Consider the following 223,401-nt stretch of genomic DNA (forward strand, 5'->3'; position numbering starts at 1 on the left):
GCATGCCGTCCAGCTGCAGGCCTCTGGCGCGCCGTGGCGCGATCCTCTGGCCATGGGCGCATGCCGTCCAGCTGCAGGCCTCTGGCGCGCCGTGGCGCGATCCTCTGGCCATGGGCGCATGCCGTCCAGCTGCAGGCCTCTGGCGCGCCGTGGCGCGATCCGGTGGCCATGGGCGCATGCCGTCCAGCTGCAGGCCTCTGGCGCGCCGTGGCGCGATCCGGTGGCGCTCAACCGAAAATTGCATCGCGGGCAATCCTGGCTCAACCTATGGGCGCATCCTGCACGCTATGCGAGTGGAATGCACGCCATGCGTGCAAATGCCCCGAAAATGCCCATCGCGGGAGGATGTGCCCCGGGTTCAGGGTCAGGGGCCACAACGCTGCGCCCTCGATTTCAATCCAGAAGGTGCAACGCTGCGGCCCGAATTTCAATCCAGAAGTCCACAACGCTGCAGCCCCGATTTCGATCCACAACGCTGCGACCCCGCTTTCAATCCAGAGTTAGGATCGACAAAATAATGCCAGTATGGCAATATGATTCGGCAAGACAGGGATTTCCCCTGCCATCCATGTAAGGAACATTACCATGACGCAAGTTCAGTACGAGACCGAAACCTGTGGGCGCTGCGGTGGCTCCGGTCGATACAGCTACAACCAGATCGATGGTGACCGCTGCTATGGCTGCAGTGGCTCCGGCTCGCGCCTGACCAAGCGAGGCGGAGCGGCGAAAGCCTTCGCGGATACCCTGCTCGATCGGCCCATCACTGATGCCAAGGTGGGTGATGTCATCACCTATAAGATATTCACCCTCACTGCCGTAGGGTCGGCTCGTCGACGCATTGCCAAGATTGAAGAGGCGCCTGTTAGGTCGTGGGCCGTTGACAAGGTTACTGGAGAGAAGGTCCCGTTGCGCGGTCTGACGGTCCGGTTTACGAATGGCGAGGTCGCGGAACTGTCGCTTACGGAAAAGGTGCGTTTCGCGCCGACCGAGGATCAGGTCGCTGAGATCATGGCCTATCAGGACAACCTGACAAAGGCCGGAAAACCGCGCAAGCGCGCACTAAAGAAGGCCTGAGCCATGAGCCACACTATGTCCAAGACCTACCGCATCGGCCTCCTGCGCAAGCGCATCGAGGAGGTCGACGAAAAGATCGCCAAACGCGAGTCAGGGTTGATCCAGCCGGTTGTGACCGACGAGGATGACAAGGCGAACAAGCGCCAGCTGAGCCATATACGCAAGCTCACAGAGCGCCGCATGGCCCTCCTGCGCGAGATTTACGATCTGGCCTGCCATGACATCACCGGCAAGGGTTGGGTGGACTTTCGCGAGGGGCTGCGCGCCCCGGCCGCCTACAGCATCGACAGCACGCAGCACAGCCGCGAGGTGATTGAGGCCTTCTGCGAGCTTTTCGAGGCGACCTACAAAAGGCGCCCGACGATCTACTAAAAGCCTCGACTCTTTGGTGCCAATATGGCAAGGTGATTCTACAAGACGCGCATATCGCTCGCCACCTCGAAAGGACACCAAAATGTTTCCAGATTTCTCCCGCGTCAGCCTTCACGTCATCTGCGCCCCCTCCGGCCGCTACCTCTATGTCGGAAACGTGCCCGAAGAGCTTTGCCTGCCCGTACCCTCGACCCGCTCAGACCGCCTCTCGGGTCGCGCTTTCGAGGATGCCGAGGGCAACAGCATGACCATGCGCCCTATGAGCTTCGCAACCGAGGCCGAAGCCGTCGCCTTCGCCGATCTGTGCGGCTTCACCGCGAAAACGCCTGTCGCAGCCTAACGTTGCAGACCCAAAAACAATCCAGAACGGAGCCCAACGCCATGAACACCCAAGCAACCCGCCACACCCTCGTTCACAGCCTCTTCGATGCCGCGCACGGCCGCTTCATCGGGGTCACCTTCCGCAAGAAAAACGGTGAGCTGCGCAAGCTCAACATCCAGCCCTCAGCGGTCCACACCCACCTGTCGAAGAACCCCTGCCCCAAGGCCCTTAAGGCCGCTTACGCTCGCGCAACACTTCACCCGCACCTGATGCCGGTCTATGACGTCCGTGAAGGCCGCATCAAGTCCATCAACCTGAACACTGTCCAGTCGATCCGCATCGACGGCATCGAGACACGCATCGCATAAGGAGCACCACACATGACACGCACCGTAATCATCGACATGGCCGACCAGATGTGGGACCTGCGCATCGTGGACACCACCCCGCACGATGCTGAGGGGGAGCAGACCTTTGTTGGGAGCTTTAGCACCTCTGGGTTGGCCGTTGCGGCTTTGGCCGTTGCGGCTGAGGACCTCTTTGCGGCGTCAGAGGCCGACGAGATGGTCGTAGCCGCGCCACATCACCGCCTGCAAGAGCTGTTCAACGGCGCTCAGTCCTGCGCCACCGACCTCGGTGACAGCGTGCTGATGTCGCGCCTGCGCGCTGACCTGCAACTCTGAACAAGGCGCAAATAAGATCATTTTAAGATTGGGGGCTTCGGCCCCCTTTTTCGTTTGCCGAATCATATGCCAATTTGGCAAAACAGAAAGACATAAAGAGAAACCGAAAATTGGAGCCCGACCATGAACTTGACACAGATCGCCTTCGCCGCCGCCGCAAGCTTTTCCGAGCCGGTGGCGCTCCCTGATGTACCTCACGCCGATCTGGGCTGCATGGCCCTCAACATCTACCACGAAGCTCGGGGAGAGAGCATCGACGGCCAGCTGGCGGTCGCGCACGTCACACTGAACCGCGTTCAATCGAGCCGGTATCCTGACACGGCCTGCGCTGTGGTGAGCGAGGACCGCGGCCCCAAGGATTGGGACTGCCAGTTCAGCTGGTGGTGCGATGGAAAGTCCGACCGGCCCGAGGACATGGAAGCCTTTCACCTCGCGCTGCTGCTGGCCGCTGAGGTGCTGTCAGGCGAAACCGAGGACCTCACGCAGGGATCCATGTACTACCTCACGCAGAGGGAGGATTACCCGGGTTGGGTCCATCAGCTCGACATGGTCGGCAAGATCGGCTCCCACGTCTTCCTGCGGCGCTACTGAGGCGAGATCAGACCCGGTATCGGCTTTTCGCGGCGTTGGCCGCTTGCGTCAGGTGGTGTGCCAATCGGGTCTGCATGTAGCGTGATGTCTCGTCCAGAATGTCATACCGGCTGTTGGGGTCCTCGATGTCGCGCTCGATCTCGCGGGGGACACCAGCGCCGTAAACGCCCTTGAGCTGCTTCTTGCCGACGCGTCGTACCGGGATCAGCTTTCCGTCCTGCTTGGACGGCACCATGAACACCTTGTGCTTGAACGCCCGAGCCTCGCCCCACGGCCGCGCCCGCTTGACGACCTGCCCCGCCTTTACGGCACGGGGCACCATCATAAAGTTGGAGATCAGCGATCGGCGCCGCTGCTTGGCGATGACCTTCGCCTCAAGGGTGCTGTTGCTGGCCTTCCAGAGATTGGTCTTGCTGCGCGCATAGCCAGCTTTATCCCACCGCCCACGCTCTTTAGCCGCCTTCACCGCCAGCGGTAGAGCTTTGCGCTGTGCGCCCTCGTTGACCGTGCGGCGGATCAGCGTCTTCTGAGTCTGCTCGGTGAACTCCGCCAGCGCCCGCTTCAGGCTGTCGATGTCGCTGCTAACAGAGACTCGGACTGCCATCAGGGGCGACGGCGGGTCTGGAGCTTGGAGAGGTGACCCAGAGCTGACCGCTGGGTGCTGCTAGCAAACTTGGCCGTAGTGGAGAGCGCTGCTCTGACCTGACCGCGCCGAACCTGTTGGCTGGCAGTTTTCAGCATAGCACGTCGCTTGGCGCAGGAGTCGCAGGCCATATTTCTTCCCCGGGTGTGACATCTTCCGGCACGTTGTCCTCGATGAACTGTGCCGCTTTGTCAAAAGATGGGTGCTCCCCCGCCGCGATCAAGAGGGCCGTGGCGCAGCGGCGCTTGCCCTCCTCGATGCCTAGCCGGAATGCGCTGCGGTCTCGTTGTGTCTCTGTGCTCATTTCTTCTTGCCTGTTGCTTTGATGATTTCGTCTGCCGCCTCGTAAGCTATCTCGTAGAGGTCCTTGCGGTGCTCGTCGCCCAGCTCATCGGCGACGAGGTCCATGACCGTGCGCGCCGTGATCCTCGGGTGGTCCGACCGCACGATGGAGACCTTGAACCCCAGCTCGCGGAGTCGCGCGTGCCGGTCTTTTTGCTCTTGCGAGACCCGCCCCACCTCGGTCTTCAGCTCGATGGACAGCAACACGCCGCCCCCGATGTAGACGCGCAGATCGGTTTCGCCGGGCGTCAGTCCGGTCAGCACCGCCTTCGCCATCGCTTTTGCGCCGCGCTGCTCCGCGTTCTGATCGCCAGCCGATGTCAGGGCGTACCCCGCCCGCTCAGCCATCCGCAGCGCTCGGATCGCCGCCGCCTGATGGATTTCTTCCAGATACGCTGCCTTCTTGCTCATTGGACTGCCTGTTGTTGTTCGATTATGCCAAATTGGCACAGCGATCAGGCAAGAGAAACCTTTTTCCGGTAGCGGGCCTCGGACTGGATCGCAGAGACGCCCCTGAGGGCCAGAGCTCGCCAATGGGCCGCCTCCTCCGGTGTCTTGGCCTGAGGGGTGCGCTCGACCACTGTGCGCCACCGGCCCGCCGTCTCCATCGCGCAGAGGCCCAGCGCATCGCGTAGAGAGCCAAACTCCCGGGCCAGCTCGTCGACGGCGTGACGCACCGGGCCGGGGTGAGGCTCGAAGCCATTCCAGAACCGAAGGTCGGTCACCGGCGGCGTGACGTCGATCGGCTCGCGCTTTCGCCGGCGCCCCGGGATCAGGAACGTGCCGTGGGGGTGGATCGTGACCCGGGCCTCTGTCAGCCCAGCGCGCCGGCAGACGTCCTCGACCTCGCCGATCGCCATAGCCTCGGCCTGAGCCCGGGCTGCATCGACCCGCCGCTCTTCGGCGAGCCGCTCTCGGCGCTGGGCGTTCATCCGAACCGTGTACTCGTCGAGGTCATCGATGGGGTCGAAGTTATCCACGGCGCGCCACCAGCATGCGGCTAGGCCCGAAGCGGCAGGCGCTCAGCTTCCACCCCCTCCGCGAACCGGCTCCTTGGATGAAGGCATCACGGTACTGGTCGGAGCACCCGAGGCCCGAGGCATCGACGGTCCTCTGGTCGCCGACCTCCATGCCTTCGATTAGCTTACTGGCGCGCCGGTAGATGGCTTCGATCTTGGGGCTGCATTTGGTCATTTTCGGGCCTTTCTGAGGGTCAACATTTTAGGTGGTAATTTGCTTAAGTTCACATGTTCGCAAAATCCACAGGGGGTCAGAGAGGGGGGAGAGGTCATCCGAGGGGAAATCGAGAGAGACAGATAACCCCTTGTATAGAAACAAAAAAATATAGAGATATATAATAAAAATATACCTCTGAGTCCCTTTTAGCGAATTTTACTACCTTCATCCCTCTACCCCCTGTTGATTTAGTGGATTTTACCACCTTCATGTTTACCTTCACGTCGGTGGGCGGCAGGCCCGAGCGGCCCGCCGGTTGGTCAGCCGTTCACCGGCCCGGTCCAGCGGTACACCGCACCGCCCCGAGGGCCGGTCTCGATGGTGATGTCACCGCCCTCGATCATGGTGCTGATCGCCCGGTCGGCGATGTCGCCAGAGAGCCTCAGGTAGGAGAGGAGCTTCCCCCGGGGTGCGGTGCCGTCGCTCTTGTTCAGGATGAACCGCTTGATCCGCTCCATGACCTTGGCGTTCTCTTCTGCGGCCCGGGATGGGGACTCGCGGGTGTCGACGAGCACCTCAGCCATAGTCGCGGTCGAGGAGTGCGCCAGACGGATTCCGAACCGGGCGTCGTCGCCATTGATCACCGGGTTGCGCCAATTGCGGCCCAGCGCGTGGAGGATGGCGAGCTTCTTTGCCATCTCCAGAAAACGGTTCCAGAGGTCGCGGTCGGGCCGGTAGCCATCAGTATTGATGTTCGCGTCGTAGTGCCATCCATCGGCTGCCTCAAACAGCTCCATGGCGTCGTGGGTCTGCCCCACCACGATAGGCTGGATCGGGAGGTCTGGCATGGCGTAGCCGCCGAGGGACAGGTCGTGGGGATCGGCTAGGCGCGCTGCAATGACGGCTGCGCCCTCCCGGGTGACCCTCTCGATCAGTGCGCTGTTGTCGCCGACCCTGCGGCCCCGGGGTGCCTTCTCCCGCTCGTCGAGGAGCAGGAAGCGACCCATGAAGCCGTCGTTATAGAACTTGCTGGGGATCGCGTCGTAGAATGCGTCCCGGGTCGACTGCATGAGGATCGAGAGGTGCGGGTTGTGGACGTGCCCCTTTGATGTGCCTTTGGCTGCCTTGATCTCCGCCGCCAGCTTGCCGTCGCTGTGGGTGGTCAGCTTCTTGATCACGCCGCGCATGGCCCGGGCCTGCGGCGCGCTCTTGTCGAACAGGGCGTCGATGAAGTCCGAGGCCTCGTCGATGATCAGGGTGCGCAGGGGGTAGTCGTACATCTCGCCGTGGATGCCGCCGTAGCTATAGACCTCGCCCTCGGAGAGCACGCGGTACATGACCTCCTGCAGATCGCTTGCGCTACCCTCGATCTCCTCGCCGGTCTCCTCGTCGTATGACGGCGGCGGGGTGTAGCCTGCCATTCCGGCCTCCACCATGCGCTCATAGAGCTTTTGGGCGGCGTTCGCGGCGGTGGATTTGCCGAAGCCTGAGGCCGCTGTACAGGCGATGTAGATGTTGGGGTAGGTGTAGGACACATCGGTGTGCTGAGCTGCCCAGCGCCGCCCGAAGAGCGATGTCATGATACCGAGAGCGGATGCCCCTGCGATCTCTGCGCTGGGCCTCTTGGCGCTCGCCATGAAGTACTGCACCAGATCGCCCATGAGGCCCTTTGCGGAGCCGAACACTGCGCCGGTCGTCTCCGTGCGTTGCGGCGGTTTGCTTTTTTCGATTGCGGCGTCGAGGGCGGCCACACCGGAGAGCACTGGCTCATCGTCCAGAGCGAAGTCATCCTGCGAGCCGATCTCGCTGTGCCCGAACTCCCCATGGTTCTCGTCGACCTCGTCCCAGTTGATGTCGCTGAGTCCGAGGTCCAGCCCACCAGAGTGGGAGTTAATCGCCTCCAGTGCCTCGCGGTCCTCAAGGTCGGCGCGCTCGTCGAAGGCTGCTGCGGCCAGTTTGTTTTGGCGCTCGATCTCCCTGTTCTGCTTATCGATCTCCATGGCCGCCTGACCGCTGCCCCAGCAGAAGTGGTCGAGCCACTTGAAGGCCTCAATGTCGCTGAGGTCGTTGGCTGCCATGACGAGATCGATGGCCGTCATGCCTTCGTCCCTTGCCCAGTCCATGATGCCGAAGTTAGTGATGCCAATCGTCGTTGGGTTGTCGCCGCCGCGCCAGTGCGCCGACATGCGATACCGCCCATCGCGCAGGCGGCTGGCGTCACCGTTAAGCGCAGGCACCCATGCGTCGAGGTTGGCGAGAGCGCGCTCCTTCATTTCGGTCCAGACGGCTGAGCCGCTGCCTTGCTCGGAGCGCTCGCCCTTGTGCGCTGGCCGGTCGAATGTGAAACCAGCCTGCATCAGCGCGGCGACGACCTCCTCGTAGAAGTTCAGGGGCAGCTCCGGCAGATCGGAGGGCTTGACGGCGGTCAGGAAGGTGTCCTCGTCCTCCCACTGATAGACCTTGCCGGAGGGGTGGATGGTGGGCGGGATGACGGTCTGCTTGCCGTGGGCGAGGATTTCGCAGACGGACATGAGCTTCCCGTTCTCTCCGATGGGCAGGCTGAGCTTGCGGCTCTCCATGCCGGGGCAGTAGTAGAACTGAGTGTAGCCGTTGCTGCCGACCTTGCGGAAGGGGGAGTCCGGCAAGACGGACTCGATGGCGTCTCGGATCGCGCCGTCGCCGTAGTCAAGGTCGATGGCGACGAGGCCATTGAAGCCCAGCGCGAGGCCGATGCCCGCTTGGACGGTATCGCTCGACCAGTTCTTGAGCTGCGCCTCGTTGGGTGCTTCATCGCAGAACAGGGACCACGATCCGAGGCCGCGTGAGATGCCGCCTTGCACATAGCCGGGTGCTTTGCCGCCGGGCATGATGGGGATCGGGGAGTAGCCCGCGTCAATGTAGCGCTGGGCGTTCTCCGCGAAGATGTTCTTGATCATGTTTGCCTCATGCTGATTCGTTATGCCGTTCTGGCACAATCTAATCGGAGGCGCCTAGGTTGACAACTTAGATGTGAACTCAAGGAAATAAAAACCCCAGCCTGCTAAGGCCGGGGCGTCAATCGTCTTCAATGTTGTCAACTCACAGCTCGCAGTATGTCGACACAACCAACCCGACAGGCCAGTTTGCTGCGTCCATGGGCACCTCGCCCTCGCCAAGGTCGAAGTGAACGCCGCGCGCGTCGATGATCGGCTTGGTGACGGCGTGCCGCTCCATGCGGCCCTCCGTTGAGCGCACGACCAGCCAGTCCTTTGATAGCGGCTTTTTGCGCACGGCATCGAAGGGCACGGCTATAGCGTATCCGCCTTTCGGCACGATGTCGCGGGCGTGGTCATCGGTGACATGGTACGCGGTGCCGGCGAGCTGGCGGTGCTCTGGCGGCAGCATTACGGGTATCTTATTATTCTCCTCGCGGGAGATCATCTGGAGGTTAGGCACGCTCCATTTGCTGACAGCGGCTTCTGCCATGCTGACCGGAAGGATGTGATCCACATCGAGGTACGCGGCCTGAGCTTTGCCAATAAGGTCTCCCGGGTCGGCATCCAGCGCTCGGGCGATCGCGGTCATGTATTCTTGCGTAAGTTTACGGGCGCCTGACTCGAGGCGGCTGATTGTAGACGGCGTGGTCCCAACACGACGTGCTAGCTCAGACTGGCTGAGGCCGCGAAGCTCGCGGACGTCTTTGATCTTGTTCATTTTCGTTGTCCCAAAAATTTATCATATGTCCCGATGCCCGCACCCAGTAGTTTTTTAATTTGTAAGTTGCAACTTGCACAATGCAACTTGCTAATTGTGCCATATTGGTACGATTCCGCATCACGCTTGTCAAAAAGAAAGTGGTATCTCTTGCGATTCAGCTGTGCCACATTGGCATTCAATCACAGCAACAGGAGACTGATACATTGGCTATCTCCCTATCATCATTGAAGAAAGTGCGCTCGATCGATCCGCCGCGCGTGCTTGTCTACGGGCCGCCGGGAACAGGTAAGACATCGATCGCCGCTGAGTTTCCAAGGCCGGTATTCATTCAGACAGAGGATGGCACACCGGGCGATCTGGAGCTTGATTCGTTTGGGCTCATGGAAGACCACAACGGCGTGATGCAGGCCCTCGGCGCATTGGCGCAGGAGGAGCATGACTTCAAGACTCTGGTGGTCGACACCCTCGACAGCCTTGAGCCGCTGATCCAGCAGGCTGTCTGCGACGAGAATGGCTGGGCGTCGATCGAGGACCCGGGCTTCGGTAAGGGCTACATCGCTGCCGAAGAGAAGTGGATGAAGTTCCTCCGCGCTACGGATTGGCTGCGCCGCAATAAGGGCATGAACATCGTGTTCCTCGGGCACAGCGATGTCACGAAGTTCGACCCCCCGGGGCTGGAGAGCTACAGCCGGTACAGTTTGCGCCTGAACAAGCGCGCCGCCAACCGCGTGATGGACGACATGGACATCGTCGGCTTCCTGAACTTCCGCGTCGAGATCAAGTCGAAGGAGACAGGCTTCGGCAAGACGCAGACCCACGCTGAGGGCGGCGGTACGCGCTGGATGTATGTTGAGGAGCGCCCCGCTCATTCCGCGAAGAACCGCTACGGCCTGCAGCCTGAGATTCCTGTTCAGCGCAACATGCTGATGAAGATGTGGGGCAATCAGGTCCCGATCGCCGGCCTGAAAAAAGACTGAGACCTGCAGCTCGGGGGTATCTTCGATCTCCGAGCTGTGCCAATGTGGCAAAACAGAATCAATAAAAGAGCAATACGGAGCTTAACATGATGGATCTTGGACTCGGCGATATCAACTGGGATGATGTTGATGAGAATGCCGCCGGCGAATACACGCCGGTGCCTGCGGGCCTCTACACTGTGGCGCTGACCGCCATTGAACCGAAGCAGACCCAGTCTGGAGGCCGCTCGCTGAAGGCGACTTTCACGGTCCAGTCTGGTGACTTCGCGAACAAGACGATCTTTGAAAACATCAACATCGTCAACAGCAACCCACAGGCTCAGCAGATCGGCCGCGGCTTCCTGAAGAAGATGTTCCTCGCATGCGGCATGCCTCCGCAGAACGACGGCAGTGTGATGCTCCACGTCCCGGTCGTTGTGAAGGTCGCCGTCGATCCACCGCGCAAAGACGCCCGCACCGGCAAGCAGTATGGTGCCAGCAACTCGATCAAGAAGATCATGTCGCTGTCCGAGGCGCAGGACGAGTTCCAGCGTGAGCGCAACATCCAGTCGTCTATGCCCAACAACGGCCAGCAACAGCAGCAGCAACAGCAGCAACAGCAACAGCAGCAGAATAACGGCGGCTACAACAATGGCGGCGGCAACGCGGGCCAGCAGCAGAACAATGGCGGCTACAATAACGGCGGCGGCAATGGCGGCTACACCGACCCCAATGCGGGCCAACAGCAGCAGCAAAACAATGGCGGCTACAACAACGGCGGTCAGCAGCAGAACAACAATAACGGCGGTGGCGGCGGCGCAGGCACAATGCCTTGGGATCAGTGATCCCGGCCAACCTCTAAGCTCGCGCCGGGCGCTACCGCCCGGCAGAAATACCCTTTCCATTGAGGCACAAAATGGCTGAATTTGACTTTGTAATCGACTGCGAAACCATGGGAACGCACGCCGACGCCCCGATCTGCTCGATCGCCGTTGCGGCGGTTCGCGACGGCGAAGAGATCGTCGACCAGATGAAGGTGGTGATGGCCCCGAGCCAGTGGCTGGGCACAATCGACCCTGAGACCGTGGCATGGTGGCTTCAGCAGACCGACGACGCCCGCGCAGCCTTGCTCACAGGCGGGTCCACATTGGACGAGGCTCTCGACGATCTGGAGGACTTCATCTTCCAGCACTGCAGGCTCGACGAGGCGAAGGTCTGGGGCTTTGGTGCTGTCGCCGACATCGTGTGGCTGGAGAGCGCTTTCCGCCGCCTGAACCGCGACATCCCATGGACTTACAAGAATGTCCGCTGCCTGCGCACACTGTGCGAGGAGACAGGCACAGACTGGAAGGTCTTCATCCCCGAGGGTCAGGCGCACCACGACCCGCTGGTTGACGCCCTAGCTGAGGCTAAGGGTCTGATTGCGGCTCTGGCCAGCATCGCCGCCTGAGCTGCTCCCGCTGGGCTTTTGTCATGGGGAGCCCAGCCTACTGGCCCCGCCGTCGTTTCATTCCTTTCCGGCGTCGGGGCACTTTTTAATCAAGGAGGTGATCAGATGATGGTCATTACTACCCCTCGAAAAGCCTACCGGGTGTTGACCCGTTGCCCGGAAGTCCGGCGCGAGATGGTCAAGATCATCCTCGCCGAGATCGCAGCCGTCCTCTGGTGGGTTATCTGCTCCCCGGTGTGGCTCCCGATGCTTGCCGTGCAGCTCGTCCTCCTAGCCATCTATGTGGCAGGAGGGATCGCCGAAACAGCTATGGTTTGGATCGATCGCCGCGTTCTCTGCGGATGGCTCAATCAGTTCTGGATTCTGGACCTGAGCCGCCACGAGGACGCCCTCCAAGGCAAGCTCAAGGCAACCGGCCTCTGGGGCGAGGGCCTGCGCAACAGGATCGACATGTGATGATGAAGCTCGATCAATGGCAGGGGATCCCGTTCCCCACGGTGGAGGGTGGGTATCAGGTGATCCTCGCGGACCCCCCATGGAAGTTCAAGACCTTCACGAAGGAGGGGTCGGCGAAGGGTCCTGACGTTCACTACGGCTGCATGCCGCTGGAGGAGATTCAGGCGATGCCGGTCAAGGAGCTGGCCGCGAAAAACTGCGTGGTGCTGATGTGGGCGACCAGCCCGATGTTGCCTGAGGGCCTTGAGACGATGCGTGCTTGGGGCGCCAAGTACGTCAGCAGCATGGCATGGGACAAGCGCAAGATCGGCACGGGTTACTGGACCCGCAATCAGCACGAGCTGCTCCTCATTGGGAAGTTCGGCAGCCCTCGCGCTCCGACTCCAGAGCACCGGCGGGCCAGCGTGATTTATGCCCCCGGCATGCGCCACAGCCAGAAGCCAGACGACGCCCACATCTACGCGGACAATGCGTGGCCTGAGGCGCGTAAGCTGGAGCTGTTTGCGCGGCGCCCCTACCCCGGCTGGAACGTCTGGGGCAATGAGGTCGAGGTCGGATATTGCGCGAAGTACCCGGGTGATCAGATCGACCTCGAAGACGCAATTAACGGTATCCGCACGGCGTAAACTGTGCCAAATTGGCATAATCAAAACAGGAGATTGACATGGCCAACACTGAGAACAAACCCACCCCGATGGCAGAGGACAGCGCCGAGATGTTCGTGTTCCGTCAGCTGGCTGGCGTCCATCAGACCCTCGCTGGGGCGGGCATTGCAAGCGGCGACCTGCTTGCCGGGACTGGCAGCCTGCTGATGGCGATGGCGCGCACTAACGTCGAGGTCAACATTGCTATGCGCTCCCGTAGCGGCGAGGCGGTGGACGCAGAGGCATTGCGCGAGTCTGGTAAGCACTCCCTCACGCAAGCGTTGCACAATGTCTTCGATGCCTATGAGGTGAGCGATGAGACCATCGAGCGAATTTTGAGCGCCCAGCCGCCCGCGCAGGCAGAAGAGCAGCCCGCAGCGGAAGGGGGTGACGCATGAGCCGGGCCACGCGCGGCATCGGCCGCCGGGGTACTTGGGGCTGCCGGATCATCAAGACCATTCGCCGCAACGGTCGCCTGATGGAACTGCACGCTACCAAGGGCTGGCGCAGCTACCGCCTGCCGGGGTGACCCATGCCCTGCGTCGGAGACAGGTTCTATGAGGCGGTCCTGAACAAGCGCACCCAGCAATGGGATGTCGTTTGGATCAGGAACGGGAAGGACAAGCCGACGCTGTCGCGGTGGTTGAAGGAGGGGGACCGTGAGGCGCGGCCCGCCTCCTTCGCACGCCGGGAGTACGCAAAAGAGTACATGCGGCTGCTGGCGGCCGGTGACACGTCAAGATTCAAGGTGGATGATTAGATGACCGACACCCCCGAAAAGTGCAATTGCCCGAGCTGCATCGGGGCTGAGCTGGCCCCTACCCTCGCCCAGCGCCTCGGTGATGCTCTCGATCGGATCGAGATGGAGTTCGGCAACGCAGTCGCGACCGACATCGCACTGATCGCCATCGTCGCCCAGCGCGCCCTCGGCGTGCGCAGCACGGCAAGCAATCAGGAGCGCTTCAACGTCCTGCTCGCCGCCCTGCATGCTGAGATGACCGCCCAGATCAAGGGTGAGGGCGCTATCGGCCCTAAGGTGGCTAACTGATGGTCGACCTGACGGGCTACATCGATGACGATGAGGTGCATATTCTCCACGCCACGGCGCTGGCAGAGGCTGTCGATCGCCATCTGGAGGGCGATCAGGAGAACTGGGACTCGCTCGGGATCAGCGCCTCGATCGCCGGCACCGAATGCTTGCGCTCGCTCTGGTACACCCTGCGGTGGGTTAAGGAGCCCGAGGTATTCGAGGCCAAGACCCTACGCATTTTTGAGACGGGCAATATCTGGGAAGACCGTATCGTCCGGTTCCTGAAGGCGACCTGCGAGAACGTCTGGGAGGTCGATCAGAACGGCCGCCAGTTCAAGGCCACGCTGGTGCATGGATGGGTCCGCGGGAAGGTCGACGCCGTGGTCAAGGGCGTCCCGGGGCTGGACCCCGAAGAGACCCTTGGCTGCGAAATGAAGTCGGCGAACAAAAGCAACTTCAACCGGATCGCGAAGCACGGAGTCCGCAAGGGCAAGCTGATGCACTTCGTTCAGCTGCAGCTGTACCTCCGGTACTTCGGGTTCGCGCGCGGCCTGTATGTCTGCGCCTGCAAGGACGACGAGCGGCTGCACTTCGAGATCATCGAGCGCGACGATGCTTTTCTGCACGTCCTACTGAACAACATCGAGAACACGGTGCGCAGCAACTTCGCACCCCCGCGCATCTCCGAAGACCCCGAATCATTCCTCTGCAGGTTCTGCGACCACATCGATCTTTGCCATCATGGCAAGGCTGTCGAGCGGCGAACCTGCAGGACATGCGTTCACGCCACCCCAGCCATGGGCTCAAAGCTCCCTAGCTTTGACTGCGTCCGGCATGGGATGCCTGTGGGGCCTGACGATCAGAAGCTCGGCTGCGCCAGCCATCTGTTCCTTCCAGAGCTTACAAATATGGAGCAGATCGACGTCGACGAGGTCGAGGAGGTCATCAAGTACCGCGCCGAGGACGGCACGGTGTGGATCGACCTCGGCGGCACTGGCCCCCTCAAAAAGATCGGCGATTCGGACTTCTAGCGCTTGCCGAATCATGTGCTAATATGGCAAGACTGAGTCACACTATAGACACAGGAGAGCAGTACAATGGCAGCAAAAGGCCAAGGCAAGAAACCTATCGCAGAGGCTATGATTCGGGAGGGTAAAACGACCGAGGAGATCATGGCGGCCACGGGCCTCCGGCGCGGATCGGTGCAGCACTATCGTCGCTCATTTATCGCTCAGCAGGGCGGGCAGAACCCCTGCCGGGAGCGCATGGGTATGACTGTCGAGGAGGAGCAGCGGGTGATCGACGCCGCCCGAGCCCGCCTCAAGCTTCGTGCTCAGCTGGTGGCAAAGAGTCCAGGCGCCGACCTCCCCCTCCCCGGCGAGTCCGCCCTCGATCGAAAGCGCGCCGAAGAGGCTAAGATGGCTGATGCACCGCTGTCCGAAGTCTTCAAGCTGAGGGTCCGCCCTGACGCCATGAACCACACCATGCGGGGCCTGTGATGCCTGATCCCAGCAAAGGTAACCCCCGCATCGCCGCGTACCTCGCAGCGCACCCCGGCGCGAAGTTCGACCCGTTCCCCTACTCCCAGTGGATCCGCAAGATGCTGCACAAGGCATGCGACGAGGAGCGTGGAGTCTTCAAGTTCACCGGCGACCCCGTCCCGCACATCTCGGATCACGACGAGTTCACCAAGTTCCTAGAGGAGCAGGCCGATGCCTGACAGGTTCCCTCTCAACCCCAAGGTGCAGTTCCGGCAGCACCAGATGGAGGCCCCGCAGGCGCTGATGGACTATTGGCGCAAGGGTGGCGGCAACCCCGTCATCGACATCGCGACGGGCGGCGGCAAGTCGATCCTGATCGCTGAGGCTGTGCGGCAAATTCTCAATGTTGCGCCTCACTCCCGCATTGGCATCATTACGATCTCCAAGGAGTTGGTTACCCAGAACGAGGATGCCTGCAAGCTGGTGTGCCCCCGCATGCCGACCGGCGTGGTTATGGCGGGTCTGAACCGCAAGGAGTACAAGTCTCAGGTCATCATCGGCTCGGTGCAGACGCTCTATCGCGCGCTCGGAAAGACCGGCGGGTTCCATGCCATCCTCGTCGATGAGTGTCACCTCGTGCCGCTCTTCCCGGCCTTCGACCAAGAAGCGGGGGAGCGGAAGCCTGACACCACGATGTTTGGCAAGCTCCTCGCGGAGAACGCCAAGATCGTGCCCAACTTTCGGATCGCCGGGTTCACAGCCACGCCGTGGCGCGAGTCGAACATGCCGATCTTCGGCTGGGAGCGCGGCCGGTTCTCCGAGGTCATCTACCGGATGGGTATCGGCGAGGCGATCGAGAAGGGTTACCTCGTGCCGCCGGTCACGCGGGTCATGGAGAACCAGATCAACACGGCGGGCCTGAAGGTCAGCAGTGCGACCGGCGACTTCATCGAGAAGCAGCTCGCCGCTGTGGCCAACGATGACAAGATCAATATCCCGGCGGTGCGCGATACTATCGAGGCGCTGGAGACCCGCAACAGCGCGGTGGTCTTCTGCGCCAGCATTGATCACGCCACCCGGGTGCGTGACATCTTCCGCGATGCGGGCACTCCCGCCGAGGTGGTGCATGGCCAGCTCAAGAAGGCTGAGCGCGAGAAGATCATCAACGACTTTCGCGCAGGCAAATTCCGCGTCTTGGTCAACTGTCAGGTCTTGCTCATTGGCTTCGACCATAAGGCGCTCGACCTGATCACGGTGCTGCGCCCTACCCGGTCGTCGTCAGCATGGCTGCAGCTCGTGGGCCGTGGCCTGCGGGTCAGCCCAACCACCGACAAGCTCGACTGTCTGGTCCTCGACTACACCGAGAACAGCGAGCACTTCGGGCCGATCGACCTGATCGAGGCCCCCAAGCCACCCAAGCCGAAGCTGCCGCGCGAGGATGACATCGGCAACCTGCGTGATTGCCCTGAGTGCATGGCGTTGGTCTCGATCTCGTCGCGGGTATGCCCCGGCTGCGGGTATGAGTTCCCGGTGACCGAGAAGGGCCTGCAGATCGCCGATGAGGCGTCACAGGCGGTGCTCCTGTCGACCCAGTCACTGCCTGACCGAAAGTTCAAGGTCACGAGCTGGATGTCGAGCCGTCAGCAGAAGATGGGCAAGCCCCCCTACCTGCGGGTCGACCACTTTGACGGCTACAAGACGCGCTGCAGCGAGTTCATCCTACTGGAGCACGGTGGCGCCCCGCGCAGCCGGGCAACCCGCTGGTGGGCCGAGCACGGCGGCCTGAACCCCGCCCCTGAGACCGTCGACGAGGCGCTCCAGCGGTGGAGCGAGGTAAAACCGCCCAGCGCGGTCGTGCTGCGCAAGGACGGCAAGTGGGATCGCGTCGTCGGTCGCACGTTTGGTGAAGTAATAACAGAGGAGGACGCCGCATGAGCGTCGATCAGGTAAGAACGCAGCGCGATCCATCAGTCTGGCGCCACACGGTGCTGGATACGCGGACGGAGGCTGTCCCAGCAGATGTTATGACCGCCGAGGAGCTAGAGGCGATGAAGCGCGCCGGGCGCGATGCCGGTAGTTTTCTGATGGAGATCGGAAAGATGGACATGTCGACGATGACTCCCGAGGAATGGCAGAAATTTTCATCCGTGATGGTGCTCGGCTATGAGCTTCACCTCGCGGGGATGCGCGAAGGGCAAGCGGCCTAGCCGTCGCGATTGACTCCTTTGTGCCAATATGGCAAAGTGATTCTCGTAGGCGGCACAGATCGCCTTCGAGAAAACATAGGAGAAACCCATGGACGACCTAATCAAAATCCCGAAGCGGTTCATCGTTGATCACGAAGAGCGCGACCTGAGCACACCGATTGTGGTGCGCACGACAAAGTCCCACTACTTCATCTGCAAGAACGACCCGGCGTGCCCCGAGCTGCTGAGCGATGCCGCGTTCTATGCTGACGATGGCATTGATGCCGACACGCCCGAGCTGCGCGGTCTTGTCGTCTCGGCCAAGGCCACCGCCGATGCCCTGAAGGCTGCTGGCGTGAAGGAGCCCTCGGCATGAAGAACTTCCTGATTATCACCGCCTTCTCGGCCGTCGCCACCCTCCTCGCCGCGCAGGATGCGCGATCCGAGACCCTCGGCATCGACTCCATCGCATGCACCTCCAAGGAGAACATGCAAACGCTCTCACAGGCTCAGGCCGAGCGCGACATCCGCATGATCAACTACCTCGTTCAGATGAACGCATGCACCATCCTGCCAGCTGGCACCGACTTCTCGGTCGTGGACGTGATGTTCTTCTCTGGCCTCGCCAAGGTTCGCGTCTGGGCTGGCAACACGCCGGTGACGCTTGTCACCCCGATCGAGAACACCCGCGCCCGCGGCGGCCTGTCAGGGCAATCGGCCCAGTAAGGGATCGTTTCCCGCTTGACCCGAGTTGTGCCATTATGGCATTGTCATAAGGCAAAGAAAGTGAGCCAACCATGAAGCACTTCACCATCCACCCGCAGCGGCGCGCCCCACGCAAGCCGCGCAAAGACCCCGCCATCGAGCAGATGCTCGACGAAGTTTTCGCAACCGTTTTTGGAGATAAATTCTGATGCAAGCCCCTGACATGACACCCGGCACCGCTGCCGACCAGACCTCGACCGCCACCCCCGAGTCCGAGGGTGACGCCACCTACCGCGTGACCGCCGCCGAGCTGAAGCAGTTCGTCGAGCGCTATGAAGGCCTTGAAGCTGAGAAGAAGGACATCTCCGACCAGCAGAAGGAGGTGATGGCTGAGGCCAAGAGCCGTGGTTACGACATCGCCACGATTAAGGAGATCGTCCGACTTCGCAAGATGGACAAGGATGAGATCGCTGAGAAGGAAGCGGTGCTCGACATGTATCGCGAGGCGCTCGGCCTCTGATGCCCACTACCGGGGGAGCCACGCATAGATGCGCGGAAAGCGGTGCCGGTGGCCTACCTGCATCCATCCCCCGGCAACCCACTTCACGATGCGCTCTTCCAGCGCGTCGGGATCGATCAGAGCTCGGATCGCAGTGCCGTCAGTCGGCGCGGTGTCGGGGTCATTCCACATAGACAAGAGATAAGAGCGGCAAGGCTGGAGGGCAAGATGGGCGACAAGCCAGTCACACTAGAGCGGCTGAACGACGCGATCGACACGATCGAGGAGCTGGAGGACCCACAGCTGGAGCCGGTTCTGGACCGCCTCTACGAGGAGCTGGAGACCATGGAGAAACGTGCCCAGCGCCGTGAGCGGCGGACACGGCGGAAGTCAGGAGCGGCGTGATGGACCCGATGTACTTGATCGAGAAGAAGGGCCTCTACTACCGGCCCGAGGCCAAGGGGTACACCTACCTCAAGCGCGAGGCTGGCCGCTACACCTTCGAGGAAGCCGCCGTGCGTGTTGGTCCGAATGGCCCCGACGGGTCGCAGGACGGCATGTCGATGTGGCTGCAGGACGAGGCTCCCGAGTTCTCTTCTGGCGCCGACCAGATCACCCGGCAGGAAGAGTTCATCCGCAAGCGGGTCCGCAACGAAACACTAGACGAGGCCGCCGCTCTGGCGCGCCACCGTTACAAAACTTGGCACAACGGCAGCGGCGTGAGCTGCGATGTCACAGCCTGCGCCGAGATCGCAAGGGGACTCGAGTCCCTCAAAGAGGAGTATCCGACGTGCTGATTGAACTGAAGTTTCTGCTGTGGGCGGCCGCGCTGATTGGCCTGCCATGGATGACGATGTGGATGGTGCCGTTGCTCTGCGGCAGGTCTCTGCGCAGCGAATATGCCGGCCTCGTCTCCGCACTGGCCGTGCTCGTGGCCTACGGCCTCGGCATCCACCTTGGGGCGGAGGCAGACACATGTCGCTGATTGACCGCAAAGCCGTAGCCGCCGCGATCTCGCTCTCTGAGTACGAGCGGGACTTCTCGCACGGAGATCACGACCCATGGGATGAGGGCTGGATCACCAGCCGTCACTACCAGTATGCCGACGCCGCGATCGAGACCCTGCAGCCCGCGCTCGATCAGACGCGCTACGACGACCGCACCGGCTGGGACCTGCGCAAGTTTGGTGGCGACGTGATCATGGACCTGACCCACCTGTGCGTCAGCGCCGTGCGCGGCGACAACCTCAAGCAGGCGCAGAAGCTGAGCGGCCTGCGCAAGGAGCTGGAGAAGCTCTACCCGGCCGCGAATGCGGAGATCGAGGAGCGCTGGCCTGTGGCGCGCGCGCCTGAGGCCCCGGCAGACATCCCTGCCCCGCGCCTATCGCCGGATGGCAAGGAATACATCTGCAACAGCTGCGGTCTCCAGTGGGTGCCCGGCACCGCGCCCGGCTGCAGCTCCTGCGAAGCCAAGTGGGCAGAGGTTGAGGGCTCCCGGTTCATCACGATGACCTACACAAACTGGCGCGGCGAGACTGCAGTGCGCGAGGTCGCGCCGTTTGGCGATCTGGTGTGGAGGGCGACCGAGCACCACCCCAAGCCACAATGGATCATGACGGCTTGGTGTAAAGACAAGCAGGCCTACCGTGACTTCGCGCTGGCCGATTGCGTGTTCGACGGTGCGAGCGATGGCCGCCCCATGCCCACCGATCTGTTCTTGGTGAAGTTGGGCAAGGCCTGCGACGACCACTACGACCGCAGCGAGGCGATCAAGCACTGGCTGGAGGGCGCGTGGGACGAGGCAATGGAATTTCTGGAGGACCCGGCATGACCGGCTCTTCGGCATCATCCCAGCCCGCCCTCAAAATCAAGGGGCCTGACGGGGTAATCCGCACCCCCGACGAACACTACGGCACCATGATGGATGTGGAGCAAGACCCGACCGGCGCATGGCAGTCGATTCAGGACCAAGCCGCCCGCATCTCCGATCTGGAGGCGGCGCTCGACAGCGAGCACGCGGTGGTCGGCAGCAACATCTGGCGATTCTGGGCGGAGAAGGCCCGCAAGGTCGCCGAGAAGCTCTCAGGCGCCCGCACAGAGGCTCTGCGTGAGGCGGCAAAGAGGGCACCTGTGCTTTGCGGAACCTGTGAAGGCTTAGGGGAGCTGGATGACGCTGACTGCGGGGACATCAGTTTCCGAACATGGGTCTGCCCCGCCTGCAGCGGAAGCAAGACCGTACCTAACCCCACCATCCTCGCCCTCATCAAAGGAGAACACCCATGACCGACACAACAGAAAGCGTAGCCAAAGTGATCAGCCAGCAGTGTCTGGAGAAGACTGAAGGCGGATGGCAGCCGTCGATCGCTGCGGCTATGGACATGGCCCGCGCCGCTATTGCCGCGATGCCCGCCGCGCCCCAGAACCCATGGCCTGACTACGAAATGAAGATCGCCGATGCTGGTGACGCCTACATCCGCAGCATCGCTTTCAACGGCAAGCACACCCTCCCGGCGATGTTCCGGTGGCAGAAGCTCTGGGACGTTATGAACGAGGCCGCGCGCAGCGGTGAGAGTGAGCAGGCCCAGAGCTGGGAGGCCAGCTGGCAGTGGTGGGCTGGCCGTGACGAGGAATGGATGACCGTTGGCCCCTGCCCGACCCGGCAGTGCGCGATCGACGGGATGGTTGATGACGGCGGCGCTGAGTGTCTCGACGAAAGTCAGGACCCGCCTGTGTGGGTGAATACCTTCACGGTGGTGGAGGCGCGCCAAGACCCTCTGCGCATTGCTGACTGGATCGACGCCGACTCGATTCTGGAGCGAGCCGAGGAGAACCTCGCCGACAGCGATCGGGTTGGGTGCGAGAACGACGACGGCCCGTGGTTTGAGGTCTCCAAAGAGCAGGGGGCTGACCTTGAGGCACGCCTGCGCCGCGCTTGCGACGAGTGGCAGGCCGCACATGGCCTCCGCTTCGAGTCCATGACGTTCAGCCATACTCGCAATCAGGAGGTGGTAACCGCGCTAGCCTCCCGTGGCATCGAGGGGGATGTGGCATGACCGAGACAGTTACGATCGGAGTAGAGCACATCGCCGCCATCCTGATTGTGCTCTTGATTGTGTGCGGGGCTATCCGATGACCAGCCCAGCGCCCCTCAACTGGGTCGAGCACGCACACGGCTCGCACGAGAGCGCGATGACCGACGACGGCACGCTCTACATCGCGACCGAAAACGGCTGGCGCACGACCGGCTCTACCTTCGTGAGCAGCGGCTCCATCGACGAGGCCAAGGAGGCGGCGCTCGCGCACTACCGGCGCACCGCTGGCCGCAAGGAGGATGACGCGCTCGATGAGCTATCCGTGTCCGCCTTCGAGCGGCTGGGCCGGGATGAGCAGCTCCTCGCGACGGCCGGGGCGGTCTACAACTCAGCCTACGCCAAGGGCTGGCGAGAAGGTCAGGCGCGCGGGTTGGAGTTTGGTCGGGCTCTGCACACGCACTGGGCGTGGCTGCCTGTGGTAACTGGCGCCATGATCGCGGGCGCAGTTTTAACCGCCGTGACGTACAATTTGGTGTCTCACCTGAACACCTTGCAGTAGATTGATTCTACTGAACTAATCCCGGCGGCGGGGTCCAGCCGCATGTATCCTAGACTAAAGAAAGGCTTTTTCAGACTTCGAAAGTCCTACTCCCCGGTGGGCAACTTGACACAAACTGAACCCCGCCAGCGTTCATGCTGAGCGGGGCTTTTTTTCTGCGCTGGTGTGGTAAAGGTCAGGGGCGCGACAGGAACTGACAGGCCTCAGAACATGGATGATCGAGTCTTCCGAAGTGGGACCACCCATATCGAGGTGACGTGCTGGATGTGCGGACACAGCGTTGTCCTGAGGCCGGCGGACCTGCCTCAGGATATCACGGATTACGAGTTTGAGAGTCGTGCGAAATGTCGCTGCGGGACCGGCTGGCCCTACGTCACCAAGTTTCCAAAGAAGAAGCCGATGACTATGTGATCGGCGCTAGCCGGCTTGGTCGATCTCAATACGCACTGGCGCCACACAGAAGCCGTAGCCGATCAGGGCTTCGCGTGTGCCGGCGGAGCCGTGAGGCAGCGGGTACTGGCTCGCGCCACTGTAGAGCGCGGCCTCCTTACATCGGCATGCCGCCACCCACGCGGCCTCTTCGGTGTCGCGGATGGTGCTCGCGATCGGCACGGGGGCGCCCCAGTTGGGGTCTATCAGGGCAAATGGCATACTTCCTCCTTCGGCGTGATGTCCCGGGCGGCCGTGGCCCGGCAGTCAGGGCAGCACTGAGGGCCGCGCCATCCTTGCTCCTCCAGCATCGCGAGGATCATCGATGTGCCGATACCCCCAGCGCGGGGACTCTGAAAGAAGGCTATCGCGCCGCAGCTCCGGCACCTCGCAGTCATCGCGGCCATCAGGCGGCGGCCCCGAGCTTGCTGTGCAGCTCGTCGATGTCGTAGCTGTTCTGAGCCGCCATCAGCTCAAAGGTGTTGACGCGCCAATCCTCCTGCGGTGGCTTGAACCCCTTGATCTTGGCTTGAAGGCGCAGCGCATCGAGGGCGACATCGATGCCGGCCACGAGTAAGTAGAGATCACGGCCCAGCTCTCCGATGCCGGCTGCGGTGAGAACGTCTTTCGCTTTCGAGTTGTTCTTTGACATAGCTGGATCCTCAAGCTGCCGCGGCATCGTCGATGAAGGAGAAGCGCGACAGGTGCCAGCACGCCACCTCGCCGAAGTCATTGGTGACGATCAGGAAGGGCCGCGATTCGAAGATGCCCTCCTCGACGCGGATGGCCTCGTAGACCTTGCCGTAGGTCATGGAGTGCTCGCCCCGAAAGCCGGTCGCTTTGAGCTTCATGCCGGGGGTGACTTTGTGGGCTTCGCGGTGATCGATCATGGTCCGTTCCTTTTTTCCAGTTGACCGTTGATCGGCCTATGGATGGACCCTAGCGTGATTCGTGCCAATTATGCAATGCTATTATGCCATTTTGGAAATAGTTTTCGAGCTGGGCGAGGAGGCGCGCCCGCCCCCTCTCGCCAATGCTACTTAAATACAGCCAATAGGACGCCAAGCACGCCAGCGATGGCCGCGACCCAGATCAGTCGATGCTCCATATCAGTGCGCTTGGTTTCTGAGACCTCCTTTTCCGAGAGCCAGTTCTCTACAAAACGCCTTGGGGGCCGCGTGCTGGGTTCGCTTTTCCCGTTAACCTTCACGAAATTAACCGAAGCCCCATCGCTGCTGCCTACCTCACCAGAGCTCATGCGGCTCCGCACATTTCGCGGTCCCATCTTCTCCAGTTCGGCGACCCATAGCTTTTCCAGCTGATCTCTCGGGATACGCCTCACGAGTTCCCTCCTATCTGGACTACCCATAAGAAACTTGAAGGTAGCCTACATAAACCCCGGCGGCTGCAATGATGAACATACATATCCACTCCCACTTCCTCCTAGCAAAGGAAAGCAGAGCTCTTGATACCGTTGCAGTCCAATGGCGTCGCAAGACCTCAGGGCGAACAACACGCCCGGTAGTTGGGTCGTATTCCCCGCGGTCAACTCTGCCGTCCCACCATCTCTTCAAAGCACTTTTCATCTCGCCTCCCGCCTCACAACTCAGAGCCCCCCCCGCGCGGCCAAGAACGCGGCGCGGGATTTATTGTCACAGCGCGACCGCAAGCACCGCTTTGTAGCGGACCTCGTCACCACCGCCCTCACCGTAGCGCTGCTCTTGCAGGGCATGCCCGAAGAGGTCGCGGCGGACCCGGTCCAGCACACCCGCCTCGATCATGCGGTCTTCGAATGCGTGGCGCAAGCTGTAGAGCGTGGTGCGGTCGGACTCCTTCAGGCCGTTCTCGCGCAGGAACTTGTTCACCGCGTCCGACAGCTTGTCCTTTCCGCAGTAGGTCGGGAAGACCTCAGTCCTGCCCGCGCGCTTCGCCTCCTCGACGGCTTCCCGGGCAGCCTCCAGTGCCACCCCGGCCAGCGGGACATCCCGGCTCGACTGGTGGTTCTTGAGCTGACGCCCCTCGGGCCGGATCATCATCATGGGGATCGGTCCATCGAGATCGAAGTGATGCGCGAGCGTGCCGCAGATTTCGGATGGCCGGGCCCCGGTGTTGACCATGATGTGAACGACCCGGCGCGCCTCATTGCCCATGCCATCGAGCGCACCCTTCGCGAGGAGCTTGTTCTCGATCCAGTCCCGGCTGAAGGCGGCTCTCCGCGTGCCCGGGTCCTTCTTCAGCGCCAGCCGGTCGACCGGCAGGGTCAGCCCGAGGTTCTTCATCTCGTTGATATAGCGGAGCACCCCGACCAGATGGATGATATCCTTGTTCGCGCTCGACGAGGTGATCTCCTCGCGATTGACCCGCTCGATCAGATACTCACGGAAGGCCAGCATGTCGTCGCGGGTCAGGCTGCCCAGCGCCCGATCGCCGACCACCTCGATGAAGAGCTTGAAGGCTTTCTTGCGTGGGTTGCGCCAGCGCCTGATCTGGTCATCGGTCTTGCCTTTGATCTTGTCGGTGGCAAGCCGGAAGTATTCGTCCAGAGCTCGGCTCACAGTGATCTCGGGTAGTGGGGCCAGACCCAGCGCCGCGGTGGCCTCCTCTGGCCCCTCAGCGGCGGCCTCAGCGCGCGCGATGATCTCTGCTAGCGGCAGCCCTGCGATCTCGGTGGGCGTCTTGTAGGCCAGCCCCATGCGCTGGGCGTCTCGCTTGGCTTGCGCGAAGTTGTGCTCGGCGAGCTGGATATCACCCGCAAGCTTCGCCTCCCACCCGTCGCAGAGCTTCGCCCAAGCGGACTCGGCCTTGCGCTGAGCGTCCCGCAGACTGTCGGTCTTAAGGGAGAACTTCACAAAGGTCCGGCTGTCGACCTCCGCAAAGCGGGCGGGCACGCGGCGCCGCAGATAGTAGGTGTTGCCGATCTTATCGATCATCTGGATTCTGCCTTTGTGACCAAAAATGTGACCCAAAATGTGCACCAAAAAATCAGGAGCTGTCAAGCGTAGGGCCATGAAAATAAGGGGTTTCCTTATTTATCATATGGTTACGATATAGGGCTAATCAAGGAAGTGGCGGACCCTAGAGGATTCGAACCTCTGGCCTCTGCCTTCGGAGGGCAGCGCTCTATCCAGCTGAGCTAAGGGTCCACTGAGGGGCGGTATAGCCAGAGCGCGCCGCCCCTGCAATGGGAAATCCGGGGGCAAGGGCGGCGAAATTCACCTTAGGCGAAAAGATCATGCGCCAATTCAAGCGCGTCGACCAATGTGTCGACCTCGGCCCGGGTGTTATACATGCCAAAGGACGCGCGGCAGGTGGCCGAAACGCCGAGATGCGTCATCAAGGGGGCTGCGCAATGATGCCCAGCCCGGACGGCCACGCCTTTCTTGTCGAGCACGGTCGAGATGTCATGCGCATGGGCGGCGCCGTCCAGTGTGAAGCTAAAGATCGCCGCTTTGTCCGGCGTCGTGCCTTGCAGGTTGAGCCAATTCAAACCGCCGAGCCGCGAGACCGCGTAGTCGCGCAGATCGTCCTCATGGGCGGCGATATTCTCCATCCCCAGATCCATCATGAACTCCAGCGCCACGCCCAAGCCAATGGTGCCGACGATCCCGGGGGTGCCGGCTTCGAACATCATTGGCGGATCGTTGTAGCTCACCGCGTCCTTGCTGACTTCCCGGATCATGTCACCGCCGCCGATGAAGGGGCGCATTTCGGCCATGCGCTCGGACTTGATATAGATCGCGCCCGAACCGGAGGGGCCATAGAGTTTATGTCCCGTGACGGCATAGAAATCACAGCCGAGGTCCTGCACATCGACCGGCATATGCACCGCTGCCTGCGAGCCATCGACCAAGACTGGAACGCCCTTCTCATGGGCGGCTTCAGCGATGGTTTTCACATCAACTTTCGTGCCCAAGACGTTGGAAAGGTGGGATATTGCAACCAGCTTTGTCTTCGGCCCGATGGCGTCGATCACCGCCTGTGGGTCAAGCGCGCCGGTGGCGTCCACCTCGACCCATTTCAGCACCACGCCTTGCCGTTCGCGCAGGAAATGCCAGGGCACGATATTGGCATGATGCTCCATTACCGACAGGACGATCTCATCGCCCGCCTGCATGCGCGGCATGGCCCAACCATAGGCCACGGTGTTGATCCCCATGGTCGCCCCGGTGTTGAGCACGATCTCATCTTCCGACCCGGCGTTGAGGAAGCGCGCCACGGTGCCGCGCACGCTTTCGTATTTGTCGGTCGCTAGATTAGAAAGATAGTGCAAGCCCCTGTGAACGTTGGAGTATTCACTCGCATAGGCTTGGGTAATCGCGTCGATCACCACCTGCGGCTTCTGGGCCGAAGCGCCATTGTCGAGATAGACCAGCGGTTTGCCGTTCACCTCGCGGCCAAGGATTGGAAACTGCGCCCGGACGGCTTCAACGTCGAACATGACTTAAACTCCCTGGGCGGTCAGCCCGATCAAAGACAGCAGAAGGCCAAGCCCCAGCAAGACCCCAAGCGCGGCCCCCGCGAGCACTGCGGCGGCGTAGAACAGGCCCGGCAGATGCAAGAGTTCGGCCACGAAATTCAAAAGGATCCAAAGACCCCAAAATGTAACGACGAAGGAGGCCAGCAGCGCCACTGGCGGTAGGGCCAAAGTCAGCAGCAGGATGCCCAGTTGGGCGCAGAGGCGAAGCGCCTGAAGCCACACGACGGCAGCCAAAAGCGGCGTCAACGCGCCCTGCCCGCCCAGTGCCCGGCCAACCCACGTCAGCGCATGCACATAGAGCACCATCAACCCGGCCAGCAGCGCGAAGAGCACCAGCGGCGATTGGAAATAGCTCGGCAGCGCCATGGCGGGCGGCGCGATCACGAAGGTGGCCGAGATGACGAGCGCGTTCAGCGCGGCCACCAAGGCAAGCGACGTCCAGATGACATCATTGCCCAAGGGCAGCTCCGCAATCTGGCGCGCTGCCGCGCGGGGGCTGCGCAGGGTGGTCTGCGCAAGCTGGATCAAGGCGCCGCTCATCTCAGCCCCGCTGCGCGGCAACAAGGCCCGCGATCCAGAACCAAAAGAACACGGCCAACCAGACCACCCCGACGATCTGCGCCTGTAGGCCCGGCCCGATGAACCCAAGCGCGAGCCCCAGCAACAGAAAGATCGGTGCAGAGGCAAGGAGCGACCAAACCAAGGTCAGCCGCACCGCATAACCGCTGAGCCGTTGCCCCGCGAGACGGCTGATCCCCCAGACCATCGCGGCCAAGCCATAGAGCAGCAAGGGCATCACGAAGATCCAGAAAAACGCACTCCAATACTGGCGCACCGCGAGCGGCCCGTCCGGATCGAGATGCGCCGCGCGGGCTTGATACGGCGACAGGGCCACGAAGATCAGCAGCCCCGCCATCAGCGCGAACATCAGCACGCGCACCTCGTTGCGTCCCTGCGCAAGCAGCCCCGACATCACTTTGCCGGGGCCGCGGTAGGTCGCAACGATATCGCTGGTAACAGCCATCAGGCGCTACGACGCTCCAACCACGAGCTGAGACGCCCGGTGATTTCCTCGCGCAGTCCCTCGGCCTCGATCTCCTCCACCGCTTCGGCAAGGAAGGCGAGCGTCAGCAGGTCAGTCGCCTCGGCATGGGACACCCCGCGGGCGCGGAGGTAGAACAGTGCCTCCTCGTCGATCGCGCCGGAGGTCGAGCCATGCGAACAGGCCACGTCATCGGCGTAGATCTCAAGCTCGGGTTTGGCGAGGAACTGGCTGTCGCCGTCCAGAAGAAGCGACTGGCTGATCTGGTAGCCATCGGTCTTCTGCGCGCCTTCCTTGACGAGGATCTTGCCCTGGAAGACGCCGGTGGCACCGTTGCGCAGCACCTTCTTGAAGACCTGACGGCTTTCGCAGTTCTCGGCATCATGGGTGATGAAGACCGTGTCGTCATGGTGGAAATCACCATCGCCGACGCAGGCGCCCGCGACATGAGCCGAGGCATCGTCGCCAGTGAGCTCGATCACGCATTCGTTGCGCGTTAGCGCGCCGTTCACGGTAACAGTGAAGCTCTTGAACAGCGACTCGGTGCCCAAACGGGTGAAGACATGGGTCGCGGCACGGCGCTCGTGGTCCCGACCCTGTGCGCGCACATGGTGGAAGCGCGCAGTGTCGGCCACCTCGACCTCCATCACGGTATTGAAGCGCGCGGCGGCGGGGCCGTTCTCCAAAAGCGTGACTTCCGCACCTTTGTCAAGCTTTACCACATGGTGCAACATCGCGTCAGAAGTCTCTGATTTGTGATGATAAACCAGATTGATTGGCTTGCTCGGCTTGCCGGTGACATGGATCAAAACGCCATCGGTCGCAAAGGCGGTGTTCAGGGCCGCGAGCGGGCGCTGCACCGGGGTCTGGCCGTTCTTTTCCAGCGTCCCGTAGAGGTCGCGTGCCCAATGCAGGTCGCTGTCCGCCGCGGCCAGCCGTTCGATGCTGACGCCTTCGAGCGTGAGGTCATCCGAGGCTTCGGCATCGAACACGCCATCGACGAAGACGATGCGCAGGCGCTCGGTGCCGTCGAACAGCGGCGCATCGCCGTGATCAAAGATCGCGGCAGGCTGCGCCTCGGCCTGGGTCAGCGTGTCGGGACGGGTGAACTTCCAATATTCATCCCGGCGCTGCGGCAGGCCCATGGCGCGGACCCGCGCCAGCGCATCTTCGCGCGCCGCACGGCTCCAGCCACCCTGCGGCATGTCGAGCGCTGCGATCATCGCCTCGGTCGGGGTTTCTTTCAGTTGTGCTTCGGCCATTATGCCACCTCGGCAAGGATGTCTGCGTAACCGTTGTTCTCGACTTCGAGCGCGAGCTCAGGCCCGCCGGTCTTGATGATGCGGCCATCGTGCATGATGTGCACGACGTCGGGTTTGATGTGGTCAAGAAGACGCTGGTAGTGGGTGATGACGAGGAAACCGCGGCCCTCGGTGCGCAGGGCGTTCACGCCTTCGGCCACCAGTTTCATCGCGTCAACGTCGAGGCCCGAGTCGGTCTCGTCGAGGATGCACATCTTGGGCTCAAGCATCGCCATCTGCAGGATTTCGTTGCGCTTTTTCTCACCGCCGGAGAAGCCCATGTTCACGGGACGCTTCAGCATCTCGGCGTCGATCTTGAGGTTTTTCGCCTTGGCGCGGATTTCCTTAAGGAAATCGGCGGCCGAGATTTCCTCTTCGCCGCGCGCCTTGCGCTGTGCGTTCACGGCGGTGCGCAGGAAAGTCATGTTGCCGACGCCGGGGATTTCCACCGGGTACTGGAAAGCAAGGAAGAGGCCCGCCGCGGCGCGCTTTTCGGGTTCCAGTTCGAGGATGTCTTCGCCTTCGAGCGTGGCGGAGCCTTCGGTGACCTCGTAGCCGTCCTTGCCCGAGAGCACGTAGCTCAGCGTGGACTTGCCCGAGCCGTTCGGCCCCATGATGACATGGACCTTGCCGGCCTCGACTTCCAGATCGACGCCCTTGAGGATCTGCTTGTCCTCTTCTTCCAGTTTCACCTGCAGGTTCTTGATGCTCAGCATTTCGGTCTCCTTCTGGCGCGCCTTGCGCCGCAATTCATGCTATTTCAGTGTTGTTTCAGGGGCTTGCCCCTGCGTGTTAAAGTTCATGCCGCCCCCTGACGGGCGCAGAGCGCGGCGGGAAAGCTGTCTTTCAGCGCGGCGCGGCAGGCCGTGATGCCGTCTTGGTAGGTCAGCGGCCCGTCGGGTTTGGGTGCCGCCGGAATATCGGCCAAGGCAATCGGCGCGCGCATGTTGCGCCCCACGGAGGCGGCGTAGTCGTGAAACTTCAACCGCCCCTGCCCCTCGGGCGCCACCCAAGTGTTGGCCACGCCGTAAGCATCCGCCGTGATCAACCCGTGCAGCGACGAGGCAAAGACATGGGCGCAGGCCGCGATGGCGGCACAGACCTGCTCCACCGGATCGCGCGGGTCGATCAGCACATAGGCGCTGTCGGAGGCGACGAGGTCCAGCAGATCGGGATCGTCCGCCAGCGTGTGATGCGGCACGATGCCGATCTTGTCGCCGCGCGGTGCGTCGCTGGGCAGCACCTCGTTCACCAAAAGCCCCGGATCACCGAAAGCCTCGGTCTCGATCCCCAATAGCGCCGCCGTCACCGGCCCGCGCAGCAGGGCAATCTCGATGTTCTTCAGGAACGCACGCCCCCCCGCGGGACGCAGCAGGCCGCTGCCCCAGATCACCGGTTTGGCCCCCGCACGCGGACTGTCGAAATTACGCCGTACGATCTGCAACAGCGAGCCGAGCGCAAAGACCTCCGCCTGATCGACGCCCGCATGCACCACCCGCCGCCCCGAGACATGGCTCAGGATCAGCGGGCTCAGCGCATCGCCGAAGTTCGGCTGCGCTTTCCACCAATGCAGGCGGAGGGGAGTATGCGCCGCATCAAGGCTCATTAGCCGACGGAGCCTTCCAACGAGATCGCCACCAGCGCTTGCGCTTCCATGGCAAACTCCATCGGCAGCGCCTGCAGCACGTCCTTGCAGAAGCCGTTCACCACCAGCGCCACGGCCTCTTCCTCGTCCATGCCGCGCGAGCGGCAATAGAACATCTGGTCGTCGTCCACCTTGGAGGTGGTTGCCTCATGCTCCACGCGGCTCGAGTTGTTCTTCACCTCGATATACGGCACCGTATGGGCCCCGCATTCCGAGCCGATCAACAGGCTGTCGCACTGGGTATAGTTGCGCGATTCCTTAGCCTTGGGGTGCATCGAGACGAGGCCCCGATAGGTGTTCTGCGCCTTGCCCGCCGAGATGCCCTTGGACACGATGCGCGACTTGGTGCGCTTGCCGAGGTGCACCATCTTGGTGCCGGTGTCGGCCTGCTGCATGTTGTTGGCGATGGCGATGGAGTAGAACTCGCCTTGGCTGTCGTCGCCGCGCAGGATGCAGGAAGGGTATTTCCAGGTCACGGCGGAGCCGGTCTCGACCTGCGTCCACATCACCTTCGCGCGGTCGCCGCGGCAATCGGCGCGCTTGGTCACGAAGTTGTAGATACCGCCCTTGCCGTCCTCGTCACCGGGGTACCAGTTCTGGACGGTGGAGTATTTCACTTCCGCGTCTTCCTCGACGATGATCTCGACCACGGCGGCGTGCAACTGGCTCTCGTCGCGCTGCGGCGCGGTGCAGCCTTCGAGGTAGCTCACGTAAGAGCCCTTGTCGGCGATGATCAGCGTGCGCTCGAACTGGCCAGTGTTCTCGGCGTTGATGCGGAAATAGGTCGACAGCTCCATCGGGCAGCGCACACCCGGCGGGACATAGACGAAGGAGCCGTCGGAGAAGACGGCGGAGTTCAGCGTGGCGTAGAAGTTGTCCGACACCGGCACGACCGAGCCGAGGTACTTTTTCACCAGATCAGGGTATTCGCGGATCGCCTCGGAGATCGAGCAGAAGATCACGCCGGCCTTCTTCAGCTCTTCTTGAAAGGTGGTGCCGACGGAGACGGAATCGAACACCGCGTCCACCGCCACCTTGCGGCCTTCGGCAGGCGCATCCTCGGCGCCTTCGACACCGGCAAGGATCATTTGCTCCTTCAGCGGGATGCCGAGCTTCTCATAGGTCGCCAGCAGCTTCGGATCGACCTCGTCGAGCGATTTGGGTTTCTCGGCCATGCTTTTGGGGCGAGCGTAATAATACTGCTCCTGAAAGTCGATCTCAGGATAATCCACCATCGCCCAATCCGGCTCTTCCTTGCTGAGCCAACGGTTGTAAGCCTCAAGCCGCCATTCGGTCATCCACTCAGGCTCGCCGTTCTTTTCCGAGATCAGCTTCACGATCTCCGGCGTCAGCCCTTTGGGAGCGTATTCCATCTCAATGTCGGTGGACCAGCCGTACTTATACTTGCCGCCGACTTCGCGCACGGCATCCACGGTTTCCTGGTCAACGCCTTCCTTGACGCCATCATTCTCTTTCAGGGTCATATTTTCCAAGGTTTCAGTTCCTTTCCGTGGCGGCGCTCAGGCGGCCCGCGTTTCGTGCTTTTTCAGTTTCGCGGTCCAGCTTGTGGCGAACCGCAGGATATCTTCCCGGGTGGTGTCGAGGCCCAGCGACACCCGGATCGCGCTGGCGGCCTGTGTTTCATCAAAGCCCATGGCGCGCAATACGGCACTGGCGCGCACCTTGCCGCTGGAACAGGCCGACCCCGCCGAAATGGCAAAACCGGCAAGGTCCATCTGCATCACTTGGGTCTCGCCCTTCCAGCCGGGCGTGATGATACAAGAGGTGTTGGGCAGGCGCTGAGCGCCTTTCCCTACAAAAATAGTCGGACTTGCGGCATCCGCAAGGGTCGCTTCCAGCAAATCACGCTGTTCTGCCACCTCTTCCCAACGCCCCGCCGCCAGATCGGCCGCCGCGGCCTCAGCCGCCGCGCCGAACCCTGCAATGGCGGGGATATTCTCGGTCCCCGAACGGCGGCCCATCTCCTGCCCGCCGCCGCGCAGCAGCGCATGTTCGGCCAGATCAATGCCACGTTTAACGATCAACGCGCCGATCCCCTTGGGCCCGCCCAGCTTATGCGCCGAGACAAGGATGAAATCCGCGCCCGAGGTCGCCATCTGGAACCGGGTCTTGCCGAGCGCCTGCACCGCATCGACCAACACATAGGGCGTCCGCTCCATCGCCCAACACTGCTGGGCCAAAGGCATGGTCTGCTGCAACACACCCGTCTCGCTGTTCGCGGCCTGTAGGGCCACCACATCGCCCCCCGCCGCGGCGGTCAGGTCGCCGTCCCAAACACCCTGTGCGTCGACGCCCAAACGCGCCGCCTGCCCCCAAGACAGAACCGCGTCATGTTCCACCGCTGAGGTCACAACCCGCGCCCCCATCGCAGCCGCAAGCGCTGCCGCTTCAGTCGCTCCGGAGGTAAAAATCACATCGACCGGATCACAGCCCACAAGCCCCGCCACCTGCACCCGCGCGCGCTCGACCACGGCCTTGGCCGCACGGCCCTCGGCATGGACCGAGGACGGGTTGCCGGGCAGGTCCATCGCCGCGATCATCGCCGCGCGCGCCTCCGCCCGCAGCGGCGTGGTCGCGTTATGGTCAAGGTAGACCCGCATCCTTCATCCTTTTCCAAATACCGCGGGGGTCCGGGGGCAGCGCCCCCGAAATTCAACATCACCACCCGCGCAGACCACAGCCGCCAAGGCGCGCCCGTTGCCCAAAACCACCCTCACGACTCATCTACCACGGCAAAGAGGGTCGGCACCGCCGGACAGGGGGCCAGCTCATTCTCAACCACATCCGAGAGGCGCGTCTGGTGCAGGAAAACATAAACATGCGCGCTCAGCCCCTGCCACAGCCGGTTGGTCAGCGATTGCGCCCGGCTGCCCGACAGCCCGCCCGAGGCGCCCGCCCCCTTGTGCATCGCATCCACCGTCTCATCCACCGCCGCTAGCACATCGACCACGCGAATATCCGCCGCCGGACGCGCCAAACGATACCCGCCGCCCGGCCCCCGGACAGAGGTCACCAATTCGGCCCGGCGCAGCTTGACGAACAACTGCTCCAGATAGGGCAAAGAGACCGACTGCCGCTCGGCAATGTCGCCCAGAGACACCAAGGTGCCCTCGGGTTGCAGGGCAATATCGGCCAAAGCGACCATCGCGTAGCGCCCTTTGGTAGATAGCTTCATCGTCTCACCCTCACCCGCCGCGCCATTTGATTGACGTGGGCGGCTTAAATGCCTAAGTCCAAAGACTGATCCACGCGACACTGCGCGGAACCAGATTAGAACCGTTCTAAGGTGGCCTAGCGAATTCGTCAACTATTCGCGGCGATCTTTGAACCCCTAGACAGGGATACCCATGCCCGAGGTTATTTTTCCCGGACCCGAAGGCCGCCTTGAAGGCCGCTACCACCCCCAAAAAGAACGTGACGCCCCGATTGCCATCGTGCTGCATCCGCATCCGCAGTTCGGCGGCACGATGAATCACAAGGTCGTCTATAACCTGCACTATGCGTTCTACAACATGGGTTTCACCGTGTTGCGCTTCAACTTCCGCGGCGTGGGCCGCAGCCAGGGCGAATACGATCAGGGCATCGGCGAATTGTCTGATGCGGCCTCGGCGCTCGATTACCTGCAATCGATGAACAACAACTCCAAGCACTGCTGGGTTGCGGGTTTCTCCTTTGGCGCGTGGATCGGGATGCAACTGCTGATGCGCCGGCCTGAGATCACGGGCTTCATCTCGGTCTCTCCGCCTGCGAATATGTACGACTTTTCCTTCCTCGCGCCCTGCCCGGCCTCGGGTCTGGTGATCAACGGCACCGCCGACCGCGTGGCGCCGCCCGCCGATACCACGAACCTCGTCAGCAAGCTGCACGAGCAAAAGGGCATCACGATCACCCATCAGGAGATCGAAGGCGCCGGGCACTTCTTTGAAGAGCCGCATATGGACACGCTGATCACCTCGACTAGCGACTATGTCAAACGCCGCCTGACGGAATCCACACGCTGATGGCGGACGCGGTCGTCACCCAACTGGCCAATAAATTGGCCGAGGAATGTCTCGCCGTACAGGCCGAGACGGGTGAAGACCGCTTGTTTATGGAAGTCGGCGAGGTGCTGGGCGCCTCGTCGCAAACGCTGGAAGAAGCCTTTCTCACCGCCGTTCGCACCCGGATGGCGAACGACAAGGCCCGCGCTTTTCTGGCACGCAAGCTGCGCGACCATCGCGGCAAGGGCGGCACATGACAGAGCGGCTGGACAAGCAGATCGCCTTTCTGAACGAGGCCGACAAGCTGAAAACCGTGCTGCGCGGCACCACCCTATGCGATGCGAGCCGGGCGGAAAACTCTGCCGAACATTCGTGGCATCTGACGCTCTATGCACTGGTGCTGGCCGATCAGGCAGGCCCAGAGGTCGACATCAACCGCGTCATCAAGATGCTGATCCTGCACGACCTTGTCGAGATCGACGCGGGCGACAATCCAATCTTTGGCGACTATGACGCCGCAGAGATGGAAGCGCAGGAACAGATCGCCGCCGACCGCATCTTTGGCCTGCTGCCCGGCGATCTGCGTGATGACCTGCGCAGTATCTGGGAAGAGTTCGAGGCCGCCGAAAACCCTTCTGCCCGCTTTGCAAAATCGCTCGACCGGTTCCAGCCGCCGATGCAAAACCTCGCCTCCGGCGGCGGCAGTTGGACTGACTATAACGTCTCGGAAGCGCAAATCGAAGAAAAGGTGGGCCGCAAGATCGCCATCGGCGCCCCTGCCCTTTGGTCCTATGCCCGCGCCCGCATCAGCAGCTTTTTCGCCGGGGTCGGCGCCTGACCGCAGCCTTCGGCATACCATTGTATACGATCTTTCTCTTTGGCCCCGAATAGGCTAAAGCACGGCCAAACGCACCCTGAAACAGAGGAATTCGTCATGTCGAAGATCAAGGTAGAAAACCCCATCGTCGAACTCGACGGCGATGAGATGACCCGGATCATCTGGGATTTCATTAAAAAGAAGCTAATCACGCCCTATCTTGACGTTGACCTGAAGTATTACGACCTCGGCATCGAAGTGCGGGACGAGACTGACGACCAGATCACCGTCGACGCGGCCCATGCGATCCGCGAACATGGCGTCGGTGTGAAATGTGCTACCATCACACCTGACGAGGCACGGGTCGAGGAGTTCGGCCTCAAACGCATGTACCGCAGCCCCAACGGCACCATCCGTAACATCCTCGGCGGCGTGATCTTCCGCGAACCGATCATCTGCCGCAACGTGCCGCGTCTTGTGCCGGGCTGGACGCAGCCGATCGTCGTTGGCCGCCATGCCTTCGGCGACCAGTACCGCGCCACCGACTTCCGCTTCCCCGGCAAGGGCAAGCTGACGATCAAATTCGTCGGCGAGGATGGCGAGACCATCGAGAAGGAGGTTTTTGACGCGCCCTCCGCCGGTGTCACCATGGCGATGTACAACCTCGACGATTCGATCCGCGATTTTGCGCGCGCGTCCTTCAACTATGGTCTGAACCGCGGCTGGCCGGTCTATCTCTCGACCAAGAACACGATCCTGAAGGCCTATGACGGGCGTTTCAAAGACCTGTTCCAAGAGATTTTCGACGCGGAATTCGCCGAGGACTTCAAGAAGAAAAACATCTGGTACGAGCACCGCCTGATCGACGATATGGTCGCCTCGGCGATGAAATGGTCGGGCGGCTATGTTTGGGCCTGCAAAAACTACGACGGCGACGTGCAGTCGGACACCGTGGCGCAGGGCTTTGGCTCACTGGGGCTGATGACCTCGCAGCTGATGACGCCCGACGGCAAGATCGTGGAGGCCGAGGCCGCCCATGGCACCGTGACCCGCCATTACCGGCAGCACCAGAAGGGCGAGGAGACGTCGACCAACTCCATTGCTTCGATCTACGCTTGGACCGGCGGGCTGAAGCACCGGGGCAAGCTGGACGGAAACACCGCGCTGATCAACTTCGCCGAGACGCTGGAGAAGGTCGTGGTGGATACGGTGGAATCGGGTTTCATGACCAAGGACCTTGCCCTGCTGGTGGGGCCGGATCAGGGCTGGCTGACGACCATGGGGTTCTTGGAGAAGGTGGATGAGAACCTGAACAAGGCGCTGGCGGGCTGAGCCTGTCGGATGTTTGGAATGACAGAGGGCCGCACGATGCGGCCCTTTTCTATTTTTCGGTCACGCGTGCCACCCGGGCCCGGAACCATGCCGTAGGCGCCGGGCCATCGCCTGCCCGCCCGTCACGCCGGAGGCGTGCCGCCATATATGGGCGCACCTTTGGTGCGACCGGGTAGGCGATTTGTTTAGGCTGGGCGTGAACTCGCGGAACGCACAACATTGCTGAGCCATAAAGTGGCACGAGGCCACGTAAGATCGCCCACCCGCGGGCAGGCGATGGCCCTCATCGCGAAATTGGAGCCGCGCTGGCCCTCACTGCCCCCGGTTGTGCATCCGCGCGTAAAGCTTCGCGATGATCCCACTCGCCGTCTTCTCAAACAGGCACGGGATCAGCGCATGCACCAGCGCCGCGCCAGCTGCCGCGAACAGCAGCCCCGAAAACTTCAGCGCGAAGGCCATATGCTCCAGAAACGTCTCATCCACCTTGGCGGGATGGTCGAGGAAGATGCGTGCGATCATGGGAAACTCCTGTCTCTGCCTTTCTCCCACCCTAGCCGAGCCTGCTTGTGACGTTGTCTCAAATCTCTCCCGACAACCGCTTGTGCGCGAGAAGATTTCCCACCAAACTACCGCCATGATAACACTTGATGACATAGACCGCCGCATATTGGTCGAACTGCAACGCGACGCCGGCCAATCCCTTGAGGCGCTTGGCGCGGCGGTCCACCTGTCACGCAATGCCTGCTGGCGCCGCATCCGGGCGCTGGAGAACGCAGGCGTGATCAAGAACCGGGTGACGCTCTTGGACGCGGCGAAACTCGACCTCGGCCTCATCGTCTTTATCCAAGTCCGCACCAACGCCCATGCGCCCGACTGGCTTGAGAAGTTCTCCCGCGCCACGAAAGCCATGCCCGAGATCCTCGGCGTCTACCGAATGACCGGTGATCTGGACTATTTGATCCGGGCGCGCGTTCGGGATATGGCGGGATATGATCGCCTCTATCAGGACTTGATCCGCCGGGTGCCGCTATCGGATGTCTCGGCCAGTTTCGTGATGGAGGAGATCAAGGAAACCACCGAACTCCCGCTCTAAGGAAGACCGAGATGCATTACCTGTGGCTTATCATCGCCGTGGTGGCGGAAACCCTTGGCACGACCGCGGTGCAGGCTTCGCATCAATTCACCCGGCTTTGGCCTTCGGTGGCGGTGGTGGTCTTTTACATGATCTCTTTCTACTGCATGTCGCTGGCGCTGAAGGTCATGCCGGTTGGGATCGTCTATGCCTTTTGGGCCGGTCTGGGCATCGTGCTGATCGCGATTATCGGCTTCGTCCTCTTCGGTCAGCGGCTCGATCTGCCCGCGGTTCTGGGGCTTGTGCTGATTATCAGCGGCATTCTGGTCATCCACCTCTTTTCGAACAGCGCCACCCACTAAGGCTGCACCAGTGGCACAGCTTCGCGCAGTAAGGGGGGCGTCACGGCATTAGGGCTAGCAATTGTAGCCGGGGCGCGGTATGGGCGGCGCAATTATACGCGCAGCTTCAGGTTGGCGCGTCCCTCCCCTATCCAAAGGCTGACTTAATGGACCTGCGCAACATCGCAATCATCGCCCACGTCGACCACGGCAAGACGACGCTGGTGGACGAGCTTCTGAAACAATCCGGCACCTACCGTGAAAACCAGGCGACCACTGAACGCGCCATGGACAGCAACGACCTGGAGCGTGAGCGCGGCATCACCATCTTCGCCAAGCCGACCTCGGTCGTCTGGAACGACACCCGCATCAACATCGTCGACACGCCGGGCCACGCCGACTTCGGCGGCGAGGTTGAGCGCATCCTGTCGATGGTCGACGGCGTGGTGCTTTTGGTGGACGCCGCCGAAGGCCCGATGCCTCAGACCAAATTTGTGACCTCCAAGGCGCTGAAACTGGGCCTGCGCCCGATCGTCGTGCTGAACAAGGTCGACAAGCCGGATGCCGAGCCTGACCGCGCGCTGGATGAGTGTTTCGACCTTTTCGCCAGCCTCGACGCCACCGACGAACAGCTTGAATTCCCGCATATGTATGCCTCGGGCCGCTCCGGCTGGGCGGATGCCGAACTTGACGGGCCGCGCAAAGACCTCTCTGCACTGTTCGACCTGATCCTTGATCACGTCCCCGCGCCGAAGCAAATCGAAAACGCCGACAAGCCCTTCACCATGCTGGCCACCACGCTCGGCGGTGACCCGTTTCTAGGCCGCCTCCTGACCGGTCGCGTCGAAACCGGCACCCTGAAAGCGGGCCAGACCGTCAAAGCGATGTCGCGCGACGGCACCCAGATCGAGACCTTCCGCGCCACCAAAATCCTCGCCTTCCGCGGGCTGGAGCAGACTGCCATCGACGTGGCCGAAGCGGGGGACATCGTCTCCATCGCGGGCATGGCCAAGGCCACCGTGGCCGATACGCTGGCCGATCCTTCGGTGAACGAAGCGATCCCGGCGCAGCCGATCGACCCGCCCACCATCACCGTGACCTTTGGCATCAACGACAGCCCGCTCGCGGGCCGCGACGGCAAAAAGGTGCAATCCCGCGTGATCCGCGAGCGTCTGCTGAAAGAAGCGGAGAGCAACGTGGCGATCAAAATCTCCGACACACCGGGCGGCGAGGCTTTCGAAGTCGCCGGCCGCGGCGAATTGCAGATGGGCGTGTTGATCGAGAACATGCGCCGCGAGGGGTTCGAGCTGTCGATCTCCCGCCCGCAGGTGCTGTTCCAAGAGATCGACGGCGTGCGCCATGAGCCAATCGAAGAAGCCACCATCGACGTGGATGACGAATACTCCGGCGCGGTGATCGAAAAGATCACCGGCACCCGCAAGGGCGAGCTGGTCGAGATGAAACCCGCGGGCGCCGGCAAGACCCGGATCATCGCCCATGTCCCCTCGCGCGGGCTCATCGGCTATCACGGCGAGTTCCTGACCGACACCCGCGGCACCGGCGTGTTGAACCGCGTCTTCCACGGCTGGGCACCGCACAAGGGTCCGATCCCGGGCCGCCGCGCGGGCGTGCTGATCTCGATGGAGAATGGCACCTCGGTCGCCTACGCGCTGTGGAACCTCGAAGAGCGCGGCAAGATGATGATCGGCGCGCAGGCGGATGTCTACACTGGCATGATCATCGGCGAGCACAGCCGCGACAACGATCTGGAAGTGAACCCGCTGAAGGGCAAGAAGCTGACCAACGTGCGCGCTTCGGGCACCGATGACGCAGTGCGCCTGACCCCGCCGATGACGCTGAGCCTTGAAGAAGCGATTGCCTATATCGACGACGACGAGCTGGTCGAAGTGACGCCGAACGCCGTGCGTCTGCGCAAGCGCTACCTCGACCCGCATGAGCGCAAGCGGATGGCAAAAGCCAGCTAAGCTACGGTAAATCAGAACAAAACGGCAGCGCATTTTACGATGCGCTGCCGCTTTCATATCCGGGGCTCGGAGACCTCGCGGCGTTAAGTATCGCTTTCCTCGCGATCGATATGCCCACGCCTCGCCAAACTCAACGCTGCAATCAGGCAGAGGATGGCCCAAGCCCCGCCGCCAAGCCAGCCCGCCGCCACATCCGTCGGCCAATGCACCCCCATATAGACCCGGCTGATCCCAACGAGCAGCGTGAGCAGGACGGCAACCGCCAGCGTATAGACCTTGAGCGCCCAGCGTTTCTGCGCCCGCGCCACCATCGCGCCAAGGGTGAGATAGGCCACCGCCGCCATCATCGAATGCCCCGAGGGGAAGCTTGCCGTATGCACGAGCGAGCCATGCGGGACGAGGTCGGGGCGCGGACGGTCGAAAAACTCCTTGGCGATGCTGCTCAGCACGATCCCCCCGCCAACGGTGGCAAGGATGTAAAGCGCGGTCGACCACCGCCGTTGCAGCAGGAAAAAGAGCGAGACGACGACGGTCGTCAGTACCAGCACCGCGACCCCGCCCAACGCCGTCAAATCGCGGCCAATTTCCTCGACCCACCACGGGCCGATGGGATCGGAAAGGTCGCCGGGCGTGCGCAGGAACAACAGGATGTCACGGTCAAGGCTGCTGGTGCTGCCTTCGACGACCTCTTCGGTCAGTTCGGCCAATGTCCAAACGGCTGTGATCGAAAGCCCCATCAGGGCCAGTGTCGTCACCTCCACATGGCGGCGGCACCATTGGGCAAAAGCGGATAGTCGGTCGAAGGTCATGAGAGATCAACCACCCTCCCCTTGGAAGGTTCCACCCCGGCAATGCAAGACGCCCCGCCTATCGTTCAGGCAGGGCGTTTTAGGGTCATTCGTCGGTTTCGACGATCATCAATTCGCGCTCTGACGCCCCTCGCGCATGGCTCAACGCCGCTTGATAAGCATCGGAATGATAACATTTTTCGGCCGTTTCGACATCGGGGAAACGCGCCACCACGTTGCGCGGCCGCTCTTTACCCTCAAGCTGAACGAACCGCCCACCGCGGGCGATGAACTTACCGCCATGTGCCGCAATGGCCTCGGTGGCGCCGGCGGCGTATTTCTTATACGCCTCCTCATCGGTGACGGTGACATGTGCAATCCAAAGTGCGCCCATGGGCCTTATCCTTTCAAGATGTTCTCAGCCGCGGCAATCGCCGCCTCGGCATTCTCCGCCGAAGCGCCGCCGCCCTGCGCCATGTCGGGACGGCCACCGCCGCCCTTACCGCCCAGTTCGGCCACCGCCGCTTTCACCATGTCGACCGCCGAGAGGCGATCTGTCAAATCCTTCGTCACACCGCCCGCGACTGCGGCCTTGCCGCCGGTGTCGGCGATCAACAATACCGCGCCCGAGCCGAGCTTGGCCTTATGTTCATCCACCAGACCCGGCAGGTCTTTGCCCGTGATACCGCTCAGCACTTGGCCTACGAATTTCACGCCGTTCACCTCGCGCGCTTCGGGCGCAGCCGCGCCGCCGCCCGACATCGCCAATTCACGACGCAGCTGCGCCACTTCGTTGGACAAGCTGCGGCGTTCGTCCAACAATGCACGCACCCGTTCCGGCACGTCACTGGCCGAAGTTTTCAACTCCGCCGCGACCCGGCTCAGCGCCGCTTCCTGCTCGCGCAGCCATGCCAAAGCCTCGGTCCCGGTCAGCGCTTCGATCCGGCGGACGCCCGCGCTGCTCGCGCTGTCTCCCAAAAGGACGAAGGCGCCGATATCACCCGTCTGCCGCACATGGGTGCCGCCGCAAAGCTCCAGCGAATAGGTCGACTTGTCGCTGCCCTTGCCGGACCCTTCCAACTGCCCCATCGAGACGACACGCACCTCGTCGCCGTATTTCTCACCAAAGAGCGCCTGCGCGCCCATGGCGCGCGCATCGTCCGGCGTCATGATCCGCGTCTCAACCGGCGTGTTCTGGCGAATGTAATCATTCACCTCACGCTCGACTTGGCTCAACTCTTCCTGCGTCAGCCCCTTGGCATGGGAGAAGTCAAACCGCAGACGATCATGCGCATTCAGCGAACCGCGCTGCGAGACATGATCCCCAAGCGCGTTGCGCAGGGCCTCGTGCAGCAAGTGCGTGGCCGAGTGGTTGGCGCGGATGGCACTGCGCCGCAAACGATCCACCTCAAGAACAGCGGTCTGCCCCGGCTTCACCTCGCCTTCGATCACATGGCCGAAATGCACGAAAACGCCCGCCGACTTTCGCGTATCGGTCACGTTCACAATACCGGTCTGCGTCCGGATCACGCCGGTGTCGCCGACTTGCCCGCCGCTTTCGGCATAAAACGGAGTCTGGTTCAGCGCGACCTGCACATCGCTGCCTACTGCGGCGGCTTCGACCTGATCACTGCCCTGCACCAAAGCGACGATCTGCCCCTCGGCGCTTTCAGTGTCATAGCCCAAAAACTCGGTCACGCCGCTTTTGTCGGCCACATCGAACCAAACGGTAGCATCCGCAGCTTCGCCCGATCCGGCCCAAGCCGCACGGGCCTTGGCCTTCTGCGCCGCCATCGCCGTGTCGAACCCCTCGGTATCGACCGCACGGCCCTTCTCGCGCAGCGCATCCTGCGTCAGATCAAGTGGGAAGCCATATGTATCATAAAGTTTAAATGCCGCCTCCCCCGGCAGGGTCGCCCCCTCGGGCAAACCGCTCAACTCATCATCCAGCAGCTTCAGACCGCGATCCAGCGTTTGGCGGAAACGGGTTTCCTCCAACAGCAAAGTCTCACGGATAAGCGATTGCGCCTGCCCCAACTCAGGGTAAGCCGCGCCCATCTGCTGCACCAAGGATGGTACCAGCTGATGCATTAAAGGATCCTTAACGCCGAGCAGATGCGCATGGCGCATGGCGCGCCGCATGATCCGGCGCAGCACATATCCGCGGCCTTCGTTGGAGGGCATCACCCCATCGGCAATCAGAAAGGAGGTCGACCGCAGGTGATCCGCGATCACCCGGTGATGGGTCTTGCCCGGCCCGTCTGGATCGGTCGAAGAGGCATGGGCGCTGGCCTCGATCAGGTTGCGCATGAGGTCGGTGGCATAGTTGTCATTCGTTCCCTGCAACAGCGCCGCCACCCGTTCGATCCCCATCCCGGTATCGATTGACTGGTTGGGCAGCGGCTGGCGCGTGCCGTCTTCGAACTGCTCGTATTGCATGAAAACGAGGTTCCAGATCTCGACGAAACGGTCACCGTCTTCCTCGGGCGATCCCGGAGGGCCGCCCCAAATGTGATCGCCGTGATCGTAGAAAATCTCGGTACAAGGCCCGCAGGGACCGGTGGGGCCGGCGGACCAGAAGTTATCATCCGTCGCGATGCGAATGATGCGCTCATCCGGCAGGCCGGTATGGGCCTTCCAGATTTTAACCGCTTCTTCATCGGTATGGTACACTGTGACCAAAAGGCGGTTCGGGTCGATGCCGAACTCCTTGGTCAGCAGGTCCCAAGCAAAGGGGATCGCTTCGGCCTTGAAGTAATCCCCAAAGCTGAAGTTGCCGAGCATCTCGAAAAACGTGTGATGCCGCGCGGTATAGCCGACATTGTCGAGGTCATTGTGCTTGCCGCCAGCCCGCACGCATTTCTGCGCCGAGGTGGCACGGCTGTAATCGCGCGTCTCGACCCCGGTGAAGAGGTTCTTGAACTGGACCATACCGGCCGCAGTGAACATCAATGTCGGGTCGTTGCGCGGCACCAGCGGGCTGGAGGGCACGATCTGATGCCCCTGCGCATCGAAATAATTCAGAAAAGTTGAGCGAATTTCATTCAGCGTCTTCATGGCGAGGCCTTCCGGGGCAGATTTGATCGGTCCCAAATACCCCTCAGTCCCGGCGCTGTCCACCGTTCCTGCCCATGAAAAAGGGGCGCAGCCTTTGGCCACGCCCCTTCGTAAATTCAAATTGTCAAATCAGGTTCAAGCTTCAAGAATATCCGCGTCGTCACCGCCGGAGCCCTCAAAGTCCAACCCGTGGGCCGCGCGGATCTTATCTTCGATCTCCGACGCCATAGCAGTGTTCTGTTTCAGGAAGTTCTTTGCGTTCTCACGCCCCTGCCCGATCCGTTCATCCCCGTAGCTGAACCACGAGCCGGATTTATCGACCACACCGGCCTTCACCCCAAGGTCCAGCAACTCCCCCATTTTGGAAATGCCTTCGCCATACATGATATCGAATTCGACCTGTTTGAAGGGTGGCGCCACTTTGTTCTTGACGATCTTGACCTTCGTTGCGTTGCCAACAACCTCGTCTCGGTCCTTCAGGGCGCCGATCCGGCGGATGTCGAGACGGACGGAGGAGTAGAATTTCAGCGCGTTGCCGCCGGTGGTGGTCTCAGGAGAGCCGAACATCACGCCGATCTTCATCCGGATTTGGTTGATGAAGATAACCATACAATTGGACCGGCTGATCGACCCGGTGAGCTTGCGCATCGCTTGGCTCATCAAACGGGCCTGAACACCGACATTGCTGTCACCCATCTCACCTTCAAGCTCGGATTTCGGCGTCAGGGCCGCGACGGAGTCGACGATCACCATATTGACCGCGCCAGAGCGTACCAGCGTATCGGTGATCTCAAGCGCCTGTTCACCCGTGTCGGGCTGGGAAATCAACAGCTCGTCAATGTCCACGCCAAGCTTTTTCGCATATTGCGGATCAAGGGCATGTTCCGCGTCGACAAAGGCGCAAACGCCCCCCGCTTTCTGCTGCTCTGCCACGCAATGCAGCGTCAGCGTTGTCTTACCCGAGGATTCCGGGCCATAAATCTCAATGATGCGCCCCATCGGCAAGCCACCGATACCAAGCGCGATATCAAGGCCAAGCGAGCCTGTGGAGCTGGCTTTGATATCCTGGATCGCCCCTTCGGCCCCCAGTTTCATAATCGACCCTTTGCCGAACTGACGTTCGATCTGGGCCAGCGCGCTGTCGAGCGCCTTTTGCTTTTCTGCGGTTTTCTTACTGTCCATCGTCAAAAGATCTGCCGTTGCCATTAGGTTCATTCCTTAGTGTCACAGTGGCGCCCCGGCGGCAATCGCCTGCGCGCTGCGTCGCTTATGTTCCTCTAATGTTCCATATGAGGGTAAATGCGGAACATTTCAACGACTTTGTTTGTCCTTTATGTTTTGGCGAGAATGGTAAAGAAATGGTTTACCCAAACTAGAAAGGGCCGCCTGCAGCCCAAGGTAAGACGCAATTGATTGTTTTTTTTAAAGAACGTTTGGCTTTTTTGTCGGTCCCAAAGACCGGAACCACCGCCTATGAGAAAGCACTGGCGCCGCGGGCGGATATGGTGATTTCCGATCCGCCCATGCTGAAGCATGCGCCGGTTTATCGCTATAATCGTTTTATTCGACCAATGTTTCTAAAAGTTTGCGATGCCGAGCTTGAGCTGATGGCGGTAATGCGCGAACCGATCTCTTGGCTGGGCAGTTGGTATCGCTATCGGCAGCGCCCCTTCATGAAGGGCAAGCCGAACAACACTTTCGGGATCACTTTCGACGAATTCGTCCTCGCCTATATGAAGGGCGACAAGCCGGGCTTCGCCGATGTGGGGAGCCAGCTGAAGTTCATGGAGGCCCAACCGAACGGCACCGGGATCACTCACCATTTCCGCTATGAAGATCAGACGCGGCTCCGTCGCTTTTTGGAAGAGCGGCTCGACGTGACGCTGACCTTGGGGCAGGAGAATGTCTCTCCCAAGATGGAGCTAGCGCTTTCCCCGAATGTGGAAAAACGCTTTCGTCGTAAGTTCGCGGCGGAGTTTGAGCTTTACGAGTCGATTACATAGCCCTGCCCCGCGTGATGCTCAGTGCAGCTGATTGTGGACCGTTGTGGTCAGGTCAGTGAGAGAGAAGGGTTTCGGTAGGAAGACAGAATTCGGAATTTTCGACTGTTCTTGACCGAAGTTATCCTCCGCATAGCCCGAGACAAAAACAACCCGCACATCCGGGCGTTGTTTTAGCGCTTGGCGCACCCAGCTTGGCCCATCCATACCGGGCATAACGACGTCTGTTACGAATACATCGATATCCAACTCCTTATCTTCGAGCATCATTAACGCGGCTTCGGCAGATTCGGCTTCTAGGACCGTGTAGCCGCGAAGCCGTAATGCGCGGCTTGCGAAGGCCCGCACGGGTGCTTCATCTTCCACCAGAAGGATCACCCCGTCGGACCGCTGAAGCGGGCTTTGATCCGGCGATGCGGGGGGCTTTTTCGCGACCGCAGTGGGCTGGCCCTCCAGCACGGGGAAGTAGAGGGTAAAACATGTGCCCCTGCCCAACTCACTGTCGAGAAAGATGAAACCGCCCGTTTGTTTGACGATGCCATAGGCAGTGGAGAGGCCAAGGCCGGTGCCCTCGCCGGTTCGCTTAGTGGTGAAAAACGGCTCGAACACCTTTTGCAGCTTATCCTTCGGAATGCCCGTGCCATCGTCATGCACCTGCACCGTGACGTAGCGGCCTGCGGGCACGCTGACCCGATCTCTTTCAAGCGGTTGGTCGAGGCTCGTCACCTCGGTCACGATACGGATCTCGCCTCCGGCGGGCATGGCATCGCGAGCGTTGACGACGAGGTTCATCAACACCTGCTCCAACTGGCGCTTATCCGCGCGGATCGGGGCGAGAACGGGGTCATGGCTGAGGGTCAGCGTTACTTTTTCGCCCACCAGTCGGTTCAGCAAATGCGTGAGATCGGCGAGGGTATCGCGCATGTCGAGCGTCTCTGGCCGGAGGGTTTGTTTGCGCGAAAAGGCGAGGAGTTGCCCCACAAGCGCGGCCGCACGGTTGGCGTTTTGGTTGATCTGGACCAGATCGCTGAAATCCGGGTCACCCTGATCATGCCGCAGCAAGAGGAGGTCACAATGCCCGGAAATCGCCGTCAAAAGGTTGTTGAAGTCATGCGCCACGCCCCCGGCCAACTGCCCGATGGCTTGCATTTTCTGGCTCTGCACGAATTGCGCCTCAAGCGATTTGAGTTCGGTCGCGTCCTGCAGCACCGCGATGAGGGCCGCCTCGCCTGCTTCGGATATGCGGTTGAGTGAGACCTGAACGAAGACCTCCTGATCCGTTCGGGTGAGCCTGAGAAATTCGGACTTTTGAACCAACCGCCCTGCAAGACTGTCTTGCAGCCAGTCCGAGATCGAGCGGCCGAGCCCCTCCATCAGATGCGAAAGATGGGTGCCGCGCCGCAGCGATACGCCGAGCAGCTTCCCCGCCATACGGTTGAAGGCCAATACCGTTCCATCGGGGCGCAGTTTGATCATCGGCACGGGGAGGTCTTGAAACGTTTCCCAGCCTAATTCATTGGGAGAGGGAGCCCCTTCGGGCGGCGGCAGAAGATAGAGTGCGCGGCGGTTCGCGCCGGCTTCAACCTCGGCCACCAGTACCTGCCGGTTTCCTTCCGCGGTGGCGATTTCGGTCACGGTTCCGGGGGTTAGTGGTAGGGAATTAAACAATCGGTCGAGTGACTTCACCCGTTGCCCGACCAGTATGCGCGCTGCTTCATTCATGAAAAGGATCGCCCCACCCCGGCCCAGCATGACCATTGGCAAGGCCATGCTTTCTTGCGCACTGCGGGAGCCCTCACGGGGGCCAATGCTTTCAACCCGCCAAAGCAGACGGTCGGCTGACAGATGGTGCACCGATAGGCGCATGGGGCCGGACCGGGTGATCACCTCTTCCCGCGCATTGCCGTTGGCGGTGGCGCGTGATTGCAGACGGTAGAGAAGGCCCACGGGATTGGCGAAATGCGCTCGTAAGGCCTGCGCGAGGGTTTCTTCGCCGACCTCGCCGAACTGCTTGAGAGCCGCCTCGTTGCGGTAAATGACTTGCCGATCGGAGGTGGCGATGAAACTGGGTGCGGCGTCTTTTGCGATGAAGTCCGCGACTCCATCCGCGCTGACCCGAATCCGGCCCCTATCCCATAGAAGAAAGACGATGTAACCAGTTGAAATAAAACCCAATGTGGCCGCCGAGGCGGCAAGGGCAAGCTGCAACGTCGCATCGGTGCTGCGCAGCGCCAGCGCGCCAAGGGCAATGGCCATTACCACGAGCAGCCAAAGCCGCCCGAGCTTCGCCTGCTGCCCAATCCCTGAATGCCCAACGCCCTGCTGCACGCACATCCCCTAACAACCGAATCATACGACTATTACGTGCGACAGAGGTTAAGCAGGCTTTAACCGAAAACGGTTTGCACGCATTGGTTGATTATGAGTAAATTTATTCGCGCGTCAACTGTGTAGAGAAGAACCCGTCGCCATCGGGGGTCACGTCATAGCGATCCATGCGGGCGACTTTCCATTCTGGGTTGCGGGCGAGAAAGGCTTCGACCCGCGCCTCGTTCTCCTCTCGAAACAGGGAACAAGTGGCGTAAGCCAAGACACCGTCACGGGCGGTAAGCCCTGCCGCCGTATCGAGAATTTGATCCTGAATGGCCGTCAGTTCTGTCAAACGTTCAGGGGTCAGGGTCCATTTTCCCTCTGCCGCGCGGCGCCATGCGCCGGAGCCGGAACAGGGCGCATCGCAGAGAACAATGTCATAGGGCGCGCCCGCTGCGGCCTCATCGGTATTGACCAGGGAGATTGCGACACCCGCGCGATCGGCGCGGGGGGGAAGGTCGCTCATCCTGCGGGGGTCGATGTCGTGGGCCGTGATCTCGCGCAGGGGGTCCATGGCCAAGGCCAAGGCCTTGCCGCCACCCCCGGCGCAGTAGTCGAGCACCCGCCCCCCCTGCGGCAGCGCGGCGACAACAGCTTGGCTCGACGCATCTTGCAGTTCGACATAACCATCGGCGAAGGCGGCGGAATTTCGGATACGCCGCGCGCCTTCGGTCACGGTCAGCGCGGCCTCGGCAAGCGGGTTGGCGCGGGTTTGGACACCCTCTTCGGCCAGCAGTTCTTGCGCCGCGGGCACGGCGATCCGCGCCGTGCTGACCCGCAGGCAGATCGGCCCGCGCTCTTGAAGCGCGAGGGCTGCGGCATCCGCAGTCTCCCCAAGCGCCGTATCGAACAGGGGCAGCAACCAGTTGGGCAGGTTCAGCCGCGTTGCGCGATCCTCGGGCGCTGGCGGGATAGCCCGTTCATCCTCGGACAGCGGCGCAGGCGCATGGCCCGCCCCTGAGAAGAGCGCGTCAAGGTCTGCCCCCTGCCCGTGCAGCACACCGATCATCAACGCGCGGCCCGTCTCCCCCTTGCCGTAATGCGCCGCGCTGCGTTTCTGGCGCAGCACGTCGAACACATGATCGCGCACGGCGGCACGGTCCTTGGATCCCGCGAAACGGCTTTGACGCGCCCATCGGGTCAGCGCCTGTTCGGCGGCCAGCCCCCCGGCAATTGCGTCCAGAACTTCAATCGCAGCCGATACGCGCGCGCCGGGGGTCATGGCATCTTCCTTCTGGCAAAGAACGGCCCGCGGGCCGTTGCTTCATGGGTTAACCGATCCGGTAATTCGGGCTTTCGCGGGTGATCTGGACATCATGCACATGGCTTTCCTTCAGCCCCGCACCGGTGATCTTCACGAAGCTGCAATTGCGGCGCATCTCATCGACCGTGGCGCAACCGGTATAGCCCATGGCCGCGCGCAGACCGCCGACCAATTGGTGCAACACATTGCCCGCGCTGCCCTTATAGGGCACCTGACCTTCGATCCCTTCGGGCACCAGTTTGTCAGAGGCGGCGTCTTTCTGGAAATACCGATCTGCCGAGCCGCGCGCCATGGCGCCCATGCTGCCCATGCCACGGTAGCTTTTGAAACTACGGCCTTGATAAAGAACGACTTCGCCGGGGCTTTCGTCGGTGCCAGCGATCATGCTGCCGACCATGGCGCAGGAGGCACCGGCCGCAATCGCCTTGGCGAAATCGCCGGAGAACTTGATGCCGCCATCGGCGATGATCGGCACGTCGCCCGCAGCGGCCACGCAGTCCATGATCGCGGTCAGTTGCGGCACGCCCACCCCCGCGACCATCCGCGTGGTGCAGATGGAGCCGGGGCCGATGCCGACCTTGACCGCATCGGCGCCCGCGTCGATCAGCGCGCGGGTCGCGTCGCCGGTGGCCACATTGCCCGCGACGACCTGCACATCGCCGAACTGTTTCTTGGCGCGGGTCACCGCATGGGCCACGCCTTCGGAATGGCCATGGGCGGTGTCGATCACGATCATATCGACGCCGGCATCGACCAGCGCCTCGGAGCGCTCGAAACCCGCGTCACCCACTGTCGTCGCCGCAGCGACGCGCAAGCGGCCCAAGTCATCTTTGCAGGCAGTGGGGTTCAGCACCGCCTGTTCGGTGTCGCGCAGGGTCAGCAGCCCGGTAAGCTTGCCGCTGGCATCCGTGACCAGCAACTTCTCGATCCGGCGCGATTTCATCAGGCTGATCGCCTCGTCCCGGTCCGCAGGCTCTTGCAGGATCGCCAGCCGGTCGGAGGTCATCATGACCGACACCGGCGTGCGGTCGTCAGAGGCAAAGCGCATGTCGCGGTTGGTCACGATGCCCAGCACGCGGCCATTTTCGTCCACCACCGGGAAGCCGGTCACACGGTAGCGTTCTTGCAAAGCCTTGGCATCCGCCAGCGTCTGGTCCGGGCGCAGGGTGATCGGGTTGTAAACGATGCCGGATTCAAAGCGTTTCACCCGGCGTACTTCGCGGGCCTGTTCTTCGATCGTGAGGTTGCGGTGCACCACCCCCATGCCCCCGGCCTGCGCCAGTGCAATGGCCATGCGGCTTTCGGTCACCGTATCCATGGCCGAGCTGAGCAGCGGGATATTGAGCGCGATGCTCTGCGTGACGCGGGTTCGCGTGTCTGCGGTGGACGGCAACACAGAAGACGCTGCGGGAACCAGCAGGACGTCATCAAAGGTCAGGGCCTCACGAATCTCCATTTAACACCTCGGGTCTGGATGGGTTCATTTGGCGGTTTCCTATTTCACGGATGGCCGGGATTGGAAAGGCCTATTCCCCCGCGTAAGCCACAGACCGGGAATGACGCGGGCGCGGCATGAATTGCCGCCCCGCATCTTTCCCCCGCCGCGCGGCACGCTATGGTGTCGCAAAGAAACAAAGGACGGCCCCGATGAGCAGTGACCCCCTCGTGATTTTCACGCCCTCCGGCAAGAGAGGGCGCTTTCCCAAAGGCACCCCGGTGCTGACCGCCGCGCGGCAGTTGGGTGTCGATCTGGACTCGGTCTGCGGCGGGCGCGGCATCTGTTCGAAATGTCAGGTCTCGCCGGGCTATGGGCAGTTCTCGAAACACGGGGTGACCGTCGCGCCTGACGCGCTGAGCCCATGGAACGCGGTGGAAGAACGCTATGACGAGAAGCGCGGCCTGAAAGAGGGCCGTCGTCTGGGCTGTCAGGCGACGGTGCAGGGCGACGTGGTGATCGACGTGCCGCCAGAGAGCCAAGTGCACAAACAGGTCGTGCGCAAACGCGCCGAGGCGCGGGAGATCGTGCTGAACCCGTCGGTCAAACTCTTCTACGTCGAGGTGACGGAGCCCGACATGCACGAACCCTCGGGCGATCTGGAGCGCCTCCAGGCCGCGCTGGCCGAGCAGTGGAAGCTGGAGAAAGTCACTGCCGATCTGCACATCCTGCAAATGATGCAGCCGGTTCTGCGCAAGGGCGATTGGAAGGTCACGGTCGCCGTCCATCTGGGCGATCAGGAGAATGCCGCGCGGATCATGAACATCTGGCCGGGGTACTACGAGGGCACGGTCTATGGTCTGGCGGTCGATCTTGGCTCTACCACCATCGCGGCGCATCTGTGCGATCTGCAAACCGGTGAGGTCATGGCCTCTTCCGGTGTGATGAACCCGCAGATCCGTTTCGGCGAAGACCTGATGAGCCGCGTCAGCTATTCCATGATGAACCCCGACGGCGCGCAGGAGATGACCCGCGCGGTGCGCGAAGGGATGGCGACGCTTTTCACCCAGATCGCCGCCGAGGGGAATGTCGCGCCCGATCTGATCGTCGACGCCGTCTTTGTTTGCAACCCGGTGATGCACCATCTGCTGCTCGGCATCGACCCGTTTGAGTTGGGCCAAGCGCCCTTTGCGCTGGCGACCTCTGGCGCGCTGCGCCTGCGGGCCGAGGATTTGGACCTGAACATCCACCCCTCCGCCCGCGTCTACCTGCTGCCCTGCATCGCGGGCCATGTCGGCGCGGATGCCGCCGCCGTCGCCCTATCCGAGGCGCCGGAGAAGTCCGACGAGTTGATGCTGGTGGTCGATGTGGGCACCAACGCGGAGATCTTGCTGGGCAACAGGGAAAAGGTGCTGGCCTGTTCCTCTCCCACCGGACCCGCGTTTGAGGGGGCGCAGATCAGCTCGGGCCAACGGGCGGCACCGGGGGCGATCGAACGGGTAGAGATCGACCCGGAAACCAAGGTTGCGCGGTTCAAGGTGATCGGATGTGATCTCTGGTCCGATGAGGACGGCTTTGAAGAGGCGGTGGCGAGCACCGGCGTCACGGGCATCTGCGGCTCCGGCATTATCGAAATGGTCGCCGAGATGCGCATTCACGGCATCGTCGACGCGCCGGGGCTGATTGGCAGCGCCGCGCAGACGGGCTCGGCCTCGGTCTTTGCCGATGGGCGCACCAACAGCTATCTGGTCTACGACGGCACCGAAAAGGGCGGGCCCAAGATCACGGTGACCAACCGCGACATTCGCGAAATCCAGATGGCCAAGGCCGCGCTCTATTCCGGCGCGCGGCTGCTGATGGACAAATTCGGCGTCGACAAGGTCGACCGCGTGGTGCTGGCGGGGGCCTTTGGCGCGCATATCAGCCCCAAACACGCGATGGTGCTGGGCATGATCCCCGACGCGCCGCTCGACAAAGTCACCAGCGCGGGCAATGCCGCAGGCACCGGCGCCCGGATCGCCCTGCTCAATACCGAGGCCCGGGCCGAGATCGAGGCGACGGTGGGCGCGATCCACAAGATCGAAACCGCCGTCGAGCCGCGTTTTCAGGAGCATTTCGTCAATGCCTCGGCCATCCCCAACGCGGTGGAGCCTTTCCCCATCCTCAACAGCCTCGTCGCCCTGCCGGAGGTGACCTTCAACACCGGCGGCAGCGGCGAAAGCGAACGCGGCGGCCGCCGGCGCAGAAGAAAGGCGACGTGATGACTGCCTCAGACAACAGCGATCAGGTCGAATTCTGGAGCGCCTCTGCGGGGCAGAGATGGGCCGCGCGGCAGGCTGAGTTGGACATTCTGATGCAGCCGGTGCTGGATGGCGTGCTGGCGCGCGCCGAACTGGCGCCGGGGCTGAGGGTGCTCGACATCGGCTGCGGCGCGGGGGCGGGCTGTCTCGCCGCCGCCGAGGCGGTGGGCGATGCAGGCGCGGTGCTGGGCGTCGATGTCTCTGCCCCGCTGCTCGACCTCGCGCGGCAACGGGCCGCCGCCCTGCCCCATGTCGCCTTTCACCACGGTGATGCAACGACGCTAGCGCTTTCCCCTTCCTATGACCGGCTGATCTCGCGCTTTGGCGTGATGTTCTTTGCCGATCCGGTCCTGAGCTTCACGCGCATGGCCGCGCAACTCAGCTCCGGCGCGAAGCTCAGCTTTGCCGCGTGGGGGCAAATCCCCGAGAACCCTTTCTTCACCCTGCCCGCCCGCGCGGCCCGGGCCACCATCGGGGCCATGCCGAAAAGCGATCCCGACGGCCCCGGCCCCTTCGCCTTTCGCGACCCCGAACGCGTGGTGTCGATCCTCGCCGAGGCGGGATTTGTCGATATCGCCTGCAAGGTGACACGGCTTGACCTCACCCCCGCGGGCACGGTCGATGACCTTGCCCAGCAGATGTGCGACATCGGCCCGGCCAGCGGCGCGATCAATCATTTCGAGGCGGGCCCGACACAGGTCGAGGAACTTCGGCAAACCATCATCGAAGCCCTGCGCCCCTATGCGGAAAACGGCCCCCTGCGCCTGCCTGCCGAGATCAATTTCGTCACCGCGACGAAACCCTGACTTGACCTTCCCCCGCGCGCCGATTATCTCACCCTCAGCGCGCGGGTATGGTGAAAAGGTATCACGGCAGCTTCCCAAGCTTTAGTTACGAGTTCGATTCTCGTTACCCGCTCCACGCTCCCCCCTCCGCCTTTGTGATCCCGCCACATGGCCCCACACAGGCCCCGCAGGGTTCCCCAAGGTCACCCCCATGAAAAGCCTAATCTGGTCCGAATTTCGCCATGATTGCCCGCAAAAGTAGCAATTAACAGGGAAGTAACTTACGCGCAGATGGCCCAACGATGTCGGATGCGCATTGAGGCAAAGGAAAAAAGCGTGGCAAACGCGTTTCGGGACTACGCGACATCCAAGGCGTATATCATCGTCAATTTCATCGTGCTGTGCTGTGTCGCCGGCATCAGCTATTCGATCGTCAAACTGGATTACGAGCAGCATATCGCCAGCATCCGTCAGGATGCCCGGCAAACGCTGCATGAAGTCAGCAATCAGGTGCAGCATCAGTTCCAAGAGACCATTCTGGTCACCAAGAATATCGAGAATATCCTGCTCTCCGGCGAGGCGTTCAAAGACAAAAAGATCGAACTGCTGGTCAAGGAGTTGCGCGACCGGAACCCCGGCATTCAGGCCTTCGCCCTCGCCCCGGACCTCAAGATCACCCATAGCTATCCCAAGACCCAGAATGGCGAGACGATTGGCCTTGAATACAAGAACATCCCGACGCAGCTTTCCGGCGTCGCCAATGCCTACCGCCGCCAGAGCCCGACCATCGAAGGGCCGCTGAACCTTGTTCAAGGCGGCAAGGGCTATATCATGCACTACCCGGTGTTCGAGCGCCCCATCGGCCTTGGTGCGCCGCGTTTTTGGGGGGTGATGTCCATCGTCTTCCAGCCCGACCGGCTGTTCGAGCCGCATCAAAACCCGCATCAGGCCGCCGACTACATCTATAGCCTCCGCGCCTTCCCCACGGGCGTCATGCCGCCTGAGATTGAGCCTGCGGCGGTCGACCCCACAGCCCCCGTGCGCACCCGGTTCGAGCTTTTAGGCAAGACATGGGAGGCGACGGCCAGCCCCGCCAACGGTCTGCCCCCCTATGCCCCGCAAAGCCCCTACCTCGTAGCCTTCGCCCTGATCGCGACCATCGCGCTGATGGCAGGCCTCTGGGCCTTCCGCCGGGTCACGCTGAAAAAGCAGGAAGCCCATGCGCTTTTGGCTGAGGGGATTGGATCGATCCAAGAGGGGTTCATCGCCTTTGACGAGAAAGAACGCCTTGTCACCGTCAACAGCAAGTTTCTGGAGTATCACCCTGAAATCGCTGACCTTCTGATCCCCGGCAAAACCATCGAAGAGCTGTTGCGCCATTGGGTCGCCCGCCATCAGCACCCTGAGCAGGTCGAGGAGCGTGAGGCATGGATTGCCAAACGCCTCGCCCGGTTCCGCAACCCGACCGGCGCCTTCATTCTGGAAGTCTCAGATAACTTCTGGCTCAAAGTCACGGAATCGCGCACGCCGCATGGCTATACCGTGGGCATCTGGACCGATGTGACGGCCGAGAAACGCGCGCTCGACGCGGCCAAGGCGGCGGACCGCGAAAAGACCGAGTTCTTGAACAACGTCAGCCATGAGCTGCGCACGCCGCTGACCGTGATCTCGGGCCGGGCGACCTTCTTGCAACATGCCGAGAAGCTCCCCCAAGCCAGGCGCTTGCAGACCGCGTTGAACAACAGCGCCAATGCCACGCCCGACATTCGCCACAGTGTCGATGAATTCCAAAACTTCGTCTCTGACCAAGCGGGCGGCATCGCGGGGTCGTCAAAACATATGCTGCGCCTTGTCGAAGACCTGTTGGATTGGACCAAGGTCGCGCGCGGCAAGATGGAGCTTGATCTTCAAGAGGTTGAGACCAGCGAGATCGCCCGCTCCGTCGCCGAAGACCTTCGCCCGGATGCCGAGGCCAAGGGGCTGACCCTGACCTATGAGGACAATGGCACGGCCCTCGCCAATGCCGATCCGGTGCGCCTGCGGCAGATCCTTTACAACCTGATTTCAAACGCGATCAAATTCACCCGCAGCGGCAATATTCATCTGCAGATGCAGCAGGATGCCGAAGAGATCACCTTCTCGGTCTCCGACACGGGCTGCGGTATTTCCGAGGACAATCTCGAGCGGGTTTTCCTGCGGTTTCAGCAGGTTGACGGCTCAATGTCGCGTGAGAACGGCGGCTTGGGATTGGGCCTTGCGATTGCCGAGCAACTGGCCAGCCTGCATGGCGGCAGCCTGTCGCTGGAAAGCAAAGTCGACGTGGGCAGCACCTTCCGGCTGACCCTACCCCGCCCCGTGGCCGATAGCGAGATGCGCCGCTCGGCCTGATGGCAAAACGCCCCGGCCCAAAGCGGACCGGGGCCGATTGCCTCAGCTCTCGCCCTGCATCAGCACATCGCCAAAGCGGTCCCGCAGATCGCGTTTCAGCACTTTGCCCGTCGCGTTGCGCGGCAGTGCCTCGGCGAAGACCACCCTGTCGGGCACCTGCCATTTGGCGATCTGATCCTCGAAAACCTTGAGGATATCCGCCTCTGACGGATCGGCCCCTTCGGCCTTCACCGCGACCAGAACCGGGCGCTCGTCCCATTTGGGATGGGTGGCCCCGATGACGGCGGCGTCGGCCAGATCGGGGTGGGCGATGGCGATATTCTCTAACTCGACCGAACTGATCCATTCGCCGCCCGACTTGATGATATCCTTTGCGCGGTCCCGAATGGTGATATAGCCGTCGGCGTCCATCGTCGCGATATCGCCGGTATCGAACCAGCCATCGCGCAGGGTGCTGTCGCGGTCGGATTTGTAATAGGCATCCAAAATCCAATGCCCGCGGGTGACCAGTGCGCCTTGGGTCTCGCCGTCATGGGGCAGCGGCTTGCCTGCGTCGTCCCAGATCTCAAGTTCGACGCCAAAGACCGGGCGGCCTTGGTTCTCGCGCAGCTTGTGCTGGGCGTCTTCGGGCAATTCACCGTGTTTCGCCAAGGGTTTGTTGACGCTGCCCACCGGCGACATCTCGGTCATGCCCCAGGCGTGGATCGTCTCAACCCCATAGTCTTCGCGGAACGCTTTGATCATCGACGGCGGACAGGCGGAACCACCGACTACGGTACGCTCTAGGCTGGGCAGTTCGCTGCCGGATTTCTTTGCCGCCGCCAAGAGCCCTTGCCAGATCGTCGGCACGCCAAGCGCCAAGGAGACGCGGTAGGTGTCGATCAGCCCCACGAGCGATGCCCCATCGAGGTTCGGCCCCGGCAACACCATCCGCGCGCCGGTCATGGCGCTGGCATAGGGGCAGCCCCAAGCGTTGACATGGAACATCGGCACCACGGCCATCACGATGTCCCGCGCGGAGATCGCGATGCTGTCGGCCATGTTGATGCCAAAGGAATGCAACACGGTCGAGCGGTGAGAATAGAGCACGCCCTTGGGATTGCCCGTGGTGCCAGAGGTGTAGCAAAGGCTCGACGCCGTGTTCTCATCCAGATCGGGCCAGTCGAACCCGGCATCGCCCGAAGCCACCAATTCGTCGTAGAAAATCAGCCCCGGTAGTGTCTCGGCAGCCTCGGCATCGGGGCCGGACATCAGGACGACGTGCTTGAGATGCTCCAGCTTGTCGCGGATCGCGGCGACGAGCGGGACGAAGGTCTTGTCGATGAACAGCACCTCATCCGCAGCATGGTTGAGGATATAGACAAGTTGATCGGCAAAGAGCCGCGGGTTGATCGTATGGCAGACAAAGCCCGCGCCGGAGGTGCCGAAGTAGATTTCCAGATGCCGCCGATTGTTCCATGCGATGGTCCCGCAACGCGCTTGCGGCGACAGCCCCAGATCGGTCAAAGCCGCACCCAAACGCCGCGCGTTCTCGGCCACCTGCCCCCAGTTCGTCTCCTCAACCCCGCCGGTGGTCGAGACCGAGATGATCTCGCCCTCGGGGTGATAGCGTTCGGCATGAGAAATCAGGCTTGAGATCAGCAGCGGCTGCGTCATCATCTGGCCAAGCATAGGGGGTCCTCCAATCATTTGCTTTGAGACTGTCCAAAGGTCAGGGCAGTTGCAAGCCTTCCCCTCCGGCAAGTCGTAAGAGCGCTGACGGACAGGACGACGGCACCGCGCAGGCGGCTATCGCCCGCGCGGTGCCTCGTTCCGGTCTAAGGGCAGCCCCTAGCCACGATGCTGGTGGATATAGCCGATCAGCCCGGCGGTAGAGCCGTCTTTTCCCTCGGCAGAGACCTCGCCTTCGACCAACGGCTGAAGCGATTTGGCCAATTCCTTGCCCAGTTCCACGCCCCATTGATCGAAAGAGTTAATGCCGAGGATCACCCCTTCGACGAAAACGCGATGCTCATAAAGCGCGATGATCTGGCCCAGCGTGAAGGGATCAAGCGTTTCATAGGCGAGTGTGGTCGAGGGCCGGTTGCCGGGGAAGACACGGTGGCGGGCTTGGCGTTCAAGCGCGTCGCCCGAAAGCCCCGCGTCGCGCATGATGGCGCGCGCTTCGTCCAAAGACCGCCCGCGCATCAGCGCTTCGGATTGAGCAAGGCAATTGGCGATCAGCAGATCGTGGTGGTGCTGCAACTCCGGCTCATGCCCCTTCGCCGCCACCAGAAACTCGCAAGGGATCACCCGCGTGCCTTGGTGGATCAACTGATAGAAAGCGTGCTGGCCATTGGTGCCCGCCGCGCCCCAGACCACCGGGCCGGTGTGGCGCGGGCTGTCGGTGCCGTCCATCTGCACGCCTTTGCCGTTCGATTCCATCTCAAGCTGTTGCAGATAATCGGGCAGCATCTCAAGCCGTTGGTCATAGGGCAGCACCGCGCGGGTGGCATGGCCGCAGATTTGGTTGTGCCAGATGCCCACCAGCGCCAGAAGGATCGGCATATTCTCAGCCGGATCAGCGGCGCAGAAATGGCGGTCCATCTCCTGCGCGCCGCGCAGGAAGCTGTCGAAAGCCTTAGGGCCAAGGGCGATCATCAGCGACAGCCCAATCGGACCCCAAACGGAATAGCGCCCGCCAACCCAATCCTCGAAACCGAAGACGCGAGCCGGGTCGATCCCGAACTCCGCGGTCTTGTCATCCGCGGTGCTGAGCGCGGCGAATTGCGTCGCCGGATCGCCGCCATGGTCCTGCATCCACGCCCGCGCCGTGCGCGCATTGGTCATGGTCTCGATGGTGGTGAAAGTCTTGGACGCCACGATCACCAGCGTTTTCTTGGCATTTAGGCCCCGCAGCGTATCCGCGATATGCGCCCCATCGACGTTTGAGACGAAGTGGCAGCGCGGCCCATCGTGATAGGGTGTCAGCGCGCGGATCGCCATGGCGGGGCCAAGGTCGGAGCCTCCGATGCCGATGTTAACCACATCCGTAATGTCGCCGCTGCGCACCTGATCGGCAAAGCTGCGCATCCGCGCCAGCGTGTCGCGCACCTGCGGCATCACATCTTCGCCCGCGACGTCTACCGGCCCGCCATCGAGATTGCGCAATGCGGTGTGCAACACCGCGCGGCCCTCGGTCTCATTGATCGGCGCGCCCGCGAACATTGCATCGCGCCGCTCGGTGACCTTGGCGTTTTCGACCAGTTGCAGCAGCGCCGCGCGGGTCTCGGCGTCGATATTCGTCTTGGCGTAGTCGAACAGCATATGCTGCGTGCGCAGGGAAAAGTCCTCGGCCCGGTTCGGGTCATCGAACAGTGCCGTGATCTTGCGGTCTGCCACGGCGCTTTGCCGCTCTTGAAGGTCTTGCCAAATGTTCATCATGCCGCCCAGTAAACTTCGATTTCATCCAGCACCGATGCAATCGGCGCCTCTTCGGGGGAAAGCCCCTGCGCGCGCTCAAGGGCCGCGCGTTTCTCATCCCCGAAAATCACGAGATGCTTGTTCAGCGCCCCGTCGAGCACATGCGCCGGCAGCGTGACCCGCGCAGTGGGCTGGCCCTCGGGATAGACCGGGCACAAAAGCGGGGCATCGGCGGCCAAAGCGTCAGGCAGGCTCGGGTCGCCGGGGAAAAGCGAGGCAGTGTGCATGTCGTCGCCCATGCCAAGCAGCAGGACAGAGATCGGCACATGCTCCGTCAGACTGGGGGCCACCACCTCTGCCCCTTCGCCCGGAGAAAGCCCGGGGCGAAAAAAGGGGATGAACTGCGCCGCAGCAGCACGGTCGTTCAAAAGATGCTCGCGCACCAGACGCGCGTTTGACAGCGGGTCATCCACGTCCACCCAACGCTCATCGGTCAGCATCACATCCACCCGGCTCCAATCCAGATCGGTCGCGCTGAGCATCTCAAAGATCGGCCCGGGGGTAGAGCCGCCCGGCACCGCGAAAGACACGCGGTCATTGCCCGAAAGCGCCGATTTCAAATTGCCCGCCAGTTTGTTGGCGACATTCATCACCAGCATTTCGCGGTCCGCATATTCGATGATGTTCATGGGGATACCTTTCGCCATTCACGGCCATCGCGCCGCATCATTTCTGTCGCATCCGTGGGCCCCGCCGAGCCGCTGTCATAGGGTTTGGGCACGTCGTGACGCGCTTCCCAGCCTTGGATGATCGGATCGGTCCAGGCCCAGGCGGCCTCAACCTCGTCGTCGCGCATGAACAATGTCTGGTTGCCCCGGATCACGTCCATGATAAGCCGCTCATAGGCATCGACCTGATCGCCCCCATCGGGGCCAAGTGCTTCGGCAAAGGTCATGTCGAGCGGCACATCGACCAGACGCATGCCCCCCGGTCCCGGTTCCTTGATCGTCACGCCAAGGGTGATGCCCTCGTTCGGCTGCAAGCGGATCGACAGCACGTTGCGATGACGGCCAGCGTCTTCGGCAAAGATGGAATGCGGCGTGTCTTTGAAAACCACCGTGATCTCGCTCGACCGCGCCACCATGCGCTTGCCGGTGCGCAGATAGAACGGTGTGCCATGCCAGCGCCAGTTGCTGATATGGGCCTTCAACGCCACGAAACTCTCGGTCCGCGAACGCGGGTTGCCGACGGCATTGCGGTAGCTGGGGGCTTCTTCCTCATTGCCCTCTTCAGCCTCATACTGTCCGCGCACGAGGTGATGCGGCAGCACCGGATCAATCGCGCGGATCACTTTCAGCTTTTCGTCGCGCACCGCATCGGGATCAAAACGCGCGGGCGGCTCCATCGCGATCAGGCACAAGAGTTGCATCAAGTGGTTCTGCACCATGTCCCGCATCGCGCCGGATTTGTCGTAATACTCCCCACGGCCGCCGACGCCCACCGTCTCGGCCACGGTGATCTGGATGTGGTCGACGTATTGGCGGTTCCACAACGGCTCGAACAGCATATTGCCAAAGCGCACCGCCATGAGGTTCTGCACCGTCTCTTTGCCGAGATAGTGATCGATCCGGTAGATCTGCTGCTCTTTGAAATAGGTGGCCAGCGTCGCGTTGAGGGCGCGCGCACTCTCCAGATCGCGGCCAAAGGGTTTTTCAACGACAATGCGACATTCTTCGCCCGCCATGCCCCATTGCTGCAACCGTTCCGCCAGATCGCCGAAAAGCCCCGGCGCGACGGAGAAGTAATAGACCTCGATCCGGTCCTTGCCGGACATCAGATCTTGCAACTCTGCCCAGCCGGTCTCTCCGCGTGCGTCGATGGCGACATAGTCGAGCTTGGCCAGAAAAGCGTCGAGGTTGTCACAGGCGTCTTTCCCGCCGAACTCTTCAATCGCTTCGGCTACCATCTCGCGGTAGCCTTTGGCGTCCATCTCGGTGCGCGCAGCGCCGATGATCCGCGCCTCTTCGGGCATTTGGCCCGCACAGTAACGGCGATAAAGACCCGGCAAAATCTTGCGCCGGGCCAGATCGCCGGTGCCGCCAAAGATGACAAGATCGAAGGGGTCGACAGGGATAACACGCGAAACCATTGATTAATCCTTGTCCGGGCAGAGTGGCAGAGTTAGCGCAAACATACTTATTTTTCCCTACATCACAAGACTGTGCGCCCCGGTGCTTGGACTTTTAGGGTGCGCCGCAATAGCTTACCAAAACAGGAACACACGGGATCACGCAAGGAACAATCATGAAAGATATTGCGCAAGCAAACGAGGGCAAGTTCCAGAACCCGGCGGTCACCGCCAAGGGGGAACCCCGCGCCACCGTGGCCCTGCGCGGGGCGGAAACGCTTTGGTTCAACACAGGCACCCTGTGCAACATCGAATGCGTGAACTGCTACATCGCCTCCAGCCCCAAGAACGACGCGCTGGTCTATATCACCGCAGATGAGGTGCGCGACTACCTCGACCAGATCGAGGAGCGTAGCTGGCCGGTGCGCGAAATCGCGTTCACCGGCGGCGAGCCCTTCATGAACCCCCAGATGATTGAGATCACCGAAGCCTCGCTAGAGCGCGGTTACGAGGTGTTGATCCTGACCAACGCCATGCGTCCGATGATGCGCAAATCGGTGCAAAAGGGGCTTTTGCGGCTGCGCGATGCCTATCCCGGCAAAATGACCTTCCGCATTTCCGTCGACCATTATCGCCGCGACCTGCATGATGCGGAACGTGGGACAGGTGCCTTCGACAAGACCCTGACCGGCATGGAATGGCTCCGCGATAACGGCTTTCGCATGGCCGTGGCGGGGCGGTCGATCTTTGCCGACAGCGATGCCGACAGCCGCGCGGGTTATGCCGCCTTCTATGCCGAACACGGCTTTGACATCGACGCACAAGACCCCGCCATGACCGTTCTCTTCCCCGAGATGGACGAGGCCGTGGAGGTGCCCGAAATCACCACCGCCTGCTGGGGCATCTTGGACAAAGCCCCTGACGCGGTGATGTGCGCCTCCTCCCGTATGGTGGTCAAACGCAAGGGGGCCGAGAAGCCCGCCGTGCTGGCCTGCACGCTCTTGCCCTACGACCCTGAGTTTGAACTCGGCACCACATTGGCCGAGGCGGAGCGCGACGTGGCGCTGAACCACCCGCACTGCGCAAAGTTCTGCGTGTTGGGCGGGGCGAGCTGTTCGGTCTGACGCCCCTGCCCTCGGGCTTACCGGCTCAATGTAGCGTGAACTCACCCACTTGGTTTTGCCATTCGCCGGGGCCGATCAGCTTGCGGTGGGTGAACCGGACCGAATGCAGCGGACCGTCCAACTCCGCGCGCCAGAATTCGACGAATTCGAACAGGCGCGGATGGTCCGGTGCAATGTCGTAATCCTGCCAGATGTAGCTGTTCAGCACATGGCTATAATCGGGCATGTGGTAAAAGAACTCTGCCGTGGTCAGCCCGTAACCTTTCAGCATCAATTCGGTTTCACTGCGGGGCATGTTGCGCCTCCCTTGCTGCCTCTGTAGAACAAGTTTGCGCGGTCAGAATTACTTTTCAATGAAAACAGTATGTTGGCACTTCGCCACAAGTGCTGCCAGTGCGTTTCGGCCACAGCCATTGCACCTGATATGCCCCGTCTGCTATAGAAAACCCCAAGATATAGAACCATAAAAATGGTGGGCAAGATACGTGACCGATACGCCGGATACCCCTGAAAACGCAGACGAAAAGCCCATCTTTCACGGGCCGTCGGTGACCATCGAACACGAGATGCGCACGTCCTATCTGGACTACGCGATGAGCGTGATCGTCAGCCGCGCGATTCCCGATCTGCGCGACGGTCTGAAACCGGTGCACCGCCGCATCCTCTACGCGATGCATGAGACCGGCAACACGCATGACAAACCCTACCGCAAATCCGCCCGTCCCGTGGGCGACGTGATGGGCCAGTACCACCCCCATGGCGATAGCGCGATTTACGACGCGCTGGTGCGGATGGCGCAGGATTTCTCCATGTCGCTGCCGCTCTTGGACGGGCAAGGCAACTTCGGCTCGATGGACGGCGATAACCCGGCGGCCATGCGCTATACCGAGGTGCGGATGGACAAGCCCGCCGCCTACCTTCTTGCGGATATCGACAAGGAAACCGTCGATTTTCAGGACAACTATGACGGCAAGCAGCAGGAACCCACGGTTCTGCCCGCACGCTTCCCGAACATGCTGGTCAACGGCGCGGGCGGCATCGCCGTCGGTATGGCGACAAACATCCCGCCGCATAACCTTGGCGAGGTGGTGGATGCCTGCCTTGCGCTGATCGACGATCCGGACCTGACCTCGGAACAACTTATCGACTATGTCCCCGGCCCCGACTTTCCGACGGGCGGCATCATGCTGGGCCGCTCCGGCGCGCGCAAAGCCTACCTTGAGGGCCGCGGCAGCGTGGTGATCCGCGCCAAGACCCGGGTCGAGGAAATCCGCAAAGACCGCTGGGCCATCGTCATCGACGAGATTCCCTATCAGGTCAACAAAGCCACGATGATCGAAAAGATCGCCGAACAGGTTCGCGAGAAGAAGATCGAGGGCATCGCCCACGTTCAGGATGAGAGCGACCGCAACGGCGTGCGTGTGGTGATCGAACTCAAACGCGACGCCACCGCCGAAGTGGTAATGAACCAGCTTTACCGTTTCACCCCGATGCAGACCTATTTCGGCTGCAACATGCTGGCGCTGAACGGCGGCCGGCCTGAGCAGCTGACCTTGCGCAAGTTCCTAAGCTACTTCATCGATTTCCGCGAAGACGTCGTGGCGCGCCGCACGGCCTACCTATTGCGCAAGGCGCGCGAGCGCAGCCACATCCTTTGCGGTCTCGCGGTAGCTGTCACCAATATCGACGAGGTGGTGGCCACCATCCGCTCCTCCGCCGACGCCGCCGAGGCGCGCGAGAAGCTGATGACCCGCCGCTGGCCCGCCGAGGACATCCTGCCCTATATCGCGCTCATCGACGACCCGACCCATACGGCGAACGAAGACGGCACCTACAACCTCTCCGAAGCACAGGCCCGCGCCATTCTGGAACTGCGCCTACAGCGCCTCACCCAGATCGGCGTCAAGGAAGTGACCGACGAGTTGGAAGAGTTGGCGGGCAAGATCAAGGAATACCTCGAGATTCTGGGTTCCCGCGAGCGCATCCTCGGCATCATCTCGGACGAGTTGCGCGAGGTGCGCGAGCAATTCGCCGTGCCGCGCCGGACCGAGATCGTCGACTGGTCGGGCGACATGGACGACGAAGACCTGATCGCCCGAGAGGAAATGGTCGTGACCGTGACTTCGGGCGGCTACATCAAGCGCACGCCTCTGGCCGACTTCCGCGCGCAGCGCCGTGGCGGCAAGGGTGTCTCGGGCATGCAGACCAAGGAAGAGGATGTCGTCACCAACCTCTTCGTCGCCAACACCCATACGCAGCTTCTTTTCTTCACGACCGACGGCATGGTCTACAAGCTGAAGACATGGCGCCTGCCGCAGGGCGCGCGCACCGCCAAGGGCAAGGCCATCGTCAACATCCTGCCCATCCCCACTGGCGTTTCAATCGCCGCGATCATGCCCGTGGACCGGGATGAGAAGGAATGGGACGACCTGCAGGTGATCTTTGCCACCTCTGCGGGGACCGTGCGGCGCAACAAACTGTCGGATTTCACCAATGTGAAGGCCAACGGCAAGATCGCCATGAAGTTCGAAGGCGAGCATGAGGGCACCACGCTGATCAACGCGCGCATCGCTTCGAACGACGATGACGTGATGCTGGTCACCGACGCGGGCCGCGCAATCCGCTTCCCGGCGACCGATGTGCGGGTGTTCAACTCGCGCAACTCCGTTGGCGTCCGCGGCATCCGTCTGGGCGAAGGCGACAACCTCGTCTCCATGTCCGTGATCCGCCACTTCGAAGCGAGTTCGGAAGAGCGTGTCGCCTATCTCAAACAGCGCCGTCTGATGGCGGGGCTGACCGATGAGGACAGCAGCGATGACGAGGAAGAGCAGGTTCAAGCCGGACAGCTCAGCACCGAACGCTATGCCGAAATGTCCGCCGCCGAAGATCTGATCCTGACAATCACCGCCAAGGGCGCGGGCAAGGTTTCCTCGGCCCATGACTACCCCGTACGGGGCCGCGGCGGCATGGGCGTGACGGCTTGGACCAAGGCCATGGCCCACGGCCCCATCGTCGCCTGCTTCCCGGTCGAGATGTCCGATCAGGTAATGCTCGCGACCTCCAAGGGCCAGTCGATCCGCGTGCCGGTCGAAGGCATCTCCTTCCGCTCGCGCAGCGCAGGTGGTGTGAAAGTGTTCAGCACCGGCAAGAACGAGGAAGTTGTCAGCGTGGCTTGGATCGCCGATCAGGGCAACGAAGAGGATGAGGTCGAGGGTGACAGCGCCGCCGAGTGATCGGCGGCCCCCTGCCCCATGCATATGCTTTGGGGCGGGGGATTTCTAAACAAAAGTTCAAACAACAAAAAATTCCCCGCGCAATTAGCGCGGAGAATCTCTAGATTTTATACTTTTGTCAAAGAATTAATCGGTAGACCCAGTGGAGGAAGAGGAGCCCGCCGCGACTGCAACCAGAACCAGAGCAGCACCAGCTGCCGCCGCGCCGCCACCAAGACCGGCACCAGCAGCAAAAAGACCTGCACCAGCAGCAGGCACGCAAACGCGCGCAGTGTTGCCGTCAACTGTGACCGGATCGGGCTTGCAGTTATAAACCACACCATTGGCACCTTGAACCTGAAGCGAATAGACCGCATCGTCAGACGCACCAAGCACAGCTGCTTGAGAAGTTGTCTGAGCGAAAGCAGCACCCGAAAGAGCGATTGTCGCCGCCACGGTTGCAAGAATTTTCATATCTAGGTACTCCTGTATCTCGTCAAAAATTAAACTCACCGCACCATCGCATATAATCTTAGCCAGCGCAAAGGCGAAATGTTAAGCTATAGTTAAGAATTATAGCGATGCCCGTTGTTTAAGCAACATCCAAAATGGCGATTTGTTCCCCATCTTAGATGCCTAAATTCCATACAGTTCCGTGAACTTGTTTTCTAGGTAGGTCAGCAACGGTGCCTCCGTCGGCGGCTGCCCGCAAGCGCGGGTGATTACCTCACGCGGCTCATAAAGGCCCCCATGCTTTTGCACGTTCTCACGCAGCCAACCGGTAGCAGCACTCGTATCCCCCCTTGCCAAGGCTTCGTCGAGATCGGGTACGGCCTCCCGCAATGCCTCGTGCAGGCATCCCGCATAGACGTTGCCGAGGCTATAGGTCGGGAAGTAGCCCAGAAGCCCGACGGACCAATGCACGTCCTGCAAGACACCGTTTGACGGGCGGTCCACTGGATAGCCGAAATCAGCCTCAAAGCGATCGTTCCACGCCGCTTCCAACCCGTCGACCTGCAGGTCGCCCGACATCAGCGCCCGTTCTAGATCGAAACGCAACAGGACATGGAGATTGTATTGAAGCTCATCCGCCTCGGTCCGAATGAAACCATCCGACACACGGTTGACGATCCGGTAGAAGGTCTCGGCATCCGGTACGCCGAAATCGCCATAGACCGCCGTCATCTCACCAAAGAGCCACCCGGTGAAGGCGCGACTGCGGCCGATTTGATTTTCGTAGATGCGGCTTTGGCTTTCATGCACCCCCATCGACACACCCCGGCCCAAAGGCGTCAGCAGATAGGCGCTGTCGATCCCTTGCTCATAGGCCGCATGGCCCACCTCATGCACGGTGGAATAAAAGCAGTTGAACGGGTCGAGGGCATTGGTTCGCGTGGTGATCCGCACGTCCAGCCCCGACCCGGAGGAGAAGGGATGCACCGCCTTGTCGATGCGCCCGGTGGCCAGATCATAGCCAAAACGCCGCGCCAGTTTGGCGGTCAGCGTCATCTGCGCCGCTTCGTCAAAGACACCCTCCAACACCGGCGGCGCTTCGGCTTCGCGGACGGCGGCGCGCAGTTCGGAGAGTTTTGGCCGCAGCGCGCCAAACATGGCTTCGAGGTCCGCCGCCGTGGTGCCGGGCTCGTAATCCTCCAGCATCGCGTCATAAATCTCGATCTCGCGCCCTTCGGCCAGTGCGGCCCCCTCTTCGCGTTTGAGCGCGATCACTTCTTTCAAAGTAGGAGCGAAGGCCGCAAAGTCATCGGCGGCGCGGGCCTCGGCCCAAGTGCCTTGGGCGGCGGAGGTGACGCGGGCGATACGCGCTGCCAAATCGGCGGGTACGCGGGTGGCGCGGTCAAAATCGCGTTTAATGTGGCGGAGGTTCGCCTGCCCGACCGCGTCCAACGCCGCGGGCTCGATCTGGGCCAGCCAATCAGCGATGCGCGGGTCGATGCGGCGGGCGTGGAGGACGCTTTCCATCGCCGCCATCTCCTCGGCCCGCTGCGGGGCCGCGCCCCGGGGCATGACCGTTTCCTGATCCCAGCCCAAACGGCCTGCGACCTGCGCCAGCGCCTCGGTGTCGCGCTGGAAAGCCATCAAATCATCATATGCAGTCATGTCTCAGCCTCTCAGCGATGTGGCGACGGGATAGGCCGCAAGGAAACGCGCGCGCAGGATCAGCACCCAAAGCAGCACGGCCAGCGCCTGATGCGCGAGCGCCAGATGCACGGGCGCGGCATAGAGCACGGTGGTGATGCCCAGAACCACTTGCAAAGACAGCGCCGCCATCACGGCGTTAAAAGCAAAGCGCGTGCGGGCATGGGCCGAGCGGCGACCGCGCAGCCAAACGACAACCCCGAAAACAAAGAGCAGATAGCCCGCCATCCGGTGCATGAATTGCACCAACCCCGGGTTCTCAAAGAAATTCCGCCATGTCGGCGTGATGTCGAATGCGTCGGGCGGGAAGAACTGCCCCTGCATCAGCGGCCAGTCGACGAAGTAGCGCCCCGCGTCGATTCCTGCGACCAAGGCGCCCAGCAGGATCTGCAATGCGGCGAAATGCAACAGACCCGTTGCCATGCCGAATTGCTTGGCCTCCTTGGCGCGGCGGGCCTGAATCAGATCGCGTTCGCTGCGACCCAGCAAGAGCACATACCAAGTGATGAAACCGAGGATGACAAAGGCCAGCCCCAGATGCGTCGCCAAACGGTAGGAGGCCACATCCGTCACCCCCTGCCCGCTGGTCACGCCCGAAGCGACCATCCACCAGCCAATCGCCCCCTGCGCGCCGCCCAATGCGCCGATAAAGAGCAGCCGTTTGGTCCAGCCGACAGGGATTTGGCGACGCAGGAGGAAGTAGAGAAAGCCCAAGACCCAGACGAGGCCGATCACCCGGCCAAGCTGCCGATGCCCCCATTCCCACCAGTAGATGCTTTTGAAATCGGAGAGTTCCATCCAAGAGTTCTGAACCTGAAACTCATCGAGTTGCTTGTATTTCTCAAATTCAGACTGCCAGTCGGCCTCGTTCATCGGCGGCAAGGCACCGGTCACCGGGCGCCATTCCGTGATGCTAAGGCCGGAGTCAGTGAGCCGCGTCAGCCCGCCCACGGCGATCATGACAAAGACCAGCGCAAAGAGGATCATCAGCCAGACCCGGATCGGCCCGCGCGCGCCACCCCGGCCCTTGTCGATCGTGCCGGTTTGCACCGGGGCACGGCTGGGTTGGTCGGTGCCGACCTCTTCGAACAGTTTGCGTTTCTCCGCCATGGCGCGCCTCTTTTTCCGTTTGGATAGAGTGGTATGACATGGGCGGAGAAAGGTCTAGCGGGGTGGGTTATGTTGCCGCATGCGCCGCCAACCCCGGCCCGGATTCAAGCCGAAGGCGCCGGGCCATCGCCTGCCCGCCCCACGGGGAGGCGATTTGGCAAGGACAGGCGCGACACTGCGGCAAAGCATTGATGCTGCACCATAAAGTGGCAGAAAAACCTTCAGGATCGCCGCCCCACGGGCAGCCGATGGCCCTCAGTCCCTCAGCCCTTCTCCTTCCAGCGGACCATTTGCCGCAGGATGCCATGCAACATCTGCACATCCGCCCGCGTCAGCGGCATCCGCGACCACATGTTGCGAAGGTTGAGCTTCATCGAGGCGACCTTATGCTCGGGGAAGAAGAACCCGGCCTCGGTCAACTGCTCCTCATAATGCCGCGCCAAATGGTCAACCTCGGCGCCCTTGGCCCAATCGGTGCCCGCCATCTCGACGACCTCATGGGTCACCTCGCCCTGCGCCCGCATCCATTCGTAAGACATCAACAGCACGCATTGCGCGAGATTGAGAGAGGCGAACTTTGGGTTCACCGGGACCGAGACGATGGCATTGGCCTGCGCGATATCATCATTCTCAAGCCCTGCCCGCTCGGGCCCGAACAGCACCGCAACCCGTTGACCCGAAGCGATCTTTTCCGCCGCTAACCGCATCGCGGCTTCGGGGCTGTAGACCGGTTTGGTCAGGTCTCGGCTGCGTGCCGTGGTGGCAAAGGTGAAATCGCAATCGCCAAGCGCTTCGGGCAGATCGGCGCAATGCTGTGCCTCGTCCAACAGCCGCCCCGCCCCCGAGGCCATGGCCACGGCGGATTGGCTCGGCCAGCCGTCGCGCGGGGCCACGACCCGCATGTGATCGAGGCCAAAATTCCACATCGCGCGCGCCGCGGCGCCGATGTTCTCGCCCATCTGGGGGCGGACAAGCACGATGGCCGGGATCGGCGCGGGCTGAACGGGGGAGGAGGATGTCTCTGTCATGCGCGCCTCATAGCCCCTGCGCCTGCGCACCGCAAGAAAGCCCGCGCGACACACGCATATCCGTTTTCTTTTGCAACGCCCTGCGCTAGTCAGGCTCCCAGACCCGATTAAGGACAGTGACCATGGACGCGCCAGAACAGCCGCAGATTTACCTTATCACCCCGCCCGAAGTTGAGCTGAGCCAATTCCCCGCGCAACTCGCCGCCGTGCTCGACGCCCATCCGGTCGCCTGTGTGCGCATGGCGCTTTCGACCCGGGATGAAGACCGCCTTGCCCGCGCCGGTGACGCGCTGCGCGAAGTGACCCATGCGCGCGACGTGGCCTTGGTGATCTCGGATCATCTGCTGCTGGTCGAAAAGCTCGGCCTCGACGGGGTGCACCTTAGCGATGCGGCCCGCACCGTGCGCCATGCCCGCAAAGAACTGGGCGAAGATGCCATAGTCGGCGCCTTTTGCGGCACATCGCGGCATGAGGGGATGGCGGCAGGCGAAGCCGGGGCAGACTACATCAGCTTTGGCCCGACCCAAGCCAGCGCGCTTGGCGATGGAAGCTTTGCCGAGGCCGATCTGTTTCAGTGGTGGTCCGAAGTCATCGAAGTGCCCGTCGTCGCCGAAGGCGCGCTTGACATCAACATGATCCGCGACCTCGCCCCCCGGACCGATTTTTTCGGCATCGGGACCGAGATTTGGGACAAGGACGATCCGGTGGCCGAACTCGCCACCTTGATCGCTGCCATGCAGGGCTAAGCGGCCCTTGGGGCAGCCCGGTTAAGGGCTGCCCGCTCGCTTACAAAAACACCCGTTCGATGAACCAATAGGCCCCGACCGCCGCGATGACGCAGGAGGCGGGGACAGCGATGGCCCGGCGGTACCAGTCGCGATTCATCGCCCAGCCGACCAGTACGAAGGCGATGGCGATTACTGCCAGCTGCCCCAGTTCCACCCCGATATTGAAGCCGATAAGCGCCGGCACGAATTGCCCCGCAGGCAGGCCGAAATCCCCCAGCACCGAGGCGAAGCCAAGCCCGTGCAACAGCCCAAAGCCAAAGATCACCAAAGGCCGCCAGCGGTTCAGGGCGGAGTGAAAGATATTCTCGACCGCGACATAGGTGATCGAAGCGGCGATCAGCGGCTCGACGATGGCCCCCGGCACGTTAACCCAGCCCAAAGCGCCAAGCGCCAGCGTGACCGTATGGGCCAGCGTGAAGGCGGTGACCTGCCAGATCAAAGGCCGCAGTCGGGTCGACAGAAAGAACAGGCCCAAGACGAATAGAATGTGATCCAACCCTTTGGGCAGGATGTGGTCGAACCCAACCGGGATGTAGCTGACGAAAGCCTGCCAGCCGCTTTCGGCATCACCGCCCCCAAGTGCGATTTCGGGGCTGGTCTCACCGCCCGACAGATAGCCGGTATAGGGCGCCTCCACCCCTTGCTGGCGCAGCACCAGTGCGCCCGCGCCATCCGGCCATGTCACCTGTACCTCTTCGGCGCCTGCAGGCACTGCGCCCTCCAGTCGCCATTGACTGTCGCGCGGCAGTTCGGCGTCGATCCCTTCGGGCACCTCGAGTGTCACACTCTCCAACGGCACGGCGGCGCCATCGACGCTGAGTAGCGGCAGGCTGTTCCAGTTGGGCAAAAGCTCGGGCGCGCGGGCGACGATGCGCGCGGCGGGCAGGCTGCGCAGCGCATCGTAATCACCCGCATTCTCGGCATTGTCGGTGTCTTCGACGGTGTCGAGGTCGATACCCGCCAAGAGCGCTTCGAGGTTGATCTCAAGTGCCAACACCGCGCGCCCTTCGGCGACGGTCAGATCCGCGATGGTGGGTTTGACCTCATGCGCCTGTGCACCAGCGCCTGCCGAAAGCAGTACCGCGCTTGACAACAGCCACAGCAACGCCAGCTTGGATCTTAACAAAATGAAAGTTCGCTTCATGAAACTATCCCAGTTGTCCGCTATTATTTTCAGTATCTTATCGGCAGCGCCTGCCTTTGCACATGAATACTGGCTGTCGCCGGTGAACTATCAAGTGGAAAGCGGTGAAAAGATCGCGGCGCATTTTCGCAATGGTGAGGAATTTACCGGCGCGGCCTTTCCCTATCTGCCCAACCGGCTCACGCGTTTCGAGGTCAAAATCGGCGGGAAAGAGGTCCCGCTATCGCCGCGCGCGGGCGACAGCCCTGCCCTGAGCCTCCCCGCGCCCGAGGGTGACGCGCTGGTCGTGGCGGTGGCCGAAACGACGCCCTCCAAAGTCACCTATGAGGACTTTGACAAATTCCTCCGTTTCGCCAAGCATAAGGATTTCCCCAAGGCCGAAAGCGATCACCGCGCGAACGGCTGGTCGACCGAGAAGGTCGTCGAGAGCTACACCCGCCACGTCAAAACCCTGATCGCCCTCGGCGCGGGCGCAGGGCAGGATGCGCCCAACGGCATGGCGACGGAGTTCGTGGCGCTGACGAATCCCTATGCCGCAGATTTCGCAGGTAAGATGAAGGTGGCCCTCCTCTATCAGGGCACCCCTCGCGCCAACGCGCAAATCGAAGTGTTCGACCGCGCTCCAGATGACAGCGTGACCATCACCCTTCACCGCACCGATGCGGCAGGCGAAGCACTGGTTCCGGTCACGGCGGGGCATGAATACCTCTTTGACGCGGTGGTGCTGCGCGCGGCAGCAGAGGCGCAAGCGAGCGCGGGCTACGACCCCGATCAACCGGTCTGGGAAACGCTCTGGGCGGCGCTGACATTCGCGGTGCCACAATAACGCCGCTTGCGCGTGGGGAGATTTGGCGGCTAGAAGCGCCGCATGACCAAGACAGCTGACATCCTTTGCATCGGCTCCGTCCTTTGGGACGTGATCGGCCGCTCTGAAAACGCCATGCGCCAAGGCTCTGACATGCCGGGGCGGATCACCCGCCTGCCCGGCGGCGTGGCGCTGAACATCGGCATGGCGCTGGCGCGCTTTGGGCTAACGCCGGCGCTGCTTTCCGCCGTGGGGCGCGATGCCGAAGGGGATGAGTTGATCGCCGCCTGCGCCCTGCGCGGGCTGATCACCGATCACGTCTACCGCTCGGACGATCTGCCGACCGACCGTTACATGGCCGTCGAAGGCTCCAACGGGCTGATCGCCGCGATTGCCGATGCCCATTCGCTGGAGGCTGCGGGCGACAAGATCCTGCGTCCGCTGGAGGATGGCAGCCTGCCCAGCCCCTACGAAGGGGCCGTGGCGCTCGACGGCAACCTGACCGTCGAACTACTGGCCCAGATGGCGCAAAGCCCGCTGTTGGCAAAGGCCGACCTGCGCGTCGCGCCCGCCTCTCCCGGCAAGGCGCTGCGGCTGACGCCCTTCCTCAAAGCGGGACGCGGCACGCTTTATGTGAACCTCGAAGAGGCCGGGCTGCTCTGCCAGTCGAGCTTTGACGATTCCCCCACCGCCGCTCGCGCCCTGCTGGCCCGTGGCGCACGCCGCGCCGTGGTGACCGACGGCGGCAACCCCGCCACCGTGGGCCAAGGCGACGAGATCATCACCCTCACCCCGCCGCAGGTGCATGTCGCCCGGGTCACGGGTGCAGGCGATACATTCATGGCGGCCCATGTGGCCGCTGAACTTGGCGGTGCCGTTGCGCAAACCGCCCTCAAGGCAGCACTTGATGCCGCCGCCCTTTACGTTTCCGGAGAGACCAAGATATGACCACCGCCACATCCGCCCTGCCCCTGACCTTCAGCGCCGAAGTGGCCAAGGCCCGCGAAAACGGTGCGCCGATCGTAGCCTTGGAAAGCACCATCATCACTCATGGCATGCCCTATCCGCAAAACCTCGAAGTGGCGCGGCAGGTCGAACAGGACATCCGCGACGCAGGCGCCGTGCCCGCCACCATCGCCGTGATCCGCGGCGCGCTGCATATCGGTCTGGACGATGACCAGTTGAGCGATCTGGCCCAAGCCAAGGACGTGGCCAAACTGTCGCGCGCCGATATGGCCGTTTGCATCGCCTCGGGCGGGACAGGTGCCACCACCGTCGCCGCCACCATGATCGCGGCCAATCTAGCGGGCATCGAAGTCTTCGCCACCGGCGGCATCGGCGGCGTGCATAAGGGCGCGGAAGACAGCTTTGACATCTCCGCCGACCTCATGGAACTGGCCCAAACCCCCGTCACCGTCATCGCGGCGGGCGCCAAGGCGATCCTCGACGTGCCAAAAACGCTGGAAGTGCTGGAAACCCAAGGCGTGCCGGTCATCACGGTGGGCCAAGACAGCTTCCCCGCCTTCTGGAGCGCGGGGTCGGACCTTCAATCGCCGCTGCGCCTTGATGATGCCGCAGCCCTTGCCAAAGCCCACCGCACCCGCGCCGCCATGGGCCTGCCCGGCGGCCAGTTGGTGGCCAACCCGATCCCCACGGAGGAAGAAATCCCCGCCGCCGAACTGGCCCCGATCATCGCGCAGGCCCAGTCTGAGGCCGATGCTCAAGGTGTCCACGGCAAAGGCGTGACCCCGTTCTTGCTGCAACGCATCTTCGAGCTGACCGAGGGCCGCTCGCTCACCGCCAATATCGCACTGGTGCGCAACAATGCCCGGCTGGGGGCCAAGATCGCCGCAAACCTCGTCAACCTGCCGCGTTAAAGGCGAAAAACACCGCGGAGCCATTGCCGGGCCGGGGCATACGCCTTAGCTATGTTGCGATTAACTCTTCGGAAAACGGCACAGATGAACACACCTTTTGATCCCGACCCAACGCAGGTTCGGCGCAGCCTTGTTGCAAGGCTGCGCGCGTCTTTCCTGACCGGGTTGGTCGTGATTGCGCCTGTCGGGCTGACCATCTGGCTGATCTGGAGCGTGGTCGGCTGGATCGACGGTTTCGTGCTGCCGCTGGTGCCCAAAGCCTACCATCCCGACCGGCTGCTCCAAGATTTCTTGGGTCTCGACCCGTCGATGCAGTTCAACGTGCGCGGCCTTGGGGTGGTGATCTTTCTGATCTTCACCGTCATGGTCGGTTGGGCCGCGAAAGGGCTGATCGGCCGTTCGATGATCCGCTTCGCCGAAAGTCTGGTGGAGCGCACCCCCGTGGTGCGGACGATCTATTCCGGCATCAAACAGATTTCCGAGACAATCTTCGCCCAGTCCGAGCGGAGCTTTGAGACCGCCTGCCTGATCGAATACCCCCGTCGCGGCATCTGGGCGCTTGGCTTCATCTCGACCGAGGCGAAGGGAGAGGTCTTGGCCCGCACCAACGCGGGCGGCGAGATGCTCTCGGTCTTTCTGCCGACCACGCCGAACCCAACCTCGGGCTTTTTACTGTTCCTGCCGCGGGAGGATGTGATCGAACTCGACATGAGCGTCGAAGACGCGGCGAAGCTGGTGATCTCTGCCGGGCTGGTCTATCCGCCGCGCCCCGGTGCCGACCTGCCCGAGGCGCTGGCGCTGTCGGACCCTGAAAACTCAGCCGAACATCGCGGGTAGATCGACGCTGCTGCGCTGGTTCAGATCGTCGAAGTGCTCCTCTAGAAACCGGTCCGCCGCCGCCACGCCTGCCTCATGCAGCGCCCGTATCACCGCCGGGTTGGGCATCAGCTTTGTCGCCACTGATAGCTGCGCCATCAGCGCGTCGTCGGCGATCATATGCATGTGCACCCGCTTCATCCGCCCCTCCGGCAGTGTGCCATCCGCAATCAGCCGCTGAACGAAGTCAATCGCCCGCATCTCGCGCAAGAGGCTGGAATTAAAGCTGATCTCATTGATGCGGTTCTGGATTTGTTGCGGCGTGACCGGCAGGTCTTCGCGGTCGAGCGGGTTGATGTTCACCACCACGATATCTTCGGGCAGATCGTCTCGGAACAGCGGAAACAGCGCCGGGTTGCCGGTATAGCCCCCGTCCCAAAACGCCTCGCGCTGGCCGGTCTGGGCGTCGTCAATCTCTACGGCCTTAAAGATCGTCGGCAGACAGGCTGAGGCGAGCAAGGCATCAGGCCCGATTTCATCCCCCTCAAACACCCGGATCTTGCCGTTGCGGACCCGTGTGGCGCAGACGAAAAAGAACGGCGGCTTATGCGCGCCCACTTTGCCGTAATCGAACCGGGCCACGACATCTTCGAGCGGGTTGCGATAGAACGGGCCGTAAGCATAGGGCGACACGACCCGCGTCAGCGAATCCGAGATCGCCATGGGCAGCGAATATTCCATCGCCTGACTGAGCTTGTCCAAACCGAAAGGCGCCAGCCAATGCGACAGCCGCAGGTCCGAAATGCCAGAGACCTGCGCCCACAGCCAATCGAGATTCTCCCGCGCGCCCTCGCGACCGCCCGAGATCATCCCCGACTTCAACGCCGCCCCGTTCAGCGCCCCCGCCGAGGTGCCGGAGATCCCGCAGATATCCAGATCGTTCTGCTGCAACAGCCGGTCGAGCACCCCCCAAGTGAAAGCGCCATGCGCGCCGCCACCTTGGAGGGCGAGGTTGATGCGTTTCTTGACCGCCACGGCGCTTACAAGGCCGTCCAGCCGCCATCGACACTGATCGTCGTGCCGGTGATCTGCGCCGCTGCATCCGAGCATAGGAAGGTCGCCGTGCCGCCCATCTGCTCAACAGTGGCGAATTCGCGCGACGGTTGCCGGGTGAGCATGACCTGTTCGATCACCTCTTCGCGGCTCATGTCGTATTCCTTCATCGTGTCGGGGATCTGCTTCTCAACGATCGGGGTCAGCACATAGCCGGGGCAAATCGCGTTGCAGGTGATCGGGTCTTTCGCCGTCTCAAGCGCTGTGGTCTTGCTGAGGCCGACAATCCCGTGTTTCGCGGCGATATAGGCGGATTTATAGGGCGATGCCGTCAGACCATGGGCCGAGGCGATGTTAATCACCCGGCCCCACCCCGCTTTGCGCATCATCGGCAAAGCCTCGGCGGTGGTGTGAAAGGCCGACGACAGGTTGATCGCGATGATCGCGTCCCATTTCTCGGCCGGAAACTCAGAGATTGGCGCGACATGCTGGATGCCCGCGTTGTTCACCAGAATGTCACAGACCCCGGCTTCGGCAATCAAGCGCCGACAGTCCGCCCCCTTGGACATGTCGGCCTTGATGTAGCGGGCCGTTACGTTGCATGTCTGCGCAATCTCCTGCGCCAGCGCATGATCCGCCTCGTCATCGGTAAAAGAGTTCAACACGATATCGGCCCCGGCCCGCGCCAATTCCCAGGCGATGCCCAGTCCGATTCCAGAGTTCGATCCCGTGATGACGGCTGTCTTGCCGGACAGGTCGATGGTGAAAGCCATGGCGCGTCTCCTTGTTCATGCTGCGCCCGCATCATGTACTGCGCGCGCGCCAAAGGGAAAGGGTTTGCGCGAAGGAGCTTAAGGGTCGGTGAAAATTGGCCAAAAAAAACGCCCGCGCGAGGCGGGCGTAAGTTATTGAGGCAGGTTTCATACAGGCAAGAAACCTATCGAGCAGTGATCTCTGTATACGCCTTTCACGCTCACAATCCAAGCTAAAAGTTTGATAAGGCGAGAATCCGCGGGTATGGAATAACTCCAACAAAATAAGGGCAGATCGTGATTGTTTCAAAAATGAGCTGGGAATTTTTCTCGAAAGCACGGGGCGTTGCGGCCCTTTCTTCACTGATTCTGCTCTCGGGGGCGGCCTGGGCTGCCCCGCAACATGGAATCGCCATGTATGGCGAGCCTGCTTTGCCGGCCGATTTTGACGCCCTTCCTTATGTGAACCCCGAAGCCCCCAAGGGGGGTGAGATCGTGCTGGGCAATACCGGGGGATTCGACAGCCTCAACCCCTTCGTCCGCAAGGGCACCGCGCCTTGGCAGTTGCCGCATTTCACCCATGAGACCTTGATGGGGAGGTCCTGGGATGAACCCTTCGCGCTTTACGGCCTCTTGGCCGAGACGATCGAGGTGCCCGAGGACCGCTCTTGGGTGGAATTCACCCTGCGCGAGGAGGCGCGGTTTTCCGATGGCACGCCCGTCACCGTCGCGGATGTGATCTTTTCTTTCGATCTGCTCGGCACCGAAGGCCATCCCCGCTACCACGGGCTGCGCCAGCAGATCGACAACATCGAACAGACCGGCCCGCGCGGCCTGCGCATGACTTTCAACAGCGACAACCGCGAGCTTGCCCTGCTCGCCGGAATGCGCCCCATCCTGAGCAAGGCGCAATGGGAGGGGCAGGACTTTGCCAATGCCCCCCTGTCCGAAATTCCTTTGGGCAGCGGCCCCTATACCATCACCGACTATCAGGCGGGCCGCCATGTCACACTGACGCGCAACCCCGATTACTGGGGCGCCGAGGTGCCCTTTCGCCAAGGCACGCATAACTACGATGAGGTAAAGATCGACTTCTACGGCGATGCCAATGTGCTGTTCGAAGCCTTCAAGGCCGGACAAATTTCAGCCGTGCGGGAATTCAATGCCGAGACTTGGGCCACGCAATACGACTTCCCCGCGATTACCCGCGGCGAGGTGGTGAAGTCCACATTCCCGCATAGCAAACCTTCGGGCATGACCGGTTTTGTCATGAACGCCCGCCGCGCGCCTTTCGACGATTGGCGGGTGCGCGACGCGCTGATCTCGGCCTTCAACTTCGAGTATATCAACGAGACGCTTACCGGCGGCACCCTTCCCCGGATCACCTCTTATTTCTCGAACTCCGACCTTGCCATGCGCGACGGTCCGGCGTCAGGGCGGGTTTTCGATCTGCTGGCCGATTACGTCGACACGCTGCCGCCCGGCACGGTGGATGGCTATCGGCTGCCGGTGGGTGACGGCTCTGCCCGCAACCGCGCGGGCATCCGCGCCGCGATGCAGCAGTTGAATGCCGCAGGTTACGAGGCCGAAGGCGGCGTCATGCGCCGGGGCGACGGCACGCCGCTGACCTTTACCATCCTTCTGTCCAAGGGAAGCCGTGAAAACCTAGCGATTGCAGAGCTTTACACGCAGGCCCTCAAGCGGCTTGGCATCACCGCCGAGATCGAAACCGTGGATGATGCGCAATTCGTCGCACGGCAGAACAGCTATGATTTCGACATGACAACCTTCCGCCGCGCTCTGTCGCTCAGCCCCGGTACGGAGCAGCGTTTCTACTGGGGGTCGGAGGCCGCCGATCTGCCCGGCACACGCAACCTCATGGGCGTGCGCTCTCCGGCGGTGGATGCGATGATCGACAGGATGTTGCAGGCCCGCGAAACGGCGGATTTCGTCGCCGCGACCCGCGCGCTTGACCGGATCCTGACGGCGGGGCGCTATGTCATCCCCTTCTGGCAGTTCGACGAAGGGCTGATCGCCCATGACGCGCGCATGGCCTACCCCGAGACGATCCCGCTTTACGGCGATGGGCCGAACTTCATGCCCGAGGTCTGGTGGTGGCAACCGGCGGAGGGGTCAGACCAGTGAGGTCACCCAGAGGATCGTCGCATCCTCATCGCTGAGCGAGACAACGTTATGTCCCATGGTGGCGTCGTAATAGGCGCTATCGCCGCGGCGCATGTCGACGGGTTCGTAAAACTCGGTAAAAAGCCGCACCATGCCGGTCAGCACATAGAGGAACTCCTCCCCGTCATGGCGCACCCAGCCGTCGAACTCCTCCATCCGGCGGGCGCGGATGCGGGCGCGGTAGGGCAGCATCTGCTTCTTGCGCAACGCGTCGGCCAGTAGGACATGCTCATAGGTGCCGGTGGCCTTGGGCGCGCCTTCCTCGGCGCGGGTCACGGCCATGCGGCCGGTGATCTTCTCCCCCGCGGGCGGGGTGAAAAGCTGCGGCACGGTGATCTCTAGCCCCACGGCGAGCTTCTTCAGCGCGTCATAGGTGGGCGACATCAGCCCGTTCTCGATCTTGCTCAAGGTCGAGCGCGCCAGCCCCGCCTGCCGCGCGGCCTGTTCCAGCGTCCAATTACGCGCCTTGCGCAGCTCGCGCACCCTTGCGCCAAGATCGACCGGCGGGGCGGTCTCGCTCGCGCCGCTTTCGCGGGCGATCTGGATCAGGGAACGGGGCGGCGTATCTGTCATGGACCTGCTATAGCCGCGCCCCGGGGCGCTTGCAACGCTGCCCGCTTGCGATACCGGCCCCGGCCCGCTATGCCCATTGCGCAGCAATAGATGGGGCGCATCATGGCCGAAGCGATCAAACTCGATATCATGTCAGACCCGATCTGCCCGTGGTGCTATATCGGCAAGGCGCATCTGGACCGCGCTTTGCAAGACCATCCCGACCACCCCTTTGCCATCGAATGGCACCCGTTCCAGCTCAACCCCGACATGCCGCGCGAAGGCATGGACCGGCGCAGCTATCTCGAGCGTAAGTTCGGCGGCAAGGAAGGCGCCGTGCGCGCCTATGCACCGGTTGTGGAACATGCCGAGAAGGCCGGGCTGAATATCAACTTCGAGGCCATGCAGCGCACGCCTAACACGCTGGACGCGCACCGTCTGATCCATTGGGCCGGGATCGAAGGGCGCCAGACCGCAGCCGTCTCTGCCCTTTTCAAAGCCTATTTCGTCGATGCCCGCGACATTGGTGCCGCCGAGGTACTGGCCGATATCGCCGACAGTATCGAGATGGACGCCGCCGTGGTCACCCGCCTGCTGAAATCCGATGTCGATGCGCAGGACATCCGCGACCGCGACGCGCACAGCCGCAAGATGGGCGTGAACTCGGTGCCGACCTTCATCGTTGCCAACACCCATGCCGTGCCCGGCGCGCAGCCGCCCGAGCTATGGGCGCAGGTCATTGCCGATCTGACCAATCAGCAGGACTAAACAAGGCGGCAATCATTGCCAAGTTAAGCGTTCTCGACTATCGAGAGCGCAACCACAAGTTATTCCCTGAATCCTGCCCAAACGGATCCGCCGTTCGGGACAATCGCCGGAGTGCGCCTTCGTGACCACCGAAAATCCAAAATTCTCCATGGGGCGGATCGAATTCGTCGGCCTTATCGCGATGATGATCGCCACCATCGCCTTTTCCATCGACGCGATGCTGCCTGCCCTGCCCGAGATCGCGGCGGAACTCTCGCCCGAGATGGCCCACCGCGCCCCGCTGATCCTCACGGCCTTCGTGCTGGGCATGGGGCTGGGCACATTCTTTAGCGGCGCGCTGTCGGATGCATTCGGCCGCCGCAACGTGGTCTTCGGCGGGGCGGCGCTCTATTGTCTTTCGGCCTTTGTCGCTTGGATGAGCAACTCTCTCGAAGTCATGCTCGTAGCACGCATCTTCCAAGGTCTTGGCGCCTCTGGCCCGCGTGTGGTGGCCGTGGCGATCATCAGAGACCTCTACGCGGGGCGCGAGATGGCGCGGATCATGTCGGTGGTGATGATGGTCTTCGCGCTGGTGCCCGCCTTGGCCCCGATGCTGGGCGCGGGCATCATCCTGACGGCGGGCTGGCGCGCGATTTTCATCGCCTTCATGGCCTTCTCGCTCATCTCGGTCATCTGGATGGCCCTACGCCTGCCCGAAACCCTCGCCCCCGAAGACCGGCGCCCGCTGCGCGCACGGCTGATCATTGGCGCGGTGCGCGAGTTGGTCGGCCACCCGACGGTGCGCCTGTCGATCCTCGTGCAGTCGCTCGCCATGGCGATGCTCTTCTCGATGCTGATGCTGGTGCAGCCAATCTATGACACCGTCTATGGGCGCGGCGAAAGTTTCCCGCTGTGGTTCGGCGGCATCGCCGTGGTGGCGGCCAGCGCCAGCCTGATCAACGCGCTTTTGGTCGTCCGCTACGGCATGCGGCGGCTGGTGACCATTGCCTTGGGCGTGCAAATCCTGCTGTCGGGCGCCATGTATTTCCTCAACCTCGGCGCCCTGCCCGACCCTTACGGCTTCGCCGCATTCGTGTTCTTCCAGACCTGCCTGTTCTTCCAAGCGGGGCTGACATTGGGCAACCTCAACGCCATCGCGATGGAGCCAATGGGCCATATCGCAGGCATGGCGGCTTCGGTCGTGGGGGCAATTTCCACCGTATTGGCGGCGCTGATCGCCTCCCCGGTGGGGTTGATGTTCGACGGCACGACCAAGCCGCTGGCGTTGGCCATGCTGCTGATGGCAATCGCGGCCTATGCGCTGATGCTCTACATGGGGCGGGTGGAGAACCGGCAGCCGGCGGCGGCGGAATAAACGACGCCTTTCGAAGGGCTTAGCCTTTCACCTTCGCCTTTTTCGCGGTCTTTTCCTTGGCGATCACATGTTCGGCCAAATCGCGCGCGATGGCGAAGGCGCCTTTGATCTTATCGGCATCCGTCCTCCAATCCCGGCGCACGACGATCTTGTTGTCCTTGACCTTCGCCAGCCCGCGCTGGTCCTGAATGAACTTCACCAGCCCCTCGGGCGAGGCGAACTTGTCGTTGTGGAACTGGATCGTCGCGCCCTTTGGCCCGCCGTCGAGCTTGGCGATCCCGGCGCGCTTGCACATCGCCTTGATCCGCACCACCAGCATCAGGGTGTTGACCTCCTTCGGCAGTTTGCCGAAACGGTCGATCAGCTCGGCGGCGAAGCCTTCCAGCTCGACCTTGGTCGAAAGCTCGCTGAGGCGGCGATAGAGTCCAAGCCGCACGTCGAGGTCGGGCACATAGTCCTCGGGGATCAGCACCGGAACGCCAAGGTTGATCTGCGGCGCCCATTGCTCGTCGGCCTCCGACAGCCCCTCAAGCTCGCCTGCCTTGATCTTGGCGATCGCCTCTTCCAGCATGGACTGATAAAGCTCGAAACCCACGTCGCGCATCTGGCCGGATTGTTCTTCGCCCAGCAGGTTGCCCGCGCCGCGAATGTCGAGGTCTTGGGAGGCCAGCGTGAAGCCCGCGCCGAGCGTGTCGAGGCTGCCCAGCACCCGCAGGCGTTTCTGGGCCGTGTCGGTCAGCTTGGCGCGTGGCTTGGTCGTGAGATAGGCATAGGCGCGCGTTTTTGAGCGCCCCACCCGGCCCCGGATCTGATAAAGCTGCGCCAGCCCGAACATATCCGCGCGGTGCACGATCATCGTGTTGGCGGTGGGAATGTCGAGGCCGGATTCCACGATGGTCGTGGCCAACAGAATGTCGAACTTACCGTCGTAGAAAGCGTTCATCCGGTCGTCGAGCTCCCCCGGCGCCATCTGGCCGTGGGCCACGACGTAAGAAAGCTCGGGCAGTTGTGCCTTCAAAAACTCCTCGATCTCGCGCAGGTCACTCACGCGCGGCACCACGTAGAAGCTCTGCCCGCCGCGGTAATGCTCGCGCAAGAGCGCCTCGCGGATAGTCACCGCGTCGAACTCGCTGACATAGGTACGGATCGACAGGCGGTCCACGGGCGGCGTGCCGATGATCGACAGATCGCGCACGCCGGTCAGCGACAGTTGCAAAGTGCGCGGGATCGGCGTGGCGGTGAGGGTCAACACGTGGATGTCCGTGCGCAGCGCCTTCAACCGCTCCTTATGGGTGACGCCAAAGTGTTGTTCTTCATCAATAATCAACAGGCCGAGGTCGTTGAAACGAATCCCCTTTGCCAGCAGCGCATGGGTGCCGATCACGATATCGACCGTGCCCTTGGCCATCCCCTCACGCGTCGCCGCCGCCTCTTTGGCCGAGACGAAACGGCTGAGTTGCCGCACGTTGATCGGGAAGCCGCGGAAGCGTTCCGCGAAGCTCTTGTAGTGCTGCCGCGCCAACAGGGTCGTCGGCGCGATCACCGCCACCTGCACGCCCGACATGGCGGCGACGAAGGCCGCGCGCATCGCCACTTCGGTCTTGCCGAAACCCACGTCGCCGCAGACCAGCCGGTCCATCGGGTTGCCGGACGTCAGATCGTCGATCACATCACCGATGGCGCGGAGCTGGTCGTCGGTTTCCGTGTAAGGGAAACGGGCCGAGAAGGCATCCCACATCCCCGGCGGCGGGTCGAGCACGGGCGCTTTACGCAGGCTGCGCTCTGCGGCGATGCGGATGAGCTTGTCGGCCATCTCGCGAATGCGCTCTTTGAGCTTGGCCTTTTTGGATTGCCATGCGCCGCCGCCGAGCTTGTCCAAAAGCCCTTCCTCATGGCCGTAGCGCGACAGCAGTTCGATATTCTCCACCGGCAGGTAAAGCTTTGACTGTTCGGCGTATTCCAGCACGAGGCACTCATGCGCGGCGCCTGCGGCGGTGACCACCTCCATCCCGTGATAGCGCCCGATGCCGTGGTCGACATGAACCACCAGATCGCCGGGGCTGAGGCTTTGCGCCTCGGTCAGGAAGTTCTCGGCCCGGCGTTTGCGTTTTGGCGCACGGATCAGACGGTCGCCCAGCACGTCCTGTTCGGAGATCACCGTCATCCCCGGCGCCTCGAACCCATGCTCCAACGCCCAAACCGCCAGATGCAGCCCGCGCTTGCCGATGCGGGTGGCATCCATCACCGGGATCGCCTCGGCCAGACCTTCGTCTTCGATCAGCCCAGTCAGGCGCTCCCGCGCGCCTTCGGAGTAGCTGGCAATCAGCACCGGCCCAACTTCAAGCTTTGCTTTAATATGCGCGGCCAAAGCACCGAAAAGACTTACGGATTCCTGCTGACGCTCAGGGGCGAAATTGCGCCCGAGCCGCGCGCCTGCATCCAGCACTCCCGGCCCCGTGGGCTGCGGCAGCGGGTTGAACTGGATGACCCGGTGATCCAGCAGCGCTTGGGTCCATGCCTCATCGGTCAGGTACAGCCCCTCCGGCGGGGCGGGCTTATAGACGCTGTCCATTTTCGAGCGCGTCTTCATCGCCAGTTTGCGGGTCTCATATTGATCGGCGATGGTTTCCCACCGCGCAATCCGCATCGGGGTCAGTTGATCGTCCAGAGTGACCGTCGCCTTGGGCAGATAATCAAAAAGCGTTTCCAGATTGTCTTGGAAAAACGCGAGCCAATGCTCCGCACCCTGATGTTTGCGGCCCGCACTGATCGCCTCGTAAAGCGGATCGTCGGTGCCTGCGGCGCCGAACTCGATGCGGTAGTTCTGCCGGAACCGGGTGATCGCTGCCTCGTCGAGAATGACCTCGCTCACCGGGGCGAGTTCCACCAGATCGAGCTTTTCGGTCGTCCGCTGCGTCGCCGGATCAAACCGCCGCGCGCCATCCAGCACATCGCCGAAGAGATCGAGCCGCACCGGGCCAAGATCGCCGGGCGGATAGATGTCAATGATCCCGCCGCGCACGGCGTAATCGCCCGGCTCCATCACCGTGGGGCTTTGCACAAAGCCCATGCGCACCAGGAACGCGCGCAGTGCCTTTTCGTCGATCCGGCTGCCGACGCGGGCGGCAAAGGCCGCGTCCCGCAGGGTGTCGCGGGCAGGGATGCGTTGGCTGGCCGCGTTTAAGGTCGTCAGCAGGACGAACTGATCGGGCATCCCGTGCACCAGCGCCGCCAGCGTCGCCATCCGCCGGGCCGAGATATCGGCATTGGGCGACACCCGGTCATAGGGCAGACAATCCCAGCCCGGGAAGGTGACGACCGGCATGTCGGGGGCGTAGAACCGCAAGGCAGCCTGCATCGCCGCCATGCGCTTGTCATCGCCCGCCACATGGACCACCGGCTGGCCGCCCTTGGCGATTTCATCGAGGATGGCGCGGGCATCATAGCCTTCGGGAACGCCGGAGAGGGTGATATTGCGCGGATCGTTCATCGGGTCTCAATTGGCCCTCGGAGGGGGGCTGTCAACCCGCCAGCGGGCCGATGCTTAGATTTTGATACATTCCCCAAAGCGCGGTCACGAAGATCGAGACCATGCCGATGATCTGGGTGTAAAGCCGGTGGCGCATCAATCGCCGCCGCAGCACCTCGCCGGTTGAGCCTTCGATGCGAATGAGCCGCGCGGTCGACAGGCTCAAAAGCCCCACCAGCGACATGGGAAAGCCCAAGAGCAGCAAGGCTTGGGCGAATTCGATGCCATAGACGAACCCCAAAAGCACCAGAGAGGTCAGCGCGAAGAACCCCAGCCCCAAGAGCCACAGCCCAGAGACCTGCGAGATATAGAGCATCCGGTTCACGTTGATCCGCACGATGTCTTCCAGATCGGCCTCGGCCTCTCCGCCATAGCGGCGGGCGCGCAGGACCATGTCGAAGGGCACGCCCAGCACCCAGTGGCTTGCCGTCGACCACATCACAGCCAGCGCGATCCAGAACCAAAGGTTCGAGAAAGAGCGCATGTCGATCATTTCGAAAAGGGTTTGATACCAGTCCAAGGCGTGCTCGTCCGAATATTGAGTTCGGATCTCTTAGCGGTCCGGCGCGACAATTCATAGGGTTGAGGCGTTCAAAAATACATGGCAAGCCCTTGCCGAGCCATTCTGAGGTATAATTGATGCAACCCGTCCACGCCCCCTTCCCCGCCACACGCCTGCGCCGCACCCGTGCCAATGCCGGTATCCGCGCGTTGGTGCGCGAGAATGACCTGCACTTGGGCGATCTGATCTGGCCGGTTTTCGTGCGCGAAGGCGAGGGCGTGGAAGAGCCGATCCCCTCAATGCCCGGTGTCATGCGCCGCTCGGTCGACACCTTGGTCCCGTCGGTGCGCGCGGCGGCGGTTCTGGGCATCGGCACGGTCTGCGTCTTCCCCTATACCGGGCCTGAGGACCGGACCGAGGATTGCGCCCGCGCATGGGATCCGCAGAACGCCACCAACCGCGCCATCGCCGCGATCAAAGAGGCAGTGCCGGAGATGGTGGTAATGACGGATGTGGCGCTCGATACCTATAATATCAACGGCCATGACGGTTTCGTCGAAGACGGCATCATCGTGAACGACCGCACGGTCGAGGCGCTGGTCAAGATGGCGCTGGCACAGGCCGAAGCAGGGGCGGATATCATCGGGCCTTCGGATATGATGGACGGGCGCATCGGCGCGATCCGCGCAGGTCTCGAAGAGGCCGGGCATCAAGATGTGATGATCCTGAGCTACGCCGCCAAATACGCCAGCGCCTTCTACGGCCCCTTCCGCGACGCGGTTGGCGCCTCTGCAGCCCTGACCGGCGACAAGAAGACCTATCAGATGGATCCGGCCAATAGTGACGAGGCGCTGCGGCTGGTGGCGCGCGACCTCTCGGAAGGCGCGGATATGGTCATGGTGAAACCGGGAATGCCCTACCTTGATATCTGCCGCCGGGTGAAAGACGCCTTCGGCGCGCCGACCTTCGCCTATCAGGTCTCGGGCGAATACAGCATGATCAAGGGCGCGGCAGAGCAAGGCTGGATCGACGGCGAACGCGCGATGATGGAGAGCCTTCTAGCCTTCAAACGCGCGGGCTGCGACGGCGTGCTGACCTATTTCGCCCCCGATGTCGCCCGGCTTTTGCTCAAAAGCGCGTGACCTAAGGGCGTAAATCTGCGCAAAGGGGCCAATCAACATGACAAGCCGCGTGATTATGCGTAATCTCGCGCATAAGTCGGGAAAACCGGCAGCAGGCAACCGATCTCGAATATACAGGCAGAAAAGATGACCAATCAGACATATAACCGGCGCTTCGTGACATTGGGCGCCCTTTCGGCGCTCGGCGCGACCGCGGCCTGCGGCAATGGCGTGGGCGGACGCGGCAGCGCGATGATCGACGCGCGCGTGGACGCGACATTGGCCGAGATGTACCGCGGCTATCCCAACACCCGGCAATTGGCCGAAAAGGCCAATGGCATGTTGGTCATGCCGCTGGTGACGGAAGCGGGCCTCGGCTTTGGCGGTGCCTACGGGCGCGGCGCGCTGCGCGTGAACGACGTGACGGTGGACTATTATTCGGTGACCAAAGCCTCGGGCGGCTTGCAGATCGGCGCGCAGCAATATGCGCATGTGCTGTTCTTCATGACCGAACCCGCCCTGCGCGAATTCCGCAGCTCGCCCGGTTGGGCGGCGGGGGCCGGACTGGAATATGTGATCTCGGACAAGGGCGACAGCGTCAGCGCGGATACCACCACCGTCATGGCCCCGGTTCTGGCCGCCGTCTTTGGCCGCGCGGGCCTGCGCATCGGCGCGACGCTGGAAGGCACCAAATACACGCGGATCATTCCCTAAGGGACATCTGCGCCGGCGGAAAGCGAACGCCCGGCTTTAAGCCGGGCGTTTTTGTTTGCGACAGAGGCCAAAACGGCTCGCCACGCGTTACCCGAGGTTCTGCAACCGCTTAAACAGGCTCGACGTATCCCAACGCCCGCCGCCCATCTTCTGCACGTCCATGTAAAACTGATCGACCAGCGCGGTCACCGGCAGGCTCGCCCCCGTCTCATCCGCCGCATCGAGACAGATGCCCAAATCCTTGCGCATCCAATCCACAGCAAAGCCGTGATCGAACTTGTCGTCGAGCATGGTCTCATAGCGGTTTTCCATCTGCCATGACCCTGCCGCACCTTGGCTAATCACCTCGACCACCGCGCGGCCATCAAGGCCCGCCTTCTCGGCGAAATGCAGCGCTTCAGAGAGGCCCTGTACCAGACCGGCGATGGCGATCTGGTTGCACATCTTGGTCATCTGACCTGCGCCGCTTTCCCCAATGCGGCGGCAAATTTTCGCGTAGACCTCCATGATCGGCAGCGCCCGGTCAAAAGCGCCTTCGTCGCCGCCGCACATGATCGACAATTGGCCGTTTTCCGCACCCGCCTGACCGCCTGAGATCGGCGCGTCGACAAAGCTTACCTGCGCGTCATCGGCGGCGGCATAAAGCTCACGCGTCACAGCCGCCGAAACGGTGGTGTGATCGACAAAGATCGCCCCCGCCGTCATGCCGCCAAAGGCCCCGTCATCCCCCAAACAGACCGAGCGCAGATCGTCGTCATTACCCACGCAGGCGATCACGAAATCCGCATCCTTTGCCGCCGCACGCGGGGTCTTGGCCATGGCGCCGCCATAGGTTTTCACCCAGTCGTCCGCCTTGGCTTCGGTGCGGTTGTAGACGGTCACATCGTGGCCCGCCTTTTGCAGATGCCCCGCCATCGGAGCCCCCATGACCCCCAGTCCCAAAAATGCGAGCTTTGCCATGTGCTTTTCCTTATCATTCAGTTGCGTTATTCCCTGTCATTACACCTACCACCCTGCGCGCTCCGGTCAATCTGCGCGCCAGTCGAGGATCCCCCAATGGCATTGATGTTTCGCTGGCTTATCCGATTGGCGGTGTTTCTCGTCGCGCTGAGCGTCGTGGTTTTGGTGCTGGTCTATTGGTTCGCCGCGCGGTCCCTGCCCGACTATGACGATACGGTCGAGGTCGCGGGCGTCAGCGCCCCGGTCGAGATCGTGCGCGATAATGCCAATGTGCCGCATATCTTCGGGCAGAGCGATGAGGATGTCTTTTTCGGCCTCGGTTTCGCCCATGCCCAAGACCGGCTGTGGCAATTGATCACCCTGCGGCGCACCGCGCAGGGGCGGCTGTCCGAGGTCTTCGGCACCGCCACGATCACCACCGACAAGCTGATGCGGCGCTATGACATCTACCGGCTTGCCGTGGCGGCGGCGGATAAGCTCGACCCCGAAACCGAAGCGGCGCTTGAGGCTTATTCCGCCGGGATCAACGCGCGCCTCGACCAGATCAACACCGAAGCCTTGGGCCGCGGGGCGCCCGAGATGTGGCTCTTCAATGCGCCCATGGCCCCGTGGCGGCCTGCGGATTCACTGGCGATCACCAAACTCATGGGTCTGCAAATGTCGGGCCATCTGGAGGCCGAGGTGCTGCGCGCGCGCGTATCCTTGGAGTTGAGCGATCCGGACCGTCTGCGCGACATCCTGCCCGAAGCGCCGGGCAGCGGGGTCGCCGCCCTGCCCGAATATGCCGCCCTCTTCCCTGAGGTCAGCCGCCGCCACGCCGCCGCAGCGCCGATGGCACGCCACCCGCTGTCGCCCTTTAAACGGCAAGCCTTCGCCGGAGCTTCCAACGCTTGGGCCGCGGCGCCCTCCCGCTCTGCCGCGGGGGGCACGCTTTTGGCCAATGACCCGCATTTGGGCTTCACCGCCCCCGCGATCTGGTATCTTGCCCGGTTGGAGCTTGAGACCGGCGGCGTGATCGGTGGCACCATTCCGGGGATGCCGGTGGTGCTTACGGGCCGCAGCGCCGATCTGGGCTGGGGGCTGACCACCGCCTATGTCGACGATCAAGACGTCTATATCGAAGAGTTGAACCCCGACAACGCCGAGGAATACCGCACCCCGGACGGGTTCAAGAAGTTCCGCAAACGCGCGTCGATCATCAATATCGCCGATGCCGACCCGATCACCGTCACCCTGCGCTGGACCGACAATGGCCCGGTGCTGCCCGGCAGCCACTACAACCTTGGCAGCATCACCCCGCCGGGGCATGTGGCCTCTGTCGCCTCAACGCTCTTTACCGAAGAGGACACCTCACTTGCCGCCGCGATGAAGGTGATGCGCGCGAAATCGGTGCAGCAGGCGATCAATGCGGCGACGGACTATGTGGCGCCCGCGCAGAACCTCACGCTGGTCGACCGCGATACCATCGCGATGAAGACCATCGGCGCCATGCCGCGCCGCGATGCCAATCACCAAAGCGAAGGGCGCATGCCCAGCCCCGGCTGGATCGCCGCCAATCGCTGGGACGGGATGCTGCCCTATACCGCGAACCCCGAATTTATCGCCCCCGCAGGCGGCATCCTTGGCAATACCAACAACAAAACGGTCGACCGCCCCTTCCCCAACCACGTCTCCTTTGTCTGGGGCGACACGCAGCGGGTGCAGCGCTGGCAGCGGCTGATGCAGAACCGCGAGGTGCACACCCGCGACAGTTTCATCGAAGCGCAGCTTGATACCGTCAGCCCCACGGCCCGGTCGCTGCTGCCGCTCATCGGCGCCGAGCTGTGGTTCACCGGAGAGGCCGCCCCCGACGGCACGCCGGAGCGCCAGCGCCAGCGCGCGCTCGACCTGCTCGCCGGTTGGTCGGGTGAGATGAACGAACACCTGCCCGAGCCGCTGATCTATGCCGCGTGGATCCGTGCGCTGCAGGACCGGCTGATCCGCGACGAATTGGGACCGCTGGCCGAGGAGTTCACCCATATCCAGCCGCTCTTCATCGAACGGGCCTTTCGCGATGTGCAGGGGGCCGCGAAATGGTGCGACGTGCGCCAATCCGCACCGGTGGAGACCTGCCACGACATGGCGCGGCTGGCGCTCGACGATGCGCTTTTGTGGATCAACGAGACATGGGGCACGCAGCTTGAATCCCTCCGCTGGGGCGACGCGCATCAGGCGACCCATGATCACCCCGTGCTGGGCGACGTGCCGCTTTTGCGCTACTTCGTGAACATCCGGCAGTCGACCTCGGGCGGGGACAACACCCTGCAACGCGGGCTGACACGCGGCACCGGCAAAGACCCCTTCTTTAACGTGCACGGCGCGGGCTATCGCGGCGTTTACGATTTTGCCGATCCCGACAGTTCGGTCTTTGTCACCTCCACCGGGCAATCGGGGCATTTCCTGTCGCGGCATTACGATGATATGGCGCAACTCTGGCGGCGGGGCGAATATATCCCAATGTCGCTGGACGCCGAACTGGCCCGCGCCGCCGCCGTGGGCGTGACCCGATTGGAGCCTGCCCAATGACCGCCCGCGTGATCTTGCTGAACAAACCCTATGGTGTGCTGTCGCAATTCACCGACAAGGGCACCGAAGGCAGCACACGGCCCACCCTCTCGGCCTATGTCGATGAAAAGGGTTTTTATCCCGCAGGGCGGCTCGACCGCGACAGCGAAGGACTTTTGGTGCTGACCGACCACGGCCCGCTGCAGGCCCGCATCGCGCATCCGAAATACAAACGGCCCAAAAGCTATTTGGTGCAGGTCGAAGGCACGCCGGATGCCGCGGCGCTCGACGCGCTGCGCAAGGGTGTCGAACTGAAGGACGGTCTGACGAAACCCGCCCAAGTGGATCAGATCGACGCGCCCGAGCCGCTTTGGCCCCGCGACCCGCCGGTGCGCTTTCGCAAGACGGTCCCCGATGCTTGGTTGCGCATCACCATCCGTGAGGGGCGCAACCGGCAAGTGCGGCGCATGACGGCCCATGTCGGCCTGCCCACCCTGCGGCTGATCCGCGAAAGCGTGGGCGACTGGACGCTGGCCGGGCTGCAACCCGGCGCATGGCGCTGGTCGACCGAAACGGGCCGTTAGGTAAAGGCGCGGGTGATCGCCACCCCCGCCGTCGCCGCCGTCCCAGTCAGGACCGAGCCCCAAGTGAAGTCGCGCGCGACCATGGCCCATGTCCAATCCTTGAGCGTCGCCAGATTGGTGAACTCATAGGTGCCATAGCCCATCGCCCCGATCAGCAGCGCATTGCCAAAGACCCAGAGCAGCGAATGATCCTGCACCATCGCGGGCCAAGACACGAACCACAGCACCACGGCCACGAAGAAGGCGTAGAAGATCAGCGCCGGGGCCATGCGGAATTCATCCAACAGCCAGTTGCCGATATCACGCTCGAACGCAGGTTTGATGAGGTAGGTCAGCCCGAGATAGTCCAGCCCGAGGAAGATGACGACGGTTGAGATATAGAGGATGACGAGGGTCATGTTGCGCGCTCCGTTTTTGGTCATAGGACCATATGCAGCGCGGGGCGCGGAATTCGAGTGATTTACGAGGAATATCGCACAGGCGCCGCCCCCCGCTGATGCCTAAGGGCACGACCGCCGCATCAAAACCTCGTCAAAGTAAACGCCATCCACCAAAAGCGCTTCTCTATCTACGGCCCATGGGGTGAACCCCATCCTCTTGTAGAGATGCAGCGCGGCTTGGTTCGTGGAAACGACAGATAGGCGGATCGAGGTGCAGGCGTCATCAGTCTGCCCCATAGCCGCCTCCATCAGAGCCCGCGCCAGCCCGCCTCCGCGCGCTTCAGGTCGAACATACATACCCCAGATTGTCGCGATATGCCGGGTCTTCGGCGTCTGAGACTGCGCAAGACCAACGACGCCCTCAAGACGGTCGGCATCACTGAAGCCACCGAAAACACAACCTGCCGCCAGCCGCTTTGCCACATCGGCAACTGACAGGCGGGATTCCTCTTCAAAGGACGCGCCAAAGGCTTCGGGGCATGCGCGTAGTCCTTCGAGCCTGAGCGCATGAAACCCGGCGGCATCACTGGCGTGGAGCTTTCGAATCTGCATCTTCACTGATCCACCCGGCCCTACAGCACCTGCGCTCAACCCGTCAAAGTTGCTTGAATTCCGCCTCTTGCCGCGCGGACCAGCGCACGGTGATCTCGAACCCGTCGTCGGTCTGGCGCTCGCCCTCGACTACGTCCTGCGCGAACAGCCAGGCGCGTTTCTTGCCGTCGGCGAAACCGAGGGTCAGCACAGCCTCGCGCACGGCACCCTGCAGCGCCTCGGCGATGGTTTCTTGCAGCGTCTCCAGCCCCTCGCCCGTGATGGCCGAGATCGCCAGCACATCATCGTTGCGCGCGGCACGGGCGCGCATGGCCTCGGCCCGGTCTTCGGGCAGCAGGTCGAGCTTGTTCCATACCTCGAAACTGCGGGTCTCTTTCGGCACGCCGAGAGAGGCGAGAATATCGCGCACGTTCTGCGCCTGCTCCTCGGTCTCGGCGTGAGAGACATCGCGCACATGGCAGATGATATCGGCGGCCAAAACCTCTTCCAGCGTGGCGCGGAAGGCGGCGACGAGTTCCGTGGGCAGATCGCTGATGAAACCCACCGTGTCGCTGAGAATGATCTCAGGCCCGTCGGGCAGCACGAGGCTGCGCATGGTCGGGTCGAGCGTGGCAAAGAGCATGTCTTTGGCCATGACCTCGGCCCCGGTCAAGCGGTTGAAAAGCGTGGATTTCCCGGCGTTGGTATAGCCCACCAGCGCAACGATCGGGAACGGCACCTTGGCCCGTGCGGCACGGTGCAACGCGCGGGTTTTCACGACCTTTTCCAATTGGCGGCGCAATCGTACCAATTGGTCGTCGATGGCACGGCGGTCCGCCTCGATCTGAGTCTCGCCCGGACCACCGACAAAGCCCAAACCGCCGCGCTGCCGCTCAAGGTGGGTCCATGCGCGGACAAGCCGCGTACGCTGATAGTTCAGCGCGGCCATCTCAACCTGAAGCACCCCTTCGCGGGTCGCCGCACGGTCGCTGAAGATTTCGAGAATCAGCCCGGTCCGGTCGAGCAGTTTGACCCCCCAAGCCTTCTCAAGATTGCGCTGCTGCACCGGGGTCACGGGGCCATCGACCAGCACGAGGTCGACCTCTGCCCCCTTCATGCGCTGCTCAAGCTCTTCGATCTTGCCCTTGCCGAAAAGCATACCCGCATGCACCGCGCGCAGGGGCACCACTTCGGAGCCGACGACCTGCAACTCGGGCAGCGCCTCGGCCAATGCCACGGCTTCGGCCAGCGCGGGCTCTGGCGCGCGCCGGTCGTTGTCGGACTTGATATCAGGATGCAGCACCCAAGCGCGCGTTACGCGGGGCCCATCGCTGTTGTCGATCTGAAATGCTGGACGGCTCAAGAAGCGTCTTCGCCCTCATATAGGCTGATCGGCTGGCTTGGCATGATGGTCGAAATCGCATGTTTGTACACAAGTTGCGATTGACCGTCGCGGCGCAGCAGAACGCAGAAGTTGTCAAACCAGGTGATCACACCCTGCAATTTGACGCCATTGATCAGGAAAATTGTCACCGGTACTTTGGTCTTGCGAACGTGGTTAAGGAACGCATCCTGAAGGTTCTGTCTGTCTGACGCCATCGTAGTCTCGCCTTTTGTTCTTGCTGGCGTCCGCGTACCGGACCCCCCCATTGCTTCAAGTATGGAGTGCGAAAGCGTGAGTTTCCAGCCCCAATATCAGAGGACTAGAGCGGTTCTAGCGCTAAACGTGTCAAGCGCGCCACAAATTCGGGGTCATCAGCGCAATAATCGCCAAGGTTTCGAGCCGCCCCAGCACCATCGCGCCGCTGAGGATGACTTTGGCCGCCAATCCCAGTTCGATCAGGTGAATGGGCTTGTCGGCGGCATGTTCGATCAGCGGCCCGGTGGTGGAAAGCGTTGCCACCGACATGACCACCGCCGCATCGAAGGACGCGCCGGTCAGGGTCAGCAGCAGGGTCACCCCCGCCAGCGACATGGCAAAGAGCATAAAGAAGATCCAAGCGATGAAAGCCCCGTTGCTTTGCAAACGCCGCCCGGCCGCCCCCGCCCCGCTGACGGAGTTTGGATAGACCAGCCGGTCCATCTCGCGCACGCCGTTTTGGTAAAGCGCAAAGACCCGCAGCAGTTTCACCCCGCCCGCCGTGGTGGCCACCCCGCCGCCGATCAACGCAAGCCCCATGAGCACCAGCCCCGGCGTGCGCAGCCCCGACCAATTCTGCGCATCGGCCCAATGCTCAGAGACGAAACCGGTGGTCGACAGGAAGGACAGCACCGTGAACAGCCCGCCCCAAAGCGCGTGCAAGGCGCGGGTGCCGTCGACCTCGACCTCCACCTCAAAAGCGCCAATCCAATGGCGCGCGAACAGCAGCAGCGGCACACCGATCACCACCAAAAGCCCGATGCGAAACTCAGGATCGGTCATCAGCCCGCCTTGGGTTGCGGTGACGGTATCCTTGGAAAAGGTCAGCCGCGACAGGGCGAAAAGCATGAAGAGCATCATCACCGCCTCGCCCGTCACGCCGACCTGCGCCTCAGCCACACCGCCGATGGGCGAGATGCCCGAGGTCGCCATGACCGACATGGCATGGCAAAGCGCCACCAAGGCCGTCTCTCCCCCGATGACGAGCAAGAGCCACAGCAGAAGTGTCAGCCCGAAGTAGATCGGCAGCAGCGCCTGCGTGGTGCGCAGCAGCCGTTGGCGCGGGGTGATCCGGCCCATCCGTGTGTTGATCCGGTCGTCGGGCCGCCCCGGCTCAGCCTGCGCCGTGACCTCAAAGCCTCCCAAATGCAGCGGGGCAAGGATGGCCGAGGCCGTGACCCACATCAGCAGCCCGCCCATCCAGCCAACCTGCGCGCGCCACAGATGCAGCGTGTCGCTCAGCCGTTCGGGGTTGAACATGGTGGCACCGGTGGTGGTCAGGGCGCTGACCATCTCGAAATAGACATTCACGAAACGCGTCGTCGGCAGTGCCTCAAGAAAAGGCACCGCGAAGAAGACCGGCAGCAACACAAAGGCCGAGAGCAGCGACAAAAGCGGCCCAAGCGCCCCGTCCAAAGGTTTACGCCCGGCATGGGCGATGGCGATCAGCGTGAAGGCCACAAGCCCCAGAAGCCCCGCATAGAGAAAGGCGCGACTGGCCAGATGATCGTTCATCACCAACCCATGGATCGACGGCAGGATCATCGACAATGCGGAGACGCCGAACAACTGCAAGAACAGCGGCAGCTGGACGATCTCCCGGCGGATGCCGGTCGGACCTATGCGGGTCGGTTGCGTCACAAAGGCGCTCCTGCGCTTAGAAAAAGTCGATCGAGACCTGCAAAAGCTGTTCGACCCGCGGCACATCCTCAGCCAGAGCGAAGAGCGCGACCACGTCGCCTTCGTCGATCCGCGTGCTGCCCAGGGGCCGAATGACCTTGCCTTCTTTGCGCAGCATGCCGATCAAAACACCTTCGGGGAAGTCGATTTCCGAGACTTTCTTGCCCGCGAGGGGCGAGGTCGACAGCACTTCGGCCTCAATCACCTCGGCCTCGGCGTCACCGATGGAATAGACCGCCCGCACCCGGCCATGGCGGATGTGACGCAGGATCGAACTCACGGTCGTGGCGCGCGGGTTGATATAGGCGTCGATGCCAAGGTGGGTCATCAGCGGCACCAGCGTGGGATCGTTGATCAGCGCGATGACATAGGGGCAGCCCTCGGCCTTGGCGCGGACGCAAGACAGCATGTTGGTCTTATCGTCGTCGGTCACCGCCAGCATCGCATCGGCGCGGCTGATGCCCGCCTCGGCCAGCAGCGCCGCATCCAGCCCGTCGCCATTGAGCACGATTGTTCGTTCCAACCCTTCGGCAGCGCGCTCGGCGCATTTGCGGTTCTTCTCAATCATCTTGGTCCGCACGCGCAGAGGCCCGCTTTCCAGATGCTGCGCCACGGTTAGGCCGACATTGCCGCCGCCCACGAGCACGACACGCTCTTGCTTGGTGGTTTGCTTGCCGAAAATCTCCATCGTGCGGGCGATGTCGTCGTGATGCGAGAAGACATAGCAATCATCCCCGACGAAAAGCTGGTCCTTCGCCTCGGGCGCGAATAGCGTGCCATCGCGGCGCACGCCCACAACCACGGCGCGCAGGGTTGAGAAGAGATCGGTCAGCTGCCGCAACGGCGTGTTCACCACCGGGCAATCGCTGTCGATCGAAATCCCCAGAAGCTGCGCCTGCCCCTCCATGAAAATCTCGGTATCGAAAGCGGCGGGCGCGCTGAGCCGTTGAAGCGCGGCGGTCGCGACCTCCTTCTCGGGTGAGATCACCACGTCGATCGGCATGTGATCGCGGCGGTAGAGGTCGGAGTAGATCGCATCGAGATAGGACTGGCTGCGCAGCCGCGCGATCTTGCGGTTGATGCCGAAGACCGAATGCGCCACCTGACAGGTCACCATATTGACCTCATCGGAATGGGTCGCGGCGATGATCATCTCGGCGTCCCGCGCGCCTGCACGGTCCAGCACGTCAGGGTAGCTCGCGAAACCGGCGATGCCCTGCACATCCAGCGTATCGGTGGCGCGGCGGATCAATTCGGCATTGCTGTCGACCACGGTCACATCGTTGCGCTCTCCGCTGAGGTGACGGGCAATCTGCCAACCCACCTGCCCTGCGCCGCAAATGATGATTTTCATGAAGGCTTCCTTACCCTGAGCAAAGATCGTGTGAGGGTTGTCTTGGGTCGGTTAGAGGGCATGACAGATGGGTTGGCAAGGGTCAAATCAATTGTCTTTACCCCGCAACGGCGGCATGATGGGGCCATGAAACCGATATCTCCCCGCCCCTCCCGCGCCGCTTTCGCCCTGACCTTTGTCGGCTTGGCGGCGGCGGCCTGTGCGCCGCTCAACACCTATTACAAACCGGGCGCGAGTGTCGCGCAGGTCAATCGCACCACCACCGCTTGCGAGGTTCAGGCCCTGCGCGACGTGCCGATCTCGACGCAAATCCGCCGCGAACCGCCACGCTATGTGCCCGCGCGCCGCCACTGCGATGCCGATAACAATTGCACCACGCGGGGCGGTTTTTACGTGCCGGGGGAATTGGTGACCTTTGACCCGAACGAAGACCTGCGCAACCGGGTCGAGGCGCAATGTATGGCCGACAAAGGTTTCGCGCCCGTGTCGATCCCCGCCTGCCCCCGCAATGTGGCCCGCGCCGCACCGACACGCGCGACGACCACGCTGCCCGCGCTCAACCCCAAGTCCTGCGTGATCCGCAACAGTGATGGGTCGTTCCAGATCGTCACCCAAGGGTGACGCAGAAGCGCGCGGAGCAGCCCCCGCGCGCAACCGGCGGGGTTTAACCCGCCGCTTCGACTTCCTCGTCCACATGGGCCACGCGCACGCCCGCTTTGGCCGAGGTCACGACGCCAAGCGATTTCAGCTTGCGGTGTAGGGCGCTGCGCTCCATCCCCACGAAATTCGCGGTGCGGCTGATGTTGCCGCCGAAACGGTTTATCTGGGTCAGCAGATATTCCCGCTCAAACGCCTCGCGCGCTTCGCGCAGCGGCAGCGTCGCCAAGGCGCCTGAAAGCACCACGCGCCCCTCATCGCTGCCATTCTCTTCTTCGCCCGGCAGTTCCCGCGCTTCGATCGGGCCGGTGCCGTCGCCAAGGATCAGCACCCGTTCGACAAGGTTCTTGAGCTGGCGCACGTTGCCGGGCCAGACCATCGTCTGCATCAGCGCCACGGCGTCTTCGGTCAACGCGCGTTGCGGCAACCCTTGGGAGGCGTTGAATTCGGCGATGAAATGTTCGGCCAGCAGCGGGATATCCTCGCGGCGCTCTTCAAGCGAGGGCACGGCGATCGGCACGACGTTGAGACGGTGATAGAGTTCCTGCCGGAAAGTATCTGCCTTGATCGCCTGATCAAGGTCGCGGTTCGTCGAAGAGATCACCCGCAGATCGACCCGGACCTTATCCGTCCCGCCAACGCGGGTGAATTGTTGATCGACCAGCACCCGCAGGATCTTGCACTGGGTGCCAAGCGGCATGTCGGCGACCTCATCGAAATAGATCACCCCGCCGTGGGCCTGTTCCAGCAACCCCGGCTCGACCCCGCGGTCCGGCGTCTCGCGGCCAAAGAGCACCTCTTCCATCCGGTCGGGCGCCACCCCGGCGCAGTTGACGGTGACGAAGGGTGCGGAGGCGCGGGCGGAATGGGCGTGAATATAGCGGGCAGCCACTTCCTTGCCCGATCCGGCGGGGCCAGTCAGCATCACGCGGCCATTGGATTTGGTCACCTTGTCAAGCTGCCCCAGCAGAGCGCGATAAGGCGCGGAGGTGCCGATCATCTCGGAGGTCGCCACATCGCGGCGCTTTAGGTTCTGGTTCTCCCGGCGCAGGCGCGAGGTTTCCATCGCGCGGCGGATCACCACCAGCAACTGGTCGATGTTGAACGGCTTTTCGATAAAATCGTAAGCCCCCTGTTTGATCGCCGCCACGGCAATCTCGATATTTCCATGGCCCGAGATGATCACCACCGGCACATCCGGGTTGTCGCGCTTGACCGTCTTGAGGATGTCGATCCCGTCCATGCGGCTGTCTTTCAACCAGATATCGAGGATGATCAGCGCCGGTGCCTCGGTGTTGATCTCGGCCATCGTCTCATCCGAATTGCTGGCCAAGCGCGTGGCGAAACCCTCATCCTCAAGGATGTCCGAGATCAGCTCACGGATGTCGCGTTCGTCGTCTACAATCAGAATGTCACTCATCTGCCTTATCCCCTTGGTCTGTCGTTGCGTCGATGGCCAAGGGCAGCGAAATGACTGCCATGGCACCGTGATGGTCTTGCCCGTCGAATGCGGGCGCGGTTTCGAGCGTCAGTCTGCCGCCGTGTTCCTCGATAATCTTTTTGACGATCGGCAGGCCCAGCCCCGTGCCTTCGCTGCGCGTGGTCACATAGGGCTCGAACAGCCGCGCGCGGTCCTCGGGCAGTCCGATGCCATTGTCGGCGATGGTCAGCCGCAAAAGCCGGTTCTCGGGCGTCAGCGCCACGCGGATTTGTGGCTCATGCCCTTCGGGCGCACCCTCTTTCTTCAGGCTTTCAATGGCTTCGCCCGCGTTCTTGATCAGATTGGTCAGCGCCTGCGAAATCATCGTGCCGTCGATATTGGCCATCACCGGCTCTGCGGGAAGGTCGAGTTTGATCGCCACGTCTTCCTGCCGGCTTTGCTGAAGCAACACCGCGTCGCGCAGCAACTGCCGGATGTCCTGACGGCTGGTTTCCGGCTCGGGCATCCGCGCGAATTTCGAAAATTCGTCGACGATGCGGCGCAGATCGCCGGTCTGGCGGATGATCACGCCGGTCATCTGCTCCAACGCGTCGTCATCCCCCTCGGCCATTTTGGGGCCGAACTTGCGGCGAATGCGCTCGGCACTTAACTGGATGGGCGTCAGCGGGTTCTTGATCTCATGGGCAATCCGCCGCGCCACGTCGCCCCAAGCGGCCATGCGCTGCGCCGAGACCAGATCGGTCACATCGTCAAAGGCCACCACATAGCCCTCAAGATCGCCATCCTTGGACCGGCGGGTCGCCATGCGGACCAAGAGGTTCTCCATCGCCCCTTGGCGCGAGACCTTGACCTCGGCCTGCGCCACCTCGTCCGAGGCGGCCTTGACCGTTTCGAACAGCGGGCCAAACTCCGGCACCGCAAGGGTCAGCGGCAGGCTTTGCTGATCTTCGGACCAATCCAGCAGACGCATGGCCGAGCGGTTGACGAAGGTCACGCGCCCCTCGGGGTCCAGCCCCACCACGCCGGAGGTCACCGAGCTTAGCACAGAATCGAAGAGACGGCGGCGGCGTTCGATCTGGTCAGTATTCTCTAACAGCGTCTCGCGCTGGCCCTTCAACTGCCGGGTCATCTGGTTGAAATAACGGCCCAGCATGGCGATCTCGTCATCGCCCTCTTCCTCGCGGACCTGCACGTTCAAATCACCCGCGCCCACCTGCTGCGCGGCCCCCGTGAGCCGCCCAACCGGGCCGGAAAGCCGCTCGGCAAACCACAGGCCCAGCCAAACGGCGGCCAGAATGAGGATCACCGCAAAGCCAAGATAGACCAGCGCGAATTCAAACAGCAGCCGCCCGCGTTCGGATTCAAGCTGTTGGTAGAGGCGCACCGTTTCCTTGGTCTCATCCAGCAGGGCCAGAATCTCACCGTCCACCGCGCGGGAGACATAGAGGAAACGATCGACATAGGCGTCCATCGGCACCAGCGCGCGGAATTCGTTGTTGGGCCAGTCTTCGATGACGAGAAGCCCCTCGTCACTGGCGGTTTCAAGCTGTGCCTCGGTGGGCGCTTCGAAATCAAAGAGATAGGACCGATCCCCCCGCGCGCGGATCTGCGCGGTGCTGTCGATCAGAAAGGCTTCGCGCAGGCCCCGTTGGATTTGCCGCTGGCCCTCGCCCAAAAGCTCACTGTCGCTCAGGTTAATGCCCTGTGCCCGGGCGCTGTCGATGCTGCGGGCAAGGGTCTGCGCGTCCAAGATCAGCGCCTCGCGCTGCTCGGCCTCGTAAGCCTCCGCCGCTGCCAAAGACGAGCCGACCACGCCACTGACCCGGTCGGAAAACCAGCCTTCAAGCCCGACATTCACCGTGAGCCCCGCGAAAATCGCCACGGTAACAGTCGGGATCAGCGCCATCAGCGCAAAGACCCCCGTCAACCGCAGGTGCAACCGCGACCCCGCCGATTTGGCGCGCCGCGCCGAGATCAGCCGCCCGACTTGGATAAGCACCAGCGCCGCCACCAGCAGCACATAGACCAGATCGGTTAAGAGAATGAGCCGCAGGTTAAGCGTATCCGCCCCCTGCCCCAAAGGCCCAAGTGCCAGATAGGTCGCAAGCGCCAAAACCGGCCCCAGCACCACCAGCCCAAAGGTAGACCAATTGCGCAGCCGTTTGACCCGCCTGAGACGCCCCAACCGCTCGAGCTTGAACCTGCGTGACCGGGTTGCCACCCGCATACCTCACCGATGTTGTGATGCATCGCTGCATCAACCGCCATATTATGTGGTCCTGAACGGGGGAGTTCCCCGATGGCCACTGTTATGTGGCTCTTTTACATCATCTTACGGCCCCGTGTCACCTCAATATCGAGGTCGGTGATCTTCTTGCGCAAAGTATTTCGGTTAATTCCCAGCAAAGCGGCACATTTCGCCTGGTTCCCCGCCGTCGCGGCAAGGGCGATTTCGATCATCGGCAGTTCAACCTCACGCAGAATCCGCGCGTAGAGGCCCGGAGGCGGCAGCATGGAGCCGTGCAGATCGAAGTAGCGTTGCAAATGCCGCTCGACCGAGGCGCCCAGCCGTTCGGTATCGGCCTCGGTCTGCATCGGTGCCGGACCGCTTTGCGCGCCCAGCAGTTGCTCAGCCTCGCTCGCCGTGATCTCGGCCGCTTGGCTGGCCAGCGCGAGTTGCCGCATCGCATGTTCCAACTGGCGCACATTGCCGGGCCATGGGAATTTCAGCAAGATCTGCGCGGCCTTGTCCGACAGCTTGCGCGGCGAGGCAGGGCCGGGATTGGCGCGGGCCAGAAAATGGTCCGCCAGAAGCGGGATGTCTTCGACCCGATCTCGCAGGGCGGGCACTTCGAGGGTCGCCCCCGACAGACGGTAATAGAGATCGCGGCGCAGCTTGCCCTCTTGCATCGCGGCATCCAGATCGCTTTGACTGGTGGCCATGAAACGCGGCGCGTCATCGCCCGGCGCGTCCATCATCCGCACCAGACGGGATTGGATATCCTGCGGGAAATCCGCGATCTCGTCGATCATCAGTGTGCCCCCACCGACCCGCGCCAGCACCCGCGAGGGGCCTTCGATATCGGCAAGATCTGCATCCGTCACGGTCACGAACGGCAGGCTGCGCCGATCAGAGAAGTCGTGAATCGCCCGCGCAATCAGTGACTTGCCCGAACCGCTCTCGCCCCAGATCAGCACCGGCAGATCGGTGTTCATCACCCGCGCCACGGTGCGGTAGAGCGCCTGCATGACCGGGGTGCGGCCAATCATCGGCAGATCATCACGCTCTGCGTCGATCTCAGCACTGTCATCGGCGGCGGCTTTGCGGCTGAGCGTCGTGCGCTGCTCCAAGGCACGCGCCGTGCGTTTCATCAGGTCCGGCAGGTCGAAGGGTTTGGGCAGATAGTCAAAGGCTTCGGCCTCTGCCGCCTTGATCGCCGTCATGATCGTGTTCTGCGCCGAGATCACGATCACCGGCAGGCCGGGACGGTCTTGCGCGATTTTCGGCAGCATTTCCAATCCGTTGCCATCGGGCATGACCACGTCGGAGATCACCGCGTCGCCCTTGCCCTCGCTGACCCATCGCATCAGGGTGGTCAGGCTTGAAGTGGCATGCACCTTGCAGCCCGCGCGGGTCAGCGCTTGGGTCAGAACGGTGCGGATCGTGCGGTCGTCATCGGCGACGAGGATGGTGCCATCCATGTCAATTCTCCTTGAGGGCAGCGGCGCCTGCGCGCGGCAGCGAAATGCGGAATGCGGTTCGACCGGGGGCGGAACTGACGGAAATCCAGCCACCATGGTCTGAGATGATCTTGCTCACCAAGGCGAGGCCCAGCCCGGTGCCATTCTCCCGGCCCGAGACGAAGGGATCGAAAACATCGGCGCGGATATGATCCGGCAGGCCGGGGCCATCGTCGATCACTTCGATCTGGAGGGGCAGTGACTGGCCATCCCCATCGGCGCGGCGCAGTTGGAAGCCATGTTCATAGAAACTGCGCAGCCGGATGGTGCCCCCTGCCTCGCCCGCAGCCTCCGCCGCATTGCGGATGAGGTTGAGCAAGACCTGCAAAAGCTGATCCTTGTCGCCAAGCGCGGGCGGTAGTGAGGGGTCATAATCTTCGGTGATTTTCATGTGCGAGCCGAAGCCCAGCAAGGCCGACCGGCGGGCGCGGTCCAACACGTCATGCAGGTTCACGGGCTTGCGCTCAGGCGCCGTCAAATTTCCGAATTGCTCGACCTGCTCCAGCAGTTTCACGATACGGCGGCTTTCGGCGACGATCAGATCGGTCAGTTCCAGATCATTCTTGGACAGGTTCATCGACAAAAGCTGCGCCGCGCCGGTGATCCCGGCCAGCGGGTTCTTGATCTCATGGGCCAGCATCTCGGCCATGCCGATGGCGGATTTGGCGGCGGATTTCACGCTGTGATCTTGGGTGATGCGCCCGGCCAATTCGCGCGGCGTGATCATCAAGACCATCTCACCTGCGCCGCCCACCAGCGGGGCGATCTGCAAGCCGCATTGCAAAGGCGCGCGCTGCATCGCGCCCACATCAACGTCATTGACGAAAAGCGGCGTGCCTTGCAGGCGCGCACGGGCGAATGCGGCCTCAAGCGGGTGATCCACCGCGATCAACTGCCAGATCGATTGGCCGATGGTGGCGCGGGCGGAGGCATTGAGGAAGCCTTCGGCTGAGGGGTTCAGATCGACGACCCGGTCATCGGCACCGACGATGAAGGCGGGCACCGGCAGAGAGGTCCAAACCTGCCGCTCCGGGGTCTCGCTTCTCATGCTGCGGCCCGGGGTTGGGCGGTGGCGGCGTCATATTGCATGGCCTCCGCGATGAGTTCGAAAGTGGTTTTCACCTCGCGCGACGTGAGCAGCGCGCGACGCAGATCGGCAGGGGTGGCGCAGTGATCCATATACCAGCCCAGATGTTTGCGCGCGACCTTGGCACCCAGTTCGGTGCCGTAGAAACGCAGCATCTCGTCGTAATGTTCGGCCACCATCTCGGCCATTGCCTGCCCTTGCGGGATCACCGGCATGGGCCGTCCGTGCAGATCATGGGCGATCTGCGCCAGCAGCCATGGCTTCCCTTGCGCACCGCGCCCCACCATCACGCCATCCGCCCCCGACAGCCGCAGCGCCGTGCGCGCGGAGTCACTGTCGATGATGTCGCCATTGGCGATGACGGGAACATTCACGGCCTCTTTCACCGCCCGGATCGCGGCCCAATCGGCGCGGCCCTTGTAGAACTGACAGCGCGTGCGCCCGTGGATGGTGATCATCTGCACGCCCACCTCTTCGGCCCGCTTGGCGATCGGGGCGGCGTTGAGCATATTGTCGTCCCAGCCCAGCCGGGTTTTCAGCGTCACCGGCACCTTGACCGCGCCGACCACCGCTTCGATGAGCCGCAGCGCGTGATCGGGGGTCTTCATCAGTGCCGAGCCCGAGGCACCCTGCGTCACCTTCTTGGCCGGGCAGCCCATGTTAATGTCGATGATCCGCGCGCCCATCGCCTCAACCATGCGGGCGGCTTCGGCCATCGGTTCGGCCTCGCGCCCCGCAAGCTGAACGGAGGTGCCGATGACATCCAGCCCCAGCTCCGCTTTCTCCCGCGTGCCGGGGCGGCGGCTGAGCAATTCTTGGCTGGCGACCATCTCGGACACGACCAATCCGGCCCCGAATCGCGCCACGAGGCTGCGATAGGGCAGATCGGTGATCCCGGCCATCGGGGCGAGGAATACCGGCGGGTCGAATGTCAGCGGGGCGGCGGTCACATGCTTAATCCTTGTGCGGTCCCTTGCTGTGTAGCTCTGCCACGGGGTGACCTCAATAAAACTACCCGGAAAAGCAGCTATGCGCCAAGGCACTGCCCATTTTTTAGGCAGTCACCCCAGATTGCACCCCGTCGCCGCATTGCCTAGACAGGGCCATGTTCGCCAGCTTTTCCGGATTGCCCAAATGAGTATCGCAGCTCTGATCGTTGCCGCAGGACGCGGCAGCCGCGCCGGCGGTCCGCAGCCGAAGCAATGGCAGGCGCTGGCGGGCGCGCGGGTGATCGACCACACGATCGCCGCCTTTCGCGCCCTGCCCCAGATTACTGAGATCGTGCTGGTGCTGAACGCGGACGACATGGATCAGGAAGCGGCATTCACGGCGGATGGCATCACCGTCACCACCGGCGGGGCGGACCGCGCGGCCTCGGTCCAACGCGGGCTTGCGGCGATCCGGCAGGCGACGAAGGTGCTGATCCATGACGCCGCGCGGCCCTGTGTTTCGGCTCAGATCATCTTAGGCGTGATCGACGCGCTTAACCAACATCAAGCCGCCGCGCCGGGGCTGCCGGTGAGTGACGCGCTTTGGCAGGGGCACGAAGGCCGCGTCACCGGCACCCAAGACCGCAGCGCCCTTTTCGCCGCGCAGACACCGCAGGGCTTTGACCTCGCCGCGATCCGTGCGGCGCATGCGTCTTATGACGGCCAAGCGGCGGATGACGTCGAAGTCGCCCGCGCGGCGGGCCTGACCGTTGCCATCACCCAAGGCAGCGCCGATAACCTGAAAATCACCCGGCCCGAGGATTTCGCCCGCGCCGCCCGCATATTGGAGACCCGCATGGACATTCGCACCGGCAACGGATTTGACGTGCACGCTTTCGGCCCCGGAGATCACGTGACCCTCTGCGGCATCGACATCCCACATACCAACGGGCTGGTCGGCCATTCCGACGCCGATGTGGCGCTGCACACGGTAACCGACGCCATTTACGGCGCGCTTGCACGCGGCGACATCGGCCAGCATTTCCCGCCGAGTGATCCGCAGTGGAAAGGCGCGCGCAGCGATATCTTCCTGCGTCACGCCGCAGAACTGGCGCGCGACATGGGCTTCACCCTAACCCACGTCGATTGCACGCTCATTTGCGAGACGCCCAAGATCGGCCCGCATGTGCAGCCGATGCGCGCCGCGATGGCCGAGATGCTGGGGATTGAGATCGACCGCGTTTCGGTCAAAGCCACCACGAGCGAGCGCCTCGGCTTTACCGGGCGGGGCGAAGGCATCGCTTGTATGGCAACGGCAACATTGGTGAAATCATGACCGCAGCACATCTGATCGCGACGCTTCTGGGCGTTGGCCACATCCGCCCCGCGCCGGGCACTTGGGGGTCGCTCATCGCCCTGCCCTATGCTTGGCTTTTGCATGTGTTGGGGGGGTTTCCGCTGCTGGTGATCGGGCTTCTGGTGGCCATTCCCTTGGGCTGGTGGGCCACCGGGCGTTACACCGCAGGCGGCCCGGATCATGACCCCGGAGAGGTCGTGATCGACGAATTGGTTGGCCAGTGGATCGCGCTTTTGCCGCTGTCCTATGCCGCTTGGTCGATGCAAATCCCGATTCTTGCCATGTGGCCCGGTTGGATCGCCGCCTTCGCGCTGTTCCGGCTGTTCGATATCACCAAGCCGCTGATCATCGGCTGGGCCGACCGTTTGGGCGGGCCTTGGGGGGTGATGCTCGACGATATTTTTGCCGGGGTTTTCGCGGCGCTCGGGGTCATGGCGCTGGCCGCCCTTTATCACGGGGTGCTGTAAATGAGCCTCGCCGCGCAACTGTTGGAAAAGGCCCGCAAAACCGGCGCGATGGTCACCTGTGCGGAGAGCTGCACCGGCGGCATGCTCGCCGCCGCGCTGACCGATCTGCCGGGCTCTTCGGCACTGCTGGACCGGGGTTTCGTCACCTATACCAATGCTGCGAAAGTGGCGATGCTGGGGGTGTCGGAGGAGACGCTGACACAATGGGGTGCGGTCTCGGAACAGGTCGCCGAAGAAATGGCGGCAGGCGCACTGGCGCGGTCCGAGGCGCGGATCGCCGTCTCCATCACCGGCATCGCAGGCCCCGGCGGGTCAGAGCACAAGCCCGAGGGCCGCGTCTGTTTCGGCCTTGCCACGGCAGCCGGGGTTCAGACCGAAACGGTGGAGTTCGGCGCGCAGGGCCGTGATGCCGTGCGCTTGGCCGCCCGCGACCATGCGCTCGGCCTTTTGCTGCGAGGCTTCGCGGCGCTTTAACCCTTGGGGCCGTAAAGCTCTTTCGCGCGGTTCTCAAAGGCGCGCACGATGCGTTGCATCGCCTCGTTGAAAACCACCCCGATCACCTTTTGCAGGATCGCGTTGCGAAATTCGAAATCGACAAAAAAATGCACCTGACAGCCTTCGAGATTATCCTCGAAATGCCAGTTTGACTTCATATACTTGAAGGGTCCGTCGAGGTATTCCGTATCGATCTTCTTGGCCTCGGGCCACAGCACGACGCGGCTTGTAAACCGCTCCCGAAAGACCTTGAACGAGATCACCAGATCGGCGTCCATCACCCGATGATCGCCGCGGTCCTCGTCGCTGCGGATGCGCGCGGCGGCGGTCCAAGGCAGGAATTCAGGGTAGCGGCCCACATCGGCGACAAGATCATACATCTGTTGCGCGCTATAGGGCAGTTGGCGGGTCTCTGAGTGCGTAGGCATTGCGTTCCGTAGCGTTGCGGGTTAACCCCCTATTTCACGTCTCAACCCCGCAGATTCAAGGGCAAAACCATGGCACACGGGCCTTATGTCATCGACGAAATGATTTCGGCCAAGGCCATCGCGGCGCGGATCGAAGATCTTTGCCGTGAGATTCACGGTGAATTCAACGGCACCGATAAATTGGTCGTGGTCGGCCTGCTGCGCGGCTCTTTCGTCTTCATTGCCGATCTGGTGCGCGAGTTGGACCTGCCGATCGAAGTCGATTTCCTCGAAGCCTCCAGCTATGGCGACGGCATGGAGAGCAGCCGAGAGGTGCGCATTCTTAAAGACTTGCGCGGTGCCATCGAAGGGCGCGACGTGTTGGTTGTCGAAGATATCGTCGACACTGGCCACACGCTGCATCATGTCACCAACCTGCTGCGCTCGCGTGAGCCTGCGCGGTTGAAATCCATCGCCCTGCTCGACAAACCCACCCGGCGTGAGGTCGACCTCAAGGCGGATTGGACCGGCTTTGAAATCCCCGATGAATTCGTTGTCGGCTATGGCATCGACTTTGCCCAACGCGACCGCAACCTCCCCTTCATCGGGAAAGTCCGCTTTACGTGATGGACCCGCGGTGGCTGCTGCGCATGTCCCAATGGGCGCGCAATCCACCTTCGGGCAAACGGGTGATCTTGGTCTTTTCGATCATCGCCGCGGCCTTGGCCGTGGGGCTTATCGAATGGCTGGGCTATTGGCCTGACTGGGCCACGGCCGAACCTCTCCCCCGCCGGTTCTGACCCTGCGCGCAGCCTTATCCCGCTGATCACATTTTTGTTTTTTGCGACCTGCCCCTGCCATGTTACGCTGCGGCAAGAAAAGGGAGATGACCATGCATTTGACCAAAAGCATTACCGCCATTGGTATCAGCGCCGCCTTGATTGCCACCGCAGGCTTCGCCGCCAGCCATAGTGAGAAAGCCGCCAGTGCGGCGGTGAACGCGCGCCACGCGCAGATGCAACTGATTGCCTATCATACCGGCATTCTGGGCGGCATGGCCAAGGGCGAGACGGAGTATAACGCCGAGACGGCCACCGCCGCCGCGACCAATCTGAACGCCGCTGCCGGTTTCGCCCCGGGCACCCTCTGGCTTGAAGGGACCGAGCAAGGCGCCGTCGAAGGTTCCCGCGCCAAGGCCGAAATCTGGAGCGATTCCAAAGGGTTCAACGACGCCATGATGGCGCTGGAAACCGCCAGCGCGGATATGATCGACGCCGCTGGCACCGATCTGGATGCGCTGAGGGCGGGCATGGGCGCAATCGGCAAGGCTTGCGGCGCTTGCCATGACGATTACCGCGGCCCCAAGAACTGATCCTTGCGACGGGTCATTCCTGTACTGATGGGTTGTGCCGCTCTCGGCGCGGCCCTTGGCTGGGCGCTCACCCGGCCCGATCCGCTTGAGCCATCCTATGGTGCCGGGCTGACACCGGACCCGGAGGCGGGCGCGCTGGTCTTTGCCGCCGGCGGCTGCGTTTCCTGCCACGCCGCGCCCGAAAGTGAAGAGGATGAGAGGCTGGTGCTGGCCGGGGGGCTGCCCTTCGCGAGTGATTTCGGCACCTTCCACGCGCCCAATATCTCCCCCGCCCCAGATCATGGCATCGGCGACTGGACCCTGCCGGAGTTCGCCCGCGCCGTGACGCGCGGCGTCTCGCCCGAGGGGCAGCATTATTACCCCGCCTTTCCATACACCGCCTACCAACACCTCACCCCGCAGGATGTGGTGGACCTCTTCGCCTATATGCAGACCCTGCCTGCCTCGAATACGCCGAGCCTGCCGCATGAGGTGGGGTTCCCCTTTAACATCCGTCGCGGGCTTGGCGCATGGAAGGCGCTGTTTTCACATGATGATTTCGTGATGATCGACGCGCCCGATGCAGAGGTCGAACGCGGGCGCTATCTGGTCGAGGGGCTTGCCCATTGCGGCGAATGCCACACCCCGCGCAATGCCTTGGGCGCGCTTGACCGGGGCGCTTGGCTGACCGGCGCGCCGAATCCTTCGGGCAAGGGGCGTATTCCCGGCATCACACCGGATCAGCTTGATTGGTCAAAGGCCGATCTCGTCGCCTATTTCACCTCCGGCTTCACGCCGGAATACGACAGCGCGGGCGGAGAGATGGCCGAGGTGGTCAGCAACCTCGCGCAGCTCCCCGAGAGTGACCGCGAAGCGATTGCGGCCTACCTCAAGGCCCTGCCCGGCGGTTAACGCCGGGCGCGTCTTTTCGATCAGGCAATACCCAGTTTGCGGTTCCGCGCCTCGCGCAAACGCGCGAAATCGTCACCCGCGTGATAGCTCGACCGGGTCAGCGGCGTGGCCGAGACCATGAGGAAGCCCTTACCGTAGGCCGCCTTTTCGTAAGAGGTGAACTCTTCGGGGGTGACGAACCGGTCCAGCGCGTGGTGCTTGGGCGTCGGCTGTAGATATTGACCGATGGTTAGGAAATCGATGTCGGCAGCGCGCATGTCTTCCATGACCTGAATGACCGCTTGGCGATCTTCGCCCAAGCCCACCATGATGCCCGATTTGGTGAACATCGACGGGTCCAACTCCTTGACCCGCTGAAGCAAGCGGAGGGAGTGGAAGTAGCGCGCGCCGGGACGTACCTCGGGATAGAGGCCCGGCACGGTTTCAAGGTTGTGGTTGAACACATCGGGCCGCGATTCGACAACCTTTTCAAGGGCTTCGGGGCCGCAGCGGATGAAATCCGGTGTCAGGATTTCGATTGTCGTGTCGGGGCTGCGGTGGCGCACGGCGCGGATCGTCTGGGCGAAATGCTCTGCCCCGCCGTCTTCGATATCGTCGCGGTCAACGCTCGTGATGACCACATGGTTCAGCCCCAGTTTGGCGACCGCATCGGCCACGCGGCCCGGCTCGAACACATCCAGCGCCTCGGGCGGCTTGCCGGTGGCGATGTTGCAGAAAGTACAGGCGCGGGTACAGACCTCGCCCATGATCATCATCGTGGCGTGGCCCTGAGACCAGCATTCGCCGACATTGGGGCAGCCCGCCTCTTCGCAGACCGTGGTCAGCTTGTTGTCGCGCATGATGCGCGCGGTCTCGGCATAGCCTTTGCCGCCGGGCGCTTTGACCCTGATCCAGCTCGGTTTTTTCGGCTGGGCGTTGTCAGGCTTGCGCGCCTTTTCGGGGTGGCGCTGTTCGGGTATCTTCAGATCGCGCATCGGGGGCCTCTGATCATTGTGTCGCGCCCTGTTTATCACAGTCCTTAACCCGATGGCCACCTACTGCATACGCCCCCGCGACAAGGCCGCCATGCACAGGCGGCATCGCCCTAGACCGTTGATTTAGAACGTTGATATGTAACTGGAAAATTACAATGCAGTTGCAGCATTGCGAGAGTTGCCGAGGCTTCCTATATGGGCTACCAAGCCACAAAGATTCCAATCCGAGAAAGAGAGACGCGATGAAACCCGGTATCAATGTCCCCAACGTCACCTTCAAGACGCGCGTGCGCGACGAAAGCATCGAAGGGTCCAACCCCTTCCGCTGGGAAGACAAGACCAGCGATGATTTCTTCAAAGGCAAGCGCGTTGTGCTCTTCTCCCTCCCCGGTGCCTTCACCCCGACCTGCAGCACCTACCAGCTGCCCGGATTCGAGAACAATTTCGTCGCTTTCCAAGAGCATGGCATCGACGCGATCTATTGCCTGTCGGTCAACGACAGCTTTGTCATGAACAAGTGGAAAGAGATGCAGGGCGTCCAGAACATCGACGTGATCCCTGACGGTTCGGGCGAATTCACCCGCCGCATGGGCATGCTGGTCGCAAAAGACAACCTCGGCTTCGGCCCGCGCAGCTGGCGCTATGCGGCGATCATCAACGATGGTCAGATCGAAGCATGGTTCGAAGAGCCCGGCATCCGTGACAACCACGACGAAGACCCCTACGGCGTTTCCAGCCCTGAGACCCTGCTGGAATACCTCGAGAACCAGAAGCAAACCGAAGCGGCCTAAGCGCCCTTTGTGTGACCGGATCGGGCCCTTTGGCCCGGTCCTTTTGACACGCTCCCTTTGACCCGGCAGGCCCCACAGCGCCTAGTATTTCGCGCGCAGTTCTCCGGTCAGCCCCTCCCCCACTTCTTTCAGCGTCTCGGCCAATTGCGCCGCCCAACCGCTGCCCGGCGTGCCCGCCCGGCGGACGAGCCCGATTTGCCGCGCAGGCTCCGGCGCGCCGAAACGGTGCAGGCGTAGGCCCGGCGCGGCATCAAGCTCGGTCTTGGCGGCGATTTCGGGCATCAGGGTCATGCCAAACCCCGCCTCCACCAGCCGCGACAGGGTGGCGAGGGAGGAGGCGCCGGTGTGAATGCCCGCCTGCGTGCGGTCGCGCTGGCAAACCTCCAGCGCCTGATCGGTGAGGCAGTGCCCATCCTCCAGCAACATCAGCGGCGTGCGGGCCAAATCGGTCGGGCGGGCGACATCCGCCCCCGCCATCCGGTCGGCGGACCCGGCCAGCAGAAAGCGATCCTCGAAAAGCGGCACCTCGGCGAGGCCCGTTTCGCCAGAGGGCACCGCCATCACCGCCGCATCCAGCGCCCCGGCGCGCAGATCGGCCAGCAATTGATCCGTCTGCGCCTCGCGCACCTCCACGCGAAGCGAGATATCCTGCGCCCGCAGCGCGGCCAGCACGCCGGGCAAGAGATAGGGCGCGACGGTCGGTATCAGGCCAAGATTCAACGTGCCCGCCAGCCCCACCTGCTCCCGCGCCGTGGCCTCCAACAGCTTGGCGCGGCGCAGGATATCCTCGGCGCGGGTCAGCACCTCGCGGCCCAAGGGCGTCAGCACCGAAGCGCGGCTCTGCCGTTCGATCAGCCGCCCGCCGAGCGTTTCCTCCAAAGTGCGGATCTGCACCGAAAGCGCGGGCTGGGAGATATTGCTTGCCTCCGCCGCCCGCCCGAAGTTGCCCAAGGTCGCCAGCGCGCGGAAGTATTCGAGTTGTTTCAGGGTAAGATTCATAACTTTTACCTATCGAAATTTTATAAAACTGCAATTGGAAATTATGGGCAGAATCGATCATCTTCCTGTCAGACAGTAACCGAGGGGAACCCAAGATGAGCAAGCGTCTCACCACCACCGCCGGCGCACCGATGCCGACAAACGACACCAGCAAGACCGCGGGCGCCCGTGGCCCGGTCCTGCTGGACGACTACCAATTGATCGAGAAGCTCGCCCATCAGAACCGCGAGCGTATCCCTGAGCGTGCCGTTCACGCCAAGGGCTGGGGCGCCGAGGGCACCTTCACCGTCACCCATGACATCAGCCAATATAGCTGTGCTGCGATCTTCTCCGAAGTGGGCAAGACCTGCGAGATCATCTCGCGCTGGTCCACCGTGGCGGGCGAGCTTGGCGCCGCCGACAGTGAGCGTGACGTGCGCGGCTTCTCGGTGAAATTCTACACCGAAGAGGGCAACTGGGACGTCGTGGGCAACAACACCCCGATCTTCTTTGTCCGCGATGCCTATAAATTCCCGGATTTCATCCGCACCCAGAAACGCCATCCGCGCACCAACCTGCGCTCGCCCGAGGCGATGTTCGACTTCTGGGCGGCGCAGCCCGAATGTGTGCACCAGGTCACCATCCTGATGTCCGACCGCGGCATTCCGGTGAACCCGATGCATATGCACGGCTACGGCAGCCACACCTATTCGATGTGGAACGCCAAGGGCGAGCGTCATTGGGTGAAGTTCCACTTCCGCTGCCAGCAGGAAATCCGCAACCGCACCAATGAGGATGCGGAAAAGCTGATCGGCTCGACCCGCGAGAACTTCCAAGAGGATCTCTTTAACGCGATCGAGGGCGGCGACTACCCGAAATGGGAGCTGAACATCCAAGTCATGCCCGAGGAAGAGGCCGAGACCTGCGGCTTCAACCCCTTCGACCTGACCAAGGTTTGGCCGCATGCGGATTACCCGCTGATCCCGGTCGGCATGTTGGAGTTCAACCGCAATCCCGACAACTACTTCCAGAGCATTGAGAACGCTGCCTATTCGCCGTCGAACAAAATCCCCGGCATCGGCTTCTCGCCCGATAAGATGTTGCAGGCGCGGGTGTTCTCCTATGCGGATGCGCACCGCTACCGTCTTGGCACGCATTACGAGGCCCTGCCCGTGAACGCGCCCAAGGCCGCGCCGATGCATCACTACCATAAGGACGGCGCGATGCGGTTCTTCCCGCAGCAGACCGGCCACCCGGACGCCTATTACGAGCCGAACCAATACGAAGGCTCTGCCCGCCCCGATCCATCGGTGCAAGAACCACCGCTGCGCATCTCGGGCGATGCGGACCGCTATGTGCAGGAAGAGGCGGATGCCGATTACGTCCAGCCGCGCAAGCTCTATACCGAGGTGTTCGATCAGGCGCAGCGTGACCGTCTGCACGAGAACATGGCCGGTGCCATGGCCCCCTGTTCGCAATCGGTGAAAGAACGCTGGTATGCGGTGCTTGAGAGAGTGCACCCCGACTATGCCGCCGCTGTGCGTGCCGCTTGCGAGAAAGACGAAGTCGCGATTTCGGTCACAGACGAGACGCCGACGAAGGTCGCAGACTAAAACAACGGGGGCGGCCGGGTTCTCATCCTGCCGCCCCTTCTTTACCCGACCAGCATTTACCCGATCATTGGGCCGCCCGGCCCCACGGTTTCATCGTAATGCCGTTTCAGCCGCATGAGTGCGATCCGCAGCACGATCTTGCCCGACCGCGCCGACCAACCGAGGCGTTTTTCGGTGGTCTCCAACCCTTCCAGATAGCAGCAACAGCGCAGCACCACGTCCGACAGGCCGGGGCCGAGGTCGGCCATGGCATCGGCCACCCTCTTGCGCGCCTCCGCCGCGGCCATGGCGCCTGCCCCATCTCGCCCGCCGCTGGGTTTGGCGCCAGGGGTCAGAAAGTGGTCCCAGTTCTGCGTAACTTCACCACCCATCTGCGCCAGTTCGAAATCTTCGCGCAGCCTTTCGCCCGCATGGACCAGCCCCTCGTTCAAGAAGGGCGCGCCGGATTTGTCGCGCCGCCGTGCAAGGGTCGAAAGCGGGCTTTCGGACAGGCAATAGCGGCCACGGCGCGGGGCCGTATCTGCATCTGCGCTCAGGTCTGCGGCGAGCGCGTCGGACCCGCCCAAAAAGGCGGCCTGATCTTCGGCAAAGCCGTCTGCGGCCGCGCCCTGCTCTTCGAGCATCCGCCGCAGCGCCGCGCGCCCCGCGCTGGTGATATGATAGCGTGTCACCCGGCCTGTGCTGCCCGGCGCGATCCAATCTTTCAATGCCATCGCCTGCGCCACGGCGCTGTCCACCACGGCAGTGCGTGCGCCGGGGCCGGTGTCCGTCTCGCGCAAGACGACGGCCTTTTCCATCCCTTCAGCCACGGCAAGGATCGCGCCTGCCTCATGCAGGCGCCGCAGGACGCGCAGCGCCTCGGCGGCGAAAGTGTCTTCGTCAAGTAGGGGGGCGGCGGATTTGGTCATTGTCGCTGTCTTTCCTGCTGGGGGGCCAGCAGTACAATCCAAGGCACGCCGCACCGCCCCGAGCCTGCGCAGGGCGGCATCCACCAGCGGATCGTCGCGCCGTGTCTCGATACGGCGGATTTGGCGCATGATGGTCGAGGCATGACAGCCTGCTTGGCGTGCCAAGGCCCGGATCGGGGCGCCGGTCTCCGTATGTGCGAGGTAATGCAGGGCTCCGTGCGGCACCCATCCCGGCAGGACGGACTGTTGAATTTGGTGATGCGCCTTCAATTGACTGCCACTTCCATTTTGGCGGGTCCCCAAGCTGGGTGAGTTATCCCCAGAGTTATTCACAACCTATGGATGTTTTGGTTACCCGTTTGTTAAAATCGTCGCATTTGGCAATGATTGTTTCCAAAAGGTAAACGCCATCGAAAGGCGCCGTGCGCCGGGAACCCGCAACACGCAACACCCGGAAAGGTTGTGCAACACTTCGCCGATCCGGGGTGATTCACCCCTCAGAAATCGGAGAGTGTGATGCAAGATCTACTGACCATGTTGCAAAGACTTCACCGCCCGCGCCTGCTGATGCGGGCCGCCCGCATCGGGGCCGAGGACTACCGCCGCGGCACCCATTTGCCACGGATACTGGGCTTTGGCATATTGCCTCGCCACGGCACCGCGCTGATCAAACTGATCGAGATCGAGGCCGCGTTGGACACCCAGCGCAAGACGGCGGATGCAAGCTATAGCCTGATCCGCCATGTAGATGTTCTTATCGCCATGGTTGGCGAGGCGCGGTTCTTGAAGGCCGCGATGATGCCCAGCGCCTGAATTGCAATGCGAGGGATCGCCCCCGCCGCAACGCTTTAGCTAAAGCTATCGGGTTCTGCCGCCTTACGGGTCGCGACAAAGGCATCGAGCGCTTCGCGAATGGCTGGATCCAGCGCAGGCTGCTGATAGTCGGCCAGCATCTTTTCGACCCGCGCGGTGGCAAGGCTCTGCGTGTCGCGCGCGCCCTCGTCCGACCAAGTCTCGAAGGGTTTGTAGTCCAACAGATCCGACTTCCAAAAGGCATCGCGGAAATTGCTCTGCGTATGGGCGCAGCCGAGGTAATGCCCCCCCGGCCCCACTTCGCGGATCGCGTCCATGGCCTGCGCGTTCACGTCGATCTCCACCCCACGGGCAAGGTGATGCAACGTGCCCAGTTGATCCGCATCCATGACGAACTTCTCGAAAGAGGATACAAGCCCCCCTTCCAGCCAGCCACAGGCGTGCAGCATGAAGTTCACCCCCGAAAGCAATCCCATGTTCAGACTGTTCGAGGTCTCGTAAGCCGCCTGCGCATCGGGCAGTTTCGAGCCAGTGAAGGACCCAGCGCTGCGGTACGGAAGGTTGAGCCGGCGGGCCAGTTGCCCAGCGCCATAGGTGATATGCGCAGCCTCGGGCGTGCCGAATGTGGGCGCGCCCGAGTTCATGTCGATGGAGGTGACGAAAGCCCCCATGATCACCGGTGCCCCGGGGCGGACAAGCTGGCTATAGGCGATGCCCGCCAGCGTCTCGGCCAAGACCTGTGTCAACGTGCCTGCCACGCTCACCGGAGCCATGGCGCCGCCCACGATGAAGGGTGAGATGATGCAGGCCTGATTGTTCTCGGCATAGACCTTGAGCGCCCCCATCATCACATCGTCGAAGGTCATCGGCGAGTTGATGTTGATGAGCGAGGTCATCACCGTGTTTTCTTGCACGAAGTCCTTGCCGAAGAGGATACCGCACATATCGACGGAATCCTGCGCCCGGCTGGGTTCGGTCACCGATCCCATGAAGGGTTTGTCGCTCAGCGTCATATGGGCATGCAGCATATCAAGGTGACGTTTGTTCACCGGGATATCTGTCGGCTCGCATACCGTCCCTCCCGAGTGATGCAGCCACTTGGACATATAGCCCAGTTTCACGAAATTCTCGAAATCCGCCATCGTGGCATAGCGCCGCCCCCCGGCGGCATCGCGCACGAAGGGCGGGCCATAGACGGGGGCGAGCACAAGGTTCCTCCCCCCGATTACCACATCCCGATCTCGGTTGCGGGCCACTTGGGTGATCGTCGAAGGCGCGGTGGAACAAAGCTTGCGTGCCAGCCCCCGTGGGATGCGCACCCGCTCCCCCTGCACATCGGCCCCGGCCTCACGCCAGAGCGCCAATGCCTCGGGGTTGTCGGGGAAGTTCACGCCGATCTCTTCCAGCACCGCATCGGCGTTCTGTTCGATGATTTCCAGCGCCTCTTCGGTCAGTACTTCGAAGTTCGGGATATTCCGCTCGATATAGCGCGCTGTCTCGAAAGAGACGGCTGTGCGTGCCGCGCGTCTTGCTGCACCACCACCGCCGCGTACCCGTCGTGCTGATTCCGCCATTGCTCTATCCTTCCCGCAAGTCTTGGCCCGTCACTACCCCATTCCCGGCAGGCGCTTCGCGCGGATAACGCCCCCTAGCGGCAAAAAGCGACATCGCGTGCCGTCCCCGCGCCACTTGCGCGAATTAAACGCGGGCGGCACCAGTCTTCGGCCTGCTAGAGACTTGCCAGAGCGCGCGCACGGGCCTAATCACAGCCCCATGACAGATATCACCCATGACCGCCTTCTCATCATCGACTTCGGCAGCCAGGTCACGCAGCTTATCGCGCGTCGCCTGCGGGAGCTGAATGTCTTTTGCGAAATCCACCCGTTCAACACGGTGGACGAAGCCTTCCTCAAGGAATTCGCGCCTAAGGCGGTGATCCTGTCGGGCGGCCCGTCCTCTGTGTTCGCCGAAGGCGCGCCGCGTCCGCCGCAGGCCGTTTTCGAACTGGGTGTGCCGATCCTTGGCATCTGCTATGGCCAGCAAGTCATGATGCATTGCCTTGGCGGACATGTGGAGCGCGGCCATGGCACCGCTGAATTCGGTCGGGCCTTTGTCACCCCCACGGGCCAACAGCTTGATCTGCTCGAAGGCTGGTTTGCCACCGACCGCGAACAGGTCTGGATGAGCCACGGTGATCACGTCAGCAAGATCGCTCCGGGGTTCGAGGTCTATGGCACCTCCCCCAACGCGCCTTTCGCCATTACCGCCGATGTTGAGCGTCACTTCTACGCCGTGCAGTTCCACCCCGAGGTGCACCACACCCCCAACGGCCCGCGTCTGTACGAGAACTTTGTGCGTCTGGCGGGCTTCAAGGGCGACTGGACCATGAGCGCCTACCGTGAGGAAGCCATTGCCGCGATCCGCGAGCAGGTTGGCGACCAGAAGGTGATCTGTGGTCTTTCCGGCGGTGTCGACTCCTCCGTTGCCGCCGTGCTGATCCATGAGGCGATCGGCGACCAGCTGACTTGCGTCTTCGTCGACCACGGCCTGCTGCGCAAGGGTGAGGCCGAAGAGGTCGTCACCATGTTCCGCGATCATTACAACATGCCGCTGATCCATGCCGACGAGCAGGAACTGTTCTTGGGCGAGCTCGACGGTGTCTCCGACCCCGAGACCAAGCGCAAGATCATCGGCAAGCTCTTTATCGACGTATTCCAGAAACACGCCAAGGAAGTGGGCGATGCCACCTTCCTCGCCCAAGGCACGCTCTACCCGGATGTCATTGAAAGCGTCAGCTTCTCCGGTGGGCCTTCGGTGACGATCAAGAGCCACCACAACGTCGGTGGCTTGCCCGAAAAGATGGGCCTGAAACTGGTCGAACCGCTGCGTGAACTCTTCAAAGACGAGGTGCGCGAACTGGGCCGTGAACTGGGCCTGCCGCCGTCCTTCATTGGGCGCCACCCCTTCCCCGGACCGGGTCTTGCGATCCGCTGCCCCGGTGAGATCACCCGCGAGAAGCTCGACATCCTGCGCGAAGCCGATGCGGTCTATATCGACCAGATTCGCCGCCATGGGCTTTATGACGATATCTGGCAGGCCTTCGTGGCGATCCTGCCGGTGCGCACCGTGGGCGTGATGGGCGATGGCCGGACCTATGACTTCGCCTGCGCCCTGCGTGCGGTGACCTCGGTCGATGGGATGACGGCGGATTACTACCCCTTCTCGCATGATTTCCTTGGTGAAACCGCCACACGGATCATCAATGAGGTGCCGGGCATCAACCGCGTGACCTATGACATCACCTCGAAACCTCCGGGCACCATCGAGTGGGAATAAAATGCGGGTGGCCCTGACCGGCCACCTTCGCTGCGCCACCCGGGCCGAGGCGGACCGGGTGCGCGCAGGGCTTGACGCGCATCTGCGTCTCACCCGGGCCGAGCCGGGCTGCCTCAGCTTCGACGTGACCCCGACCGACGATCCCCTTGTCTGGCAGGTGTCGGAGCTTTTCACCGACCGCGCGGCCTTTGAGGCGCATCAGGCCCGTGCCGTAGCATCGGACTGGGCGCGGCTCACCGCCGGGATCGCCCGCGACTATCAGATCACAGAAACCACATGAGCCCCACCTTTCGTGCCGCACTCTGGATGATTGGCTCCATCGGGTCATTCTCCACCATGGCCGTAGCGGGGCGCGAACTCTCGGCGCGGTTCGATACTTTCGAGGTGATGCTTTACCGCAGCGTGATCGGCGTGATCATCGTGCTATCGCTCGCCGGGGCCACAGGCGCTTGGCGGCAGATCAACACCCGCAACTTCGGTCTGCAACTCCTGCGCAACCTTGCGCATTTCACCGGGCAGAACCTGTGGTTCCTTGCGGTGTCGCTGATCCCGCTGGCGCAGGTCTTCGCGCTTGAGTTCACCTCGCCCCTCTGGGTCATCGTCCTTTCGATCTTTCTGTTGGGCGAACGGCTGACCGCGACACGGGCGCTGGCCGGGGTTATGGGCTTTATCGGCATCCTGATCGTGGCACGGCCCGATATCGGCAACCTAAACACCGGCATTCTGGCGGCGGCGGGCTGTGCCGTCTTCTTTGCCCTGACCAATGTGCTGACCAAACGGCTGACGCGGACCCAAGGGATCACTACGATCCTGTTCTACCTCACCACGCTGCAATTGATCTTTGGCCTGATCTCGGCGGGATACGACGGCGACATCGCCGGACCCACGGTTGAGACGATGCCCTTCCTCCTGCTTGTCGGCGCCTGCGGACTGCTTGCGCATTACTGCCTGACCAATGCGCTAAGCCTCGCCCCTGCAACCGTGGTGGTGCCGATCGATTTTGTCCGCCTTCCGGCCATCGCCGTGGTCGGGATGCTGCTCTATGCCGAAGCGCTGGATATCTGGGTCTTTGTCGGGGCCGCGATCATCTTTGCTGGCAACTACCTCAACATCTGGTTTGAGACCCGCAAAGCACACCCAAGGTAATGTTTGCGCAGATTTCAACCTGACCCAAGGTCAGTGATTGACGCAAACGGCAGCAATCCGCTTAGATCGTTTCTAACCTGTGCCGGGGAGGAACCGCACAGAAGTCTTGGGAGGAAAGCAAATGAAAACCTATTTCTTGGCAATTCCGGCACTGTTGGCATCTACGGCAATCGTTCAAGCTGGCGGCATCGATCGGTCGGGCCAATCCATTAACGCCCTGTTTGAAAGCGGGCGCTATGCCGAATTCAGCTTTGGGCATATCGATCCATCCACCAGTGGTACGTCGACAATGGCGGTGCCGCCGCCATCGCTGTCGAATGTAAGCTCCGGCGATATGACCTCCAGCTATCTCCAGTTTGGCGCAGCCTATAAGGCCGACATCAACGACAAGCTGTCCTATGCGATCATCTACGATCAGCCGTTCGGCGCGGATGTCGATTACCCCACGCCGACCGGCTACTATGCACAAGGTGCTCAAGCGGATCTGGAAAGCCACGCGATAACCGGCCTGCTGCGCTACCGCATGAACGACAACTTCAGCGTTCACGGCGGTCTGCGCGTCCAAACCATCGAAGCGGTCGCCGCGGTGCCTTTCGTCGCCGGCTATACGGTGAACGGCGAGCGCGACACCGGCGTCGGCTATGTTGCGGGTGTCGCCTATGAGCGCCCCGACATCGCCATGCGTGTCGCGCTGACCTATAATTCCAGCATCGACCACGAGGTCGACACGACCGAGTTCGGCGCCGTCATGAGCACTACCGAAATCGAAACCCCGCAGTCGGTGAACCTTGATTTCCAGACCGGCATCGCTGCTGACACATTGCTCTTCGGTGGTATCCGTTGGGTCGATTGGTCCTCCTTCGACATCACGCCGGCCCAGTACCAAGGCGCGACCGGTGGCTCGCTGGTCAGCTACGATGACGACGTTTTCACCTACTCGCTCGGCGTGGGCCGCCGTCTGAACGACAACTGGTCGGTCTCGGCCTCCGTCGGCTATGAGAAGTCCAACGGCGGGTTCGCCTCCAACCTCGGGCCGACCGATGGCAACAAGAGCCTCGCTCTGGCCGCCGTCTATACCCGCGACAACATGAAGATCACCACCGGCGTGCGCTACGTCAACATCGGTGATGCAGAGACGACTTTGAACGGTGCGAATGCATCGGGCGAGAAGACAACGATGCTCTGGCCTTTGGTGTGAAAGTAGGCTTCACCTTCTGATCCACACCAGACCCGTCGCGATTACGCCGCCCGAGACCCTCGGGCGGCGTTTTTTATGCATGCGCATCTTTCGGGTCGTGCCGATCCACGGAACAGCCTAAACCCAAGCCATGATCACACAAAAAACCATCCCCCCGCGCGCTTGGATCGAAATGGGCTTTCTCGCCCTGCTCTGGGGCGCGTCCTTTGTCGCCGTGCGGGTTGCCTTGGATGAGATCGGGCCGCTGACCTCGGTCGCGCATCGGGTGTTCTGGGCGATGCTGGTGCTTTGGGCCGCCGTCGCCACCATGCGCCTGCCACTGCCGCGCGATCCGCGCATCTGGGCGGCCTTCCTGCTGATGGGGCTTTTGAACAATGTGATCCCCTTCTCGCTGATGGCATGGGGGCAGCTGCACATCCCCTCGGGGCTGACCTCGATCCTCAATGCCGCCACCGCGATCTTTGGCGTGCTGGCCGCGGCGATCTTTCTGGCGGATGAGCGGATCACCCCGCGCAAGGCGATAGGCGTCTGCCTTGGCTTCGCGGGTGTCAGCACCGCCATCGGTCTGGAAAATCTCACGAATTTCGACCTCGGCAGCCTTGCACAGCTGGCGGTGCTGGGCGGGGCGATGTCCTATGCCATGGCCGGTGTCTGCGCGCGCAAACTGCTGCCGGGCCAGCCGCCGCAATTGGCCGCCGCCGGGATGCTGACCGGCGCCACGCTCGTCATGTTGCCCGCGGCCTGGATCGTCGAGGGACCGCTGACGCTCGACCTCGCCCCCGCCACCCTCGTCGCCATCGCCTATTACGCGCTTGCCGCGACGGCGCTGGCTTATCTGCTCTATTACCGCGTGCTTGGCATGGCGGGCAGCAGCAACCTGATGTTGGTGACACTGCTGGTCGCCCCCGTGGCGATCCTGCTGGGCGCATGGCTGCGCGATGAGACCCTGCGCCCCGCTGCCTATGGCGGTTTCGCCCTTCTCGCACTTGGGCTTCTGGTGCTCGATGGCCGCATCTGGCGTCTGGTGAAACACTGGGGTAGTCAGGGGAAACGAAGCACTTAACCTTGGTGATACATGCTCTACCCCACGGCTGACGATTGGCGCGCGGCGCCGCGGCGCAAAGTTCTGATCTTCGGCATGTCGGGCTTGGGCAAGACCCATCTCTCCAGCCTGCTGCGCGCCAGCGGGGATTGGTTTCACTACTCCATCGACTACCGCATCGGCACCCGCTACTTGGGCGAACTCATCGCCGACAATGCCAAGGCCGAGGCGATGAAAGTGCCCTTCCTGCGCGATCTGCTGCTCAGCGACAGTATCTACATCGGGTCGAACATCACCTTCGACAATCTATCGCCCGTGGCGACATGGCTGGGCAAACCGGGCGACCCTTCGCGCGGCGGGCTGCCGATGGAGGAATACGCGAAACGGCAAGAGGCTTTCCGCCGGGCCGAGATCAACGCGCTGCAAGACACCGCCTATTTCGCCACCCGTGCCGAAGCGCTCTATGGCTATCCGCATTTCATCTGCGACACCGGTGGCTCGATCTGCGAATGGGTCGACCCCGAAGACCCGAACGACCCGCTCCTGCGGCAATTGGCCGAGGAATGTCTGCTGGTCTGGATCAAGGGCGACGAGGCCCATACCGAGGAACTTATCCGACGCTTTGACAAAGCGCCCAAGCCGATGGCCTATCAGCCCGAATTCCTCGCCCGGGCATGGGCCGATTATCTGGCCGAAAAGAACATTACAGAGGACGCGGTGAACCCCGACGATTTCATCCGCTGGACCTATGCCGCCGCCCTGTCGCACCGCCAACCCCGCTATGAGGCGATGTCGAAATGGGGTGTCACCATCACCCCCGCCGACATCGACGCGCTGAAAGCTCCCGAAGACTTTACCGACCTCATTGCCCGCCACCTGCCCGCGGGCGGTTGAACCCGCCCCGTCCAAGATTATCTGACTGCACTGGCCACCCCTGAAAGACCTGTCTCATGCCCATCAAGATCCCCTCCCGCCTGCCCGCCTTCGACGTTCTGCGCAACGAAGGGGTCATGGTGCTGGACGAGGAACTGGCCTCGCGGCAAGACATCCGCCCCCTGCGCATCGCTCTGCTGAACCTGATGCCCAAGAAAATCCAGACCGAGAACCAGTTTGCCCGGCTGATCGGTGCGACACCCTTGCAGATCGAACTGAGCCTCATCCGCATGTCCGACCACCGGACCCGCAACACCGCCGCCGAACATATGGAAAGCTTCTACCGCCCCTTTGAGGAGATGAAGGCCGAGAAGTTCGACGGGCTGATCATCACCGGCGCACCGATCGAACATCTCGACTTTGACGAGGTGACCTATTGGGACGAGCTGCGCGAGGTGATGGAATGGACCCAGACGAACATCCACTCCACCTTTGGCGTTTGCTGGGGTGGCATGGCGATGATCAACCACTTCCATGGCGTCAAGAAACACATGCTGAGCGAAAAGGCTTTCGGGTGTTTCCGGCACCGCAACCTCGCGCCCGCCTCGCCCTATCTGCGCGGCTTTTCGGATGATTGCACCGTGCCCGTCTCGCGCTGGACCGAGATGCGCCAAGACGAGGTTGACGCCCATCCCGGCCTGACCACCCTTCTGGGCAGTGATGAAGTCGGCCCCTGTCTGATCGAAGACCCCGAGCACCGCGCGCTCTATGTCTTTAACCATTTTGAATACGACCGCGACACGCTTAAGCAAGAGTATGACCGCGATGTCGAGAATGGCGTGCCGATCAACGTGCCCTGCAACTACTACCCCGAGGATGACCCCGCGCGCACGCCCGTGAACCGCTGGCGCAGCCATGCGCATCTGCTTTATGGCAATTGGATCAACGAGATATACCAAACCACCCCCTTTGATATGAATGAGATCGGCCATTAAACTGCTGCTTGCCCTCCTCCTCGGGCTGGCGCTGCTTACCGCGCTCGTCCAATGGCGCGCCGCGCGGCATGAGGCGCGGGCCGAGGCGAGCCATCCGCCCGAGGGTGAGATCATCACGGTGGACGGCCTGCCGGTCCACGCCAAGATCATCGGCAGCGGGCCCGATCTGGTACTGATCCATGGGGCCAGCGGCAACCTGCGCGATTTCACTTTGGGCTTCGCTGAACGGCTGAGCGACCGCTACCGCGTCATCATGTTCGACCGCCCCGGCATGGGCTATACCGCCCGCCTGCCCGGCGCGCGGGGGCCTTGGAACCCGCGCGGCGAGTCGCCGCAGGAACAGGCCGCACTCTTGCAGAAAGCGGCGGATCACCTGGGCGTCGAAAACCCCATCGTGCTGGGCCATTCCTTTGGCGGAGCCGTGGCGCTGGCTTGGGGGCTGCAACGCCCCGATGAGACCGCAGCGCTGGTGCTGGTCTCTGCCGTGTCGGAGCCTTGGCCCGGCGGTCTCGGCTGGCTCTATAACGTCAGCGCCTCACGGCTTGGCGGGGCGCTCTTTATCCCCGCCGTCACCGCCTTTGTGCCTGACAGCGTGGTGCAAAGCAGCATCGCGGCGATCTTTGCCCCACAGCAAGCGCCCGAAGGCTATGCCGATCACATCGGCACGGGTCTCACCCTGCGCCGCAGCGCCAGCCGCGCCAATGCGCAACAAGTCCACCAGCTTCGCCCCCATGTGGTTGAACTGGCAGCGCAATATGACCGGCTGACCATGCCGGTCGAAATCATTCATGGTGATGCCGATACCATTGTCCCCATGCATATTCACGCCGAGGAACTGATCAAAGACATCCCCAACGGCGCGCTCACCCGCCTGCCCGGCATGGGCCATATGCCTCATCACGCCGACCCGCAGGCCGTGGTCGATGCCATCGACCGCGCCGCCGCCCGTGCCGGTTTGCGTTAATCGCCTTAACATCCCATATTGAAACAAGAACAACCCGCAAGGAGCGCCCATGGACCTGCCCTTTGACGGCGCGATCAGCGCCTTTTACGAGAACGATGCCCCCGAGGACATCCGCCAAGCGATCCAGCGGGCCGACAAGGACGATATCCTTTCGCCCAGCTACCCGCATGATGAACGCCTGTCGCGCAAGACCTATGAGCGCGACTATGACCGTTTGCAGATCGAGATGGTCAAACTGCAATCTTGGGTGCGCGAAACCGGGCAGCGCGTCGTCATGGTTTTTGAGGGCCGCGACGCCGCTGGCAAAGGCGGCACGATCCGCCGTATGCGTGAGAATCTCAGCCCGCGATCTGCGCGGGTGGTGGCCCTGTCGAAACCCACTGAAACCGAGCAGGGCGAGTGGTATTTTCAACGCTATATCAAACACTTGCCCACAGCGGGCGAGATGGTTTTTTATGACCGCTCTTGGTACAATCGCGGGGTGGTGGAAAAGGTCTTTGACTTCTGCACGCCCGAACAGCGCGCCCATTTCTTTGAACAGGTCACCCCGTTTGAGCAGATGCTCGTCGAAGACGGCATTCACCTGATTAAATTTTGGCTCAACGTGGGCCGGGCCGAGCAGTTGCGCCGCATGTTGTCGCGCGAGTCCGATCCGCTGAAACAGTGGAAGCTCAGCCCCATCGACGTCAAAGGTCTGTCGAAATGGGAGGAATATTCCGCCGCCATCGCCGAGACGCTGCTGCGCAGCCATACGGATGAAACCCCGTGGACGGTGATCCGCTCCGACGACAAACGCCGCGCCCGTCTCGCGGCCATGCGCCATCTGCTGCACCGTTTCGACTATCCTCAGAAAGACGCCAAGGCGATCGGCAAGATCGACGATGAAATCTGCGGCGGGCCGGACATCTGGGATGCCTAAGCGCGGTTACCATCACGGCAACCTGCGCCAAGCGCTGATCGACGCGGCGCTTGAGTTGATCGAGCAGCGCGGCCCCACGGGTTTCACCCTTTCCGAGGCGGCCAAACGCGCGGGCGTCACCCCGGCGGCGGTTTATCGCCATTTTGAGGGCCGCGAAGACCTCATCGCCGAGGCCGCGCATCAAGGCTATGATATCTTTGCCGATTTGATGGATTTCGCCTATCAATCCGGCCAGCCCTCGGCCCTGAAAGCCTTCGAGGCCACGGGCCGCGCCTATCTTGCCTTCGCCCGCAAACATCCCGGCCATTACATCGCGATGTTCGAATCCGGCATCTCGGTCAACCGCACGCCGGAGCTGGCCCATGCCGCCAACCGCGCCAATGCGGTGCTGGAACGCGCAGCGACCGACCTCAGCCAACATATCCCGGCGGACAAACGCCCACCAGCTTCGATGTTCTCGGCTCATATCTGGGCGATGAGCCACGGCGTGGTCGAGCTTTTCGCCCGTAACTCCCCCGGTCGCGCTTCGCCCTTCCCGCCCGATGACCTGTTGGAAACCGGGATCGGGATTTATCTCCGTGGCTTGGGGTTGGTCAGCCCGGACGAGTGAAGGCGGCGGCCCTTAGGCCGCCACTTTCATCTCCTGCAAGACATCCGCCGCAATCTCGAACGAGCGCAGGCGCGCTTTATGGTCGTGAATCTGCCCGGTCAAGATCAACTCATCGGGGCGATGCTGCGCAATCAGCGTTTCCAACTGGCGTTTCACCGTCTCAGGACTGCCCACGGCAGAGACGCGCAATGCGTGGTCGACCCCTTGGCGCAAGCCCGCGCCGATCTCGGCATCGATGTCGCGCACCGGGGCTGGAAGCTTGCCGGGGCGGCCAGTACGCAGACGGGCGAAAGCCTGCTGCATGGTGGTCCGCAGATAGGCGCCCTCCTCATCCGTCTCAGCGGCAAAGACGTTTACCGCCAGCATGAAACGCGGTTCGGGGCAGGCTTCGGATGGTTTGAAATCACGGCGATAGATCGCCGTGGCCTCTTCCAAGGCGTCCGGCGCGAAATGCGAGGCAAAGGCATAGGGCAACCCGAAATGCGCCGCCAATTGCGCACCATAGAGCGAGGAGCCGAGGATCCAGATCGGCACATGCGTCCCCTCACCCGGATGGGCGCGGACCGGTGCGCTGGGATCGGGCGCACCCAGATAGGCCATCAACTCGGCCACGTCATCGGGGAATTGATCGCCCGCGCTCATGCCCCGGCGCATGGCGCGCATCACCGCCTGATCCCCGCCCGGCGCGCGGCCCAGCCCCAGATCGATCCGGTCGCCATGAATCGCCGCAAGCGTGCCGAACTGTTCGGCAATGGCCAAGGGCGCATGGTTGGGCAGCATCACCCCACCCGCGCCGACGCGAATCTCTTTCGTGTGATCCGCCACATGCCCGAGCAGAACCGAGGTCGCCGCCGAGGCGATGCCGGGCATATTGTGATGCTCCGCCATCCAAAACCGGTGATAGCCCTTGGCCTCGGCCAGTTGCGCCAGAGCGACGGAATTGGCGATGGCGGTGGTGGTGTCCGACCCTTCGGGCACGGGCGCAAGATCAAGAACTGAATACTGCATGACTGTCTCCTGTGTTGGGGCTGATATAGGCAGGCACAGCCCCGCCCGGAACCACGCCGCCCCAGAAAAACCAACGACTTGGGCGAAATTTCCGTCGATCACAATGTTATGTTCTAACGCATGTCAGATATGCGCAATCGGGCCTTGCCGCCCCCCGGTGAGCGCCCTATCCGAGGGGCCTACACAACCTGACCTCGCCAGTCGCAGACAAGCTATGGTCCAAAACTAGGCAAATGCCATGAATATCAAACATCTTATCGGGTTCGGCCTTACCGCCGGGCTGCTCTCCTCTGCTGCCTATGCGCAGGAAAACGTCACTACCGGTTTCGACCCGGTCATCGAAGACCGCAGCATGACTTCCATGGTTGGCTAGACCGCCGGCGTCTCTGCCGCGACACGGTTCAACACGTCGGATGATTTCGATCACCTCGAAAACGAAGTCGAAGGTTTTGTCGAGCTGACCTACGGCGGCTTCCACACCGGGCTGAGCGCGACTTCGCTTTACCAAGACCCCACCGATGACGTCGAATTCGAAGCAAACTTCGGCTACGGCGCGGACTTCGGTCAGGGCCTGAGCTGGGATCTGACATATGGCTACATCTGGCTGAACGATTCCAAAGACCACAGCGAAGAGATCACCGCGACGCTGGGCTTCCCCATCGGGCGTGACGCCTCGGGCGCATTCGCCGTGATCGTCGACCCCGACAATGGCGAAAGCGATCAGGAAGTGGCGTTCGAAGCGCCCCTGTCCGAGCGTTGGACCGCCGTTGGCCTCATCGGCAACAGCGACCGCGACGACAACATCTATGCCGAAGCCGGCGCCGTCTATGACTTCGGCGATGGCATCAGCTTTGAAGCGCTTTACGAAGACACCAACGATGGTGACGGCGTGCTGGGCTTCACCGTGAGCTACGAAATCGGCGGCTAAGCCGTTTCGGGATCAATCCCGATCCGGACCTAAGGCCGCTGCGGGAGACCGCGGCGGCCTTTTTCCTGTCCCGCGGCCAACCCTGCTTACCGCAACGAAAAAGGGCCACCCCGGAGGGCAGCCCTTTCGCAAACTTGATCGGTAAGCTTAACGCTTGGAGAACTGGAAGCTCCGGCGCGCTTTGGCCTTACCGTATTTCTTCCGCTCGACGACACGGCTGTCGCGGGTCAGGAAGCCTGCCGCTTTCAGCGCACCGCGCAGGGAGGGATCGTAGAGTTGCAGGGCTTTGGAGATGCCGTGCTTGACCGCGCCCGCTTGACCGGACAGACCGCCGCCTTTGACAGTCGCGATCACGTCGAACTGGCCTTCGGTGTTGGTGATGCCGAACGGCTGCGCGAGGATCAGCTGCTGCACGGGGCGCGCGAAGTATTCGTTCTGCGGCTTGCCGTTCACGATGACCTTGCCGGAACCGGGCTTAATCCAAACGCGGGCGACCGCGTCTTTACGCTTGCCGGTGGCATAGGCGCGGCCCAGTTCGTCACGAACCGGCTCACGGGGGGTCACTTCGGTCTCGGTGCCCTGCACGCCGCCGATGTTGTCGGTCACGGCTGCTTCCAGACCGTCGAGGGATTTGATTTCGTCAGCCATGCTCATGCACTCCGCGTGTTTTTCTTGTTCAAGGATTTGACATCCAGAACTTCGGGGCTCTGCGCCTCATGGGGGTGTTCGCTACCTGCATAGACGCGCAGGTTGGTCATGATCTGGCGGCTCAGGCGGTTGCCGGGCAGCATGCGCTTGACCGCTTGGGTCACAACACGCTCAGGATGCGCGCCTTCGAGGATCTGTGCCTTGGTGCGCGACTTGATGCCACCGGGGTGGCCGGTGTGCCAGTAGAAGTGCTCTTCGCGCTTCTTGCCGGTCATCTGCACCTTATCGGCGTTGATGACGATCACGTTGTCGCCGCAATCCATATGCGGCGTGAAGGACGGCTTGTGCTTGCCGCGCAGGCGCATGGCAACGATCGAGGCGAGACGGCCCAGCACGACGCCTTCGGCGTCGATGATGATCCATTTCTTGTCGATATCTGCCGGTGTCGCAGAAAAGGTTTTCATGGATGAATTCCCGTTTGAGGTTGGTCGGAACGAGGAATCCCCGCCCGGTGTCTGATGGAGGCGTTATAAACACCTGCATCGCCGGGTCAAGCACATCAATACCTGATTTTATATTCGAAAACAATGTGTTATGATTTAGGTATAATAATACCCCATATTCCTACACGCTGATCTGCTCCGGTGGATTGTCCAGAAGGCAGCGCAGCCGCTGCATCGCCGCCTCGAAGGACCGCAGGGAGACATGGGCGTTCACCGCAATGCGCACCGCATGGGGCGCGCGGCCATCACGCAGGGCGAATTCATCGGCCGAGCGGATCTGCACGCCCTGCGCCTCTGCTGCGCGGCAGAACCCGGCGGCCCGCCACCCCGGCGGCAGTTGCAACCAGAGGAAGGGCACATCGCGCGACCATTCCAAGGCGTGGCCGCCCAGATGGTTCACCGCCACTTCGACATATTCCGCCAGTCTTTCACGAATATCCGCGCAGATCGCTTTGAGCCGTGGGTCCGTCAGGAGAATCCGCGTGGCTTCGGCCAAGGGACGCGCGAGACCGAAATAGCCATATTCCGCCACCCGCCGCAGGTCCGCCGCACGGCCTGCAGGTGCCAGCGCAAACCCCACCCGCAAGGCAGGCGTCAATTCCTTTGAGATCGAAGAGACATGCCAGACATGCTCGGGCCAAAGCGAGCGGTAGCTCGGCGCGCGGGCGTGGCCCATGCGGTAGCAATCATCCTCCAAAATCTCCAACCCATGCCGTTTGGCGACTTCCAACAGCGCACGCCGCCGTTCAAGGCTGGTGTGGCTGCCCGTGGGGTTATGCACCTCCGGCGTCGTGCAAAAGACCTGCGCCCCGCTGTCGCGCGCGGCCTTGTCCAGCGCTTCTGGCAGCACGCCCTCTGCGTCCATCGCCACCCCGACCACCTCGGCGCGCAGCACTTCCGCCGCGCGGCGAAACCCGGCGTAGGAGAGGTCTTCGACCAGCATCACCGGCTTCGGCCCTGAAAGGATCGCTTGCAGTACCAATACAATTCCACTCTGCCCACCGTGGGACAGCACGACGTCACGCTCGCTCAGTGGCCCGAGCGCGAGGTGCGACAGCCAGTCGACCACCGCTTGCCGCACCGGGGCATAGGCGTCGCGGGTGGGATAGTTCATCAGGTCTTCGCCCGGCACATCCGCCACCTGCCGCAGGGCGCTGCGGATCAGCGCCACCTGCCCCATGTCCGGCAGGCGCGGGCTGAAGAGGCTGACCGCATCCGTATCGGCAACCTCCAACTCTTTGATCCAACTATCTTGTTCGCGATTCCAGACATCTTCGCGAATGGCCGCCTGCGGCGGGGCGACAAAGGTGCCACGGCCCACCTCGGCCTCCAACAGCCCCTCATCGGTGAGGATGGTATAGGCCCGCGCCACGGTGCCGGGGGTGATCCCCAATTGCCACGCCAGTTCCCGCACCGGCGGCAGCTTATCCCCCACCGCCAAAGCGCCAGAGCTAATCCCCTGCCGGATGGTCAGCGCGACAAGCTTGTACTTCGGCCCCTGCCCCTCGGCCAACGTCGGCTGCCAAATTGTACCCATTACAATATTCCTGTGGTCAAATTGTATCGCGCTTTGTACCGTTGTATCTGTAGAAATTCTACACTTTGTGTCAATACAATTTCAAGGAGTTCCCCCATGACACAGGCACGCCCCCTTACCGCTGATGCAATGACATTGATGACATACCGCGCCCTGCCGGTCCCTGCGGTGATTGCGCTGCGCTTTGCGGCGGTCATGACCACATGGGCGGCCCGCCGACGCACCCGGATCGCGCTTGCCGCGCTTGAACCGTGGGAGCTTGAAGACGCGGGACTTACACCGGAACAAGCCTCGGCCGAGGCTTCCCGCGTGTTCTGGCGGGCGTAGCTTCCCTGTGGCGACTGCCAGACCTCTTCCTCGGGCCGGGTTTTCCCGGCCCTTTTTTGTGGCCTCTGAGAATTCCTCGGCCCGGAATCAAGCCGCAGGCGCCGGGCCATCGCCTGCCCGTCCCGGCGGGCTGGCGATTTGGTGAGGCTGGGCGCATTTGCGAGAAGGCGTATCACGGCTGCGCCATAAAGTGGCATGGACCGGCGTCGCAATCGCCACCCCACGGTCAGGCGCTGGCCCTAAACTCTGCCCCTTACCCCATCGACGCTGGCGGAATCGCATAGGTCAGCCCGGCCCGCGCCACGGGCTTGTCCGACCCTTCGGAATAGATCAACACATCCGTCACCGACAGCTGCCGCCCCAGCTTCAGCAGCTTGGCATGGGCCACCAGCGGCACATCCGCCAACGGTTTGCGCATGAAATCTATCGAGCAATTCGTCGTCACCGCCAACGCCTTGGGCCCGATCATCGCCAGCGTCACCAGATAGGCCGAAACATCCGCCAGCGCGAACATCGATGGGCCTGAAACAGTCCCTCCGGGCCGCAGATGGCGGCGGCTGGTCAACAGGCGCATGGTGATCTCGTTCTCGGCCACATGATCCACGGCGAAATCATCCGCCACCTGATCGAACACCTCCCGCATGAAGGCTTCCAACGCCTCCGCATCCATCACCACGGCCATACTTGTCCTCCCTGCTGTCCTCGGCGTAACGTTGGCGTGATCAACCGGGGAGGGCAAGGTGGCAATTCTTGACGTTACGGCACGCGGGCCGGTGACCCACCTGCGCATGAACGCCCCCGAACGGCTCAACGCCCTGTCGGACGAAATGCTGGCCGCCCTGCACGCGCGCTTCGACCAATTGGCCCAAGACCGCGCCACGCGGGTCATCGTCCTGTCCGGCGCTGGCAAAGCCTTCTGCGCGGGCCACGACCTGCGCCAAATGACCGCCATGCGCCAAGCCGAAGACGGGGGCGCGGCGGGCTTCAAGGACCTTTTCGACCGCTGCGCTGCCCTGATGGCCCGCATCCAAAGCCTGCCGCAGCCCGTCATCGCCCAAGTGCATGGCATCGCCACCGCAGCGGGCTGCCAATTGGTCGCCACCTGCGATCTGGCCATCTCCGCGGATGACTGCCGCTTTGGTGTCAACGGCGTGAACATCGGCCTCTTCTGCTCGACACCTATGGTCGCCCTGACCCGCAACATCCCGCGCAAACAGGCGTTCGAGATGCTCACCACCGGAGAGTTCATCTCCGCCCCCCGCGCTGCTGAACTGGGCCTGATCAACCGCGCCGTGCCGGGGGACCAACTGACCCAAGAAACCGAGGCACTGGCCGAGAAGATCGCCGCCAAACTCGGCACCGCCGTCGCCCATGGCAAAGGCGCCTTCTACCAACAGATGCAGATGCCCAGCTCACAAGCCTACGCCTTCACCGGCGAGGTCATGGTCCGCAACATGCTTGAGGCGGAAACACGCGAGGGCATCGACGCCTTCTTGGAAAAACGCCGCCCCGATTGGCCCCAATGATTGTTTCCAAAACCGCCAGCCTTTGTTGCCACGCGGGGGCTGGCAAATCTGGCGAAATCACGGCATAGTTATGTTAGGGCATAAAAACCCTAATGATTTTGGGTCGCCGCAGGCGGAAGGTCCCTCCGGGTCAGCCTCTCACTGACCGACCATTCCCGCCGCGGCGACCCCAAAACCATTCCTCTCCCGCAGCCTCATCGCCCCTTCTTGCCTGTTGCGTGCGGCGCTGCCCTGCCCTACATCGCCCCCATGACAGATACATTGCACATCATCGGCGGCGGCATGGCCGGATCAGAGGCGGCTTGGCAAGCGGCGAACGCGGGCGTGAAAGTCGTGATCCACGAAATGCGCCCCAAGGTCGAAACCTTCGCCCACCAAACCGGGCTTCTGGGCGAGATGGTCTGCTCCAACTCCTTCCGCTCGGATGATGACGAACAGAACGCCGTCGGCCTGCTGCATTGGGAAATGCGTGCCGCCGACGGGCTGATCATGGCCTGCGCCGACAAGAACCGCCTGCCCGCAGGCGGCGCATTGGCGGTAGACCGCGACCCCTTCGCGCAGAGCGTCACCGACACGCTGCTCGCCCACCCCAATATCACCGTGGAATATGGCGAAATCACCGAACTGCCGCGCGACGGCAAATGGATCATCGCCACCGGCCCGCTGACCTCGGGCAAGCTCGCCGAAGCCATCGCGGCTGAAACCGGCGCCGAGGCGCTGGCCTTTTTCGACGCCATCGCGCCCATCGTCTATTTCGACAGCATCGACATGTCCAAAGCCTGGATGCAGTCGCGCTATGACAAGGGCGAGACCGAGGAAGAGCGCACAGCCTACCTCAACTGCCCGATGGACAAGGAGCAATACGAGGATTTCATCGACGCGCTGCTGGCCGCCGAAAAGACCGAGTTCCGCGAGGGCGAAACCGCAGGCTATTTCGACGGCTGCCTGCCCATCGAAGTGATGGCCGAACGGGGCCGCGAAACCCTGCGCCACGGCCCGATGAAACCCGTGGGGCTGACCAATCCGCACCAGCCCGAGGTCAAGGCCCATGCCGTGGTGCAATTGCGCCGCGACAATAAACTGGGAACGCTGTACAATATCGTCGGCTTCCAAACCAAGATGAAGTACGGCGCGCAAACAGATGTTTTCAAACGCATTCCGGGGCTGGAAAACGCGCGCTTCGCCCGTCTGGGCGGCATTCACCGGAACTCCTTCATCAACTCGCCGACACTGCTCGACGACCAGATGCGCCTGCGCAGCCGCGACAATATCCGCTTTGCGGGTCAGATCACCGGTGTCGAAGGCTATGTCGAAAGCGCCGCCATGGGCCTGCTGGCGGGCCGTATGGCCGCTGCTGAAATCAAGGGCGGCAGCCTGCCCACCCCGCCCGACAGCACCGCCATGGGCGCGCTGATCACCCATATCACGGGCGGGGCCGAGGCAAAGACCTTCCAGCCGATGAACGTGAACTTCGGCCTCTTCCCCCCGGTCGAAGGGCTGAAATCGGGCCGCCGTGGCCGCAAGGACCGCTACAAAGCCTATACGGACCGCGCCAAGGCCGACTGGCAAACATGGCTTAATCAAGATTAACCCGGCGGGGGTTAACACTGGATCCTCCTGCTCATCCCCCATATCCTAAGGGCATGACACAGCATTTTTTTGACAAGGCCTATGCGGCGCGGGACACGAATGTGATCCGCAGCCTCTATGACGAATGGGCAAGCAGCTATGACGAGGACATCAAGGCGCAGGGCTATGCCACGCCCGACCGCGCCGCTGCCACGCTCGCAGAATTCCTCGACGACAAAGACCTGCCGGTCTTCGACATCGGCTGCGGCACCGGGCTGTCCGGCGCGGCGCTGAAACAGGCGGGTTTCACCACCATCGACGGCGGCGATGTTTCCGCCGCCATGCTAGAGCAAGCGCGCAAAAAAGGCATATACCGCAACCTATTAGAACTCGAAGTTGACGCGCCACTTCCCTTTGCGCCCGGGGCTTATGCAGCGATCAGCGCCATCGGCGTGATCGGCCCCGGTGCGGCCCCCATCAGCCTCTTCGATGCGCTGATGCATGGGTTAGAAAAGGGCGGTAAGCTTTTATTTTCACTCAATGAAAAGGCACTGGAAGATCGCGGTGCTTTAGGCATGATCCACGAATGGACCGATTGCGGCGCGGCGATCCTTCTCTTTGCCGAGGAAGGGCCGCACCTGCCCGGGATCGACATGAAGTCTACCGTATATCTGATTGAAAAGAATTGACTCTTACCACCAGATTCGCGCCATCCCCGACCGGACCACTGCACCTCGGCCACGCCTATTCCGCACTCTTGGCCCATGATCTGGCAAAGGCCGCAGGCGGCGATTTTCTGCTGCGGATCGAAGACATCGACCAATCCCGCGCGCGTGCGCATTGGGAGGCGCAGATCTACGAAGACCTCGCATGGCTGGGCATCGACTGGCCGCAACCCGTCATGCGGCAATCGGAACGAATGGCGGCCTATGAGGCCGCCCTAGATGTCCTCTGGTCGCGCAGTCTGCTCTATGCCTGCACCTGCAACCGCCGCGATATTGCCGCCGCCACCAGCGCGCCGCAAGAGGGAGCAGAACCCGTCTACGGCCCCGATGGCCTCATTTACCCCGGCACCTGCCGCACGGCAGGCCACTCCAAAGGCTCCGGCGCTCTGCGCCTGGATATGCGTAAGGCACTGGAAACCCTTGGCTATACCAAGCTAAGCTTCACCGAAAACGGCCAGGGGCCGAATGCCGAAACTGGGAAGATCACCCTCTCCCCTGATGAGTTGATCGGCACGGTCGGGGATGTGGTCTTGGCCCGCCGCGACATGGGCACGTCCTATCACCTTTCGGTCGTGCTCGACGACGCCGCGCAGGGGGTGACGCTGGTCCCGCGCGGGGCCGATCTGTTCGAGGCGACCTATATTCATGTGGTGCTACAGGCATTGCTGGATCTGCCGACGCCGCTGTACCACCACCACCGGCTGATCCGCGATGACAGCGGCAAACGACTGGCCAAACGTGATGACGCCCGCGCCATCGCGATCTATCGCGAGAACGGCGCCACGACCGATGAAATTCGTGAATTCGTCGGGCTTTAGCGCACGGTCTTAATCCATCGGCTTCATCAGTTCGACTTCTTCACCATCCTGAATCCTGGTGTAAAAGCAGCTCCGCCGCCCGGTGTGACAGGCAGGCCCGGTCTGATCGACCATCACCAATAGGCAATCCCGGTCACAATCGACGCGCATCTCGACCAGCTTTTGCACATTGCCGCTGGTTTCGCCCTTCACCCAGAACGCCTGCCGCGAACGGCTCCAATAGGTGACCTTGCCGGTCTCGAAGCTGCGCGCGATGCTCTGCGCATTCATCCACGCCAGCATGAGCACCTCATGGGTCTCGGCGTCCTGCGCAATGGCCGGGATCAACCCCGCTTCGTTGAACTGAAGGCTTGCAGGATCAAATGTCATCGGGCACCTCGTGGAAATATTTGCATCTGTCTCTGCGGCGCTTATGTAGGGTTTCAGCACGAAAAGGAACAGCCCATGTCGAATGAGACGGACCTCATCAAGCTCTACTCCGCGCGCATTCTCGCGCTCGCGGCCGAGATCCCCCACTTGGGCCGCATGGAAGCCCCGCAGGCCAGCGTGAAACGCCGCTCGCCGCTCTGCGGCTCCACCGTGACGGTCGATGTGCGGGTTGAGAATGGGCATCTGGCCGAGATGAAGCAGGACGTGAAAGCCTGCGCCTTGGGGCAAGCCGCCGCCGCCGTGGTGGGCGATGCCGCCCCCGGCAGATCGCTTGCGCAAATCGCAACCGCACGCGACCAACTGCGTGCCATGCTTAAAGGCGAAGGCTCGGTGCCGGATGCCCCTTTCGACGGTTTCGAGGTGCTGACCCCCGCCACCGCCTATAAAAACCGCCATGCCTCTATCATGCTCAGCATCGAAGCATTGACGGAAGCGATGCAAGAGGCCGAGGCACCTGCGGACGCGGGCGAACGCTGATCGCCGCCAGTCTCTGCAAGGCTCCCCCTGAAAAGCTAAAAAAACGCCGCACATCCTGCGAAGGATGGCGGCGTCAGTCGGCGTGCCTCATGTGGGACCCACTTTGCCGAAACCCGACGCGGACAGCCAAGTCGGAGCATCAAATTGGGACGGATGCAGCGGCAAAGCGGCATGAGAGCCTTGGCAGAACTCAGATAAAGGCGGGCAGATGCAGACCCACCACCAGCATCACGATCAAAGCGGCGGCCCCTGCTGCATCTTGCAGCAATGTGGCCTGTGATCTGACGGCGATAGATTTCAGGGCAGTGTAAGTCATCATCAATACCTCCTTATCTGTGTTGCTTCTTTGTTCTCATTTCTTCACCCGCAAGTAAAGAACTTTTTGAGAACATTCGCGAGCATAATGAGGTTTTGACTACTAACCCACTGTTATCAAACGGATCGCCTCATCCTGCCGCATCAGCCACAAAAGCAGTCTCACAGCCTTGCCGCGCGGCCCTTCGAGGCTGGGATCATCGGCCAAAAGCTTGCGGGCATCCGATTGCGCCACCGCCATCAGGCCCGCCTGACGCTCCAAATCCGCCACGCGGAAACGCGGCACGCCGGACTGCGCCGTGCCAATCAGATCCCCCGTTCCGCGCATCTTCAGGTCGGTTTCGGCGATGACAAACCCGTCCTCGGATTCGCGCAGCACCTCAAGCCGCTGGCGGCCCGTCTCGCTCAGCGGCGCTTGATACATCAAAAGGCAGGTCGAGGCGCCTGAGCCCCGCCCGACGCGACCCCGCAACTGGTGCAGCTGCGCGAGGCCGAAAATTTCGGCCCGTTCGACCACCATGATTGTCGCATTGGGCACGTCGACGCCCACTTCGATCACCGTGGTGGCCACCAGCACCTTGGTCTCCCCCGCTTGGAAGGCGCGCATGGCGGCGTCCTTCTCGGCGGGCGGCATTTGGCCGTGGACCAGCCCGACGACGCCCTCGCCCAGAGCGGCGCGCAGACGTTTGAACCGGTCCTCCGCCGCGGTGAGATCGCTGACTTCGCTTTCCTCAACTAGCGGACATACCCAGTAGCACTGCCGCCCCTCGCTGATCGCGTGGCGCATCCGGTCGATGACCTCATCCATCCGTGCGGTCGAGACGAGCGCCGTGCGAATAGGCTGCCGCCCGGGGGGCTTTTCGTCGAGGATCGACACATCCATATCGCCGTATTGCGCCAGCGCCAGACTGCGCGGAATCGGCGTGGCGGTCATTACCAACACATCAGCGAGCTTCCCCTTACGGCCCAGTTCCAGCCGCTGCCGCACGCCGAAACGGTGCTGTTCGTCAACCACGGCGAGGCGCAGATCGGCAAAGCTGACATCGGCCTGAAAGACCGCATGAGTACCGACGAGGATTTGGATATCGCCGCGTTCCAGCGCCGCGAGCTTGGCCCGACGCTCGCCCCCCTTGTCACGACCGATGAGCAGTTCCAGCACAACGCCCGCCTGTTCCGCCAGCGGTTGCAGCCCCATAAGGTGCTGACGGGAAAGGATTTCCGTCGGCGCCATCAGCACCGCTTGTCCCCCCGCCTCAACCGCGCGCAAGAGCGCCATGAAAGCCACCAGCGTCTTGCCCGCCCCCACATCGCCCTGCAACAGCCGGTTCATCCGCGTCTCGCGGCCCATGTCGGCGGTGATCTCTTCGATCGCGCGCTGCTGCGCGCCGGTGGGGCGATAGGGCAAGGAGGACAGCACCCTTTGCTGCAGCCGCCCGTCGCCCCGGTTCGCCCGCCCCATCTTGCGCCGCTCATTCTGTCGCGCCAGCGCCAAGGTCACCTGATGGGCGAAAAGCTCGTCATAGGCCAGCCGCTCGCGCGCAGGCGCGGTGGCAGTCAGATCCTCGGCCTTCTGCGGATCATGGGCGGCCTCTGCGGCGGCGGCGAAATCGGGCCAGCCGGCCTGCGCCACCTGCCCCGGATCGGCCCATTCGGCCACCACTGGCAGCCTTTTCAACGCGCCCCGGGTGGCCTTGTACATTAGCTTTTGTGTCAGCCCAGAGGTCAGCGGATAAACTGGCTCAAAATCGGGAATACTGCTGGCCTGATCCTCCGGCACCGCGAAATCGGGGTGGACCATCTGCGCCATCCCGTCGAAAAATTCCACCCGGCCCGAGACGATGCGACGGCTGCCTTCGGGTAATTGGCGTTGCCAGTAATCACCCCGCGCGTGGAAATAGACCAGTTGAAAACTGGTCTGCGCATCCTCGACCATGATGCGATAGGCGCCGCCCTTGTTGCGGGCCGGGCGATGCGCGCCGATGGTCACGGCGACGGTCAGTGTTGCGGGCAGATGGGCGTCCTTCACGCTGTCGCGCAGACGGCGGTCGATGCCGGAATGCGGCAGGGTAAAAATCAGATCGCGCGGCGCTTGGATGCCCAATTGCCCCAGCAATTGCGCTGTCTTAGGCCCCACCCCTTCGAGCGTTTCCAGCCCGGCGAAAAGCGGGAAAAGCTGTTCCGGTCTGCCGCTCATTGGCCGTCGATCAGGGCCAGCCAGCCGTCTTCATCCAAGATCTCGATCCCCAGTTCGGCGGCCTTTTTGGCCTTGGACCCGGCCCCCGGTCCGGCGACCAGAATGTCGGTCTTGCCGCTGACCGAGCCTGAGACCTTGGCCCCCAAACGCTCCGCGCGGGCCTTGGCCTCGGCACGGCTCATCTTCTCCAAGGTGCCGGTGAAGACAACCGTTTTGCCCGCCACGGGGCTGCCTTCGGTGTGGGGCCGCTCGGCAGGAATCACAGTCAGATGCGCCACCAACCGGTCGATCGAGGCGCGCTCCGCCTCTTGCGCGAAGGCCGAGACGAGCGAGCCCGCCATGACGCTGCCCACCCCATCGACGCCGATCAGATCGTCCCACGCCGGGCCGTCCAACCCGCGCGCCTCGGCCATGGCGGCCTCGAAACTCTGCCAATCGCCGTAGTGGAGCGCGATCAGGTTCGACGCCGCCTCGCCCACATGGCGGATCCCGAGGGCAAAAATCAGCCGCGCGATGGGGATTTCACGCCGATCTTCAATGGCTTGGAACAGGTTTTCGGCCGATTTCGGCCCCCAGCCTTCGCGGTTCTTCAACTGCTGCACGCCGCTGCCGTAACGCTCTTTCAGGGTGAAAATATCCGCAGGCTCTGCAATCCAGCCGTCGTGGTAGAACTGTTCGACCTGTTTGGCCCCCAAGCCATCAATGTCAAAGGCTTTGCGGCTCACGAAATGGATCATCTTTTCAACGGCTTGGGCCGGACAGATCAGCCCCCCGGTGCAGCGGCGCACCGCATCGCCCGGCTCGCGGATCGCATCCGATCCGCATTCCGGGCAGGTGGTCGGAAAGACGAAAGGCGCCGCATCCTCGGGGCGTTTCGACAGGTCAACATCGGCCACTTTGGGGATCACATCGCCCGCGCGGTAAATCTGCACCCAGTCACCGACGCGCACATCCTTGCCACCGCGGATTTCGGCACCCTTGCTGTCGAGCCCTTTGATGTAGTCCTCATTGTGCAGCGTCGCGTTGGAGACGACGACACCGCCCACCGTTACCGGCTGCAACCGCGCCACGGGGGACAATGCGCCGGTGCGGCCGACCTGAATATCGATGCTCTCAAGCCGGGTCCATGCCAGTTCGGCGGCGAATTTATGGGCCACGGCCCAACGCGGGGTGGTCGAGCGAAAACCGAGCCGGTCCTGCAGGGCAAGGTCATCGACCTTGTAGACCACGCCGTCGATATCATAGCCAAGCGTGGCGCGCTGCGCCTCGATCGTCTCGTAATGGGCGACCATATCGCCCGGCCCCTCGCAAAGCGCGGTCAAAGGGTTCGTCGAGAACCCCAGTTCCGCCAAACGGTCGATGGCGCCTTTTTGGGTGTCGGCCAAGGGGGCCGAAAGCGCGCCCCAAGCATAGGCGAAGAACCGCAAGGGTCGCGCGCGGGTAATTGCAGGGTCCAATTGGCGCAGCGATCCGGCAGCGGCATTGCGCGGGTTGGCGAAAGTCTTGCCGCCCCTTTCCGCCTGCCGCGCGTTCAGGGCCGCGAAATCGGCGTGGCTCATATAGACCTCGCCGCGCACCTCCAGCAGATCGGGCGCGTTCTTGAGCTCTTGCAGGATGTCTTGGATCGTGCGGGCGTTCGCGGTGACATTCTCACCCACAGCACCATCGCCGCGGGTGGCGGCCTGGACCAACACGCCGTTTTCGTAGCGCAGAGAAAGCGACAGCCCGTCGATCTTGGGCTCTGCCGTATAGGCCAGCGGCGCATCGGCGCCGAGGCCGAGGTATTTGCGGATCCGCGCGTCGAATTCGGTGACTTCCTCGGCGTCGAAAGCATTGGCGAGCGAGAGCATCGGCACCGCATGGCGTATCTTCCCAAAACCTTCGGCGACCGGTGCGCCGACCTGTTCTGAGGGACTATCGGCGCGCTTGAGGTTCGGGAAACGCGCTTCGATCTCGGCATTGCGGCGTTTGAGCGCGTCATATTCCGCATCGGAGATTTCCGGTGCATCCTCCGTATGATAGGCGGTGTTCGCCGCGCTTAGCACCTCGGCCAGCCGGGCCAATTCCGTCTCTGCCTGCGCTTTGGTCAGCGCTTCAACCTCGATCTGGGATGTCACGATCTGCCCCCGATATTGTCATCTGTCGCTTAGATAGGTGGCGATCAGGGGCAGGTCTAGCGATTTCAGGGCGAATGATTTTTGGCCCGGACCGAGGGGGATCAGGCGCTGGCGGCCAAATCCATCTCGACCGGGTCAGGATCGCGCAGCACATAGCCGCGGCCCCAGACCGTCTCGATATAGCTCTCCCCGCCGGTGGCTTGGCTCAGCTTCTTGCGAAGTTTGCAGATGAAGACATCGATGATCTTCAACTCAGGCTCATCCATGCCGCCATAGAGGTGGTTGAGAAACATTTCCTTGGTCAGGGTGGTGCCCTTCCGCAGGCTCAGCAGTTCGAGCATCTGATATTCCTTGCCGGTCAGATGCACGGGGGCATCGTTCACGCTGACGGTCTTGGCATCAAGGTTCACCGCCACTTGGCCCGTCTTGATGATGGATTGCGAATGCCCCTTGGACCGCCGAATGATGGCATGGATCCGGGCGACCAATTCTTCCCGATGAAAGGGTTTCGTCAAATAATCGTCGGCGCCGAAGCCGAAGCCCCTCAGCTTATTTTCCGTATCGTCGGAGCCCGAGAGGATCAGGATCGGCGTCTCGATCCGGGCGAGCCGCAACTGGCGCAGCACGTCATGGCCGTTCATATCCGGCAGATCGAGGTCGAGCAGGATCAAATCATAGTCGTAAAGCTTGGCCAGATCGATTCCCTCTTCGCCCAGGTCGGTGGCGTAGACGTTAAGATTCGCATGGGTCAGCATCAGTTCGATACTGCGAGAGGTCGTTGGGTCGTCTTCAACTAACAATACACGCATTTCGGTTACTCCGGCTCATCTTGGACGATGGGCTCACCCTGAGCAAAAAAGGTTAACTACCCGTTACCGATACTCGATAGGATAGATTAACAACTTAAAGTTGTCTATATTTTTTCAAGGCCGTGGCCTTCAGCGCGGCCTCCCCATGTTCGGTAACCGCATGTAACCACTCCATAAACTCCTCATCACTGATACCGTAACGCTCAAGCGCTTCGGATTGGGTGATCAGCCCATAGACCACCCCCCGCACCACCGCCGCCTTGCGCGAAGCGACCCACCTGCGGGTATCGGCGCTTGGCAAATCGGCGCGGGACATCACGCTCCCGTCAGCGAGGGTAACAGACCGTGGCCCATCGACTTTTTTCAGGTACATCGCATCATCCGCCATTGTTTTGGCGTCCAATAACCCCCACCTGCCTTAACGCGGCGTGAAGCCCGCCCTTGTGACTAGGTAGGATTTTCCTATATTCGCGCACAAACTCCGGAGAGACCCATGGCCCTTGATCAGACCCCGCCGCTCAATTCGCTTGGCTTTGCGAAAGCGCCTGCCGATACGCGCGTCGTCGTGGCGATGTCGGGCGGCGTGGACAGTTCTGTCGTCGCGGCCATGCTCAAGGACGAGGGCTATGACGTGGTGGGCGTCACCCTACAGCTTTACGATCACGGCGCGGCGCTGGCCAAGAAAGGCGCCTGCTGCGCGGGGGTTGATATCCAGGATGCCCGCCGCGTGGCCGAGGAGATGGGCTTTCCGCATTACGTCTTGGACTATGAGAACGTCTTCAAGGACGCCGTGATCGACGAGTTTGCCGACAGCTACCTCGGCGGCGCCACCCCGGTGCCCTGTATCCGCTGCAACGAGCGGGTGAAGTTCAAGGATCTGCTGGAAACCGCCAAGGACCTCGAGGCCGATTGCATGGCCACCGGCCATTACATCCAGCGCAAGATGGGCGAGAGCGGGCCGGAGCTGCATGCCGCCGCCGACGGCAACCGCGACCAGAGCTATTTCCTGTTCTCGACGACCGAAGAGCAGCTGTCCTACCTGCGCTTCCCGCTGGGCCATCTGCCGAGCAAGGACGACACCCGCAAGCTCGCCGCGAAATACGGGCTCGAGGTCGCCGACAAACCCGACAGCCAGGACATCTGCTTTGTCCCCAATGGCGACTACGCCGCGGTGATCCGCAAACTGCGCCCCGAGGCCGCCGATCCGGGCAACATCGTCGACACCGAGGGCAACGTTCTGGGCAGCCACGAGGGCGTGATCCACTACACCATTGGCCAGCGCCGCGGCCTCGGCATCGGCGGTCTGGCCGATCCGCTCTACGTCGTGAAGCTCGACCCTGAGCGCAAAGAGGTGGTCGTCGGCCCGAAATCCATGCTCGCCACTCGCAAGATCCCGGTGCGTGAGATCAATTGGCTGGGCGATGCGCCCCTGACCTCGCAGGCGGAATGGAACATCGCCGTGCGCGTGCGCTCTACCCGTCCACCGCGCGATGCAATCCTGCGCCCGATCAGCGAGACGGAGGCCGAGGTCGAGCTGCTCACCGCCGAGGAAGGCGTCTCTCCCGGGCAGGCCTGTGTTTTCTATGATCCTGAAAGCACGCGCATTTTCGGCGGCGGCTGGATTCACCGCGGCTGACAGCCCTTAAAGTCGCGCCAGCACCGCCCGCGCGGCTCGCAGGCCGGGTGCCTCACCCCCCTGCCCCAGACGCTGCATCGTCAGCACCATGGCGTCCTTCTGGGCGCCGGGCGCGCGCAGCACCTGCAAAACCCCTTCGGCAATCGGACCGGGGCGGCAGTTCGCGCCGATGAATTCCGGCACCACGCGGGTTTCCGAAACGAGGTTGACCAGCGTCACCGTATCCACCCGCAGCATCCGCCCGATGATCTGGCGGCTGATCCAATTCATGTCATAGGCGATGACCATCGGCGTGTTCACAGCGGCAAGCTCCAGCGACACGGTGCCCGAGGCCGCAAGCGCCACATCCGCCGCGCGGAAGGCGGCGCGCTTGCTGGCGGTGAAAGCCTCGGCACTTTGGTCGCGCGGGTCTAGCACCAGCGGGCTGCCCGCCCAGTTGCGCGTGACCTGTTTGACCAAGGCCGCCACGGGGGCCGCCGCAGGGACGACGACGCGCAAGGACGGCTCCGCCTCGACCAATCGCGCGACGACCTGCTGGAACACCGGGGCCAGCCGCGTGACCTCCCCCCGGCGCGAACCGGGCAGGGCAAGCAACAAGGGCGCATCGGCGAGGCGGTGTTCGGCGCGGAACGACGCCGCGGCGGCGTCATCGGCCACGGGCTCGGCCACCACCGGGTGGCCGACGAAATCACAGGCCATGCCTGCCGCTTCCATATAGGGCGGCTCGAAGGGGAACAGGGCGAGGACGTGATCGACGGAACGAGCCATCTTCTCGGCCCTGCCGGGGCGCCAAGCCCAGACGGTTGGGGCCACGTAATGCACTGTTCTGATGTCGGATTTCTCTTTCACCTTACGCGCCACGCGCAGTGAGAAATCGGGGCTGTCGATGGTGATGAGCACATCCGGCCTCAACTCGACCACCGCCTGCGCCGTCTCGTTGATCCGGGCCATCAGCGCGCGATATTTCGGCAGGATTTCGGCCAGCCCCATAACGCTGAGCTCATCCATATTAAAGCGGCTTTCCAGCCCCTCAGCCATCATCTGCGGCCCACCGATGCCGTCAAATGTCACCTCGGGGCAGAGCTCTTTCAGCCCCGCCATGAGCGCGCCGCCCAACCGGTCGCCCGAAGGCTCGCCTGCCAGAATGAACACCTTCATCCCGCGTCCCCCTCTCGGACCCAAAGCACCAATCCTAGTTCATCGGCCAGCGCCACGCAGGCGTCACGCTCCAGCAACATCACGCCGCCCGCCTTGACCACCACGCCCGCCAGCCCCGCCGCATGGGCGGCGCGCAGCGTGTCGGGGCCGATGGTGGGCAGGTCGATCTCACGGATTTGGCCAGTTTTCGGGCCTTTGCAGAGCACTGCGCGCGCGCCCTGTACCGCTTCTGGCAGGGTCGCGAGCAGGTGATCCGTGCCCCCAATGGCCTCAACCCCGTAGACCTGTTCGCGCCCGATCACGCAGGCCTGCCCGATGTCCAAGCTTGCCAACCCGTCCAGCACCGCCGTGCCGCGCGCCGCATCCCGGCGCATCTGATCGTCGGGCCGCTCGCGGGACAGCACACCGCTGTCGGCCAGCAGGTCCGGGACGAGTTCATCGGCCCCAACCACCCGCAGGCCGTGATCTTCGAAAATCGTCTTGATCACCTCAAGCGCGCCATTGTCGCCCGCCGCAAGGGCGGCTTTGAACTGCGGCACCAAGGGCGCCGTGCGCATGTCGAGCTTGGCAGGATCGAGCGTAGGCCGGTCAATCGCACCGCAGAGGCACACCTCGCGGATGCCAAGGCTCAGAAGATGCGCAAGCAGGCTGCCCAAAGTCTCCAACCGAAAGGTCAGATCGGCCTTCAGCCCATCGGGCGCGCAGCCCTCATAGGCGCAGACCAAAGGCGGCACGTCCTGCGCCGCCGCCACCCGTGCGGGCAGGCCGCCGCGCCCGGCGATCAGCGCAAGGCTCATTTCGGCGTCAGGAAATGGCGGCCCGTGTCGGCCATGACGAAATCGACGATCTGGCGGACGTAATCGCTTTGCGTCTCGTCCCCCAAACGCCGCGCCCGGTCCGAGAATGTCCCCTCGCCCTGCGCCAGCATCTGGAACGCGGCCCTGAGCGCCGTGATATCGCTGCGCGCCACGCCCGCGCGTTTCAGCCCAACGAGGTTCAGTCCGTCAAGATCACCGCGCGGCGCTTGCACGAGGCCGTAGGGGATCACGTCATTCGTCACCATGGTCACAGCGCCAATGATCGCGCCCTGCCCAATGCGCACCCATTGATGAATGCCAGACAGCCCGCCGATGATCACGTCATCTTCAAGCACGCAATGCCCCGCCACGGCGGCATTGTTCACCACGATCACCCGATTGCCGACCACGGCGTCATGGGCGATGTGGCAGCCAGCCATGAAGAGCCCGTCATCGCCCACGCGAGTTACCCCGCCGCCACCTTCGGTGCCGCAGTTCATGGTGACATGTTCGCGGATGCGGTTCCGCTCCCCGATGACCAGTCGGCTGGCTTCGCCCTTGAACTTCAGATCCTGCGGAATCTCACCGATCACCGCGAAAGAGAAGATCACCGTGCCCGCGCCGACCTCGGTCCGGCCGGTGACGACGACATGGGATTTCAATTCCACATCCGCCTTCAACACGACCTCGGGCCCGACCACGCAGAAAGGGCCGACGCGCGCCGAAGGGTCGATCTGCGCGCCCTCTTCGATCACGGCACTGGGGTGGATATTGCTCATGCCGCGTCCTGCGGGAGGTCCAACATCGCCATGAACTCGGCCTCGGCGGCCATTTCACCCTCAACGGTGGCCACGCCGCCGAACTTCCAAATCTTCGCACCCGGCTTGCCGCGCAGGGTCTTGAGGTCCATCCGCAGCACATCGCCGGGGCCAACCTTGCGGCGGAACTTACATTTGTCGATGGACATGAAATAGATCAGCATGTCGCGGTCCTGCATGCCGAGGGCCGTGCCCACCATCACACCCGCGGTCTGGGCCATCGCCTCAACGATGGTGACGCCCGGCATGATCGGCGTGCCGGGAAAATGGCCCTGGAAATGCGGCTCGTTCATGGTGACGTTTTTGTAGCCGACAGCACTCTCGGTGCCCGCGATCTCTTCGACCTTGTCGACCAGCAAAAAGGGATAGCGGTGCGGCAGGATGCGCTGGATCATTTGGATATCGGCGCGCAGCAGCTCTTCGGTCATGGACTGTCCTTTGTCTCAGAAGGTTGCCGAAGGGCTACCAATTCGGACGGCTGGGGGCAAGCATCCCGGCGGGGGCGGCGCTTACTCGGCGTCCGTCAGCCCGCTGCCGATCGTCTCGTCCAGAAGCGCAATCGCCTCATCCGTGACCTCAATCGCGGAGGACGTGACAAAGACCCGACGCCGCTCCAGAATGACCGCCGCGTCGGAATTGCGCATCAACTGCTCAAGCACCGGGGCCGCGGCGGCCAGAAACCGCTCGCGCTCAAGGTCCAGCGCCTCGCTCAGCGCCCGGTTCTTCGCCGCCTGCTCTGCCCTTGTGCGCTGCACCTTTTCGTCAAAAGCATCGGCCAAAAGCCGGAACTGCGCCGGTTTCAGCTGAGAGCGTTTTTCGGTGAGTTCGCGTTCCTCCGCCTCAAGCGCCGCTTCGATCTCGCGGTTCTCGGCGGCAAGCTCATCGCTCTGGGCTTCGATCTCGCGGCTGACGCGCTGGCCAAAGGCACTGTCGCGGAACAGGCGTTCGGAATCGATGGTCAGCACCGGGCTGATCACGCCGCCCTGCGCCGGGGCGGGCGTGTTTGTCTGAGGGTCTGCCAAGGGCCCCTGCTGCGCAACGCCGGGGGCGGCCCCGGCCAGCATCATCACCAAGGGGATGAAGGCGCGGCGCATGGGCTTAGAACGTGGTCCGCAGGGTAACCTCAAAGCTCTGCTCTTTGTCAAAGCTCTCTTTCTTCAGCGCGTCGGAGACGTTGAACTGAAGCGGGCCAAGCGGCGTGTCCCAGAAGACCGAGAAGCCGATCACATGACGGAACGAACCGCTTTCGCCGACGATGGTGCCGCCGGAGGTGTCCACATCGCTCAGATCCCACAGGTTGCCCACGTCGTAGAAGACGCCGCCGGTGATGCCATATTCCTCAGGCAGACCCAGCGGGAACTCGGCCTCGAAACGGGCCACGGCAAAAAGGTTGCCACCAAGCGCGTCGTCCACCCCGTTGCTCTGATCGCGCGGGCCGATGCCGCCCGGCTCAAAGCCGCGCATGATCGACGGGCCGAGGATAAAACGGTCAACCGCACGGTTGGTACCGCTGTTCCACGACAGCGCCCCGCCTTCGAGCGTGGCACGCAGGGTGACTTCCTCGTTAAAGATACGCTTCTCGCCCGCGACTTTGGCCGTGGTCTTGATATATTCGTTGTCGCCGCCAAGCCCGGCAAAGTCCTGTCCGAACTCGAACAGAACGCCCTGTGTCGGGTCCAGCCCGCTGCGGCGGGTGTCGTAGGTATAGGTATAGCCAACGGAGGAGGAGAAGAGCGCGCCCTCGGCGATTTCATTCGCGATGGTGGCGCTGTTGTCCTCGTCGTCCCGCTCCAGCATCTCGATCCCTTCGAGGGTATAGCGCGTCGACAGACGGCCATTCTCGCTGACCGGGAAGGTCAGGCTGGGCTGGAAGACCAGACGTTCGGTGTCATAGCTGGTATAGGAGGAATTGGTCTCGGCATAGTCCAGCTTGAGACCAAGCGCCACGTCACGCCCAAGGAAGCGCGGCTCGACAAAGGTCACGCCATAGCGCGTCGCATCCTCGGCAGTGGAGATCGACAGGTTCAGCCGCTGGCCGCGCCCGAGGAAGTTTTCCTCTTGGAAGCTGACCGCCACACCGAAACCGTCGTTGTTCGAGAAGGAGCCGCCGAAGTTCAGAGACCCTGTGGGCTTCTCTTCCACGTCCACGTCGATCACGACCTGTTCGGGGCTGGAGCCTTGGCGGGCATTGACCTCTGCCGTCTCGAAATACTGCAACGCGCGGATGCGTTCTGCTGCTTGGCGGATTTCGCGTGGGTTGAAGGGGTCCCCCTCAACGCTGTCGAACTCGCGCCGGATCACACGGTCGAGCGTGGTGGTGTTGCCTTCGATGTCGATCCGCTCAACAAAGATGCGCTCACCACGGGAGAGTTTGTAGGTCACGTTAAGCGACAGATCGCGGTCATTGCGGTCGATCACCGGCTCGACCCGCAGGAAATCGACGCCATCGCGGATCGCTTGGCGCTCGATCCGGGCGATGTCATTCTCGATCAGGGTCGGGGAATAGATCACGCCGGGGCGGATCTTAAGCAGGTCGCGATAGGCCGCCGCATTCAGGCCGGGCACTTCGGATTCCAGCTTCACCTCGCCGAAACGGAACTGCTGCCCCTCGGTGATGTTATAGGCCACAAAGACGCCATCACGCTCTTCGGTCAACTCGGCATTCACCGCCTCGGTGCGCATGTCGACATAGCCGCGCGACAGGTAGAAATCCCGCAGCAACTGTTTGTCGGCCTCGACGCGGCCTTCGACATAGGTGTCGCGTTTGACCAAACGGCGGAACAGACCAGCCTGTTTGGTGCCCAGAACGCGGCGCAGGCGGCGGTCGGAATAGACGCGGTTGCCGACAAAGCTCAGACGCTCGATCTCGACATTGTCGCCTTCGAAAATCTCGAACACCAGATCGACGCGGTTCTGGTCGCGGCGGATGATGCGCGGCTGCACGCGGGCCGACAAGCGCCCCTCGTTGCTATACGCCTCCGCGATGGCGGCGGCGTCTTGCTCGGCTTGGCTGGGGTTGAACACCCGACGCTCGGTCGAGCCGATGAGTTCGGCCAGCATCTCATCCTTGATGCGGCGGTTGCCCTCAAAGCTGACGCGGTTCAGCGTCGGCAGTTCGACCACCGTGATCACCAGCGTGCCGCCCTGCGGCTCAAGCGAGACGGATTCGAACAGACCCGAGTTTTGCAGGTTCTGGTAGGCGTCGTTCAACTGACCGCCCGTCACCGCCTGCCCGCGCCCGATGCCCGCGCGGCGCAGGATGGCGCTATCGCCAATCCGCTCATTGCCGTCGATGACGACCGTGTTGAACTGATATTGCTGCGCCTGCGCTTGGCTGCTGGGCACGAGCCACGCGACGGACAACATGACACAAAGCGATGCCCCCCGAAGGGTCTTGCCGACATTGCTGCGCTGCGCCCATTCGACGGGCATTCTGCCCTCGTTCCTCAGTCCCATTACACCGACCCGTTTTTTTACGACATTGTTGTCAACCTGACTACGCAGGTTAACGGGGTTTGTCAAAAGCAACGGCGGGAAAAATATACCATATCATGCGGCAAGTTGAGCCAGAATGACATGATGGGACAAGATCGTGTGAAACTGCCCGATCCGGCAACTCGCAGCGGTCAGAGAGAGGCGACAAAGGCTCCGGCGGAAAGCGCCGCGGCAATGGCCGCGCCAAAGAACGCGCGGTCCCAATTCAGGTCCAAAAGCAGGCTCAGGCCGCGGTATGTTCCTTGCAAGACGTGCATTTTCGGTTCCTTCTCGATGAAGGGAAACCATAGCCAAAGATTGCGGCACGATTTTGTTCAATCGTGGCCATTTGAAGGCATTGCGCCCTGCCCCGAAGGGCAAGGCGCAGGCTCTCTTTCGCTGTCGTTGCGCCGTTTAGGGGCAGAACAGATCATTGCCGAGCGCAAAGAGCATCAGTGTCAGCACCAAGGCGATGCCAATGCTCATTAAAAAGCGCAGCGCGCCGTCGCTGGGCGGTTTGCCGGTCACCGCCTCATAGGCGTAGAACACCAGATGCCCGCCGTCCAAAGCCGGGATCGGGAAGAGGTTCAGCAGACCGACCGCCGTGCTCAGCACCGCGATGAAATAGATGAAGGACTGCGCCCCTTGGCTCGCCATCGCGCCCGAGGTCTGGGCGATGCCCACCGGGCCGCTGAGGTTGCAGGTGCTGATATTGCCCACGATCATCTCACGCAGGCCCGAGATCGAGCCGGTGATAATGCGCCAAGTGTTGTCCAAACCGGTGCCGAGGGCCTCACCCACGCCGGGGGTATCAGTCGCAGGCACGAAGGCCATGCCGCCAACGATGCCAATGCGCAGGTTCTGTTTGAAACTGCCATCGGGCTGCGGCTCATCCGTGGCTTTGGGGACAAGAGTGAAAGGCAAGCTCTCGCCATCGCGCCAGACGGTCAACTCCTGCGGTGCCCCTTCGGAGGCTTCGACCACCTCTTTCAATTCCCCAAAGGCCACGATCTCTTGCCCATTCACCGCGGTGATCACATCGCCGCTGCGCAGACCGGCTTCTTGCGCCGCCGATTGCGGGGCGACGTTGCTGACCAGCGGCGGCATAAGATAGGGGCCAGGCACGGTTAGCTCTTCGCCATCGCGGGTGACGTCATAGCTCAGCACCGCTTCCTGCGGCAGATTGGTCAGGAAATCGCCATAGCGTTCCCCGGCAGAGAGCGAGGGCACCGGGGTGCCTTCGACCGCGCGCAGAATATCGCCCGGAGCCAACTCATAGGCGTCATTGGGCAACGCCCGCAATTCCCCGACGGTGAGCGGATCACGAGCGGTTCCGGCGGTCATCGCAACGGCAAAGAAGATGAGGATCGACAGGGCAAAGTTGAACACCGGCCCCGCCGCCACGGTCAACGCGCGGGCATAGAGCGGCGCGCCGTGCATCGTGTGGCGCAGCGCCTCGGGGTCGTCGGCAAGCGCTTCCATCGCGGTCTCATCCTTGCCGGAGGCCGCGTTGGAGTCGCCTGCGAATTTCACATAGCCGCCAAAGGGCAGCAGCGCGAACTGCCACCGCGTGCCGCGTTTGTCGACGCGCGAGAACAGCACCGGGCCGAAACCGAGGCTGAAGACATCCGCCTTGATCCCGGTCCAACGGCCCACGATGTAGTGCCCGTATTCGTGGATCGCCACGATCACCGACAGCGCCACGACAAAGGCCAGTATCGTCCAGATCAGCCCGCCGAACTCCGGCAAAAACCCCATGATGTCCAACGTACTACCCTGCCCTTTTCTGAATTGCGGCCTCTGCCGCCTTGCGTGCGAGTTGGTCCGCCTGCGCCACCAGTTCAAGTGTCATGTCGTCGCGGCCCTGCGCGGCCTCTTCGGCGCGGCGCTCCAGCACCTCTTCGACGATCTCGGCCATCTGCGTGAAGCGCAGCCGTCCGTCGATGAAACCGTCAAGCGCCACTTCCTTGGCCGCGTTAAAGACCGCGCCCATCAGACCGCCCGCTGCCATGACGTCCCGCGCCAGCCGCAGCGCGGGCCAGCGGGCGTCATCGGGGGCGGTGAAATCGAAACGTCCAATCTTGGTCAGGTCCAACCGCTCGACCGGGAGATGCCCGCGCGCGGGGTGGTGCAGCGCATAGCCGATGGCATGGCGCATATCCGCGGGGCCGACATGGGCCATCAGCCCCCCGTCGCAAAAGCCCACCAGCGCATGGATCATCGACTGCGGATGCACCAGCACCTCAATCGCCTCGGGGGAGACGCCGAAAAACTCACGCGTCTCAATGACTTCCATCGCCTTGTTAAACATCGACGCCGAGTCGATGGTGATGCGCTGCCCCATGTCCCAATTGGGATGGCTTGAGGCTTGGTCGAGCGTCGCATGGGCAAGGTCTTCGAGCGGCCAATCGCGAAACGCGCCGCCGCTGGCGGTGATGATGACACGCTCAACGGCGGCCATGTCTTCGCCGACCAGCGCCTGAAATACGGCGGAATGTTCACTGTCGACGGGCAGGATCGTCGCGCCGTGGCGCGCGGCCTCTCCCATGATCAGCGCCCCGGCGCAGACCAACGATTCCTTGTTGGCCAGTGCCAGCGTGCCACCTTGGCGCAGCGCCGCCAGCCCCGGTGCCAGCCCCGCCGCCCCGATGATCGCCGACATGGTCCAATCCGCCGGGCGCGATGCGGCCTCGGTGATCGCCTCGGCCCCCGCTGCGGCTTCGACACCGCTGCCACTGAGCGCGTCGCGCAGATCGTCCAGCAGGTCTTCGCGGGCGGTGACGGCCACATCGGCCTTCAGCGCAATGGCATCCTTGGCCAATTGCGCGATATTGCCCGCGCCGGTAAGGGCCACGACCTCATAGGCGTCGGGCGCGCGGCGGATCAGGTCAATCGTGTTCTGACCTATAGAGCCGGTCGCCCCCAGTATCGAAATCTTGCGCGGCATAGCGGGTCAGTTCACACCCGGCGGGAAACCGATCAGCGGCCCGACGATCAGCAAGAAAACGGCAGCGCCGAGCATCCCGTCAAAACGGTCCAACAGACCGCCATGGCCGGGGATCAGGGCCGAGCTGTCTTTGACGCCCATCTTTCGCTTCATGCCCGACTCCGCCATATCGCCCATCTGAGAGGCCATCGACAGCGCCACCGAGATGCCAACGAGTTGCAGGCCAAAGCCCGTGTTGAACGAGAAAATCAGCCCGACAACAGCCGCCCCGACCCAGCCCGAGGCGGTACCGGACCATGTTTTCTTGGGGCTGACCTTGGGCCAGAATTTGGGCCCGCCGATGGCGCGGCCTGCGAAATAGCCCACAACATCGGTCACCACGACCACCAGCACCAGCCACATCAACCAGCCAAAGCCCATGTCATCGCGCAGCTGGATCAGGCCAAAGCCCGCCAGCAGGATCAGCGCGGTAAAACTCATGTAAAGCGTGCGATTGGCGCTCAATAGTGCAAAGCCCGCCAGCGCCGGGGCCAGCAAAAGCGGCAGGCCAAAGCCCACCGGCAGATAGACCGAGGCCAGAACCGCCGCCGCGGTCACCAGCCCCAATTGCCAAGCCGCCGCTTGCCCCTGCCCGCGCAGCATGCCGACCAATTCCCAGACCATCATGCCGCAGATTAGCGCCACCAGCAGATGAAAGACGGTGCCGCCCAACCAGATGCCCAAAAGACCGATCAAGATCATCGCGCTGGCCGACAGCATGCGGGCGCGTAGGTCGGACCATTGTTCAGGTGATTTCATCGCAGCTCTCCTCAGGTCTTGACCGCACCGAACCGCCTGTCGCGCCCGCCATAGGCGGCGCAGAGCCGGGCGAATTCCTCGCGGGTGAAATCCGGCCACAGCGTGTCGATGAACTCATATTCCGCATAGGCCGATTGCCACAGCAGAAAGTTCGAAATCCGCGCCTCGCCGCTGGTGCGGATCACCAGATCGGGGTCGGGCAACACATGGGTATCGAGGTAGCGCGGCAGGGTCTCTTCGTCCACCGAGTCAGGGTCGAGCTTGCCGCTGGCGACATCTTGGGCCAAGCGGTGCGTGGCACGAGCCACCTCATCGCGGCCGCCATAATTGAGCGCGATCGTCAGATTGATGCGGGTGTTATGGGCGGTATGGGCCTCAAGCTCTCCCATGAGCTTGATCAGCTTGTCATCCAGCCGGTCGCGATCCCCAATGAACCGCACCCGCGCGCCGTAATCGCTGAGGCTGCGCATTTCCTTGGAAATATAGCGCCGAAACAGGGACATAAGTCCCGCCACTTCGACCTGCGTGCGCTTCCAATTCTCGGTCGAGAAGGCAAAGATCGTCAGATACTCGACCCCCACATCGGGGCAGCATTCGACGATCTCGCGCACGCGTTTGGCGCCGGCGTGATGCCCAAAAAGCCGGGGCCGCCCGCGTTGGGTGGCCCAACGGCCATTGCCGTCCATGATGATCGCCACATGGCGTGGCCCGCCGGGTATCGTTTGGGGCTGAATTTCGGCGGTGCTCATGTCTCGACCTTTTTCTTTCAAGTTCTGTTTCCCTGCGTCTTGGCGGGGTCAGACTTGCATGATTTCGGCCTGTTTCGTCTCAAGCTGTTCATCAATGAGCGTAATGAAACGGTTGGTCAGATCCTGCACTTCGCCTTCCCAGATTTTCTGGTCGTCCTCGGACATGGCGCCGTCGTTCTTGGCTTTCTTGATCTGGTCCATCCCGTCGCGGCGGATGTTGCGGATCGAGACGCGCGCGTGTTCGGCATATTGCCCTGCGACCTTGGTCAACTGGGTCCGGCGCTCTTCGTTCAGCTCGGGGATCGGCAGCATGATGATGGTGCCGTTCAGCTGCGGGTTGATGCCCAGTCCGCTTTCGCGAATGGCCTTCTCAACCTTGCCGACGAGACCCTTGTCCCAGACGTTGATCGTAACCATGCGCGGCTCTGGCACGTTGACGGTGCCGACTTGGTTCACCGGGGTCATTTGGCCATAAGCCTCGACCATCACCGGCTCCAGCATGGAGGCCGAGCCACGCCCTGTGCGCAGCGATGCGAACTCGGTCCGAAGCGACGCAATCGCGCCGTTCATCCGCCGTTCAAGATCATCGGTATCGAGCATAAATTCGTCTGACATGGCGAGCCTGCTTGTTGTTTCCTTGCGTTACGGCTTTCTAACGGTGGCGCGGCGCTTTCACAACTGCCCATTGTTACGCCACCATACGCGCACCGCGCCCCTTCGTGAGAGACGCGGCGGCGATAGGCCAATCACCCTGCCGTCGGACGATGCCTTGCGATGCGGGCCGGAGTTACCCGACGCGGGTATAGGTGCCCTGCCCCGCCAAGATGCCTTGGAAGCCGCCCGGCTCATCCAGCGAGAAGACGATGATCGGCAGGTTGTTGTCCCGCGCCAGCGCGATGGCAGAGGCGTCCATTACCCCCAGCCGCTTTTGCAGCACGTCATCATAGCTCACCAGATCATAGCGTTTCGCATCGTCGAACTTGGCCGGGTCCTTGTCATAGACACCGTCGACCTTGGTGCCCTTGAAGATCGCCTCGCAGGACATCTCATTGGCGCGCAGGGTCGCGGCGGTGTCGGTGGTGAAATAGGGGTTGCCGGTGCCCGCGGCAAAGATGCAGACCCGTTTCTTCTCAAGGTGGCGCACGGCGCGGCGGCGGATATAGGGTTCGGCCACTTCGTTCATGGTGATCGCGCTGATCACGCGGGTGTGGATGCCCAGACCTTCGAGCGCCGATTGCATCGCCAGCGCGTTCATCACGGTGGCGAGCATCCCCATGTAATCCGCCGTCGTCCGCTCCATCCCCTGCGCCGAGCCTTGCAGCCCGCGGAAGATGTTGCCCCCGCCGATCACCATGCAGATCTCGACGCCCAAGCTGTGCACCGATTGCACCTCGCGGGCGATGCGTTCGACAGTTGGCGGGTGCAGACCATAGCCGAGGTCACCCATCAGCGCCTCCCCGGAAATCTTTAGCATCACGCGGTTAAAGGAGACTTGGGGGGTGTCTTGGGACATCGGGCACACCTTACTATTTCACCAACCGGGGGAGATTTAAGCCTTGCGGCGGTGAAGGGTTTTCATTTCGCGCCAAAATGTCGCAAATACGCCCAAGGTTCAATGCGGGACGTAAGGAAGACGCAAAGAAATGCCGGATATTCCCAAGGCCCAGATGAACGCCCTGTTGCAGGGCTTGCCGCCCGAACGGCCGGTGTTGATCGCCGGGCCGACCGCCAGTGGCAAATCCGCCCTTGCCCTCGCCATTGCCGAGGCGCAGGGCGGCGTGATCGTCAACGCCGATGCCAGTCAGGTCTACGCCCCCCTGCGCATCATCAGCGCCCGCCCCTCGCCCGAGGAAGAGGCCCGCGTGCCGCATCTGCTCTATGGTCATCTGGCCGAAGATGCGCCCTATTCCACCGGCCATTGGCTGCGCGAGGTCGCCCCACTGCTGGAGGGCGACCAGCGGGTGATCATCACCGGGGGCACCGGGCTTTACTTCTCTGCCCTGACGCAGGGGCTGGCCGAGATTCCGGCCACCCCGGTAGAGGTGCGCGCCCAAGGCGACGAGATGGCGCTCGAAGACCTGTTGGCCGGGCTGGATGCCGAAACCGCCGCAGGCCTCGACCAACGCAACCGCGCGCGGGTGCAACGCGCTTGGGAAGTGTGGCAGGCCACCGGGCGCGGCCTGTCGGACTGGCAGCGCGACACCGGCGCGCCGCTTTTGCCGCTGGCGGACTGTCTGCCGATCGCCTTCGATGTCGAGCGGGATTGGCTGAACGCCCGCATCGCGCAGCGCTTTGACCTGATGCTAAAGCAAGGCGCCTTGGAAGAGGTCGCTGCCCTTCGGCCGCGCTATGACCCATCGCTGCCCGCCCATCGCGCCATCGGCGTGCCGGAACTGATCCGCCACCTCGACGGCGACTGGCCGCTGCACCGCGCCCGCGAAGCTGCCGTGGTCGCCACCCGCCGGTTCGCCAAACGGCAGCGCACTTGGATGCGCAGTAAGATGACAGATTGGCAGCGGGTGACGCCGGAATAGCCGCCGAGCGGGCGGAATTTCTTGCGTTATCCCAACCCTCCGCTAGCCTGACGTTGATGATTGCCCTTGTAGGGTTTCCATTTCTCAACGAAAGCGCCGCGTGCCCGAAACAGAGATTCAAACCCAGTCCTTGGCCCAGCTTTCGGCGGGGCAAGACTGGCGGCTGACCCTCGCGCATGACCGCGACCACCACCTTTTGATCTGGATCACCCGGGGCCAAGGGCGGCTGTTGCTCGATGGTCAACGCCGCGGCATCAGCCCGCATAACGCACTTTGGATACCGGCGCGGTCGCTCTTCGCGCTGGAGCTGGGCTATCAATGTCTGGGCCATGCGGTGCTGATCCCCGAAGACAGTGACGAAAGCCTGCCCGAGACCCCGGGCCAATTGCGCATCCGCGATGGGGCCGCGCAATCGGAGATCTCAACCCTTATCGAACAGACCCAACGGGAGGTCCAACAGGCCCGCCCCCTGCACCAAGATGCGCTCAAAGCGCAGGTGGCGCTGATGTCGGTCTGGCTGCGCCGCCAGATCATGGCAGAGGCGCCTACCACCCCCCGGCCCAAGGCAGGCGACAGGCTGAGCGCGCGGTTCTGCGCCTTGGTCACTCAAGGCGCCCCCAAGGGCACCAGCATGGCCGAACACGCCGCAGCTCTCGGCGTGACCCCAACCCATCTGACCCGCGCCGTGAAGGCGGCCACCGGCAAATCCGCCGCTGACCTTCTCACCGAGCGCAGTTGCCATGCCGCCCGTCGCCTGCTGGCCGAGACCGATCACACCGCTGCCGAGATCGCCGCCACCTTGGGCTTCGGCTCTGCCGCCTATTTCACCCGTTTCATGCAACAGCACAGCGGCCTGCCCCCCAGCAAACTGCGCTGAGAGCCGGGCCGAAATGTCGCTTTATGACCCTCAGCATGTCGCAAAAACTCCTCCAAACTCCTCAGCCGAATGTTGACGCGCGAGTAATTTCCGTGCCTCATGGCTGAACCGCTCCGCACAGGGGCGGGGCAATGAACAAGCGTAGGCTGCTAGAAAGACCGCCAAAAGGTCTTCGGCACCCCAGCGCCACAAGGCAGAGAAGACCTGCCACGCACAGAACCGGCGCCCTCAAGGCGCCGCACGAATTAAAAAGCCAAAAGGCCGCATCGTCGGGCCAAGTCACCGCCCGACCCTGCTACAGGGGACCACATGGGACTATTCATTTTGCGCCGGCTGGGTGTGATGTTGCTGACGGCGCTTTGCCTGACGTTCATCGTTTTCTGGCTGACCAATCTCTATCCGAACCTTGAAAAACTCGCCAAGACCCAAGGCAACTTCCGCATGTCGGACGAGGCCGTGGCCAGCTACCTCGAAGACCGCGGCTACTTGCAGCCCACGGTCGACAAGTTCGGCGAATGGCTAGGCGTGCTGCCCGGCTGGGTCACGGAAGGCGACACGCCCGAGGAAACCTTTGGCCGCTGTTTCGCCCCCGGCACCCCGGAGGAGGACCGCCCCACCCGCTGCGGCATCCTGCAAGGCGATTGGGGGTTCTCGACCGTCTTCAAAGAACCCGTGGGCGAAACGGTGCTGACCCGTCTGGCACTCACCGGCAAGCTGATGTTCTGGGTGCTGGTGCTGATGGTCCCCTCGGCGCTGATCGTGGGCGTGCTGGCGGGGATGCGCGAAGGCTCCAAGCTCGACCGCTCGCTCTCCACCTTCTCGATCGCCACCACGGCGACGCCTGAATATGTCTCGGGGGTGATCTTCATTGCGGTGCTCGCCTCCTCGCGCTTTGGCCTCTCCCCGCTTTTGGCTGAATGGGGCTGGATCGACAGCAAGACGCTGTTTCTCGGCTCCGCCACCTCGGCCATGAAAGATGCGACCTTCTGGAACTTCTTCCTGCCGGTGCTGACCATCTCGCTCTACGGCATGGGCTATATCGCGCGGATGACACGGGCCTCGATGACCGAGGTGATGACCGCGCAATATATCCGCACCGCAAGGCTCAAGGGGGTGAAATTCTCAGAGATCGTGCTGAAACACGCGCTGCGCAACGCGCTCATTGCGCCCTTCACCGTCATCATGCTGCAAATCCCGTGGCTATTGAACGGCGTGGTGATCGTCGAGACCCTGTTCAACTACAAGGGCTTTGGCTGGCTGCTGGTGCAAGCCGCGGCCAATAACGACATCGAACTGCTGCTCGCGGTCTCGGTCGTGTCGGTGATCGTCGTCCTTGTGACGCAGCTGATCTCGGACATCGGCTACGTCTTCCTCAACCCGCGCATTCGCATTTCTTAACGGAGCTTGGACATGGAACCTTTGACATGGACCGGGTCGCTTGCGGGGCTCAACATCATCTTCCTCGGTCTCGCGGTGCTTCTGGCCTTGGCCGTGGCAGTGCAGATCGTCGTTTCCTTCTTTCCCGCCAGTGAGGCACGGCAGATCAACCCGGACGGCACCGTCGCCCGGCAAGCCGGGCTGGCGGGCGGGGTGAACCGGGCGGTGATCCTGCTCTTTGCGCTGCTGATCCTCGTGCTGCTGATCTATATCATCGCAGGCGCCTTCATGGGACCGCAGGCGGGCATCATCGGCGGCATGTCGCAGCAGATGCTGCCCGTGTGGATCGCGCTGATCTTGACCTTCGCGCTCTCTATCCACTTCAAGCGGCGGCTCGGCCTTTACGGCAAGCTTTTTGACAGCACCGTCGGCATGATCGGTTTCGCCATCGTCATGTTCTGGGTCTACACCGGCATCTTCGGCGGGCTGTTCGATCTGTTGGTGACGCATGACAGCCTCAGCCAGACCTCGGGGATGAAGAACAAACTGCCCGGCACGCCCCTGCGCAGCCCGGATGAAGGCGAATACCCTTGGTTCCTTCTGGGGGGTGACAACCTAGCCCGCGATGTCTTTTCCCGGCTGATCAAAGGGTCTTGGGTCGTGGTGCAGATCGCGCCGATGGCGACGCTCTTTGCCTTTATGGTGGGGATCACGCTGGGCCTGCCTGCGGGCTACTATGGCGGGCGGTTGGATACAGTGCTGAGCTTTCTGGCGAACCTGATCCTCGCCTTCCCGGTGATCCTGCTCTTCTACCTGCTGGTCACGCCCGAGATCGTGCTGACCGGCATCCCGAACTACATGGCGGTGTTCCTGTTCATCTTCCCGCTGATCTTCCTCGCCGTGCTGTTGAACGCGCGCTACTACACGCAACCTTCGTTCCGCACGCCGCTTCTGATCGTGGTGCTTGGGGTGGTCGGCTGGCTCTACCTGTCGCTGGTCTCCACCGACGGGGCGATCGTGGCGACGGACAGCTACCGCATTCCGGGCCTGCCAAGCATGATCGACCTTTTCGACATCGACCCCGGCGTGCTGGTGGTCTTTGTCTCGGTGGTCTTCGTGAACTCGCCCACGGTGTTCCGCATCGTGCGCGGCTTGGCACTCGACATCAAAACCCGCGACTACGTCGCCGCCGCCCAGACCCGTGGCGAAGGCCCGTGGTATATCATGCTGTGGGAAATCCTGCCCAATGCGCGCGGGCCGCTGATCGTCGATTTCTGCCTGCGCATCGGCTATACCACGATCCTTCTGGGCACGCTGGGCTTCTTCGGCCTCGGGCTGGAGAGCGAGAGCCCCGATTGGGGCAGCACGATCAACGCGGGCCGCCGCCTGCTGTCGCTCTACCCGCATGCCGCTATTGCGCCTGCGCTGGCGCTGCTAAGCCTCGTGCTGGGTCTGAACCTCTTGGCCGATGGCCTGCGCGAAGAATCCCTGCGCGACTAAAAAACATCCTCCGGGGGGGGGCCAGCCCTCCCGGCCCCTTTTGATCCCCCGACTGGGAGAGCCAAATGCCAAAGACTGATTACGACGGTCCCATTCTTGAGATCAACAACCTGTCGATCTCCTTCTTCACCCGCCTGCGGGAAATTCCCGCCGTGATGGACTTTTCCGTCAACGTCCAACCCGGAGAGGCCGTGGGGCTGGTGGGCGAAAGCGGCTGCGGCAAATCCACCGTGGCGTTGGGCGTGATGCAGGATCTGGGTCGCAATGGCCGGATCGTCGGCGGCTCCATCAAATTCAAAGGCCGCGACCTGAGCGAGATGAGCACAGAAGAGCTACGCGACATACGCGGCAGCGAGATCGCGATGATCTACCAAGAACCGATGGCGAGCCTCAATCCCGCCATGCGGATCGGCAAACAATTGATGGAAGTGCCGATGATCCATGCCGGCATGTCCGAAAAGGAAGCCTACGCGCGCGCCTTGCAAGTGGTCACGGACGTAAAGCTGCCGGACCCCGAGCGCATCCTGAAGGCCTATCCGCACCAGCTTTCGGGCGGCCAGCAGCAACGTATCGTCATCGCCATGGCGCTGATGTCCGAACCCTCGCTCTTGATCCTCGATGAGCCGACCACCGCGCTCGACGTGACCGTCGAGGCGGCGGTGGTGGAACTGGTGAAGGATCTGGGCAAGAAATACGGCACCTCGATGCTCTTCATCTCGCACAACCTCGGACTGGTGCTGGAAACCTGCGACCGGATCTGCGTGATGTACTCGGGCGAAGCGGTCGAGAAAGGCTCGATCGAGGATGTCTTTGACGAGATGCAGCATCCCTATACGCAGGCGCTGTTCCGTTCGATCCCGCTGCCGGGGGCGGATAAAAACGCGCGGCCCCTGAAGGCCATCCCGGGCAATTTCCCCCTGCCCCATGAACGCCCGCCGGGCTGTAACTTCGGCCCGCGCTGCGACTATTTCGTCCCCGGCCGCTGCGACGCCGCGCCGATCCCGATGGAGAGCGTGCCCGGCAACGACCGGCATGAGACCCGCTGCATTCGGTTTCAAGAGATCGACTGGCAAGCGCCCTTGGAGCTGGCCGAGGTCAAGGAAAAGAGCGATGTCGGTGAGGTCGTCCTCAAAATGGACAAGCTCAAGAAATACTACCAAGTCGCGGCCAATGCCATGTTCGGCGGCGGCAATACCAAAGTGGTCAAAGCCAATGAAACCCTCAGCTTCGAGGCCCATGAAAGTGAAACCCTCGCCATCGTGGGCGAGTCGGGCTGCGGCAAGTCCACATTCGCCAAGGTGCTGATGGGGCTAGAGACGGCGACCGAGGGGCATATCTACCTCGACGGGCAGGACATCGGCGGCGTGCCGATTGATGACCGCACGACCAAGAACGTGGCCGATGTGCAGATGGTGTTCCAAAACCCCTTTGACACGCTCAACCCCTCGATGACCGTGGGGCGGCAGATCATCCGCGCCTTGGAGATCTTCCGCATCGGCAAGAATGAGAAAGAGCGCCGCCAGCGTATGCTGGAACTGCTCGATCTGGTGAAACTGCCCCGCGAATTCGCAGGCCGGATGCCGCGCCAACTCTCGGGCGGGCAAAAGCAGCGCGTCGGCATCGCCCGCGCCTTTGCGGGGGATGCGCGGATCGTGGTGGCGGACGAGCCGGTCTCGGCCCTCGACGTGAGCGTGCAGGCGGCCGTCACCGACCTGCTGATGGAGATCCAACGCGAGCAGAAGACGACGCTTTTGTTCATCTCCCACGACCTGTCCATCGTGCGCTATCTCTCGGACCGGGTGATGGTGATGTATCTGGGCCATGTGGTCGAACTGGGCGACACCGATCAGGTCTTCGCCCCGCCCTATCACCCCTATACCGAAGCGCTGCTGAGCGCGGTGCCGATTGCCGATACCAAGGTGAAAAAGAAACACATCGTGCTAGATGGCGACGTGCCCTCGGCAATGAACCCGCCTCCGGGCTGCCCCTTCCAGACGCGCTGCCGGTGGAAGTCGCAGGTGCCCGGCGATCTGTGCGAACGCGAGGTGCCGCCGATGGTGACCATGGCCGATGGGCATCAAATCAAATGCCACCTCTCGGCCCAGCAATTCGCCGAGATGGAGCCGGTGATTGAGACAGGCACGGCGGCCGAATGAAAAAAGGCGCGGTTCCGAAGAACCACGCCTCATACCTCAGGCTATCTAAGGGGGAACGGCCTGAGGCTATGACGATCCGGCCTGCACGGCCAAATCAGACCCGGATTTAGGGATCAACAGGCGAACCGGCAGTGTTCACATTGGCCAGACCTTCGGCGACAACGTCAGCGAAGGTAGAGACGAGCGCCACGTAGAATTCAGTTTCGGACGGCTGCACGTTGACATAGCCTTCGGGCGCGATCTCATCGCCGCTATAGGCCGAAATCATGACCGGGAAGCTCAGGCCCGCGTTGTCGCCGGTGGGGCTTGTGATATCAACAACGCCTTCCAACTCGTTGAATTCCTTGCTGTCGGGCAGCATTGTCGCGCCGTTCAAAGAGATTTTGCGGATGTCGATCTTGATCTGCGGATCGGACCCATCGCTGCTCATCGGCACGCGCTCTGCCACTTCGGCGCGCAGGTCTTCTTCCAGATCAGGATAGAAATCCATGGCATTGCTGTCAGCCGCGGCGGCGACAGAGGATTCGACGTCGATTTTCGAGACCATGATCTTGTCATCGGCGAAGGCAGAGCCGCTCAGCGCGATAACGCTTACACCAGCGGCAAGGGCGATGTTTTTCATATTCGTCAGCATGTCGTTCTCCTTTGATCTTTCCTCTCTGCGGCGAGAATGCCCCGCTGCAAAGTTTCTGATCAGAGAACACCACGATTGCCCCGACGGTTCCCAAGGGGGCCGATGCCAGAGGGGCTTGCGGGGGTGCAAATAGGCGGACAAACGCCCAAGCGCTGTTCCAACCCCATAAATATCAATGAGTTAGATGCCCGTGATCACTTTAACGTAATTGCGGGTTTCCTTGTAGGGCGGGATGCCCCCGTATTTCTTCACCGCCCCCGGCCCCGCATTATAGGCGGCCAGCGCCAGCTCCCAACTGCCGAAAGCGCGGTACTGCATCTTGAGGTAACGCGCCCCGCCTTCGAGGTTTTGCACCGGATCGGCGGGATCGACACGCAGCGCCCGCGCGGTCTGCGGCATCAACTGCGCCAGCCCCATCGCCCCCTTGTGCGACAGCGCCTTAGGGTTCCACCCGCTTTCCTGCTGCACCAGCCGCAAAAACAGATCGACCGGGATGCCGTGGCGCGTGGCCGCGGCGCGGGCATGGGTTAGAAAGGCCCCTTTGTAAGACCCGTTGTATTTCGGCACGTCCCATTTCGTCGGGGTGACAACCTTGGGCGGTTGCAGCCGCACGGAGGCGGAATATTGTTTGGATGCCCGATTATCGAGGATGCTTTTCTGCGAAGCGAACAGCCCCGCACGGTTCTTGCTGGCGAACATATCGGCAGCCGCTGGCGCTGCCCCCATCGCGATCATCCCGGCTGCCGTCAAACCCACCGCGGCCAGACCGGCCAAAAGTCCCGTCTTTCGCATATCTGCCCCCTGCCGTTGCATTGCGCGCAGTATACTTAAATACGCCCCTTCTACCAGCCCCCGAAATCCCGGCCATTTCGCGGGCCGTGGCGATGGGCGGCGGGATGGAAAGCCGGTGTCATCCGGCGAACAAGCACGATATAAACAGCCGAATTGGGCGCGCTCGGATTCGCGCCCGACGCAATGACACAGCAATGACAAACGAGGGGGCAAGATGGCCGGCTCAGTGAACAAAGTGATCCTTATCGGCAACCTCGGGCGCGACCCCGAGGTGCGGTCGTTCCAGAACGGCGGCAAAGTGTGCAACCTGCGCATCGCCACCTCGGAGACATGGAAAGACCGCAACACCGGTGAGCGCCGCGAGAAGACCGAATGGCATTCGGTGGCGATCTTTCAAGAAGGGCTCGTCCGCGTGGCCGAGCAATACCTCAAGAAGGGCTCCAAAGTGTATATCGAGGGCCAGTTGCAGACCCGCAAATGGCAGGACCAATCGGGCGCAGACCGCTATAGCACCGAAGTCGTGCTGCAAGGCTTCGGCGGCACGCTGACCATGCTCGACGGTCCCGGCGGCGGCTCCGGCGGCGGCGGTGGTGGTGGCGGCTACGGTGGTGGCGGCGGTGGCGGCTACGGCGGTGGCGGCAACGACTACGGCTATGACAGCGGCCCGTCCTCTTCGGGCGGCGGTGGCGGCGGCGGTAGCCGTGACCTCGATGATGAGATCCCGTTCTGATTTAGACTATTGGGTGGGGCGCTGGAGCGCCCTGCCCGCCTTGAGCGACGGCTCAAGATTACCACCCAGCCCGGAATCAAGCCGAAGGCGCCGGGCCATCGCCTGCCCGCCCCACCGGGTAGGCGATGGCCCTCGGCTAGACAGCAGCCTCGCGCAGAGACACCTCTCAGGCCAACTGATCCGAAAATTACCTAGCCCGAATTTTAACTGCAGGCGATGGCCCTTTACGCGAAGCCGTAGCCTTGGGGCTTCAGCCGAGCGCATCCCGCAGCAGCCCAAGCACCTCGGCGTTCTCCACCTCGGCCCCCGCAAAGGCCTGCCCGATGCCGCGTGCCAGAACAAAGCGCAAACGGCCATCAACCACCTTTTTATCCTGCCCCATCAGCCGCAGCAGTTCCTCGGCTTCGGGCAGATCGCCGGGAATATCGCGCAGGTCGGTCTTCATGCCCATCTGCACCAAATGGGCGCGCAGACGGCTCGGGTCTTCCTGCGGGCAAAGCCCCTGCCGCGCGGAAAGCTCAAAAGCCAGTGCACAGCCAATCGCCACCCCTTCGCCATGCAGCAGCCGGTCGGAATAGCCCGTCGCCGCCTCAAGCGCATGGCCGAATGTATGGCCAAGGTTCAAAAGCGCACGGTCGCCCTGCTCGGTCTCATCCCGCTCAACGATATCGGCTTTCATCTGAACCGACCGGCGCACCGCTTCGATGCGGGCGGCCATATCGCCCGCCGCAAGGGCCGGGCCCTGCGCCTCCAGCCAGTCAAAGAACGCCGCATCGCCGAGCAGCCCGTATTTCACCACCTCGCCATAACCGGCGAGGAAATCCCGTTCGGGCATGGTGCCCAACACCTCGGTATCCGCCAGCACGAGGCTGGGCTGGTGGAAGGCCCCGATCAGGTTCTTGCCTTGGCGCGCGTTGATCCCGGTCTTGCCGCCCACCGAACTGTCGACCTGCGCCAAAAGAGAGGTGGGGATCTGCACGAAACGCACCCCGCGCCGCAATACGGCAGCGGCAAAACCCACCAGATCACCGATCACCCCACCGCCAAAGGCCACAACGATATCGCCGCGCTCCACCTGCTCATCAAGCAGCCAGTCCACGCAGCGCTGAAGATTGGCCCAATCCTTGGTCCCCTCGCCGGGGGCGAGTTCCAGCGCAGACATCGCGATGCCCTCGGCGGCCAAGCCCTCCCGCAGGGATTGCAGATGCAAAGTGGCGACGCGGCTTTCGGTGATGACGGCCACCCGCTTGCGGCGCAGCAGCGGCGCGATCAGCGCGCCGGCATCCCCCAGCAAGCCCGCCCCGATAACCACGTCATACTCCCGCCCCGGCAGGGCGACGGAAACCGTCTCACGCATCCAATCTCTCCAAAACATCGGGCCTTGTCAGCAGCTTGTCGATCACCCGGTTGGCCATGGCGTCAATCGACAGACGCGGATCGCAGCGCACCGAAAGGTCCGCCAGCCGGTAAAGCGGCACCCGGTCGCGATAGAGCGCCCCCAGCGTCGCCTTGGGATCAGCCGTGCGCAGCAGCGGACGGCTGTCCTTGTAGCGCACCCGGTTCCACAGCAGATCCAAATCCGCATCGAGCCAAAGCGCCACACCGTAAGCCGCGATATTGTCGCGGTTCACCTCGGCCAGAAAGGCACCACCACCGGTCGACAGGATGCAACGTTCCTCGGCCAAAAGCCGCGCGATCACCTCGGTCTCGCGTTTGCGAAAGAACGGCTCGCCGTCGCGTGTGAAAATCTCAGGCACGCTGAGATTGGCCGCTGCTTCGATCTCCGCATCGCTGTCCAGAAAAGGCGCGCACAGTTTGGCCGAGACCGCACGCCCCACCGCCGTCTTGCCCGCGCCCATCATGCCAACCAGCGCCACCGTCTTGTTCAGACGGTAGCGGGGCGGCGTTTCTTCGCCATCGGTGATGCTGTGCTTAATTCCGCTCATTTTTCTCTGAATGACGTGATCTTGCCGAAAAGGCCATATATAGTTTGGCAAAATAGCAGAATTCCGGGCAGGCATAAATCATGGGTAAACTTTTTAAGTTGTTGATATTTCTATTGATTGTCGGCTTCATCGGTCTTGTGGGCTATGCCTATGTCGGGCCTTTCTTTGGCGTGGATTTTTCGCCCGAACAGATTGAGACGCGCCAGCCTGTCACGCTGACAGCGGATTGAGCGGCGTGGCAAACGCCCTGTCCAAAGGCAAATGGGCCCTTTGTGCTGCATTGATCTGCTCGGTCAGCGCCACGGCCCTACTGGCCGAATCCGAAGAAGACCGCAATCTGGGCCGCGAATCGCGTCAGGCGGCTCAGCAGCAAGGACAATCCCCCGCGGCCAATGATCAGCCGCTTTCGGTGATCGACTGGCTCGGCGCGCAATCGCCGCCCGAAAACCGGCCCAAACGCCCGCCCAACCCGGGCCGGGTGCCGGAACCGCCCGTGGCCGACAGCGCCCTGCCGCCGCCCGTGCAGGTCACGCCCTTGGGCGATGGCGCGCCGCGCCGCATCGGGCTGGTGCCCGGCTCTGTCACCGGGCTGCGCGGGGACATCTGGCTGGGCAGCGACACGACCGCCCTGATCGACCGCATCCGCGACCTGCCCGACCTGCATCTGCCCGCCGCGCAGGCGCTGCTGTACACCGTGCTTCTGGCCGAGGCACAGGCCCCGCAGGGCGAGGCGCGCAATGGCGATCTTTTGGCGCTGGCGCGGGGCGAAAAGCTGATGGAGCTTGGCGCCCTCGACCCGGCTCTGTCGCTGATCGAACAGGCCGGGGTGACCACCTCGACGGCGCATTTCGACCTGTGGATGCAGCTTTCCCTGCTCACCGGGACCGAACATCGCGTCTGCGAGCGATTGGTGAAATCGCCGCATCTGACCCGCGACTATGGCACCCGGATTTTCTGCAACGCCCGCGCCGGCAATTGGGAGAACGCGGCCCTGACCTTTGGCTCGGCCCAAGCGCTCGGCCTGCTGCCCGAGGCGCAGCTCGAACTCTTTGACCGTTTCCTGAACCCGGATTTCTACGAAGGGGCCGAACCGCTGCGCGTGCCGCGCCAGATGGACCCAATGACCTTCCGCCTGTTTGAGACCATTGGCGAGCCCTTGCCCTCAAACATCCTGCCCCGCGCCTATGCGGTGGCCGATCTGCGCGACATCGCCGGATGGAAGGCCCAGCTTGAGGCCGCCGAGCGGCTGACCCGCGCGGGCGCCCTGCCCGACAACCTGCTGCTGGGGCTTTATACTGATCGTCAGCCCGCCGCCTCTGGCGGGGTCTGGGACCGGGTTGCGGCGCTGCAACGGTTTGAAACGGCCCTGCGCACCGGCAGCGCCGAGGCGGTGGCCAAGACCCTGCCGCCCGCCTGGGAGGCGATGCGCGAAGCCTCTCTCGAAGTGGCCTTTGCCACACTCTTTGCCGAACCGCTCTCGACCATCCCGCTGGCGGGCCGTGCCGCGCGTCTGGCGCGGGATGTGGCGCTGCTGTCGCCCAATTACGAGGCCACTGCGGCGCGGGTGATCGGCAAGTCCCCCGAGGACGAATTACTGCGCGCCGTGGCCCTGGGCGACGCGCCCAAAGGCCCCGCGCCCGATGCGCCATTGGCCGCCGCGGTGCATGACGCTTTCGCCAACCCCAGCCCCCGCGCCGACCTGATGGCGCTGGCGCGGGACAAGGAATTGGGCATGGCGATTTTGCGCCTATTGTCGCTCTTGCATGACGGGGCGAGTGGTGACACATCGGCGCTCCGCGACGCCCTAGCCACCCTACGCGCCCTCGGATTGGAAGACACCGCCCGACGTGCCGCCTTGCAGATTGTATTGCTCCAGCAATGATGATGTCCCAGACCCCGACCTTCCATTGGATCTCCAGCTTTCTGGAGGCCGCCGCCGCCGAACAGGGTGCCGCCACCAACACGCAGTTGGCCTATGGCCGCGACCTGAAAGATTTCGATTCCTTTCTGGCGCAGCGCAACCATGACTTCCTGACCGCCAGCCGCGGCGAGGTCGAAGATTACCTTGTTTATTGCGACGCGCAGGGGTTGGCGAAATCCACCCGCGCACGGCGGCTCTCGGCGATCAAACAGCTTTACCGTTTCGCCTTTGAGGAAGGGCTGCGCGAAGACAACCCTGCGGTGCAAATCGCCGGGCCGGGGCAGGACAAACGCCTGCCCAAGATCCTGTCCGAGGAAGAGGTCGACCGGCTGCTCGATGCCGCGCGCAATTCTGGCCGGTCGCTGGCCGATCAGCTGCGCAACACCTGCCTGATGGAGCTGCTCTATGCCACCGGCATGCGGGTCAGTGAATTGGTCAGCCTGCCGGTCAGCGCCGCGCGGGGCGATCCGCGTCTGCTGCTGATCGCGGGCAAGGGTGGGCGCGAGCGGCTGGTGCCCCTATCAGAGCCCGCGCGCGACGCGCTGGCGGCATGGCTGGTGGTGCGCGACAAGGCCGATGAGGCGGCCCAAGCCAAGGGCAAACCGCCCGCGCGGCACCTCTTCCCCTCCCGCGGGGCGACGGGGCATCTGACGCGGCATCGGTTCTATCTGCTGATCAAGGAATTCGCCGTGACCGGCGGCGTGCCGCCCGAGAAAGTCACGCCCCACACCCTGCGCCATGCCTTTGCCACGCATCTGCTGGCCAATGGCGCGGACCTACGGGCGATCCAGACCATGCTGGGCCACGCCGATGTCGCCACGACCGAAATCTACACCCATGTCTTGGAAGAGCGCCTCTCGGACCTCGTGTTGGAGCGTCACCCCCTCGCCAAGGACGGCACCCGCAATTCCGGCGGCAACACGTCTTCCGAAGGCCAGTAACCGCTTTGTAGCGCGTCTGCATAGGCGCGCGGCAAGCCCGCTTTGGCCATATCGACCACGGCCCCGGCCACATCGTAACTCAGCCGGTGAAAGCCCACCTCATCCCCGTCGAGCAGCGCCAGCCGCGTCTGCTGGCCGCCGTCATGGGGCGGCATGCCGATCACGCCTGCGTTGATCCAACGCCCGCGCTCTGTCTCGCGGATGAAGGGCAGACCGGAGTGGCCCGCGATGATGTGATCGACGGGGCCTGCGATGTCTTCCAGCGCCTGCCATTCTTCGTCAAACACCGCCGCCGCACTCTCAGACCAGATGAACCGCGCCACATCGCGCACCCCGCCGTGGATCACGCCATAGCGCTGACTCTGATGGCGGAACACCGCCACATCCGGCAGGCAGCCCATCCAGTCTTTCGCATCCGCGTCCAACTGGCCTGCCGCATGGGCATACCACGCGCCCGAGAGCATGTCGCAACTGCTGCCCGGCGCGAAACCGCAGCCGCAATCCTCGGCCCCGCTGGCCAGTTGCACTTCGCAATTGCCTGCCACCACCGCACAGCCAAGCGCCCGGACTGCTGCCACGCATTCGCGCGGCGCGCCGCAATAGGCAACAATGTCGCCGGTGCAGATCATCTGCCCCCCGTCGATGCCGCGCGCCGCGGCGAAAGCCGCCAGCGCCTCGACCGCCTGAAGGTTGGAATAGGGCCCGCCAAAAAGCAGCAACGGCCCGTCCAAAACCCCAAGCTCCGCGCAGTTGATTTTCGCCCGCATCGCACCACCCTGCCCCGTTGCAACCCTTGAATGACGCAGCCCCTGCGCCCATAACATTCGCAACACATAATGGATGGATTTAGACCTCATGGAAACGGGCCCCGCCCTTTTTGACACCGCTTTCTGGATAAGCACCGGAATTATCCTGTTCCTCCTTGTCCTCTCGGGCTTCTTCTCAGGCTCCGAAACCGCCCTGACCGCCGCCTCGCGCGGCAAACTGCGCGCGCAGGCCGACAAGGGCGCAAGCGGCGCGATCCGCGCGCTCAAGATCACCGAGGATAACGAGCGGCTGATCGGCTCGGTCCTGTTGGGCAACAACTTGGTCAACATCCTTGCCGCCTCCATGGCGACAGCGCTCTTCACCCGGCTTTTCGGCGAAAGCGGCGTGGCGCTGGCGACGCTGGTGATGACGCTTCTGGTGCTCGTCTTTGCCGAGGTTCTGCCCAAGACCTATGCCATCACCAATGCCGAAACGGCGGCGGCGCTGGTCTCGCGCCCGATTAGCATCGTGGTGCTTATCTTCTCACCCGTGGTGACGGCGGTGCGCTATTTCGTCCGCGGCGTGCTGCGGCTTTTCGGCGTGCAGATCGACCCCGACAGCAACATTCTGGCGGTGCGCGAGGAAATCGCCGGGGCGCTGCAACTGGGCCATTCCGAAGGCGTCGTCGAAAAGGAAGACCGCGACCGTATTCTGGGCGCGCTCGACCTGCGCGAACGCGCGGTCGAAGAGGTCATGCTGCACCGTTCGGGGATCGAGATGATCGACGCGGATTCAGACCCGACCGACATCATGGAGAAATGCCTGCAATCAAACCACACCCGCCTGCCGGTCTTTCGCGATGACCCTGAAAACATCATCGGCGTGATCCACGCCAAGGACCTGCTGCGCGCCATGTACAAGCTGATCGGCGGCCCCAACGGCGATGCCGCGGCGCTCAAGGGGTTCAACGTGGCCGACGTGGTGATGAAGCCTTATTTCGTGCCCGAAACCTCGACGCTGGACGAACAGATGCGCCAGTTCCTGCGCCGCCGCACGCATTTTGCGCTGGTGGTGGACGAATATGGCTCGCTCCAAGGGTTGATCACGCTCGAAGACATCCTCGAAGAGATCGTGGGCGAAATCACGGATGAGTTTGACCCCGATGCGGATCACCCGCTCAAGCAATCGGACGATGGGCATCTGATGGTCGAAGGCGCGATGACGATCCGCGACCTCAACCGCGCGACCGATTGGTCCCTGCCCGATGATGAGGCCAATACCGTGGCCGGGCTGGTGATCCATGAGGCGCAGATGATCCCCACCGTGGGGCAGGTTTTCTCCTTCCACAACTTCCGCTTTGAGGTGATCGAACGGGACGGCAACCGGATCACCCAGCTCAAGATCCGCCCCCTCTGATCCGGCTAGGCCGGGGTTTCCACCGCGGCCTGCACGTCCTTGCAGGCGGCGGACCAGATGCGCGCGCGGTCGGGGCCGAAGGGCACCTCTTCAAAAGCCCGGCGCAGGTGATCCTCTGCCGCGTCACGGGCGGCGGCCGACAGGCCGGGATCGGGATGCTGCATCAGCCCTGTCAGCACCTCTTGCAAGACCATCTGCACATCGACGACCGAGGCGCCATCGCGGGCCAGTGCGCCAAATCCGTCTTCGATCAGCGCGTCCGCTGGGATCGGCGGGATATGCAGGTTCGGCAGCGCGACCTTGCCGCCCGGCTTGGCCTCATCCGAATAATAGGACAGCACGCGCCCGATGCGGGTGATCACGTCAATCGCCGTGCCGCCATCGTTGATCCCCGGCGACAGCGCCTTGGAGGCAACCTCACCCAGCACCCGCAAGCCGAAACGCGGGTCTTGGTCAAAGGTGCGCAGATCGCCCAGTTGCACGGTCTCCAAAACCTTTTGCTCTAGACTGTCCCAATCATGTTCCGCGTCCTGCGGGCTGCCCCGCCGGGTGACCATGACCAGAGGCTCACCGACAAAGACGAAATCACCGATCCGCCGGGGCATATAGATCGCCACCCCATGGTCGCGCGCCTGCTGGTCCAGCGCCTCGGGGTAGATATGTTGGATATAGCCGCTTTCGGGGGCAAAGATCGGGCGGGCCTCATCGGGCACCGGACCGGTCAGGGGATGGCCGCCCATGCAGGGCGTCTTCAGCCGTTCCTTGAACAATGACGTGGTCACCGCCTCGATCTGGCGGGTGGTGTCGATCAGGCTGCCGAAGCTTTGCAGATGCAGCACCCAGCGGATCAGGAAGATCACGATGATCGCCAGCACCAACACCGTGGTCAGGAACAGCACGAAGGAGCGTTCGTCGATATAGATGCCCAACTCGCGCATGATGATCGCCACCAGCGCATAGACATAGGCGCCGATAAAGACCGCCAGCGTGTTCTGCGTAGTGCGGTCCTGAATGATCAGCCGATGCGCCCGTGGCGTGAATTGCGCCGAGGAGGCCCGGTAGACCGTGACCATGATCGTGATCGAAAAGATCGTGACCGCCAGCATCGCATCGCCGATGATCTGCAACAGACGATCCGCCGCTTCGCCGGTCAACCTCGTGGCGACTTCCTTGGGCACCAAGGGCTCAAAAAGCTGGGTCAGCCCGAGAGCGACAAAGGCCAGCAGCCCCATAAAGACCACCCGCACCCAAAGTTTGCGTGAATATTCGCGGGCTTTGCGAAACAGCGTATGCGGGATCAGGTCTTTGATGTTCATGGGCCAAGGGTAGCACGAAAAAGCGCCCTGCCAACGGCGGCTTAGCGGGAATTTGCAGTCCGGCGCGGTGTAAAAAAGCTCTTATCCTCGCACCCCGTGCCCGGTAGGTTGGGCGGCATGACGATAGCCCCTTTGCCCGTGATCCTCCTCGCCGCCGGTGCCTCAACTCGGATGCGGGGGCGTGACAAATTAATGGAAGATATCGGCGGTGAGCCCTTGCTGCGCCGCCAGGCGCGGCTGGCGCGGGGCATTGGACCCGTCACCGTCGCCCTGCCGCCCGCGCCGCACCCGCGCTACACGGCGCTCAGCGGGTTGGACATCACGCCGCTGCCCGTTCCCGAGGCCGCAGAGGGCATGGGCGCCAGCCTGCGCCGCGCCTTTGCCGCCCTGCCGTTGGACACGCCCGCCGCCATGGTGCTGCTGGCCGATATGCCCGCGCTTGAGGCCAGCGATCTTGCCCGCCTCGCGGCTGCGGTGGACCTGACGGGCGAGACCCTGATCTGGCGCGCGACCACGGAGGGCGGCAAGCCCGGGCATCCGGTCGTCTTTGCCGCCGCGCTTTTCGATCAGCTGAAACAGCTGCGCGGCGATGACGGGGGCCGCGCGGTTGTGCGCGCTGCCGCAGACCGGATGCAGCTTGTGCCCCTGCCCGGCCAGCGCGCAAGGCGCGACCTCGACACGCCCGAAAACTGGGCGGCGTGGCGCGCAGAGCAGAAATAGCCCGCGCATGAAAAAACGGGGCGGTCGCCCGCCCCGTTTTCAAACTTTGTCACGCTCGGCTTTTGCCGGATCACTTCACCAGCAGGCTGGCCTCGTGCTTCTTCAGCGAACGACGCGCGGCGGTGTAGCCTTCGATCCCGTCCTTTGTCGCCAGTTCGGGGAACAGCTCGAAGATTTCCTGACGCTGCTCTTCGCCGATACCGGCCAGCGACATGTCACCAGGCTGGAAGCTCTCGGTCCATGTGCCGTCAGACAGGATCACCTCGTGACGGTCGAACATCACATGGATGTAGCTGGTGCCCGAAACCTCGACCACGTCGATGCCTTCCATCCCGGTCAGGTGTTTCGCCGCGACCAGAACCTCACGCTCTTCGAAGTAGAGCGCGGTCTTCTCATTGGCGACCAAGACGCGGTGGTTGGGGCTGACCATCATGTCACGCTCGGGCAGATCGTTGCCAAGCGCACCTTTGCGGATCAGCACCGGCTTGAGATGGGCGGCCATTTCGAACTCGGCCCCGGTCATCTCACGCGCGCCGACCCAGCGGATCGTCTGGATGCCGTTGTCGCGGGTGATGACCCGGTCACCGACCTGAAGCGCCTCGACCGGCACCTCACCGCGCGGTGTAGCGATCTTGGTCCCCGGTGTGAAACAGGGGATCACATTCTCGATCTCGACGAAGTTCAAACGCCCGGCCTCGCTGCCGTCCTGGTTGAAGTAGTCAACGAAACCGTCTTCGCGGTCATCGGAGGTATAGGTGATCTCCAGACGGCCGCCCTCGGGGGCAGAGCCGCGCAGGTCGAGCGTGTCGTAATCCACGCCCGCGCTGCCACCGTCGACATCATCGCCTGCGTTGACGTTGACGAAGCTGTCCTGATCGGCACCGCCGGTCATCACGTCGACCCCTGCGCCACCGTCGAGCAGATCGTCGCCCCGACCGCCTTGCAGTTCGTCGTCGCCGTCGCCGCCCATCAGAGTGTCATTCTCACCGCCACCGTCGAGCAGGTCATTGCCTTCGCCGCCGACCAGCAGGTCGTCGTCCCGGTTGCCGCGCAGGGTGTCGTCGCCGGTGCCGCCGTCAAGCTCGTCATTGCCCTGACCGCCCGAGAGGCTGTCGTCGCCCTGACCGCCCAGCAACGTGTCGTCGCCGGTGTTGCCCGAGATGACGTCATCGTCGATCTGGCCGTCGATATAGTCATCGCCCGAGCCGCCGCGCAGCATGTCCGCATCGTCGGCGCCATAGATCACGTCATTGCCCGCGCCACCGTCGACCGTGTCCATCCCGTTGTTCGGGTTGCGGTCGGGGGTGAAGGGGTTGGACGCATCCTCTTCGTCGGGAATGTCGAGCACGTCGAGACCCAGATCGGGGTCGTTGCCCGCATAGATCGTGTCGTTGCCAGCGCCGCCGAGCAGGCTGTCGTTGCCCTCGCCGCCGACGATCCGGTCGTCGCCGTCACCGCCGTCGACGATATCGTCGTCGATGCCTGCGTTGATCACGTCATCGCCGGTGCCGCCGGTGATGGTGTCGCGGTCGTCGCCTGTGCTGATCGTGTCATTGCCCGCCCCGCCATCGACAGAGTCGCGGTCATTCTCGGGGTCGGCGTCGGGGTCAAAGCCCAGATCGTCGCTGTCGCTTTCCGGGTAGCCCAGATCGGGGGCGAGGTCATCGTTGCCGGTGGTGATCATGTCATCACCCTCACCGCCCTCGACCACGTCGGAACCTGCGCCCGCCTCGACGATATCATCGCCGTCGCCTGCCAGAATGGTGTCGTCACCGTCGCCAGCGCGGACATAGTCGTCGTCGCCTTCCGCATCGGGCAGGATCGCGTCGTCATTGTCGATCATGTCGCCATCGGGGTCGCCGGTATAGGCGGTGTCGATCAAGTCTGCGCCCGCTGTGCCGTCGACATAGCCGTCACGGGTCGGACCGCCGTCGCCCACCGTCACGGTCACCGAGCCTTCGTCGGTCAGGCCGTCGGGGTCGGACACGGTATAGGTGATCGTCGCATCGCCGGTGAAGCCGTCATTGGCGACAAAGGTGATGGTGCCATCGTCATTGATGGTCACGGTGCCATCATCGCTGGACGCATCTGTCACGCTCAGGGTGTCGCCGTCCACATCGGTGTCATTGTCCAGAACCGGGATCACGACCGGATCGGTGCCGGTGGTGTCGGCGGTATCGTCATTGGCGACGGGGGCGTCGTTCACCGGGTTCACAGTGACATTCACGGTGCCGGTGTCGGTGCCGCCATTGCCGTCATCCACGGTATAGGTGATCGTGGTGTCGCCATTGAAATCCGCGTCCGGCGTGAAGGTCAGTGTGCCATCGTCATTGATGACGACCGGGCCCGCCGGGCAGGTTGCCATGGTGACGGTCAGCGTGTCGCCATCGCTGTCGCTGTCATTGCCCAGCACGTCGACGGTGCCGGAGGTGTCTTCGTCGATCTCAAGCACATCGTCTTCGGCCACGGGCGCGTCATTGCCGCCGCCCTGCGGTTGGCCATCGTCGAAAACCAGATTGTCGATCGCGCCCGAGCCTTCGAAACGCACTTCGAAACGCGACACGCCATCAATGTTGAACTGAACGAAACGCTCACCGCCATCGCCGGTGGGCTGCACATAATGGTTTTGGATCACATCGCCATTGTCATCGTAAAAGATGACACGGGTGCCTTCCCCGCCGGTCTCTTCGATGTCTTTGAAGGTCACGCCCTTCATGCGCACCATATCATCGAAGTCAAAGAACAAGCTGCCGCCGCCGGCGTTGTCGTCCGGGTCGCTTTGGTCGCCATCTTCGGAGACGATCAACAGCCCCTCAAGCGTGTCGGAGGCCAGATCGCTGTCGCCGCCCGTGGGGTTGCTGCTGTCAAAGATCATCGCATCGCCGGAGCCGCCGCTGGCCGAAACCGTAACGCCCAGATCCGCATATTCGTCGTCAATGATGGTGCCTGCGCTGAACGCATTGAAATCAAGTGTTCTAATCATTGTGAAATCTCCTGAGCGGTGTTGCACGCGGCGCGCAACGCGGCCGTCTTGGAAGTGGATGCTGTTTCAATTTGAGGAATGGAGCGCCGAACGGCAGAGCGGTCGAACCGGGCATTTCTTGCCCCGCAGAAGGCCAGTGGCAGGGCCTGTCGCTTGTGTATCATCTCGTCTCTCCCTCAGTTCACACGCGCCCCGCTGGCAGAAATCCAGATCAAGCGGCACGCATCCTGCGCAACGAAGGGGAAGAGCCGGAACATGGCCCACAGCCGATGCGCGGTGCGCTTCGGTATGTTGTGTTTACGGTCGCAAACTTGCGGCGTATCCACATTTCCCGCATCCCTGATGCGCTTAATGCGGCCGCCCCCGTGACCTACAGACTTCTATGCCCCCCAGTTGGGCACCTATAGGAATAGCCCTCCTATACGAATGGACAAAGCAAAAAATGTTTGAAAATTGCCGGAACCAAATGAAGTTTTGCCGCAATTCAGGTGGTTTAGCGCGACTTTTCGGCGCGATTGTTTCCGTGCCACTCCGCGCCGGAATCGCGAATCGCCATAGGATTAAGGTGAATTAACGCCTGCGCGGCACGACTGCATCGATCCCTCGGGCAAGACTGTTTCGCATTGTGCGACAATGCCGCCGCAAATCAGCCGCATCTGCGCCGCCTTGTTTTCGACATTCTTTTTGATTGCTTGTTCACCGGCTGGAACCAATCGCCCGCAAACCTGCGGAACTGACGACGAAACCACGGGCGACCCGCCTTATTCCCGCCGAATCGATTCCTCGCGGCATTGAGCGCCCGCCGGGGCGAAAGCCGCGCGCGTTACGGGCGAGTCATGGTGAGCGCTCCGCCCCTCACCTCGCGCCAAGATTGACCGCGGAGAAAATGCAATTGCCACCCGCGAAGGCCACCCAAACAACCGCCCCATTCTGTTCGATCCGCCGCGCCAAAATGCGCCAAATCCGACCCTCAAAACGACATTTCAGATGCTGCAAACGACACCGCGCCGGGCGGGCGGAAACCTCAGCCATAGTAGGCTCTGCGCCCTGCACATGCGGCAGGGTGTCGCACCCCTATTTCACCCTATTGCAAAGCCCGCTCGGGTGGACCAAATGCGCGGCATGTTGATGTATGCTGTTCATAAGAGGCGCCCGCGCAAACCGGGCACGCTGCTGAACCGCCGGTAACCCCGGTCGAACAGGCCGATCCGCCTGTTTAGACCATCGGGGTTCCAATTGACTTTCCGGATCACACTCGGGATGAAACCCACACAACCGACCCGGCCCGGCCTTCTGGCACTGACCGTCGTCTCTTGCGGATCCTTCCCACTTCGACCTTTTTGATATGGAGCATGCCATGCATTTCCGCCTGCTGAAAAACACCAACCAGATCGCCGGGATGCCCGGAACCGCCTTTAACGGCAGCATCGGTCAAGTCGCCAATGCCGAAGGGCTGGCCCTTGTCGCCATGCTGCGCCGTGCGCTGCGCGACACCGCACGTCGCTGGGAGCGTAACCGCACGCTGTCGACCTTGAACGCGATGAACGACCGTCTGCTTCAGGATATCGGGCTGAACCGCAAAGACATCCCCCAGCACATCCGCGACATGGAAAGTTTTTCCCGCCGCTGAATGCTCTGGCCCGTGCCCCGCGTGAGGGGCCGTGCCGACCCTTAAAAATATGGCGTTCTGCATGGGAACGCCGCATATAGCGGCATCGCGTCAGGCCCGGCGCGGTGCCCGTTCTTGCGTCTTGCGCCCGGCAATCGTGTTGCACAGGGGCGCATGATTTGTTTTCATATCTCCAGCAAACCCGCCCATCGAAAGCTGCCGCGCCTATCGCGCGACCGGCTCCTTCTTGATGGAAAGGGGCAAAGATCAGCGGTGCGCGGCTGCGCGACACTGCGGATACAATAGAGGAGATATCACTATGAAACGCTATTTGCTTGGCACGGCCTTTGCCGTTGCAACCCCGATGGCCGCCGCCGCACAGGACTGTGGCGAAGTCTCGATCGCGGAGATGAACTGGGCTTCGGCGCAGATCGTCACCGCCGTCACCGAATTCCTGCTGACACAGGGCTATTCCTGCGACGTCACCGTGGTGCCTTCGGACACCACTCCCGCCGTGACCTCCCTCTCGGAGAACAACGAGCCGGACATCGTGCCCGAACTGTGGCCGAACTCCGCCGGTGACGCTTACAAAAAGCTGAAAGCGGACGGCAAGATTGTTGAGCTTACCTCCGTGCTCGATCCCGGTGGCGTCGAAGGCTGGTGGATCCCCACCTATCTGGCCGAAGAGCACCCCGAGCTGAAAACCATCGAAGGCATCTTGGAAAACCCCGAACTGGTCGGCGGCATGTTCAACAACTGCCCCGATGGCTGGGGCTGCCGCGTGGTGAGCGACAACCTCGCGCGGGCCTATGACCTCGAAGGCAACGGCATCGAAGTCTTCAACCACGGCTCGGGTGAGACGATGGTGACCTCAATGGCGTCGGCTTATGAGAGCCAAGAGCCTTGGTTCGGCTACTACTGGGCGCCGACCACCCCGCTGGGCAAATACGACATGACCAGCGTCGATCTGGGCGAATATGACGAAGCCGCGCATAACGCCAACCAGAACGCCGACACGCCGGACCCCAAGCCTTCAGCCTTCCCGACCGCGCCGGTGCTGACCGTCATGACCAAGGATTTCCACGACGAGAACCCCGAGATCGCGGAGTTCATCGGCAATGTGACCTTCAAGACCGACGAGATGAGCAAGCTGCTGGCATGGCAGGGTGAAAACAACGCCTCCAACGAGGAAGCGGCGGTGTATTTCCTGCAAAACAACAAGGACGTCTGGGCCGAATGGCTGAGCGATGACGCCCGTGGCAACCTGTCCAAGCTGCTTGAGCAGTAAGACAGACTGACCAAAACGACGGGCGGGGAACTCAACCGGGTTTCCCGCCCGTTCGTTTCGATGACCGGCGGCAAGACTTACGTCTTTTCATACCGACTGCGCCTTGGCCCCTTTGGCCCGATGCGCAGTTCCTTTGTAAGGACATAGGTTTGGATTGCCGCCACTGCATGGGGCAGCCGACGCCGCGCGGCCTGCGCGGCGCCCCGGCCCCCTCCCCGAAAGCAAACGGTCTGATGCAGGCCGGGAAAGCGACAGATGGCAACCTACGACAATCTCTTTGACACGCTCGGTCTGCGGGACTGGTGCGGCGACGATCAAGGCGGCGGGCTCAGCTCCATGGCCGACCTCATGGGCCAAGCGGGCGGTGATACCGACACCACCCTTTGGGAAATGCCCTTCCCCTCTCTGGATGCGCTGCACGACAGCTGCGACGCCATCCCACAATCGCGCGACCTGACCCAAGGGTTGGAGCAAGGTTTCCTTGCCATCAAGGACAGTCTCAAAGTTGTCGTCGACCCCCTCACCCAACCGCTGAGCTGGGCGCTGGAAAACGCGCTTTGGCTGATGCAATCGGTGCCGTGGTTCGTGATGATCCCGCTTTTGATGGCAATCACCTATGCCGTGGGCCGTTCGCTCAAGCTGGTGGGTCTGGTGGCGTTGGTCTTTGGTTTCCTCGCCTTCATCGACTTTTACGAACACACCATGCAGACGCTGGCGATCATCTTTGTCTGCGCCTTCATTTGCGTGCTTTTGGGCGTGCCTATCGGCATCGCCATGTCACGCAGTGACAGGGTGCAACGCTCGATGATCCCGGTGCTCGACATGCTGCAAACCCTGCCGCCCTTCGTCTACCTGATCCCGCTGATCTTCCTCTTTTCGGTGACCGAGCCCAAGCTCTACGGCATCGCCATCATCCTCTATGCCATCGTGCCGGTGGTGCGCCTGACTGACCTTGGCATCCGGCTGGTCGACAAGGACGTGATCGAGGCCGCCGATGCCTTTGGCATGACCAACCGCCAGAAGCTCTACAAGGTGCAGATCCCGCTGGCGCTGCCCAACATCATGGCCGGTGTGAACCAGACCATCATGATGAGCCTTGCCATGGTCGTGATCGCCTCGCTCGTGTCCGCCCCCGGCCTTGGCGTGCTGGTGCTGCGCGGCATTCGCAGCCTTGAGTTGGGCGTGGGCCTCCTGTCGGGTCTGGGGATCGTGCTGCTTGCGATCATCCTTGACCGGGTCACTAAAGCCGCGCTTGCGCGGATCAACGCGGCGCAGAAGTGAGGCCAGACATGACAGACGACATCAAGATTTCCGTCCGCAACCTCTATAAGATCTTCGGCGACGACCCCAAAATGGCGCTGGAGAAAGTCCGCGGCGGCATGTCCAAGGCCGAACTTCAGGCCGAGACCGGCCATGTGCTGGGCCTCAATGACATCAACGTGGACATGCCCGCGGGCAAGACCACGGTGATCATGGGGCTCTCGGGCTCGGGCAAGTCGACGCTGATCCGCCACCTCAACCGGCTGATCGACCCTACGGCGGGTGAGGTCATCGTGAACGGCGAGAACATCCTCGACTATAACGAGCGTCGCCTGCGCCAGTTGCGCAAGCACGACATGTCGATGGTGTTCCAGAAGTTCGCCCTGCTGCCCCACCGCACGGTGCTGGAAAACACCGGACTGAGTTGGGAGATCGAAGGCAAGAGCCGCAGCAAATACGCGGATGAGGCCACCAAATGGCTGAACCGCGTCGGGCTGGAAGGTCAGGGAGAGCAGTATCCCGCGCAGCTTTCGGGTGGGATGCAGCAACGTGTGGGCATCGCCCGGGCGCTGACCTCGAACTCCGACGTGATGCTGATGGACGAGGCGTTTTCCGCGCTCGACCCGTTGATCCGCACCGACATGCAGGATCTGCTGATCGAATTGCAAGACGAACTGCATAAGACCGTGATCTTCATCACCCACGATCTGGACGAGGCGCTGAAACTGGCAGACCATCTGGTGATCCTCAAAGACGGGTTCATCGTCCAACAGGGCGAGCCGCAGCATATCCTGCTGAACCCCAACGATCCCTATATTGAAGCCTTCGTCAGCGACATTAACCGTGCCCGCGTGCTGCGCGTGCGTTCAGTCATGGAAAAGACCGATGTGCCACCCACGGATGTGGCCGGAGAGGTTGATTTCGACGACACGCTGGAAAGCATCATCGCGGTCTCCGGCGGGGACACCACCAACAACTACCGCGTCATGCGGGCGGGCAAACAGGTCGGCGTGCTGCACATGCGCGATCTGGTGCGGGCACTGGTGCCGCGCCATCCCGGCGAAGCGGCAGAATAACGTCGCGGCCCCCCCGCGGCAGGCAACAAGCAGGGCAGCATCCGGTCACAGCGCCGATGCTGCCCTTTTTGCAAGCGATCCGCGCAGTTTCGCCGCAAAACCCATCATAAAACAGCGACTTACACAGCGTTTCATTAAGTAAAACGGCGCTTTACCGCCGATCAAACTCCCTGCGTCCTATTGACACTCACGCCCACGATTGGCCTATGGGGGGTGAAATAAATACTGGGGTTCAAGATGCCGCAATCTGCTACGGCCAATATTCTGACTGTTCTCGACACCGATTTCAAAGGTATCATCGAGGAGTGGCTGGGAACGCAGGTCAAAGAAGGCGTAAAGCGTTCTGACCTGTTCTCCGATGCGGAGAGCCGTAACCAGAACCGCGAATTGCTCAAAGCCTTCTCCAAAGGTGTGCGCGATGGGGTCACCGGCGAGGATTTCGACTTTGACGATACCCAATGGGACGATCTGCGTGCCGTTCTGACCGATGTCAGCCGCGAGCGGGTCAACCGGGGCGTGACCCCGACCGAGATGGCGACCTTTGTGCTGGCGTTGAAAACGCCGCTGTTCAAACGGCTTGAGACGATGCTGGACAGCGACCACGCGATGCTGATCCGCGACGTGATGCTGGTCACCCGTTTGGTCGATGCCTTTGCCATCTACACCAACGAAATCTTTATTCTCGAGCGTGAGCAGATCATTGATCGCCAGCGCCAAGAGATGCTGGAGCTTTCGACCCCCGTGGTCGAGCTTTGGGACCGCGTTTTGACCCTGCCGCTGATCGGCACGCTGGATTCCGCCCGCGCCCAAGAGGTGATGGAGAACCTGCTGCAGACCATTCTTGAGCGTCAGGCCGAAGTGGTCATCATGGACATCACCGGCGTCGGCACTGTCGATACGCAAGTGGCACAACACCTTTTGCGCGCCGCTGCTGCCGTGCGCTTGATGGGCGCCGAATGTATCATCAGCGGCATCAGCCCGATGATCGCCCAGACCATGGTGCAGCTTGGCATCGACGTGGGCACTGTCTCGACCCGGTCCAGCATTCGTACCGCCCTGTCGGATGCGCTGATGACCGTCGGCTATGTGATCAAGAAGACCGAGGGCCAATAAGGTGGCCGGTGTCACGTCGATTAATCTGGTCGAACATGCGCTCCTCGTTTCGATACAGGATGACATCACGGACACAGAGATTTTGGAGCTTCAGGATCGGCTGTCGAACAAGATATCCGAAAACCGCATCGATGGGGTGATCCTCGATATCTCGGCGCTTGAGATCGTGGACACTTTTGTCGGGCGGGTGATTGCGCAGTTGGCGGGCATCTCTCGCCTGCTGGCGGCGGATACCTATGTGGTCGGCATGCGCCCCACGGTGGCGGTCACGCTGGTTGAGCTTGGCATGTATCTGCCGGAAATCCGCACCGCCTTGAGCCTGACCCATGCCCTCACCCAGCTACGACGCGTTTGATGAAAAGGACCTTGGGGCGCAGGTTCTTCTCTCTCAGTTCAAACTAAAGACCAGCGGCGACGCGGTTACAGTGCGCCAGGCCGTGGCGCGCTACATGAAAGAACATGGCGCCTCGGCGCTGAATATCACACGTTTCGCCACCGCCGTCAGTGAAATCGCGCGCAATGCGATCGTTCATGCTGGCGGCGGCGAATTTTCCATCTATGTCGACCCGAAGGCCAAGCGGTTGAGCGTGGTCTGTTGGGACAAGGGACCGGGGATCGAGGACGTGGCATTGGCCCTAACGGACGGCTATACCTCGGGCGGCGGGCTTGGCCGGGGCTTGGGCGGCGCACAGCGGCTTGCCCAGAAATTTGAAATCCGCACCGCCGTGGGCGGGGGCACCAGCGTGTTGATGAGTGTGAACCTATGATACAATGGGTCGAAGTGCAGGACCAAAGCGCCATCGCCGTGGTGCGCCGCGCCGCGCGTCGTCTGGCCGCTGAACACGGCTGGCCCAAACACCGGACCGACGAATTGGCCATCGTCGCCACCGAAGCCACCACCAACATCCTGCGCTACGCCGAAAAGGGCCGCGCGCTGATCAATGCCCCGGCCGAGGGCAAGGGCGACAAGATCGTGATGATCTTCACCGACCGCGGCCCCGGCATCAGCGATATGGATCACATGTTTCAGGACGGCATGAGCAGCGGCGGCTCTGCTGGGCTGGGCCTCGGGGCGATCCGCCGCCTGTCGAATGATTTCGACATTTTCAGCGGGCCGGAGGTGGGCACCACCATCGTTTGCAGCTTTGTCAAAAACAGTACCCCCTGCCCGACCCATGGGGTCGAGGCCGTGGGCCTACGGGTCTGCCATCCGAACGAAGAGGAGTGTGGCGACGATTACCTGCTGCGGCAGACGCCGAAAGCCACCGACATCCTGCTGTGCGACGGGTTGGGCCATGGCCCCGAAGCCGCAGCCGCTTCGCTGGAGGTCACCGACGCCGTCAAAGCCACGCGCAGCTTCAACAGCGAGCCGGGCGCGGTGATGTATGAGGTGACCGAGCAGTTGATCAGCAAGCGCGGCGCGGTGGCGGCCCTTGTGCATATCGCGCAGCCGCAGATGGTCCTGCGCTATGCCGCCTTGGGCAATATCGCCACGCTGCGGGTCCGCGACGGTGCGGTCAAACGCCTGCCGGTGCGCGACGGGCGGATCGGTGCCCGCGCCACGCGAGGCTATGAAGACACATTTGACCTTGAACAGGGGGATCTGATGATCCTGCACAGCGACGGGTTGAAAACCCTGCGCGACAGCTATCTCCCACAGGGTCTATTGTGGAAATCTCCGCTTTTGATCGCTGGCTACCTGCTCGACCGGGCATTTCGCGGGCGTGACGACGCCTCCATCGTGGTCATACGCATTGCACGGGACGCGGACTGATGAAAGCAACCAATCTCACCTCGGTGAACCTTGAAAAGGGCGGCGATATCGCGGCCCTGCGTCAGATCGCCCTGACCCTGACCGAGGCCATGCGCTTTACCTCATTCGAGCGGACGCGCACCGTGACCGCCGCCGTGGAACTGGGCCGCAATGCCATCGAGCATGGGCAGAAGGGCCGTGCGCGCTTTTCGCTCACCGATGTCAACGGCAAGCCCGCCCTTGGGCTGACGGTGATCGATCAGGGCCGCGGGATCGAAGAGGACAAGCTCGACCCCAACCGCGACATCGTGTCGGAGACCGGTCTGGGGCTGGGCCTGCGGGGCGTGCAGCGGATCGCGGCGCGTTTTGATGTGGACACCGGGCAAGAAGGCACGCGGATTCATGCGGAATTCCTGCTGCCCGAACCGCAATCCGCCGTCGAACAGATCAAAGCCGATGCAATGGCGGCTTTGGAGGCCTATAACGCCAAAGACCCGACCGCGGCACTGACCGAACAGAACCGCGAACTTAGCGAGGGCATCGCCGACCGCGACCTCTTGATGCAGGAGCTTCATCACCGCACGGGCAACAACCTTGCCCTGATCGTGGCGCTGATCCGGATGAGCAAGACCCAAGCCAAAGAGGATGAGACCCGCCAAGTGTTGCGCGAGTTGGAGACCCGCGTCGGCTCGCTCTCCAAGGCGCATGAGCTGATGCAACGCTCAACCGACAGCACCGACCTTGATCTGGCGGATATGCTGGATGAAGTCGCGAAAAACGCCGAACGCGCCTTTACCGGAGATCGTCAGAGCATCGCGATCAAGCTAATTTGCCCCAGCCTCAAGATGGACAACAAATTGGCCGTCGACATCGGGCTGATCGTGGGGGAGTTGATCACCAACGCCTATAAACACGCCTTCAAGGGGCGCGACAAAGGGGTGATCACCATCGAAGTCACGCAAGAGGATGACGAAGGTCTGACGCTCAAGGTCTATGACGATGGCGTCGGCCTGCCCGATGACGCCAAACGGCCCGAGAGGTCGGATTCGCTGGGCTGGCGCATGATCCGCACGCTGACCTTCCAGCACGAAGCGACGCTGAAGGTCGAAGGCCAAGACGGGCTTTGCGTCGAAATCAGCTTCCCGGCGCAGGGCTGAGCACACACCCTGCCCGCCCACCGGTTTCGGGCCGCCGCGCCCGTCTTTTTGATCAAAAATTACCTCTGAACTTTTCCGCCCCGTAAAATTGTCCTAGGCATATCGGGAGCCGGCGATTCCCGGACACTTCTAGGCGGCAAGAAAGACGCGCGCCTGGCCAATAACGGAGACAGAGCATGATCGAAAAACGTGATTTCTATATCGACGGCAAATGGGTCGCCCCGCTTGAGGGCAGTGAACATAAGGTCATCAACCCCTCGACCGAAGAACCCTGCACCGTGATCTCGCTCGGCGGGCCAAAGGACGTGGACGCTGCCGTGGCCGCGGCCAAGGCCGCCCTGCCCGCGTGGATGGCCACCGCCCCCGAAGAGCGCGTCGCGCTGATGGAGAAACTGGCCGAGGTCTATAAATCCCGGACCGAGGATATGGCCCAAGCGATCAGCACCGAGATGGGCGCACCCATCGAGATGGCGCGCAGTTCCCAATGGGGAGCGGGTTACACCCACCTGAAGAACTTCATCAAAGCGGCGAAAGATTTCAAATTCGTAAAGCCATTGGGTGATCACGCGCCGAACGACCGGATCATTCACGAAGCGGTTGGCGTCGTGGCGATGATCACGCCGTGGAACTGGCCGATGAACCAAGTGATGCTGAAAGTCGGCGCCGCTGTTGCCGCGGGCTGCACCATGGTGCTGAAACCGTCTGAGGAAAGCCCGCTGAGCGCGGTGATCTTTGCCGAGATGATGGATGAGGCAGGCTTCCCCGCCGGTGTCTTCAACCTTGTGAACGGCGACGGCGCGACCGTGGGCACCGCCCTGACCGGCCATGAGGATGTGGATATGGTGAGCTTCACCGGCTCCACCCGCGCCGGCATCGCGATTTCCAAGAACGCGGCGGATACGCTGAAGAAGGTCCATCTGGAGCTTGGCGGCAAGGGCGCGAACCTTGTCTTCGCCGATGCCGATGACAAGGCCGTCAAACGCGGCGTGCTGCATATGATGAACAACACCGGCCAAAGCTGTAACGCCCCCAGCCGGATGATGGTCGAGGCCAGCGTCTATGACCAAGCGGTCGAGACGGCAGCCGAAGTGGCCAATAAGGTCGAAGTCGGCCCCGCCAGCGAAGAGGGCCGCCACATCGGCCCGGTCGTGAACGAAGCGCAATGGGGCAAGATCCAAGACCTGATCCAGAAAGGCATCGACGAAGGCGCGCGGCTGGTGGCCGGTGGCACCGGTCGGCCCGAGCATCTGAACCGGGGTTTTTATGTCAAACCCACCGTTTTCGCCGATGTAACGCCCGATATGACCATCGCCCGCGAAGAGATCTTTGGCCCCGTCTTGTCGATCATGAAGTTCGAGAGCGAGGATCAGGCCGTCGAGATGGCCAATGACACGGTCTATGGCCTGACCAACTATGTTCAATCCAGCGATGGCACCCGCCGCAACCGTCTGGCGACCAAGCTGCGTTCGGGCATGGTTGAGATGAACGGCGAGAGCCGTGGCGCAGGTGCGCCCTTCGGCGGCATGAAACGTTCGGGCAACGGGCGCGAAGGCGGCGTTTGGGGGATCGAGGACTTCTGCGAAATCAAAGCGGTTTCCGGCTGGTCCAACGACTGAACGCTTTTTTAGCGCGAGTATGATGCGGCAGGGCCTAGATTGGCCCTGCCGTTTGCGTTTTGGCGGTCAGATCGCCTTTTGATTGACCCGCTTCGACAGTTCCTCGGCGCTTTCCTTACGCTCACTATAACGGTCGAGCAGATAATCTTTGTTGTCGCGGGTCAGCAGGGTGAATTTCACCAACTCCTCCATCACATCGACCACGCGGTCATAGAAGGGCGAGGGTTTCATCCGGTCATCCTCGTCAAACTCCAAGAAAGCTTTGGGGGTCGAGGATTGGTTGGGGATGGTCAGCAGCCGCATCCAGCGGCCCAAAATGCGGAGTTGGTTCACCGCGTTGAAACTTTGCGACCCGCCGCTGACCTGCATCACGGCCAAGGTCTTGCCTTGGGTCGGGCGCACCCCGCCGAGCGACAGGGGGATCCAGTCGATCTGGGTTTTCATGATCCCCGTCATCGCGCCGTGGCGTTCGGGCGAACACCAGACCATGCCTTCGGACCATGACACCAGATCGCGCAGTTCCTGCACCTTGGGATGCTCGGGCGCGGCATCGTCGGGCAGCGGCAGGCCCGTGGGGTTGAAGGTGCGCGTCTCGGCCCCGAGACGGGTGAGGATGCGAGCGGCCTCCTCGGTCATCAGGCGGCTGAAGGACCGCGGGCGAAGCGAGCCGTAGAGAAGAAGAATGCGCGGGCCGTGGGTGGCGCGGTCAGGCGACAGGAGGCGGGCCTCGTCGATGGGGTTAAAGTGGTCTTCTTCGATATTTGGCGTATCGGTCACGGGAATATCCTTAGGCGGAAGAGGGTTATCGGGGGTGGTTCACTTGGCGGCGGGGAACCAGTGCTGCGTGCGGTTGGCAAAGCCCACGAGCGACAGCATGACCGGCACTTCGACCAAGACCCCGACAACGGTGGCCAAGGCAGCACCCGACCCCAACCCAAAAAGGCTGATCGCCACGGCGACGGCCAGTTCAAAGAAGTTCGACGTGCCGATCAAGGCGCAGGGGGCGGCCACGTTGAAGGGAATGCCCCAAGCCCGCGCGGCGCCATAGGCGATGAAGAAGATGCCGTAGGATTGCAGCAACAGCGGCACGGCAATCAGCGCGATCACAAGCGGGCGGTCGAGGATCACCTCGCCCTGAAAGCCAAAGAGCAACACGACCGTCAGCAGAAGCCCCATAATGGCAAAGGGCTGCACCCGAGCCTTGAAAGCGTCGACCGCCGCCTCACCGCCCTTAGCTACCAACCGCCCGCGGGTAAGGTAGCCGGCCAGCAGCGGCAGCATGACGTAAAGGCCGACCGAGATCAGCAGCGTGTCCCAAGGCACGGTGATGTCGGTCACGCCCAAGAGGAAAGCCACGATCGGCGCGAAGGCGAAGACCATGATCACATCGTTCACGCTGACCTGCACCAGCGTATAGGTCGCGTCGCCGCGGGTGAGGTTGGACCAGACAAAGACCATGGCGGTACAGGGCGCTGCGCCCAAGAGGATCACGCCGGCAAGGTAGGCCTGCGCGTCATCGGGCGGGATCAGCCCGGCAAAAACGTGGTTGAAGAACAGCACCCCAAGGGCGGCCATGGTGAAGGGTTTGATCAGCCAATTGACCACCAGCGTCACCACCAGCCCTTTGGGCTTGTCCCCCACCTGTCGCAACGCGCCGAAATCGACGCCGACCATCATCGGAAAGACCATGGCCCAGATCAGCACCGCCACCGGCAGGTTGACCGAAGCGACCTCAAGCGCCGCCAGCGCGCGAAAGATGCCGGGAAAGAGATTGCCCAGCAAAAGCCCCGCCCCGATGGCCAGCGCCACCCAGAGCGAAAGCCAGCGTTCAAAGGCCCCAAGGCCAGCGGTTGCGGGATCAGCGGTATCGGTCATGGCGGTCTTTCGTTTGTTCCTATGGGGTTAGCAGCAGGTCAGCTCATCCAGCAGCGGTTGGCACAGTTCAGGCTGGCCGCCGCAGCAGTCTTCCAAGAGAAAGCCCAGCAGCGCGCGCAGCCCGTTCATATCGGCGAAATATCGAATGCTGCGCCCTTCGCGCTTGCTGCGGATCAACCCTGCGCGGGACAGCACCGAGAGGTTGGCCGACATCGTATTTTGCCGCACATCAAGCGCGGTGCCGATCTCGCCCGCCGACATGCCTTTACCGCCCGCTTTGATCAGCAGGCGAAAGACATCCAGCCGGGTCGGCTGACCCAAGGCGGCGAAGGCTTGGAGGGCGTTTTCATTATCCATATATCGCGAATTATTGATATAATACCGCCCGGTCAACCCCGCCCCGCCAATCTCTGTGCAACGAAGCGCCGCCCTGCGCGTTGATCTCGCGACTCCCGCAGGCTTGGTAAGGAAGAGACAGAATGCTCGATTGGATCGCAGAGAATTCCGGCACGTTGCAAGTGGCGGTGAGCCTTTTTACGGCAGTGGTCTGGCTGGCCTATCTGCATATCCTATGGCTCAACTTCCGGCGGCAGCGACAGCCGGTGATCTTGATCAACCGATCGATTGCCCGGGATGAGAATGCCCATTGCTTCGTGACCAATATGGGGGCCGAGCCGATTTACCTGCTGGAGGTCATGGCACGGGTGGTGACGGATGACAAAACCTACCACGTCAAGGTCACCGAACGCGAAGAGGTGGCACTGAACGATGTGGAGAACCCCCTGACCCGCACCAATCAAGGGCCGATCAAGAGCGGCGATTTCATCGACATCGGCAGTTTCCTCGATCTGTTGCGCCGGGCCGAGACGCGGATCGGGACCGAGGGGCTTTTTGACAAGGTCCGGCAGATGGACCTCACGGTCGCTGCCGCGGATGGGCATACCACAAGGCTGATCGCCGCGCGGCATGAGTTCCGGGCGGAATGGAAAGACGGCAAACCCTATTTCGTGCCGGAACGGATCATGGCGCGTCAGATCCGCAATATCTTTCAACGCCGCAAGATCACGGCCATGCTGGAAGAGCAGATCGAATAGCGCGGCCTCAGGCTACAACCGCTCCAGACCTTCGGCGATTTCACGGGCAATGGCATGGGCGTCGATCCCCTCCCGCTCGGCCGAGACGCGCAGGCCCAAAAGATCGCTCTGATAACGCCGGGCCAGCGCCTTGGGATCATGCGCCGCGCCGATTTCCCCGTCTCGCTGCATCTGCGCGAAAAGCGCCGCGAATTGCTCTTCCATCCCCATAAGATGCCCGCTGGCCCGTTTCGCCAACGGGTGGCCATGGGCCTGTAGCTCCAGCAAGGTTTTGGACAGCATGCAGGCTTTGGCCGGGGCCGCCTCGCGGCAGATCGCCAATTCGGGGTAGCGTTTCAGCGCCGCCATCGGACCATGGGCCGCGACCAATTCGGCCAAGCGCCCGGCCCCATCCTCGGCATATTTGTCCAAAGCGATTTCAAACAGCGCCTCTTTCGATCCGAAGGCGGCGTAGAAACTGCCGGGCTTCATCTTCAGCACCGCTTCGAGGTCTTTCAGCGACGTGCCCGCCCAGCCCTGACGCCAGAACAGATCGCGGGCGCGGTCGATCAACTCGGCTCGGTCGTGGTTCGGTTTGCGGGGCATGTGATCACCATATGTTGAACGATCACTCAAATATATACTTGAGTGATCGCTCAAGAAAGCCTAAATGACGGATATCGACGATTTACAAAGGTAGAAACGATGACATTCCCGTCCCACGACCAAAACACCGCGCCCGAAGCCTCCAAGCCGCTGCTGGAAGAATCGCAAAAGGCCTTTGGCCGCCTGCCGGGTCTGCACAAGGTGCTGGCCGAAAGCCCGCAGGCTTATGAAGGCTATCAGGTGCTGCACAAGCTCTTCACCGAGACCGAGTTCGACGCCGAAGAGCTGACCGTTGTTTGGCAGTCGATCAACGTCGAGAACGAGTGCCACTACTGCGTGCCCGCCCACACCGGCATCGCCAAGATGATGAAGGTCTCGGACGAGATCAGCGACGCGCTGCGCAATGAAACCGCCCTGCCGACGCCCAAACTCGAAGCGCTGCGGACCTTCACCGTGCAGATGGTCCGCAACCGCGGCTTCGTTTCCGACGCGCAGATGCAGGCGTTTTTCGACGCAGGCTATGGCCACCGCTCGGTGCTGGACGTGATCCTCGGCATGGCGCAGAAAACCATGTCGAACTACGTCAACCACGTGGCCGAAACCCCGGTGGATGAGGTTTTCCAGCCGCTGGCATGGAAACGCGGCGACAAGAAGCTCGACGTTTAAAGTAAAAGGCGCGCCCATAGAGGCGCGCCTTTTTTCGACTGCGTTTAAGCGTGCCGTCCCTTACTAGGCAGTCTTCCAACGGTCGAGCGTGAGGGTCACCATCGCCTCATCAAGGTTCACCGTCGCCTCGCCGTCTTGGATCATCACCTGAAGCTTCATCGCCCGGCTGGCCAGCTCCGCCAGCGCCTTGGTGTCACCCTCGGCCAGGTTCACCACGTCCAGATTGTCAAAACGGGTGGTGCCGTTCTTGACCTTATCCCACCAGATCTCCGCCGTCTTGCCACCATAGGGGTAGACCACGACCTTCGCCGCCTTGTTGCAGGACTGGCGCAGGACCTTCTCACTCGGCAAGCCGAGCGTGATCCAAACGTCCAACTCGCCGCTCAGACTCTTCTGCCAGATGTCCGGCTCATCATCCGTAGAGAGGCCCTTGGTCATCTCCAGATGCTCATGGGCGTTAAGGGCAAAGGCCACCAGCCGCACCATCAGGCGCTCATCGGTTTCCGAAGGATGTTTAGCGATGGTCAGCTTATGGGTCTTGTAATAATGACGATCCATGTCCGAGACCGAAAGCTCGACTTTGTAGATGGTGGCATTCTGCGCCATGATATGTCTCGTTTTCCAAGGTAGGCGCTGCCTACGCGCTTGGGCCGACCGGGAAAAGGGAATTGTCACTGGGCTCTGCGCGGGTCCGGCAGATGAAAGCCCGCCAATTTTGCGCGAAATTGACGCTATTTGGCCCGGTGCAGCGCCCAAAAGGCCAAGCATCTTCGCCAGCGCGCCGTTGTGCGGCGGGGGAAGACATCCTACCCTACCCGCATGATCGACCGTCGCACGCTTCTCTGGGCCCTCGGCTCTACCGCTTTGACTGCGACAGCGGCATTTTCCCAAGAGGCGGGTGGCATCCTACGCGGGTTCAACCTGATCGAGACGCCGAACGCTCCCTTCGGCAGCCCCGCCGCCGCCCAAAGTATCGCGCGGCTGCGTGACACGGGCGCGACGGCGGCGACGGTGATCCCCTTCCTATGGCAGCCTACGCCCGGTTCCAGCGCCATTGTCATGGGGGATGCGCTGCCCCATGACAGGATCGCCGCCGGGATCGCGCAGCTGCACGCCGCGGGGCTCGCCGCCATCGTCAAACCCCATGTCTGGGTGCCCGGAAGTTGGGCCGGCGCGATTGCCCCGGAGCCGGACAGCGCAGACGCATGGCACGCCGCCTACGCAGAGGTTCTGCGCGCCATCGCGTTCACAGCAGAGCGTAACGGCGCCGACGTGCTCGTCCTCGGCACCGAATTGCGCGGCGTATCGGGGGCGCCGCAGTGGGGCGAGACCATCGCCGAGATACGCGCGCTTTTCAGCGGAAAGCTCACCTATGTCGCCCACGGCGCCGATGAGGCAGAGAAGGTCACCTTCTGGCCCGAACTGGATGCCGTGGCGGTATCCCTCTACCCCGTTCTAGGCGCCCCGGACGCGCCTGCCGATTGGGACCGCGCCATCGCCTTAGAATTGGACCGGGTCGCCGCCGTGGCGCGAAAATATGCAAAACCCATCTGGATCGCGGAAATCGGCCTCCGCTCCGCTGAGGGCGCGACCGCCCGCCCATGGGAAAGCGCCGAAGAACGCGCCGCCCCCGCCGACATGGCGCTTCAGGCCGAGGTGCTGGATCGCTGGCTCCGCGCCCTTGAGGCCCGGGGGATTCAAGACGTCTGGATCTGGCGTTGGTTCACCGACCCCGACGGCGGCGGCGCGGGAGACACTGATTTTACGGTGCAGAATAAGGTGGCGCAGGAGGTGATCGCAGGGTTTTGGCGCGAAAAATGAACGGGCTTAGGCGGCGCAAAGCACCGGGATCATTCATACGAATATGCGGAAAACCTTCTGGAAAAGGTGGTACCCAAGGCCGGACTCGAACCGGCACGCCTCGCGGCGGGGGATTTTGAATCCCCTGCGTCTACCATTCCGCCACTTGGGCACGTAGGGCGATGTAGCCTGCAAAAGCGGCAGGAGCAAGTGGATTTTCACCCGTGCTGCGCGCCCAGTTGCTTGACCTTGGACGCGCGACATGGTGAGGCATTCAAAACAGCCGGAGCCCCCGATAATGATCCGCCGCCTTTATGACTGGACGCTGGGCCTGGCCCAACACCGCCATGCCCTCTGGGCGCTTGCCGTTGTCGCTTTTGTCGAAAGCTCCTTCTTTCCGATCCCCCCTGACATCCTGATGATCCCGATGATCATCGCGCGGCCAAATCGCGCTTGGCTGATCGCCGGGGTGGCGCTGCTCGCGTCGGTCTTGGGCGGGCTTTTGGGCTATGCCATCGGCGCGCTGGCCTTTGAGAACCTCGGCCAGCCGATCCTTGCAAGTCTGGGCAAGACCGATGCGATGGCGGAATTCTCGACCCGGTTCAATGACATGGGCTTTTGGGCGGTGCTGGTCGCCGGGGTCACCCCCTTCCCTTACAAGGTCATCACCATCATGTCGGGCTGGACGGGTATGCCGCTTGGCACCTTTATCATGACCTCAATCCTCGCCCGCGGGCTGCGGTTCTTTGTCGTGGCGGGGCTGCTGTGGCGCTTTGGCGCACCGATCCGAGACTTCATTGAACGACGCTTGGGTTTGATGTTCACATTGGCAGTCGCCCTGCTGATCGGCGGCTTCATGGTGGTGAAGGTACTATGACGGGTAAGACATTGACTTTGCTCGCGACGCTCGGTTCGGCCGCGCTGTTGCTGGGGGCTTTCGGGTTTCAACATCTGGGCGGCTACGCGCCCTGTCAGATGTGCCTTTGGCAGCGCTGGCCCCATGCAGCGGCGGTGCTGATCGGGGCAATCGTGCTGCTCGGCGGGCCGCGCGTGCTGGCCTGGCTCGGCGCCATGGCGGCGGCGGTGACCGCGCTGATCGGCATCTTTCATGCCGGTGTGGAATGGGGCTGGTGGCCCGGGCCAAGTTCCTGCACCGGCGGCGGCATGGATTTGGGCAGCCTCGATGGCGGGTCGCTCCTGTCGACCGAAGGCCCGAGCGGCTTGGTCATGTGCGATGAGATCGTCTGGCAGTTTCTGGGCCTGTCGATGGCCGGGTGGAACGCGATTTTCTCTTTCCTCTTGATCGGCCTTTGGGTCGCCGCCGCGCGGAAGGCGGCCTGAAGAACGAGAACCGGACAAACTGGACAGATGACCTTCCAGTTTGTCAGAAACACCCCCGAAACGGACAGTTTGACGGCTTGTCGTTCGACAGATGCGCGGATTATCTGAGATCAAACATCTCAGGAGTCCCCCATGTCGAACCAACAGAACTGTATTTTGCTGGGCGTTCCGCTGGACAGCGGCAAGCGCCGTCGCGGCTGCCTGATGGGGCCGGACGCCTACCGCACCGCGGGGCTGGAGCGCGCGCTGCGCGACCTTGGCCATAGCGTGACCGACCGCGGCAACGTGGCCCCTGCCCCCTACCACGCCAAGGAGCACGACAAACTGCACGCGCTGGAAGAGACCATCGCCTGGACCGAGAGCCTCGCCGCCGCCGCCGATGCGGCGATGGACGACGGGCTGCCGATCTTCATGGGTGGCGACCACGCGCTGGCGCTTGGCACCGTGCTGGGCGCGATGCGCCACGCCGAGAAGGCGGGCCGCCCGCTCTTCGTGCTCTGGCTCGATGCGCATACGGATTTCCACACGCCGCAGACCAGCGACAGCGGCAACCTGCATGGCACCCCTCTGGGCTATGTTACCGGACGCGAAGGCTTTGATGGGTTTCCGAAGATCGACAAGCCCCTGCCCCATGATAATATCGCCATGATCGGCCTGCGCTCGGTCGATGCCGCCGAACGCGCGGCGCTGCAGGAGACCACGGTCACCTACGTCGACATGCGCGAGATTGACGAGAGCGGCATCGCCAAGCCGCTACAACGCTTCCTCGACAAGGTGGCGGCGGCGGGCGGCATGCTGCATGTCTCGCTCGACGTCGATTTCCTCGATCCTTCCGTCGCGCCCGCCGTGGGCACCACCGTGCCGGGCGGCGCCACCGTGCGCGAGGGCCATCTTGTGATGGAGATGCTCTCGGACAGCGGGCTGATGAGCTCGCTCGATCTGGTGGAGCTGAACCCCTTCCTTGATGAGCGGGGCCGCACCGCGCAGCTGATGGTCGACCTCACCGCCTCGGCCTTTGGCCGCCGCGTCTTTGACCGCCCCACACGCGCATATTGATTGGAGACCCCAAGATGACCAACCTCAAACCCTCCGACAAGGCGCTGGTGCCTTTCGTTTCCGTCGACCAGATGATGAAGCTCATCCACCATGTTGGCGTCGAAGAGATGCTGCGCGGGCTGGCCGAATATATCGAAGCCGATTTCAAACGTTGGGAGCTTTTTGACAAGACCCCGCGCGTGGCGAGCCACTCCGAGAAGGGCGTGATCGAATTGATGCCGACCTCGGACGGCGATGTTTACGGTTTCAAATACGTCAATGGCCATCCCGACAACACCAAAACCGGCTTCCAGACCGTGACCGCCTTTGGCCTTCTGGCCAATGTGGCCAACGGCTACCCGGTGCTGCTGACCGAGATGACGATCCTCACCGCGCTGCGCACGGCGGCGACCTCGGCGGTGGTGGCGCGGCTGCTGGCGCCCAAGGGCAGCCGAGTCATGGCGATGATCGGCAACGGCGCGCAGTCCGAGTTCCAAAGCCTCGCCATGAAGGCGATCTGCGGCATCGACGAGGTGCGGCTTTACGACATCGACCGCGCGGCAACCGCGAAATGCGCGCGCAATCTGGCGGGCTCGGGGCTGAAGGTCGTGGAATGCGACAGTGCCGAGGAGGCGATCATGGGCGCGCAGATCATCACGACCTGCACCGCGGACAAGCAATATGCCACGATCCTGACCGACAATATGGTCGGCTCCGGCGTACATATCAACGCGATCGGCGGCGACTGTCCGGGCAAGACGGAACTGGCGCCCGCGATCCTGCACCGCTCGGGCATCTTCGTGGAATACCCCGAGCAGACCCGCATCGAGGGCGAAATCCAGCAGCTTGAGCCTGACCACCCGGTGACCGAGATCTGGCAGGTGCTGACCGGTCAGGCAGAGGGCCGCCGCGATGCGCAACAGATCACCCTGTTCGACTCCGTGGGCTTCGCGATCGAAGATTTCTCGGCCCTGCGCTATGTCCGCGACCAGATTGCCGAAACCGGGCTGTTCCAGCCGCTCGACCTTCTGGCCGACCCGGATGATCCGCGCGACCTGTTTGGCATGCTGCAACGCGCGGGTTGAGTGTTTGGGGCCGCCGTTCTTCCGCGGCGGCCTCTACCCTTTCGTCACGTCATGGGCATAGAGCCAATCGAAGGCCCGCAGCATGGCACCGGGGGCCAGCGTTGAGGCGATGCGCAGCCCGGTATGGGCCGCAAAGCGTATCGGACCTGAGCGCAGGTGATAGCGGGTGGCGTTGCCTTCGGAGGTTTTCACGATGCGCCGCGCCCGGTCGATGCGCGCCGCCTGATAGGCGGTGAGCGCCGCGTCGCGCGGATAGCGGGTCAGGCAATCGGCCAAGACCCATGCATCCTCCAACGCCATATTCGCGCCCTGCGCCAGAAAGGGCAGTGTCGGATGGGCCGCGTCGCCCAAAAGCGCGACGCCATCGGCCTGCCAATTTGCGGCGACGGGGTGATGGTGCAGCCCCCAGAGAGTGACCTCCTCCACCGCCTCCAACATCTGCGCGGCCTGTGCCCCGAAACCGGCAAAGGCGCGGCGCAGGTTGGCGGGATCGTCGCGATGGTGCCAGCCTTCGGCGGCCCAATCGTCACGCTCTTCCACGGCCACGAGGTTGACCATACGCCCCTCGCGTAACGGATAGCTGACCAGATGCTTCCCCGGCCCCATGGTGACCCGCGCCTCGGGCGGATGATCGACCACGTTGGGGATAAGCGCGCGCCATGCGACCTGCCCCGAGAACCGCGCCTGATCCGCCCCATTCAACTGTATCCGCCCGACCGAGTGGATGCCATCGGCGGCCACCACCAGTTCCGCCCGCCGCCGCCCGCCGCGCGCCATCTGGACCTGCGGCAAAGCGCCGGGGTGGATGGAGGCGACCTGCGCATCGGTCTCGAAAGTGACATTGGCCCGCTGTGCGGCCTCACGCAAAAGGTCGATCAGATCGGCACGGTGGAGGAAATAATAACGCTGGTCCTCCGGCAGGCGGGTCAGGTCCAGCCGCGCCACTTGGCCGCCCTTGGCATAGTCGCAAAGCCGTACCACCTGCCCGCGCACCGCACCGCGTGCCGCCAACCCACGCTCAAGCCCCAGCCCGCGCAGGACGGCGAGGCCATTGGGGCTGATCTGAAGCCCGGCACCGATCTCGGAAAAGCGCGCGGCCTGTTCGAGCAGGGTCACGGCCACGCCACGCCGCGCCAGCGCTGTGGCCAGCGCCAGCCCGCCGATCCCGCCGCCCACGACAATCGCATTGGAAGGTTTCATTCGCGCCCCAACCACAAACGCCGAAGCATTTGCCCCGGCGTGTGGTGTTTCAGGTGATGTCAGTCGTCGCGGTGGACTTTTTCGCGCCGCTCGTGACGCTCTTGCGCCTCAAGGGTCATGGTGGCTATGGGCCGCGCGTCCAGCCGTTTGAGCGAGATCGGATCGCCGGTGACCATGCAGTAACCGAACTCTCCCTCGTCGATCCGCCGCAGCGCCGCGTCGATCTTGCCGACCAGTTTACGCGCCCGATCCCGGGTGCGCAGTTCCAAAGCGCGGTCGGTCTCTTCCGAGGCGCGGTCGGTCACATCCGGGATGTTCCGGGTGCCGTCTTGCAGTGTTTCGATGGTGTCGCGGCTGCCTGCCAACAGTTCCGCCTTCCAGTTGATCAGCTTGCGACGAAAGTACTCAAGCTGACGGTCATTCATGAATGGCTCGTCCTCGGCCGGACGATAGTCGTCCGGCAGGAACATTTCCTGCTTCATTTGTTTTTCCCCGGCGTTTTTCAACTCAGACATTAAAAAGGCCTGTCTCCCGACATCGTCCCCTGCCGCAGCGTCTATCTGAGCGGGTAACAATTGTCACTACACAATCCCTTTGATTTTTGGTTAAAGGCCAAGGATCAAGCGCCCGTCACACGAGGTTGAAAACAAGATGAAATTCCAAGGCACCAAAGACTACGTCGCCACCGAGGACCTGAAAATTGCCGTAAATGCGGCGGTGACGCTGGAGCGGCCATTGCTGGTGAAGGGCGAGCCCGGCACCGGCAAGACCGAGTTGGCGCGGCAGGTCAGCGACGCTTTGGGCCTGCGCATGATCGAATGGAACATCAAATCGACCACCCGCGCACAGCAGGGCCTGTACGAGTATGACGCCGTGAACCGTCTGCGCGACAGCCAGTTGGGCGACGAGCGGGTTCATGACGTGAAGAACTACATCCGCAAGGGCAAGCTTTGGCAGGCTTTCGAGGCGGACGAGAAGGTCGTGCTGCTGATCGACGAGATCGACAAGGCCGACATCGAGTTTCCCAACGACCTGTTGCAGGAACTCGATAAGATGGAATTCTTCGTTTATGAGACGGGTGAGACGATCCGGGCCAAGCAGCGCCCCATCGTCATCATCACCTCGAACAACGAAAAAGAACTGCCCGACGCCTTCCTCCGCCGCTGTTTCTTCCACTACATCCAATTCCCCGACATGGAGACGCTGAAACAGATCGTCGAAGTGCACCATCCGGGCATCAAGCAACAGCTTCTGACCACCGCGCTGACGCAGTTCTACGAGATCCGCGAACAGCAGGGGCTGAAGAAGAAACCCTCGACCTCCGAAGTGCTGGACTGGCTGAAGCTTTTGCTGGCCGAGGATATGGACGCCGAAGATCTGGCCAAGGACGGCCCCAACGCCCTGCCCAAGCTGCACGGCGCGCTGCTGAAGAACGAGCAGGACGTGCATCTGTTCGAGCGGTTGGCCTTCATGGCGCGGCGTCAGCGGTAGGGCGGCAACACAAATGCGACTTTACGTCAAAAGCGGGTATTTTCCTCGCTTTTGATTTTTCACCTGCCTAGGCTGAGGTCAATCACGGGCGCAAAGACCCGGGTTCAAACGACCGATGGGGCAGGCAGATGCAAGGACAATCAGCAACCGCGCCACGCGCATATTGGGATAGAGCAGCCCACGCGGAGAAGCAGAGAGGCCCGGGCGCATGAGACGCAGCGTGAAGGCGCGGCTGATCCTGCCGCTGATGTTGCTGCTGAACGCCTGCGTGCCCGCCTCGCATTCCGAGGTGGCAACCCGCGCGGTCATCGCCGACAGCACCCTGCCCCCGATGAAGCAGTTCACCCAAGCCCGCCCCGCTCAGCCGCATGTGTCGAATGCGGCGCTGGCGGAGGATTTTCTCGACCTGTCCTTCCGGATGGAAAGTGGCCGCGCCCTGCCCGTTCTGACCCGTTTCGAGGGGCCGATCACCCTGCGCGTGCTGGGCCAACCGCCCGCCACACTGGGGCCGGACCTTGCGCGTCTGCTGGCCCGTCTGCGCCGCGAGGCCGGGATCGAACTGCGTGAGGTCACAGGCGGAGAGGCCAGCATCACCATTCAAGCGGTGAACCGCAGCCAAATCCGGCGGCTCTTGCCACAGGCGGCCTGTTTCGTGGTGCCAAACGTCAGCACGCTTGAGGAATACCGCCGCGCGCGACGCGCGCCCGCCACCGATTGGACCCGCCTGACCGAGCGGCGCAGGCTGGCGATCTTCCTGCCCAATGACGTGAGCCCGCAGGAAAGCCGCGACTGTCTGCATGAGGAACTTGCTCAAGCGCTTGGGCCGCTGAACGATCTCTACCGGCTGCCGGATTCGGTCTTTAACGACGACAACGTGCATACGGTGCTGACCGGTTTCGACATGCTGGTGCTGCGCATCTATTATGACCCCGCGCTGCGCTCGGGCATGAACCGCGAAGAGGTCGCCGCCCGTTTGCCGGGCATTCTGGCCCGGGTGAACCCCGCAGGCGGCACCGTCGCCCCTCGCCCCGCCCGCGCCACGCCGCAGGTCTGGAGCCGCGCGATCCAAACCGCTCTTGGCCGCGACGTGGGCCGCAACGCCCGGCTGAAGGCCGCCCGTGACGCGCTGCGCATCGCCGAGACGCAGGGCTGGCAGGACAACCGCCACGCCTTTTCGCATTACGCCATGGGCCGGGTCATCCAGATGACCGAACCCGCCGCCGCACAGGCGCATTACCAAACCGCCGACGCCCTCTATGCCCGCACCCCCGGCACAACGCTGCACCGCGCCTATGTCGCCACCCAGCGAGCGGGCTATGCGGTGACCATCGGCGATGGCGCAGGCGCGCTGACCCTGATCGAGCCGCATCTGCCCGTGGCAAAGGCCAGCGAAAACGCCGCCCTTCTGGCCACGCTCATGCTGCTTAAGGCCGAAGCGTTGGAGATCGAAGGCCGCGGCATTGAGGCGCGCCGCGTCAGGCTGGACAGCATCGGCTGGGCGCGATACGGCTTTGGCCCTGACTGGGCAGTGCGGGCCAAGCTGCGCGAGATCGCAAGCCTGAACCCGCGCAATGGATAGGCCCACAAAACAAACGGGCAATAGGTTATGATAGCACTCGGATTGGCATTGATCGGCGCGATTATCGGCGGGCTGACCGCGCGCAAACGCGGCGGGAACCGCAAGGACATCGCGCAATATGCCGCGGGCTATGGCATGGCCTTTCTCATCGTCGGCATGATCGCCACGGTTCTGCTGGACCGCGCATTGAGCGTCTGATGTTTCTGCCCTTCTTCGATCAGCTACGCCGTCACAATGTCCCGGTCTCCTTGCGGGAGTTTCTGGCCTTTCTGGAAGGTATGAAAGCGGGGCTTGCGACCTATGACGTGGAGGCGTTTTACTACCTCGCCCGCGTGTCGATGGTCAAAGACGAGCGCAACATCGACAAGTTCGATCGCGCCTTCGCCGCCGCCTTCAAAGGGTTGGAGAAGATCAGCCTCGACGATGTGCTCGACGCCGTGGACCTGCCCGAAGACTGGCTGCGCAAGATGGCCGAGAAGCACCTCTCGCCCGAGGAAAAGGCCGAGATCGAAGCCATGGGCGGTTTCGACAAGCTGATGGAGACGCTGAAAAAGCGGCTTGAGGAACAGAAAGGCCGGCATCAGGGCGGCTCCAAATGGGTCGGCACGGCGGGCACATCGCCCTTCGGCGCCTATGGCTACAACCCCGAAGGCGTGCGCATTGGCCAAAAGGAAAGCCGCCACCAACGCGCGGTCAAGGTCTGGGACAAACGTGAGTTCCGCAACCTCGACGACAATGTCGAGATCGGCACCCGCAACATCAAGCTCGCGCTGAAACGCCTGCGCCGTTGGGCGCGCGATGGCGCGGCGGAAGAGTTTGACCTGAACGGCACGATCCGCGCCACGGCGGAACATGGCTATCTCGACGTCAAGACCCGCCCTGAGCGGCGCAATGCGGTGAAAGTGCTGCTGTTTCTCGACATCGGCGGTTCGATGGACCCGCATGTGAAAGTGGTCGAGGAACTCTTCAGCGCCGCGAAGGGCGAGTTTAAACATCTCGAACATTTCTATTTCCACAACTGCCTCTACGAAGGCGTGTGGCGCGACAACCGCCGCCGTTGGGATGCGCAGATCCCCACCCATGATGTGCTGCGCAGCTATGGGTCTGACTACAAATGCATTTTCGTGGGCGACGCCAGCATGTCACCCTATGAGATCGCCTATCCGGGCGGCGCGAATGAACATTGGAACGCCGAGGCCGGGGCGACTTGGCTGGCCCGCGCACGCGACCAGTGGCCAAACCACCTGTGGATCAACCCCGTCCCCGAACGGCAGTGGGGCTACACCCAATCCATCGCGATGATCCAAGAGATTTTCGGCCCCGAGGCCATGGTGCCCATGACGCTCGAAGGGTTGAGCCGGGGCATCAAGACCATGACGCGCTAACCCCTTCCTTGACAGCCCGCCGCGCCGCGCCACCTCAGGGGACGAAGGCAAGCAATGTGGAAGGAAATAGAATGTCCCCGATCATCAAATCCGGCAGCGCGAAATGGGAAGGCTCGCTCAAAGAGGGCAACGGCCATGTCTCGACCGAAAGCGGCGTGCTGTCCGACCAGCCCTATGGCTTCAACACCCGTTTCGAGGGCAAGCAAGGCACCAACCCCGAAGAGTTGATCGGTGCGGCCCATGCTTCCTGCTTTTCCATGGCCCTGTCAATGATCCTCGGGCAAAGCGACCTGACGCCCGACAGTATCGAGACCAAGGCCGAGGTCCATCTCGAAGAGAAAGACGGCGGCTTTCATGTGCCGAAAGTGCATCTGACGGTCGAGGCCAGCATCCCCGGCGCGTCGCAGGAAGACTTCGATGAGGCGGCCAAAACCGCCAAGGAGAACTGCCCAATCTCCAAACTGCTGACGGCAGAGATCACGATGGACGCGAAACTCGTCTGATCGCCAAGAATACGACCGGGGCGCAGGCCATGGCCGCTTGCCCCCGGTCCCCCCGCTCCCCATATTGAGCGCATGATCCGCGTTATCCCCATCCTCCTCGCCATCCTCTATGCGCTGGCGATGTACCGTTTCTCAACTTGGCGCACGGCGCGGGAGTTGGATGCGAAATCGACGCCGCTGGTCGATCCGAAGTTAAACGAGATCAGCAACCGCATGGCCCGCGCGCTCGACCTGCCGCGCATTAAGGTGCATCTTTATGAGATCGAACCCGTCAACGGGCTGGCCGCCCCCGATGGGCGTATTTTCATCACCCGCGGCTTCTATAACAAGTTCCGACAAGGTGCTGTAACGGCTGAAGAAATGGCAAGCGTTATCGCCCATGAGTTGGGTCACGTCGCCCTTGGCCATTCCCGCCGCCGGATGATTGATTTCTCGGGCCAGAACGCCCTGCGCACGGCCCTTGCGATGGTGCTGGGGCGGCTCATTCCCGGCATCGGCGTCTGGATCGCCAGCGGGCTGACCAGCCTGCTTGCCGCGCGGTTGTCGCGTAGTGACGAATATGAGGCCGACGCCTATGCCGCCGCCCTGCTCACCAAAGCCGGGATCGGCATTGGCCCGCAAATCTCCCTGTTCGAAAAGCTCGACGCGCTCAGCCAATCTGGCGGCAACCGTCCGCCTGCGTGGTTGCTGAGCCATCCAAAGACGGAAGAGCGGATCGACAAGCTGCGGCAAATGCAGTTGCGGTGGGACGGCTGATCTAGCCCAAAGCCTTTGCCAGCCTCGGCAGCCGCGCCTTTTTCAGCAGGGCACGCATTTCCCATGGCTCACCGGAAAGCCGCCGCGCCTCTTGCAAGACAGCTTCGGCCACGGGGGCAACCAGTTCAGGCGTCGCCTGCCAGATGCCATGCAGATAGCTGTCGGGATCGGCGCGGCTCAGCCCCTCTTCGGCGAGGATTTGGCGCGGGAAGTCCTTGGCATTAAGCGTCAGGATCATATCGGCGCTGCTGGCCACGGCGACGGCCAGCACATGGATGTCATTAGCATCCGGCAGCCACAGCCGCGCTTGTAGACCGGGGGAAGCCTCGCGTTCGGCCCCGGGCCAATTGCCGCGCAACAGTGCGATTTCGGCCCGCGCTTGGGCTTCGCCCGCGGGGCCAAGTTTGACCGCTGCGCGGGCCCATTCTTCCAAGATACGCGCCGACCAGATCGGCTCGAACGCGCCCCGCACCGCCACGCCGAGCACCATCTCGCGCATCACCGTGGGATAAAGCACGCAGGTGTCGATCAGCACGCGGGGGCGCGTTTCCATCACAGGCGGAAGAACAGCGACTTGAGATAGCCGCTTTCCGCAAGCTGGGGCAGTTGCGGGTGGTCCGCCCCGGCGAAACCGGTGTGCAGTAGCATGGCGCGGCGTCCGGCCCGACCGATGCCGCGCACCGAAGCCGTGCGGAACTGGTTCAGGTCAGCGGCATGAGAGCAGGAGCAAAGCCCCAGAATGCCGTTCTCCGCCACCAGTTGCGCCGAGAGGCGCGCGACACGTTCATAGGCGCGCAAGCCAGCGTCGACCGCTTGGCGCGAGGGGGCAAAGGCAGGCGGGTCGCAGATCACCACGTCGAAAGTCTCGCCCTCGTCCCGCAGGGCGGTGAGCACATCGAAAGCATCGCCTTGGCGGGTGGCGAAACGGTCTTGCATGCCCATCGCTGCGGCCCCGGCCTCGGCCAGTTCCAGCGCGGGGGCGGAGCCGTCCACCGCCAGCGCCGAGGATGCGCCGCCCGCAAGTGCCGCGAGGGAGAAGCCGCCGACATGAGAGAAGACATCAAGCACCCGCGCACCATTCCGCGCGAGATTAGCGGCAAAGGCGTGGTTCGGGCGTTGGTCATAGAACAGGCCGGTTTTCTGCCCGCCGGTGAGGTCGGCCATATAGGTCGCGCCATTCATCGGCACCGGCAGCGGCCCCTCGGGCGTCTCGCCCGCCAACGTGGACGAGGCATCGTCGAGCCCTTCGAGCTTGCGGGTCCGGCCTGAGGCGTTTTTGAGTACGTTGTGCACGCCCGTCACGGATTGCAGCGCGGCGACGAGCGGCTCAATCAGTGCGTCTGCCCAAGCGGCATTGGGTTGGATCACGCAGGTATCGCCGAAACGGTCGATGATGACGCCCGGCAGGCCATCAGCCTCGGCATGGATCAGGCGGTAATAGGGCTGATCGTAAAGCTGGCTGCGCAGTTGAAGGGCGCGATTGAGGCGCGCTTCGAACCAGGCCTGATCGATCTGCGCCTCGGCGTCTTGGTCGATCATTCGGGCGATGATCTTGGAGTTCGGATTGACCGCGACCAGCCCCATGGGCTTGCGCTCGGCATCCTCCAGCAGCGCCAGCGTGCCGGGGGCGAGCCCGCGCGTGCGGCGGTCGGTGACCAATTCATTGGCGTAGACCCAAGGAAAGCCGTGGCGGATGGCGCGGGCGTTGGCCTTGGGCAATAGGCGCACCACGGGACGTGTGGCAGGCTGCGGGGCGGAGGGGGGTTGGGGCGTTGTCATAGCGCCCCTCGTACTGCGTTCGCGCGGCTGGGGAAAGAGGTTTCGCAAGCCCCGATCGGCGGTCAGTTGCGCGCCCTGCCCCGCCAGCCGCCCCGGCGGCGCGGGGTGGTCAGCGTCGTCTGCCCCTCGCGCAGCACTTGGGTCATCGGGTGATCGGCGGCGGCGCGGTGCCGTTCCAGCAATCGGGTGATGGCGGCGCTGCTGTCGTGTCCGTCGGGCAGGCTCAGGGCCCAGTCGAGAAAGATGCTGCGGCATTCGGCGGCACCGATCCCCTCCATCCGGTAGGATTCGCGGATCAGGCCCTTGGGGTCATCGGGATCGCTCATGCGCCCTCCCGCCCCGGCATTGGCAGCGCTGCGTTAATGATCTGCGCGGCGCTATCGTAGTCGGTCTGCATCTTGCTTTCCAAGGCAGAAAGGTCAGCACACCCCAGCACACGACAGAGGAAACTCGCCCCCGCCTGCCCCATCGCCCCTGCCTCGATCGGATTGGCCGAGAGCAGCCGCGCGGCGCAGTTCAGAGTCCAAGCATCGGTATAGGCGGCGGAGAGGGTCGCCTCCCCTTCGGCGTCGATCACCCCTTCGTCGCGCGCGGCGGCAAGGCCCGCGTCGATCTCACGCGCGCCAGTGCCGCCGATGAGCGCCCCCGCCTGCGCGAAAAGTTCAATATCCTGCAATCGTCCCGCGCCGGTCTTGGCGTCGAGCGCACCTGTGGGGCTGCGGACGGCGGCGATGCGGCGGCGCATATCGGCCACCTCCCCCAGCACCTTGTCACGCGGGGCGGCGCGGCTGAGGATGTCTTTGCACAGCGCGTTAACATCGCGGCCCAGTTCCTCTGCCCCCGCGATCACCCGGGCACGGGTGAGGGCCAGATGCTCCCAAACCCATGCTTGTTCTTTCTGATAGCTCTCGAAACTGGCAAGGCTGGTCGCCACAGGCCCCTGATTGCCCGAAGGCCGCAGGCGCATATCGATGTCGTAAAGCTTGCCTTGGGCCATCGGCGCGGTCATCGCGGTGATCATCGCTTGGGTCAGCCGCGCGTAATAGCTGCGCGTGGCGAGGGGTTTGGGGCCATCGGAACTCTCCACCCCATCGGCGTCATAGATCACCAGCATATCGAGGTCCGAGGTCGGCGTGAGCCGCCCGGCCCCGAGCGAGCCCATGCCAAGGATCACCGCCCCGCGCCCCGGAGGCGGGCCATGGCGGGTGGCGAATTGATCGACGACCACGGGCCAAAGCGCCTGCAAGACGGCTTGGGCAAGCTCGGCATACTGCCGCCCGGCGGTGGCCGCGTCGATCAACCCGCGCAGCAGATGCACGCCGATCCGAAAATGCCATTCGCGCGCCCAACGGCGGGTGCCGTCAAGGCGCAACTCATAGTCCGCCTCCCCCGCCAGATGCTGCGCCAGCATCTCGGTCAGTTTGGTCTGGCCCGGCCAGTCCGAGAAGAAATCCCCACCGATCACCGCGTCGAAAACGCCGGAGTTGCGCGACAGATGCGTGGCAAGCGCGGGCGATGTGGCGACGATATCCACCAAGAGGTCGCCCAGTTGCGGATTGGCCCGCAGAAGCGAAAAGAGCTGAACCCCGGCGGGCAGCCCCGCGAGAAAACCGTCGAAGGCCAAGAGCCCCTCGTCCGGCTTGGCGGATTGCGCCAGACGGTCGAGCAGCAGTGGCTTCAGCCGCCCGAAAATATCCGCCCCCCGTTCCGAGCGCAGCGCGGGATAGCCGGGCCAACGGTCCAGCACCGAGGTGTCGAATTGATGCGCCGGGCGGGCGGCTTCGGGCTCTTCCCTCGTGGCGGCGAAAAAGCTCTCGATCAGGTCGTGCACGGCTTGCAGACGCTCATGAAGATCGGCCTGTAAGTCTTTGACATCCATATTCATCATGGCGGCCAGCCGGTCGAAATCGGCATCGTTTCGGGGCAGCGTGTGGGTCTGGGCGTCTTGCACCATTTGCAACCGATGCTCGACCGTGCGATGCGCGCGGTAGTGATCGCCAAGCGTCTCGGCGACCTCATCGGGCACCCAGCCCTTTTCGGCCAGCACCTGCAATCCTGCGAGCGTCCCACGGGGCCGCAAATCGGGGTCGCGCCCCCCGGCGATGAGTTGTCGGGTCTGGGTGAAGAACTCGATCTCGCGGATGCCGCCCCGGCCCAGTTTCATGTCATGACCCGGCAGGGTGATCGGGCCGCCCAAGCCCTTGTGCTCACGGATCGCCAGCCGCATGTCATGGGCGTCTTGGATCGCGGCGAAATCCAGATGGCGGCGCCAGACGAAGGGGCGGAGCGATTGCAGAAACGCCTCGCCCGCCGCGATGTCGCCCACTGCGGGGCGGGCCTTGATATAGGCTGCGCGTTCCCATGTGCGGCCAAGGCTTTCGTAGTAACGCTCGGCTGCTTCCATCGCGATGCAGACGGGGGTGACCGCCGGGTCGGGGCGCAGGCGCAGATCCGTGCGGAAGACATAGCCTTGGGCCGTATTCTCGCTCAGCGTGGCAGACATGGCGCGCGTGGCTTTGACGAAGGCGCTGCGGGCGGCGTGGAAATCATCAGGCGCAAAACGGCTTTCATCAAAAAGGCAAATCAGGTCGATGTCGGAGGAATAGTTCAGCTCCCCCGCGCCCATCTTGCCCATGGCAAAGACGACCATGCCGGCGCAATCGGAAAGATCGTCCATCGTCATGCCCGGCAGCTTGCCGCGCTTGATTTGGGCCGCCAGCCCCGCGCGCAGGGCCGCGCCGCAGGCGGCATCGGCGTATTCGGTCAGCGCCCCGGTCACCTCTTCCAGCGACCATGCCCCACCCAGATCGGCCAGCGCGGTCAGCAGCGCCATACGCCGCTTGCCCTGCCGCAGCCCATCGGCAAGCCGGTCGGGGGCCAGTTCCGCCGCTGCTGCGCAATTTTCGGCCAGAGCGGTTTCGGGATTGGCCACCGCCGCGCTCAGCCAGCCCGCCTCTTTCTCCAAAAGCGCCATCAGATAGGGCGCGGTCGAGGCCGCAGCCGAGATCATTTCGCGCAACTCCGGCGCGAGATCGGGCAGCAGCGCCGCCGCATCCTGCGCACGTTCGCAGTGGTAGACACGGGGGGAACGGGTGATCCGGGCGGCGAGAGATGGGTCTGTCATGGGGCCAGCTTTGCGGGCTGATCCAAGCGGCGTCAATGGGGGTTGCGACAGGGCACGGGCTTGCTACGACTTTGGCGCGCGCCCCGAGGGGGCGCGATGCGACAAGGGGCAGAGAATGAGCAAGAGTTTGAAACGCGTGCGTGCCACGCTGGAGGCCGCGGGGGTGACGCCGGAAATCCGCGAGACGGCTTTGGCGCGGACGGCGGTGGATGCGGCCACGGCGCTTGATTGCGCGGTCGACCAGATCGCGAAATCAATCGTTCTGCGCGGCGAAGACAGCGCGGCGGCGCTGCTGTTCATCACCGCGGGCGCGCAGCAGGTCGATCTGGAACAGGCCGCGGCGCTGGCCGGGGAGCCTTTGGGCAAAGCCGATGCCGCGCTGATCCGGGCGCAGACCGGCTTTGCCATCGGCGGCGTCGCGCCTTTGGGGCATATCACGCCGCCGCGCGCTTGGTTTGACCGCAATCTGCTGCAATTCCCGCTGGTCTGGGCCGCTGCGGGCACGCCGCATCACGTTTTCTGTCTTGAACCGCAGAGAATGGCGCAGCTTTCGGGCGCGCAAGTCGCTGATTTCACTGTCGCTTCTTAAATAATGTAAAAAACATTCACATAGCCCCTTGCGAAACGGGTTCGGCGTTCCGATCTATTCAATGTGAAAGACATTCACATTATCCGAAACGCCCGGGCCGGCGACAGGCCCGTCACGACCGAAAGGCTCAACAATGACGACAGTGACCACCGACCCGACCTACTCCCCCCGCCCCAGCTGGCTGGCCCGGACAGAAGCCTGGATGGACGCACGCGGCAAAGGCGCATGGATCGCCGCCATGGTGCTCGGCTTCATCTTCTTCTGGCCCCTGGGCCTCGCCCTTCTTGCCTATATGACTTGGAGCAAACGCATGTTCTCTTCGAAATCCTGCAGCCGCAAATCCAGCCGCGCGATGATGTCGCGCAGCACCGGCAACCGCGCCTTTGACGCTTATAAGGCCGACACGCTGCGCCGTTTGGAAGAAGAGCAGCACAACTTCGAAGCCTTCCTTGAGCGTCTGCGCGAGGCCAAGGACAAGGCCGAGTTCGACCAATTCATGGACGAACGCGCCAAGCGGGCCGAGACGGCCACAAACGCCTGATCGCGCCCTGACCCCCGCCCCCCGGCATCCCGCCCGGGGGGCCTTTCGCAGGACAAGACATGACCCAGACCCCAGACCCTGACCTACACCCGCAATTCTATGACGGCATCGCTGGCAAACGGCTGCTGGCTTGGGTCATCGATGTGACCCTTGTCCTGCTCTTTTGCGTGCTGATCCTGCCCTTCACGGCCTTTACGGGGCTGTTCTTTTTCCCCTTCCTGACGCTGGTGGTGGGCTTTGCCTACCGGGTGGCCACGTTGACCAGCGGCTCGGCCACATGGGGGATGCGCCTGATGGCGATGGAGCTGCGCGACCACCGCGACCGGCCCTTCGATTTCATGACCGCGCTTTTGCATACCATCGGCTATTCGCTGTCGATGACGGTCACCATCATTCAGGTCGTCTCGGCCGTTCTCATCTGCACCACGGCCCGCCGTCAAAGCCTTACGGACATGGCGCTTGGCACCGTGCCGGTGAACCGGCGGCTCAGCCGCTAGGGGCGGACGCAAATTTGCCCTTGGCGGCGCGGGGGGTGGTTGATAGCATCCCCCGATAAATGCTGGAAGCCCATGCGACATACACTGCCTTTGACACCACAATTCTATGTCACAGCGCCGCAACCCTGCCCCTATCTGGAGGGCCGGATGGAACGCAAGCTGTTCACCGCCCTTCAGGGCGATAATGCCGCACGCCTGAATGACAGCCTGTCGAGCCAAGGCTTCCGCCGCTCGCAAAATGTTCTGTACCGCCCCTCCTGTGCCGATTGCGCCGCTTGTCTTTCCGCGCGGATCGACGTGGCCGCCTTTCGCCCCAGCAAAAGCCAGCGCCGCATCCTGAAGCGCAACGCGGGGCTTAAGCGCCGCGCGACATCGCCTTGGGCCACGGAAGAGCAATATGACCTTTTCCGCAGCTACCTTGATAGCCGCCATGCGGATGGGGGCATGGCGGATATGGACGTGTTCGAATTCGCTGCCATGATCGAGGAAACGCCGATCCGCAGCCGGGTGATTGAGTATACCGACCCTGAGGCCGACAATGCCCTCGTTGGCGTCTGCCTGACCGATGTGCTGGGCGACGGGGTGAGCATGGTCTATTCCTTCTACACCCCCGACCGGCCCCGCAACGGGCTGGGCAATTACATCATCCTCGACCATATCGAAATCGCCCGCGCGGCGGGGCTGCCTTATGTCTATCTTGGCTATTGGGTGCCCGGCAGCCAGAAGATGGGATATAAGGCCAAATTCTCGGGGCTAGAGGTCTATATGGGCGGGCAGTGGCAAAAGATGCGCGATCCTGAGGGTTTCGTGCCCGACCAGCATCCGCTCAGCAACGATCCCATCGCCGAACAGGTGGCCAATATCACCCTGCCGGATGTCAGCCCGCGCTGAGGAAACCTATTGATTTTGGCACCATTACCGGGCGGCCCCTTGGGCTGCCCGTTTTGTTTTGTGTGATATCGCACCGGAAATGCAAGAAAGTACGCCGCACCGATCAAATCTTTCCAAAAATAACGCATTTGAGGAGCGATGCGAAATAAACCTACAAATAATCCCGCCGGACGTACAAGATTTTCGCCATTTCGCTGTTGACGCCCCTCTTTCCCCCTCCTAATCTCACGCCACGCTTAAAGGACCCTTAAGATGACCGACCTAGTCATTATTGTAAGACACACGCGCATGGGCCGGTAACGGTAGACCATAATCCTTCCCATGCGCCCCCGTCAGACCGGGGGTTTTTTTATGCCAATCGCAATAACCTGCCTTACGGAGCACCCAAGATGAAACGCCAGATGACCGGAGCGAAAATGATCGTCCAAGCCCTGATTGACCAGGGTGTGGACACCGTCTTTGGATATCCCGGTGGCGCGGTGCTACCGATCTACGACGAGGTCTTTCAGCAGAATTCGATCAAGCACGTTCTGGTGCGCCATGAGCAAGGCGCGGTGCACGCTGCCGAAGGCTATGCCCGTTCTACTGGCAAACCGGGCGTTGTGCTGGTCACCTCCGGCCCCGGTGCCACGAATGCGGTCACGGGCCTTACGGATGCGCTGCTCGACTCCATTCCGCTGGTGGTGCTGACCGGTCAGGTGCCGACCTTCATGATCGGCTCCGACGCCTTTCAAGAGGCCGACACCGTGGGCATCACCCGTCCCTGCACCAAGCACAACTGGCTGGTGAAAGAGACCGACACCCTTGGCGCCACCCTGCACGAGGCCTTCCATGTCGCCACCCATGGCCGCCCCGGCCCGGTGCTGATCGACATCCCCAAGGACGTGCAATTCGCCACTGGCCACTACGAGTCCCCCAAACCCTCGACCTCGCGCTATCAGCCTCAGGTCAAGGGCGACATGGCCGAGATCACCGAACTGGTCGCGGCGATGGAGACGGCGAAGCGTCCGATTTTCTACACCGGCGGCGGGGTCATCAACTCCGGCCCGGCGGCCAGCCAGCTTTTGCGCGAGTTGGTCGACGCCACCGGCTTTCCCATCACCTCCACCCTGATGGGCCTCGGCGCCTACCCGGCGTCGGGTGAGAAATGGCTTGGGATGCTCGGGATGCACGGGCTTTACGAGGCCAATATGGCGATGCATGACTGCGATCTGATGATCAACATCGGCGCGCGGTTCGACGACCGGATCACCGGTGTTATTGACAGTTTCAGCCCGAAATCCACCAAGGCGCATATCGACATTGACCCATCGTCGATCAACAAAGTGATCCGCATCGACATTCCGATCGTCGGCGATGTGGCCCATGTGCTCGAAGACCTGCTGAAGGTCTGGAAGTCGCGCGGCCGCAAGACCAATAGCGAGGCGGTGGCGAAATGGTGGCAGCAGATTGAAGAGTGGCGCAGCATCGACTGCCTCAAGTTCAACCAATCCGGCAAGGTGATCAAACCCCAGCACGCGCTGGCGCGGCTCGAAGCGCTGACCAAGGATCACGACCGCTATATCACCACCGAAGTGGGCCAACACCAGATGTGGGCCGCGCAATACCTCGGCTTTGAAGAGCCGAACCGCTGGATGACCTCGGGCGGCCTTGGCACCATGGGCTATGGTTTCCCCGCCTCCATCGGCGTGCAGATGGCCCACCCCGAGGCACTGGTGATCAATGTGGCGGGTGAAGCCTCGTGGCTGATGAACATGCAGGAAATGGGCACGGCGATGCAATTCGGCCTGCCGGTGAAACAGTTCATCCTCAACAACGAGCGTCTTGGCATGGTGCGCCAGTGGCAGGAACTGCTGCATGGTGAGCGCTATTCGCAAAGCTGGTCCGAAGCGCTGCCCGATTTCGTCAAACTGGCCGAGGCCTTTGGCGCCAAGGGGATCATCTGCTCAGACCCCGATGACCTTGATGATGCGATCATGGAAATGATCAACCACGACGGGCCGGTGATCTTTGACTGTCTGGTCGAGAAGCATGAGAACTGCTTCCCCATGATCCCAAGCGGCAAGGCGCATAACGAAATGCTGTTGCCCGGCGATCATGAGACCCAAGGTGTGATCGACGCAAAAGGCTCGGTGTTGGTGTAACCCGTTTTCTTTAAAAGATAACGTCCCGGAAATTGTTGAAGTTTCCGGCGAAGATGAAGAAGGACGAAGACATGGCTGCCCTAAAAATCAAAAAAGGTGCGACCTCGCATTCCGCCTATAACCTACGGCCCAACTTCTCGGATGTGGTTGAAAAACACACGCTGGCCGTGCTGGTCGAGAACGAGCCCGGCGCGCTGGCGCGGGTGATCGGCCTGTTCTCGGGCCGGGGGTATAACATCGACAGTCTGACCGTGGCCGAGGTGGACCATACCGGGCATCTGTCGCGTATCACCATCGTCACCAGCGGCACCCCGCAGGTGATCGAGCAGATCAAGGCGCAGGTCGGTCGCATCGTGCCGGTGCATGAGGTGCATGACCTCACCGTCGAAGGGCCGAGCGTGGAACGGGAACTGGCGATTTTCAAAGTCGTCGGCAAGGGCGAGCAACGGGTCGAAGCGCTGCGGCTGGCAGATATCTTCCGCGCCAATGTGGTCGACAGCACGCTCGAAAGCTTTGTTTTCGAGATCACCGGCGCGCCCGACAAGATCGACGCTTTCGCCGAGTTGATGCGCCCGCTGGGGCTGGCCGATGTCGCCCGCACCGGCGTGGCCGCCCTCGCCCGTGGTGTCTGACACGCGGGGCGTTTAGGCTTTCAGCTGGGCCGCGCGGAATTGGCGCGGTCCGGGCTTGGCGGTAAAGGGTATGATCTGGGCGCCATGCTGGCGCTTTCCCTCTGCCTCCGGCTCTGCCGCTAAGGGGCTATCGTGACGCAGCGCCTCGGGCAGATGCGAAGCCGCTTTCTCCTGAACCAGCCGGGGGTTGTCCGCGATACGCAGCTTGCGATGCACTGAGACGTCGAACTGCACCATATCGCCCGTGTCAAACCCCGCCCCCTGCCCGACACGGATCGCCGGCTCTTCGTAATAGGCAAGATCGCCTTGATCTTCGCACCAGAAAACCGCTTTTCCGGCGCTATTATCGCTCCACAGAACTACACCAATCATAGTACACCCCGCTTTCGATGTTTGTTCTCCATTCTGCGACAATCGAAAGAGGTGAAACATAGGTTAAAATGCAACGTGCGCTTGCATTTTGTGTCGGTTCCAGTAGGGTCAGCTACAATTCGGCGTCAGCTTTGACGCGCCTTCGCGTCAGTCTGTTAACCATCTGGCCATAGCGGCTTTTATTCCAAGGTCGCGACCCATTCAGAACGAGGCTGCATGTCCGCTCCCAACCGCTCTCCCTCTGAACTTCGTAGCATGTTCGGCGCCAATCTGCGCCAGTTGGCAGCGGATTACCCCTCAATCTCTGACCTTGCCCGGCAGCTTGGCATCAATCGCACGCAATTCAACCGCTACCTTTCGGGCGAAAGCTTCCCCCGGCCCGATGTGCTGGCGCGGATCTGCCGCTTTTTCGAGATCGACGCGCGGGTGCTGCTGGAGCCGGTAACCGAGATTTCCCTGAACCAAGATCCGATCAACAACAGCTTCTTGCGCGACTTTCTGGGCACCGGGGTTCAGAACGTGCCCGAGGCGGATTTCCCAAGCGGTTTTTACCGTTTCGCGCGGCGGTCTTTTCTGGATCAGGACAGGTTCGTGACCGGCGTGGTTTTTATCACGCGCCATGGCAGCAACACCTTCCTGCGCGGCTATGAGAGCGCGCCATCGCTGCGTGCGCAGGAGCTGCCGACCAACCCGATGGCGCGGGAATATCGCGGCATCGTCTCACGACAAGAGAATGGGGTTTCCATCGTCGTTTCGCGGCGTCGCACGCTGACCGGGTCGTTCAACTACCTCAACCGCGTCGCCTCTTTCGAGAATAACTTTTGGGTGGGCTACGTCACCCGCACCGCCCCCGAAAGCGCCGCGGGCACGCGGGTGACCCGGCTGACCTATGAGTATATCGGCAGAGACCCCAAAACCGTTCTGCCCGCCGCGCGGCAGGCGGGGTTCACCGACATCGACGCGCTGATGCCCTACCACCGCCGCCTGCTTCAGCCCGACGCGCCCTTTAACTGAGCCCCGCTAGAGCTGGGGCGGCTGCGCCTGCGGATAGCCCGTCGCCTCATGCCAACCTTGGGCCAGTTGGAGCAGACGCGCGTCGCTGCCGCGTCTGCCGATCAGTTGCAGCCCCAAGGGCAGACCGCGCGCGTCGAAACCTGCGGGGATGTTGACCACCGGCAGGCCGATCAGGCTGGCGGGGACCACCACCTGCATCCAACGGTGATAGGTATCCAACGGCTGGCCGTCGATCTCGGTCGGGTGCACCTGTTCGACAGCAAAGGGCCAGACCTGCGCCGAGGGCAGCACCAGCACATCGACTTCCTCAAAGAGAGCATCCGCCGCGCGGAACCAATCGGAGCGGATGCTACTGGCACGCTGGATGTCATAGGCTGAGAACCCCTGCCCCCGCGCGACCTCCCATTGCGCGGCAGGTTTCAGCCCCTCGCGCCGAGCGGGGTCGTCATAGATCGCCCCGAGGGAGGCTGCCACGGCAAAGGACCGCAGGGTGATCCAGCTTTCCCACATGGCCTCCGCATCAAAGGGTGCCGCCAAGGGCGTGACCGTATGGCCAAGGTCGGCCAAGCGCTTCAGCGCCGCCTCGCTATGGTCAATGATCCCCGGCGCACAGGGGAAGGCACCGCCCCAGTCGCCCAGCCAGCCGATCCGCTGAGGGGCCAGTGCCGCGTCGATCAGCGGTGTTGCATCGGGGGTGGCGCGGGTCAGCGGTTCGCGCAGATCATAGCCTGTCATCACGTCCAGCAGGGGGGCAAGGTCGCGCGGGCTGCGCGCCATCGGCCCCAAGGTCGAAAGCTGGTGCAGAAACAGATCGCCGTCATTGCCCGAAGGCACCGTGCCCCAGCTGGGCCGCATGCCGTAGACGTTGTTCCACCCCGCCGGATTGCGCAGGGAGCCCATCATGTCCGACCCGTCGGCCACGGCCACCATCCGCGCCGCCAGCGCCGCCGCCGCCCCGCCCGAGGAGCCGCCCGCCGAGCGGCCGAGGTCATAGCGGTTGCAGGTCGCGCCATGCACCGGGTTGAACGTATGGCTGCCAAGGCCGAATTCCGGGGTGTTGGTCTTGCCGATCACAATCGCACCGGCGGCGCGAAGCCGCGCGACCGCCGGGTGATCCCGCGTGGCCGGGGCTGCCCCAAACAGCGGCGAGCCCTGCGAGGTGGGCAGCCCCTCCGCATCCGCCAAATCCTTGATCGCCATGGGAATGCCGTGCAGCCAGCCCTTGCGCGGGCCAGCGTCGGCGGCCTCAGCCTCGGCCAGCAAAACGTCGCGATCGCGGAGGGAGACGACGGCATTCACCTTGCCGTTCACCGCCTCGATCCGGGCAAGCGTGGCCTGCATCAACTCAACCGCGGAAATTTCTCGCGCGGCCAGCGCCTCGGACAGCTCTGAGGCGTCCCAATTCAGCAATTCCATCATGTCCCCCTATTGGTCACTGTCATTCCTTGAGGGGGACGGCACGGGCTTAGTCGCCCTGCGCCTCGGCCCGGCTTTTGCCCGAGACCGCCAGCGCCAGCGTCGCCCCCATCAGCCCGTCGAGATCGCCGTCGAGCACGCCTTTGGTGTCCGAGGTCTCGTAATTGGTGCGCAGGTCTTTGACCATCTGATAGGGCTGCAGAACGTAGGAGCGGATCTGGTTGCCCCAGCCCGCGTCGCCTGCGTTCTCATGCGCCTCGTTCACCAGCGCCGAGCGCTTGTCCAACTCCATCTGATAGAGCCGCGATTTCAGCGCTTTCATGGCGATGTCGCGGTTCTGGTGCTGCGACTTCTCCGAAGAGGTCACGACAATGCCCGTGGGGTGGTGGGTGATCCGCACCGCGGAGTCGGTGGTGTTGACGTGCTGACCGCCCGCGCCGGAGGACCGGTAGGTATCGATGCGAATATCGGAGGGGTTCACCTCGATCTCAATATTGTCGTCGACCACCGGGTAGACCTTCACGGAGGTGAAGGAGGTGTGCCGTTTGGCTGCCGAGTCGAAGGGCGAGATGCGCACGAGGCGGTGCACGCCGCTTTCGGACTTCAGCCAGCCATAGGCGTTATGGCCTTCGATCTTATAGGTCGCGGATTTGATGCCCGCCTCGTCGCCCGGGCTTTCGGCCTGAAGATCGACCTTATAGCCCTTCTTCTCGGCCCAGCGGACATACATCCGCGCCAGCATGCTGGCCCAGTCACAGCTTTCCGTGCCGCCCGCGCCTGCGTTGATCTCAAGGAAGGTGTCGTTGCTGTCGGCCTCACCGTTCAGCAGCGCTTCGAGTTCCTTCTGCGCGGCCTTTTCGGCCAGCGCCTTCAGCGCCGCCTCGGCGTCAGAGATGACCTCTTCGTCCTCTTCCATCTCGCCCAGTTCGATCAGTTCAAGATTGTCGGCCAACTCCTGTTTGATGCCCTCATAGGTGTCGATGGCATCGACCAGCGACTGACGCTCGCGCATCAGCTTTTGCGCCGCATCGGGGTTGTCCCAAAGGTTCGGGTCTTCGACACGGGCGTTGAATTCTTCCAGCCGGTAGGGCGCGGTCTCCACATCCAGTCGCTGGGCCAGCAATTCCAGCGATTTGCTGATCTGGTCCGCGGTATTCTGTGCCTCTGCGCGCATGTGTGCCTGCCTTTGATAAGTAAAGCGGCCCCGAAAACCGGAGCCGCACGAGAGATAGACCAGCCCGCCAGCGGCGGCAAGTGGGGGCGGCAAAGCGTGGCTTTGCCTCGCCCATTCGGCCTGATTAGTAAAGACCGCCGGAGCTCAGCGTGCCAAAGCTCGCCTTGGGGCCGACGGTGGCTTTCTTGCCGGTCGATGTGGTGACCTCACGCGAGGAGGAGCCGCCCAGTTCTTCGACCAGCGGCAGGTCCGCCCCCATGGCAAAGCCGCCATCGAAAGAGATGCCAAAGAGCGGCTCTTCGCCATCGCGGAAACATTCTGCCACGACATTGGCGCCCGTGGCGCTGTCGCTTAGCCGCGCACCTGTGAAACGGTCGATCTTGATAAAGCGGCACTGCTCGGGGACTGTGAAGTCACCGCCGCCGTATTTCTTGATCGCTTGGCTCATGAAGCGTTGGAACACGGGCGCGCAGAGCCGCCCGCCGCCCGCGCCCCGGCCCATCGGGCGCGGGGTGTCAAAACCGATATAGCAGCCCGCCACGACGTTGGAGGAAAAGCCCACGAACCACGCATCTTTCTCATCGTTGGTGGTGCCTGTCTTGCCCGCGATCGGCACCGGCAGGTTCACCGCATTGCGCGCCGTGCCACGCTCGACCACGCCCCGCATCATGGAGGTCAGCTGATAGGCGGTCACCGGGTCCATCACCCGCTCGCGGTTGGAAATGATCCGCGGCGCCTCACCGGGGGCGAGGTTGATCTGCTCACAATCGTAGCATTTGCGCTCATCATGTTTGTAGACCGTGCGACCATAGCGGTCTTGCACCCGGTCGACCAAAGTGGGCTGCACCCGCTCACCGCCATTGGCGAACATCGCATAGGCCGAAACCATTTGGTACAGCGTGGTTTCCTGACTGCCGAGCGCGTTCGACAGCAAGGGCGCCAGATCGTCGTAAACGCCGAAACGCTCCGCATAGCTGCCGACCACATCCATCCCGACCTCTTGCGCCAGACGGATGGTCATCAGGTTGCGCGACTGTTCGATGCCCGTACGCAGGGGCGTCGGCCCATAGAATTTATGCGAAGCGTTCTGTGGCCGCCAGACGCCCTGCGGCGTGTTGATCTCAATAGGCGCGTCGACCACGATGGTCGCGGGGCTGTAGCCGCTGTCCAGCGCTGAGGCATAGACGAAGGGCTTGAAGCTCGACCCCGGCTGGCGCTTGGCCTGTGTGGCGCGGTTGAACACGCTCGCCTGATAGGAAAAGCCGCCCTGCATCGCGATCACGCGGCCCGTGTGCACGTCCATCGCGACGAAACCGCCCTGCACCTCTGGCACCTGCCGCAAAGTCCAGCGGATGAAAGATCCGTCGCTGTCCGAGGTCATGCGCCGGACCAAGACGACCTCACCCACCTCAAGCAGGTCGCCCGCCACCTGAGCCTTGCGCCCGAGGGATCCGTCATCTAGCCGTTTGCGCGCCCATTGCACGTCTTTGGCCGGGATCCAGTGGCCGTCTTCGTCATCCTCGACGCCTTCGATGCCGATGCGGGCATCGTTATTGCCAACCTCAAGCACCACCGCCGGATACCACTGGTTTTCCAGATCGATGTCACGCGGCACCCGCAGGTCCGCAAGTGCTGCACGCCATTTCTCTTCGCTGTCCAGTTGATCGGCGGGGATCTCAAAACGCGTCCCGCGCCAGATGCCCCGCCCGCGGTCATATTGCTCTAGCTGACGGCGCAGGGCGTTGGCGGCGATGGGCTGCATCTCGTTGTCGATGGTCGCGCGCACGGTCAGACCGCCGGTAAAGAACTCCCCCTCGCCGAAATCTTCGCTCAACTGGCGACGGATTTCGTCGGTGAAGTAATCCCGCGGCGGCAGTTCGGCCTTGAAGCTCTCGAAATCACCGTTCTGGACCGAGCGCAGCGGCTGCGCCACTTCGGTTTCATAGAGCGCTTCCGAGATATAGCCGTTCTCTTTCATCTCCCGCAGCACGAAGTTCCGCCGCGCCAGCAGCCGGTCCTTGCGGCGCACCGGGTGGTAATCCGAGGGTGCCTTGGGCAGCGAGGCGAGGAAAGCCGCCTCATGCGGGGCCAGCTCGCTCAATGTCTTGTTGAAATACGTCTGGCTCGCCGCCGCCACACCATAGGAGTTCTGGCCGAGGAAAATCTCGTTCAGATAGAGCTCGAGGATTTTCTCTTTGCTCAGGGTCTCTTCCAGACGCGAGGCAAGGATGATCTCCTTGATCTTACGCTCGGCCCGGCGGTCGCCCGACAACAGGAAGTTCTTCATCACCTGCTGGGTGATCGTCGAGGCCCCGCGCACGTCGCGCCCGCGCGATTTGACCGCATCCACCGCCGCCGCACCGATGCCGCGCAGGTCATAGCCCTCATGGGTGTAGAAGTTCTTGTCCTCAGCCGAGATAAACGCCTGTTTCACCAGATCCGGGATGGTATTGGCCGGGGCGAAAAGACGACGCTCCTTGGCG

229 protein-coding genes and 3 tRNA genes (1 of these 232 only partly in view) are annotated in these 223,401 nt (G+C 62.6%); 126 read left to right on the top strand and 106 right to left on the bottom strand.

Annotated features, from left to right (window positions below):
• The first annotated feature begins 585 nt into the window (after positions 1-585).
• From ACGYKA_RS11975 to ACGYKA_RS12000, 6 genes are all read left to right on the top strand, one after another.
• Positions 586-1,074: a hypothetical protein gene (locus ACGYKA_RS11975; protein WP_394438887.1), complete on the top strand. Its 489-nt coding sequence runs from the start codon at positions 586-588 to the stop codon at positions 1,072-1,074.
• 3 nt (positions 1,075-1,077) lie between these two features.
• Positions 1,078-1,446: a hypothetical protein gene (locus ACGYKA_RS11980; protein ID WP_394438889.1), complete on the top strand. Its 369-nt coding sequence runs from the start codon at positions 1,078-1,080 to the stop codon at positions 1,444-1,446.
• Positions 1,447-1,528: 82 nt separating this feature from the next.
• Positions 1,529-1,786 (top strand): hypothetical protein, encoded by a 258-nt coding sequence (locus ACGYKA_RS11985; protein WP_394438891.1) that lies wholly within the window; start codon positions 1,529-1,531, stop codon positions 1,784-1,786.
• A gap of 41 nt (positions 1,787-1,827) precedes the next feature.
• On the top strand, positions 1,828-2,136 hold the full coding sequence (locus tag ACGYKA_RS11990; protein ID WP_394438892.1) for a hypothetical protein: 309 nt from the start codon (positions 1,828-1,830) through the stop codon (positions 2,134-2,136).
• Between the two features lie 12 nt (positions 2,137-2,148).
• Positions 2,149-2,451: a hypothetical protein gene (locus ACGYKA_RS11995; RefSeq protein WP_394438894.1), complete on the top strand. Its 303-nt coding sequence runs from the start codon at positions 2,149-2,151 to the stop codon at positions 2,449-2,451.
• A gap of 123 nt (positions 2,452-2,574) precedes the next feature.
• Positions 2,575-3,042, top strand: a complete 468-nt coding sequence (locus tag ACGYKA_RS12000) for a cell wall hydrolase (protein ID WP_394438896.1) — start codon at positions 2,575-2,577, stop codon at positions 3,040-3,042.
• 7 nt (positions 3,043-3,049) lie between these two features.
• Here the strand turns inward: ACGYKA_RS12000 and ACGYKA_RS12005 are convergent, their stop codons facing one another.
• The 5 genes from ACGYKA_RS12005 to ACGYKA_RS12025 form a co-directional block, all read right to left on the bottom strand.
• Positions 3,050-3,646 (bottom strand): hypothetical protein, encoded by a 597-nt coding sequence (locus tag ACGYKA_RS12005; RefSeq protein WP_394438898.1) that lies wholly within the window; start codon positions 3,644-3,646, stop codon positions 3,050-3,052.
• A 339-nt stretch (positions 3,647-3,985) separates the two neighbouring features.
• Positions 3,986-4,438: a VRR-NUC domain-containing protein gene (locus ACGYKA_RS12010; RefSeq protein ID WP_394438899.1), complete on the bottom strand. Its 453-nt coding sequence runs from the start codon at positions 4,436-4,438 to the stop codon at positions 3,986-3,988.
• 44 nt (positions 4,439-4,482) lie between these two features.
• The gene (locus ACGYKA_RS12015) at positions 4,483-5,007 is read right to left on the bottom strand and encodes a hypothetical protein (protein ID WP_394438901.1); all 525 of its coding nucleotides are present in this window, start codon (positions 5,005-5,007) and stop codon (positions 4,483-4,485) included.
• Between the two features lie 516 nt (positions 5,008-5,523).
• A complete protein-coding gene (locus tag ACGYKA_RS12020) occupies positions 5,524-8,139 on the bottom strand; it encodes a bifunctional DNA primase/polymerase (protein ID WP_394438902.1) in 2,616 nt (871 codons plus the stop codon).
• Between the two features lie 142 nt (positions 8,140-8,281).
• Positions 8,282-8,896, bottom strand: a complete 615-nt coding sequence (locus tag ACGYKA_RS12025; protein WP_394438904.1) for a helix-turn-helix domain-containing protein — start codon at positions 8,894-8,896, stop codon at positions 8,282-8,284.
• A gap of 104 nt (positions 8,897-9,000) precedes the next feature.
• On the opposite strand from ACGYKA_RS12025, the gene ACGYKA_RS12030 reads away from it, so the two are divergent.
• The 23 genes from ACGYKA_RS12030 to ACGYKA_RS12140 all read left to right on the top strand — a co-directional run bounded on the left by ACGYKA_RS12030 (position 9,001) and on the right by ACGYKA_RS12140 (position 21,896).
• Positions 9,001-9,876: an AAA family ATPase gene (locus tag ACGYKA_RS12030; protein ID WP_394438906.1), complete on the top strand. Its 876-nt coding sequence runs from the start codon at positions 9,001-9,003 to the stop codon at positions 9,874-9,876.
• Positions 9,877-9,962: 86 nt separating this feature from the next.
• Positions 9,963-10,700: a DUF669 domain-containing protein gene (locus tag ACGYKA_RS12035; RefSeq protein WP_394438908.1), complete on the top strand. Its 738-nt coding sequence runs from the start codon at positions 9,963-9,965 to the stop codon at positions 10,698-10,700.
• Positions 10,701-10,771: 71 nt separating this feature from the next.
• Positions 10,772-11,305: a 3'-5' exonuclease gene (locus ACGYKA_RS12040; RefSeq protein WP_394438910.1), complete on the top strand. Its 534-nt coding sequence runs from the start codon at positions 10,772-10,774 to the stop codon at positions 11,303-11,305.
• Positions 11,306-11,410: 105 nt separating this feature from the next.
• On the top strand, positions 11,411-11,761 hold the full coding sequence (locus ACGYKA_RS12045) for a hypothetical protein (RefSeq protein ID WP_394438912.1): 351 nt from the start codon (positions 11,411-11,413) through the stop codon (positions 11,759-11,761).
• A complete protein-coding gene (locus ACGYKA_RS12050) occupies positions 11,761-12,387 on the top strand; it encodes an MT-A70 family methyltransferase (protein WP_394438913.1) in 627 nt (208 codons plus the stop codon). Before ACGYKA_RS12045 ends, ACGYKA_RS12050 begins: the two co-directional genes overlap by 1 nt.
• Positions 12,388-12,425: 38 nt before the next feature.
• Positions 12,426-12,803 carry a hypothetical protein gene (locus tag ACGYKA_RS12055; RefSeq protein WP_394438915.1) on the top strand — a complete coding sequence of 126 codons (378 nt, stop codon included), beginning with the start codon at positions 12,426-12,428 and terminating at the stop codon, positions 12,801-12,803.
• On the top strand, positions 12,800-12,934 hold the full coding sequence (locus tag ACGYKA_RS12060) for a hypothetical protein (protein WP_394438917.1): 135 nt from the start codon (positions 12,800-12,802) through the stop codon (positions 12,932-12,934). The genes ACGYKA_RS12055 and ACGYKA_RS12060 overlap by 4 nt, the downstream gene beginning before the upstream one ends.
• A gap of 231 nt (positions 12,935-13,165) precedes the next feature.
• Entirely contained in the window at positions 13,166-13,453 is a 288-nt protein-coding gene (locus tag ACGYKA_RS12065) for a hypothetical protein (protein WP_394438919.1), read from the top strand.
• A complete protein-coding gene (locus tag ACGYKA_RS12070; protein ID WP_394438921.1) occupies positions 13,453-14,466 on the top strand; it encodes a hypothetical protein in 1,014 nt (337 codons plus the stop codon). The genes ACGYKA_RS12065 and ACGYKA_RS12070 overlap by 1 nt, the downstream gene beginning before the upstream one ends.
• Before the next feature lie 66 nt (positions 14,467-14,532).
• Positions 14,533-14,934 carry a hypothetical protein gene (locus ACGYKA_RS12075; protein WP_394438923.1) on the top strand — a complete coding sequence of 134 codons (402 nt, stop codon included), beginning with the start codon at positions 14,533-14,535 and terminating at the stop codon, positions 14,932-14,934.
• Positions 14,934-15,155, top strand: a complete 222-nt coding sequence (locus ACGYKA_RS12080) for a hypothetical protein (RefSeq protein WP_394438925.1) — start codon at positions 14,934-14,936, stop codon at positions 15,153-15,155. Before ACGYKA_RS12075 ends, ACGYKA_RS12080 begins: the two co-directional genes overlap by 1 nt.
• Positions 15,148-16,851, top strand: a complete 1,704-nt coding sequence (locus ACGYKA_RS12085) for a helicase-related protein (protein ID WP_394438927.1) — start codon at positions 15,148-15,150, stop codon at positions 16,849-16,851. Before ACGYKA_RS12080 ends, ACGYKA_RS12085 begins: the two co-directional genes overlap by 8 nt.
• Positions 16,848-17,123 carry a DUF6511 domain-containing protein gene (locus ACGYKA_RS12090; protein ID WP_394438928.1) on the top strand — a complete coding sequence of 92 codons (276 nt, stop codon included), beginning with the start codon at positions 16,848-16,850 and terminating at the stop codon, positions 17,121-17,123. The genes ACGYKA_RS12085 and ACGYKA_RS12090 overlap by 4 nt, the downstream gene beginning before the upstream one ends.
• An 88-nt stretch (positions 17,124-17,211) precedes the next feature.
• Positions 17,212-17,478 (top strand): hypothetical protein, encoded by a 267-nt coding sequence (locus tag ACGYKA_RS12095; RefSeq protein WP_394438930.1) that lies wholly within the window; start codon positions 17,212-17,214, stop codon positions 17,476-17,478.
• Positions 17,475-17,828 (top strand): hypothetical protein, encoded by a 354-nt coding sequence (locus ACGYKA_RS12100; RefSeq protein WP_394438932.1) that lies wholly within the window; start codon positions 17,475-17,477, stop codon positions 17,826-17,828. Before ACGYKA_RS12095 ends, ACGYKA_RS12100 begins: the two co-directional genes overlap by 4 nt.
• A 202-nt stretch (positions 17,829-18,030) precedes the next feature.
• Entirely contained in the window at positions 18,031-18,327 is a 297-nt protein-coding gene (locus tag ACGYKA_RS12105; protein WP_394439011.1) for a DUF2312 domain-containing protein, read from the top strand.
• Between the two features lie 207 nt (positions 18,328-18,534).
• Complete coding sequence (locus tag ACGYKA_RS12110) at positions 18,535-18,711, top strand: hypothetical protein (RefSeq protein ID WP_394438934.1); 177 nt, start codon at positions 18,535-18,537, stop codon at positions 18,709-18,711.
• On the top strand, positions 18,711-19,103 hold the full coding sequence (locus tag ACGYKA_RS12115) for a hypothetical protein (RefSeq protein ID WP_394438936.1): 393 nt from the start codon (positions 18,711-18,713) through the stop codon (positions 19,101-19,103). The genes ACGYKA_RS12110 and ACGYKA_RS12115 overlap by 1 nt, the downstream gene beginning before the upstream one ends.
• Complete coding sequence (locus ACGYKA_RS12120) at positions 19,097-19,291, top strand: hypothetical protein (RefSeq protein WP_394438938.1); 195 nt, start codon at positions 19,097-19,099, stop codon at positions 19,289-19,291. Before ACGYKA_RS12115 ends, ACGYKA_RS12120 begins: the two co-directional genes overlap by 7 nt.
• Positions 19,282-20,136 carry a hypothetical protein gene (locus ACGYKA_RS12125; protein WP_394438939.1) on the top strand — a complete coding sequence of 285 codons (855 nt, stop codon included), beginning with the start codon at positions 19,282-19,284 and terminating at the stop codon, positions 20,134-20,136. The genes ACGYKA_RS12120 and ACGYKA_RS12125 overlap by 10 nt, the downstream gene beginning before the upstream one ends.
• Entirely contained in the window at positions 20,133-20,588 is a 456-nt protein-coding gene (locus ACGYKA_RS12130) for a hypothetical protein (protein ID WP_394438941.1), read from the top strand. The genes ACGYKA_RS12125 and ACGYKA_RS12130 overlap by 4 nt, the downstream gene beginning before the upstream one ends.
• Complete coding sequence (locus ACGYKA_RS12135; RefSeq protein WP_394438943.1) at positions 20,585-21,358, top strand: hypothetical protein; 774 nt, start codon at positions 20,585-20,587, stop codon at positions 21,356-21,358. The genes ACGYKA_RS12130 and ACGYKA_RS12135 overlap by 4 nt, the downstream gene beginning before the upstream one ends.
• Before the next feature lie 136 nt (positions 21,359-21,494).
• Positions 21,495-21,896: a hypothetical protein gene (locus ACGYKA_RS12140; protein ID WP_394438945.1), complete on the top strand. Its 402-nt coding sequence runs from the start codon at positions 21,495-21,497 to the stop codon at positions 21,894-21,896.
• 417 nt (positions 21,897-22,313) lie between these two features.
• On the opposite strand, the gene ACGYKA_RS12145 is transcribed toward ACGYKA_RS12140, so the two are convergent.
• The 14 genes from ACGYKA_RS12145 to ACGYKA_RS12210 all read right to left on the bottom strand — a co-directional run bounded on the left by ACGYKA_RS12145 (position 22,314) and on the right by ACGYKA_RS12210 (position 33,986).
• Complete coding sequence (locus tag ACGYKA_RS12145; protein WP_394438947.1) at positions 22,314-22,547, bottom strand: hypothetical protein; 234 nt, start codon at positions 22,545-22,547, stop codon at positions 22,314-22,316.
• Positions 22,548-22,731: 184 nt separating this feature from the next.
• Positions 22,732-22,977, bottom strand: coding sequence for a hypothetical protein (locus tag ACGYKA_RS12150; protein WP_394438949.1), 246 nt, complete (start codon positions 22,975-22,977; stop codon positions 22,732-22,734).
• A 10-nt stretch (positions 22,978-22,987) separates the two neighbouring features.
• Positions 22,988-23,215 carry a hypothetical protein gene (locus ACGYKA_RS12155; RefSeq protein WP_394438951.1) on the bottom strand — a complete coding sequence of 76 codons (228 nt, stop codon included), beginning with the start codon at positions 23,213-23,215 and terminating at the stop codon, positions 22,988-22,990.
• A 762-nt stretch (positions 23,216-23,977) separates the two neighbouring features.
• Positions 23,978-25,255 carry a DUF6538 domain-containing protein gene (locus ACGYKA_RS12160; protein ID WP_394438953.1) on the bottom strand — a complete coding sequence of 426 codons (1,278 nt, stop codon included), beginning with the start codon at positions 25,253-25,255 and terminating at the stop codon, positions 23,978-23,980.
• A gap of 136 nt (positions 25,256-25,391) precedes the next feature.
• A tRNA-Arg gene (locus tag ACGYKA_RS12165) sits at positions 25,392-25,468 on the bottom strand.
• Positions 25,469-25,542: 74 nt separating this feature from the next.
• Positions 25,543-26,763 carry a cysteine desulfurase gene (locus ACGYKA_RS12170; protein WP_394409217.1) on the bottom strand — a complete coding sequence of 407 codons (1,221 nt, stop codon included), beginning with the start codon at positions 26,761-26,763 and terminating at the stop codon, positions 25,543-25,545.
• A 3-nt stretch (positions 26,764-26,766) separates the two neighbouring features.
• A complete protein-coding gene (locus ACGYKA_RS12175) occupies positions 26,767-27,342 on the bottom strand; it encodes a YIP1 family protein (RefSeq protein WP_394409214.1) in 576 nt (191 codons plus the stop codon).
• Position 27,343: 1 nt separating this feature from the next.
• On the bottom strand, positions 27,344-27,826 hold the full coding sequence (locus ACGYKA_RS12180) for a YIP1 family protein (RefSeq protein ID WP_394409211.1): 483 nt from the start codon (positions 27,824-27,826) through the stop codon (positions 27,344-27,346).
• Positions 27,826-29,106 carry a Fe-S cluster assembly protein SufD gene (sufD, locus tag ACGYKA_RS12185; protein WP_394409209.1) on the bottom strand — a complete coding sequence of 427 codons (1,281 nt, stop codon included), beginning with the start codon at positions 29,104-29,106 and terminating at the stop codon, positions 27,826-27,828. The genes ACGYKA_RS12180 and sufD overlap by 1 nt, the downstream gene beginning before the upstream one ends.
• Positions 29,106-29,861 carry a Fe-S cluster assembly ATPase SufC gene (gene sufC / locus ACGYKA_RS12190; RefSeq protein ID WP_394409206.1) on the bottom strand — a complete coding sequence of 252 codons (756 nt, stop codon included), beginning with the start codon at positions 29,859-29,861 and terminating at the stop codon, positions 29,106-29,108. Before sufC ends, sufD begins: the two co-directional genes overlap by 1 nt.
• Positions 29,862-29,944: 83 nt before the next feature.
• Positions 29,945-30,751, bottom strand: coding sequence for a polysaccharide pyruvyl transferase family protein (locus ACGYKA_RS12195; protein ID WP_394409203.1), 807 nt, complete (start codon positions 30,749-30,751; stop codon positions 29,945-29,947).
• The gene (sufB, locus tag ACGYKA_RS12200) at positions 30,751-32,274 is read right to left on the bottom strand and encodes a Fe-S cluster assembly protein SufB (RefSeq protein WP_209218955.1); all 1,524 of its coding nucleotides are present in this window, start codon (positions 32,272-32,274) and stop codon (positions 30,751-30,753) included. Before sufB ends, ACGYKA_RS12195 begins: the two co-directional genes overlap by 1 nt.
• 36 nt (positions 32,275-32,310) lie before the next feature.
• Positions 32,311-33,411: a cysteine desulfurase family protein gene (locus ACGYKA_RS12205; RefSeq protein WP_394409200.1), complete on the bottom strand. Its 1,101-nt coding sequence runs from the start codon at positions 33,409-33,411 to the stop codon at positions 32,311-32,313.
• Positions 33,412-33,524: 113 nt separating this feature from the next.
• A complete protein-coding gene (locus ACGYKA_RS12210) occupies positions 33,525-33,986 on the bottom strand; it encodes an Rrf2 family transcriptional regulator (protein ID WP_067262959.1) in 462 nt (153 codons plus the stop codon).
• A gap of 172 nt (positions 33,987-34,158) precedes the next feature.
• Between ACGYKA_RS12210 and ACGYKA_RS12215 the strand changes: the two genes are divergently transcribed.
• The 4 genes from ACGYKA_RS12215 (at position 34,159) to ACGYKA_RS12230 (ending at position 36,940) form a co-directional block, all read left to right on the top strand.
• Positions 34,159-34,812 (top strand): alpha/beta hydrolase, encoded by a 654-nt coding sequence (locus ACGYKA_RS12215; RefSeq protein WP_067262961.1) that lies wholly within the window; start codon positions 34,159-34,161, stop codon positions 34,810-34,812.
• Positions 34,812-35,048 carry a hypothetical protein gene (locus ACGYKA_RS12220; RefSeq protein ID WP_394409197.1) on the top strand — a complete coding sequence of 79 codons (237 nt, stop codon included), beginning with the start codon at positions 34,812-34,814 and terminating at the stop codon, positions 35,046-35,048. The genes ACGYKA_RS12215 and ACGYKA_RS12220 overlap by 1 nt, the downstream gene beginning before the upstream one ends.
• Entirely contained in the window at positions 35,045-35,629 is a 585-nt protein-coding gene (locus ACGYKA_RS12225) for an HD family hydrolase (protein ID WP_394409194.1), read from the top strand. Before ACGYKA_RS12220 ends, ACGYKA_RS12225 begins: the two co-directional genes overlap by 4 nt.
• Positions 35,630-35,725: 96 nt before the next feature.
• Positions 35,726-36,940 carry an NADP-dependent isocitrate dehydrogenase gene (locus ACGYKA_RS12230; protein WP_394409191.1) on the top strand — a complete coding sequence of 405 codons (1,215 nt, stop codon included), beginning with the start codon at positions 35,726-35,728 and terminating at the stop codon, positions 36,938-36,940.
• A 312-nt stretch (positions 36,941-37,252) separates the two neighbouring features.
• On the opposite strand, the gene ACGYKA_RS12235 is transcribed toward ACGYKA_RS12230, so the two are convergent.
• Positions 37,253-37,459 carry a DUF6356 family protein gene (locus ACGYKA_RS12235; RefSeq protein WP_394409188.1) on the bottom strand — a complete coding sequence of 69 codons (207 nt, stop codon included), beginning with the start codon at positions 37,457-37,459 and terminating at the stop codon, positions 37,253-37,255.
• A 115-nt stretch (positions 37,460-37,574) separates the two neighbouring features.
• On the opposite strand from ACGYKA_RS12235, the gene ACGYKA_RS12240 reads away from it, so the two are divergent.
• From ACGYKA_RS12240 to typA, 3 genes are all read left to right on the top strand, one after another.
• Positions 37,575-38,033 (top strand): Lrp/AsnC family transcriptional regulator, encoded by a 459-nt coding sequence (locus ACGYKA_RS12240; RefSeq protein ID WP_394409185.1) that lies wholly within the window; start codon positions 37,575-37,577, stop codon positions 38,031-38,033.
• Positions 38,034-38,044: 11 nt separating this feature from the next.
• Positions 38,045-38,374, top strand: coding sequence for a multidrug efflux SMR transporter (locus tag ACGYKA_RS12245; RefSeq protein WP_067262978.1), 330 nt, complete (start codon positions 38,045-38,047; stop codon positions 38,372-38,374).
• A 146-nt stretch (positions 38,375-38,520) separates the two neighbouring features.
• The gene (typA, locus tag ACGYKA_RS12250) at positions 38,521-40,338 is read left to right on the top strand and encodes a translational GTPase TypA (RefSeq protein WP_209218798.1); all 1,818 of its coding nucleotides are present in this window, start codon (positions 38,521-38,523) and stop codon (positions 40,336-40,338) included.
• An 83-nt stretch (positions 40,339-40,421) separates the two neighbouring features.
• Here typA and ACGYKA_RS12255 read toward each other — a convergent pair whose 3' ends face one another.
• From ACGYKA_RS12255 to recA, 4 genes are all read right to left on the bottom strand, one after another.
• Entirely contained in the window at positions 40,422-41,147 is a 726-nt protein-coding gene (locus tag ACGYKA_RS12255; protein ID WP_394409182.1) for a phosphatase PAP2 family protein, read from the bottom strand.
• A gap of 85 nt (positions 41,148-41,232) precedes the next feature.
• Entirely contained in the window at positions 41,233-41,520 is a 288-nt protein-coding gene (locus ACGYKA_RS12260; protein ID WP_093741992.1) for a DUF1330 domain-containing protein, read from the bottom strand.
• 5 nt (positions 41,521-41,525) lie between these two features.
• On the bottom strand, positions 41,526-44,183 hold the full coding sequence (alaS, locus tag ACGYKA_RS12265; RefSeq protein ID WP_394409179.1) for an alanine--tRNA ligase: 2,658 nt from the start codon (positions 44,181-44,183) through the stop codon (positions 41,526-41,528).
• Between the two features lie 135 nt (positions 44,184-44,318).
• Positions 44,319-45,389 carry a recombinase RecA gene (gene recA / locus ACGYKA_RS12270; protein WP_067261794.1) on the bottom strand — a complete coding sequence of 357 codons (1,071 nt, stop codon included), beginning with the start codon at positions 45,387-45,389 and terminating at the stop codon, positions 44,319-44,321.
• Between the two features lie 203 nt (positions 45,390-45,592).
• Here recA and ACGYKA_RS12275 point away from each other — a divergent pair, with 203 nt between their 5' ends.
• Positions 45,593-46,186 (top strand): gamma-glutamyl kinase, encoded by a 594-nt coding sequence (locus tag ACGYKA_RS12275; protein ID WP_394417999.1) that lies wholly within the window; start codon positions 45,593-45,595, stop codon positions 46,184-46,186.
• Positions 46,187-46,204: 18 nt separating this feature from the next.
• Here ACGYKA_RS12275 and ACGYKA_RS12280 read toward each other — a convergent pair whose 3' ends face one another.
• From ACGYKA_RS12280 to guaB, 3 genes are all read right to left on the bottom strand, one after another.
• Positions 46,205-48,439 (bottom strand): ATP-binding protein, encoded by a 2,235-nt coding sequence (locus ACGYKA_RS12280; protein ID WP_394409739.1) that lies wholly within the window; start codon positions 48,437-48,439, stop codon positions 46,205-46,207.
• Positions 48,440-48,614: 175 nt separating this feature from the next.
• Positions 48,615-49,775 carry an RsmB/NOP family class I SAM-dependent RNA methyltransferase gene (locus tag ACGYKA_RS12285; RefSeq protein ID WP_394409173.1) on the bottom strand — a complete coding sequence of 387 codons (1,161 nt, stop codon included), beginning with the start codon at positions 49,773-49,775 and terminating at the stop codon, positions 48,615-48,617.
• Between the two features lie 49 nt (positions 49,776-49,824).
• The gene (gene guaB, locus ACGYKA_RS12290) at positions 49,825-51,273 is read right to left on the bottom strand and encodes an IMP dehydrogenase (protein WP_394409170.1); all 1,449 of its coding nucleotides are present in this window, start codon (positions 51,271-51,273) and stop codon (positions 49,825-49,827) included.
• Positions 51,274-51,464: 191 nt separating this feature from the next.
• On the opposite strand from guaB, the gene ACGYKA_RS12295 reads away from it, so the two are divergent.
• From ACGYKA_RS12295 to ACGYKA_RS12310, 4 genes are all read left to right on the top strand, one after another.
• Positions 51,465-53,513, top strand: coding sequence for an ASKHA domain-containing protein (locus tag ACGYKA_RS12295; protein WP_394409167.1), 2,049 nt, complete (start codon positions 51,465-51,467; stop codon positions 53,511-53,513).
• Positions 53,513-54,358: a class I SAM-dependent methyltransferase gene (locus ACGYKA_RS12300; protein ID WP_394409164.1), complete on the top strand. Its 846-nt coding sequence runs from the start codon at positions 53,513-53,515 to the stop codon at positions 54,356-54,358. Before ACGYKA_RS12295 ends, ACGYKA_RS12300 begins: the two co-directional genes overlap by 1 nt.
• Before the next feature lie 41 nt (positions 54,359-54,399).
• A tRNA-Gly gene (locus tag ACGYKA_RS12305) sits at positions 54,400-54,473 on the top strand.
• Between the two features lie 200 nt (positions 54,474-54,673).
• Positions 54,674-56,725, top strand: coding sequence for an ATP-binding protein (locus ACGYKA_RS12310; protein ID WP_394417996.1), 2,052 nt, complete (start codon positions 54,674-54,676; stop codon positions 56,723-56,725).
• A 42-nt stretch (positions 56,726-56,767) separates the two neighbouring features.
• On the opposite strand, the gene ACGYKA_RS12315 is transcribed toward ACGYKA_RS12310, so the two are convergent.
• From ACGYKA_RS12315 to zwf, 4 genes are all read right to left on the bottom strand, one after another.
• Positions 56,768-58,396, bottom strand: a complete 1,629-nt coding sequence (locus tag ACGYKA_RS12315; protein WP_394409158.1) for a long-chain fatty acid--CoA ligase — start codon at positions 58,394-58,396, stop codon at positions 56,768-56,770.
• A 159-nt stretch (positions 58,397-58,555) separates the two neighbouring features.
• Positions 58,556-60,148, bottom strand: a complete 1,593-nt coding sequence (pgi, locus tag ACGYKA_RS12320) for a glucose-6-phosphate isomerase (RefSeq protein ID WP_394409155.1) — start codon at positions 60,146-60,148, stop codon at positions 58,556-58,558.
• Positions 60,145-60,816: a 6-phosphogluconolactonase gene (gene pgl, locus ACGYKA_RS12325; RefSeq protein WP_394409152.1), complete on the bottom strand. Its 672-nt coding sequence runs from the start codon at positions 60,814-60,816 to the stop codon at positions 60,145-60,147. Before pgl ends, pgi begins: the two co-directional genes overlap by 4 nt.
• Positions 60,813-62,276, bottom strand: a complete 1,464-nt coding sequence (gene zwf / locus ACGYKA_RS12330; RefSeq protein WP_394409150.1) for a glucose-6-phosphate dehydrogenase — start codon at positions 62,274-62,276, stop codon at positions 60,813-60,815. The genes pgl and zwf overlap by 4 nt, the downstream gene beginning before the upstream one ends.
• A gap of 155 nt (positions 62,277-62,431) precedes the next feature.
• On the opposite strand from zwf, the gene ACGYKA_RS12335 reads away from it, so the two are divergent.
• Positions 62,432-63,379: a radical SAM protein gene (locus tag ACGYKA_RS12335; RefSeq protein WP_394409147.1), complete on the top strand. Its 948-nt coding sequence runs from the start codon at positions 62,432-62,434 to the stop codon at positions 63,377-63,379.
• Between the two features lie 25 nt (positions 63,380-63,404).
• Here the strand turns inward: ACGYKA_RS12335 and ACGYKA_RS12340 are convergent, their stop codons facing one another.
• Positions 63,405-63,674, bottom strand: a complete 270-nt coding sequence (locus ACGYKA_RS12340) for an usg protein (RefSeq protein WP_067262037.1) — start codon at positions 63,672-63,674, stop codon at positions 63,405-63,407.
• Positions 63,675-63,864: 190 nt separating this feature from the next.
• Here ACGYKA_RS12340 and gyrA point away from each other — a divergent pair, with 190 nt between their 5' ends.
• Positions 63,865-66,612, top strand: a complete 2,748-nt coding sequence (gene gyrA / locus ACGYKA_RS12345) for a DNA gyrase subunit A (protein WP_394409144.1) — start codon at positions 63,865-63,867, stop codon at positions 66,610-66,612.
• Between the two features lie 126 nt (positions 66,613-66,738).
• Here the strand turns inward: gyrA and ACGYKA_RS12350 are convergent, their stop codons facing one another.
• From ACGYKA_RS12350 to ACGYKA_RS12365, 4 genes are all read right to left on the bottom strand, one after another.
• Positions 66,739-67,065 (bottom strand): hypothetical protein, encoded by a 327-nt coding sequence (locus ACGYKA_RS12350; RefSeq protein ID WP_394409141.1) that lies wholly within the window; start codon positions 67,063-67,065, stop codon positions 66,739-66,741.
• Positions 67,066-67,227: 162 nt separating this feature from the next.
• Positions 67,228-68,709, bottom strand: a complete 1,482-nt coding sequence (locus tag ACGYKA_RS12355; RefSeq protein ID WP_394409138.1) for a carboxypeptidase M32 — start codon at positions 68,707-68,709, stop codon at positions 67,228-67,230.
• 3 nt (positions 68,710-68,712) lie between these two features.
• Positions 68,713-69,858, bottom strand: coding sequence for a heme A synthase (ctaA, locus tag ACGYKA_RS12360; protein WP_394438964.1), 1,146 nt, complete (start codon positions 69,856-69,858; stop codon positions 68,713-68,715).
• 263 nt (positions 69,859-70,121) lie between these two features.
• Positions 70,122-70,886, bottom strand: a complete 765-nt coding sequence (locus ACGYKA_RS12365; protein WP_271687361.1) for an RNA methyltransferase — start codon at positions 70,884-70,886, stop codon at positions 70,122-70,124.
• A 122-nt stretch (positions 70,887-71,008) separates the two neighbouring features.
• Between ACGYKA_RS12365 and ACGYKA_RS12370 the strand changes: the two genes are divergently transcribed.
• Positions 71,009-71,632: a thiamine phosphate synthase gene (locus ACGYKA_RS12370; protein ID WP_067262045.1), complete on the top strand. Its 624-nt coding sequence runs from the start codon at positions 71,009-71,011 to the stop codon at positions 71,630-71,632.
• A 40-nt stretch (positions 71,633-71,672) separates the two neighbouring features.
• Here ACGYKA_RS12370 and ACGYKA_RS12375 read toward each other — a convergent pair whose 3' ends face one another.
• Positions 71,673-72,818, bottom strand: a complete 1,146-nt coding sequence (locus ACGYKA_RS12375) for a HupE/UreJ family protein (protein ID WP_271687362.1) — start codon at positions 72,816-72,818, stop codon at positions 71,673-71,675.
• Between ACGYKA_RS12375 and ACGYKA_RS12380 the strand changes: the two genes are divergently transcribed.
• The 4 genes from ACGYKA_RS12380 (at position 72,817) to ACGYKA_RS12395 (ending at position 76,337) form a co-directional block, all read left to right on the top strand.
• The gene (locus ACGYKA_RS12380; RefSeq protein WP_394438966.1) at positions 72,817-73,644 is read left to right on the top strand and encodes a DUF4198 domain-containing protein; all 828 of its coding nucleotides are present in this window, start codon (positions 72,817-72,819) and stop codon (positions 73,642-73,644) included. The two genes, ACGYKA_RS12375 and ACGYKA_RS12380, sit on opposite strands and share 2 nt — an antisense overlap.
• A gap of 42 nt (positions 73,645-73,686) precedes the next feature.
• Positions 73,687-74,571, top strand: a complete 885-nt coding sequence (locus tag ACGYKA_RS12385) for a PfkB family carbohydrate kinase (RefSeq protein WP_394409129.1) — start codon at positions 73,687-73,689, stop codon at positions 74,569-74,571.
• The gene (locus ACGYKA_RS12390; protein WP_394409126.1) at positions 74,568-75,500 is read left to right on the top strand and encodes a pseudouridine-5'-phosphate glycosidase; all 933 of its coding nucleotides are present in this window, start codon (positions 74,568-74,570) and stop codon (positions 75,498-75,500) included. Before ACGYKA_RS12385 ends, ACGYKA_RS12390 begins: the two co-directional genes overlap by 4 nt.
• 84 nt (positions 75,501-75,584) lie before the next feature.
• Positions 75,585-76,337, top strand: coding sequence for a DUF502 domain-containing protein (locus ACGYKA_RS12395; protein WP_067262054.1), 753 nt, complete (start codon positions 75,585-75,587; stop codon positions 76,335-76,337).
• Here ACGYKA_RS12395 and ACGYKA_RS12400 read toward each other — a convergent pair.
• The gene (locus ACGYKA_RS12400; RefSeq protein ID WP_394409123.1) at positions 76,317-77,351 is read right to left on the bottom strand and encodes a patatin-like phospholipase family protein; all 1,035 of its coding nucleotides are present in this window, start codon (positions 77,349-77,351) and stop codon (positions 76,317-76,319) included. The genes ACGYKA_RS12395 and ACGYKA_RS12400 overlap by 21 nt on opposite strands.
• Before the next feature lie 5 nt (positions 77,352-77,356).
• On the bottom strand, positions 77,357-78,142 hold the full coding sequence (locus ACGYKA_RS12405) for a 3-hydroxybutyrate dehydrogenase (RefSeq protein WP_394409120.1): 786 nt from the start codon (positions 78,140-78,142) through the stop codon (positions 77,357-77,359).
• Between the two features lie 393 nt (positions 78,143-78,535).
• On the opposite strand from ACGYKA_RS12405, the gene ACGYKA_RS12410 reads away from it, so the two are divergent.
• On the top strand, positions 78,536-80,266 hold the full coding sequence (locus ACGYKA_RS12410; RefSeq protein WP_394409117.1) for an extracellular solute-binding protein: 1,731 nt from the start codon (positions 78,536-78,538) through the stop codon (positions 80,264-80,266).
• On the opposite strand, the gene ACGYKA_RS12415 is transcribed toward ACGYKA_RS12410, so the two are convergent.
• Entirely contained in the window at positions 80,255-80,878 is a 624-nt protein-coding gene (locus ACGYKA_RS12415; protein ID WP_067262060.1) for a helix-turn-helix domain-containing protein, read from the bottom strand. The genes ACGYKA_RS12410 and ACGYKA_RS12415 overlap by 12 nt on opposite strands.
• Before the next feature lie 102 nt (positions 80,879-80,980).
• Here ACGYKA_RS12415 and ACGYKA_RS12420 point away from each other — a divergent pair, with 102 nt between their 5' ends.
• Together ACGYKA_RS12420 and ACGYKA_RS12425 are read left to right on the top strand one after the other, a co-directional pair.
• Positions 80,981-81,625 carry a DsbA family oxidoreductase gene (locus ACGYKA_RS12420; RefSeq protein ID WP_394409114.1) on the top strand — a complete coding sequence of 215 codons (645 nt, stop codon included), beginning with the start codon at positions 80,981-80,983 and terminating at the stop codon, positions 81,623-81,625.
• 148 nt (positions 81,626-81,773) lie between these two features.
• Positions 81,774-82,979: a multidrug effflux MFS transporter gene (locus ACGYKA_RS12425; protein WP_209218961.1), complete on the top strand. Its 1,206-nt coding sequence runs from the start codon at positions 81,774-81,776 to the stop codon at positions 82,977-82,979.
• 19 nt (positions 82,980-82,998) lie between these two features.
• Here the strand turns inward: ACGYKA_RS12425 and mfd are convergent, their stop codons facing one another.
• Both mfd and ACGYKA_RS12435 read right to left on the bottom strand, forming a co-directional pair.
• Positions 82,999-86,469 (bottom strand): transcription-repair coupling factor, encoded by a 3,471-nt coding sequence (gene mfd / locus ACGYKA_RS12430; protein WP_394409111.1) that lies wholly within the window; start codon positions 86,467-86,469, stop codon positions 82,999-83,001.
• A 31-nt stretch (positions 86,470-86,500) separates the two neighbouring features.
• Positions 86,501-87,028, bottom strand: coding sequence for a component of SufBCD complex (locus tag ACGYKA_RS12435; RefSeq protein ID WP_136720314.1), 528 nt, complete (start codon positions 87,026-87,028; stop codon positions 86,501-86,503).
• Positions 87,029-87,147: 119 nt separating this feature from the next.
• Here ACGYKA_RS12435 and hemB point away from each other — a divergent pair, with 119 nt between their 5' ends.
• Together hemB and ACGYKA_RS12445 are read left to right on the top strand one after the other, a co-directional pair.
• Positions 87,148-88,152: a porphobilinogen synthase gene (gene hemB / locus ACGYKA_RS12440; RefSeq protein ID WP_394409106.1), complete on the top strand. Its 1,005-nt coding sequence runs from the start codon at positions 87,148-87,150 to the stop codon at positions 88,150-88,152.
• Between the two features lie 126 nt (positions 88,153-88,278).
• Positions 88,279-88,845 (top strand): YSC84-related protein, encoded by a 567-nt coding sequence (locus ACGYKA_RS12445; protein WP_271693665.1) that lies wholly within the window; start codon positions 88,279-88,281, stop codon positions 88,843-88,845.
• Positions 88,846-88,932: 87 nt separating this feature from the next.
• On the opposite strand, the gene ACGYKA_RS12450 is transcribed toward ACGYKA_RS12445, so the two are convergent.
• Positions 88,933-89,805 (bottom strand): NAD(P)-dependent oxidoreductase, encoded by an 873-nt coding sequence (locus tag ACGYKA_RS12450; protein WP_394409103.1) that lies wholly within the window; start codon positions 89,803-89,805, stop codon positions 88,933-88,935.
• A gap of 96 nt (positions 89,806-89,901) precedes the next feature.
• Between ACGYKA_RS12450 and ACGYKA_RS12455 the strand changes: the two genes are divergently transcribed.
• Both ACGYKA_RS12455 and ACGYKA_RS12460 read left to right on the top strand, forming a co-directional pair.
• Positions 89,902-92,370: a penicillin acylase family protein gene (locus tag ACGYKA_RS12455; RefSeq protein ID WP_394409101.1), complete on the top strand. Its 2,469-nt coding sequence runs from the start codon at positions 89,902-89,904 to the stop codon at positions 92,368-92,370.
• Positions 92,367-92,933 carry a pseudouridine synthase gene (locus tag ACGYKA_RS12460; protein ID WP_394401199.1) on the top strand — a complete coding sequence of 189 codons (567 nt, stop codon included), beginning with the start codon at positions 92,367-92,369 and terminating at the stop codon, positions 92,931-92,933. Before ACGYKA_RS12455 ends, ACGYKA_RS12460 begins: the two co-directional genes overlap by 4 nt.
• Here the strand turns inward: ACGYKA_RS12460 and ACGYKA_RS12465 are convergent.
• From ACGYKA_RS12465 to trkA, 6 genes are all read right to left on the bottom strand, one after another.
• The gene (locus tag ACGYKA_RS12465; protein ID WP_209218853.1) at positions 92,930-93,331 is read right to left on the bottom strand and encodes a DUF2177 family protein; all 402 of its coding nucleotides are present in this window, start codon (positions 93,329-93,331) and stop codon (positions 92,930-92,932) included. The two genes, ACGYKA_RS12460 and ACGYKA_RS12465, sit on opposite strands and share 4 nt — an antisense overlap.
• Before the next feature lie 102 nt (positions 93,332-93,433).
• A complete protein-coding gene (locus tag ACGYKA_RS12470) occupies positions 93,434-93,925 on the bottom strand; it encodes a GNAT family N-acetyltransferase (protein WP_394409097.1) in 492 nt (163 codons plus the stop codon).
• Positions 93,926-93,968: 43 nt separating this feature from the next.
• Positions 93,969-95,267 carry a GTPase HflX gene (gene hflX, locus ACGYKA_RS12475; protein WP_394409094.1) on the bottom strand — a complete coding sequence of 433 codons (1,299 nt, stop codon included), beginning with the start codon at positions 95,265-95,267 and terminating at the stop codon, positions 93,969-93,971.
• Positions 95,264-95,503 carry an RNA chaperone Hfq gene (gene hfq / locus ACGYKA_RS12480; protein WP_007119530.1) on the bottom strand — a complete coding sequence of 80 codons (240 nt, stop codon included), beginning with the start codon at positions 95,501-95,503 and terminating at the stop codon, positions 95,264-95,266. Before hfq ends, hflX begins: the two co-directional genes overlap by 4 nt.
• 130 nt (positions 95,504-95,633) lie before the next feature.
• The gene (locus ACGYKA_RS12485) at positions 95,634-97,184 is read right to left on the bottom strand and encodes a TrkH family potassium uptake protein (protein WP_394376091.1); all 1,551 of its coding nucleotides are present in this window, start codon (positions 97,182-97,184) and stop codon (positions 95,634-95,636) included.
• A gap of 16 nt (positions 97,185-97,200) precedes the next feature.
• Positions 97,201-98,577 carry a Trk system potassium transporter TrkA gene (gene trkA / locus ACGYKA_RS12490; protein WP_067264064.1) on the bottom strand — a complete coding sequence of 459 codons (1,377 nt, stop codon included), beginning with the start codon at positions 98,575-98,577 and terminating at the stop codon, positions 97,201-97,203.
• Positions 98,578-98,703: 126 nt separating this feature from the next.
• On the opposite strand from trkA, the gene ACGYKA_RS12495 reads away from it, so the two are divergent.
• On the top strand, positions 98,704-99,198 hold the full coding sequence (locus ACGYKA_RS12495) for a hypothetical protein (protein ID WP_394409091.1): 495 nt from the start codon (positions 98,704-98,706) through the stop codon (positions 99,196-99,198).
• Between the two features lie 43 nt (positions 99,199-99,241).
• Here ACGYKA_RS12495 and ACGYKA_RS12500 read toward each other — a convergent pair whose 3' ends face one another.
• From ACGYKA_RS12500 to dusB, 5 genes are all read right to left on the bottom strand, one after another.
• Positions 99,242-100,654 carry a sigma-54-dependent transcriptional regulator gene (locus tag ACGYKA_RS12500; RefSeq protein ID WP_394409088.1) on the bottom strand — a complete coding sequence of 471 codons (1,413 nt, stop codon included), beginning with the start codon at positions 100,652-100,654 and terminating at the stop codon, positions 99,242-99,244.
• On the bottom strand, positions 100,647-102,902 hold the full coding sequence (locus ACGYKA_RS12505; RefSeq protein ID WP_394409085.1) for an ATP-binding protein: 2,256 nt from the start codon (positions 102,900-102,902) through the stop codon (positions 100,647-100,649). The genes ACGYKA_RS12500 and ACGYKA_RS12505 overlap by 8 nt, the downstream gene beginning before the upstream one ends.
• A 95-nt stretch (positions 102,903-102,997) precedes the next feature.
• Positions 102,998-104,377, bottom strand: coding sequence for a response regulator (locus ACGYKA_RS12510; RefSeq protein ID WP_394409083.1), 1,380 nt, complete (start codon positions 104,375-104,377; stop codon positions 102,998-103,000).
• 1 nt (position 104,378) lies between these two features.
• The gene (locus ACGYKA_RS12515; protein ID WP_394409080.1) at positions 104,379-105,464 is read right to left on the bottom strand and encodes a nitrogen regulation protein NR(II); all 1,086 of its coding nucleotides are present in this window, start codon (positions 105,462-105,464) and stop codon (positions 104,379-104,381) included.
• On the bottom strand, positions 105,461-106,453 hold the full coding sequence (gene dusB / locus ACGYKA_RS12520; protein ID WP_394409077.1) for a tRNA dihydrouridine synthase DusB: 993 nt from the start codon (positions 106,451-106,453) through the stop codon (positions 105,461-105,463). The genes ACGYKA_RS12515 and dusB overlap by 4 nt, the downstream gene beginning before the upstream one ends.
• Positions 106,454-106,637: 184 nt before the next feature.
• Here dusB and ACGYKA_RS12525 point away from each other — a divergent pair, with 184 nt between their 5' ends.
• From ACGYKA_RS12525 to ACGYKA_RS12535, 3 genes are read left to right on the top strand one after another with little or no spacing between them, the layout of a single operon-like run.
• Complete coding sequence (locus ACGYKA_RS12525) at positions 106,638-107,768, top strand: bifunctional 2-C-methyl-D-erythritol 4-phosphate cytidylyltransferase/2-C-methyl-D-erythritol 2,4-cyclodiphosphate synthase (RefSeq protein WP_394409074.1); 1,131 nt, start codon at positions 106,638-106,640, stop codon at positions 107,766-107,768.
• Positions 107,765-108,256, top strand: a complete 492-nt coding sequence (locus tag ACGYKA_RS12530) for a phosphatidylglycerophosphatase A (RefSeq protein WP_394409071.1) — start codon at positions 107,765-107,767, stop codon at positions 108,254-108,256. The genes ACGYKA_RS12525 and ACGYKA_RS12530 overlap by 4 nt, the downstream gene beginning before the upstream one ends.
• The gene (locus tag ACGYKA_RS12535) at positions 108,257-108,730 is read left to right on the top strand and encodes a CinA family protein (protein ID WP_394409068.1); all 474 of its coding nucleotides are present in this window, start codon (positions 108,257-108,259) and stop codon (positions 108,728-108,730) included.
• Here ACGYKA_RS12535 and ACGYKA_RS12540 read toward each other — a convergent pair.
• Positions 108,727-109,179, bottom strand: a complete 453-nt coding sequence (locus tag ACGYKA_RS12540) for a type II toxin-antitoxin system RatA family toxin (RefSeq protein WP_168613460.1) — start codon at positions 109,177-109,179, stop codon at positions 108,727-108,729. The two genes, ACGYKA_RS12535 and ACGYKA_RS12540, sit on opposite strands and share 4 nt — an antisense overlap.
• Positions 109,180-109,248: 69 nt before the next feature.
• Between ACGYKA_RS12540 and hpt the strand changes: the two genes are divergently transcribed.
• The 4 genes from hpt (at position 109,249) to ACGYKA_RS12560 (ending at position 111,421) form a co-directional block, all read left to right on the top strand.
• The gene (hpt, locus tag ACGYKA_RS12545; RefSeq protein WP_067264049.1) at positions 109,249-109,785 is read left to right on the top strand and encodes a hypoxanthine phosphoribosyltransferase; all 537 of its coding nucleotides are present in this window, start codon (positions 109,249-109,251) and stop codon (positions 109,783-109,785) included.
• Positions 109,782-109,958: a hypothetical protein gene (locus ACGYKA_RS12550; protein WP_394418028.1), complete on the top strand. Its 177-nt coding sequence runs from the start codon at positions 109,782-109,784 to the stop codon at positions 109,956-109,958. Before hpt ends, ACGYKA_RS12550 begins: the two co-directional genes overlap by 4 nt.
• Positions 109,959-110,050: 92 nt before the next feature.
• Entirely contained in the window at positions 110,051-110,530 is a 480-nt protein-coding gene (locus ACGYKA_RS12555) for a c-type cytochrome (RefSeq protein ID WP_394409062.1), read from the top strand.
• A gap of 3 nt (positions 110,531-110,533) precedes the next feature.
• Positions 110,534-111,421, top strand: coding sequence for a c-type cytochrome (locus ACGYKA_RS12560; protein WP_394417970.1), 888 nt, complete (start codon positions 110,534-110,536; stop codon positions 111,419-111,421).
• 20 nt (positions 111,422-111,441) lie between these two features.
• Here ACGYKA_RS12560 and lipA read toward each other — a convergent pair whose 3' ends face one another.
• Complete coding sequence (lipA, locus tag ACGYKA_RS12565) at positions 111,442-112,395, bottom strand: lipoyl synthase (protein ID WP_394402069.1); 954 nt, start codon at positions 112,393-112,395, stop codon at positions 111,442-111,444.
• A 242-nt stretch (positions 112,396-112,637) separates the two neighbouring features.
• On the opposite strand from lipA, the gene ACGYKA_RS12570 reads away from it, so the two are divergent.
• A complete protein-coding gene (locus tag ACGYKA_RS12570) occupies positions 112,638-113,186 on the top strand; it encodes a peroxiredoxin (RefSeq protein ID WP_394409056.1) in 549 nt (182 codons plus the stop codon).
• 81 nt (positions 113,187-113,267) lie between these two features.
• On the opposite strand, the gene ACGYKA_RS12575 is transcribed toward ACGYKA_RS12570, so the two are convergent.
• Entirely contained in the window at positions 113,268-114,185 is a 918-nt protein-coding gene (locus tag ACGYKA_RS12575; RefSeq protein ID WP_394409053.1) for a LysR substrate-binding domain-containing protein, read from the bottom strand.
• Positions 114,186-114,280: 95 nt separating this feature from the next.
• On the opposite strand from ACGYKA_RS12575, the gene ACGYKA_RS12580 reads away from it, so the two are divergent.
• On the top strand, positions 114,281-115,777 hold the full coding sequence (locus ACGYKA_RS12580) for a catalase (protein ID WP_394438977.1): 1,497 nt from the start codon (positions 114,281-114,283) through the stop codon (positions 115,775-115,777).
• 56 nt (positions 115,778-115,833) lie between these two features.
• Here ACGYKA_RS12580 and ACGYKA_RS12585 read toward each other — a convergent pair whose 3' ends face one another.
• Positions 115,834-116,922: a DUF6456 domain-containing protein gene (locus tag ACGYKA_RS12585; RefSeq protein ID WP_394409736.1), complete on the bottom strand. Its 1,089-nt coding sequence runs from the start codon at positions 116,920-116,922 to the stop codon at positions 115,834-115,836.
• A 279-nt stretch (positions 116,923-117,201) separates the two neighbouring features.
• Here ACGYKA_RS12585 and ACGYKA_RS12590 point away from each other — a divergent pair, with 279 nt between their 5' ends.
• On the top strand, positions 117,202-117,498 hold the full coding sequence (locus ACGYKA_RS12590) for a DUF6477 family protein (RefSeq protein WP_394409047.1): 297 nt from the start codon (positions 117,202-117,204) through the stop codon (positions 117,496-117,498).
• Between the two features lie 35 nt (positions 117,499-117,533).
• On the opposite strand, the gene ACGYKA_RS12595 is transcribed toward ACGYKA_RS12590, so the two are convergent.
• On the bottom strand, positions 117,534-119,072 hold the full coding sequence (locus tag ACGYKA_RS12595) for a trimethylamine methyltransferase family protein (protein ID WP_394409044.1): 1,539 nt from the start codon (positions 119,070-119,072) through the stop codon (positions 117,534-117,536).
• Positions 119,073-119,271: 199 nt separating this feature from the next.
• Between ACGYKA_RS12595 and guaA the strand changes: the two genes are divergently transcribed.
• The 10 genes from guaA to ACGYKA_RS12645 all read left to right on the top strand — a co-directional run bounded on the left by guaA (position 119,272) and on the right by ACGYKA_RS12645 (position 128,581).
• Positions 119,272-120,834: a glutamine-hydrolyzing GMP synthase gene (gene guaA / locus ACGYKA_RS12600; protein WP_067266859.1), complete on the top strand. Its 1,563-nt coding sequence runs from the start codon at positions 119,272-119,274 to the stop codon at positions 120,832-120,834.
• A 1-nt stretch (position 120,835) separates the two neighbouring features.
• Positions 120,836-121,114 carry a putative quinol monooxygenase gene (locus ACGYKA_RS12605; protein WP_394409041.1) on the top strand — a complete coding sequence of 93 codons (279 nt, stop codon included), beginning with the start codon at positions 120,836-120,838 and terminating at the stop codon, positions 121,112-121,114.
• Positions 121,111-121,980 carry a DMT family transporter gene (locus ACGYKA_RS12610; protein WP_394409038.1) on the top strand — a complete coding sequence of 290 codons (870 nt, stop codon included), beginning with the start codon at positions 121,111-121,113 and terminating at the stop codon, positions 121,978-121,980. Before ACGYKA_RS12605 ends, ACGYKA_RS12610 begins: the two co-directional genes overlap by 4 nt.
• A gap of 121 nt (positions 121,981-122,101) precedes the next feature.
• Positions 122,102-123,178, top strand: coding sequence for an OmpP1/FadL family transporter (locus ACGYKA_RS12615; protein ID WP_394438980.1), 1,077 nt, complete (start codon positions 122,102-122,104; stop codon positions 123,176-123,178).
• A gap of 130 nt (positions 123,179-123,308) precedes the next feature.
• Complete coding sequence (locus ACGYKA_RS12620; protein WP_394409032.1) at positions 123,309-124,241, top strand: DMT family transporter; 933 nt, start codon at positions 123,309-123,311, stop codon at positions 124,239-124,241.
• Positions 124,242-124,253: 12 nt separating this feature from the next.
• Positions 124,254-125,114 (top strand): ATPase, encoded by an 861-nt coding sequence (locus ACGYKA_RS12625; RefSeq protein ID WP_394409029.1) that lies wholly within the window; start codon positions 124,254-124,256, stop codon positions 125,112-125,114.
• A gap of 56 nt (positions 125,115-125,170) precedes the next feature.
• Positions 125,171-126,088, top strand: a complete 918-nt coding sequence (gene metA / locus ACGYKA_RS12630; RefSeq protein WP_394409026.1) for a homoserine O-succinyltransferase — start codon at positions 125,171-125,173, stop codon at positions 126,086-126,088.
• Positions 126,072-127,052 carry an alpha/beta fold hydrolase gene (locus ACGYKA_RS12635; RefSeq protein ID WP_394409023.1) on the top strand — a complete coding sequence of 327 codons (981 nt, stop codon included), beginning with the start codon at positions 126,072-126,074 and terminating at the stop codon, positions 127,050-127,052. The genes metA and ACGYKA_RS12635 overlap by 17 nt, the downstream gene beginning before the upstream one ends.
• A gap of 49 nt (positions 127,053-127,101) precedes the next feature.
• Positions 127,102-127,971 (top strand): polyphosphate kinase 2, encoded by an 870-nt coding sequence (gene ppk2, locus ACGYKA_RS12640; protein ID WP_394409020.1) that lies wholly within the window; start codon positions 127,102-127,104, stop codon positions 127,969-127,971.
• The gene (locus ACGYKA_RS12645; RefSeq protein ID WP_394409017.1) at positions 127,964-128,581 is read left to right on the top strand and encodes a TetR/AcrR family transcriptional regulator; all 618 of its coding nucleotides are present in this window, start codon (positions 127,964-127,966) and stop codon (positions 128,579-128,581) included. Before ppk2 ends, ACGYKA_RS12645 begins: the two co-directional genes overlap by 8 nt.
• A gap of 12 nt (positions 128,582-128,593) precedes the next feature.
• Here ACGYKA_RS12645 and ACGYKA_RS12650 read toward each other — a convergent pair whose 3' ends face one another.
• Entirely contained in the window at positions 128,594-129,589 is a 996-nt protein-coding gene (locus tag ACGYKA_RS12650) for an LLM class flavin-dependent oxidoreductase (RefSeq protein ID WP_394409014.1), read from the bottom strand.
• A 238-nt stretch (positions 129,590-129,827) separates the two neighbouring features.
• Between ACGYKA_RS12650 and ACGYKA_RS12655 the strand changes: the two genes are divergently transcribed.
• On the top strand, positions 129,828-129,962 hold the full coding sequence (locus ACGYKA_RS12655) for a hypothetical protein (protein WP_394409011.1): 135 nt from the start codon (positions 129,828-129,830) through the stop codon (positions 129,960-129,962).
• A 315-nt stretch (positions 129,963-130,277) separates the two neighbouring features.
• Entirely contained in the window at positions 130,278-130,517 is a 240-nt protein-coding gene (locus tag ACGYKA_RS12660; protein WP_394409008.1) for a hypothetical protein, read from the top strand.
• A 147-nt stretch (positions 130,518-130,664) separates the two neighbouring features.
• Here ACGYKA_RS12660 and rpsI read toward each other — a convergent pair whose 3' ends face one another.
• From rpsI to ACGYKA_RS12675, 3 genes are all read right to left on the bottom strand, one after another.
• Positions 130,665-131,165 carry a 30S ribosomal protein S9 gene (gene rpsI, locus ACGYKA_RS12665; RefSeq protein ID WP_067266905.1) on the bottom strand — a complete coding sequence of 167 codons (501 nt, stop codon included), beginning with the start codon at positions 131,163-131,165 and terminating at the stop codon, positions 130,665-130,667.
• A gap of 2 nt (positions 131,166-131,167) precedes the next feature.
• A complete protein-coding gene (rplM, locus tag ACGYKA_RS12670) occupies positions 131,168-131,629 on the bottom strand; it encodes a 50S ribosomal protein L13 (RefSeq protein WP_067266879.1) in 462 nt (153 codons plus the stop codon).
• Positions 131,630-131,789: 160 nt separating this feature from the next.
• A complete protein-coding gene (locus ACGYKA_RS12675; RefSeq protein ID WP_394409003.1) occupies positions 131,790-133,205 on the bottom strand; it encodes a PLP-dependent aminotransferase family protein in 1,416 nt (471 codons plus the stop codon).
• A 96-nt stretch (positions 133,206-133,301) separates the two neighbouring features.
• Between ACGYKA_RS12675 and ACGYKA_RS12680 the strand changes: the two genes are divergently transcribed.
• Positions 133,302-133,532, top strand: a complete 231-nt coding sequence (locus ACGYKA_RS12680; RefSeq protein ID WP_394409001.1) for a DUF1127 domain-containing protein — start codon at positions 133,302-133,304, stop codon at positions 133,530-133,532.
• Positions 133,533-133,785: 253 nt separating this feature from the next.
• On the opposite strand, the gene ACGYKA_RS12685 is transcribed toward ACGYKA_RS12680, so the two are convergent.
• The gene (locus tag ACGYKA_RS12685; protein WP_209218884.1) at positions 133,786-134,214 is read right to left on the bottom strand and encodes a PaaI family thioesterase; all 429 of its coding nucleotides are present in this window, start codon (positions 134,212-134,214) and stop codon (positions 133,786-133,788) included.
• A gap of 58 nt (positions 134,215-134,272) precedes the next feature.
• Between ACGYKA_RS12685 and ACGYKA_RS12690 the strand changes: the two genes are divergently transcribed.
• The 4 genes from ACGYKA_RS12690 to gluQRS all read left to right on the top strand — a co-directional run bounded on the left by ACGYKA_RS12690 (position 134,273) and on the right by gluQRS (position 138,170).
• Positions 134,273-135,058, top strand: a complete 786-nt coding sequence (locus ACGYKA_RS12690) for an enoyl-CoA hydratase (protein WP_394408999.1) — start codon at positions 134,273-134,275, stop codon at positions 135,056-135,058.
• Positions 135,059-135,307: 249 nt separating this feature from the next.
• On the top strand, positions 135,308-136,648 hold the full coding sequence (gene trmFO / locus ACGYKA_RS12695; RefSeq protein ID WP_394408997.1) for a methylenetetrahydrofolate--tRNA-(uracil(54)-C(5))-methyltransferase (FADH(2)-oxidizing) TrmFO: 1,341 nt from the start codon (positions 135,308-135,310) through the stop codon (positions 136,646-136,648).
• A gap of 53 nt (positions 136,649-136,701) precedes the next feature.
• Positions 136,702-137,316, top strand: a complete 615-nt coding sequence (locus tag ACGYKA_RS12700) for a class I SAM-dependent DNA methyltransferase (protein WP_394408995.1) — start codon at positions 136,702-136,704, stop codon at positions 137,314-137,316.
• The gene (gluQRS, locus tag ACGYKA_RS12705) at positions 137,313-138,170 is read left to right on the top strand and encodes a tRNA glutamyl-Q(34) synthetase GluQRS (RefSeq protein WP_394408993.1); all 858 of its coding nucleotides are present in this window, start codon (positions 137,313-137,315) and stop codon (positions 138,168-138,170) included. The genes ACGYKA_RS12700 and gluQRS overlap by 4 nt, the downstream gene beginning before the upstream one ends.
• Positions 138,171-138,179: 9 nt before the next feature.
• On the opposite strand, the gene hisI is transcribed toward gluQRS, so the two are convergent.
• Entirely contained in the window at positions 138,180-138,539 is a 360-nt protein-coding gene (gene hisI / locus ACGYKA_RS12710) for a phosphoribosyl-AMP cyclohydrolase (protein ID WP_394438987.1), read from the bottom strand.
• 75 nt (positions 138,540-138,614) lie between these two features.
• Here hisI and ACGYKA_RS12715 point away from each other — a divergent pair, with 75 nt between their 5' ends.
• The gene (locus ACGYKA_RS12715; protein ID WP_394408989.1) at positions 138,615-139,076 is read left to right on the top strand and encodes an iron-sulfur cluster assembly scaffold protein; all 462 of its coding nucleotides are present in this window, start codon (positions 138,615-138,617) and stop codon (positions 139,074-139,076) included.
• A gap of 190 nt (positions 139,077-139,266) precedes the next feature.
• Here ACGYKA_RS12715 and ACGYKA_RS12720 read toward each other — a convergent pair whose 3' ends face one another.
• From ACGYKA_RS12720 to ACGYKA_RS12740, 5 genes are all read right to left on the bottom strand, one after another.
• Positions 139,267-139,395, bottom strand: a complete 129-nt coding sequence (locus ACGYKA_RS12720; protein WP_269451604.1) for a hypothetical protein — start codon at positions 139,393-139,395, stop codon at positions 139,267-139,269.
• A gap of 99 nt (positions 139,396-139,494) precedes the next feature.
• On the bottom strand, positions 139,495-141,585 hold the full coding sequence (gene recG / locus ACGYKA_RS12725; RefSeq protein ID WP_394408987.1) for an ATP-dependent DNA helicase RecG: 2,091 nt from the start codon (positions 141,583-141,585) through the stop codon (positions 139,495-139,497).
• The gene (ligA, locus tag ACGYKA_RS12730) at positions 141,582-143,702 is read right to left on the bottom strand and encodes an NAD-dependent DNA ligase LigA (protein ID WP_394408985.1); all 2,121 of its coding nucleotides are present in this window, start codon (positions 143,700-143,702) and stop codon (positions 141,582-141,584) included. Before ligA ends, recG begins: the two co-directional genes overlap by 4 nt.
• A gap of 101 nt (positions 143,703-143,803) precedes the next feature.
• Entirely contained in the window at positions 143,804-144,511 is a 708-nt protein-coding gene (gene ctrA / locus ACGYKA_RS12735; RefSeq protein ID WP_271687449.1) for a response regulator transcription factor CtrA, read from the bottom strand.
• A gap of 94 nt (positions 144,512-144,605) precedes the next feature.
• Positions 144,606-144,884 (bottom strand): DUF1153 domain-containing protein, encoded by a 279-nt coding sequence (locus ACGYKA_RS12740; protein ID WP_067266163.1) that lies wholly within the window; start codon positions 144,882-144,884, stop codon positions 144,606-144,608.
• A gap of 120 nt (positions 144,885-145,004) precedes the next feature.
• Between ACGYKA_RS12740 and mnmA the strand changes: the two genes are divergently transcribed.
• Entirely contained in the window at positions 145,005-146,147 is a 1,143-nt protein-coding gene (gene mnmA / locus ACGYKA_RS12745) for a tRNA 2-thiouridine(34) synthase MnmA (RefSeq protein ID WP_394408983.1), read from the top strand.
• Positions 146,148-146,153: 6 nt separating this feature from the next.
• Here mnmA and lpxB read toward each other — a convergent pair whose 3' ends face one another.
• From lpxB to pyrH, 13 genes are all read right to left on the bottom strand, one after another.
• Positions 146,154-147,305 (bottom strand): lipid-A-disaccharide synthase, encoded by a 1,152-nt coding sequence (gene lpxB, locus ACGYKA_RS12750; RefSeq protein ID WP_394408980.1) that lies wholly within the window; start codon positions 147,303-147,305, stop codon positions 146,154-146,156.
• On the bottom strand, positions 147,302-148,102 hold the full coding sequence (locus tag ACGYKA_RS12755; protein ID WP_394408977.1) for an LpxI family protein: 801 nt from the start codon (positions 148,100-148,102) through the stop codon (positions 147,302-147,304). The genes lpxB and ACGYKA_RS12755 overlap by 4 nt, the downstream gene beginning before the upstream one ends.
• Positions 148,099-148,881: an acyl-ACP--UDP-N-acetylglucosamine O-acyltransferase gene (gene lpxA / locus ACGYKA_RS12760; RefSeq protein WP_136720306.1), complete on the bottom strand. Its 783-nt coding sequence runs from the start codon at positions 148,879-148,881 to the stop codon at positions 148,099-148,101. Before lpxA ends, ACGYKA_RS12755 begins: the two co-directional genes overlap by 4 nt.
• Entirely contained in the window at positions 148,878-149,348 is a 471-nt protein-coding gene (gene fabZ, locus ACGYKA_RS12765; protein ID WP_067264885.1) for a 3-hydroxyacyl-ACP dehydratase FabZ, read from the bottom strand. The genes lpxA and fabZ overlap by 4 nt, the downstream gene beginning before the upstream one ends.
• 81 nt (positions 149,349-149,429) lie before the next feature.
• Positions 149,430-150,014, bottom strand: coding sequence for an OmpH family outer membrane protein (locus ACGYKA_RS12770; protein WP_394438991.1), 585 nt, complete (start codon positions 150,012-150,014; stop codon positions 149,430-149,432).
• A 4-nt stretch (positions 150,015-150,018) separates the two neighbouring features.
• Positions 150,019-152,352 carry an outer membrane protein assembly factor BamA gene (gene bamA, locus ACGYKA_RS12775; protein WP_394408971.1) on the bottom strand — a complete coding sequence of 778 codons (2,334 nt, stop codon included), beginning with the start codon at positions 152,350-152,352 and terminating at the stop codon, positions 150,019-150,021.
• A gap of 194 nt (positions 152,353-152,546) precedes the next feature.
• Complete coding sequence (locus ACGYKA_RS12780; RefSeq protein WP_269451576.1) at positions 152,547-152,672, bottom strand: hypothetical protein; 126 nt, start codon at positions 152,670-152,672, stop codon at positions 152,547-152,549.
• A gap of 136 nt (positions 152,673-152,808) precedes the next feature.
• On the bottom strand, positions 152,809-154,152 hold the full coding sequence (gene rseP / locus ACGYKA_RS12785) for an RIP metalloprotease RseP (RefSeq protein WP_394408968.1): 1,344 nt from the start codon (positions 154,150-154,152) through the stop codon (positions 152,809-152,811).
• Positions 154,153-154,165: 13 nt separating this feature from the next.
• Positions 154,166-155,341: a 1-deoxy-D-xylulose-5-phosphate reductoisomerase gene (gene dxr, locus ACGYKA_RS12790; protein ID WP_271687461.1), complete on the bottom strand. Its 1,176-nt coding sequence runs from the start codon at positions 155,339-155,341 to the stop codon at positions 154,166-154,168.
• Between the two features lie 6 nt (positions 155,342-155,347).
• Positions 155,348-156,139, bottom strand: a complete 792-nt coding sequence (locus ACGYKA_RS12795) for a phosphatidate cytidylyltransferase (RefSeq protein ID WP_067261564.1) — start codon at positions 156,137-156,139, stop codon at positions 155,348-155,350.
• A gap of 11 nt (positions 156,140-156,150) precedes the next feature.
• The gene (uppS, locus tag ACGYKA_RS12800; protein ID WP_067261562.1) at positions 156,151-156,888 is read right to left on the bottom strand and encodes a polyprenyl diphosphate synthase; all 738 of its coding nucleotides are present in this window, start codon (positions 156,886-156,888) and stop codon (positions 156,151-156,153) included.
• A gap of 48 nt (positions 156,889-156,936) precedes the next feature.
• On the bottom strand, positions 156,937-157,503 hold the full coding sequence (gene frr, locus ACGYKA_RS12805; RefSeq protein WP_067261561.1) for a ribosome recycling factor: 567 nt from the start codon (positions 157,501-157,503) through the stop codon (positions 156,937-156,939).
• Positions 157,504-157,675: 172 nt separating this feature from the next.
• Positions 157,676-158,401, bottom strand: coding sequence for a UMP kinase (pyrH, locus tag ACGYKA_RS12810; RefSeq protein ID WP_067261559.1), 726 nt, complete (start codon positions 158,399-158,401; stop codon positions 157,676-157,678).
• A gap of 130 nt (positions 158,402-158,531) precedes the next feature.
• Here pyrH and miaA point away from each other — a divergent pair, with 130 nt between their 5' ends.
• From miaA to ACGYKA_RS12835, 5 genes are all read left to right on the top strand, one after another.
• Complete coding sequence (miaA, locus tag ACGYKA_RS12815) at positions 158,532-159,422, top strand: tRNA (adenosine(37)-N6)-dimethylallyltransferase MiaA (protein WP_394408965.1); 891 nt, start codon at positions 158,532-158,534, stop codon at positions 159,420-159,422.
• A gap of 100 nt (positions 159,423-159,522) precedes the next feature.
• Positions 159,523-160,299, top strand: coding sequence for an AraC family transcriptional regulator (locus tag ACGYKA_RS12820; RefSeq protein WP_394408962.1), 777 nt, complete (start codon positions 159,523-159,525; stop codon positions 160,297-160,299).
• Positions 160,300-160,608: 309 nt separating this feature from the next.
• Positions 160,609-161,697 (top strand): ABC transporter permease, encoded by a 1,089-nt coding sequence (locus ACGYKA_RS12825; RefSeq protein ID WP_394408959.1) that lies wholly within the window; start codon positions 160,609-160,611, stop codon positions 161,695-161,697.
• 267 nt (positions 161,698-161,964) lie between these two features.
• Positions 161,965-163,176, top strand: coding sequence for an ABC transporter permease (locus ACGYKA_RS12830; protein WP_394409733.1), 1,212 nt, complete (start codon positions 161,965-161,967; stop codon positions 163,174-163,176).
• Positions 163,177-163,241: 65 nt separating this feature from the next.
• Positions 163,242-165,332 carry a dipeptide ABC transporter ATP-binding protein gene (locus tag ACGYKA_RS12835; RefSeq protein ID WP_394408956.1) on the top strand — a complete coding sequence of 697 codons (2,091 nt, stop codon included), beginning with the start codon at positions 163,242-163,244 and terminating at the stop codon, positions 165,330-165,332.
• Positions 165,333-165,438: 106 nt separating this feature from the next.
• On the opposite strand, the gene ACGYKA_RS12840 is transcribed toward ACGYKA_RS12835, so the two are convergent.
• Together ACGYKA_RS12840 and ACGYKA_RS12845 are read right to left on the bottom strand one after the other, a co-directional pair.
• Entirely contained in the window at positions 165,439-165,966 is a 528-nt protein-coding gene (locus tag ACGYKA_RS12840) for a hypothetical protein (RefSeq protein ID WP_209218906.1), read from the bottom strand.
• A gap of 180 nt (positions 165,967-166,146) precedes the next feature.
• Positions 166,147-166,758, bottom strand: coding sequence for a lytic transglycosylase domain-containing protein (locus tag ACGYKA_RS12845; RefSeq protein ID WP_394408953.1), 612 nt, complete (start codon positions 166,756-166,758; stop codon positions 166,147-166,149).
• A 214-nt stretch (positions 166,759-166,972) separates the two neighbouring features.
• On the opposite strand from ACGYKA_RS12845, the gene ACGYKA_RS12850 reads away from it, so the two are divergent.
• A complete protein-coding gene (locus ACGYKA_RS12850) occupies positions 166,973-167,488 on the top strand; it encodes a single-stranded DNA-binding protein (RefSeq protein WP_394408950.1) in 516 nt (171 codons plus the stop codon).
• Between the two features lie 250 nt (positions 167,489-167,738).
• Here the strand turns inward: ACGYKA_RS12850 and aroB are convergent, their stop codons facing one another.
• Together aroB and ACGYKA_RS12860 are read right to left on the bottom strand one after the other, a co-directional pair.
• The gene (aroB, locus tag ACGYKA_RS12855) at positions 167,739-168,845 is read right to left on the bottom strand and encodes a 3-dehydroquinate synthase (protein WP_394408947.1); all 1,107 of its coding nucleotides are present in this window, start codon (positions 168,843-168,845) and stop codon (positions 167,739-167,741) included.
• Positions 168,838-169,434, bottom strand: coding sequence for a shikimate kinase (locus ACGYKA_RS12860; protein ID WP_394408944.1), 597 nt, complete (start codon positions 169,432-169,434; stop codon positions 168,838-168,840). The genes aroB and ACGYKA_RS12860 overlap by 8 nt, the downstream gene beginning before the upstream one ends.
• Positions 169,435-169,514: 80 nt before the next feature.
• On the opposite strand from ACGYKA_RS12860, the gene ACGYKA_RS12865 reads away from it, so the two are divergent.
• From ACGYKA_RS12865 to ACGYKA_RS12875, 3 genes are read left to right on the top strand one after another with little or no spacing between them, the layout of a single operon-like run.
• Positions 169,515-169,664 carry a hypothetical protein gene (locus ACGYKA_RS12865; protein WP_007120408.1) on the top strand — a complete coding sequence of 50 codons (150 nt, stop codon included), beginning with the start codon at positions 169,515-169,517 and terminating at the stop codon, positions 169,662-169,664.
• A gap of 5 nt (positions 169,665-169,669) precedes the next feature.
• Entirely contained in the window at positions 169,670-171,316 is a 1,647-nt protein-coding gene (locus ACGYKA_RS12870) for a hypothetical protein (protein ID WP_394408941.1), read from the top strand.
• Positions 171,316-172,296, top strand: coding sequence for a site-specific tyrosine recombinase XerD (locus ACGYKA_RS12875; RefSeq protein ID WP_394408920.1), 981 nt, complete (start codon positions 171,316-171,318; stop codon positions 172,294-172,296). Before ACGYKA_RS12870 ends, ACGYKA_RS12875 begins: the two co-directional genes overlap by 1 nt.
• On the opposite strand, the gene ACGYKA_RS12880 is transcribed toward ACGYKA_RS12875, so the two are convergent.
• Positions 172,233-173,063 carry a metallophosphoesterase family protein gene (locus ACGYKA_RS12880; protein WP_394408937.1) on the bottom strand — a complete coding sequence of 277 codons (831 nt, stop codon included), beginning with the start codon at positions 173,061-173,063 and terminating at the stop codon, positions 172,233-172,235. The genes ACGYKA_RS12875 and ACGYKA_RS12880 overlap by 64 nt on opposite strands.
• A gap of 88 nt (positions 173,064-173,151) precedes the next feature.
• On the opposite strand from ACGYKA_RS12880, the gene ACGYKA_RS12885 reads away from it, so the two are divergent.
• Entirely contained in the window at positions 173,152-174,459 is a 1,308-nt protein-coding gene (locus tag ACGYKA_RS12885) for an HlyC/CorC family transporter (RefSeq protein WP_394409730.1), read from the top strand.
• A gap of 5 nt (positions 174,460-174,464) precedes the next feature.
• Here ACGYKA_RS12885 and ACGYKA_RS12890 read toward each other — a convergent pair whose 3' ends face one another.
• Complete coding sequence (locus ACGYKA_RS12890) at positions 174,465-175,775, bottom strand: DUF2254 domain-containing protein (protein ID WP_394417947.1); 1,311 nt, start codon at positions 175,773-175,775, stop codon at positions 174,465-174,467.
• 117 nt (positions 175,776-175,892) lie between these two features.
• Between ACGYKA_RS12890 and ACGYKA_RS12895 the strand changes: the two genes are divergently transcribed.
• Positions 175,893-176,495, top strand: a complete 603-nt coding sequence (locus ACGYKA_RS12895) for an NTP transferase domain-containing protein (protein ID WP_394408931.1) — start codon at positions 175,893-175,895, stop codon at positions 176,493-176,495.
• A 70-nt stretch (positions 176,496-176,565) separates the two neighbouring features.
• On the opposite strand, the gene ACGYKA_RS12900 is transcribed toward ACGYKA_RS12895, so the two are convergent.
• The gene (locus tag ACGYKA_RS12900) at positions 176,566-179,478 is read right to left on the bottom strand and encodes a Hint domain-containing protein (protein WP_394408928.1); all 2,913 of its coding nucleotides are present in this window, start codon (positions 179,476-179,478) and stop codon (positions 176,566-176,568) included.
• Between the two features lie 1,357 nt (positions 179,479-180,835).
• Here ACGYKA_RS12900 and ACGYKA_RS12905 point away from each other — a divergent pair.
• The 10 genes from ACGYKA_RS12905 (at position 180,836) to ACGYKA_RS12950 (ending at position 190,350) form a co-directional block, all read left to right on the top strand.
• Entirely contained in the window at positions 180,836-181,108 is a 273-nt protein-coding gene (locus ACGYKA_RS12905; protein WP_394408925.1) for a DUF1127 domain-containing protein, read from the top strand.
• A gap of 298 nt (positions 181,109-181,406) precedes the next feature.
• Positions 181,407-182,375: an ABC transporter substrate-binding protein gene (locus ACGYKA_RS12910; protein WP_067268365.1), complete on the top strand. Its 969-nt coding sequence runs from the start codon at positions 181,407-181,409 to the stop codon at positions 182,373-182,375.
• A 255-nt stretch (positions 182,376-182,630) separates the two neighbouring features.
• Positions 182,631-183,656, top strand: a complete 1,026-nt coding sequence (locus ACGYKA_RS12915; RefSeq protein ID WP_394408922.1) for an ABC transporter permease — start codon at positions 182,631-182,633, stop codon at positions 183,654-183,656.
• A gap of 8 nt (positions 183,657-183,664) precedes the next feature.
• Entirely contained in the window at positions 183,665-184,711 is a 1,047-nt protein-coding gene (locus tag ACGYKA_RS12920) for a glycine betaine/L-proline ABC transporter ATP-binding protein (RefSeq protein WP_394408919.1), read from the top strand.
• A 237-nt stretch (positions 184,712-184,948) separates the two neighbouring features.
• Positions 184,949-185,824, top strand: coding sequence for an STAS domain-containing protein (locus tag ACGYKA_RS12925; RefSeq protein ID WP_271687490.1), 876 nt, complete (start codon positions 184,949-184,951; stop codon positions 185,822-185,824).
• Position 185,825: 1 nt separating this feature from the next.
• Complete coding sequence (locus ACGYKA_RS12930) at positions 185,826-186,179, top strand: STAS domain-containing protein (RefSeq protein WP_243267276.1); 354 nt, start codon at positions 185,826-185,828, stop codon at positions 186,177-186,179.
• Positions 186,151-186,591, top strand: a complete 441-nt coding sequence (locus ACGYKA_RS12935) for an ATP-binding protein (RefSeq protein ID WP_394417941.1) — start codon at positions 186,151-186,153, stop codon at positions 186,589-186,591. Before ACGYKA_RS12930 ends, ACGYKA_RS12935 begins: the two co-directional genes overlap by 29 nt.
• A complete protein-coding gene (locus ACGYKA_RS12940) occupies positions 186,588-187,598 on the top strand; it encodes an ATP-binding protein (protein WP_394408914.1) in 1,011 nt (336 codons plus the stop codon). Before ACGYKA_RS12935 ends, ACGYKA_RS12940 begins: the two co-directional genes overlap by 4 nt.
• Complete coding sequence (locus ACGYKA_RS12945) at positions 187,598-188,734, top strand: sensor histidine kinase (RefSeq protein WP_394408911.1); 1,137 nt, start codon at positions 187,598-187,600, stop codon at positions 188,732-188,734. The genes ACGYKA_RS12940 and ACGYKA_RS12945 overlap by 1 nt, the downstream gene beginning before the upstream one ends.
• Before the next feature lie 176 nt (positions 188,735-188,910).
• Entirely contained in the window at positions 188,911-190,350 is a 1,440-nt protein-coding gene (locus ACGYKA_RS12950; RefSeq protein ID WP_271687498.1) for an aldehyde dehydrogenase family protein, read from the top strand.
• 66 nt (positions 190,351-190,416) lie between these two features.
• On the opposite strand, the gene arsH is transcribed toward ACGYKA_RS12950, so the two are convergent.
• From arsH to ACGYKA_RS12965, 3 genes are read right to left on the bottom strand one after another with little or no spacing between them, the layout of a single operon-like run.
• Complete coding sequence (gene arsH, locus ACGYKA_RS12955) at positions 190,417-191,127, bottom strand: arsenical resistance protein ArsH (protein ID WP_394408908.1); 711 nt, start codon at positions 191,125-191,127, stop codon at positions 190,417-190,419.
• Between the two features lie 39 nt (positions 191,128-191,166).
• On the bottom strand, positions 191,167-192,225 hold the full coding sequence (gene arsB / locus ACGYKA_RS12960; protein ID WP_394408905.1) for an ACR3 family arsenite efflux transporter: 1,059 nt from the start codon (positions 192,223-192,225) through the stop codon (positions 191,167-191,169).
• Positions 192,226-192,252: 27 nt separating this feature from the next.
• On the bottom strand, positions 192,253-192,582 hold the full coding sequence (locus ACGYKA_RS12965; RefSeq protein WP_394408902.1) for an ArsR/SmtB family transcription factor: 330 nt from the start codon (positions 192,580-192,582) through the stop codon (positions 192,253-192,255).
• A 122-nt stretch (positions 192,583-192,704) separates the two neighbouring features.
• Between ACGYKA_RS12965 and ACGYKA_RS12970 the strand changes: the two genes are divergently transcribed.
• Positions 192,705-193,319, top strand: a complete 615-nt coding sequence (locus ACGYKA_RS12970; protein WP_394408899.1) for a hypothetical protein — start codon at positions 192,705-192,707, stop codon at positions 193,317-193,319.
• 12 nt (positions 193,320-193,331) lie between these two features.
• Here the strand turns inward: ACGYKA_RS12970 and ACGYKA_RS12975 are convergent, their stop codons facing one another.
• On the bottom strand, positions 193,332-193,904 hold the full coding sequence (locus ACGYKA_RS12975) for a TetR/AcrR family transcriptional regulator (RefSeq protein WP_394408896.1): 573 nt from the start codon (positions 193,902-193,904) through the stop codon (positions 193,332-193,334).
• A 99-nt stretch (positions 193,905-194,003) separates the two neighbouring features.
• On the opposite strand from ACGYKA_RS12975, the gene ACGYKA_RS12980 reads away from it, so the two are divergent.
• Positions 194,004-194,570, top strand: coding sequence for a carboxymuconolactone decarboxylase family protein (locus tag ACGYKA_RS12980; RefSeq protein WP_394408893.1), 567 nt, complete (start codon positions 194,004-194,006; stop codon positions 194,568-194,570).
• A gap of 63 nt (positions 194,571-194,633) precedes the next feature.
• Here ACGYKA_RS12980 and ACGYKA_RS12985 read toward each other — a convergent pair whose 3' ends face one another.
• Positions 194,634-195,176, bottom strand: a complete 543-nt coding sequence (locus tag ACGYKA_RS12985; RefSeq protein ID WP_394417935.1) for a YaeQ family protein — start codon at positions 195,174-195,176, stop codon at positions 194,634-194,636.
• A gap of 213 nt (positions 195,177-195,389) precedes the next feature.
• Here ACGYKA_RS12985 and ACGYKA_RS12990 point away from each other — a divergent pair, with 213 nt between their 5' ends.
• The gene (locus ACGYKA_RS12990; RefSeq protein WP_394408887.1) at positions 195,390-196,391 is read left to right on the top strand and encodes a glycoside hydrolase family 113; all 1,002 of its coding nucleotides are present in this window, start codon (positions 195,390-195,392) and stop codon (positions 196,389-196,391) included.
• Between the two features lie 67 nt (positions 196,392-196,458).
• Here ACGYKA_RS12990 and ACGYKA_RS12995 read toward each other — a convergent pair.
• Positions 196,459-196,542: transfer RNA gene (locus tag ACGYKA_RS12995), tRNA-Leu, on the bottom strand.
• Positions 196,543-196,668: 126 nt separating this feature from the next.
• Here ACGYKA_RS12995 and ACGYKA_RS13000 point away from each other — a divergent pair.
• The 4 genes from ACGYKA_RS13000 to ACGYKA_RS13015 all read left to right on the top strand — a co-directional run bounded on the left by ACGYKA_RS13000 (position 196,669) and on the right by ACGYKA_RS13015 (position 199,831).
• Entirely contained in the window at positions 196,669-197,247 is a 579-nt protein-coding gene (locus ACGYKA_RS13000; RefSeq protein ID WP_209218107.1) for a YqaA family protein, read from the top strand.
• Positions 197,244-197,711 (top strand): disulfide bond formation protein B, encoded by a 468-nt coding sequence (locus ACGYKA_RS13005; RefSeq protein ID WP_394408884.1) that lies wholly within the window; start codon positions 197,244-197,246, stop codon positions 197,709-197,711. The genes ACGYKA_RS13000 and ACGYKA_RS13005 overlap by 4 nt, the downstream gene beginning before the upstream one ends.
• A 132-nt stretch (positions 197,712-197,843) precedes the next feature.
• A complete protein-coding gene (gene rocF, locus ACGYKA_RS13010; RefSeq protein WP_394408881.1) occupies positions 197,844-198,767 on the top strand; it encodes an arginase in 924 nt (307 codons plus the stop codon).
• 14 nt (positions 198,768-198,781) lie between these two features.
• Complete coding sequence (locus ACGYKA_RS13015; RefSeq protein ID WP_394408878.1) at positions 198,782-199,831, top strand: ornithine cyclodeaminase; 1,050 nt, start codon at positions 198,782-198,784, stop codon at positions 199,829-199,831.
• 33 nt (positions 199,832-199,864) lie between these two features.
• Here ACGYKA_RS13015 and ACGYKA_RS13020 read toward each other — a convergent pair whose 3' ends face one another.
• Together ACGYKA_RS13020 and dksA are read right to left on the bottom strand one after the other, a co-directional pair.
• Positions 199,865-201,031 (bottom strand): FAD-dependent monooxygenase, encoded by a 1,167-nt coding sequence (locus tag ACGYKA_RS13020; protein ID WP_394408875.1) that lies wholly within the window; start codon positions 201,029-201,031, stop codon positions 199,865-199,867.
• 59 nt (positions 201,032-201,090) lie between these two features.
• On the bottom strand, positions 201,091-201,513 hold the full coding sequence (dksA, locus tag ACGYKA_RS13025; RefSeq protein WP_168613149.1) for an RNA polymerase-binding protein DksA: 423 nt from the start codon (positions 201,511-201,513) through the stop codon (positions 201,091-201,093).
• Between the two features lie 169 nt (positions 201,514-201,682).
• Between dksA and ACGYKA_RS13030 the strand changes: the two genes are divergently transcribed.
• From ACGYKA_RS13030 to ACGYKA_RS13055, 6 genes are all read left to right on the top strand, one after another.
• Positions 201,683-202,522 carry an AAA family ATPase gene (locus tag ACGYKA_RS13030; protein ID WP_394408872.1) on the top strand — a complete coding sequence of 280 codons (840 nt, stop codon included), beginning with the start codon at positions 201,683-201,685 and terminating at the stop codon, positions 202,520-202,522.
• Between the two features lie 208 nt (positions 202,523-202,730).
• Positions 202,731-204,101: a DUF2927 domain-containing protein gene (locus ACGYKA_RS13035; RefSeq protein ID WP_394408869.1), complete on the top strand. Its 1,371-nt coding sequence runs from the start codon at positions 202,731-202,733 to the stop codon at positions 204,099-204,101.
• 27 nt (positions 204,102-204,128) lie between these two features.
• A complete protein-coding gene (locus ACGYKA_RS13040) occupies positions 204,129-204,299 on the top strand; it encodes an apolipoprotein acyltransferase (protein WP_067262001.1) in 171 nt (56 codons plus the stop codon).
• Complete coding sequence (locus ACGYKA_RS13045) at positions 204,299-205,486, top strand: VWA domain-containing protein (protein WP_394408866.1); 1,188 nt, start codon at positions 204,299-204,301, stop codon at positions 205,484-205,486. Before ACGYKA_RS13040 ends, ACGYKA_RS13045 begins: the two co-directional genes overlap by 1 nt.
• Before the next feature lie 71 nt (positions 205,487-205,557).
• Complete coding sequence (locus ACGYKA_RS13050; RefSeq protein WP_271687561.1) at positions 205,558-205,989, top strand: OsmC family protein; 432 nt, start codon at positions 205,558-205,560, stop codon at positions 205,987-205,989.
• 72 nt (positions 205,990-206,061) lie between these two features.
• Positions 206,062-206,745, top strand: a complete 684-nt coding sequence (locus ACGYKA_RS13055) for a M48 family metalloprotease (protein WP_394408863.1) — start codon at positions 206,062-206,064, stop codon at positions 206,743-206,745.
• A 1-nt stretch (position 206,746) separates the two neighbouring features.
• Here ACGYKA_RS13055 and ACGYKA_RS13060 read toward each other — a convergent pair whose 3' ends face one another.
• The 4 genes from ACGYKA_RS13060 to ACGYKA_RS13075 form a co-directional block, all read right to left on the bottom strand.
• Positions 206,747-207,298, bottom strand: a complete 552-nt coding sequence (locus tag ACGYKA_RS13060) for an RSP_2648 family PIN domain-containing protein (protein ID WP_394408860.1) — start codon at positions 207,296-207,298, stop codon at positions 206,747-206,749.
• On the bottom strand, positions 207,298-208,524 hold the full coding sequence (locus tag ACGYKA_RS13065; protein ID WP_394408857.1) for an RSP_2647 family RNA methyltransferase: 1,227 nt from the start codon (positions 208,522-208,524) through the stop codon (positions 207,298-207,300). The genes ACGYKA_RS13060 and ACGYKA_RS13065 overlap by 1 nt, the downstream gene beginning before the upstream one ends.
• Positions 208,525-208,586: 62 nt before the next feature.
• Complete coding sequence (locus tag ACGYKA_RS13070; RefSeq protein WP_394408854.1) at positions 208,587-208,850, bottom strand: hypothetical protein; 264 nt, start codon at positions 208,848-208,850, stop codon at positions 208,587-208,589.
• Positions 208,847-211,648 (bottom strand): glutamine-synthetase adenylyltransferase, encoded by a 2,802-nt coding sequence (locus tag ACGYKA_RS13075; protein ID WP_394408851.1) that lies wholly within the window; start codon positions 211,646-211,648, stop codon positions 208,847-208,849. Before ACGYKA_RS13075 ends, ACGYKA_RS13070 begins: the two co-directional genes overlap by 4 nt.
• A gap of 115 nt (positions 211,649-211,763) precedes the next feature.
• On the opposite strand from ACGYKA_RS13075, the gene ACGYKA_RS13080 reads away from it, so the two are divergent.
• The 6 genes from ACGYKA_RS13080 to ilvN all read left to right on the top strand — a co-directional run bounded on the left by ACGYKA_RS13080 (position 211,764) and on the right by ilvN (position 216,942).
• Entirely contained in the window at positions 211,764-212,237 is a 474-nt protein-coding gene (locus ACGYKA_RS13080; RefSeq protein ID WP_394408848.1) for a YbaK/EbsC family protein, read from the top strand.
• A 133-nt stretch (positions 212,238-212,370) separates the two neighbouring features.
• Positions 212,371-212,778, top strand: a complete 408-nt coding sequence (locus tag ACGYKA_RS13085) for a DUF2852 domain-containing protein (protein ID WP_394408845.1) — start codon at positions 212,371-212,373, stop codon at positions 212,776-212,778.
• A 59-nt stretch (positions 212,779-212,837) separates the two neighbouring features.
• Positions 212,838-213,275 (top strand): RDD family protein, encoded by a 438-nt coding sequence (locus tag ACGYKA_RS13090; RefSeq protein WP_067268666.1) that lies wholly within the window; start codon positions 212,838-212,840, stop codon positions 213,273-213,275.
• 72 nt (positions 213,276-213,347) lie between these two features.
• Entirely contained in the window at positions 213,348-214,166 is an 819-nt protein-coding gene (locus ACGYKA_RS13095) for an arginyltransferase (RefSeq protein WP_394408842.1), read from the top strand.
• A gap of 389 nt (positions 214,167-214,555) precedes the next feature.
• Positions 214,556-216,310: an acetolactate synthase 3 large subunit gene (locus ACGYKA_RS13100; RefSeq protein ID WP_394408839.1), complete on the top strand. Its 1,755-nt coding sequence runs from the start codon at positions 214,556-214,558 to the stop codon at positions 216,308-216,310.
• Between the two features lie 71 nt (positions 216,311-216,381).
• The gene (gene ilvN / locus ACGYKA_RS13105; protein ID WP_271687574.1) at positions 216,382-216,942 is read left to right on the top strand and encodes an acetolactate synthase small subunit; all 561 of its coding nucleotides are present in this window, start codon (positions 216,382-216,384) and stop codon (positions 216,940-216,942) included.
• A 12-nt stretch (positions 216,943-216,954) separates the two neighbouring features.
• Here ilvN and ACGYKA_RS13110 read toward each other — a convergent pair whose 3' ends face one another.
• Positions 216,955-217,314 (bottom strand): hypothetical protein, encoded by a 360-nt coding sequence (locus ACGYKA_RS13110; protein WP_271687575.1) that lies wholly within the window; start codon positions 217,312-217,314, stop codon positions 216,955-216,957.
• Between the two features lie 216 nt (positions 217,315-217,530).
• Here ACGYKA_RS13110 and ACGYKA_RS13115 point away from each other — a divergent pair, with 216 nt between their 5' ends.
• Positions 217,531-218,328 (top strand): helix-turn-helix domain-containing protein, encoded by a 798-nt coding sequence (locus ACGYKA_RS13115; RefSeq protein ID WP_169306045.1) that lies wholly within the window; start codon positions 217,531-217,533, stop codon positions 218,326-218,328.
• A gap of 6 nt (positions 218,329-218,334) precedes the next feature.
• On the opposite strand, the gene ACGYKA_RS13120 is transcribed toward ACGYKA_RS13115, so the two are convergent.
• The 3 genes from ACGYKA_RS13120 to ACGYKA_RS13130 form a co-directional block, all read right to left on the bottom strand.
• Positions 218,335-219,744: an amidase gene (locus ACGYKA_RS13120; RefSeq protein ID WP_394439007.1), complete on the bottom strand. Its 1,410-nt coding sequence runs from the start codon at positions 219,742-219,744 to the stop codon at positions 218,335-218,337.
• A gap of 49 nt (positions 219,745-219,793) precedes the next feature.
• Positions 219,794-220,918, bottom strand: a complete 1,125-nt coding sequence (prfB, locus tag ACGYKA_RS13125; protein ID WP_067268656.1) for a peptide chain release factor 2 — start codon at positions 220,916-220,918, stop codon at positions 219,794-219,796.
• Between the two features lie 124 nt (positions 220,919-221,042).
• Positions 221,043-223,401, bottom strand: the 3' portion of a protein-coding gene (locus tag ACGYKA_RS13130) for a penicillin-binding protein 1A (protein WP_394408833.1). Its footprint extends 197 nt past the window's final position; only the last 2,359 of its 2,556 coding nucleotides appear in the window; its start codon lies beyond the right edge, outside the window — the gene reads right to left on this strand; the stop codon is at positions 221,043-221,045.

This window comes from Sulfitobacter sp. 1A15106 (genome assembly GCF_043556995.1).
In the GTDB taxonomy this organism is placed as follows: domain Bacteria; phylum Pseudomonadota; class Alphaproteobacteria; order Rhodobacterales; family Rhodobacteraceae; genus Sulfitobacter; species Sulfitobacter faviae.

Bases quoted from the DNA above. Each gene is read 5' to 3' on its own strand.
- ACGYKA_RS11975 (WP_394438887.1), top strand. From the start codon at position 586: ATGACGCAAGTTCAGTACGAGACCGAAACCTGTGGGCGCTGCGGTGGC.
- ACGYKA_RS11980 (WP_394438889.1), top strand. From the start codon at position 1,078: ATGAGCCACACTATGTCCAAGACCTACCGCATCGGCCTCCTGCGCAAG.
- ACGYKA_RS11985 (WP_394438891.1), top strand. From the start codon at position 1,529: ATGTTTCCAGATTTCTCCCGCGTCAGCCTTCACGTCATCTGCGCCCCC.
- ACGYKA_RS11990 (WP_394438892.1), top strand. From the start codon at position 1,828: ATGAACACCCAAGCAACCCGCCACACCCTCGTTCACAGCCTCTTCGAT.
- ACGYKA_RS11995 (WP_394438894.1), top strand. From the start codon at position 2,149: ATGACACGCACCGTAATCATCGACATGGCCGACCAGATGTGGGACCTG.
- ACGYKA_RS12000 (WP_394438896.1), top strand. From the start codon at position 2,575: ATGAACTTGACACAGATCGCCTTCGCCGCCGCCGCAAGCTTTTCCGAG.
- ACGYKA_RS12005 (WP_394438898.1), bottom strand. From the start codon at position 3,646: ATGGCAGTCCGAGTCTCTGTTAGCAGCGACATCGACAGCCTGAAGCGG.
- ACGYKA_RS12010 (WP_394438899.1), bottom strand. From the start codon at position 4,438: ATGAGCAAGAAGGCAGCGTATCTGGAAGAAATCCATCAGGCGGCGGCG.
- ACGYKA_RS12020 (WP_394438902.1), bottom strand. From the start codon at position 8,139: ATGATCAAGAACATCTTCGCGGAGAACGCCCAGCGCTACATTGACGCG.
- ACGYKA_RS12025 (WP_394438904.1), bottom strand. From the start codon at position 8,896: ATGAACAAGATCAAAGACGTCCGCGAGCTTCGCGGCCTCAGCCAGTCT.
- ACGYKA_RS12035 (WP_394438908.1), top strand. From the start codon at position 9,963: ATGATGGATCTTGGACTCGGCGATATCAACTGGGATGATGTTGATGAG.
- ACGYKA_RS12040 (WP_394438910.1), top strand. From the start codon at position 10,772: ATGGCTGAATTTGACTTTGTAATCGACTGCGAAACCATGGGAACGCAC.
- ACGYKA_RS12045 (WP_394438912.1), top strand. From the start codon at position 11,411: ATGATGGTCATTACTACCCCTCGAAAAGCCTACCGGGTGTTGACCCGT.
- ACGYKA_RS12050 (WP_394438913.1), top strand. From the start codon at position 11,761: ATGATGAAGCTCGATCAATGGCAGGGGATCCCGTTCCCCACGGTGGAG.
- ACGYKA_RS12055 (WP_394438915.1), top strand. From the start codon at position 12,426: ATGGCCAACACTGAGAACAAACCCACCCCGATGGCAGAGGACAGCGCC.
- ACGYKA_RS12060 (WP_394438917.1), top strand. From the start codon at position 12,800: ATGAGCCGGGCCACGCGCGGCATCGGCCGCCGGGGTACTTGGGGCTGC.
- ACGYKA_RS12065 (WP_394438919.1), top strand. From the start codon at position 13,166: ATGACCGACACCCCCGAAAAGTGCAATTGCCCGAGCTGCATCGGGGCT.
- ACGYKA_RS12070 (WP_394438921.1), top strand. From the start codon at position 13,453: ATGGTCGACCTGACGGGCTACATCGATGACGATGAGGTGCATATTCTC.
- ACGYKA_RS12075 (WP_394438923.1), top strand. From the start codon at position 14,533: ATGGCAGCAAAAGGCCAAGGCAAGAAACCTATCGCAGAGGCTATGATT.
- ACGYKA_RS12080 (WP_394438925.1), top strand. From the start codon at position 14,934: ATGCCTGATCCCAGCAAAGGTAACCCCCGCATCGCCGCGTACCTCGCA.
- ACGYKA_RS12085 (WP_394438927.1), top strand. From the start codon at position 15,148: ATGCCTGACAGGTTCCCTCTCAACCCCAAGGTGCAGTTCCGGCAGCAC.
- ACGYKA_RS12090 (WP_394438928.1), top strand. From the start codon at position 16,848: ATGAGCGTCGATCAGGTAAGAACGCAGCGCGATCCATCAGTCTGGCGC.
- ACGYKA_RS12095 (WP_394438930.1), top strand. From the start codon at position 17,212: ATGGACGACCTAATCAAAATCCCGAAGCGGTTCATCGTTGATCACGAA.
- ACGYKA_RS12100 (WP_394438932.1), top strand. From the start codon at position 17,475: ATGAAGAACTTCCTGATTATCACCGCCTTCTCGGCCGTCGCCACCCTC.
- ACGYKA_RS12105 (WP_394439011.1), top strand. From the start codon at position 18,031: ATGACACCCGGCACCGCTGCCGACCAGACCTCGACCGCCACCCCCGAG.
- ACGYKA_RS12110 (WP_394438934.1), top strand. From the start codon at position 18,535: ATGGGCGACAAGCCAGTCACACTAGAGCGGCTGAACGACGCGATCGAC.
- ACGYKA_RS12115 (WP_394438936.1), top strand. From the start codon at position 18,711: ATGGACCCGATGTACTTGATCGAGAAGAAGGGCCTCTACTACCGGCCC.
- ACGYKA_RS12125 (WP_394438939.1), top strand. From the start codon at position 19,282: ATGTCGCTGATTGACCGCAAAGCCGTAGCCGCCGCGATCTCGCTCTCT.
- ACGYKA_RS12130 (WP_394438941.1), top strand. From the start codon at position 20,133: ATGACCGGCTCTTCGGCATCATCCCAGCCCGCCCTCAAAATCAAGGGG.
- ACGYKA_RS12135 (WP_394438943.1), top strand. From the start codon at position 20,585: ATGACCGACACAACAGAAAGCGTAGCCAAAGTGATCAGCCAGCAGTGT.
- ACGYKA_RS12140 (WP_394438945.1), top strand. From the start codon at position 21,495: ATGACCGACGACGGCACGCTCTACATCGCGACCGAAAACGGCTGGCGC.
- ACGYKA_RS12145 (WP_394438947.1), bottom strand. From the start codon at position 22,547: ATGCCATTTGCCCTGATAGACCCCAACTGGGGCGCCCCCGTGCCGATC.
- ACGYKA_RS12150 (WP_394438949.1), bottom strand. From the start codon at position 22,977: ATGTCAAAGAACAACTCGAAAGCGAAAGACGTTCTCACCGCAGCCGGC.
- ACGYKA_RS12155 (WP_394438951.1), bottom strand. From the start codon at position 23,215: ATGATCGATCACCGCGAAGCCCACAAAGTCACCCCCGGCATGAAGCTC.
- ACGYKA_RS12160 (WP_394438953.1), bottom strand. From the start codon at position 25,255: ATGATCGATAAGATCGGCAACACCTACTATCTGCGGCGCCGCGTGCCC.
- ACGYKA_RS12170 (WP_394409217.1), bottom strand. From the start codon at position 26,763: ATGTTCGACGTTGAAGCCGTCCGGGCGCAGTTTCCAATCCTTGGCCGC.
- ACGYKA_RS12175 (WP_394409214.1), bottom strand. From the start codon at position 27,342: ATGAGCGGCGCCTTGATCCAGCTTGCGCAGACCACCCTGCGCAGCCCC.
- ACGYKA_RS12180 (WP_394409211.1), bottom strand. From the start codon at position 27,826: ATGGCTGTTACCAGCGATATCGTTGCGACCTACCGCGGCCCCGGCAAA.
- sufD (WP_394409209.1), bottom strand. From the start codon at position 29,106: ATGGCCGAAGCACAACTGAAAGAAACCCCGACCGAGGCGATGATCGCA.
- sufC (WP_394409206.1), bottom strand. From the start codon at position 29,861: ATGCTGAGCATCAAGAACCTGCAGGTGAAACTGGAAGAAGAGGACAAG.
- ACGYKA_RS12195 (WP_394409203.1), bottom strand. From the start codon at position 30,751: ATGAGCCTTGATGCGGCGCATACTCCCCTCCGCCTGCATTGGTGGAAA.
- sufB (WP_209218955.1), bottom strand. From the start codon at position 32,274: ATGACCCTGAAAGAGAATGATGGCGTCAAGGAAGGCGTTGACCAGGAA.
- ACGYKA_RS12205 (WP_394409200.1), bottom strand. From the start codon at position 33,411: ATGCGGGTCTACCTTGACCATAACGCGACCACGCCGCTGCGGGCGGAG.
- ACGYKA_RS12210 (WP_067262959.1), bottom strand. From the start codon at position 33,986: ATGAAGCTATCTACCAAAGGGCGCTACGCGATGGTCGCTTTGGCCGAT.
- ACGYKA_RS12215 (WP_067262961.1), top strand. From the start codon at position 34,159: ATGCCCGAGGTTATTTTTCCCGGACCCGAAGGCCGCCTTGAAGGCCGC.
- ACGYKA_RS12220 (WP_394409197.1), top strand. From the start codon at position 34,812: ATGGCGGACGCGGTCGTCACCCAACTGGCCAATAAATTGGCCGAGGAA.
- ACGYKA_RS12225 (WP_394409194.1), top strand. From the start codon at position 35,045: ATGACAGAGCGGCTGGACAAGCAGATCGCCTTTCTGAACGAGGCCGAC.
- ACGYKA_RS12230 (WP_394409191.1), top strand. From the start codon at position 35,726: ATGTCGAAGATCAAGGTAGAAAACCCCATCGTCGAACTCGACGGCGAT.
- ACGYKA_RS12235 (WP_394409188.1), bottom strand. From the start codon at position 37,459: ATGATCGCACGCATCTTCCTCGACCATCCCGCCAAGGTGGATGAGACG.
- ACGYKA_RS12240 (WP_394409185.1), top strand. From the start codon at position 37,575: ATGATAACACTTGATGACATAGACCGCCGCATATTGGTCGAACTGCAA.
- ACGYKA_RS12245 (WP_067262978.1), top strand. From the start codon at position 38,045: ATGCATTACCTGTGGCTTATCATCGCCGTGGTGGCGGAAACCCTTGGC.
- typA (WP_209218798.1), top strand. From the start codon at position 38,521: ATGGACCTGCGCAACATCGCAATCATCGCCCACGTCGACCACGGCAAG.
- ACGYKA_RS12255 (WP_394409182.1), bottom strand. From the start codon at position 41,147: ATGACCTTCGACCGACTATCCGCTTTTGCCCAATGGTGCCGCCGCCAT.
- ACGYKA_RS12260 (WP_093741992.1), bottom strand. From the start codon at position 41,520: ATGGGCGCACTTTGGATTGCACATGTCACCGTCACCGATGAGGAGGCG.
- alaS (WP_394409179.1), bottom strand. From the start codon at position 44,183: ATGAAGACGCTGAATGAAATTCGCTCAACTTTTCTGAATTATTTCGAT.
- recA (WP_067261794.1), bottom strand. From the start codon at position 45,389: ATGGCAACGGCAGATCTTTTGACGATGGACAGTAAGAAAACCGCAGAA.
- ACGYKA_RS12280 (WP_394409739.1), bottom strand. From the start codon at position 48,439: ATGGCCATTGCCCTTGGCGCGCTGGCGCTGCGCAGCACCGATGCGACG.
- ACGYKA_RS12285 (WP_394409173.1), bottom strand. From the start codon at position 49,775: ATGACCCCCGGCGCGCGCGTATCGGCTGCGATTGAAGTTCTGGACGCA.
- guaB (WP_394409170.1), bottom strand. From the start codon at position 51,273: ATGGAGATTCGTGAGGCCCTGACCTTTGATGACGTCCTGCTGGTTCCC.
- ACGYKA_RS12295 (WP_394409167.1), top strand. From the start codon at position 51,465: ATGAGCAGTGACCCCCTCGTGATTTTCACGCCCTCCGGCAAGAGAGGG.
- ACGYKA_RS12300 (WP_394409164.1), top strand. From the start codon at position 53,513: ATGACTGCCTCAGACAACAGCGATCAGGTCGAATTCTGGAGCGCCTCT.
- ACGYKA_RS12315 (WP_394409158.1), bottom strand. From the start codon at position 58,396: ATGCTTGGCCAGATGATGACGCAGCCGCTGCTGATCTCAAGCCTGATT.
- pgi (WP_394409155.1), bottom strand. From the start codon at position 60,148: ATGATGAACATTTGGCAAGACCTTCAAGAGCGGCAAAGCGCCGTGGCA.
- pgl (WP_394409152.1), bottom strand. From the start codon at position 60,816: ATGAACATCATCGAATATGCGGACCGCGAAATGCTGGTGATGAATGTC.
- zwf (WP_394409150.1), bottom strand. From the start codon at position 62,276: ATGGTTTCGCGTGTTATCCCTGTCGACCCCTTCGATCTTGTCATCTTT.
- ACGYKA_RS12335 (WP_394409147.1), top strand. From the start codon at position 62,432: ATGAAAGATATTGCGCAAGCAAACGAGGGCAAGTTCCAGAACCCGGCG.
- ACGYKA_RS12340 (WP_067262037.1), bottom strand. From the start codon at position 63,674: ATGCCCCGCAGTGAAACCGAATTGATGCTGAAAGGTTACGGGCTGACC.
- ACGYKA_RS12350 (WP_394409141.1), bottom strand. From the start codon at position 67,065: ATGAAAATTCTTGCAACCGTGGCGGCGACAATCGCTCTTTCGGGTGCT.
- ACGYKA_RS12355 (WP_394409138.1), bottom strand. From the start codon at position 68,709: ATGACTGCATATGATGATTTGATGGCTTTCCAGCGCGACACCGAGGCG.
- ctaA (WP_394438964.1), bottom strand. From the start codon at position 69,858: ATGGCGGAGAAACGCAAACTGTTCGAAGAGGTCGGCACCGACCAACCC.
- ACGYKA_RS12365 (WP_271687361.1), bottom strand. From the start codon at position 70,886: ATGACAGAGACATCCTCCTCCCCCGTTCAGCCCGCGCCGATCCCGGCC.
- ACGYKA_RS12370 (WP_067262045.1), top strand. From the start codon at position 71,009: ATGGACGCGCCAGAACAGCCGCAGATTTACCTTATCACCCCGCCCGAA.
- ACGYKA_RS12380 (WP_394438966.1), top strand. From the start codon at position 72,817: ATGAAACTATCCCAGTTGTCCGCTATTATTTTCAGTATCTTATCGGCA.
- ACGYKA_RS12375 (WP_271687362.1), bottom strand. From the start codon at position 72,818: ATGAAGCGAACTTTCATTTTGTTAAGATCCAAGCTGGCGTTGCTGTGG.
- ACGYKA_RS12385 (WP_394409129.1), top strand. From the start codon at position 73,687: ATGACCAAGACAGCTGACATCCTTTGCATCGGCTCCGTCCTTTGGGAC.
- ACGYKA_RS12390 (WP_394409126.1), top strand. From the start codon at position 74,568: ATGACCACCGCCACATCCGCCCTGCCCCTGACCTTCAGCGCCGAAGTG.
- ACGYKA_RS12395 (WP_067262054.1), top strand. From the start codon at position 75,585: ATGAACACACCTTTTGATCCCGACCCAACGCAGGTTCGGCGCAGCCTT.
- ACGYKA_RS12405 (WP_394409120.1), bottom strand. From the start codon at position 78,142: ATGGCTTTCACCATCGACCTGTCCGGCAAGACAGCCGTCATCACGGGA.
- ACGYKA_RS12410 (WP_394409117.1), top strand. From the start codon at position 78,536: ATGTATGGCGAGCCTGCTTTGCCGGCCGATTTTGACGCCCTTCCTTAT.
- ACGYKA_RS12415 (WP_067262060.1), bottom strand. From the start codon at position 80,878: ATGACAGATACGCCGCCCCGTTCCCTGATCCAGATCGCCCGCGAAAGC.
- ACGYKA_RS12420 (WP_394409114.1), top strand. From the start codon at position 80,981: ATGGCCGAAGCGATCAAACTCGATATCATGTCAGACCCGATCTGCCCG.
- ACGYKA_RS12425 (WP_209218961.1), top strand. From the start codon at position 81,774: ATGGGGCGGATCGAATTCGTCGGCCTTATCGCGATGATGATCGCCACC.
- mfd (WP_394409111.1), bottom strand. From the start codon at position 86,469: ATGAACGATCCGCGCAATATCACCCTCTCCGGCGTTCCCGAAGGCTAT.
- hemB (WP_394409106.1), top strand. From the start codon at position 87,148: ATGCAACCCGTCCACGCCCCCTTCCCCGCCACACGCCTGCGCCGCACC.
- ACGYKA_RS12445 (WP_271693665.1), top strand. From the start codon at position 88,279: ATGACCAATCAGACATATAACCGGCGCTTCGTGACATTGGGCGCCCTT.
- ACGYKA_RS12450 (WP_394409103.1), bottom strand. From the start codon at position 89,805: ATGGCAAAGCTCGCATTTTTGGGACTGGGGGTCATGGGGGCTCCGATG.
- ACGYKA_RS12455 (WP_394409101.1), top strand. From the start codon at position 89,902: ATGGCATTGATGTTTCGCTGGCTTATCCGATTGGCGGTGTTTCTCGTC.
- ACGYKA_RS12460 (WP_394401199.1), top strand. From the start codon at position 92,367: ATGACCGCCCGCGTGATCTTGCTGAACAAACCCTATGGTGTGCTGTCG.
- ACGYKA_RS12465 (WP_209218853.1), bottom strand. From the start codon at position 93,331: ATGACCCTCGTCATCCTCTATATCTCAACCGTCGTCATCTTCCTCGGG.
- ACGYKA_RS12470 (WP_394409097.1), bottom strand. From the start codon at position 93,925: ATGCAGATTCGAAAGCTCCACGCCAGTGATGCCGCCGGGTTTCATGCG.
- hfq (WP_007119530.1), bottom strand. From the start codon at position 95,503: ATGGCGTCAGACAGACAGAACCTTCAGGATGCGTTCCTTAACCACGTT.
- trkA (WP_067264064.1), bottom strand. From the start codon at position 98,577: ATGAAAATCATCATTTGCGGCGCAGGGCAGGTGGGTTGGCAGATTGCC.
- ACGYKA_RS12495 (WP_394409091.1), top strand. From the start codon at position 98,704: ATGAAACCGATATCTCCCCGCCCCTCCCGCGCCGCTTTCGCCCTGACC.
- ACGYKA_RS12500 (WP_394409088.1), bottom strand. From the start codon at position 100,654: ATGAGTGACATTCTGATTGTAGACGACGAACGCGACATCCGTGAGCTG.
- ACGYKA_RS12505 (WP_394409085.1), bottom strand. From the start codon at position 102,902: ATGCGGGTGGCAACCCGGTCACGCAGGTTCAAGCTCGAGCGGTTGGGG.
- ACGYKA_RS12510 (WP_394409083.1), bottom strand. From the start codon at position 104,377: ATGGATGGCACCATCCTCGTCGCCGATGACGACCGCACGATCCGCACC.
- ACGYKA_RS12515 (WP_394409080.1), bottom strand. From the start codon at position 105,464: ATGAGAAGCGAGACCCCGGAGCGGCAGGTTTGGACCTCTCTGCCGGTG.
- ACGYKA_RS12525 (WP_394409074.1), top strand. From the start codon at position 106,638: ATGAGTATCGCAGCTCTGATCGTTGCCGCAGGACGCGGCAGCCGCGCC.
- ACGYKA_RS12530 (WP_394409071.1), top strand. From the start codon at position 107,765: ATGACCGCAGCACATCTGATCGCGACGCTTCTGGGCGTTGGCCACATC.
- ACGYKA_RS12535 (WP_394409068.1), top strand. From the start codon at position 108,257: ATGAGCCTCGCCGCGCAACTGTTGGAAAAGGCCCGCAAAACCGGCGCG.
- ACGYKA_RS12540 (WP_168613460.1), bottom strand. From the start codon at position 109,179: ATGCCTACGCACTCAGAGACCCGCCAACTGCCCTATAGCGCGCAACAG.
- hpt (WP_067264049.1), top strand. From the start codon at position 109,249: ATGGCACACGGGCCTTATGTCATCGACGAAATGATTTCGGCCAAGGCC.
- ACGYKA_RS12555 (WP_394409062.1), top strand. From the start codon at position 110,051: ATGCATTTGACCAAAAGCATTACCGCCATTGGTATCAGCGCCGCCTTG.
- lipA (WP_394402069.1), bottom strand. From the start codon at position 112,395: ATGCGCGATCTGAAGATACCCGAACAGCGCCACCCCGAAAAGGCGCGC.
- ACGYKA_RS12570 (WP_394409056.1), top strand. From the start codon at position 112,638: ATGAAACCCGGTATCAATGTCCCCAACGTCACCTTCAAGACGCGCGTG.
- ACGYKA_RS12575 (WP_394409053.1), bottom strand. From the start codon at position 114,185: ATGAATCTTACCCTGAAACAACTCGAATACTTCCGCGCGCTGGCGACC.
- ACGYKA_RS12580 (WP_394438977.1), top strand. From the start codon at position 114,281: ATGAGCAAGCGTCTCACCACCACCGCCGGCGCACCGATGCCGACAAAC.
- ACGYKA_RS12590 (WP_394409047.1), top strand. From the start codon at position 117,202: ATGCAAGATCTACTGACCATGTTGCAAAGACTTCACCGCCCGCGCCTG.
- ACGYKA_RS12595 (WP_394409044.1), bottom strand. From the start codon at position 119,072: ATGGCGGAATCAGCACGACGGGTACGCGGCGGTGGTGGTGCAGCAAGA.
- guaA (WP_067266859.1), top strand. From the start codon at position 119,272: ATGACAGATATCACCCATGACCGCCTTCTCATCATCGACTTCGGCAGC.
- ACGYKA_RS12605 (WP_394409041.1), top strand. From the start codon at position 120,836: ATGCGGGTGGCCCTGACCGGCCACCTTCGCTGCGCCACCCGGGCCGAG.
- ACGYKA_RS12610 (WP_394409038.1), top strand. From the start codon at position 121,111: ATGAGCCCCACCTTTCGTGCCGCACTCTGGATGATTGGCTCCATCGGG.
- ACGYKA_RS12615 (WP_394438980.1), top strand. From the start codon at position 122,102: ATGAAAACCTATTTCTTGGCAATTCCGGCACTGTTGGCATCTACGGCA.
- ACGYKA_RS12620 (WP_394409032.1), top strand. From the start codon at position 123,309: ATGATCACACAAAAAACCATCCCCCCGCGCGCTTGGATCGAAATGGGC.
- ACGYKA_RS12625 (WP_394409029.1), top strand. From the start codon at position 124,254: ATGCTCTACCCCACGGCTGACGATTGGCGCGCGGCGCCGCGGCGCAAA.
- metA (WP_394409026.1), top strand. From the start codon at position 125,171: ATGCCCATCAAGATCCCCTCCCGCCTGCCCGCCTTCGACGTTCTGCGC.
- ACGYKA_RS12635 (WP_394409023.1), top strand. From the start codon at position 126,072: ATGAGATCGGCCATTAAACTGCTGCTTGCCCTCCTCCTCGGGCTGGCG.
- ppk2 (WP_394409020.1), top strand. From the start codon at position 127,102: ATGGACCTGCCCTTTGACGGCGCGATCAGCGCCTTTTACGAGAACGAT.
- ACGYKA_RS12645 (WP_394409017.1), top strand. From the start codon at position 127,964: ATGCCTAAGCGCGGTTACCATCACGGCAACCTGCGCCAAGCGCTGATC.
- ACGYKA_RS12650 (WP_394409014.1), bottom strand. From the start codon at position 129,589: ATGCAGTATTCAGTTCTTGATCTTGCGCCCGTGCCCGAAGGGTCGGAC.
- ACGYKA_RS12655 (WP_394409011.1), top strand. From the start codon at position 129,828: ATGAATATCAAACATCTTATCGGGTTCGGCCTTACCGCCGGGCTGCTC.
- rpsI (WP_067266905.1), bottom strand. From the start codon at position 131,165: ATGGCTGACGAAATCAAATCCCTCGACGGTCTGGAAGCAGCCGTGACC.
- rplM (WP_067266879.1), bottom strand. From the start codon at position 131,629: ATGAAAACCTTTTCTGCGACACCGGCAGATATCGACAAGAAATGGATC.
- ACGYKA_RS12675 (WP_394409003.1), bottom strand. From the start codon at position 133,205: ATGGGTACAATTTGGCAGCCGACGTTGGCCGAGGGGCAGGGGCCGAAG.
- ACGYKA_RS12680 (WP_394409001.1), top strand. From the start codon at position 133,302: ATGACACAGGCACGCCCCCTTACCGCTGATGCAATGACATTGATGACA.
- ACGYKA_RS12685 (WP_209218884.1), bottom strand. From the start codon at position 134,214: ATGGCCGTGGTGATGGATGCGGAGGCGTTGGAAGCCTTCATGCGGGAG.
- trmFO (WP_394408997.1), top strand. From the start codon at position 135,308: ATGACAGATACATTGCACATCATCGGCGGCGGCATGGCCGGATCAGAG.
- ACGYKA_RS12700 (WP_394408995.1), top strand. From the start codon at position 136,702: ATGACACAGCATTTTTTTGACAAGGCCTATGCGGCGCGGGACACGAAT.
- hisI (WP_394438987.1), bottom strand. From the start codon at position 138,539: ATGACATTTGATCCTGCAAGCCTTCAGTTCAACGAAGCGGGGTTGATC.
- ACGYKA_RS12715 (WP_394408989.1), top strand. From the start codon at position 138,615: ATGTCGAATGAGACGGACCTCATCAAGCTCTACTCCGCGCGCATTCTC.
- ACGYKA_RS12720 (WP_269451604.1), bottom strand. From the start codon at position 139,395: ATGATGACTTACACTGCCCTGAAATCTATCGCCGTCAGATCACAGGCC.
- recG (WP_394408987.1), bottom strand. From the start codon at position 141,585: ATGAGCGGCAGACCGGAACAGCTTTTCCCGCTTTTCGCCGGGCTGGAA.
- ctrA (WP_271687449.1), bottom strand. From the start codon at position 144,511: ATGCGTGTATTGTTAGTTGAAGACGACCCAACGACCTCTCGCAGTATC.
- ACGYKA_RS12740 (WP_067266163.1), bottom strand. From the start codon at position 144,884: ATGTACCTGAAAAAAGTCGATGGGCCACGGTCTGTTACCCTCGCTGAC.
- mnmA (WP_394408983.1), top strand. From the start codon at position 145,005: ATGGCCCTTGATCAGACCCCGCCGCTCAATTCGCTTGGCTTTGCGAAA.
- lpxB (WP_394408980.1), bottom strand. From the start codon at position 147,305: ATGAAGGTGTTCATTCTGGCAGGCGAGCCTTCGGGCGACCGGTTGGGC.
- ACGYKA_RS12755 (WP_394408977.1), bottom strand. From the start codon at position 148,102: ATGAGCCTTGCGCTGATCGCCGGGCGCGGCGGCCTGCCCGCACGGGTG.
- lpxA (WP_136720306.1), bottom strand. From the start codon at position 148,881: ATGAGCAATATCCACCCCAGTGCCGTGATCGAAGAGGGCGCGCAGATC.
- fabZ (WP_067264885.1), bottom strand. From the start codon at position 149,348: ATGACCGAAGAGCTGCTGCGCGCCGATATCCAAATGATCCAGCGCATC.
- ACGYKA_RS12770 (WP_394438991.1), bottom strand. From the start codon at position 150,014: ATGCGCCGCGCCTTCATCCCCTTGGTGATGATGCTGGCCGGGGCCGCC.
- bamA (WP_394408971.1), bottom strand. From the start codon at position 152,352: ATGCCCGTCGAATGGGCGCAGCGCAGCAATGTCGGCAAGACCCTTCGG.
- ACGYKA_RS12780 (WP_269451576.1), bottom strand. From the start codon at position 152,672: ATGCACGTCTTGCAAGGAACATACCGCGGCCTGAGCCTGCTTTTGGAC.
- rseP (WP_394408968.1), bottom strand. From the start codon at position 154,152: ATGGGGTTTTTGCCGGAGTTCGGCGGGCTGATCTGGACGATACTGGCC.
- dxr (WP_271687461.1), bottom strand. From the start codon at position 155,341: ATGCCGCGCAAGATTTCGATACTGGGGGCGACCGGCTCTATAGGTCAG.
- ACGYKA_RS12795 (WP_067261564.1), bottom strand. From the start codon at position 156,139: ATGAAATCACCTGAACAATGGTCCGACCTACGCGCCCGCATGCTGTCG.
- uppS (WP_067261562.1), bottom strand. From the start codon at position 156,888: ATGAGCACCGCCGAAATTCAGCCCCAAACGATACCCGGCGGGCCACGC.
- frr (WP_067261561.1), bottom strand. From the start codon at position 157,503: ATGTCAGACGAATTTATGCTCGATACCGATGATCTTGAACGGCGGATG.
- pyrH (WP_067261559.1), bottom strand. From the start codon at position 158,401: ATGTCCCAAGACACCCCCCAAGTCTCCTTTAACCGCGTGATGCTAAAG.
- miaA (WP_394408965.1), top strand. From the start codon at position 158,532: ATGCCGGATATTCCCAAGGCCCAGATGAACGCCCTGTTGCAGGGCTTG.
- ACGYKA_RS12825 (WP_394408959.1), top strand. From the start codon at position 160,609: ATGGGACTATTCATTTTGCGCCGGCTGGGTGTGATGTTGCTGACGGCG.
- ACGYKA_RS12830 (WP_394409733.1), top strand. From the start codon at position 161,965: ATGGGACCGCAGGCGGGCATCATCGGCGGCATGTCGCAGCAGATGCTG.
- ACGYKA_RS12835 (WP_394408956.1), top strand. From the start codon at position 163,242: ATGCCAAAGACTGATTACGACGGTCCCATTCTTGAGATCAACAACCTG.
- ACGYKA_RS12840 (WP_209218906.1), bottom strand. From the start codon at position 165,966: ATGCTGACGAATATGAAAAACATCGCCCTTGCCGCTGGTGTAAGCGTT.
- ACGYKA_RS12845 (WP_394408953.1), bottom strand. From the start codon at position 166,758: ATGCGAAAGACGGGACTTTTGGCCGGTCTGGCCGCGGTGGGTTTGACG.
- ACGYKA_RS12850 (WP_394408950.1), top strand. From the start codon at position 166,973: ATGGCCGGCTCAGTGAACAAAGTGATCCTTATCGGCAACCTCGGGCGC.
- aroB (WP_394408947.1), bottom strand. From the start codon at position 168,845: ATGCGTGAGACGGTTTCCGTCGCCCTGCCGGGGCGGGAGTATGACGTG.
- ACGYKA_RS12860 (WP_394408944.1), bottom strand. From the start codon at position 169,434: ATGAGCGGAATTAAGCACAGCATCACCGATGGCGAAGAAACGCCGCCC.
- ACGYKA_RS12865 (WP_007120408.1), top strand. From the start codon at position 169,515: ATGGGTAAACTTTTTAAGTTGTTGATATTTCTATTGATTGTCGGCTTC.
- ACGYKA_RS12875 (WP_394408920.1), top strand. From the start codon at position 171,316: ATGATGTCCCAGACCCCGACCTTCCATTGGATCTCCAGCTTTCTGGAG.
- ACGYKA_RS12880 (WP_394408937.1), bottom strand. From the start codon at position 173,063: ATGCGGGCGAAAATCAACTGCGCGGAGCTTGGGGTTTTGGACGGGCCG.
- ACGYKA_RS12885 (WP_394409730.1), top strand. From the start codon at position 173,152: ATGGAAACGGGCCCCGCCCTTTTTGACACCGCTTTCTGGATAAGCACC.
- ACGYKA_RS12890 (WP_394417947.1), bottom strand. From the start codon at position 175,775: ATGAACATCAAAGACCTGATCCCGCATACGCTGTTTCGCAAAGCCCGC.
- ACGYKA_RS12895 (WP_394408931.1), top strand. From the start codon at position 175,893: ATGACGATAGCCCCTTTGCCCGTGATCCTCCTCGCCGCCGGTGCCTCA.
- ACGYKA_RS12900 (WP_394408928.1), bottom strand. From the start codon at position 179,478: ATGATTAGAACACTTGATTTCAATGCGTTCAGCGCAGGCACCATCATT.
- ACGYKA_RS12905 (WP_394408925.1), top strand. From the start codon at position 180,836: ATGCATTTCCGCCTGCTGAAAAACACCAACCAGATCGCCGGGATGCCC.
- ACGYKA_RS12910 (WP_067268365.1), top strand. From the start codon at position 181,407: ATGAAACGCTATTTGCTTGGCACGGCCTTTGCCGTTGCAACCCCGATG.
- ACGYKA_RS12915 (WP_394408922.1), top strand. From the start codon at position 182,631: ATGGCAACCTACGACAATCTCTTTGACACGCTCGGTCTGCGGGACTGG.
- ACGYKA_RS12920 (WP_394408919.1), top strand. From the start codon at position 183,665: ATGACAGACGACATCAAGATTTCCGTCCGCAACCTCTATAAGATCTTC.
- ACGYKA_RS12925 (WP_271687490.1), top strand. From the start codon at position 184,949: ATGCCGCAATCTGCTACGGCCAATATTCTGACTGTTCTCGACACCGAT.
- ACGYKA_RS12935 (WP_394417941.1), top strand. From the start codon at position 186,151: ATGCCCTCACCCAGCTACGACGCGTTTGATGAAAAGGACCTTGGGGCG.
- ACGYKA_RS12940 (WP_394408914.1), top strand. From the start codon at position 186,588: ATGATACAATGGGTCGAAGTGCAGGACCAAAGCGCCATCGCCGTGGTG.
- ACGYKA_RS12945 (WP_394408911.1), top strand. From the start codon at position 187,598: ATGAAAGCAACCAATCTCACCTCGGTGAACCTTGAAAAGGGCGGCGAT.
- ACGYKA_RS12950 (WP_271687498.1), top strand. From the start codon at position 188,911: ATGATCGAAAAACGTGATTTCTATATCGACGGCAAATGGGTCGCCCCG.
- arsB (WP_394408905.1), bottom strand. From the start codon at position 192,225: ATGACCGATACCGCTGATCCCGCAACCGCTGGCCTTGGGGCCTTTGAA.
- ACGYKA_RS12965 (WP_394408902.1), bottom strand. From the start codon at position 192,582: ATGGATAATGAAAACGCCCTCCAAGCCTTCGCCGCCTTGGGTCAGCCG.
- ACGYKA_RS12970 (WP_394408899.1), top strand. From the start codon at position 192,705: ATGCTCGATTGGATCGCAGAGAATTCCGGCACGTTGCAAGTGGCGGTG.
- ACGYKA_RS12975 (WP_394408896.1), bottom strand. From the start codon at position 193,904: ATGCCCCGCAAACCGAACCACGACCGAGCCGAGTTGATCGACCGCGCC.
- ACGYKA_RS12980 (WP_394408893.1), top strand. From the start codon at position 194,004: ATGACATTCCCGTCCCACGACCAAAACACCGCGCCCGAAGCCTCCAAG.
- ACGYKA_RS12985 (WP_394417935.1), bottom strand. From the start codon at position 195,176: ATGGCGCAGAATGCCACCATCTACAAAGTCGAGCTTTCGGTCTCGGAC.
- ACGYKA_RS12990 (WP_394408887.1), top strand. From the start codon at position 195,390: ATGATCGACCGTCGCACGCTTCTCTGGGCCCTCGGCTCTACCGCTTTG.
- ACGYKA_RS13000 (WP_209218107.1), top strand. From the start codon at position 196,669: ATGATCCGCCGCCTTTATGACTGGACGCTGGGCCTGGCCCAACACCGC.
- ACGYKA_RS13005 (WP_394408884.1), top strand. From the start codon at position 197,244: ATGACGGGTAAGACATTGACTTTGCTCGCGACGCTCGGTTCGGCCGCG.
- rocF (WP_394408881.1), top strand. From the start codon at position 197,844: ATGTCGAACCAACAGAACTGTATTTTGCTGGGCGTTCCGCTGGACAGC.
- ACGYKA_RS13015 (WP_394408878.1), top strand. From the start codon at position 198,782: ATGACCAACCTCAAACCCTCCGACAAGGCGCTGGTGCCTTTCGTTTCC.
- ACGYKA_RS13020 (WP_394408875.1), bottom strand. From the start codon at position 201,031: ATGAAACCTTCCAATGCGATTGTCGTGGGCGGCGGGATCGGCGGGCTG.
- dksA (WP_168613149.1), bottom strand. From the start codon at position 201,513: ATGAAGCAGGAAATGTTCCTGCCGGACGACTATCGTCCGGCCGAGGAC.
- ACGYKA_RS13030 (WP_394408872.1), top strand. From the start codon at position 201,683: ATGAAATTCCAAGGCACCAAAGACTACGTCGCCACCGAGGACCTGAAA.
- ACGYKA_RS13035 (WP_394408869.1), top strand. From the start codon at position 202,731: ATGAGACGCAGCGTGAAGGCGCGGCTGATCCTGCCGCTGATGTTGCTG.
- ACGYKA_RS13040 (WP_067262001.1), top strand. From the start codon at position 204,129: ATGATAGCACTCGGATTGGCATTGATCGGCGCGATTATCGGCGGGCTG.
- ACGYKA_RS13045 (WP_394408866.1), top strand. From the start codon at position 204,299: ATGTTTCTGCCCTTCTTCGATCAGCTACGCCGTCACAATGTCCCGGTC.
- ACGYKA_RS13050 (WP_271687561.1), top strand. From the start codon at position 205,558: ATGTCCCCGATCATCAAATCCGGCAGCGCGAAATGGGAAGGCTCGCTC.
- ACGYKA_RS13055 (WP_394408863.1), top strand. From the start codon at position 206,062: ATGATCCGCGTTATCCCCATCCTCCTCGCCATCCTCTATGCGCTGGCG.
- ACGYKA_RS13060 (WP_394408860.1), bottom strand. From the start codon at position 207,298: ATGGAAACGCGCCCCCGCGTGCTGATCGACACCTGCGTGCTTTATCCC.
- ACGYKA_RS13065 (WP_394408857.1), bottom strand. From the start codon at position 208,524: ATGACAACGCCCCAACCCCCCTCCGCCCCGCAGCCTGCCACACGTCCC.
- ACGYKA_RS13070 (WP_394408854.1), bottom strand. From the start codon at position 208,850: ATGAGCGATCCCGATGACCCCAAGGGCCTGATCCGCGAATCCTACCGG.
- ACGYKA_RS13075 (WP_394408851.1), bottom strand. From the start codon at position 211,648: ATGACAGACCCATCTCTCGCCGCCCGGATCACCCGTTCCCCCCGTGTC.
- ACGYKA_RS13080 (WP_394408848.1), top strand. From the start codon at position 211,764: ATGAGCAAGAGTTTGAAACGCGTGCGTGCCACGCTGGAGGCCGCGGGG.
- ACGYKA_RS13085 (WP_394408845.1), top strand. From the start codon at position 212,371: ATGACGACAGTGACCACCGACCCGACCTACTCCCCCCGCCCCAGCTGG.
- ACGYKA_RS13090 (WP_067268666.1), top strand. From the start codon at position 212,838: ATGACCCAGACCCCAGACCCTGACCTACACCCGCAATTCTATGACGGC.
- ACGYKA_RS13095 (WP_394408842.1), top strand. From the start codon at position 213,348: ATGCGACATACACTGCCTTTGACACCACAATTCTATGTCACAGCGCCG.
- ACGYKA_RS13100 (WP_394408839.1), top strand. From the start codon at position 214,556: ATGAAACGCCAGATGACCGGAGCGAAAATGATCGTCCAAGCCCTGATT.
- ilvN (WP_271687574.1), top strand. From the start codon at position 216,382: ATGGCTGCCCTAAAAATCAAAAAAGGTGCGACCTCGCATTCCGCCTAT.
- ACGYKA_RS13110 (WP_271687575.1), bottom strand. From the start codon at position 217,314: ATGATTGGTGTAGTTCTGTGGAGCGATAATAGCGCCGGAAAAGCGGTT.
- ACGYKA_RS13115 (WP_169306045.1), top strand. From the start codon at position 217,531: ATGTCCGCTCCCAACCGCTCTCCCTCTGAACTTCGTAGCATGTTCGGC.
- ACGYKA_RS13120 (WP_394439007.1), bottom strand. From the start codon at position 219,744: ATGGAATTGCTGAATTGGGACGCCTCAGAGCTGTCCGAGGCGCTGGCC.
- prfB (WP_067268656.1), bottom strand. From the start codon at position 220,918: ATGCGCGCAGAGGCACAGAATACCGCGGACCAGATCAGCAAATCGCTG.